At 63.4% G+C, this 173,553-nt stretch carries 163 protein-coding genes, 3 pseudogenes and 1 riboswitch; of the genes and pseudogenes, 77 read left to right on the forward strand and 89 right to left on the reverse strand.

The genetic code is table 11. The annotated features are described in order from the left end of the window. The first annotated feature begins 321 nt into the window (after positions 1-321). Both AC0L3O_RS16225 and AC0L3O_RS16230 read left to right on the forward strand, forming a co-directional pair. A complete protein-coding gene (locus AC0L3O_RS16225; RefSeq protein WP_473616135.1) occupies positions 322-1,032 on the forward strand; it encodes an SDR family NAD(P)-dependent oxidoreductase in 711 nt (236 codons plus the stop codon). Beyond that, complete coding sequence (locus AC0L3O_RS16230) at positions 1,029-2,105, forward strand: S-adenosylmethionine:tRNA ribosyltransferase-isomerase (protein WP_473616042.1); 1,077 nt, start codon at positions 1,029-1,031, stop codon at positions 2,103-2,105. Before AC0L3O_RS16225 ends, AC0L3O_RS16230 begins: the two co-directional genes overlap by 4 nt. 353 nt (positions 2,106-2,458) lie before the next feature. On the opposite strand, the gene AC0L3O_RS16235 is transcribed toward AC0L3O_RS16230, so the two are convergent. Beyond that, the gene (locus AC0L3O_RS16235; protein WP_287182174.1) at positions 2,459-4,204 is read right to left on the reverse strand and encodes an adenylate/guanylate cyclase domain-containing protein; all 1,746 of its coding nucleotides are present in this window, start codon (positions 4,202-4,204) and stop codon (positions 2,459-2,461) included. A 659-nt stretch (positions 4,205-4,863) separates the two neighbouring features. Next, entirely contained in the window at positions 4,864-5,835 is a 972-nt protein-coding gene (locus AC0L3O_RS16240) for a quinone oxidoreductase family protein (RefSeq protein ID WP_473616043.1), read from the reverse strand. A 338-nt stretch (positions 5,836-6,173) separates the two neighbouring features. Between AC0L3O_RS16240 and AC0L3O_RS16245 the strand changes: the two genes are divergently transcribed. After that, positions 6,174-6,566, forward strand: a complete 393-nt coding sequence (locus AC0L3O_RS16245) for a winged helix-turn-helix transcriptional regulator (protein WP_473616044.1) — start codon at positions 6,174-6,176, stop codon at positions 6,564-6,566. 260 nt (positions 6,567-6,826) lie between these two features. Next, complete coding sequence (locus AC0L3O_RS16250; protein ID WP_473616046.1) at positions 6,827-7,096, forward strand: hypothetical protein; 270 nt, start codon at positions 6,827-6,829, stop codon at positions 7,094-7,096. Positions 7,097-7,238: 142 nt separating this feature from the next. On the opposite strand, the gene AC0L3O_RS16255 is transcribed toward AC0L3O_RS16250, so the two are convergent. Continuing rightward, positions 7,239-7,478 (reverse strand): DUF1127 domain-containing protein, encoded by a 240-nt coding sequence (locus AC0L3O_RS16255; RefSeq protein ID WP_287064099.1) that lies wholly within the window; start codon positions 7,476-7,478, stop codon positions 7,239-7,241. 135 nt (positions 7,479-7,613) lie between these two features. On the opposite strand from AC0L3O_RS16255, the gene AC0L3O_RS16260 reads away from it, so the two are divergent. Then, positions 7,614-9,119: a winged helix-turn-helix domain-containing tetratricopeptide repeat protein gene (locus tag AC0L3O_RS16260; RefSeq protein ID WP_473616047.1), complete on the forward strand. Its 1,506-nt coding sequence runs from the start codon at positions 7,614-7,616 to the stop codon at positions 9,117-9,119. Between the two features lie 39 nt (positions 9,120-9,158). Here AC0L3O_RS16260 and AC0L3O_RS16265 read toward each other — a convergent pair whose 3' ends face one another. Continuing rightward, positions 9,159-9,551 carry a GFA family protein gene (locus AC0L3O_RS16265; protein WP_128244616.1) on the reverse strand — a complete coding sequence of 131 codons (393 nt, stop codon included), beginning with the start codon at positions 9,549-9,551 and terminating at the stop codon, positions 9,159-9,161. A gap of 235 nt (positions 9,552-9,786) precedes the next feature. On the opposite strand from AC0L3O_RS16265, the gene AC0L3O_RS16270 reads away from it, so the two are divergent. Further along, complete coding sequence (locus AC0L3O_RS16270; protein ID WP_128172823.1) at positions 9,787-10,389, forward strand: ArsR/SmtB family transcription factor; 603 nt, start codon at positions 9,787-9,789, stop codon at positions 10,387-10,389. A 172-nt stretch (positions 10,390-10,561) separates the two neighbouring features. Here AC0L3O_RS16270 and AC0L3O_RS16275 read toward each other — a convergent pair whose 3' ends face one another. The 4 genes from AC0L3O_RS16275 to AC0L3O_RS16290 all read right to left on the reverse strand — a co-directional run bounded on the left by AC0L3O_RS16275 (position 10,562) and on the right by AC0L3O_RS16290 (position 15,437). After that, a complete protein-coding gene (locus tag AC0L3O_RS16275; protein WP_473616049.1) occupies positions 10,562-11,530 on the reverse strand; it encodes a LysR family transcriptional regulator in 969 nt (322 codons plus the stop codon). Positions 11,531-11,918: 388 nt separating this feature from the next. Then, on the reverse strand, positions 11,919-14,474 hold the full coding sequence (secDF, locus tag AC0L3O_RS16280; RefSeq protein ID WP_287246782.1) for a protein translocase subunit SecDF: 2,556 nt from the start codon (positions 14,472-14,474) through the stop codon (positions 11,919-11,921). Between the two features lie 135 nt (positions 14,475-14,609). After that, a complete protein-coding gene (locus AC0L3O_RS16285) occupies positions 14,610-14,975 on the reverse strand; it encodes a hypothetical protein (protein ID WP_287171476.1) in 366 nt (121 codons plus the stop codon). Positions 14,976-15,179: 204 nt separating this feature from the next. After that, on the reverse strand, positions 15,180-15,437 hold the full coding sequence (locus AC0L3O_RS16290; RefSeq protein WP_236393308.1) for an SRPBCC domain-containing protein: 258 nt from the start codon (positions 15,435-15,437) through the stop codon (positions 15,180-15,182). A gap of 45 nt (positions 15,438-15,482) precedes the next feature. Here AC0L3O_RS16290 and AC0L3O_RS16295 point away from each other — a divergent pair, with 45 nt between their 5' ends. Continuing rightward, on the forward strand, positions 15,483-15,629 hold the full coding sequence (locus tag AC0L3O_RS16295; protein ID WP_236393309.1) for a hypothetical protein: 147 nt from the start codon (positions 15,483-15,485) through the stop codon (positions 15,627-15,629). Between the two features lie 428 nt (positions 15,630-16,057). Here AC0L3O_RS16295 and AC0L3O_RS16300 read toward each other — a convergent pair whose 3' ends face one another. After that, on the reverse strand, positions 16,058-16,990 hold the full coding sequence (locus AC0L3O_RS16300; protein WP_473616050.1) for an NAD(P)-dependent oxidoreductase: 933 nt from the start codon (positions 16,988-16,990) through the stop codon (positions 16,058-16,060). 139 nt (positions 16,991-17,129) lie between these two features. Here AC0L3O_RS16300 and AC0L3O_RS16305 point away from each other — a divergent pair. Then, a pseudogene (locus tag AC0L3O_RS16305) lies at positions 17,130-17,452 on the forward strand (winged helix-turn-helix transcriptional regulator). A 260-nt stretch (positions 17,453-17,712) separates the two neighbouring features. Here the strand turns inward: AC0L3O_RS16305 and AC0L3O_RS16310 are convergent. Continuing rightward, a complete protein-coding gene (locus AC0L3O_RS16310; RefSeq protein ID WP_023796950.1) occupies positions 17,713-18,852 on the reverse strand; it encodes a LacI family DNA-binding transcriptional regulator in 1,140 nt (379 codons plus the stop codon). A gap of 589 nt (positions 18,853-19,441) precedes the next feature. Between AC0L3O_RS16310 and AC0L3O_RS16315 the strand changes: the two genes are divergently transcribed. The 3 genes from AC0L3O_RS16315 (at position 19,442) to AC0L3O_RS16325 (ending at position 23,243) form a co-directional block, all read left to right on the forward strand. Further along, positions 19,442-20,404 (forward strand): sugar-binding protein, encoded by a 963-nt coding sequence (locus AC0L3O_RS16315; protein WP_023796948.1) that lies wholly within the window; start codon positions 19,442-19,444, stop codon positions 20,402-20,404. Positions 20,405-20,620: 216 nt separating this feature from the next. Further along, entirely contained in the window at positions 20,621-22,165 is a 1,545-nt protein-coding gene (locus tag AC0L3O_RS16320) for a sugar ABC transporter ATP-binding protein (RefSeq protein WP_287226911.1), read from the forward strand. An 82-nt stretch (positions 22,166-22,247) separates the two neighbouring features. After that, positions 22,248-23,243, forward strand: coding sequence for an ABC transporter permease (locus AC0L3O_RS16325; RefSeq protein WP_023796946.1), 996 nt, complete (start codon positions 22,248-22,250; stop codon positions 23,241-23,243). Positions 23,244-23,291: 48 nt separating this feature from the next. Here the strand turns inward: AC0L3O_RS16325 and phnN are convergent, their stop codons facing one another. The 9 genes from phnN to AC0L3O_RS16370 all read right to left on the reverse strand — a co-directional run bounded on the left by phnN (position 23,292) and on the right by AC0L3O_RS16370 (position 32,866). Next, positions 23,292-23,921 carry a phosphonate metabolism protein/1,5-bisphosphokinase (PRPP-forming) PhnN gene (phnN, locus tag AC0L3O_RS16330; RefSeq protein WP_473531362.1) on the reverse strand — a complete coding sequence of 210 codons (630 nt, stop codon included), beginning with the start codon at positions 23,919-23,921 and terminating at the stop codon, positions 23,292-23,294. Further along, on the reverse strand, positions 23,918-25,057 hold the full coding sequence (locus AC0L3O_RS16335; protein WP_287220439.1) for an alpha-D-ribose 1-methylphosphonate 5-triphosphate diphosphatase: 1,140 nt from the start codon (positions 25,055-25,057) through the stop codon (positions 23,918-23,920). The genes phnN and AC0L3O_RS16335 overlap by 4 nt, the downstream gene beginning before the upstream one ends. A gap of 90 nt (positions 25,058-25,147) precedes the next feature. Then, positions 25,148-25,855 (reverse strand): DUF1045 domain-containing protein, encoded by a 708-nt coding sequence (locus AC0L3O_RS16340; RefSeq protein ID WP_473616051.1) that lies wholly within the window; start codon positions 25,853-25,855, stop codon positions 25,148-25,150. 152 nt (positions 25,856-26,007) lie between these two features. Then, entirely contained in the window at positions 26,008-26,820 is an 813-nt protein-coding gene (iolB, locus tag AC0L3O_RS16345; RefSeq protein WP_023796942.1) for a 5-deoxy-glucuronate isomerase, read from the reverse strand. A gap of 6 nt (positions 26,821-26,826) precedes the next feature. Then, entirely contained in the window at positions 26,827-27,045 is a 219-nt protein-coding gene (locus AC0L3O_RS16350; protein WP_077374676.1) for a DUF3329 domain-containing protein, read from the reverse strand. Positions 27,046-27,093: 48 nt separating this feature from the next. Then, entirely contained in the window at positions 27,094-28,011 is a 918-nt protein-coding gene (iolE, locus tag AC0L3O_RS16355; protein ID WP_128172829.1) for a myo-inosose-2 dehydratase, read from the reverse strand. A 44-nt stretch (positions 28,012-28,055) separates the two neighbouring features. Further along, positions 28,056-29,906 (reverse strand): 3D-(3,5/4)-trihydroxycyclohexane-1,2-dione acylhydrolase (decyclizing), encoded by a 1,851-nt coding sequence (iolD, locus tag AC0L3O_RS16360; RefSeq protein ID WP_473616053.1) that lies wholly within the window; start codon positions 29,904-29,906, stop codon positions 28,056-28,058. Between the two features lie 35 nt (positions 29,907-29,941). Beyond that, a complete protein-coding gene (locus AC0L3O_RS16365; RefSeq protein ID WP_473616054.1) occupies positions 29,942-31,876 on the reverse strand; it encodes a bifunctional 5-dehydro-2-deoxygluconokinase/5-dehydro-2-deoxyphosphogluconate aldolase in 1,935 nt (644 codons plus the stop codon). A gap of 144 nt (positions 31,877-32,020) precedes the next feature. Then, the gene (locus tag AC0L3O_RS16370) at positions 32,021-32,866 is read right to left on the reverse strand and encodes a MurR/RpiR family transcriptional regulator (RefSeq protein ID WP_473531368.1); all 846 of its coding nucleotides are present in this window, start codon (positions 32,864-32,866) and stop codon (positions 32,021-32,023) included. A 154-nt stretch (positions 32,867-33,020) separates the two neighbouring features. Between AC0L3O_RS16370 and AC0L3O_RS16375 the strand changes: the two genes are divergently transcribed. Further along, the gene (locus AC0L3O_RS16375; RefSeq protein WP_473616055.1) at positions 33,021-34,130 is read left to right on the forward strand and encodes a Gfo/Idh/MocA family protein; all 1,110 of its coding nucleotides are present in this window, start codon (positions 33,021-33,023) and stop codon (positions 34,128-34,130) included. A gap of 56 nt (positions 34,131-34,186) precedes the next feature. On the opposite strand, the gene AC0L3O_RS16380 is transcribed toward AC0L3O_RS16375, so the two are convergent. The 7 genes from AC0L3O_RS16380 to AC0L3O_RS16410 all read right to left on the reverse strand — a co-directional run bounded on the left by AC0L3O_RS16380 (position 34,187) and on the right by AC0L3O_RS16410 (position 41,802). Next, positions 34,187-35,278 (reverse strand): 3-deoxy-7-phosphoheptulonate synthase, encoded by a 1,092-nt coding sequence (locus tag AC0L3O_RS16380; protein WP_023796935.1) that lies wholly within the window; start codon positions 35,276-35,278, stop codon positions 34,187-34,189. Positions 35,279-35,505: 227 nt separating this feature from the next. Beyond that, positions 35,506-36,300 (reverse strand): SDR family oxidoreductase, encoded by a 795-nt coding sequence (locus AC0L3O_RS16385; RefSeq protein WP_023796934.1) that lies wholly within the window; start codon positions 36,298-36,300, stop codon positions 35,506-35,508. Positions 36,301-36,323: 23 nt separating this feature from the next. Continuing rightward, positions 36,324-37,325, reverse strand: a complete 1,002-nt coding sequence (iolG, locus tag AC0L3O_RS16390; RefSeq protein ID WP_473531372.1) for an inositol 2-dehydrogenase — start codon at positions 37,323-37,325, stop codon at positions 36,324-36,326. 125 nt (positions 37,326-37,450) lie between these two features. Continuing rightward, positions 37,451-38,218 (reverse strand): ATP-binding cassette domain-containing protein, encoded by a 768-nt coding sequence (locus AC0L3O_RS16395; RefSeq protein WP_128172835.1) that lies wholly within the window; start codon positions 38,216-38,218, stop codon positions 37,451-37,453. A gap of 2 nt (positions 38,219-38,220) precedes the next feature. Next, positions 38,221-39,297, reverse strand: a complete 1,077-nt coding sequence (locus tag AC0L3O_RS16400; protein ID WP_027152058.1) for an ABC transporter permease — start codon at positions 39,295-39,297, stop codon at positions 38,221-38,223. 160 nt (positions 39,298-39,457) lie between these two features. Continuing rightward, the gene (locus AC0L3O_RS16405) at positions 39,458-40,399 is read right to left on the reverse strand and encodes a sugar ABC transporter substrate-binding protein (protein WP_027152057.1); all 942 of its coding nucleotides are present in this window, start codon (positions 40,397-40,399) and stop codon (positions 39,458-39,460) included. Between the two features lie 371 nt (positions 40,400-40,770). Further along, entirely contained in the window at positions 40,771-41,802 is a 1,032-nt protein-coding gene (locus AC0L3O_RS16410) for a LacI family DNA-binding transcriptional regulator (RefSeq protein ID WP_023796930.1), read from the reverse strand. A gap of 165 nt (positions 41,803-41,967) precedes the next feature. On the opposite strand from AC0L3O_RS16410, the gene AC0L3O_RS16415 reads away from it, so the two are divergent. The 3 genes from AC0L3O_RS16415 to AC0L3O_RS16425 are packed head-to-tail and all read left to right on the forward strand — an operon-like array spanning position 41,968 to position 44,682. Next, positions 41,968-43,077: a fatty acid desaturase family protein gene (locus AC0L3O_RS16415; protein ID WP_473616057.1), complete on the forward strand. Its 1,110-nt coding sequence runs from the start codon at positions 41,968-41,970 to the stop codon at positions 43,075-43,077. A gap of 55 nt (positions 43,078-43,132) precedes the next feature. After that, positions 43,133-43,447, forward strand: a complete 315-nt coding sequence (locus AC0L3O_RS16420) for a MocE family 2Fe-2S type ferredoxin (protein ID WP_023796929.1) — start codon at positions 43,133-43,135, stop codon at positions 43,445-43,447. 5 nt (positions 43,448-43,452) lie between these two features. Further along, positions 43,453-44,682 carry an NAD(P)/FAD-dependent oxidoreductase gene (locus AC0L3O_RS16425; protein WP_473616058.1) on the forward strand — a complete coding sequence of 410 codons (1,230 nt, stop codon included), beginning with the start codon at positions 43,453-43,455 and terminating at the stop codon, positions 44,680-44,682. 100 nt (positions 44,683-44,782) lie between these two features. Here AC0L3O_RS16425 and AC0L3O_RS16430 read toward each other — a convergent pair whose 3' ends face one another. From AC0L3O_RS16430 to hslV, 5 genes are all read right to left on the reverse strand, one after another. Continuing rightward, entirely contained in the window at positions 44,783-45,742 is a 960-nt protein-coding gene (locus AC0L3O_RS16430; protein ID WP_023796927.1) for a DUF1402 family protein, read from the reverse strand. A 245-nt stretch (positions 45,743-45,987) separates the two neighbouring features. Next, positions 45,988-47,301 (reverse strand): ATP-dependent protease ATPase subunit HslU, encoded by a 1,314-nt coding sequence (gene hslU, locus AC0L3O_RS16435; protein WP_023796926.1) that lies wholly within the window; start codon positions 47,299-47,301, stop codon positions 45,988-45,990. A 4-nt stretch (positions 47,302-47,305) separates the two neighbouring features. Beyond that, positions 47,306-47,905 (reverse strand): DUF2585 domain-containing protein, encoded by a 600-nt coding sequence (locus tag AC0L3O_RS16440; protein WP_202364995.1) that lies wholly within the window; start codon positions 47,903-47,905, stop codon positions 47,306-47,308. Between the two features lie 25 nt (positions 47,906-47,930). Then, positions 47,931-48,476, reverse strand: coding sequence for a GNAT family N-acetyltransferase (locus tag AC0L3O_RS16445; protein WP_473616136.1), 546 nt, complete (start codon positions 48,474-48,476; stop codon positions 47,931-47,933). A gap of 73 nt (positions 48,477-48,549) precedes the next feature. Further along, a complete protein-coding gene (gene hslV, locus AC0L3O_RS16450; protein ID WP_123146230.1) occupies positions 48,550-49,101 on the reverse strand; it encodes an ATP-dependent protease subunit HslV in 552 nt (183 codons plus the stop codon). 240 nt (positions 49,102-49,341) lie between these two features. On the opposite strand from hslV, the gene hisB reads away from it, so the two are divergent. The 9 genes from hisB (at position 49,342) to coaA (ending at position 55,147) form a co-directional block, all read left to right on the forward strand. Then, complete coding sequence (gene hisB, locus AC0L3O_RS16455; RefSeq protein WP_077375200.1) at positions 49,342-49,941, forward strand: imidazoleglycerol-phosphate dehydratase HisB; 600 nt, start codon at positions 49,342-49,344, stop codon at positions 49,939-49,941. A gap of 3 nt (positions 49,942-49,944) precedes the next feature. After that, positions 49,945-50,421, forward strand: coding sequence for a DUF2628 domain-containing protein (locus tag AC0L3O_RS16460; RefSeq protein ID WP_473616059.1), 477 nt, complete (start codon positions 49,945-49,947; stop codon positions 50,419-50,421). Position 50,422: 1 nt separating this feature from the next. Further along, positions 50,423-51,073 carry an imidazole glycerol phosphate synthase subunit HisH gene (gene hisH / locus AC0L3O_RS16465; protein ID WP_473616061.1) on the forward strand — a complete coding sequence of 217 codons (651 nt, stop codon included), beginning with the start codon at positions 50,423-50,425 and terminating at the stop codon, positions 51,071-51,073. Between the two features lie 4 nt (positions 51,074-51,077). After that, positions 51,078-51,368: a DUF1330 domain-containing protein gene (locus AC0L3O_RS16470; protein WP_023796919.1), complete on the forward strand. Its 291-nt coding sequence runs from the start codon at positions 51,078-51,080 to the stop codon at positions 51,366-51,368. 3 nt (positions 51,369-51,371) lie between these two features. Further along, positions 51,372-52,121, forward strand: a complete 750-nt coding sequence (gene hisA / locus AC0L3O_RS16475) for a 1-(5-phosphoribosyl)-5-[(5-phosphoribosylamino)methylideneamino]imidazole-4-carboxamide isomerase (RefSeq protein WP_236377981.1) — start codon at positions 51,372-51,374, stop codon at positions 52,119-52,121. After that, complete coding sequence (locus tag AC0L3O_RS16480) at positions 52,118-52,954, forward strand: arginase family protein (protein WP_473616062.1); 837 nt, start codon at positions 52,118-52,120, stop codon at positions 52,952-52,954. The genes hisA and AC0L3O_RS16480 overlap by 4 nt, the downstream gene beginning before the upstream one ends. Further along, entirely contained in the window at positions 52,954-53,745 is a 792-nt protein-coding gene (hisF, locus tag AC0L3O_RS16485; RefSeq protein ID WP_287319180.1) for an imidazole glycerol phosphate synthase subunit HisF, read from the forward strand. Before AC0L3O_RS16480 ends, hisF begins: the two co-directional genes overlap by 1 nt. Positions 53,746-53,836: 91 nt before the next feature. Next, positions 53,837-54,163, forward strand: coding sequence for a phosphoribosyl-ATP diphosphatase (locus tag AC0L3O_RS16490; protein ID WP_473616063.1), 327 nt, complete (start codon positions 53,837-53,839; stop codon positions 54,161-54,163). Between the two features lie 24 nt (positions 54,164-54,187). Further along, complete coding sequence (gene coaA / locus AC0L3O_RS16495) at positions 54,188-55,147, forward strand: type I pantothenate kinase (protein WP_419695684.1); 960 nt, start codon at positions 54,188-54,190, stop codon at positions 55,145-55,147. A 230-nt stretch (positions 55,148-55,377) separates the two neighbouring features. Here the strand turns inward: coaA and AC0L3O_RS16500 are convergent, their stop codons facing one another. The 4 genes from AC0L3O_RS16500 to AC0L3O_RS16515 all read right to left on the reverse strand — a co-directional run bounded on the left by AC0L3O_RS16500 (position 55,378) and on the right by AC0L3O_RS16515 (position 58,973). Continuing rightward, entirely contained in the window at positions 55,378-55,995 is a 618-nt protein-coding gene (locus AC0L3O_RS16500; RefSeq protein ID WP_473616065.1) for an alpha-ketoglutarate-dependent dioxygenase AlkB, read from the reverse strand. Positions 55,996-56,107: 112 nt separating this feature from the next. Then, the gene (gene lysM, locus AC0L3O_RS16505; RefSeq protein ID WP_287220707.1) at positions 56,108-56,587 is read right to left on the reverse strand and encodes a peptidoglycan-binding protein LysM; all 480 of its coding nucleotides are present in this window, start codon (positions 56,585-56,587) and stop codon (positions 56,108-56,110) included. 180 nt (positions 56,588-56,767) lie between these two features. Next, a complete protein-coding gene (arfB, locus tag AC0L3O_RS16510; protein ID WP_473616066.1) occupies positions 56,768-57,205 on the reverse strand; it encodes an alternative ribosome rescue aminoacyl-tRNA hydrolase ArfB in 438 nt (145 codons plus the stop codon). A gap of 157 nt (positions 57,206-57,362) precedes the next feature. Then, a complete protein-coding gene (locus AC0L3O_RS16515; protein ID WP_128168860.1) occupies positions 57,363-58,973 on the reverse strand; it encodes a phosphoenolpyruvate carboxykinase in 1,611 nt (536 codons plus the stop codon). Between the two features lie 343 nt (positions 58,974-59,316). On the opposite strand from AC0L3O_RS16515, the gene AC0L3O_RS16520 reads away from it, so the two are divergent. The 13 genes from AC0L3O_RS16520 to AC0L3O_RS16580 all read left to right on the forward strand — a co-directional run bounded on the left by AC0L3O_RS16520 (position 59,317) and on the right by AC0L3O_RS16580 (position 77,539). Further along, a complete protein-coding gene (locus AC0L3O_RS16520; protein WP_023796909.1) occupies positions 59,317-60,018 on the forward strand; it encodes a response regulator transcription factor in 702 nt (233 codons plus the stop codon). Between the two features lie 255 nt (positions 60,019-60,273). Beyond that, the gene (locus AC0L3O_RS16525) at positions 60,274-62,055 is read left to right on the forward strand and encodes a stimulus-sensing domain-containing protein (RefSeq protein ID WP_473616068.1); all 1,782 of its coding nucleotides are present in this window, start codon (positions 60,274-60,276) and stop codon (positions 62,053-62,055) included. A 3-nt stretch (positions 62,056-62,058) separates the two neighbouring features. Then, complete coding sequence (locus tag AC0L3O_RS16530; protein WP_236393353.1) at positions 62,059-62,505, forward strand: HPr kinase/phosphorylase; 447 nt, start codon at positions 62,059-62,061, stop codon at positions 62,503-62,505. A gap of 164 nt (positions 62,506-62,669) precedes the next feature. Further along, complete coding sequence (locus AC0L3O_RS16535; protein WP_023796905.1) at positions 62,670-63,071, forward strand: PTS sugar transporter subunit IIA; 402 nt, start codon at positions 62,670-62,672, stop codon at positions 63,069-63,071. Then, positions 63,068-63,364, forward strand: coding sequence for an HPr family phosphocarrier protein (locus AC0L3O_RS16540; protein WP_023796904.1), 297 nt, complete (start codon positions 63,068-63,070; stop codon positions 63,362-63,364). The genes AC0L3O_RS16535 and AC0L3O_RS16540 overlap by 4 nt, the downstream gene beginning before the upstream one ends. 191 nt (positions 63,365-63,555) lie before the next feature. After that, on the forward strand, positions 63,556-64,956 hold the full coding sequence (gene ahcY / locus AC0L3O_RS16545; RefSeq protein ID WP_473616069.1) for an adenosylhomocysteinase: 1,401 nt from the start codon (positions 63,556-63,558) through the stop codon (positions 64,954-64,956). Positions 64,957-65,144: 188 nt separating this feature from the next. Next, the gene (locus AC0L3O_RS16550) at positions 65,145-67,724 is read left to right on the forward strand and encodes a sensor histidine kinase (protein WP_473616070.1); all 2,580 of its coding nucleotides are present in this window, start codon (positions 65,145-65,147) and stop codon (positions 67,722-67,724) included. 8 nt (positions 67,725-67,732) lie between these two features. After that, on the forward strand, positions 67,733-69,244 hold the full coding sequence (gene tsaE / locus AC0L3O_RS16555; RefSeq protein WP_128168862.1) for a tRNA (adenosine(37)-N6)-threonylcarbamoyltransferase complex ATPase subunit type 1 TsaE: 1,512 nt from the start codon (positions 67,733-67,735) through the stop codon (positions 69,242-69,244). Then, a complete protein-coding gene (locus AC0L3O_RS16560; protein ID WP_473616072.1) occupies positions 69,241-70,011 on the forward strand; it encodes a nucleotidyltransferase family protein in 771 nt (256 codons plus the stop codon). The genes tsaE and AC0L3O_RS16560 overlap by 4 nt, the downstream gene beginning before the upstream one ends. Then, positions 70,008-73,136 (forward strand): double-strand break repair protein AddB, encoded by a 3,129-nt coding sequence (gene addB / locus AC0L3O_RS16565; RefSeq protein ID WP_473616073.1) that lies wholly within the window; start codon positions 70,008-70,010, stop codon positions 73,134-73,136. The genes AC0L3O_RS16560 and addB overlap by 4 nt, the downstream gene beginning before the upstream one ends. Then, complete coding sequence (gene addA / locus AC0L3O_RS16570; protein WP_473616074.1) at positions 73,133-76,642, forward strand: double-strand break repair helicase AddA; 3,510 nt, start codon at positions 73,133-73,135, stop codon at positions 76,640-76,642. The genes addB and addA overlap by 4 nt, the downstream gene beginning before the upstream one ends. 74 nt (positions 76,643-76,716) lie before the next feature. Further along, positions 76,717-77,040, forward strand: coding sequence for a thioredoxin (gene trxA, locus AC0L3O_RS16575; protein ID WP_091592579.1), 324 nt, complete (start codon positions 76,717-76,719; stop codon positions 77,038-77,040). 217 nt (positions 77,041-77,257) lie between these two features. Further along, positions 77,258-77,539: a cupin domain-containing protein gene (locus AC0L3O_RS16580; protein ID WP_473616076.1), complete on the forward strand. Its 282-nt coding sequence runs from the start codon at positions 77,258-77,260 to the stop codon at positions 77,537-77,539. Positions 77,540-77,577: 38 nt separating this feature from the next. Here AC0L3O_RS16580 and AC0L3O_RS16585 read toward each other — a convergent pair whose 3' ends face one another. The 6 genes from AC0L3O_RS16585 to AC0L3O_RS16610 all read right to left on the reverse strand — a co-directional run bounded on the left by AC0L3O_RS16585 (position 77,578) and on the right by AC0L3O_RS16610 (position 83,317). Then, positions 77,578-77,997 (reverse strand): VOC family protein, encoded by a 420-nt coding sequence (locus AC0L3O_RS16585; RefSeq protein ID WP_473616077.1) that lies wholly within the window; start codon positions 77,995-77,997, stop codon positions 77,578-77,580. A 60-nt stretch (positions 77,998-78,057) separates the two neighbouring features. Then, a complete protein-coding gene (locus AC0L3O_RS16590) occupies positions 78,058-79,383 on the reverse strand; it encodes a bifunctional folylpolyglutamate synthase/dihydrofolate synthase (protein WP_473616078.1) in 1,326 nt (441 codons plus the stop codon). A 126-nt stretch (positions 79,384-79,509) separates the two neighbouring features. Next, positions 79,510-80,436 carry an acetyl-CoA carboxylase, carboxyltransferase subunit beta gene (gene accD, locus AC0L3O_RS16595; protein WP_473616079.1) on the reverse strand — a complete coding sequence of 309 codons (927 nt, stop codon included), beginning with the start codon at positions 80,434-80,436 and terminating at the stop codon, positions 79,510-79,512. A gap of 95 nt (positions 80,437-80,531) precedes the next feature. Further along, positions 80,532-81,371: a tryptophan synthase subunit alpha gene (trpA, locus tag AC0L3O_RS16600; RefSeq protein ID WP_023796892.1), complete on the reverse strand. Its 840-nt coding sequence runs from the start codon at positions 81,369-81,371 to the stop codon at positions 80,532-80,534. A gap of 2 nt (positions 81,372-81,373) precedes the next feature. Further along, complete coding sequence (gene trpB / locus AC0L3O_RS16605) at positions 81,374-82,624, reverse strand: tryptophan synthase subunit beta (protein WP_287289888.1); 1,251 nt, start codon at positions 82,622-82,624, stop codon at positions 81,374-81,376. 33 nt (positions 82,625-82,657) lie between these two features. Beyond that, complete coding sequence (locus tag AC0L3O_RS16610) at positions 82,658-83,317, reverse strand: phosphoribosylanthranilate isomerase (RefSeq protein ID WP_287319324.1); 660 nt, start codon at positions 83,315-83,317, stop codon at positions 82,658-82,660. Positions 83,318-83,363: 46 nt separating this feature from the next. Between AC0L3O_RS16610 and AC0L3O_RS16615 the strand changes: the two genes are divergently transcribed. After that, on the forward strand, positions 83,364-83,675 hold the full coding sequence (locus AC0L3O_RS16615; protein WP_287325630.1) for a hypothetical protein: 312 nt from the start codon (positions 83,364-83,366) through the stop codon (positions 83,673-83,675). A 9-nt stretch (positions 83,676-83,684) separates the two neighbouring features. Here AC0L3O_RS16615 and AC0L3O_RS16620 read toward each other — a convergent pair whose 3' ends face one another. The 4 genes from AC0L3O_RS16620 to AC0L3O_RS16635 all read right to left on the reverse strand — a co-directional run bounded on the left by AC0L3O_RS16620 (position 83,685) and on the right by AC0L3O_RS16635 (position 87,059). Beyond that, positions 83,685-84,443 carry a M48 family metallopeptidase gene (locus AC0L3O_RS16620; RefSeq protein ID WP_027152023.1) on the reverse strand — a complete coding sequence of 253 codons (759 nt, stop codon included), beginning with the start codon at positions 84,441-84,443 and terminating at the stop codon, positions 83,685-83,687. 104 nt (positions 84,444-84,547) lie between these two features. Further along, entirely contained in the window at positions 84,548-85,018 is a 471-nt protein-coding gene (locus tag AC0L3O_RS16625; protein ID WP_023796888.1) for a DUF2852 domain-containing protein, read from the reverse strand. Between the two features lie 118 nt (positions 85,019-85,136). Further along, entirely contained in the window at positions 85,137-86,279 is a 1,143-nt protein-coding gene (locus AC0L3O_RS16630; protein WP_473616081.1) for a benzoate/H(+) symporter BenE family transporter, read from the reverse strand. A 3-nt stretch (positions 86,280-86,282) separates the two neighbouring features. Continuing rightward, entirely contained in the window at positions 86,283-87,059 is a 777-nt protein-coding gene (locus tag AC0L3O_RS16635) for an alpha/beta hydrolase (protein WP_473536279.1), read from the reverse strand. 211 nt (positions 87,060-87,270) lie between these two features. On the opposite strand from AC0L3O_RS16635, the gene infC reads away from it, so the two are divergent. The 8 genes from infC (at position 87,271) to pheT (ending at position 94,137) form a co-directional block, all read left to right on the forward strand. Beyond that, entirely contained in the window at positions 87,271-87,807 is a 537-nt protein-coding gene (gene infC, locus AC0L3O_RS16640) for a translation initiation factor IF-3 (protein ID WP_287220710.1), read from the forward strand. A 139-nt stretch (positions 87,808-87,946) separates the two neighbouring features. Continuing rightward, entirely contained in the window at positions 87,947-88,591 is a 645-nt protein-coding gene (locus AC0L3O_RS16645) for a methyltransferase family protein (RefSeq protein WP_473616082.1), read from the forward strand. A gap of 51 nt (positions 88,592-88,642) precedes the next feature. Then, the gene (locus tag AC0L3O_RS16650; protein WP_128244572.1) at positions 88,643-89,299 is read left to right on the forward strand and encodes a methyltransferase family protein; all 657 of its coding nucleotides are present in this window, start codon (positions 88,643-88,645) and stop codon (positions 89,297-89,299) included. Between the two features lie 190 nt (positions 89,300-89,489). Beyond that, positions 89,490-89,693, forward strand: coding sequence for a 50S ribosomal protein L35 (rpmI, locus tag AC0L3O_RS16655; protein WP_006201248.1), 204 nt, complete (start codon positions 89,490-89,492; stop codon positions 89,691-89,693). 37 nt (positions 89,694-89,730) lie between these two features. After that, entirely contained in the window at positions 89,731-90,132 is a 402-nt protein-coding gene (rplT, locus tag AC0L3O_RS16660) for a 50S ribosomal protein L20 (RefSeq protein ID WP_023796882.1), read from the forward strand. Between the two features lie 95 nt (positions 90,133-90,227). Then, positions 90,228-91,313, forward strand: coding sequence for a phenylalanine--tRNA ligase subunit alpha (pheS, locus tag AC0L3O_RS16665; RefSeq protein ID WP_473616083.1), 1,086 nt, complete (start codon positions 90,228-90,230; stop codon positions 91,311-91,313). After that, a complete protein-coding gene (locus AC0L3O_RS16670) occupies positions 91,310-91,732 on the forward strand; it encodes a GFA family protein (RefSeq protein ID WP_027152017.1) in 423 nt (140 codons plus the stop codon). Before pheS ends, AC0L3O_RS16670 begins: the two co-directional genes overlap by 4 nt. Further along, positions 91,729-94,137, forward strand: coding sequence for a phenylalanine--tRNA ligase subunit beta (gene pheT, locus AC0L3O_RS16675; protein WP_473616084.1), 2,409 nt, complete (start codon positions 91,729-91,731; stop codon positions 94,135-94,137). Before AC0L3O_RS16670 ends, pheT begins: the two co-directional genes overlap by 4 nt. Before the next feature lie 311 nt (positions 94,138-94,448). Here the strand turns inward: pheT and AC0L3O_RS16680 are convergent. Beyond that, positions 94,449-95,443, reverse strand: a pseudogene (locus tag AC0L3O_RS16680) (aldo/keto reductase). A gap of 96 nt (positions 95,444-95,539) precedes the next feature. Here AC0L3O_RS16680 and AC0L3O_RS16685 point away from each other — a divergent pair. The 3 genes from AC0L3O_RS16685 (at position 95,540) to AC0L3O_RS16695 (ending at position 99,346) form a co-directional block, all read left to right on the forward strand. Beyond that, entirely contained in the window at positions 95,540-96,460 is a 921-nt protein-coding gene (locus tag AC0L3O_RS16685; RefSeq protein ID WP_023796877.1) for a LysR family transcriptional regulator, read from the forward strand. A 205-nt stretch (positions 96,461-96,665) separates the two neighbouring features. Next, positions 96,666-97,652, forward strand: a complete 987-nt coding sequence (locus AC0L3O_RS16690; RefSeq protein WP_128172863.1) for a Gfo/Idh/MocA family protein — start codon at positions 96,666-96,668, stop codon at positions 97,650-97,652. 35 nt (positions 97,653-97,687) lie between these two features. Next, a complete protein-coding gene (locus tag AC0L3O_RS16695; protein WP_473616085.1) occupies positions 97,688-99,346 on the forward strand; it encodes an FAD-binding dehydrogenase in 1,659 nt (552 codons plus the stop codon). Positions 99,347-99,351: 5 nt separating this feature from the next. Here the strand turns inward: AC0L3O_RS16695 and AC0L3O_RS16700 are convergent, their stop codons facing one another. The 7 genes from AC0L3O_RS16700 to bcoG all read right to left on the reverse strand — a co-directional run bounded on the left by AC0L3O_RS16700 (position 99,352) and on the right by bcoG (position 107,195). Beyond that, positions 99,352-100,293 carry an alpha/beta hydrolase gene (locus tag AC0L3O_RS16700; RefSeq protein ID WP_023796875.1) on the reverse strand — a complete coding sequence of 314 codons (942 nt, stop codon included), beginning with the start codon at positions 100,291-100,293 and terminating at the stop codon, positions 99,352-99,354. A 237-nt stretch (positions 100,294-100,530) separates the two neighbouring features. Beyond that, entirely contained in the window at positions 100,531-101,313 is a 783-nt protein-coding gene (locus AC0L3O_RS16705; protein WP_023796874.1) for a carnitinyl-CoA dehydratase, read from the reverse strand. Between the two features lies 1 nt (position 101,314). Then, positions 101,315-103,384 (reverse strand): acetate--CoA ligase family protein, encoded by a 2,070-nt coding sequence (locus AC0L3O_RS16710; RefSeq protein WP_023796873.1) that lies wholly within the window; start codon positions 103,382-103,384, stop codon positions 101,315-101,317. 3 nt (positions 103,385-103,387) lie between these two features. Next, complete coding sequence (locus AC0L3O_RS16715; RefSeq protein ID WP_023796872.1) at positions 103,388-104,551, reverse strand: acyl-CoA dehydrogenase family protein; 1,164 nt, start codon at positions 104,549-104,551, stop codon at positions 103,388-103,390. A 4-nt stretch (positions 104,552-104,555) separates the two neighbouring features. Continuing rightward, positions 104,556-105,629: a carnitine 3-dehydrogenase gene (locus AC0L3O_RS16720; protein ID WP_023796871.1), complete on the reverse strand. Its 1,074-nt coding sequence runs from the start codon at positions 105,627-105,629 to the stop codon at positions 104,556-104,558. After that, entirely contained in the window at positions 105,626-106,255 is a 630-nt protein-coding gene (locus tag AC0L3O_RS16725; RefSeq protein ID WP_473616087.1) for an HD domain-containing protein, read from the reverse strand. Before AC0L3O_RS16725 ends, AC0L3O_RS16720 begins: the two co-directional genes overlap by 4 nt. Positions 106,256-106,283: 28 nt before the next feature. After that, positions 106,284-107,195 carry a 3-dehydrocarnitine:acetyl-CoA trimethylamine transferase BcoG gene (gene bcoG, locus AC0L3O_RS16730; RefSeq protein WP_023796869.1) on the reverse strand — a complete coding sequence of 304 codons (912 nt, stop codon included), beginning with the start codon at positions 107,193-107,195 and terminating at the stop codon, positions 106,284-106,286. A 111-nt stretch (positions 107,196-107,306) separates the two neighbouring features. Between bcoG and AC0L3O_RS16735 the strand changes: the two genes are divergently transcribed. Further along, positions 107,307-108,287 carry a GlxA family transcriptional regulator gene (locus tag AC0L3O_RS16735; RefSeq protein ID WP_473616088.1) on the forward strand — a complete coding sequence of 327 codons (981 nt, stop codon included), beginning with the start codon at positions 107,307-107,309 and terminating at the stop codon, positions 108,285-108,287. Positions 108,288-108,293: 6 nt separating this feature from the next. Here the strand turns inward: AC0L3O_RS16735 and AC0L3O_RS16740 are convergent, their stop codons facing one another. Together AC0L3O_RS16740 and xylA are read right to left on the reverse strand one after the other, a co-directional pair. Then, positions 108,294-108,500 carry a hypothetical protein gene (locus tag AC0L3O_RS16740; protein ID WP_023796867.1) on the reverse strand — a complete coding sequence of 69 codons (207 nt, stop codon included), beginning with the start codon at positions 108,498-108,500 and terminating at the stop codon, positions 108,294-108,296. 185 nt (positions 108,501-108,685) lie between these two features. Continuing rightward, the gene (gene xylA / locus AC0L3O_RS16745) at positions 108,686-110,011 is read right to left on the reverse strand and encodes a xylose isomerase (protein ID WP_473616089.1); all 1,326 of its coding nucleotides are present in this window, start codon (positions 110,009-110,011) and stop codon (positions 108,686-108,688) included. Positions 110,012-110,124: 113 nt separating this feature from the next. Here xylA and AC0L3O_RS16750 point away from each other — a divergent pair, with 113 nt between their 5' ends. Further along, a complete protein-coding gene (locus AC0L3O_RS16750) occupies positions 110,125-110,487 on the forward strand; it encodes a nuclear transport factor 2 family protein (RefSeq protein ID WP_023796865.1) in 363 nt (120 codons plus the stop codon). Positions 110,488-110,522: 35 nt separating this feature from the next. Here AC0L3O_RS16750 and xylB read toward each other — a convergent pair whose 3' ends face one another. The 3 genes from xylB to AC0L3O_RS16765 all read right to left on the reverse strand — a co-directional run bounded on the left by xylB (position 110,523) and on the right by AC0L3O_RS16765 (position 114,014). Then, positions 110,523-111,977, reverse strand: coding sequence for a xylulokinase (xylB, locus tag AC0L3O_RS16755; RefSeq protein ID WP_473616090.1), 1,455 nt, complete (start codon positions 111,975-111,977; stop codon positions 110,523-110,525). 81 nt (positions 111,978-112,058) lie between these two features. Beyond that, positions 112,059-113,381, reverse strand: a complete 1,323-nt coding sequence (locus AC0L3O_RS16760) for a tetratricopeptide repeat protein (RefSeq protein ID WP_473616092.1) — start codon at positions 113,379-113,381, stop codon at positions 112,059-112,061. 9 nt (positions 113,382-113,390) lie between these two features. Continuing rightward, positions 113,391-114,014 (reverse strand): LysE family translocator, encoded by a 624-nt coding sequence (locus tag AC0L3O_RS16765; protein WP_473616093.1) that lies wholly within the window; start codon positions 114,012-114,014, stop codon positions 113,391-113,393. A gap of 188 nt (positions 114,015-114,202) precedes the next feature. Between AC0L3O_RS16765 and AC0L3O_RS16770 the strand changes: the two genes are divergently transcribed. The 5 genes from AC0L3O_RS16770 (at position 114,203) to AC0L3O_RS16790 (ending at position 118,466) form a co-directional block, all read left to right on the forward strand. Then, positions 114,203-114,970: a L,D-transpeptidase gene (locus tag AC0L3O_RS16770; protein ID WP_473616094.1), complete on the forward strand. Its 768-nt coding sequence runs from the start codon at positions 114,203-114,205 to the stop codon at positions 114,968-114,970. A gap of 119 nt (positions 114,971-115,089) precedes the next feature. Next, on the forward strand, positions 115,090-116,256 hold the full coding sequence (locus AC0L3O_RS16775) for a diphosphate--fructose-6-phosphate 1-phosphotransferase (protein WP_473616096.1): 1,167 nt from the start codon (positions 115,090-115,092) through the stop codon (positions 116,254-116,256). A 51-nt stretch (positions 116,257-116,307) separates the two neighbouring features. Further along, positions 116,308-117,027, forward strand: coding sequence for an MBL fold metallo-hydrolase (locus AC0L3O_RS16780; RefSeq protein WP_473616097.1), 720 nt, complete (start codon positions 116,308-116,310; stop codon positions 117,025-117,027). Between the two features lie 84 nt (positions 117,028-117,111). Further along, complete coding sequence (locus AC0L3O_RS16785) at positions 117,112-117,723, forward strand: sulfite oxidase-like oxidoreductase (RefSeq protein ID WP_027151994.1); 612 nt, start codon at positions 117,112-117,114, stop codon at positions 117,721-117,723. Next, positions 117,720-118,466, forward strand: a complete 747-nt coding sequence (locus AC0L3O_RS16790) for an FAD-binding oxidoreductase (protein WP_473616098.1) — start codon at positions 117,720-117,722, stop codon at positions 118,464-118,466. The genes AC0L3O_RS16785 and AC0L3O_RS16790 overlap by 4 nt, the downstream gene beginning before the upstream one ends. 9 nt (positions 118,467-118,475) lie before the next feature. On the opposite strand, the gene AC0L3O_RS16795 is transcribed toward AC0L3O_RS16790, so the two are convergent. Then, a complete protein-coding gene (locus AC0L3O_RS16795; protein ID WP_473616099.1) occupies positions 118,476-119,606 on the reverse strand; it encodes an FAD-binding oxidoreductase in 1,131 nt (376 codons plus the stop codon). Between the two features lie 23 nt (positions 119,607-119,629). Then, a complete protein-coding gene (locus AC0L3O_RS16800) occupies positions 119,630-120,877 on the reverse strand; it encodes an aromatic ring-hydroxylating oxygenase subunit alpha (protein ID WP_287254665.1) in 1,248 nt (415 codons plus the stop codon). Between the two features lie 113 nt (positions 120,878-120,990). Then, positions 120,991-121,193, reverse strand: a riboswitch (cobalamin riboswitch). Between the two features lie 506 nt (positions 121,194-121,699). On the opposite strand from AC0L3O_RS16800, the gene AC0L3O_RS16805 reads away from it, so the two are divergent. From AC0L3O_RS16805 to AC0L3O_RS16815, 3 genes are all read left to right on the forward strand, one after another. Next, complete coding sequence (locus tag AC0L3O_RS16805; protein WP_287051538.1) at positions 121,700-121,906, forward strand: DUF680 domain-containing protein; 207 nt, start codon at positions 121,700-121,702, stop codon at positions 121,904-121,906. A 67-nt stretch (positions 121,907-121,973) separates the two neighbouring features. After that, complete coding sequence (locus AC0L3O_RS16810; protein WP_287051539.1) at positions 121,974-122,198, forward strand: DUF680 domain-containing protein; 225 nt, start codon at positions 121,974-121,976, stop codon at positions 122,196-122,198. A 74-nt stretch (positions 122,199-122,272) separates the two neighbouring features. After that, on the forward strand, positions 122,273-122,509 hold the full coding sequence (locus tag AC0L3O_RS16815) for a DUF680 domain-containing protein (RefSeq protein ID WP_287063948.1): 237 nt from the start codon (positions 122,273-122,275) through the stop codon (positions 122,507-122,509). A gap of 190 nt (positions 122,510-122,699) precedes the next feature. Here AC0L3O_RS16815 and AC0L3O_RS16820 read toward each other — a convergent pair whose 3' ends face one another. The 5 genes from AC0L3O_RS16820 to AC0L3O_RS16840 all read right to left on the reverse strand — a co-directional run bounded on the left by AC0L3O_RS16820 (position 122,700) and on the right by AC0L3O_RS16840 (position 129,262). Beyond that, the gene (locus tag AC0L3O_RS16820; protein WP_027151436.1) at positions 122,700-123,812 is read right to left on the reverse strand and encodes an ABC transporter ATP-binding protein; all 1,113 of its coding nucleotides are present in this window, start codon (positions 123,810-123,812) and stop codon (positions 122,700-122,702) included. A gap of 25 nt (positions 123,813-123,837) precedes the next feature. Continuing rightward, positions 123,838-125,502: a beta-galactosidase BglA gene (gene bglA / locus AC0L3O_RS16825; RefSeq protein WP_473616100.1), complete on the reverse strand. Its 1,665-nt coding sequence runs from the start codon at positions 125,500-125,502 to the stop codon at positions 123,838-123,840. Between the two features lie 4 nt (positions 125,503-125,506). Then, positions 125,507-126,661 carry a carbohydrate ABC transporter permease gene (locus AC0L3O_RS16830; RefSeq protein WP_473616102.1) on the reverse strand — a complete coding sequence of 385 codons (1,155 nt, stop codon included), beginning with the start codon at positions 126,659-126,661 and terminating at the stop codon, positions 125,507-125,509. A gap of 1 nt (position 126,662) precedes the next feature. Beyond that, positions 126,663-127,676, reverse strand: coding sequence for a carbohydrate ABC transporter permease (locus tag AC0L3O_RS16835; RefSeq protein ID WP_023796848.1), 1,014 nt, complete (start codon positions 127,674-127,676; stop codon positions 126,663-126,665). A gap of 230 nt (positions 127,677-127,906) precedes the next feature. Further along, entirely contained in the window at positions 127,907-129,262 is a 1,356-nt protein-coding gene (locus AC0L3O_RS16840; RefSeq protein ID WP_473616103.1) for an ABC transporter substrate-binding protein, read from the reverse strand. A 362-nt stretch (positions 129,263-129,624) separates the two neighbouring features. On the opposite strand from AC0L3O_RS16840, the gene AC0L3O_RS16845 reads away from it, so the two are divergent. Beyond that, a complete protein-coding gene (locus tag AC0L3O_RS16845; RefSeq protein ID WP_473616104.1) occupies positions 129,625-130,647 on the forward strand; it encodes a substrate-binding domain-containing protein in 1,023 nt (340 codons plus the stop codon). Positions 130,648-130,685: 38 nt separating this feature from the next. Further along, positions 130,686-131,147, forward strand: coding sequence for an MAPEG family protein (locus tag AC0L3O_RS16850; RefSeq protein ID WP_287063932.1), 462 nt, complete (start codon positions 130,686-130,688; stop codon positions 131,145-131,147). A 226-nt stretch (positions 131,148-131,373) separates the two neighbouring features. On the opposite strand, the gene AC0L3O_RS16855 is transcribed toward AC0L3O_RS16850, so the two are convergent. From AC0L3O_RS16855 to puuE, 14 genes are all read right to left on the reverse strand, one after another. Further along, positions 131,374-132,852, reverse strand: a complete 1,479-nt coding sequence (locus AC0L3O_RS16855) for a S8 family serine peptidase (protein WP_473616106.1) — start codon at positions 132,850-132,852, stop codon at positions 131,374-131,376. Further along, the gene (locus tag AC0L3O_RS16860; RefSeq protein ID WP_473536255.1) at positions 132,842-133,507 is read right to left on the reverse strand and encodes an anti-sigma factor; all 666 of its coding nucleotides are present in this window, start codon (positions 133,505-133,507) and stop codon (positions 132,842-132,844) included. Before AC0L3O_RS16860 ends, AC0L3O_RS16855 begins: the two co-directional genes overlap by 11 nt. Next, complete coding sequence (locus AC0L3O_RS16865) at positions 133,504-134,070, reverse strand: sigma-70 family RNA polymerase sigma factor (protein ID WP_473536254.1); 567 nt, start codon at positions 134,068-134,070, stop codon at positions 133,504-133,506. The genes AC0L3O_RS16860 and AC0L3O_RS16865 overlap by 4 nt, the downstream gene beginning before the upstream one ends. Positions 134,071-134,396: 326 nt before the next feature. Beyond that, the gene (locus tag AC0L3O_RS16870; RefSeq protein ID WP_128171039.1) at positions 134,397-135,236 is read right to left on the reverse strand and encodes an alkaline phosphatase family protein; all 840 of its coding nucleotides are present in this window, start codon (positions 135,234-135,236) and stop codon (positions 134,397-134,399) included. An 88-nt stretch (positions 135,237-135,324) separates the two neighbouring features. Next, the gene (locus AC0L3O_RS16875) at positions 135,325-136,914 is read right to left on the reverse strand and encodes an ABC transporter substrate-binding protein (RefSeq protein ID WP_473616107.1); all 1,590 of its coding nucleotides are present in this window, start codon (positions 136,912-136,914) and stop codon (positions 135,325-135,327) included. Between the two features lie 127 nt (positions 136,915-137,041). After that, positions 137,042-138,694, reverse strand: a complete 1,653-nt coding sequence (locus AC0L3O_RS16880; protein ID WP_128244538.1) for an ABC transporter ATP-binding protein — start codon at positions 138,692-138,694, stop codon at positions 137,042-137,044. Then, entirely contained in the window at positions 138,694-139,518 is an 825-nt protein-coding gene (locus AC0L3O_RS16885) for an ABC transporter permease (RefSeq protein WP_128244537.1), read from the reverse strand. The genes AC0L3O_RS16880 and AC0L3O_RS16885 overlap by 1 nt, the downstream gene beginning before the upstream one ends. Before the next feature lie 11 nt (positions 139,519-139,529). Then, complete coding sequence (locus AC0L3O_RS16890; RefSeq protein WP_023796836.1) at positions 139,530-140,489, reverse strand: ABC transporter permease; 960 nt, start codon at positions 140,487-140,489, stop codon at positions 139,530-139,532. Between the two features lie 16 nt (positions 140,490-140,505). Further along, a complete protein-coding gene (locus AC0L3O_RS16895) occupies positions 140,506-142,095 on the reverse strand; it encodes an ABC transporter substrate-binding protein (protein ID WP_473536252.1) in 1,590 nt (529 codons plus the stop codon). Between the two features lie 156 nt (positions 142,096-142,251). Continuing rightward, positions 142,252-144,237: a CocE/NonD family hydrolase gene (locus AC0L3O_RS16900; protein ID WP_473616108.1), complete on the reverse strand. Its 1,986-nt coding sequence runs from the start codon at positions 144,235-144,237 to the stop codon at positions 142,252-142,254. Positions 144,238-144,321: 84 nt separating this feature from the next. After that, on the reverse strand, positions 144,322-144,915 hold the full coding sequence (locus AC0L3O_RS16905; RefSeq protein WP_128172886.1) for a nucleoside deaminase: 594 nt from the start codon (positions 144,913-144,915) through the stop codon (positions 144,322-144,324). After that, the gene (locus AC0L3O_RS16910) at positions 144,915-145,418 is read right to left on the reverse strand and encodes an ureidoglycolate lyase (RefSeq protein ID WP_473536250.1); all 504 of its coding nucleotides are present in this window, start codon (positions 145,416-145,418) and stop codon (positions 144,915-144,917) included. Before AC0L3O_RS16910 ends, AC0L3O_RS16905 begins: the two co-directional genes overlap by 1 nt. Beyond that, positions 145,415-146,263 (reverse strand): bifunctional allantoicase/(S)-ureidoglycine aminohydrolase, encoded by an 849-nt coding sequence (locus AC0L3O_RS16915; RefSeq protein ID WP_473536249.1) that lies wholly within the window; start codon positions 146,261-146,263, stop codon positions 145,415-145,417. Before AC0L3O_RS16915 ends, AC0L3O_RS16910 begins: the two co-directional genes overlap by 4 nt. A 44-nt stretch (positions 146,264-146,307) precedes the next feature. After that, complete coding sequence (puuE, locus tag AC0L3O_RS16920) at positions 146,308-147,741, reverse strand: allantoinase PuuE (protein ID WP_473536248.1); 1,434 nt, start codon at positions 147,739-147,741, stop codon at positions 146,308-146,310. Positions 147,742-147,916: 175 nt separating this feature from the next. On the opposite strand from puuE, the gene uraH reads away from it, so the two are divergent. The 4 genes from uraH to xdhC all read left to right on the forward strand — a co-directional run bounded on the left by uraH (position 147,917) and on the right by xdhC (position 153,196). Then, positions 147,917-148,291 (forward strand): hydroxyisourate hydrolase, encoded by a 375-nt coding sequence (gene uraH / locus AC0L3O_RS16925; protein ID WP_236377917.1) that lies wholly within the window; start codon positions 147,917-147,919, stop codon positions 148,289-148,291. Positions 148,292-148,294: 3 nt separating this feature from the next. After that, positions 148,295-149,776, forward strand: coding sequence for a xanthine dehydrogenase small subunit (gene xdhA / locus AC0L3O_RS16930; protein ID WP_473536247.1), 1,482 nt, complete (start codon positions 148,295-148,297; stop codon positions 149,774-149,776). Continuing rightward, a complete protein-coding gene (xdhB, locus tag AC0L3O_RS16935) occupies positions 149,776-152,124 on the forward strand; it encodes a xanthine dehydrogenase molybdopterin binding subunit (protein ID WP_473616110.1) in 2,349 nt (782 codons plus the stop codon). The genes xdhA and xdhB overlap by 1 nt, the downstream gene beginning before the upstream one ends. A 76-nt stretch (positions 152,125-152,200) precedes the next feature. Beyond that, positions 152,201-153,196, forward strand: a complete 996-nt coding sequence (gene xdhC, locus AC0L3O_RS16940; RefSeq protein ID WP_473536245.1) for a xanthine dehydrogenase accessory protein XdhC — start codon at positions 152,201-152,203, stop codon at positions 153,194-153,196. 21 nt (positions 153,197-153,217) lie between these two features. On the opposite strand, the gene AC0L3O_RS16945 is transcribed toward xdhC, so the two are convergent. Further along, on the reverse strand, positions 153,218-154,138 hold the full coding sequence (locus AC0L3O_RS16945) for a LysR family transcriptional regulator (protein WP_473515205.1): 921 nt from the start codon (positions 154,136-154,138) through the stop codon (positions 153,218-153,220). 243 nt (positions 154,139-154,381) lie between these two features. Between AC0L3O_RS16945 and AC0L3O_RS16950 the strand changes: the two genes are divergently transcribed. The 4 genes from AC0L3O_RS16950 to AC0L3O_RS16965 all read left to right on the forward strand — a co-directional run bounded on the left by AC0L3O_RS16950 (position 154,382) and on the right by AC0L3O_RS16965 (position 158,755). Then, a complete protein-coding gene (locus AC0L3O_RS16950; protein ID WP_473616111.1) occupies positions 154,382-155,599 on the forward strand; it encodes a urate hydroxylase PuuD in 1,218 nt (405 codons plus the stop codon). A gap of 2 nt (positions 155,600-155,601) precedes the next feature. Beyond that, entirely contained in the window at positions 155,602-156,915 is a 1,314-nt protein-coding gene (gene guaD / locus AC0L3O_RS16955; protein ID WP_473536243.1) for a guanine deaminase, read from the forward strand. A 74-nt stretch (positions 156,916-156,989) separates the two neighbouring features. Next, a complete protein-coding gene (locus AC0L3O_RS16960) occupies positions 156,990-157,493 on the forward strand; it encodes a heme-degrading domain-containing protein (RefSeq protein WP_128172895.1) in 504 nt (167 codons plus the stop codon). Then, the gene (locus AC0L3O_RS16965) at positions 157,490-158,755 is read left to right on the forward strand and encodes a glycerate kinase type-2 family protein (RefSeq protein ID WP_473536242.1); all 1,266 of its coding nucleotides are present in this window, start codon (positions 157,490-157,492) and stop codon (positions 158,753-158,755) included. Before AC0L3O_RS16960 ends, AC0L3O_RS16965 begins: the two co-directional genes overlap by 4 nt. 3 nt (positions 158,756-158,758) lie before the next feature. Here the strand turns inward: AC0L3O_RS16965 and AC0L3O_RS16970 are convergent, their stop codons facing one another. From AC0L3O_RS16970 to AC0L3O_RS17000, 7 genes are all read right to left on the reverse strand, one after another. Continuing rightward, positions 158,759-159,481, reverse strand: coding sequence for a UdgX family uracil-DNA binding protein (locus tag AC0L3O_RS16970; RefSeq protein ID WP_280806757.1), 723 nt, complete (start codon positions 159,479-159,481; stop codon positions 158,759-158,761). 86 nt (positions 159,482-159,567) lie between these two features. Continuing rightward, on the reverse strand, positions 159,568-160,989 hold the full coding sequence (locus tag AC0L3O_RS16975) for a glutamine synthetase family protein (protein WP_473536241.1): 1,422 nt from the start codon (positions 160,987-160,989) through the stop codon (positions 159,568-159,570). Between the two features lie 13 nt (positions 160,990-161,002). Continuing rightward, the gene (locus AC0L3O_RS16980; protein ID WP_128168391.1) at positions 161,003-162,385 is read right to left on the reverse strand and encodes an aspartate aminotransferase family protein; all 1,383 of its coding nucleotides are present in this window, start codon (positions 162,383-162,385) and stop codon (positions 161,003-161,005) included. 100 nt (positions 162,386-162,485) lie between these two features. After that, a complete protein-coding gene (locus AC0L3O_RS16985; protein ID WP_287067583.1) occupies positions 162,486-163,460 on the reverse strand; it encodes a WD40 repeat domain-containing protein in 975 nt (324 codons plus the stop codon). 123 nt (positions 163,461-163,583) lie between these two features. Continuing rightward, positions 163,584-164,111, reverse strand: coding sequence for a GNAT family N-acetyltransferase (locus AC0L3O_RS16990; RefSeq protein ID WP_473536969.1), 528 nt, complete (start codon positions 164,109-164,111; stop codon positions 163,584-163,586). Further along, positions 164,108-164,386, reverse strand: a complete 279-nt coding sequence (locus AC0L3O_RS16995; protein WP_473495376.1) for a type II toxin-antitoxin system TacA family antitoxin — start codon at positions 164,384-164,386, stop codon at positions 164,108-164,110. The genes AC0L3O_RS16990 and AC0L3O_RS16995 overlap by 4 nt, the downstream gene beginning before the upstream one ends. Before the next feature lie 76 nt (positions 164,387-164,462). Further along, positions 164,463-165,515, reverse strand: a complete 1,053-nt coding sequence (locus tag AC0L3O_RS17000) for a CobW family GTP-binding protein (protein ID WP_473616112.1) — start codon at positions 165,513-165,515, stop codon at positions 164,463-164,465. Between the two features lie 197 nt (positions 165,516-165,712). On the opposite strand from AC0L3O_RS17000, the gene AC0L3O_RS17005 reads away from it, so the two are divergent. Together AC0L3O_RS17005 and AC0L3O_RS17010 are read left to right on the forward strand one after the other, a co-directional pair. Next, the gene (locus AC0L3O_RS17005; protein WP_473616113.1) at positions 165,713-166,444 is read left to right on the forward strand and encodes an intradiol ring-cleavage dioxygenase; all 732 of its coding nucleotides are present in this window, start codon (positions 165,713-165,715) and stop codon (positions 166,442-166,444) included. A gap of 220 nt (positions 166,445-166,664) precedes the next feature. Continuing rightward, entirely contained in the window at positions 166,665-167,135 is a 471-nt protein-coding gene (locus AC0L3O_RS17010; RefSeq protein WP_023796815.1) for a MarR family winged helix-turn-helix transcriptional regulator, read from the forward strand. Between the two features lie 16 nt (positions 167,136-167,151). On the opposite strand, the gene AC0L3O_RS17015 is transcribed toward AC0L3O_RS17010, so the two are convergent. Continuing rightward, positions 167,152-168,030 (reverse strand): AraC family transcriptional regulator, encoded by an 879-nt coding sequence (locus AC0L3O_RS17015; protein WP_473616115.1) that lies wholly within the window; start codon positions 168,028-168,030, stop codon positions 167,152-167,154. A 35-nt stretch (positions 168,031-168,065) separates the two neighbouring features. Between AC0L3O_RS17015 and AC0L3O_RS17020 the strand changes: the two genes are divergently transcribed. The 5 genes and pseudogenes from AC0L3O_RS17020 (at position 168,066) to AC0L3O_RS17040 (ending at position 171,235) form a co-directional block, all read left to right on the forward strand. Next, positions 168,066-168,473, forward strand: coding sequence for a DUF2000 family protein (locus AC0L3O_RS17020; RefSeq protein ID WP_023796813.1), 408 nt, complete (start codon positions 168,066-168,068; stop codon positions 168,471-168,473). A 48-nt stretch (positions 168,474-168,521) separates the two neighbouring features. After that, positions 168,522-168,632, forward strand: a pseudogene (locus AC0L3O_RS17025) (EamA/RhaT family transporter); the annotation flags it as partial. Between the two features lie 122 nt (positions 168,633-168,754). Continuing rightward, positions 168,755-169,777 (forward strand): LacI family DNA-binding transcriptional regulator, encoded by a 1,023-nt coding sequence (locus tag AC0L3O_RS17030; RefSeq protein ID WP_023796812.1) that lies wholly within the window; start codon positions 168,755-168,757, stop codon positions 169,775-169,777. Beyond that, the gene (locus tag AC0L3O_RS17035) at positions 169,774-170,757 is read left to right on the forward strand and encodes a 2-hydroxyacid dehydrogenase (RefSeq protein WP_473616116.1); all 984 of its coding nucleotides are present in this window, start codon (positions 169,774-169,776) and stop codon (positions 170,755-170,757) included. Before AC0L3O_RS17030 ends, AC0L3O_RS17035 begins: the two co-directional genes overlap by 4 nt. Positions 170,758-170,839: 82 nt before the next feature. Beyond that, positions 170,840-171,235, forward strand: a complete 396-nt coding sequence (locus AC0L3O_RS17040; RefSeq protein WP_031254017.1) for a hypothetical protein — start codon at positions 170,840-170,842, stop codon at positions 171,233-171,235. A 17-nt stretch (positions 171,236-171,252) separates the two neighbouring features. On the opposite strand, the gene AC0L3O_RS17045 is transcribed toward AC0L3O_RS17040, so the two are convergent. After that, complete coding sequence (locus AC0L3O_RS17045) at positions 171,253-172,026, reverse strand: gamma-glutamyl-gamma-aminobutyrate hydrolase family protein (protein WP_473616117.1); 774 nt, start codon at positions 172,024-172,026, stop codon at positions 171,253-171,255. 290 nt (positions 172,027-172,316) lie between these two features. On the opposite strand from AC0L3O_RS17045, the gene AC0L3O_RS17050 reads away from it, so the two are divergent. Continuing rightward, a complete protein-coding gene (locus AC0L3O_RS17050) occupies positions 172,317-173,426 on the forward strand; it encodes a TRAP transporter substrate-binding protein (RefSeq protein ID WP_023796809.1) in 1,110 nt (369 codons plus the stop codon). The last annotated feature ends 127 nt before the right edge of the window (positions 173,427-173,553 follow it).

Raw genomic sequence — 173,553 nt, forward strand, 5'->3', positions numbered from 1 at the left:
AATCATCTCCCTCTCTTCCTTGCCCACGGAATCACCAATCCGATTCTGTGCAAAGCCCTCCTTGTGGGAGAAGGTGGCCACGAAGCGGCCGAATGAGGGGTGTTCCAGCTTGGCACCGCCGCACTCCGTCCAACACCCCTCAACCGTCTTGGCGCTGCGCGCCAATCCACCTTCTCCCACAGGGGAGAAGGGAAGATCACGCCTCGAGCCAGACCTATCGTGTCGGCATCGATCCGCGCAATGAACGCTTGACCTCAAGTTAACTTGAGCTTGTAGCATTGGCTTGCACGGATGGAAGGAGCATCGGCAATGCTGACGAATATGGATTTCCACGGTCTTCGCGTAGCGGTCACGGGTGGCACGTCCGGCCTCGGGCTGGCGCTTGTGCGGCAGCTCGCCGCGCACGGTGCGAGCGTCGCATTCGTCGCACGCACTGCCGCAAACGTCGAGCGCATTGCTGACGAGACGGGCGCGCACGGCATTGTCGGCGACCTCGGCAAGAAGCACGACATCTACCCGATCGCGTTGCAGGTCACCGCCAGCCTCGGCGGGCTCGACGTCCTTATCAACAATGCATCGAGCCTCGGGCCGGTGCCTCTTGCGCTGCTCGCCGACACCGAGTGCGAGGATCTGGAAAAAGCGCTTGCGGTCAATCTCGTCGGCGCGTTTCGCCTGACCAAAGCGCTGTTCGGTGCGCTTGCCACGTCGGCGCGCGAGGGCCGTGGCGCGCTGGTGATCAAAATCTCCAGCGACGCGGCGATGAACGCCTATCCTGGCTGGGGCGCGTATGGCGCGAGCAAGGCCGCTCTTGCCCATCTGACGGCGATCTGGGACGAGGAGGCGAAAGACGATGGCATAAGGTTCCTCGCGCTCGACCCCGGCGATATGGACACCCCGCTGCACGCGCTGGCCCTCCCTGATGCCGATCCGGCCACCTTGAAGCACCCCGATCTGGCAGCTGCCGAGATCATTGAAAAGCTGCTTGACGCGTTCCCGGCTGGCGCAGCGCCCCGCGCCGTGGCACGTGGATGATTGCCGCCGACCATCCGGATCGGCGCTCCGCCAGGCTGTTGGTCGTCATGGCGGACGGCGCGATGACCGACCTGCCGCGCGCTGACCTCGCGAAGCTGTTCGAGCCCGACGACCTGGTCGTCGCCAATGACGCCGCGACCTTGCCTGCCAGCTTGCACGGCACGCATGTCCCCAGCAGTGAAGCGATCGAGATCCGCCTGGCGGGCTGGCTGTCACTTGCCGATCCAACGCGTTTCGTGGCGATTGCCTTCGGCGCGGGCGATCACCGCACGCGCACCGAAGATCGGCTGCCTGCGCCTCCACTGTCACCGGGCAATCGCCTCCGGCTCGGCCCGCTTGAAGCCGTTGTGGAGCGCCTTCTCGACCATCCCCGCCTTCTCGAGCTGCGCTTCTTGGGCAACCGCGCAGCTGTGCTTGCAGGACTGGCGCAGCACGGCCGGCCGATCCAATACGCGCATGTTCCCGAGCCGTTGGCACTTTGGGATGTTTGGACGAAGATTGCCGCCCGGCCGATCGCGTTCGAGGCGCCATCGGCAGGCTTTGCGCTCGACTGGCGCACGCTTCAAAGCTGGCGGCGGCACGAAATCGGCTTCGCAACACTCACGCATGCCACGGGCATTTCCTCCACCGGGGATCACGCGCTCGACTCGCGACTTCCCTTCGACGAGCCATACCGCATCCCCGAGCACACCGCGGCGCAGGTCGCGCGGGTGAAGCTGCGCGGCAGCCGCATCATCGCGGTCGGCACGAGCGTAGTGCGTGCGCTTGAGGCGGCCGCCAATCCCGATGGCAGCGTGCGTGCAGGAGATGGCATTGCGACGGGCCGCGTCTCGCGGGACACGCCACTTGGCGTGGTCGATGCGATTGTCACAGGCGTCCACCAGCCGGGCGAAAGCCATTTCGAGCTCCTGCGCGCCTTTGCCGACGATGCTCTGCTCGCCAGCGTCTCCGCAGCCTTCGCCGCGCACCGATACCGCGCGCATGAATTCGGCGATTCCATGCTGCTCAATCGGCAAATGCTGGATCGATCGCACGAACCGAACCGTGCGCGAGACGCAGCCTCTACTCTATAGGCGATCCAGATCTTGGTTTTCCAGGGCTTCCGGAAAACAATGTTTTGACGAATCGGGGTCAGGAGTTCGAATCTCTTCGGGCGCGCCAATCGGATGTACATTCCAAAATCGTATCGCGACGTTCAGTTCTGACCCAACGGCGACTTTTGTCTGGACCGCCGGTAGGTCTCGTCAGGGTGAAAACCGGAGTTCGACGCGAACCCAACAGAGAGCTGCTGCTCACGGCTGCTCTACGCGCTCAGTCCTCGGACAAGCCGGCCAGAGAACTGTCCTTCCAGAAGCGACGCGGGATCAAGGGACGTCGCCTGGCCGGACGTGACGCGCAGGAGAGGGCATCTTTGCAACCGCGACGATCACTCCGGCACGCCGGAGATGCCCAGCGCCTCGACGTAACTCTCGGCGAACACCTTGTCCCGCCACGGGTTGATCTGTCTCTGCAGGGTGAGCGTGTAGGTCGGGAACGCCTCCATCAGCCGCCGCGCCGCCGCCTGCGCCTCGTCCAGCCGGTTGAGTTTGACCAGCGCCATGATCACCACCCGGTGCGAGGAGCCGTAGTTCGGCATCTCGTGCAGCGCGCGTTCTCCCCACGCCAGCGCTTCTTCGTAGCGCTCGAGCATCAGGTAGCTCATCCCGATGCCGGAGAGCGCGATGCCCTTCTCGGGGTCGACCGGGCTCAGCCGCATTGCCCTGTGAAAGTGCTCGATCGCCACGAGCGGGCGGCTGGAATGTGCGTTCACCCAGCCGCTGCCCGTATGGCCCTGCGCCGAATTGGGGTTGAGCAGCAGGGATCGTTCGATCGTGCCCAGCGCCATCTCGTAGTCCTTCGCGCTGTAGGCGATCACCTGCGCGGCGAAGCGTAGGCTCGTGGGGTCGTCGCGCGCTTCCGCCAGTACCTCGCGCGCCATGCGCGCGGCGACCCGGGTATCGTCGGGCTCGTGCCAGCACTGGCTCACGGATAGGCTGCGGATATAGGCGCCGAGTGCCTTCGCCAAGTTGAAGCTAGGGTCGATGCTGAGCGCCTCGTTGGTGAGCCGGCGCACGTCGGCAAAGCCTTCGCGCGTCATGCTGTAGAAGCGCGGCAGCGCGCGAAGGTAGAGGTCGTAGGCGCTGATGTAGTCGGTAGGCTTCATGCGCGCCTGCTTGATCTCCTCCAGCCGGATGCTCGGCTCGACGGCGCCGACGACGCTCTCGGTCACCTTGTCCTGCAGGTCGAAGATGTCGCTCACGTCGCCCTCGAAGCGGTCGGCCCAGACATGGTGTCCGCTGATCGCGTCCACCAACTGCCCACTGATGCGCACCCGCGATCCTGCTCTGCGGATGCTGCCTTCGAGCACGTAGCGGACGCCTAGCTCGCGCCCGACCTGGCGCAGGTCCACCGCCCGGCCCTTGTAGGTGAAGGACGAGTTGCGGGCGATCACGAAAAAGGAGTTCACCCGGCTCAATCCCGTGATGATGTCCTCCACCAGCCCGTCGGCGAAGTATTCCTGGTCGGGGTCGCCGCTCATGTTGGTGAAAGGCAGAACCGCGATCGAGGGTTTCTCGGGCAGGGGAGGCAGTGCAGCCACCGAGGCGCTGGCGTCGGTCTCGACGCGGTAGGCGCGCACAGGCCGCGCGATATTCTTGAGGCGCAGGTCGCCGAGCGGCGTGAAGCCGTAGTCGAGCTTGCCCTGAAGGTGGTCGTAGGCGGTGCCCGAGACGACCACGGTGCCGGGATCGGCGATGCTTTCGAGGCGGGCGGCGATGTTGACCCCGTCGCCGTAGAGGTCGCCGTCCTCCTCGCAGACCACGTCGCTGAGATTGACGCCGATGCGGAAGCGAATACGCTCTTCCTCAGGCGTCTCCGCCTCGTGTTCTGCCAGGGCCTGCTGGATCGCCATCGCCGAGGTCACCGCGTTAACGACGCTCGCGAACTCGCACAGCATGCCGTCGCCGGTGAGCTTGACGATCCGACCCTGGTGCTCGGAGACCAGCGGTTCGAGGAGATCCTTGCGGTAGATCTTCAGCCGCTCGAGCGTGCCGCGCTCGTCGCGCTCCGTCAGGCGCGAATAGCCGACCACGTCGCAAGCCAGGATCGCTGCGAGGCGGCGCTGCGTGGTCATTGCACCGCTCAGCCAAGCCCCTGCACGCGGGCCGCCCCGCGTCCATGTCCTGCTAACTTCCGGACGCCCTGTGTGCATGGTATCCATCTCTCCCAGTCGCCGCCCGTCGCCGATACAGAACGGAGGATGCAGCTGACCTTGCCTTCACGAGACTTCGCTATCCCGCTTGCGAGGCGTGGAGCGTTCCAGTCGCCGCGCTAACAGCCAACCGACGACACGCCCACGCAGCCTCTGGGACGCTGACCACTCTCCCAGAAGGCCGGAAATATTTCCTGCTCTGTGTAACCGGTTGACGCCACCGTGGCGGTGCTTTGTCACCGCGATGTAACAGCGAAATGCCCTACGAACGCCCGCATCACACAAGACGTTCGCGCTTAGAGGTGCTGAGGTCGGCAAGTGGCGCAAAGCCGACCCTCCGCTCCGAGAAGTGATCTTAGAAATCAATGGGCGCAGCAATGACATAGCGGTGCCCAGTTTCATCCTCTCCGGCGCGCCATATGCAGCCGATAGTCGGTGACCGCAAACGGCAGCACATTTTTTTGTTTCTGGCAGATCAGCGGCGATCGGCGGATGGGAAAGCGCCAGCACATTTCCATGGCTGTCATAATCCTGTTGCGCCGTCGCAACGCCTGGTGATGTCTGATGGATCCACCCTTTGCTCAACTCACCCGCAAAGCGAGCTTGCCGACGTAGTGGGTGGCAAGCGCTCGGTGCGCATCAACAACCCTGTCGAACGGGAATGTACGGGCGACATGAACGTCGAACGGGCCAGAGTCGATCAGGCGGTTAAGCTTGTCGGTCGCGTCCTGGCTGCGTGCGCCGTTGTAGCGAATGAGCTCCACGCCGGGCCGGACTTTTGGGTCGGGCATCGCGCCGTGCGGGCAGGCGACCCGACCGCCGTCGCGCACTGACGTCAGCGCGCGGTTGGCCGCCTCACCGCTTACTGTGACAAGGGCAGCGCCGAGGCCGCCGGCGGCGAATTCACGAGCGGCCGCCACCACGTCGTCCTTGCGCCCGTTGACGACGGCGTCGGCGCCCAGCCGCTGCGATAGCGCCACGCCGTCATCGCCCGAGGCCACCGCCAATACGCGGGCGCCCAATCGTTTTGCGAGTTGGATGGCCATGTGACCGATACCGCCGCTGGCGCCGAAGATCATTATTGTATCGCCCTGCTTTAGGCCGACCTCTTCCAGGCCGCTGAGCGCGGTCAACGCATCCCAGCCCATGACGCCGGCTTGCTCGATCGTGAGCTTGGCGGGGATGAGCGACAGGTTGTCCGCATCCGTCACTGCGTAGGTGGCATAGGTTCCACCCTTGGGAAGCGGCATGGATGCAGCGTACACCCGGTCGCCTTCCCTAAAGCGGCTAACCTGGCTGCCAACGGCGACGACTGCGCCCGCGCAGTCCCAGCCGAGCACATAGGGGAATGTCGACGGCATTCCGAAAGCCCCGTCGTACAGGCCCTCACGCTCGAGCGCGTCCCACGAGGCCACGCCGGCCACTTCGACGCGGATTAGGACATCGCTCGGCCCGACCTCGGGCACTGGCACGGCTCGCACAGTAACGAGCTCGGCTCCACCGAACCGGTCGATGGCGGCGGCCTGCATTGTATCCGGTTTTGCATTCCTCATGCTTTTTCTCCTAAAAATACTGTTGGTCATGAAGCGGCCACCGCTTCCAGCGGTCGTCAATCGAGCCTCGCCGACGTGATTTGTTGTTTCGCGCCGGCGAAGCAGGAGTTCGCTTTTCGGAGGCGTCCCATGATTGGTTGATGATGAAGGCTTGGATCGCCTTCCTGTCCCTTTTGCTGTCCTGTCCCGGACGGTCGTGCGATATTCCGCTTCAAGCAGCGCGGGCGAGCGCCTATCCCATACGTCCAGTGTCCAGGCACCGATTGCAGGCATCATTCCGACATCCCATATTTTGATTGGCGCAACGCTCGGCTCGCTTGTCGTTCCGAGGAAGAGCTATGATTTGGGAAGCGCGACACCAATACGCACGCAGGCGTAAGTGGTTACCTGCCGGTAAGGAGGGCAAGGTGAACAGACCCACCGAGAATGGTTTTGCAACCGCGATAAAGATGGTCTCCGGCAAGTGGAAGCTGGACATCATCTGCGAACTCGGCGCGACATCACGCAGGTTCGGCCGGCTGCGGCAGTCAATTCCGGCGATCAGCGAAAAGATGCTGACGCAGCAGCTGCGAGAACTCGAGGCAGACGGGCTTGTGAACCGAAAAGTCCATCCGGGTTCTCCGGCGAAAGTCGTCTATTCGTTGACGGAAAACGGATCGACGCTCTGTGCTGGGGCAGAGGGCTTATGCCGCTGGGGTGAACAGTTCCATTGCTCGGGTCAGCCGGAATGATCTTCCCCTTGACCAATGACCGGTTGGGTCCGCTTTTGGCTGTTCAGCCGGGGCGGCAAGGGCAGTTTATGAGGCGCAAGGCGGACCGCTCCGAGCGGTGATCTCAGAAAAGGCGCAACAACAATATACGAGTTCCCAGTTTCATCCTGTCCGGCGAACTTCTTTGGCTCGACTGCGGTGCGCGCTCTGCATGCCCAGCCATTGAGTTTCACCTCGATTTGGCTTTGCGTTGCGCTATCTAGCCAAAAATGGAGGCAGCCATGCGTATGACGTTCCTACTGGTGACGTCAGCGACGGTGATGGCGACAGTCGTTGCCCACGCGGACAGTCAGTCCTCGAACACAAGCTCGAATAGCTCGTCGAACAACGGCGTTGTGCGTGAGCGAATTGTCGAGACCTACTGTGAAGACGACTATTGTGAGACCTACGTCAAACGCAGGGTTTACCAGGAGGACCGATCCTCCCGTCGTTACAAGGACTATGATCGTCGCCGCTATCGCGACCGCTATACGGATGATGACGACGACTAGGGGAAAAAAGCCGCCCCGCTGACGCACGCGAGCGCTCGATTTTGGACCGGATCGGCGGCCCAGCTTCTCGCACCGAGATGCTTTTGGCGCACCAGGGGCGACGATGACGGTATCGGCTTCGCGACCCTGCGGCGACGAGGAATTATCGTCGCCAGAAGGGCTTGGCGATCTCTGCCTCGACCTGTCGTCTCGTCAGACCGATGTCGTCGATCAAATGGGGATTGTCCTTCGACATCTGCTCAAGTTCCCAGCGAAAGCGTTTGCGCTCGTCCCAGGCCGCGATAATGCTGCGCAAGGTCGTCAGGTGCCGACGCGACATTTCCGCCGGCTCCACGGGCGTTGCCCCTGCCTGATGTGGGGCCGATGCAAGAGTATCGTTCATAGCAACCTCCATCGGTTTGAAGGTCCAGGGACCCTCGACCTGAAAGAGGCTGAATTCTGCAGGATACGAACAGCGTCGTAATTAAGCTCTGCCAAATAGTTCTCAAAACTTCCAAACGGGCTATAGATACGCCGCATGCAGGGATCGCGCTTTGCCTTTGGTCCGTTCGTGCTTGATTCCGGTGCGGGAACGCTGCTTCGCAACGATGTCCCCGTTGCCGTTGGCTACCGCGGGCTAAAGCTGCTTGCGGCGCTCGTTGGACGAGCCGGCGAGATCCTTGAGAAGGCCGAGTTGATGGACGCGGCGTGGCCGGGCACGGCCGTCGAGGAAGGCAACCTCACCGTGCAGATCGCGCTGCTGCGAAAGCTGCTTGGCCCGGCTGCAGATGGTGGCGACTGGATCGCCACGGTTCCGCGCGTCGGCTACCGCTTCACGGAGGCCGTCGAACAGCTCGGCGCGAAGCGAAAACCTTTACCGCTGCCCGGCAAGCCATCGATAGCGGTGCTGCCCTTTGTCAATGTCAGCAACGATCCCGAGCAGGAATCCTTCGCGGATGGCTTGACCGAAGACCTGATTACCGACCTGTCCAGGATCTCCGGGCTGTTCGTCATCGCACGCAACTCGGCCTTCGCCTACAAAGGCAAGGCGATGGACGTGCGCGATATCGCGCAGGATCTCGGCGTGCGCTACCTGCTGGAGGGGAGCGCACGACGTGCTGCGGGGCGCGTGCGCATCAACGCCCAATTGGTCGACGCAGTGAGTGGCGACCATTTGTGGGCAGAACGCTTCGATCGCAGCCTGGAAGACATTTTTGCCCTTCAGGACGAGGTCACCGGCAAGATCGTCGAGGCGTTGCTCGGCAGGCTGCGCGCACCGCCGCCGCGCAACCGGCCCAAAAGTCTTGAGGCCTACGATCTCTGCGTGCGGGCGCGCAAGCTGATGGATGACACGCCGCAGACGGCGCGCGAAGCGCATCTGATGCTTACCCGCGCGGTTTCGCTCGATCCGGAATATGCCGAGGCCTATCGCTGGCTTGCCATGAACCACTGGATGGGACGGGTGCATTCCGGCGGACCAACCGAAACGTCCCGTAGCGTTGCGTTGGAACTGGCGCGCAAAGCCGTGGCGATCGATCCGAACGATGCCGGCTGCCGCTGGGTTCTGGCTTACCTGCTTGCCTATGAGCGCAGCTTCGCCGAGGCGGATGCGGAATTCGCCAGGGCGATCGAGCTCGATCCGAACGAGGCCGATGCCTGGGCGGCATTGTCCGACATCGCGGTCCTGGCCGGACGGGTCAAGGAAGGCCTTGAGCACATTCGCAAGGCGTTCCGGTTGAACCCGTTTCCGGCAAGTTGGTACTATCTGACGCTTGGCCAGGCGCAATATGCGGCCGGCCAATACGAAGCGGCTGTCGAAACACTGCGCAGGGACGAGACTTATCGTACAAGCTCGCGCCGCTTCCTGGCGGCAAGCCTTGCCCAACTGGGCCAAGTCGACGAGGCGCGCGCAGAGGCCGAACTGTTCCTCGTCGGCAACCCGCATTTCACCACCCGGCACTGGGCCGCAACGGAGCCATTCCGCGACGCTGTGACGCTCGAGCATTTCGTCGATGGCTTCCGCAAGGCCGGTCTTCCGGAGTGACGTGCCGGCCTCCCAAACGCTTTCGCACCGTTCGTGCGACTATTCCTCAAAGCGACTCGTGGCGTCACGATCGCGCTCGTACCGCCTCGTGAGCGGAAACGGCGGCAACCAGGACTCGCGACGGATTATCCAGCTTTCGTAGGTTGGCATCAGTTGGTCAGGGGCATCCAGTGATCCCAGGTTCACTTCGATTTCGTCTGCGGTGCGTCCGAAAATTGTCGAGCCGCAGCGGGGGCAGAAAAACCGCCCGGCGTAGTCGCGCGTCTCGCCTTCGATCGTCACCGCATCCTGGGGGAACACCGCCGAAGCGTTAAAAAGGGCGCCATGGTGCTTGCGGCAGTCGAGACAATGACAGATGCCGACCCGGTATGGGAGCCCCGACGCCACAATCCGGACGCTGCCGCACAGGCAACTGCCAGTGAATCGGTCCATGCTGCGTCTCCTCCAAAATCAAGCGGTCGCAATGGCTACAACGAACGGCACCGTCATTGCAATTGCCCCGTGCGGGGCCGTCTGCGGGACGCATCGACTTCCGCGGTGGGCGATAGCTGGCTCGCTTGCTGCAGCCGCAGCCAGCTTGAAAGTTCGGACGAAGCGGCCCTTTCGCTCTTGACAATTACACTCGTCAACGCGCATTGACAGGAATGATTGTCAATGTGAGGGCTGCATGCTCGATATCGAAGTCATAGATCGGCCGAGCGCGGCCGCCGCCGCGTTGGAGCCCGTTCGGAGTCAACTCCTTTCAGAACTGCGGGAGCCGGCCTCGGCCGCTACCCTCGCCACACGCCTCGGCCTCAAGCGGCAGAAGATCAATTACCACCTGCATGCTCTGGAGGAGCACGGGCTTGTCCAAGTTGCAGACACGCGCAAGTGGGGTGGCCTGACGGAGCGGCTCATGGTGGCGAGCGCCACAAGCTATGTCGTCTCGACGAGCGCACTGGGTCCGGTCGGCGCCGATCCGGACCGCACCCCGGACCGCCTGTCGGCAAGCTACCTGATCGCGCTCGGCGCCCGGCTGGTGCGGGAGATCGGAGCTCTGCAGCGCGCCGCCACCGGTGCCGGCAAGCGCTTGGCGACCTTGGCGATCGACACCGAAATCCGCTTCCGCTCCGCCGCCGACCGCGCCTCGTTCACGCGTGAATTGACTGAGGCCATCACCACGCTGGCGGCACGCTATCACGACGAAACTGCGCCGCAGGGACGGTCGCATCGCCTTGTCGTGACGGCGCATCCGTCACCAGCCAAACCGCAAGGAAAGGAGGTTCAGTAAAAAGATGCTGCCGGCGATCGCTCGGTCGATGCAGCAAGCATCGCAAAACGGGAGGAGCCAAAATGGCGAACCTGGCTTGGAAAGCACTTCCCAACGCCCGCGGAGTAGCGCTGCAGGGGAAACGCAATTGTCAGTTTCATCCACGCTGGCGGCGCCGACGAAGCTTTCCGAGCTATGATTGCCGACTTCGTGCGGGCAAGCCGCTGGGGTGCTTCTGCGCAGTCTGCTCCGCAAGCAGATCGAAGAGCCATGCCACGCCCGCATCCATCATCGCGACCTTGGGAGCGACGGCGTTGAGCCGGAAGCCGGGCAACGGCAACGGGGCATCGAGGCTCAGCACGCCGAAACGCGCCGCATGCATGGCAACGAACCGCCGCGGCAGGGCCGAGATGAGGTCGGTCTCGGCGATGACCGCGAGCGCAAACATGAAGTTCGGAACCGTCAACGCAACCCGTCGCGCCCGGCCTTGCTTGGCCAGATGTTCATCGACGAAGCCGTAAGGATCGCCGCTGTCCGAGACGACCAGATGCTGCATGCTGCAGTATCGCTCCAGGCTCGGATCACGCGCGAACGGATGTCCAGGGCGCATGGCAATGACAAAGTCCTCTTCGTAGATGCAGCGCTTTTCGAAGCGAGGCGGGATGTCATCGGACGGAATGATCGCGATATCGATGGCGTGCGCCTCGAGATCGACAATCGCGCTCCGCCAGACGCGGGCTAGCGAGGGCAAGATCTGACGCACGCCGACGTCGATGCGTGGCGCAATCCGGCTGAGTTCGGCGAGGAGCGGGCGCAGGATCACGGCTGAGACACCGTCCGGTGCGCCGATTGCGAACCGGCGCATAGCCGTGGCGGGATCGAAGGGCGCGGCAGTCGCCATCACGCTGCGCACGCGCGCCAGAACGTCGGCGATCGGCGCGGCGAGTTCCGTTGCACGCGCCGTCGGCACCACGCCCTTGGGCGTTCTCAGGAACAGCGGATCGTTGAGGAGCCGGCGCAGCCGGCCGAGTCCGTGACTGACTGCCGATGGCGTCAGGTTAAGCCGGTCCGCCGCCCGGCCCACGTGGCCCTCTCCGAGCACGGCCTCGAAGAGGACGAGGAGATTGAGATCGGTGCGCGAAAGATCAATTGCGTTCAGCATATTCCTGAAATCATATCTTTGGCTTCATCAAGATCAACATGCAATTCTGCCGGCTGAGCGGTGCATCGCTCGGACGAACGCGAATGGCGGCTCGAGCACCGTCACGCGGACCCGCTCGTCCCGGGTGTCAGCCTGGAGCAGGCGGCCGCGCTGGCCCGCCGCTGCCGGCATTCACGACGAAATTGCCGCGCTCTGAAGCTCCCAAGGTCGCCGCCGCCGTCCTTGCCGGTCGCCAAGATGATTGCCGCCGACTGGCTGCACGGCAACGAGGCGATGCGAGAGACGGTCTAGCCAGTTGGCGCATGACCCCGAAAATCGGAATCGATTTCGCAAGCGATCATGCGCCAGATCAAAAGCTACAGCGGACCCAAAGAGATGGCACCGCCCATTACAAGGCCCGTTGCGCCGGCGGCTCTTTCGCCACTGCGGCTTCCTCCTGGCTGAGGGCGCCCGGCCGGAGCTTGAAAAGGATCAGCAGCGGCCCGGCGACGAAGATGGAGGAATAGGTCCCGGCGAGGATGCCGAAGATCATTGCGACCGTGAAGGACTGGATCACCTCGCCGCCCCAGATCGAAAGCGCCGCCAGCGCAAACAGCGTGGTCACGCCGGTCAGGACCGTTCGCGCCAGCGTCTGGTTCATCGACAGGTCGAGCAGCTCGGCAATCGGCATCCTTTTATAGCGGCGCAGATTCTCGCGGACCCGGTCATAGACGACAACCGTATCGTTGATGGAATAGCCGACAATAGTCAGGATCGCGGCAATCGAGGTCAAATTGAACTCTATGCCGGCGACGACGTAGAAGCCGACCATCAGGATCACGTCGTGGAACGTCGAAATGATGGCGCCGAGCCCGAACTGCCACTCGAACCTGATCCAGATGTAGACGAGCATCGCCAGCAGCGAGGCGAGCACGCCCATTGTGCCGTTGAACGCGAGTTCGGACGACACTGTCGGACCGACGACCTCGATGCGGCGGAACTCGTAGTCGGTTTCGAGCGCGCTTCTTACCTTCCCGACGGCGGACTGTTCGGCAACGTCGCCGCCCCCCTGGGTGCCGATGCGGATCAGCACATCCCGGGCCGAGCCGAACTCCTGCACCTGCACCTCACCCAGATCGAGACCTGTCAGCCGCTCACGGATGTCGCCGATGTCGGCCTGCTGGCCCTTTGCCTGCACCTCGATGCTCGAACCACCGCGAAAGTCGATGCCGTAGTTCATGCCGACAGTGAAGAACAGCACCGCCGAAGCGATCGACAACAGCACGGACAGCGTGAAGGCGTATTTTCTGAATGCCATGAACGGCACGCGCGTGTCGTCGGGCACCAGCCGCATGACACCGGCGGGCATGGTTTTCGGCCGCTGCCGGCGAAGCCAGAACGCGACCAGCCAACGCGTCAGCGTGAACGCCGTGAACACGGTGGTGACGATACCGATGGCGAGTGTGACGGCAAACCCCTTGATCGGCCCCGAGCCGAGGAAGAACAGGATGACGGCGGCGATCAGCGTCGTCACATTGGCGTCGACGACAGTCGCCAGCGCCTGTTTGAACCCGGAATCCATCGACTGCACGATCGAGCGCCCTTGGCGGTTCTCTTCGCGGACGCGCTCGAAGATGATGACGTTGGAATCGACCGCCATGCCCATCGTCAGCACGATGCCGGCGATGCCAGGCAGCGTCAGCGTCGCCCCGAGCACGGACAGGACGGCGATGATCAGTGCGACGTTCGCGAGGAGCGCGATATTCGCGATCAGCCCCAGTCGCCCATAGGCGAACAGCATGAAGCCGACGACGAGGACCCCGGCGATGATTGCCGCGAACTGGCCCGCCTCGATCGAATCACTGCCGAGGCTCGGACCGACGGTGCGCTCCTCGACGATGGTGAGGTCGGCAGGCAGTGCACCGGCGCGCAGCAGGACCGCAAGATCGTTCGCGCTCTCCACCGTGAAACTCCCGGATATCTGCCCGGTGCCGCCCAGGATCGGTTCGCGGATCTGAGGCGCGGAGATCACCTCGTTGTCGAGGATGATCGCGAACAGGCGCCCGACATTGGCCTGGGTAGCCTGACCGAAGCGGGTGGCGCCGCGGCTGTCGAAGCGAAACGAGACCACCGGCTCGTTGGTGCGCTGGTCGAAGGTTGCCTGCGCATCGACAAGGTTTTCGCCGGAAACGATGATCCGGTTCTCGATCAGATGCGGAACCCGCGGCTCTTCCGTCGAATACATAACCGTCGAGCCCGCCGGCGGGCGGCCGGAGATCGCCTCCTCGACCGGGATCGACTGGTCGACCATCTGGAAGGTCAGCTTAGCCGTCTGTCCGAGGATATCCTTCAGCCGCTGCGGATCCTGCAGGCCCGGCACCTGGACCATGATGCGGTCCGATCCCTGGCGCTGGATGATCGGCTCGGTCGTGCCGAGTTCGTTGACGCGCCGGCTCACCACCTCGATCGATTGGGTCAGCGCCGCAGCGATCCGGTAGTCGATCCCGGCTTCGGTCAGCGTGAAGCGCAGCAGGCCCGGTTCCGGCTCGGTCATCTCCATCTCGGTCACCGAGCCGCTCATGAACATGCCCGTCGAGATCGGCTGCGCCAATCTTTCGAGCGCGCTCTTCGCCGCTTCGATCTGGCCTTGGTCGCGAATGCGGACCTGGATGGAATTGGCGGTGCCGGCAAGCCCGGTATAGCCGATCTGGGCATCGCGCAGCGATGTGCGGACCTCGTCGCGTGCCGATTCGAGACGTTCGTTGGCAAGGTCCTGCCGATCGATCTGGAGCAGGATGTGCGAGCCGCCCTGCAGGTCGAGCCCCAGCGTCAGCTGCTGCTTTGGCAGCCAATTCGGCAGCGATGCCAGAGTGGAGGCTGGAACCAAATTGGGAGCTGCGTAAAGAATACCGGCCAGGACCGTCAGCCAGATGAGAATGGTCTTCCAGCGTGAAAAATGCAGCATGTTCTTGTCCGTTCAGCCCATATCGGGCGCAAACCGCCTCCGACAAGAGCTTTGGCGTTCCGATCGGCGAGCAACTCGACGAACGGAACGCGGTGTGAAAGTTTTGCGGGTCTAGGGCCGCGGTCGCGGCCAGGTTCACGCCGTGAGAAGCGGAGGCGCGCGCGCATCAAAGGCGCGGATCGGCGACAGTTCCGGCCGGCCGTCAGACCATATGCCAAACGGCGCGGCTGACGCGGTTTCGAGCGGCAGCCGCAAATCCGGGATAATGCAAAACGGTTTGCCATCTCTCGCAATGACAGGTGTCTTGACACGGGAAGTCTCAGCACCGACGTGGCGCGCAATGCTGCGGGCAAGGGCAGTCGGGTGTGTGACCGGCTCGGTCGCGCCGATTTGGCCTTTGGCTAGGTCTTGCGCAACCTGGTCGGCTGTTGCCGCAGGAATGGTCCAGATCAGAAAGAGCAACGAAGCCAGCAGCCGCAGACCGGCACCCAGGCTGAGCACGACGCCGGGCCCGTCCCGTCCTCGGCCGCCTCGTCTCATCCCATCGCTACGGCTTTCATACACTGCGACCAATACGCTTTCGCTTTCGTTGCCTCGGTAAGCGGCGAGCCGCTTTCCTGGTCTAACTATAGCACTTGCGTTGCGAATTGAAGCGCAGCTTTTACGTACTCAAAGGGTAAGTCAGTTGGCCGATCGGTTGGCAGCCTACCGCTTCTCGATCAACCGGACATAGTTTTGCAGGATACCGCACCAGCCACGATCGGATTCGAAGATCTCACGCACCGCTTCACCGGCCGCGCCCATGTTCTCAAGCTGACGATGCTCGAGCTCGACGCGAGTCGCGTTCTCGCCGGCCTCGGAGAACTTGACCTCGACTTCGGTCAGCAGCGACGGATCATATTGCCAGTCGGCGCGAATCCGCCATGCCAGGACGATGCGGTTTGGCGGTTCCCAGGCCAGCACTTCGCCCCAGTCGCATTCCGTCCCATCCTCGCCACCGATATCAGCATGTATTCCAAGGCGATGGCGGCAAGCGGCGTCGCTATTGCGAGATTATCGATCGGCTGGTGGCGCACGGGCTGGCACGCGCTGGTCGATCAGCTTGACCGTGCCAACGGCCCAAAAAAGCCGATGATACGCGTTATTCGCTTATGACCAGGGTCGAGGAAGGCTATGTCCAAACCCTCAGGGAAGGACGATCGATCAGGCATCACAAACTTCCACGCAAAGCGTGCGATCCCATGATGAACATCCACGTCACTTGTCCGTAGGATGCGGGCACCGGGACGCTTGGCCAGAACTCTTGCGATGTGCGCGAGCAGTTCTTCCGCGCCAGTCGCATGGACTGTAGGGTCTGTGTATGTCGCGCCATCGCTCCAGATCGGTAACAGCAATGCCCGCCGCTGCTCGGCGTTCTGATCGGACCAAGCAGCACAATACGAATCGATGAGAAGCGTCAAAGGCATTCTATTCCCCCAAGTAGGTCACTGGTCTGACCGGCCCATGCTCGGACAACAAAGCCCGAACCCGCTGGCTGACGGCAAAGCGTGGTCCGCCTCAATAAGGCCGGAGACCAAATCCGCTCAGCCAGTCAGAAGGGATCCGCATCGCACTCCAGATCGGAGAGATCTCTTATCCGGACTTCCCAGAAATTGCGACAACACTGCGAAATCATCATGTAAGTGGCCAGCTGCAATCGCCCGTTGGAAGATCGCGTCGTAACCGTCGGCCACAGAGCGGTCGATCTTGCGCGCCTCCATCAGCTCCAAAAGATGCTGGAATGCGCCGTAATGCGGGGAGATCGACGGGAGCGTCTCATCGTCGCTGGCAAAACGGCCAGCATCCGTTCGCTTGATCAGGTCGGCGACAAGCCCGTCAACAACAGGCGCTGTTGCGGTCCACTGCCGAGCCAACTCGCCGAGGTCGATCTCTTCGGCCTGACTCACGGCGATCGCATGCAGCGTGCCGAACAGCGCGCCCCACATGAGAGCAAGCAGCGCGCTATCAAGTGCGTTCGCACGTCCCGGCTCTTCCCCGATATGCTGGACATTGCCGCCCAAGGCACGAAACATCTCCTCGTTCGCGTCGAAAGCCTGCCTTGGCCCCGAGATCAGTATCGTCCCGGCATCTGTGCCGATGAAATCCGGCGTGGCCATGATTGCGCCATCGAGATAGCTGGCTCCGTGCTCGGCAAACCATTCAGCGGCTTCACGTGCGCCATGCGGCGTTCCCGAAGTGAGTTCCACGACCAGCTTGCCGCGAATAGCTGAAGCAACAGCATCGTCGTGCAGAACTGCAGCGGTTGCCTGGTAGTCGCTTACGTTCACAATGACAATTTCAGCCGCATTGACAGCTTCCAGGACGGACCCCGCGACAGTGGCGCCGAGCGTGGCCAGCGGTTCGGCCTTCTGTTTCGTCCTGTTCCAGACCGTCGTCCGATATCCCGACCGGAGCAGGGCGCGGGCGAGCGCCGATCCCATACGACCCGTCCCGACAACGCTGATTGAAAGCTTCATTGCAACACTCCATGCCAATAGACGCCAATAGGCGAGCGGCGCCATGGTTTTGCCGTCAAGGGCAGAGGTATGTCGGAGTGAATGGGGCGCACAATACGCACCTGGAGGTAAGTGGTTACCCAAGGGTAAGGAGAGCATCATGAATGAGCCGACGGGCAATTGCGGCTTCGCAACGGCGATCAAGGCGATCGAAGGGAAGTGGAAAGTGGATATTCTTTGTGAGCTTGGAACGGCGTCTCGCAGGTTCGGCCGATTGAGGCAGTCCATTCCGCCGATCAGTGAAAAGATGCTGACGCAGCAATTACGCGAACTGGAGGCTGACGGGCTTGTGAACCGAGAAGCTATCCGGGATCGCCGACCAAGGTCGTCTATTCGTTGACAGAAAGCGGAGCGGCGCTCAATGCTGGAGCAGAGGCGTTATGCCGTTGGGGTGAGCAATTCCCTTCCCGCACCGATGCTTAAGGATGCCGTTCGCCATGCGAGTTGGAAGTTGGCTCATGGCGTTTCGCCCTCGGCCGGAAACAGCGACAGCCAATACCGGGCGATATCGTTGCGGCGCATGAAGACGGCGAAACTGTATGTCAATCCGCAGAACTCTGGACACAAGGATGCCGATCCACCACGCCAGGCGACAATTTCGGGGCCACCGCCCTTTGCGGGGCGCTTGTCTGGCTTGGAGCGGCATCAGTACGGCGTTTGCATTGACGGAAGTCTGGAGGTGCTCAGCTGGCTGTCAGTCCGTGTGTGCGCCCAGGCGCCACGGCACTGACCGATTCCCGCTCGACCAGCGGGCATTCAAGCTTGGTAATGGGGTAGCGGCCGCGGCCGGGCGGTGCAGGGACTTCCAATTGCTCGATCGCCCATTGCCCCATCGCCATATGCGGCAGGATCGACGTCGTCAAAGGTGGGAACAGATGCCGGGCGATTTCCTCGTCGTCATAGCCGATCACGGAAATATCCCCAGGGATGTGCAGGCCGGCTTCCTTCAGCGCTTCGTAGCAGCCGATCGCGGTTCGGTCGTTCTGGCAGAAGATTGCGGTTGGGCGGTCCTTGAGCGCCAGAAGCTTGACGGTCGCGGCGTAGCCGGCGCTCGCTGACCAGTCGCCCTCGACCACCAGCTCCGCATCGAACGGGATGTCGGCCGTCGCCAGCGCCCGGCGATAGCCCTTCAGCCGATCCTGCGCCGCCTGCATCCACGGCTCGCCGGTGATGGTGGCGATGCGGCGGTGGCCATGGCTGATCAGGTGGCGGGTGGAACTCTGCCCGCCGGCGATTTCGCTCGGCACCACGGCGGGGAAGGCGTAGTCGGCGGTATAGCAATTGAGCAGGATGACCGGGATATCGAGGTCGTAGAGATAGTCGGGCGCGGCGATCTCGCGCGTGAAGATGGTCATGTAGATCAGCGCCGAAATGCCTCGCTTGGTCAGTGCCGCAATCGCGCGCGGCTCCATGACGGAATCACCCAAAGTCTGAGCGACCAGCACGACGTTCCCGGCATTCCACGAGGCTTGGCGCGCTCCTTCTATGGCGACGACTGCCTCGGGACTGGTCGCCAGTTGATCGACTGCGAAGCCGATCACCCCGTCCAGCCCTTCGAAGGAGGCGATAGGGCTGCGAAGAGCAGAGAAGGCTGGTGGCGCATAGCCGAGACCCCGCGCGGCCTCAATCACCCGATCGCGGGTCTGCTGCGAGAGCCTTATGCCCGGCGTGTTGTTGAGGACGAACGAAACCGTTGCCTGCGAGCAGCCGGCGGCCCTGGCGATATCGGTCATGGTGACGCGACTCTTGGGATTCTTGGCCGATGGCTTTCGGCGCCGGGAGGCTTCGAGGGCAGGATCGCGCAGATCCGTTGGTTCGCTCATGGCATTGTATTCCATATTCCCGGCTTGGCTAACCAGCGGTCGTCCTGGGACATCATTAAAGGCAGGACGGCCGACGGCGCTTCGCATTTATAAAACAGGCACTCGATTAATCATTATTATCATCCTGGCAGCCGAATGGCTAGCAGCGCGGAGACAGCGATACGCGGTTCTGGAAGATCGATTGCTGGGAACGTGATCCAATTTCAAGGTTCCCTTTCTCACCACACGGCAGGCAGCCATTCGCCAGCGACAACCAGGTTTCCAACCAGAGACTAATACTATTTACTAATAGCAGTAAGCGTTCTATTCTCAATTCGTCATGCCCGGCTCGGGACCGAACGGGCCATGACGGGAAGCAGGCGTGTGGCGCGGCATCCGGGCTCTTGGGCCGGCAAAGCAACGCCACGCAATTACTGAAATGTCAGACAAATCCGACTATACGAACTGCCAATGAGTCTCTAAAGTCCAAAATCGCGGCTGGGATGGCGCCGTTCTTTCGCTGCCAGCACCCTTGAGGAGGAGGGCGTCCAAGCCGCATTCGACAAAGTTCAGATCAGCGAAAATGACTGAATCAAATGGGAGGTTGAACATGAAATCTGCGATACGAAATGTGTCCGTCGCCGCAGCGGCCCTGGCTCTCGGTCTGTCCTTCACGGCGATCGCCGGTGCCCAGGACAAACCGACGCTGGCCTTCGTCGTCAACGGCGCTTCCGATTTCTGGAAGGCGGCCGAAGCCGGCGTCAAGAAGGCCCAGGCCGAATTGCCCAACTACAATCTCGAGCTCAAATATCCGGAACAGTCGTCGGTCGCCATCCAGCAGCGGCTGATGGATGATCTGGTGACGGCCGGCGTCAAGGCGATCATGGTTTCGGCCGTCGATCCCAAGACCTCGACCGACGGGCTCAACAAGATCGCCTCGGAGACGGCGCTGTTCACCACCGACAGCGACGCGCCGCAGACCAAGCGTATCGCCTATATCGGCTCGTCCAACATCGATGCCGGCAAGCAGGCGGCCGAGATCGCCAAGAAGGCGATGCCCGACGGCGGCAAATGCCTCGGCTTCGTCGGCCTGCTCGGCGCCGACAATGCCAAGGAGCGCATCGAAGGCATGAAGGAAGGGCTCGCCGGCACCAAGATCGAGCTGATCGACGTGCGTGGCGACGACATCGACCAGGCCCGCGCCAAGAAGAACGTCGAGGACGCGCTGGTCGCCAGCCCAGACGTCACCTGCATGGTCGGCTTCTATTCCTACAACACCCCGCGCATCTATGAAGCGCTGCGCGACGCCGGCAAGCTCGGCCAGATCACGGTCGTCGGCTTCGACGACGATCCGATCACGCTCGGCGGCGTCAAGGAAGGCACCGTTGCCGCCACCGTCGTGCAGCAGCCGTTCGAGTGGGCCTACCAGGGCATGAAGCTGATGGCTGCCTATCTCGAGGGCGACAAGTCGGGTATTCCGGAGAACGGCCTGATCATCATCCCGACCAAGATCATCGGCAAGGACGACGTCGACGCCTATGCCGCCAATCTGAAAGCGATGTCCGGAAATTGAGCGTCGTCGGCGCTGGCCCTCATCCCCTTCTTCCCGTGCAGAACGGGGAGAAGGGCAGTGGTTGCAACGCTGGCGAATCCTCCGCTTTTTACGGGGAGAGGGTTAGGGGTGAGGGGCAGCGCGACGCTGGCGTGACTGGCTCCGCTTGTTATTGACGGGCCTGATCAGGCTCGTCAATCTGCGGGGAGGCTGGCCCGCCAACTGCTGTCAGGCATGATGAACTATTCCGACGCATCCATCGGCGCATCCACGATTGCCCCGTTCCTCAGTCTCGAGGCCGTGCGCAAGACCTATCCCGGCGTGGTCGCGCTGGACGGGTTTTCGCTGGAGGTCAGGCCTGGCGAGGTTATCGGCCTCGTCGGCGAAAACGGTGCCGGCAAGTCGACGCTGATGAAGATCCTCGGCGGCGTGACCACACCCGACACCGGCACGATCACCGTCGACGGCGTCGCCCATGACGGGCTGACGGTCGAGGCCAGCATCGGTTCCGGCATCGCCTTCGTCCACCAGGAACTCAACCTGTTCGAAAACCTCGACGTTGCCGCCAACATCTTTTTCGGCCGCGAGCCGTTGCGCGCCGGTCCGCTCAGGCTTGTCGACCGCACCAGGCTGCGCATGCTGGCGGCGCCGCTGCTCAAACGTGTGGGCGCCAATTTCTCGGCCGACACCCCGGTATCGGCGCTGTCGCTTGCCCAGCAGCAGATGGTCGAAATCGCCAAGGCGCTGTCGATCGAGGCGCGGCTGGTCATCCTCGACGAGCCGACGTCGAGCCTGCCCCTTGCCGAAACCGACAAGCTGCTCGATGTCATCAAGGCGCTGAAGGCCGACGGCATCAGCGTCATCTTCATCTCGCATCGCCTTCACGAGGTCGAGCGGGTTGCCGACCGCGTCGTCGTGCTGAGGGACGGCATGCTTGCCGGCACGCTGCCGAAGAACGCCATCAACCACGACCAGATGGTCAAGCTGATGATCGGCCGCATGCTGAAGGAGCGGGAGAAGGCCGCAGAATCGGCCCGCCCGCCCGGCGCCGTCGCACTGTCGGCCAAGGCCGTTCGCACCAGCGCCTATCCAGACCGACCGGTCGATCTCGGCGTCAGGCGCGGCGAAATCCTTGGCCTGGCGGGTCTTGTCGGCTCCGGCCGCACGGAACTGGCGCGCGTGCTTTTCGGCATCGAGAAGAGCCTTGGCGGCGCGCTCCAGCTTGATGGAAAAGATCTGGCTCTTGGTTCGGCGGCCGACGCTGTGGCCAACGGGATCTTCCTCGTCCCCGAGGATCGCAAGCTGACCGGCATCCTGCTCGACCTGTCGATTGCCCAGAATATTTCGCTTCCCAATCTGCCGGCCCATGCCCGGCGATTCCTGGTTTCTGCCCGCGCCGAAGCCGTCACCGCCGAGAAGCAGAAACGCAATCTCGGCATCAAGGCGCCCTCGGTGGCGACTCGCACCGGCACGCTGTCGGGCGGCAACCAGCAAAAGGTGGTGCTGGCCAAGTGGCTGGCCATGAGCCCCAAGGTGATGATCCTCGACGAGCCGACCCGCGGCATCGACATCGGCGCCAAGGCGGAGATCTACGGGCTGATGCGGGCGCTGGCCGATGCCGGCGTCGCCGTGCTGATGATATCGAGCGACATGGAGGAGGTGATCGGCGTCTCCGACCGCATCGCCGTCATGCATGAGGGCCAGATCTCAGGCATTCTCGACAAGGAACAGTTCAGCCAGGAAAACGTGCTGCTGCTGGCCGTCGGCAAGCAGCCGAAATAGCTTTTGTTTGGCGCAGGTTCCGGTCGCAAAACCGCGCAACACTTTTGCGGAACCTGCTTAGGCAGGCATTGGGGAGAAGACGATGAGCAAGAAAGATCTCGGCCTGCTGATCCTGATCCTTGTGGTCGGAGCGGTGGTGGCAATCATCAACCCGCGTTTCCTGCTGCCGATCAACCTCGCCAACACATCGAACCTGATCGGGCTGTTCGGCATCCTGGCGATCGGCCAGGCCTTCGTCATCATCACCGGCGGCATCGAATTATCGGTCGGCTCGGTGGTTGCGCTGCTCGGCGTCCTGTTCGTCGATTTCATCGCCACGCGCGGCATGGCATGGCCGGTGGCACTGCCGCTGATCCTGGTGCTTGGCGGCATCATCGGGCTGGCACATGGCTGGCTGATCACGCGGCTCAAATTGCAGCCTTTCGTGGTGACGCTGTGCGGCCTGTTGATCTATCGCGGCGTGGCGCGGTTCTACACAGCCGACGGCACGGCGGGCTTTGCCTTCGGACAGAATTTTCCGGAGCTCGAATTCCTGACCGCCGGGCGATCCTATGGCGTGCCGAACAGCTTTATCGCGCTGATCGTCATCGCCATCGTGATGTGGGTGGTGCTGCACCGTTCGGTGTTCGGTCGCTACCTCTACGCCATCGGCAAGAACGAGGAGGCGGCGAAATATTCGGGCATCCGCACCGGCCGCGTCGTCATGGCGGCCTATGTCATCTGCGGTGTGCTGACGGCGCTGTCGGCGATCTATTTCGCCATGTACACGCGCTCGATCTCGCCGGCCAGCCACGGCCAGTTCTACGAACTCTACGCCATTGCCGCAGCCGTGCTCGGCGGCTTCTCGCTGCGCGGCGGCGAAGGCTCGCTGCTCGGCGTGATCCTAGGCACGGTTCTGCTGCAGGAACTGCAAAACCTCGTCAACCTGCTCGGCATCCCGTCCTCGCTCAATTTCGCGGTGATGGGCGGCGTGATTTTGATCGGCGTGCTGGTCGACCAGCAATGGGGCGTGTACCGGGAGCGGCGGCTGATGCTGGAGGCAACCCGCAAGGGCGCGGCCGGCGCGGCAGCGGAGTAGCGGCTCCGCCTCTCCCTTCTCCCACAGAGGGAGAAGGTAAGAGGCGGCTTAAATCGTGCCCGACCGGTCGGAGAAGGCCATTGCCTTGCGCAGCACTTCGACAAAACGCTCGCCGGCCGCCTCGCGCTGGCCGCTATTGTCGATCGGGGTGACGCCTGACCCGGACAACGCCACATTGGCGCTGCGCGCCAGCCGCGCCAGCACTTCGCCGCGCGACTCGCGGCCGCGCATCGCCAGTCGCTCAGCCAGGATCTGCGGCGATGCGGTGATCTCGACGACAGCCAGATTGGCATAGCGATCACGCAGCGCCGGGATGATGGCGCGGGAGACATTGGCGATGGCGACGCGGCCATTGGCCACCGACCGGTCGACTTCAGCCGGGATGCCGTAGCGCAAGCCATGCGCCTCCCAGGAGATGGCGAAGGCGCCGTCCGCCTCAGCCTCGACGAAGGCCGCATCGGCCAGCGTGTCGTGATCCTCGCTTGCCGTGTCGCTCGGCCGGGTGATGACCCGGCGCACGAACTCCAACCGGGTCTCGTCGGCAAACAGTGACCGGGCATAGCCGATCACCGTGTCCTTGCCGGCGCCGCTCGGCCCGACGACAGCGACGAACACCCCGTCGCGGATCGGAAACGCCGCGGCGGACAATTCACGCTCGATCGACGCCGACACCATCACGCGACCCGACGTCCCTGCCGCCAGACCGTGCGGACAACCGGGACATGATCGTCAAGACGGACGCGAACCAGATCGGCGCGCCGGCCCTGCTCGATGACACCACGGTCGGCGAGGCCGACTGCCTCGGCCGGGTTCTTCGAAACCATCGCCACCGCCTGCGGCAGGGAGATGCCGTCGACAACGTCGCCGAGGAAAAACGCCGACTGGATCAGGCTGAAGGGGATGTAGTCGGACGACAATATGTCGAGCAAGCCTTCGCCGGCGAGTGTCCGGGCTGAAACATTGCCCGAATGCGAGGCGCCGCGCATGACGTTCGGGGCGCCCATCAGCACCCCGAGCCCTGCCGCCTTCGAAGCTTTTGCGGCCTCTTTGGTGGTCGGGAATTCGGCGACGCGGACGCCTTGTTCGATCGCCTCGTCGACATGGCCGGTCGTGGCGTCGTCATGGCTGGCCAGCACGATGCCGCGCTGATGGCAGGCAGCAGCGATGAAGGCGCGGTTCGCCCCAGAATTCGTCGCCGACTCCGCCATCCGCTTCTCACAAAATTGCTGGAATTCGCGATCCGTCAGCTTCAGCTTGCGCTGGTAGTAGTAGGCATAGGTTTCCAAATCGACGAACTGACGCTGTCCCGGTGCATGGTCCATCAGCGACGCCAGCTTGATCCTATCATCGCCGTCAAAATGCGCGAAGGCTGCGAGGCAATCCGGCGCCGAAACCTCGCAGCGCAGATGGATGAAATGGTCGGCCCGCAGCCGGTCCTGCTGGACGCTGTCCTCGATCGCATCGGCCAGCTTGCGCATGTCGGCCGAATTCATGTCGGCGTCGTCGTCCATGCCGACGCGCAAGGCATCGAGCACGGTGGTGATGCCGGCGGTCGCCACCTGCGCGTCGTGGGCGAGAACGGCGGCGATCGGGTTCCAGCGCACCTTCGGCCGCGGCGCGTAGTGACCCTCCAGGTGGTCGGTATGAAGCTCGACCAGCCCGGGAATGATGAAATCGCCGGCCATGTCCTCGCCGTTCCGGCCGGCGCCGGCATCGATCCCGGCGATCAAGCCGTCGCGCAGCACGATCGAGCCTTCGACGATCTCGTCGGCAAGCACGATGCGGGCATTGTTGAGAACGGTCTCGACGGTCATTTCAGGCAGTCCTTGGAGCATTTGCGGCCAATTGAATCACCGATTGGGAATGAGTTGGCGTCGTACAAAAGCGGTTAAAACAAGTAGTTTTCAGGCAGTTTTTCTCACCGGGCGCCGCCCGAGCGCATGATGGGAAAGCACCATGAACGGGGCGCCAGGTTCGGTTTCGACAAACAGGGTCAGCGCGTCCACCGGCACCGGCCGTTGCAGGACTCCCGCAAACAGGCTGTCGATTGCTGCGCGAAGACGAGGGCTTTCCTGTGACGAGGCGCGGCCGGACAGCGTCATATGAAAGCGGAAGGTCTCGAAGACATAGGGGTAACCCCACTGGCAGAGATTGCGGAATTCAGCCGGCTTCAGCGAGTCAGGGCTGCGCCGTTCGATCTCAGCCTCGCTCAGCGGCGCGCGAAAACGGTCGAAGTCGCGCACGACGTCGTCGGCGAAGCGGTTGAGCGCCGGCAGCGGTCCTTCCGGCACCAGCGCGAAGAAGCCGTCGATCTGGCTGACGACCAGCCGTGAGATCGTCACCACCGGCGTCGTTTCGGCGAAATCGTCCAGTGCCGCGCGAAGCGCGGCTTCCGTTTCGTTCGAAGCCAGCCGGAAGGGCGCCTTCAGCGTCGCATGAAAGCCGTAGCGGCGCGCCGAAGCGGTATGGAAGGCGACTTCCGCCGGCGACAACTCGCCCACGGCCTCGACCGGCCTCGTGGCGGCGCCGAACGGGTCGCGGCCGAGCCAATTGGCGGCGATCCGCGCCAGCGGTTCGTCCTGCCGGGGGGTGAAATAGATAGCGTAGCGCATCGAAAGTCCTCGTCAACTCCCGCTGCCATAGGCGATTTGCATGACGAAATGACGAAGCTGATGATCGCTCCTGATAACAAACTTGTTCAGGCGGGTCATTAGCCGACGATTTTTTCGCCTTGGGCCAGTTGCCGACCCGGACGGGCAGCGCCTCAGGCCTTCATCAGCCATTCGTGCTCGGGCGCGTTGTGGAATTTCCACGTCCGCTTCGGCCCGGCCATGACGTTGAGGTAGTAGAGGTCGTAGCCATGGCAGGCGGCGCAAGGGTGATAACCCTTGGGCACCAGCACGACGTCGCCGTCCTCGATCGCCATCGCCTCGTCGAGCGAACGAGCGCCGTTCCGGTCGGCATCGGTGTAGACGCGCTGGAAGGCAAAGCCCTGCGGCGGATTGAGGCGGTGGTAATAGGTCTCCTCGAGATAGGACTCGGCCGGCAGATTGTCCTGATCATGCTTGTGCGGTGGGTAGCTCGACGTGTGGCCGCCAGGCGTGATGACCTCGACCACCAGCAATGAATCGGCCGGCTTGCCTTCCGGCAGGATGTTGGTGACATAGCGCGTGTTGGTGCCCTTGCCGCGAACCTCCTGGCCGAGATCTTTTGGCGCAATGACGCGGACCGGCAGGCCGCCGCCAAGCCCCGGCGCTGAGCAGACCGCGAGTTCGAGACCGGTGTCGGCGGTCACCGACCAGTCAGAGCCCTGCGGCACATAGATCGACCACGGCTTGCCTTCGAAGGGCGACATGCGTTCGCCGAGCAGGCCGAGATCGTTGCCGCCGGCCTTGGCCTTGCCCTCGCCGGTGACGAACACCAGGCAGACTTCACGGCTCGCGGTTTGTCCGGAGACGGTCTCGCCGGGCCGCAATCGATGCAGATCGAAACCGACATAGGTCCAGCCGGCGTTTTGCGGCGTCACATGGGCGACGCGGCCATGGCCCTTATCGGCTTTGACGAGCAGTTTCGACATCCAGCCTCACTCCTTTGGTTCGGTGTCGGCCGAATCCTTGCCGCCGTCGGCCGGCTTGTAGAGATAGAAGAATTGCCAGACGGCATAGCCGGCGAAGCCGAGCGCGATCGTGCCCCAGAACGGCGCGCCGGTGGCAAACTCGACCACGGCCCAGCCCAGGCAGACGGCGACGATGGCAACGCGCCGCCACAGGGGCCTGAAGAACGGATGCTCGGAGTCCTTCATCGGATCAGCCCCCGCATCGGATCGCCCCGTCGCCGGGAATAGAGTCGCTCAAGCATTGGGGAAGCCCTGCGTTTCAACCGTGTAGCCGGCGGCCGTCATCACCCGCATCAATTCCTTGTAGCCGACTTGCGCCATCCTGAGCGGCGGATTCTTCTTGGGATCCTGCTCGGCCTCGACCACGAACCAGCCCTCATAGCCGTAGTTCGCCAGCCTTTCCACAATGGCACCAAAATCCAGCGAGCCATCGCCCGGCACCGTGAAGGCGCCGAGCGCCACGGCATCGAGGAAGGATTGCTTCTGGCGATCGAGTTTTTCGATCACGTCCATGCGAACGTCCTTGACATGGACATGATTGATGCGCCGGTGATGGTTGTCGATGGCGCGCAGCACATCGCCGCCGGCAAAGGCCAGATGACCGGCGTCGAGCAGCAGTGGAATGCCTTCTCCCGAATAGCGCATGAAGGCGTCGAGCTCCGGCTCGGTCTCGACGACCGCCGCCATATGATGGTGGTAGGAGAGCGGCATGCCCTGCTCGGCGCACCATTCGCCGAACTGGGTGAGACGCCTCGCATAGGCTTTCATCTCGTCGTCCGAAAGCCTCGGCTTGGTGGCGAGCGGCTTTGAGCGGTCACCCTGGATGGAGCGGCCGACCTCGCCATAGACGATGCAGGGCGCGTTCACCGCCTTGAACAGATCGATCATCGGCTGGATGCGATCCTTATTCCTGGCCATGTCTTCGTCGACCAGCGTACCGGAGAACCAGCCGCCGCAGAGCGTCACGTCGGCCTCCTTCAGGATCGGCAGCATGATTTTCGGATCACTGGGAAAACGGCGGCCCATTTCCATGCCGGTGAAGCCCGCCGATCGCGACTGCGCCAAGCATTCCTCCAGCGACACGTCATCGCTGAGTTCCGCAAGATCGTCGTTCCACCATGCAATGGGGGACATGCCCAGTTTGGCTTTCAAGTCGTCACTCCAATGTCAGTTCGTTCAATTTTCATTCGCCGACATCAATCACCAACACTCTGCATCCGCCGCTTTTCTTCATAGGCTTTGCGTGCGGCGTTGACCTGCGGCCGCGAAGAAACTTCCGGCACGGCGACGTCCCACCAATGGCCGCCGACATCGGTAGACACCAGTGGATCGGTGTCGATGACCAGTACCGTCGTCTTGCTATTGTCTTTCGCCTTTGTCAGCGCCGTTTCCAACCCGGCGATCGACGAAACTTTCTCGGCGATGGCGCCGAGGCTTGCCGCATGCGCCGCGAAGTCGATGTCGGGCAAAATCTCGTGGCGGGCGTCCTTCAGCAGATTGTTGAAGTTGGCGCCGCCGGTTGCCATCTGCAGCCGGTTGATGCAGCCATAGCCCCTGTTGTCGAGCAGCACGATGGTCAGCTTGAGGCCGAGCATGACCGACGTTGCGATCTCGGAATTGAGCATCAGATAGGAGCCGTCGCCGATCATGACGACGACCTCATCGTCGGGCTTGGCCATCTTGACGCCGAGCCCGCCTGCGATCTCGTAGCCCATGGTCGAGAAGCCGTATTCGGCGTGGTAGGAGCCGGGCGCGCCCGCCTGCCAGAGCTTGTGCAATTCGCCGGGCAGGCCGCCGGCGGCATGAAGCAATATCACGTCGGAGCCCATGGCGCGCTGCACGGCGCCGATCACCTGCGCGTCCGACGGGTAGGCGGCATTGGTCGAGGCCGTCACCTTGCCGGCTTCGGCCTGCCATTCTTTCTTCCCGCTGGCCGCATTATCGGTCCAGGCAGCCGGCGCCTGCCAGCCGTTCAGCGCCGCGCCGAGTTCGGCCAGCCCTTCCGCCGCATCGGCGACCAGCGGCAACGCCTGGTGCTTGCCCGCGTCGAAAGGCTGGACGTTCAGCCCGATGATGGTCTTGCCGGAATTCTTGAACAGCGCCCACGAGCCGGTGGTGAAATCCTGCAGCCTGGTGCCGACGGCAAGCACGACATCGGCTTCTTCAGCCAGCCGGTTGGCCGCCAAAGTGCCGGTGACGCCGACCGCCGCCATGTTGAGCGGATGATCGTCCGGCAGCGAGGATTTGCCGCCCTGCGTCTCGCAGACCGGGATGCCGGCGCCTTGCGCCAGCTTCGCCAGTTCGCCGGAAGCCTGCGAATAGAGCACGCCGCCGCCGGCAATCACCAAGGGCTTTGTTGCCGCATTCAGCGCCGCCACGGCGGCCGCCAATTCCCCACGGTCCGGACGCGGCCGGCGCTGATGCCAGACCCGTTCGGCAAAAAAGCTCTCGGGGTAATCAAAGGCCTCGGCCTGCACGTCCTGGCAGAGCGCCAAGGTCACCGGTCCGCATTCGGCCGGATCGGTCAGCACCTGCATCGCACGGTTGAGCGCCGGGATGATCTGCTCGGGCCGGGTGATGCGGTCGAAATAGCGCGACACCGGCCGGAAGCAATCATTGACCGTCGCCGTTCCGTCGGAGAAATCCTCTGCCTGCTGCAGCACGGGATCGGGGATACGATTGGCGAAGACGTCGCCTGGGAGAAACAGGACGGGCAACCGGTTTACATGCGCAAGTGCCGCCGCCGTCACCATGTTGAGCGCGCCGGGGCCGATCGAACTGGTCGCCGCCATGAACCGGCGACGGAAATTGGCCTTGGCATAGGCGATCGCCGCATGCGCCATGGCCTGTTCGTTGTGGGCGCGAAACGTCGGCAATTCGTCGCGCACCTGATAAAGCGCCTCGCCGATGCCGGCGACATTGCCGTGGCCGAAGATCGCCCAGACGCCGCCGAAGATCGGCATTTTCCTGCCGTCGATCTCGGTCATCTGGCAGCCGAGAAAGCGGGTCAGCGCCTGCGCCATCGTCAGGCGGATTGTCTTGGTCATGTTGTTTTCCTCCGCAGTCCTTATGCCGCGCCTTCTTATGCTGCTTTGCGGCCGCGCGCGGCAAGCCATGCCTCGGTCAGCCTCTCGAAGCGCGACGCCATGTCGGCCACCGCCTCCTCGTCCGACATCTTGCCGGCAAGCCATTGTTCGGCCGCGTTGATGAAGATGGTGCGACCGACGGCGAAGCCCTTGACGATGGGCGCCTTGGCGGTGGCGGCAAAGGCCGCTTCCAGTTCGTCCGGCGGCGCTTCGAGGCCGAGCAGCACAACCCCGCGGCACCACGGATCGTTCTTCAGGATCACCGCTTCGATCTTCGCCCAGGCCCCGGCTGAGGCCTGCGGTTCAAGCTTCCACCAGTCGGGCTTGATATCAAGCGCATAGAGTTCCTGCAGCGCCCGCGGGATCGTCGTGTCGTCGAGCTCGCCGTGCTTGCCGGCGATGATCTCGATGAGAAGTTCTCTGCCTACTTTCCGCGCGGCCCCGAACAGGCTTTTGAGCTTCTGCTGCTGCTCGGTCTTCAGCGCCTCCGGGTCGTCGGGGTGGTAGAAGCACAGGCACTTGATGCAATGGTCGACCGGCCACTCGATCAGTTGCGAGCCGATATCCTGAGAGAATTCGAAACGAAGCGGCCGCGATCCGGGCAATTCGACTGGCCGGCCAAGCCAGGCGAAAGGATGGCGGGCGAATTCGAACATCGCCTCGCGGCCGTATTTTTCGTCGAGCAGCATGCCGTAGCCGGCGCGGCCGGCGGCAATCTTTGCCGCCGCCTTGACCGTCAGCACCTTGAAATCATGGATGCGCGACGGGTCGGCGCCTGTCTTCGCGGCAACATCGTCAAGCTGGATACGGTGATCGCAGGCCAGCGCCATCAGCGATGGAATGTCGCGCCGGCGCGTCGTCGCCCAATGGATATGGTTGATCGCCTCGTCCTTGCGCAGCGCCAGATGCCTGCTGCCGTTCTTCAGGAAGAACTGCAATTCCTCGAAGGTCGGGTATTCCGGCGCACAGAGCAGCCGCGACACGGCGAAGGCGCCGCAGGCGTTGGCCCAGGTCGCTGCCGTCTCCAGGCTCTCCTCGCCGAGCCAGCCGCGCAAAAAACCCGACATGAAGGCATCGCCGGCGCCGAGCACGTTGTAGACCTCGATCGGAAAACCCTTGCCAACGATGCCGTCCTCGAGGTCGTCGCTGATCGGCCCGTCATAGACGATGCAGCCCATGGCGCCGCGCTTCAAGACGATCGTGGCCTTGGACAGCGAGCGGATCGTCTTCAACGCATTCAGGCAATCATCGGCACCGGAGGCGATCATGATCTCTTCTTCGGTGCCGACGATCAGGTCGCAGTCGGGCAGCACTGTCTTCAGCTGGGCGGAGACCCGGTCGGATTTCACATAGCGCTCGAAGCCTTCGGCATGGCCGGCAAGGCCCCACAGATTAGGGCGGTAGTCGATGTCGAACACCACCTTGCCGCCCGTGGCCTTGATGGCACGGATCGCCTTGCGCTGCGCGGCGTCGCTGCTGGGCCGCGAAAAATGCGTGCCGGTGACGACGATGGCGCGTGCCGAGGCGATGAACGCCTCGTCGATGTCGTCTTCCGAAAGCGCCATGTCGGCGCAGTCGGTGCGATAGAAGATCATCGGCGACACGCCCTCGTCCTCGACCGACAGCAGCACCAGCGCGGTCAGCCGGTCCGGATCGGTCCTGAGGCCGTCAACCGAAACCCCTTCGCGCGTCAACTGCTCGCGGATGAAGCGGCCCATCTGCTCGTCGCCGACGCGGGTGAGCAGCGCCGAGCGCAGGCCGAGCCTCGCCGTGCCGACCGAAATGTTGGCCGGACAGCCGCCGACCGACTTGGCAAAGGAGGTGATGTCCTCCAGGCGCGAGCCGATCTGCTGGCCGTAGAGGTCGACGGAGGCGCGGCCAATGGTGATAACGTCGAGCGGCGCATGTTTCGCGTCCACGGCTTCGCCCATTCGAACCTCCCATCAGCCTTGTTGTCTTGGTAACACATTGTTTGGGTAACACGCGCGAGTGGCAGCGTGGCGCCGGAAATATGAAATAATAATTCCAATCCATAGTCAAGATGGAACGAGCGTTCCTTTGCTGAAAAGTGGTCCCTAGGTCTTGCGTTTGCGGCCTGCATCGCGGCGCTTCTCGCCAACCGCGACGGTCAGCGCCATGGCCAGCGCCATCGTTGCCGACAGCGAGCGGAAGCCGGCGAAATCGGCCTCGGCGACCTCGAACCAGACTCTGGCGAACTGGGCGAGCGGGGAAAAGGAACTGTCGGTGATCGCTACGATCGGAACGCCTTGCTCCGAGATGACGCGCGCCTCCTCAATGGTCGCCGGGGCATAAGGCGAGAAACTGATGGCGATGACGGCATCCCTGGGCGAGGCAAAGCTGATCATCTCGGCGTTGAGGCCGGCGGCTGATTCGATCAGCTGGTTGCGGATCTTGAGCTTGCCCAGCGCATAGGCGATGTAGGAGGCGACCGGATAGGAGCGGCGCTTGGCCAGCACATAAATCGTCTCCGCCTTCGCCAGCAAGGCGATGGCAGCTTCGAAATGGTCTTCGTTCAACCTGTCTGAAATATCGTTGAGCGAGGTGCTCGCCGCGGCGACGAAGCCGTCGAAAATCGCCCGGTGACCGGCGCCTTCCTCGGCCTTGGCGCGCAATGCCGCCAGCCTTTCATCATAAGACGAATTGCGCTCGCGCAGGCGCTCACGAAACACCAGTTGCAGGCTGGTGAAGCCGTCGAAGCCGAGCTGCTGGGCGAAGCGGATCAAGGTCGAAGGCTGGACGCCGGCGGAGGCGGCGATGCTGGCGGCGGTGCCGAAGGCAATATCGTCGGGATTGTCGAGCGCATAGGCGGCGATCTGCGCGATGCGCTTGGGCAGGCTCTGGCGCCGTTCCAGGATCGTCGTACGCAGCGTCTCGAAATCGCGGGGCACCCGTTCGTCCATAGTCGCTCCGCCCAGGTCCATCAGTCGATGCCGTGTGATGCCCCATCATAGCGAGCCTGTGCAAGAAGGCCATAAAAAATGAGCCATGCGTTCCATTTCTGGAAAAAATGGACTAATTCATCCACACAACCTTTCTGGCAGCGGAGACAAGGAAATGGTCGGAGTCGGTCTTATCGGCACGGGGTTCATGGGCAAGTGCCATTCCATTGCCTGGAACGCGGTCGGCACCGTCTTTCCCGACGTGGCCAAGCCAAGGCTGGTCCATCTCGGCGAGGTCGATGACGACCTTGCCAAGCGCCGGGCGGCCGAGTTCGGCTTCGCCAAGGGCTCCGGCGACTGGCGCGCCGTCGTCGATGACCCGGACGTCGATATCGTCTCGCTGACCACGCCGAACCAGTTCCACCCGGAGATGGCCATCGCCATCCTCGAAGCCGGCAAGCATCTGTGGTGCGAAAAACCGATGGCGCCGAGTTTTTCCGAGGCGCAAGCCATGGCGGCCGCGGCCAAAAAGTCCGGCAAGGTGGCCGCGCTCGGCTACAACTACATCCAGAATCCGGTCATCCGCCATATCGGTGCGCTGCTCGACGAAAAGATCATCGGTGAAATCAATCATCTGCGCATCGAGATGGACGAGGATTTCATGGCCGACCCGGAGGCGCTGTTCTTCTGGAAGCACGAGGCGGCGTCCGGTTACGGCGCCCTCGACGATTTCGCCGTGCATCCGCTGTCGCTGGTCTCGGTGCTGTTCGGCCGCGTCGCCCGCGTCATGTGCGACATGGCGAAACCCTTTGCCGATCGCCGCGTCGCATCAGGCGGGCGCCGCGCGGTCGAGACCTACGACATCGCCAGCGTGCTGATGCATCTCGAAAACGGCATTGCCGGCACGCTGCTGGTCAACCGTTCGGCCTGGGGCCGCAAGGGCCGGATCGCCATCCAGATCTTCGGCTCGAAGGGCTCGATCCTGTACGACCAGGAGCGGATGAACGAGTTCCAGCTTTACCTGACAGCCGACCGCCCGACCGAGCAAGGCTATCGCACCATCCTGGTGGCGCCGCACCACAAGCCCTACGACGCCTTCCTGCCGGCGCCCGGCCACGGTCTCGGTTTCAACGACCTCAAGATCATCGAATGCCGCGAGCTGCTGACCAGGCTGGCCGGCAAGCCGGCGCGCATCATCGATTTCGACGAAGGCCTTGAGATCGAGCGCACGGTGCACGCAATGGCGCGCTCGTTCGAGGAGCAGCGCTGGGTGGCGGTGCGGTAGAGGCTGCTTCCAGCCGGCCGCCGGCCGCGCTTTCGCGGCCAACGGCGTCAGCTGTCTCAAGCGGCGCCTGGACGGCTGGCGACCAGGGCGCGTCGCGCCGATCGGCGCTGCTCGACGGCGTCGGCAAGGCCGTACAGCACCGTCTCGGTGGTCGCCCAGTCGATGCAGCCATCGGTGATGCTCTTGCCATAGATGAGCGGCTTGCCGGGCGTGACTTCCTGCCGGCCGGCGACGAGATTGCTCTCGATCATGACGCCGATGATGCGCTCGTCGCCTGCCGCGACCTGGCCCGCCACGTCGGCGGCGACCTTCGGCTGGTTCTCGGGCTTCTTGTTGCTGTTGGCGTGGCTGACATCGATCATCAACCGTGGCGCGACACCGATCCGGGCGAGTTCCGCACTGGCGGCGGCGACGCTTGCCGCGTCATAATTGGGCTGAATGCCGCCGCGAAGGATGACGTGGCAGTCCTCATTGCCGGTGGTCGTCGCGATGGCGCTGCGCCCGCCCTTCGTCACCGCCATGAAATGATGCGGCTGGGCGGCGGACTTCACCGCCTCGGCGGCGATCCGCAAATTGCCGTCGGTGCCGTTCTTGAAGCCGACCGGGCAGGACAGGCCGGATGCGAGTTCGCGATGGATCTGGCTCTCCGTCGTGCGCGCGCCGATCGCGCCCCAGGCGACGAGGTCGGCAATGTATTGCGGGGTGGCCATGTCGAGGAATTCGGTCGCCGCCGGAAGGCCAAGATTGTTGACCGCGGAGAGCACGTTGCGGGCCATCCGCAGGCCTTTGTCGATGTTGAAGCTGCCGTCGAGGTCGGGATCGTTGATCAGGCCCTTCCAGCCGACGGTCGTGCGCGGTTTCTCGAAATACACGCGCATCACGATCTCCAGCCGGTCCGACAGGCTCTCGCGCAGCGCCACCAGCCGGCTGGCATAGTCGACGGCAGCGATCGGGTCGTGGATCGAACAGGGGCCGACGACGACGACCAGCCGATCGTCGGCGCCGGTCAGCACGGCATGGATAGCGTTGCGTGACGCAGCAACGGTGCGCGTCGCCGTCAGCGTGCGCGGTATCTCCCGCATCACGTCGTCCGGCGTACTCAGCTCTCGGATTTCCTTGACCCGAAGATCATCTGTGGTGGTCAACACGGCTTTCTGCTCCTGGTTGGGAGACCTGCCGGCTGAAACAAAAAAGCCGCCAGGTCTGGCGGCTGTTCGGATGTTGTTGCTGCAATCTTCAGATCGAGCGCAATCCTCCCGCCGCCAGCGAGCTGCCGTAGCTAAAGTACCAGAACGAGGCGGTCAGGTGGATCATGCCAGCCCTATAGCCGAAGCCAGGGTGCTTGTCACGTTCAGATGACGCTACTCAGATGACGCTATTCCGGCGAAGACCCTGCAATGGTTTGGTCGTAGTCGACCAGCGAGCCGGTCATGACGCCGGACTGCGAGCTGATCATATAGCTGATCAGCCGGGCAAGCTGCGCCGGCTTCACCAACTGGCCCATCGGCTGCGCTGCCTCGGCCTTTTCCAGCCAGTCGTCCGGCGCGTCGTGCCATTTCTTCTGCACGATCGCCTCGCCCTCGGTATCCATCCAGCCGGGCAGCACGGCGTTGCAGCGGATGCGATTGCTGCGATAGGCATTGGCGACATTCTTGGTCAGCGTCGCCAGTGCGCCCTTGCTCGACGAGTAGGGCGCCAGGAACGACTGGCCGCAATGCGCCGACATCGAAAGCACGTTGACGATCGAGCCAAGCGCCTTGCGGTCGAGCAGATGCGCCACCACACCCTGCATCAGGAAGAAGGGGCCGCGCACATTGGTCTGGAAGATCTGGTCAAAAAGATCCTCGGAGGTCTCAACCAGTGAGCCGCGGGCCGAGGTGGCGGCGGCGTTGACCAGCGCATTGACGGTGCCGAAATGAGCGATCGCGGTTTCGACGACCCGCTTGCAATCGGCCACCACCGAGACGTCGGCGCTGATGAAAATGGCCTCGACGCCGTCTTTCGCAAGTGCGGCGACCGCCTTGTCGCCCTTCTCCCTGGAACGGCCGACCAGCGCCAGGGCGCGGCAGCCCTCGTCGGCCAGCGCCTCGGCGACGGCGAAGCCGATGCCTTGCGCGCCGCCGGTGACGATGGCGCGTGTTTGTGAATTTCGACCGGCGGAACCGTTCATCGCCTTGCTCCTGTGCTTGATGGTCAGACTGTCTTGTCGAGGCGGACGGCCTTGCCTTCCGTCGCCGATTTCAGCGCCGCGTCCGCCAGCCGCAGCGCGACGAGCCCGTCCCCACCGCTCGGCGCCGCCTTGTTGCCCGACGTCGCCGCCGCGATGAAGGCGGCGATCTCGTTGGCATAGGCGTCGAGGTAGCGGGTCATGAAGAAGTCGTGCAGCGGCGGGCGCGTATAGCCCTTTTCATTGGCCAGCTCGATCGACACCGGCCGCTGGTTCTCGGCCGCAACCATGCCTTTCGAGCCATGCACCTCGATGCGCTGGTCGTAGCCATAGGTGGCGCGTCGCGAATTGGAGATGATGCACTGCTTGCCGGAGGCGGTTTCGAGGATGACGCTGACGCTGTCGAAGTCGCCGGCCTCGCCGATCTTTTTGTCGACCAGCACCGAGGCGTGGGCGCTGACCGCCACCGGCTCCTCGCCGAGCAGGAAGCGCGCCATGTCGAAATCATGGATGGTCATGTCGCGGAAGATGCCGCCCGAGCGGCCGATGTAGTCGAGCGGCGGCGGGCCGGGATCGCGCGAGGTGATGGTCACCATCTCGACCGTGCCGATGGCGCCGTCGTCGATCGCCTTGCGCACGGCGGCGAAATGCGGATCGAAGCGGCGGTTGAAGCCGACCATCAAAGTGGCGCCGGCCTTGTCGACCACGGCCAGGCATTCTTCCACTCGGCCGGCGTCGAGGTCGATCGGCTTCTCACAGAAGATCGCCTTGCCGGCCTTGGCGAACCGCTCGATCAGATCGGCATGGGTGTCGGTCGGCGTGCAGATAATGACCGCATCGATATCCCCGGCTTTTTCGATGGCGTCGATGCTGCGCACTTCCGCGCCATAGGCCGACGCCAGATCGGTCGCCGCCTTCTCGAAGGCATCGGCAACTGCGACCAGCCTGGCCTGCGGATTGGAACCGACGGCGCGGGCGTGGACCTTGCCGATGCGGCCGGCACCGAGAAGAGCGAAGCGGAGAGACATGGAAATTTCCTTTGGGATGGTTCGAAATGGAAGTGCGTCTTTACTGAACCGTTCAGGGCAAGGCGCAGTAGATTTTCTTACTGCAGCTGATCGGCGACGGGCCGATGACCCGCCGCGCATCCGCCCTAAGCCGCAAGTTCCGCCTCCCCGGTTTTGGCGCCGGTGATGTATGAGACGATGTCGTTGCCGTCGGTGTCATGCTTGCGCAGGTTGGCGACGATGCGGCCGCGCCGGAACACGACGATGCGGTCGACCAGGTCGAACACCTGGCGCATGTTGTGGCTGATCAGGATCAGCGGCTCGCCATTGGCTTTCAGCGTGCGGATGATGTTTTCTACCTGCGTCGTCTCCTGCACACCAAGTGCAGCCGTTGGCTCATCCATGATGATGAGCTTGGATGCGAAAGTCGCGGTTCTGGCGATTGCCACGCACTGGCGCTGGCCGCCCGACATGTGGCGGATGGTGTTGGAAAGATTGGGAATCTTCACCGCCGTGCGGATCAGCGCTGCCTCGGTCGCCTTGCGCATGAACTTGCGATCGAGGATCGAGAAAGGCCCGAGATTGAACAGCACCTTTTCGCGGCCGAGAAACAGGTTCGACGGCACGTCGAGATCGTCGGCAAGCGCCAGGTTCTGGAACACGGTCTCGATGCCCGCCTCGCGCGCCGCGATCGGTCCGGCGAAGTTGACTTCCTTGCCGTCGAACCAGATCTTGCCGCTGGTGCGCTGCTCGACGGCGGTGATCTGGCGCACGAAGGTCGATTTTCCGGCGCCATTGTCACCCATGATGGCGACATGCTCGCCCTTGCGCAGTTCGAAATTCGCGCTTTCGAGCGCATGCACGCCGCCATAGTATTTGGTCAGGTTTTCGGTCTTCAGGACGATGTCTGACATGGTCAAGCCCTCATTGCCCGCAGGCGCTGGCGCCACTGGTCGAGAACGACTGCGCCGATGATGATCACGCCCTTGACCATCTCCTGGTAGTAGGCGTCGAGGCGCAGGAAGGTGAAGCCGGAGATGATGACGCCGAAGATCAGCGCACCGATCACCGTGCCGATGATCGAACCGCGGCCGCCCGACAGCGAGACGCCGCCGATGACCGCCATGGCGATCGCGTCCAGTTCGTACATTACACCCATGCCGGCCTGAGCGGTGAGGTTCTTGGAGCTCAGCACCACGGCGGCGAGCGAGGCGAGGATGCCGGCAATGACGAAGACGAGGATCTTGTGGTTCTGGACATTTATGCCGGACATGCGCGCGGCATCCTCGTTGGAGCCGATGGCATAACAGTGCTTGCCGTACCTGGTGTATGACAGGATCAGCTGGAACAGAATTGCCAGCGATATGAAGATGATGACCGGCATCAGCCCCTTGCCGATCGCGGCGAAACTCTCGGTGGGAAACGAGATCGGCTGCCCCTTGGACCACCATTTGGCGATGCCGCGCGCCGTCACCATCATGCCGAGCGTGGCGATGAACGGCGGAATGCGCGTGTAGGCGATCAACGAGCCGTTGACCAGGCCCGCCAGCAGGCCGCAGCCGATCGCGACCAGCACCGGGACGATCACCGGCAGGTCGGTCCAGCCTTGCGCGAGGAACACCGCCTTGGGATTAGGGTTGCCGTTGACCGTCGCCACCTGGGCGAAACTCATGGCGATCATCGCCGTGGCGCCGACGATCGAACCAGAGGAAAGGTCGATGCCGCCGGAAATGATCACCTGCGTCACGCCGATGGCGATGATGCCGACGATCGACACCTGCAGGATGATGATCTGCAGGCGCGCCTCGTTGAAGATCGTATCGACATTGGGGCGGGTGTTGAACAGAAAGCTGTCGCCAAGAAAGACACGGCCTATCAGCTCGAAGGCGCCGACAAGGATGATGAGCGCCAGGAAAACGTTGAATTCGGCAGGCCATGTGCGCTTCTTCGCATCATAGCTGAGTCCGCCGACGCCATGGGTTGTCTGTGTCAACTTTTGCTTCCTCCATCAGCCGCAGTCGCCCTCCCGCCGCTTGTTTCGGCGATGAGGGAAAAGAGGGAGCGGCGCTGCTTTCTTGTTCTTAAAACGTCGGATTTCCAAAAACCGGTCCGATGCTCTGCCGCGCCGCTCCTATCGAGAACGCTCCTCTGCCTCAGTTCTTCTGCAGGAACTTGTCGATGTTTGCCGGCGTGACCAGCTGGAAGGGGATGTAGACCTTCTGTTCGACCGCCTCGCCCTTGGAAAGCTTGAGCGCGGCGTCCAGCGCCCCGGCGCCTTGGCCGGCCGCGTCCTGGAACACGGTCACGTCGAGGTCGCCCGCCTGCATCGCGGCAAGCGCGTCCTGGGTGGCGTCCACGCCGCCGACGACAACCGACTTCATGTCGACGTTGGCAGCCTTCATGGCCTGGATCGCACCGATGGCGCTTTCGTCATTGTTGGCGATCACGCCATCGAACGGCGTGCCGGTCGACAGCCAGTTGGTCATGAGGTTCTGCGCTTCCTCGCGTTTCCAGTTCGACGTCTGCTTGTCGATGATCTTGATGAAGCTGCATTCCGGAGTGGCGATCACATCGTCAATATCCTTGGTGCGCTGCACCGCGGCCTGGTTCGACAGCTCGCCCATGATCACATAGACATTGGCCTCGGTCTTGCCGGCCTCCTTGAACAGGCGGCAGACTTCCTGGGTTTCGAGAGTGCCGGACTCAACCTCGTTCGAGGCGACGAAGGCCTGGTTGTCCGGCAGCGTGTCGACGTTGACCGGCTCGCGGTTGACATAGACCAACGGAACCTTGGCCGCAGCGGCGGCATCCGACATCGCCTGGGTGGCCGAGGTGTCGACCGGATTGACGATGATCGCGTCGACGCCCGAGGCGACGAAGTTCTTGATCTGGTCGAGCTGCTTGGCGACGTCGTTCTGCGCGTCCTCGACCTGCAGTTCTACGCCTTCCATGCCCTTGGCCTGCTCGATCATGCCGTTGCGCAGCACGGTGAGAAAATTGTCGTCGAACAGCGCCATAGACACGCCGATCTTGGCAGCGAGGGCGGACGAACTCATCAGCGCCGAAAACACGACGCCCAAAAGCAGTTTCTTCATTTTATTCTCTCCTCCACAGAATTGGTGTCCGGCTGCACCGATCTACCCGGAATCCCCGATCTCCCAGGGAATCTCTCCCGATGGCTTCTCCGTTTCCGATGGCGATTTCCGCGTTGGCTGGAACGCCAAGCCCTCCGTTGAAACAGATGTTCCGGAACGAAAGAACCAAAATACCTAGTTGGTGAAATATTTATTCCATTCTAGTGGCGGGCGTCAAGGAGATTCCGAAAGCGGCTGCCGGTTTTTTCGGACAACACGGCTGAGGGCCGGCAAACCTTCTGCAAGAATCCATCAGGCTGATGGTTTACATCACTGCCGCCGCCCCGATCTAAACAGGATGTCTTGGCTGGGCCCAGACGTTCTGCCCGAGCCTAGATGTTTTCCGGCAGATAGATGTCGAAGGGCAGGAAGGTCTGGCCCGGCGCATTGGCGGCGCCTGCCTCGATGGCATGCACCATCAGCCCGACAAGCTCGCGGCATAGTGCTGCCAGCGGCGTCGAAATCACCATGGTCAGGATGTTGTCGGCGAGCGCCGCGCGCGATTCGGCGTTGATCTCGTTGCAGACGACCACTGGCATGTTTGCCGGCCTGGCCGCCCGTAGCGCGGAAACCGCGCCTTCCATGCCGCCGCCAGCGACATAGCAGCCGGCCAGATCCGGGTACCGCGCCAGAAGATCGATCATTGCATCATGGGTCACCTGGTTGGCCTCCAGGTTGACCAGCGTCTCCATCACCGTGAATTCCGGCGCATGCTCGCGGAAAAATGATCTGAAGCCGATCTCGCGCAGCTCATGCCCATGGAAGCGATGGCTGCCAACGAAAAGGGCGACCTTGCCGGGCTTCCTCGCCGCTCTGGCGATCATCCAGGCCGCGGTACGACCGACCTTGCGGTTGTCGAGGCCGACATAGCCCTCGCGGATGCCGGCTGCAAAGTCGGATAGCAGGGAGAAGACGGGTTGCCCCCTCGCCTTCAGGGTCTCGACGGCTGCCGTCAGCGTCGGATGGTCCGGACCGACAAGGGCGACTGCCCTGGATTTCGCCGCCAGCTTGCGCATCTGCGCGGCGATCTCGTCGGGGGCCAGCGAACTGGCGAAATCGATGGTTGCGACGCCGCGGAAGCGCTGCGATTGCGAAACAGCCAGTTCGATCTCGCGGGCGAAATCGCTGTAGAAAACGTCATTGCCCCTCAGCAGCAGAAAGCCGAGCCGGTATTCCGGCAGTTCCTGGCGCATCCGCTGCTTGATCAGCCCGGCGGCGTGGTAGCCGATGCTGGTGGCGGCCTCATAGACGCGGCGCGCGGTTTCCTCGCGCACCGGCAGGCGATTGTTCAGCACCCGATCGACGGTGGCGACGCTGACCCCCGAAATACGCGCCAGATCGGTGATGGTCGGCCGTTTTGCCATACGCTTCCTGCCTGATTGCCTGGCATAGGCAATACATCATTCTGATGGGAAATGATAGAAACTATCTTCATGATGTTGAGCCTATCACGGCTTGGCGTTATTTTAGGGCATAAGCACCTGTGGCAGAGGCATCCATTCCGACGGATGCCGACGGAGGCAGCCTCAATGGAAGCGACACTATCCGCAATGCCGTCGCGGCGAGACTACAGCCTGCTCGGCCGCGACGCGAAGCGCGCCGTCGAGACCGGGCTGGCGGCGGCCGAATGGTATCATACCGACGTGCCCCGCAAGCAGATGAAGGAGCTGATGCAGCGCTCCGATGGGCCGGCGATCCGCGACACCATCATCTGGCTCTCCGCCCTGGTCCTGAGCGGCGCCGGCGGCGCCTGGTTCTGGGGCACATGGTGGTGCGTGCCGTTCTTCTTCGTCTATGGCGTGCTCTACGGCTCTTCCACCGATTCCCGCTGGCACGAATGCGGCCACGGCACCGCGTTCAGGACGCAGTGGATGAATGATGCGGTCTATCAGATCGCCTGCTTCATGATCATGCGCAACCCGGTGACCTGGCGCTGGAGCCATACGCGGCATCACACTGACACGATCATCGTCGGCCGCGATCCGGAGATCGCGGTGATGCGCCCGCCGGACCTGTTGCGCGTCGTGCTCAATTTCTTCGGCATTGTCGATGCCTGGCATGCCATGACCGACATGGTGCGCAACGCGGCCGGTATCATCAGCCCGGCCGAAAAGACCTTCATTCCCGAGCAGGAGCAGCCAAAGGCGATCCGCATTGCCCGCATCTGGACCGCGATCTATGCCGCGACAATCGCGCTGGCGCTTTATAGCGGCTCGTTCCTGCCCTTGATGCTGGTCGGTCTGCCCAGGCTTTACGGCGCCTGGCACCATGTCATGACCGGCCTGCTGCAGCATGGCGGCCTCGCCGAAAACGTCATCGACCACCGCCTCAACAGCCGCACGGTCCGCATGAACCCGATCAGCCGCTTCATCTACTGGAACATGAACTACCATGTCGAGCACCACATGTTCCCGATGGTGCCCTACCACGCGCTGCCGAGGCTGCATGAGCTGATCAAGCACGACCTGCCGGCGCCGACGCCATCGATCCTGGCCGGCTATCGCGAGATGGTGCCTGCCTTCCTGCGCCAGCTGCGCAATGAAGACTATTTCCTCAAGCGCGAACTGCCGCCGACTGCCAAGCCTTATCGCGACGAATTCCACAACGACAACGATGCCGTCGCGGCAGCAGCCGAATGATATGCGCGCCTGTGCCGGGGCATGTTGACCAAGCAAAATTATGCCGGGAGGACCAATGAGCGACTGGGTCGAGGCCTGTGGTGCCGATGACATCGATGAAGAGGACGTGATGCGGTTCGACCATGACGGCCGCACCTTCGCCATCTATCGCAGTCCCGACGACGAATATTTCGCGACGGACGGTCTTTGCACGCATGAGAAGGTGCATCTGGCCGACGGGCTGGTGATGGACGACATCATCGAATGCCCGAAGCACAATGGCCGCTTCAACTACAAGACTGGCGCAGCCAGGGGCGCGCCGGTCTGCGTCAATCTCAGGACCTATCCGGTCAAACTCGACGCCGGCAAAATCCTCATTCAGATCGGGTGACGGTGATGGCGAAAGGAATGCTCATCATCGGCGCCGGCGAATGCGGCGGGCGGGCTGCCTTGGCGCTGCGCGATCTCGGCTATGATGGCCCGGTGACGCTGGTCGGCGACGAGCCGCATCTGCCCTATGAGCGGCCGCCGCTGTCGAAGGACGCGATGGCCGGCGATGCGCCGGTGATCAAGGCGATCGCCAGCGACAAAATCCTGGCCGAGAGATCGATAAGGCATATCCATTCGGTTCAGGCGGTGGCGATCGACCGCGCTGCGCATGGCGTGCGCCTGTCGGACGGCTCGGCGCTGCTATACGACAAGCTGCTGCTGGCGACCGGTTCCCTGCCGCGCAGACTGCCAATGCCGGGCCTCGGGCCGCGTAGCGTCTATCTCCGGACCTTCAACGACGCGCTGGCCATTCGCGCCCATCTCCGCGCCGGAAACCGCATCGCCATCGTTGGCGGCGGCTTCATCGGTCTTGAGCTGGCCGCCGCCGCACGCAGACTGGGCGCAGTGGTCACCGTCATCGAGGCGCAGCCGCGCATCCTGATGCGCGGCGTGCCGGCCGAGATCGCCAAAATCATCCACCAGACGCATGAAGCCGAAGGCGTCAAAATCCTGTGCGGCGGTGCCATCGCGGCGATCGCCGACGACGGCACCGAAGTGCGCATCGCGCTTGCCGGCGGGCAGGACATCGCCGCCGACCTGGCGGTGATCGGCATCGGCGCCGTGCCGGTGACCGGACTTGCCGCAGAGGCGGGCTTGACGATCGACAACGGCATAGCCGTCGATGCCGCGCTTCGCAGCAGCGATCCGGACATTTTTGCCGCCGGCGATTGCTGCTCGTTTCCGCTTGCCGTCTATGGCGGCCGGCGCGTGCGGCTGGAGGCCTGGCGCAACGCGCAGGAGCAGGGCGCGCTTGCGGCCAGCAACATGCTTGGCGCCGGTGAGACCCACGCGGCTGTGCCATGGTTCTGGTCGGATCAGTACGGCCTGACCTTGCAGATCGCTGGGCTGTCGGACGAGGGCAGCAAGGTCGTGCGCCGCGATCTCGACGACGGCGCCTTCATCCTGTTCCATCTGGCGCAGGACGGCAGACTGGTCGCAGCGAGCGGCATCGGTCCGGGCAATTCTGTCGCCCGCGACATCAGGCTGGCCGAGATGCTGATCGCAAGAAGGGCAAAGCCGGCGCCTGAGGCGCTCGGTTCGCAAACGATCAAGCTGAAGTCGCTGCTGGCGGCGTGAGCCTGGTGCGTGCCGATTGTCGAAAGCCGGCGATGAGGGGCAGCGCAAACGCCTAAGGGGCGACTTCGGTTTCAGCTCAAAGTCCAGATCTCAATACCCACTAAAACAGCGCGTTGAGCTCCGGCAGTTTGTCGTTGACCAGCCAGCCATAGTAATTTTCCTCAGGCAGCTTCTCCGGTTCGCCCGCGGCGCGCCGCCTGTCGTTTTCGGCCTTCAGCGCATGTGCACGCTGCTCAGGATTGCCGACATTGTAGAGGGTCGATGTGATGCCGGGATTGCCCGATATGTCGAAGCCGGCAATGCTCTGATAGGCATCGATCGATTTCCGGATCGTCGCCGCGACATAGTCCAAGGTCAGATCCGGATCCATGATGGTCTTGTAGACTGCATTCGGATCGCCGACGTCGAGCTTCGGCAGGCCGGAAACCTGGTGCACGAGATCGCTCATCTGCAAGGCGGTCAGCGGATTGAGCTGGCCCAGGCCAAAAGTCTGGCCGGCATAATAGGGCTGGAAGAAAGTCGCGCCGAAGCGGTCGTCGGGGAAGCTCTCACCGCCGACGGTCTTGCCGCGAAAGGAAAGGTTCCACACCTGCTCGCGGCATTCCCAGAGCTCATAACTATCCGATTTGCCGACGCATTCCTGGAATTGCGGCCGTTGCACGAAATCGGTGATGTCCTCGCCTTCGTAGGCGAAGGACAGCTTGCTCGACAGATAGGAGATCGCCTTGACGTAGTAGGTCTGCAGCCGGTCGTAGGCGTCGACATTGTAGGTGTGCTCGCCGACGATGGCGCCGACGATATGCATAGGATCGATGCCATAGGTCGCTGCTGCCTGCTCGATCTTGCCGCGAAGACCGGCGTCGTGCTGCAGCAGCGCGTAGACCTTGCGGTATTTCGACTGGAAGGTGGTGTTGGTGGCCTGGGTGCGCCGGCTTGAGGCGCCCGGTATGTTGGGCTGCTCGACATGACTGTTGCCCGGCGGCACCATCGTCGCCGCTTCGGCGGCGAACATGGCTGTCGCCAGCGTCAACCCGAGAGTGACGAGGATCGTTTTTTTCATGCGCCGCCGCCTGCAACAACGCATGACCCTCGGAACCGATTTTCGGGGGTCATGCGCAGAACCAACTGTACAGCGTCCTTTGCGCATCCAAAAAGCTGCGCGACGCTGGTGTTGCCGGCAAACTAGGTAAAGCTGCAACGGGAGTCGAGAGCCCCGTCGCCCGGCAAGACAAAAGCTGGCCAGATGCTTCCATTTGGCCACACGTGCCGGCTCCGCCGGTCCGACTCTTGCGGATGGATCGCCTGCTACAGGATGAATCGCGACAGATCCGTGTTTCTCGACAGATCGCCGACATGCTTCTCCACATAGGCGGCGTCGACTGTCACGGACGTGCCGTGGCGGTCCGGCGCGTCATAGGAGATCTCGTCCAGCACCCGCTCCATCACCGTCTGCAGTCGCCTGGCGCCGATGTTCTCGACGCTGGCGTTGAGATCGACGGCGATGCCGGCCAGTGAATCGATGGCGTCGTCGGTGAAGACGAGATCGACGCCCTCGGTCTTCATCAGCGCGATGTACTGCTTGATCAGGCTGGCTTCGGTCTCGGTCAGGATGCGGACGAAATCGTCCTTCTCCAGCGCACGCAACTCGACGCGGATCGGCAGACGGCCCTGCAGTTCGGGCAGCAGATCGGATGGCTTGGCAACGTGGAACGCGCCCGATGCGATGAACAGGATGTGATCCGTCTTCACAGGTCCGTATTTGGTCGCGACCGTCGTGCCTTCGACAAGCGGCAGCAGGTCGCGCTGCACGCCTTCGCGGGAAACACCGGCGCCCATGCCGCCTTCGCGCGAGGCGATCTTGTCGATCTCGTCGAGGAAGACGATGCCGTCGTTTTCGGTCGATTCGAGCGCCCTGCGCACCACCTCGTCCTGGTCGAGCAGTTTGTCAGATTCGTCGCCGACCAGCACCGCGTAGGATTCCTTCACTGTCGTCTTGCGGGTCTTGGTCTTCTGGCCGCCCATCGCTTTCGACAGCATGTCGTTGATGTTCAACACGCCGATATTGGCGCCCGGCATGCCGGGAATCTCGAAGCCGGGCATGCCGCCAGTGCCGGTATCGCTCACTTCGATCTCGATCTCCTTGTCGTCGAGCTCGCCGTCGCGCAGCTTCTTGCGGAAACTGTCGCGCGTCGCCGGGCTCGCCGTCTTGCCGACGAGCGCTTCCAGCACGCGTTCCTCGGCATTGATATGGGCGCGCGCCTTGACGTCCTCGCGCATCTTCTCGCGCACCAGGCCGATGGCGATCTCGACCAGGTCGCGGATGATCTGCTCGACGTCGCGGCCGACATAGCCGACCTCGGTGAACTTGGTCGCCTCGACCTTGACGAACGGCGCACCGGCAAGGCGCGCCAGGCGGCGCGATATCTCGGTCTTGCCGACGCCGGTCGGGCCGATCATCAGGATGTTCTTCGGCATCACCTCTTCACGCATCTGGCCTTCGAGCTGCTGGCGGCGCCAGCGGTTGCGCAAGGCGATGGCCACGGCGCGCTTGGCGTCCTTCTGGCCGATGATGAAGCGATCGAGTTCCGAAACGATTTCGCGGGGCGAGAATGTCGTCATATCGCTAAATTCCACTTTGCCACTGCCGGATGGACTCGAACGGATGCAGCAGCATGATCACGTTGAGTGTCAGATTGTCCCTGATGATGTAGCCGACACCGAATTCGAAGATGAGAGCGAGGGTCACGATCACCCATATAGGAAGCCTGCGCGCCATCACAAATCCCAGCACCATCGCCAGCGTGTCCGCCACCGAATTGATGATGCTGTCGCCGTAATAGTCGAGCGAGATCGTGCCGGCGCGATAGCGCTCGATAATCAACGGGCTGTTCTCGAGAAGCTCCCAGCCGCCCTCTATGACGACGGCAAATGCCAGCCTGAGCCCGATCGGCGAGCGCGGGAACAGAGCCCACGCCAGCGCGTAGAACAGGAAGCCGTGGATGATGTGCGAGAATGTGTACCAGTCGGAAATATGCTGGGAATTCTCCGAGCTCTGCACGATGCCGTGCCACAGCTTGACATAGCCGCATTCGCAGATCGGCGTTCGGCCCATGCCGTAAAGGGCTCCAGCCTGGAATATAATCAGGCCGAGGACGAGCAGAAGTCCCATCCGCCAGCTGTCTTCATAGGCCGAGACGGTCTTGTCGGCGCCGCTTGTGCTCATGCCGTTACTGCCCCTCTTCGGCGCCTTATTCGGCGTCGCCCCATTCGATATTGCCCTCTTGGGCGTCGCCCGCTTCGGCGTCGATTGCCATCAGCACGGCGTCGCCATATTCCGATTGCCTGCGATCGATAGCTCTGAATCCGGCCTTTTGATAGGCACGGATCGCTCGTCCGTTGGATGGATCCGGGTCGATGATGACACGCGGTGCCCCTTCCTCGAACAGCTGTTCCACGAACTGACGGACAATTGCCGAGCCGTGGCCGAGTCCGACAAACTCGGGCCTGCCGATCGACAGATCGATGCCGAGCGTGCCGAAAGGCTGGTCGCTGTAGGGGTGGCCGTCCTCCAGATGCGGATCGTAGCTCTGCATGTAGCCGATCGGCTCGCCGTCGAGCTCGATGATCAGCGGCTCGACGGAAATGCTGTCGATATGCTCGCGGATCTGCGCGATCTCCGTCTCGGGATCGTCCCACCACTCGGCGACATGCGGCTCGGCCAGCCATGCCGCGATCATCGGCAGGTCCGCCTCCGTCACCGGTCGAAAATCATATCTATTTTCTTGTTTGGCCATGATCTCATGCGAACCGAAGGTCAGCGAAGCAAAAACCGGTTTCCACTTTTCGGGATCATGGCCAGCGGCCGGCTCAGCCGGCATCGAGCGTTTCGATGACAAAATTGTTGTTGGTGTAGACGCAAATGTCGGATGCGATCTGCATCGCCTTGCGGGCGATTTCTTCGGCATCCTTGTCGGTGTCCATCAGCGCGCGCGCCGCGGCCAGCGCATAATTGCCGCCCGAGCCGATCGCCATGACGCCATGTTCGGGTTCGAGCACGTCGCCGGTGCCGGTCAGCGCCAGCGAGACCGACTTGTCGGCAACCAGCATCATCGCTTCCAGCCGGCGCAGATAGCGGTCGGTGCGCCAGTCCTTGGCGAGTTCGACGCAGGCCCGTGTCAATTGCTCCGGATATTGTTCGAGCTTGGCCTCCAGCCGCTCCAGAAGCGTGAAGGCGTCAGCGGTGGCGCCGGCGAAACCGGCAATGACATTGCCGCTTTTGCCGATTCGGCGCACCTTCTTGGCGTTGCCTTTCATGATCGTCTGGCCAAGGCTGACCTGGCCATCACCGGCGATCACCACCTTGCCGCCCCTGCGCACGGTCAGGATCGTCGTGGCGTGCATGGTCAGTTCGTTCGACATCTCTGCTCCGATCAGCACCGGTCCCGACAAGGCGATTTGGCGCATTACGAGTGACTTGATCGACCATATGTATGCATAGGTCCGATGATTGCCAACCGGTCATCGGCCAGGCTCGATACTGCTTGGCACGGCAACTGGCAATCGCCGGATCATGCTGCTAGAAGGCTCTCGTTTTCAAGCATGTGGACGCTTTCAAGCATGTGGACGCTTGGAACGCCTGAACTCTGGACAAGGATGAGCATGCCGCCCCGTTCCGCCAACGCAAGCCGCAAGACCAAGGAAACCGACATCTCCGTATCGGTCCAGGTCGACGGCTCCGGAAAATCCGATATTTCGACGGGCGTCGGCTTCTTCGATCACATGCTGGACCAGCTGTCGCGCCATTCGCTGATCGACATGACGGTCAAGGCCAAGGGCGACCTCCACATAGACGATCACCACACGGTCGAGGACACCGGCATCGCGCTCGGTCAGGCGCTGGCCAAGGCACTGGGCGAGCGGCGCGGCATCATGCGCTATGCCTCGATCGATCTCGCCATGGACGAGACGCTGACGCGCGCGGCGATCGACGTTTCCGGCCGTCCTTTCCTTGTCTGGAACGTTGTGTTCTCGTCACCGAAGATCGGCACGTTCGACACCGAACTGGTGCGCGAATTCTTCCAGGCTCTGGCGCAAAATGCCGGCATCACGCTGCATGTCACCAACCACTATGGCGCCAACAATCACCACATCGCCGAGACCTGCTTCAAGGCGGTGGCGCGTGCGCTGCGTTTCGCGCTTGAAAGCGACCCGCGCCAGCCTGACGCGGTTCCTTCCACCAAGGGATCTCTGAAGGGATAGGCCATGGCCGTCTATGTCGTGATGGAACCGCCGGGCCGCGGCAAAAAGCCGGACACAACGGCCTTTGTCCGTGATGGGTTTTCCTGGCTCGGCTTCCTCGTGCCGCCGCTTTGGCTGCTCTGGCACCGGTTGTGGATCGAGGCAGCACTGGCGTTTGTCGCCATGGCTCTGCTTTCGATGCTTGCCGAAGGGCTGAGCCTTGGGCTGGCCGGCCGGCTGCTGTCGCTGCTGGTATCGCTCTATGTCGGGCTGGAAGGGCAGGCGTTGCGGATCGCCGCACTGCGCCGTCGTGGCTGGCACGAATGGGGCGTCGTCGAGGCCGACAGGCTCGACGATGCCGATACGCGCTATGTGCTGGAAGCCGAAGCGCATGCGGATGAGCCAGCGCCAGTGCCGCGCATCGTTCCGGACGCTGCCCATGCCCGGCCGGCACAGACTGGCATGGTGCTCGGACTGACCCACACGCCGGGAAGACCCTGACATGCGGGTCGCGATCATCGATTATGGCTCGGGCAACCTGCGCTCGGCCACCAAGGCCTTCGAGCGCGCCGCGCACGAAGCCGGCATCGCCGCCGCCATCGACCTGACCGCCGATGCCGAGCGTGTCAGAACCGCCGACCGCATCGTCCTGCCCGGCGTCGGCGCCTATGCCGATTGCGCGGCCGGGCTGCGCGCTGTGGCCGGCATGTGGGAGGCGGTCGAGGAGGTCGCGATCGTCAAGGCGCGGCCGTTTCTCGGCATCTGCGTCGGCATGCAGCTAATGTCGGAGCGGGGCCTGGAAAAGACTGTCACAAAAGGCTTTGGCTGGATCGCCGGCGACGTCAAGGAGATCACCCCGGCCGATCCTGCGCTAAAAATCCCGCAGATCGGCTGGAACACGATCGAGCTCACGCGCAGGCATCCGCTGTTTTCCGGCATTCCGACCGGCAGCAAGGGGCTGCACGCCTATTTCGTTCATTCCTACCATCTCGACGCGCAGAAGCCGGACGAGGTGCTGGCGATTGCCGACTATGGTGGTCCGGTTACAGCTGCTGTTATCAGCGACAATTTCGCCGGCACGCAGTTTCATCCCGAAAAGAGCCAGGCGCTTGGCCTGGCGCTGATCACCAATTTCCTGCGCTGGAGGCCCTAAGAAAATGAGCAAGAAAGGCTACTGGATGGCGATGGTCGATGTCCGCGATCCCGAGGGCTACAAGCAGTATATCGAGGCGAACGCGGCGGCTTTTGCGAAATATGGCGCGAAGTTTCCCGTGCGGGCGGGGCGTTATGCGAACCCGGAAGGGCCGACAGGCAACCGCCACGTCCTGGTCGAGTTCGAGTCCTACGACAAGGCGATAGAATGCTACGAATCGCCTGAATACCGGGAGGCATTGAAGTACAGGCTTGCCGCCTCGACCGGTCACTTCGTCATTGTTGAAGGCGCCTGAACGGTGATCCTGTTCCCGGCCATCGACCTCAAGGACGGCAAGTGCGTGCGCCTGAAGCACGGCGATATGGCGACTGCGACGATTTACAATGACGACCCGGCCGCGCAGGCCAGGGCTTTCGAGCAACAAGGCTTTGAATGGCTGCATGTCGTCGACCTCAACGGCGCCTTCAAGGGCCAGAGCGTCAACGGCGCGGCGGTCGGCGCCATACTCAAGGCAACGAAAAACCCGGTGCAGCTCGGCGGCGGCATCCGCACCCTGGCGCAGGTCGAGGACTGGCTCGATCGCGGCCTGGCCCGCATCATTCTCGGCACGGTGGCGGTGCGCGATCCGGATCTGGTCAGGCAGGCCTGCAAGGCATTCCCGGGCAAGATCGCCGTCGGCATCGACGCCAAGGGCGGCAAGGTGGCGGTCGAGGGCTGGGCCGAGGCCTCTAGTCTCGGCGTCATCGAACTGGCGAAGAAGTTCGAGGGCGCCGGCGTTGCCGCCATCATCTACACCGACATCGACCGCGACGGTGTGCTGACCGGCATCAACTGGGACGCCACCATCGATCTTGCCGACGCCGTGTCGATCCCGGTCATCGCCTCCGGCGGGCTCGCCTCGATCGCCGACATCGTGCGCATGACGATGCCCGATGCGCAAAAGCTCGAAGGCGCCATCTCAGGGCGTGCACTTTATGACGGACGTATCGATCCGGCCGAGGCATTGGCGATCCTGGCGGCCGGACCGGAGAAGGCGAGGGCGCGATGAAACTCTCGATCATCCTCGCACCCTATGACAGTGGCCTTTACCATGCCGGCTTTGGCCAGGGCCCCGACGCCATCATTGCCGGCGGCCTTGTCGATGAACTTGCCTTGCGCGGCCATGATGTCATCGTCGAGGACATCGGCGAGGTCGGCGATGCCCAGAGACGCGAAATCGCGACAGGTTTCGCGGTTTGTCGGGCAGTCGCCACCAAGGTCGACATGGCGCGCGACGATGAGCGTTTTCCCATCGTGCTCGCCGGAAATTGCCTGACCGCCGCCGGTGCGGTGGCTGGCGACGCCGCTGATTCGATCATCTGGATCGATCAGCATGGCGATCTCAACACGCCCGAGACGTCGGCCTACGGCTTTCTCGACGGCATGGCGCTGGCGACGACTCTGGGGCTCTGCTGGCGGCCGATGACGTCAGCGATTCCCGGCTTCCAGGCGATCGACCCGTCGCGCTGCATGCTGGTCGACGCGCGCGACCTCGATCCAGATGAAAGGCGGCTTCTCGAGACATTGCCGATCATTCGCGCCCAGTGGACCGATGCACTCGACAATATCGGAAAGCTCAAGGCGGCCGGCGCGGCCCAAGCGCATTTGCATCTTGATCTTGATGTTCACGATCCGGATGTGCTGCAAGTGAACCGCTATGCGCTGCCGGGAGGTCCAAATCCGGAGCAGCTGCGGCATCTGGTTTGCGGGCTGGCCAAGTCGATCCCGATCGTCGGCATCACCCTGTCCGCCTACGATCCTGCCTTTGACGCCAAAGGCGAGGTTCCGCCTGTCGTTGGGCAATTGCTTGGCGATTTTCTTGCCGCGCATGCGAGGATCTGATGCTGAAAGCCCGCGTCATCCCCTGTCTCGACGTCAAGAACGGCCGCGTCGTCAAAGGCGTCAATTTCGTCGACCTGATCGATGCCGGCGATCCGGTCGAAGCGGCCAAGGCGTATGATGCCGCCGGCGCCGACGAGCTCTGCTTCCTCGACATCACCGCCTCGTCCGAAAATCGCGAGACCATCTTCGACATCGTCGCCCGCACCGCCGAGCAATGCTTCATGCCGCTGACCGTCGGCGGCGGCGTGCGCCAGGTCGCCGACATAAGAAAGCTGCTTTTGGCCGGCGCCGACAAAGTGTCGATCAACACGGCGGCGGTGAGGGATCCCGATTTCATCGCCGAGGCGGCCGACAAGTTCGGCAACCAGTGCATCGTCGTCGCCATCGATGCCAAGATAGTGTCAGGCGAAGGCGAGGCCGACCGCTGGGAGATTTTCACCCATGGCGGCCGCGAGAAGACCGGCATCGACGCGGTCGAATTCGCTCAGCAGATGGTCGATCGCGGCGCCGGCGAGATTCTGCTGACGTCGATGGACCGCGACGGCACCAAGGCCGGCTACGATATCGCGCTCACCCGCGCGGTCGCCGACGCGGTGCGTGCGCCGGTCATCGCCTCCGGCGGCGTCGGCACGCTCGATCACCTGGTCGAGGGCATTCGCGACGGCCATGCCGGCGCGGTGCTGGCGGCATCGATTTTCCATTTCGGCACGTACAGCATTGCTGAAGCCAAGTCGCACATGGCCCGAGCCGGCCTGCCGATGCGACTGGACTCGTCAGGGGATCGGCTCTAAAGCATGATCCCGAACCGAAGGTCCGCGCCAGCCAAGAGGGGGAAACCGGTTTCGGAAAAGATCATGCTTAAACAATCAGATAGATGGCGCCATGGCTGAGTTTTCGCTCTCCGATCTGGAGACAATCATCAGGGAACGCGCGCATTCCGGCGATCCGGATTCGTGGACGGCAAGGCTGTTCGCACGTGGCATCGACAAGGCGGCGCAGAAGCTCGGCGAAGAGGCGGTCGAAACGGTGATCGCGGCCGTTGGCGGTGACAGACAAGCCCTCGTTTCGGAAAGCGCCGATCTCATCTATCATTGGCTCGTCGTTCTGGGTGTCGCCGGCGTTCCGCTTGCCGATGTCCTGACTGAACTCGAGCGCCGCACCGGTCGTTCGGGCATCGCCGAAAAGGCGTCTCGGCAGGACCGGGGCTGATCGCTGTGGAGGGCAGGAAACTCGATGGACCAACTCGCCCCCACCGAGAAATATTCGCCCTTCCGTTTTTTCTCGGCGGAAGAATGGTCGCAGTTCCGCGCCGATACGCCGATGACGCTCGGCGAGGACGAGATTCGTCGCCTGCGTTCGCTCAACGATCCGGTCGACCTCGAAGAAGTCAAGCGCATCTATCTTTCGCTATCTCGGCTGTTGTCGGCCCATGTCGAGGCCAGCCAACTGCTGTTCAGGCAGCGCCAGGCCTTCTTCAACGCGGCGGATGTCGTCAAGACGCCCTTCATCATCGGCATTGCCGGCTCCGTCGCGGTCGGCAAATCGACCACGGCGCGCGTCCTCAAGGAATTGCTGGCGCGCTGGCCGTCGAGCCCCAAGGTCGATCTGATCACCACCGACGGCTTCCTGCTTCCCAACGAAATCCTGCGCCGCAACAATTTGATGGAGCGCAAGGGCTTTCCCGACAGCTACGATGTCGGCGCCCTGCTGCGTTTCCTGTCGGGCATCAAATCGGGGCAGCGCAATGTCCGCGCGCCAGTCTATTCGCACCTGACCTACGACGTCGTTCCCGGCGCGTTCCAGACCATCGACCGGCCGGACATATTGATCTTCGAAGGCATCAACGTCCTGCAGCCGGGCAAGCTGCCAAAGGACGGCAAGATCGTGCCTTTCCTGTCGGATTTCTTCGACTTCGCCATCTATATCGATGCCGAAGAGGAGCTGATCCATCAATGGTACATCGCCCGCTTCATGCGGCTGCGCGAGACCGCCTTCCGCGATCCGGACTCCTTCTTCCACCGCTATTCGCAGCTTTCGCACGCAGCGGCCCGCGCCATCGCGGAAGGCCTGTGGGCCAACATCAACCTGAAGAATCTGCGTGAGAACATCCTGCCGACGCGAGCCCGCGCCGATCTCATCCTGCGCAAGGGCGCCAATCATCTGGTCGAGGAAGTGGCGCTCAGGAAGCTGTAACGAAGCGGTTAACGGCGCTTTAATGCATGTCGCGCAAAAGTGTGCAGCGGTTTTGCGATAACGACATGCATAAAACAATAACCTGAAGCGCGTCGCATGAGACCGGTCAAACGCGACGCGCTTTAGGCAGTGCCCGCTATCGTTCGATTGCAAATTCCAGAGCATTTGTCGGGAGCAGCCGGTGATCAATATGCCTGCATTGCGCCGGCCGCCGCTTTTGCGCGACAGCATTAGCCAGGATAGGTCACCCGCCGCAGCGTCAGATTGATCCGCCCGCCGTTCCTGAGCAGTGCCGAGGTCGATGGATAGATACGGTCGACGCCGTGGAAACACAGGCGGCCTTCGCCGCCAAGCACGACGACGTCGCCGCTTTTCAGCCTGAACGATTTGGTGCCGCCTTCGCGCGTGCTCTGGCCGACCCTGAACAGGCAATCGTCGCCCAGTGAAACGGAGACGACCGGCGCGGAGAAATCGATCTCGTCGCGGTCCTGATGAAGGCCCATCTTCGCGTCGGGCGAATAGAAATTGACCAGGCAGGCCTCCGGCGGATGGGGATAGGCAGACACCTCGCGCCACAGCTCCAGCAGCACGTCCGGGATCGGCGGCCAGGGCGTTCCGGTTACCGGGTGCGTCGGCTGGTAGCGATAGCCGTGCTGCTTGTCGGTGACCCAGCCGAGCGAACCGCAATTGGTCATGCGCACGCTCATCTCCTTGCCGGTGCGCGGCATCGCCGGCACGAACAGCGGCGCTTCCTGCACGACCTGCCTCACATCCTCGACCAGCGCTTCCTGCACGGCGCGGGACAGATAGAGGGGCATGTGGCGGACGCCTGTGGGCAGAACGAGCATGGTCGCTTGATCCGTTGGTCTGCAAACGACCAGAATGCCACCATCACACGAAAACGGCGACCCGAAAGCCGCCGCCATTGTCGATTGCTGTTGCCGATCTGGCTCGATCTGGTCAGGCCTGATCGAGATCCGGGATGCGCAGGACCTGCCCCGGATAGATCTTGTCCGGGTCGGTCAGCATCGGCTTGTTGGCCTCGAAAATGACCGTGTTCTTCGCACCCTTGCCCTTGCCATAGCTCTTTTCGGCGATCTTCCAGAGATTGTCGCCTTTCTTGACCGTGTAGAAGGTCGGTTCCTTGGCCGGGGCTGCGGGCGTGCCGGCCTCGGGCGCGGCGACCTGCAATTCATCCGCCTGCACCTTGGACACACCGAGCGTGTTGCCGACGGCGATGATGGCTTTTTCGAAGATCGACTGATCCTTGACTACGCCTTTCAGCACAGCCGTATCGCCCTTGACGTCGACTTCCACATTGTCGGTGCCGAGCGCGTGCGAATCGAGTTCCTTCTTCAGCGTATCGGCGGTCGGCTCCGGCTCATCGTCGCCGAAGCCGAGCTTCTTGCCGACGCCCTTGACGAAATCAAACATGCCCATCTGCGGTCTCCTTGCTGTGACGAACACCGAACTTGCCACCTGCAACCTGGAATTGGAAGCGGCCTCGACCGCGATCGACGTCGCGCCTGCCGCATCGGCCCAGAACTCGGAATCGATTTTTGGAAAAGCACCATGCGTGGCTGCCCGAGCGCGCACCCTTTGCGTCCGGGTGGACGCGCGTCAATCGTCGTCCACCCGACCGCGCAGCTTCTTGATCGTGCCGCGCCCAGCCTTGGTCTTCAGCCGCCTTTCGACCGCGCCTTTCGAAGGCCTCGTCTTCTTGCGCGGCGGCGGCGGCGGTTCGGCGGCCCTGGCGACCAGTTCCGCAAGTCGCGCCCGGGCGTCCGCCCGGTTCTGCTCTTGCGTGCGGAAGCGTCCGGCCTCGATGACGATGACGCCGTCCTTGGTGGCGCGCTGGCCGGCCAGCTTAATGGTTCGCTCGCGGACGCGCTCCGACAGGCCAGGCGCATTCGCTGCATCGAAGCGCAATTGCACGGCCGTCGCCACCTTGTTGACGTTCTGGCCGCCGGGGCCTGACGAGCGGATGAAGTCCTCGTGCAGGTCATCCGGATGGATCACCGCATCGTCGGCAATGATGATCGTGTCGTCGGCGTTCATGCCGCAGTCATGGCGCGGCGAACGAAAAAAGAAAAGCCCCCCAAGTCGGGCCTTCCTATCCCCCGGGTCGGGCCTTCCCCCGGGTCGGGCCTTCCCGATCCCGGTCCCGGGTCGGGCCTTCCCGATCCCGGTCCGGGGCCTCGAGATGCAGCGGCGACTATTCCGCGGCTTCGCGCATGCGCGGCGCGGCGCCGAGCACGATGGCGTCGACATGCGGTTCGAATTTTTCGAAATTGACGGCGAACATGCCGACCAGCCTCGCCGCCTGCAGGTCATAGGCTGAGATATCGGCCCATGTCGATCTTGGATCGAGAATGGCACGGTCGACGCCCGCGACCGCCACCGGCACCTCGAAGCCAAAATTGGCGTCGGTCCGGTAATCGGCCCCTTTCAGCGAGCCGTCGAGCGCCGCGGCGAGCAACGCCCGCGTTGCCTTGATCGGCATCCGCTTGCCGGTGCCGTAGGCGCCGCCGGTCCAGCCGGTGTTGACCAGCCAGCAATCGACACCGTGATGGGCGATCAGCTCGCGCAGCAGATTGCCGTATTCCGACGGATGGCGCGGCATGAACGGTGCGCCGAAACAGGTCGAAAACGTCGCTTCGGGTTCGGTGACGCCCTTTTCGGTCCCTGCCACCTTGGCGGTGTAGCCGGAGAGGAAATGATACATCGCCTGCGCCGGGGTCAGCCGGGCGATCGGCGGCATCACGCCGAATGCGTCGGCGGTCAGCATGATGATGTTTTTCGGGTGACCGGCGCGGCCTGTCTTGCTGGCGTTGGGGATGAAGTGGAGCGGATAGGCGCAGCGCGTGTTTTCAGTGAGATTGCCGTCGTTGAAATCCGGCACGCGGCCGGCGTCGAGCACCACATTCTCCAGCACCGTGCCGAAGCGTTGAGTGGTTGCGAAGATCTCCGGCTCGGCTTCGGCCGAGAGCTTTATCGTCTTGGCATAGCAGCCTCCTTCGAAGTTGAAGATGCCATGCGGACCCCAGCCGTGCTCGTCGTCGCCGACCAGCGTGCGCGACGGATCGGCCGACAGCGTCGTCTTGCCGGTTCCCGAGAGGCCGAAGAAGATGGCCGCGTCTCCGCCGGCGCCTTCATTGGCCGAGCAGTGCATCGGCATCACGCCCTTCGCCGGCAACTGATAGTTGAGCACGGTGAACACCGATTTTTTCATTTCGCCGGCATAGGAGGTGCCGCCGATCAGCACGATCATGCGCGTCAGATCGACGGCGATCACCGTTCCGGTTCGGGTGCCGTGGCGGACGGGATCGGCACGGAACGACGGCAGGTCGATGATCGTCAACTCGGGCACGAAATGCTCGAGCTCGGCGGCTTGCGGGCGAATGAGCAGATTGCGGATGAACAAGGAGTGCCAGGCAAGCTCGGTGACGACCCGGGTCGTCAGCTTCAAGTCCTCATCGGCGCCGCCGACCAGGTCCTGCACATAAAGATCCTTGTCCGCCGCGTGGGCGCGAAAATCGGCGAGCAGCGTGTCAAACTGGGCCGGCGAAATCGACTTGTTGTTGTCCCACCAGACATGCGGCCCGGTGGTCTCGTCGCGCACGACGAATTTGTCCTTGGGCGAGCGGCCGGTGTGCTGCCCGGTCTCGGCGACCAGCGCGCCATGCGCGGTGAGCCGGGCCTCGCCGCGGCGGATCGCTTCCTCGTAAAGGACGGCCTCGCCGAAATTATAGCGCACCGCGCCGGTGGTTTTCAGGCCGATCCGGTCGATCGCCCATGCGGGATTGCGTTTGCCGGCTTCCGACATGAGGGGTTCCTTCTTCGATTGCAGCATCCTGGCCAGCGAACTTCCGGAGCCCCAACGATGGAGACTGTAACGGTCAGAACCAGAAAAGCCAAATTATATCAAATATTTAATCGATTTAAATATTTTGAAAGTTGTTTAAATCGTTTATATGTGCGAAAAATCAGGCGCGTGCCCAAAGGATTGGCGGTCTGTATCGGTCCAATCCATGTTGAGGTGAGATTGTGGCCGCCGGCATGCCGCTCGTGACAGCGGACGAAGCCTGTGCCACATTTTGTACCTAATTTGTCCTGCAAAAGCCCCTTCTCGACCAAAGAAGGGACAGCTCATGAGGGAGCCACTTGAAATGGCAACAATCGCGCTTGTCGACGACGACCGCAACATTCTGACTTCGGTGTCGATCGCCCTCGAATCGGAGGGGTATCGCGTCGAAACCTATACGGATGGGGCGTCGGCGCTGGAAGGCCTGGCGGCGCGCCCGCCGAATCTCGCCATCCTCGACATCAAGATGCCGCGCATGGACGGCATGGAGCTTCTGCGCCGGATGCGCCAGAAATCCGACCTGCCGGTGATCTTCCTGACCTCCAAGGACGACGAGATCGATGAGCTTTTCGGCCTCAAGATGGGCGCCGACGACTTTATCCGCAAACCCTTTTCGCAGCGTCTTCTGGTCGAGCGGGTTCGCGCCGTGCTGCGCCGTGCCAGCGCCCGCGAGGCGTCGGCCAAGACGCCCAACCAGCAGGCCCGCTCGCTTGAGCGCGGCCAGCTTGTCATGGACCAGGAGCGCCACACCTGCACCTGGAAAGGCGAGCCGGTGACGCTTACCGTCACCGAATTCCTGATCCTGCATTCACTGGCCCAACGCCCCGGTGTGGTAAAAAGCCGTGATGCGCTGATGGATTCGGCCTATGATGAGCAGGTCTATGTCGATGACCGCACCATCGACAGTCACATCAAGCGGCTTCGCAAGAAGTTCAAGGCCGTCGATGATGACTTCGAGATGATCGAAACGCTTTACGGAGTCGGATATCGGTTTCGCGAAGCATGAACTGATGCATGTCGCCCAAAAGTGGTCCCGGTTCTGGGACACCGACATGCTCAAAACCTAATGGCATGTCGCCCAAAAAGTGGACCCGGTTTTGGGACACCGACATGCTCAAAACCTAATGGCATGTCGCCCAAAAGTGGTCCCGGTTTTGGGACACCGACATGCTCAAAACTTAATGCATGTCGCCCAAAAGTGGTCCCGGTTTTGGGACACCGACATGCATAAAAACCAGGACTGAGCGGGGGCTGCTATTCGATGGCAGTGGACGTAGAGCGAGTGAGACGGACGGGCGCCCGGCGCCCGTCGCGGATTCTGCCCGCATTCCTGTCGAGGATCACGGTGCCGATGCGCCGCTTCCTCGGCCACCATATCTTTTCCAGCCTGACGCGGCGCATTCTCTTCCTCAACCTCGCCGGCCTGGCCGTCCTGGTCACCGGCATTCTCTACCTCAACACGTTTCGCGACGGGCTGATCGATGCCCGCGTCGAGAGCCTGATGACCCAGGGCGAGATCATCGCCGGCGCGATCGCGGCATCGGCGACGGTCGAGACCGATTCGATCAGCATCGATCCGGAAAAGCTGCTTGAACTGCAGGCCGGCGAAAGCCTAGGCCCCGGCTCCGATCAACTCGACAATCTGGACTTTCCGATCAATCCGGAACGCGTCGCGCCGGTGCTCAGGCGCTTGATTTCGCCGACGCGGACGCGCGCCCGGATCTATGACCGCGACGCCAATCTGCTGCTCGATTCGCGCCACCTCTATTCGCGCGGCCAGATCCTTCGCTACGATCTGCCGCCGACCGACAAGGAAGAGCCCGATCTTCTCGAGCGAATCCAGAAATTCGTCTTCGACTTCTTCCGCAACACCGCGCTGCCGGTCTATCATGAGCAGCCGGGTGGCAACGGCGCTGCATTTCCGGAGGTGGTCAAGGCGCTTACCGGCAGCCCGTCGACCATCGTGCGGATCTCCGAACAGGGCGAGCAGATTGTTTCGGTCGCCGTGCCGATCCAGCGCTTCCGCGCCGTCCTCGGCGTGCTGATGCTGTCGACGGAAGGCGGCGACATCGACAAGATCGTCGCGGCTGAGCGCAAGGCCATCCTGCGCGTCTTCGGCATCGCCGCCCTTGTCACCGCCATCCTGTCGATGCTGCTTGCCTCGACCATCGCCAACCCGCTGCGTCGGCTGTCGGCGGCGGCGGTCAGGGTGCGGCGCGGTGTCAAGAATCGCGAGGAAATCCCGGACTTCTCCGATCGGCAGGACGAGATCGGCAATCTGTCGATCGCCGTGCGCGACATGACCAATGCGCTCTACGCCCGCATCGAGGCGATCGAAAGTTTCGCGGCCGACGTATCGCACGAGTTGAAGAACCCGCTGACCTCGCTACGCAGCGCGGTAGAGACCCTGCCTCTGGCCAAGAACGAGGCGTCGCGCGCCCGGCTGATGGAGATCATCCAGCACGACGTCAGGCGGCTGGACCGTCTCATCACCGACATTTCCGATGCCTCCCGCCTTGACGCCGAGCTCGCGCGCGAAGACGCAGGAACCGTGGATCTCAAGAAATTCATCACGGATCTGGTCGACGTTTCGCGCACGGCCACGCGCAACAAGAAGACGGTCGACATCGAGTTCAAGGTCGCCAAACTGCCGCAGGGCATCAAAGGCTATTTTGTCGCCGGCCATGACCTGAGGATCGGCCAGGTCATCACCAACCTGATCGAGAATGCCCGCTCCTTCGTTCCTGAGGAGCGCGGCCACATCGCCATATCGCTGGCGCGCGCCGGCAAGGTCAACATCATCACCGTCGACGACAATGGTCCCGGTATAAGGGCCGACAACATCGACCGCATCTTCGAGCGCTTCTACACCGACCGGCCGGCCGGCGAGGCGTTCGGCCAGAACTCGGGTCTTGGCCTGTCGATCAGCAGGCAGATCGTCGAAGCCCATGGCGGCACGCTGACCGCCGAGAACATCCCGGGCACCAAACCCGGCGAGATCAAGGGCGCGCGTTTCGTCGTGACACTGCCGGCGGAAGGCTGATCTGTGCGTGCTGAAAACATTCATGGAACGGCGCTGCTGATCGGCGAGCGCGGCGTCCTCATCACCGGACCGTCCGGCGCCGGCAAGACGACGCTGGCGCTGACACTCCTGGATCATTGCCGCGCGCGCGGGCTGTTTTCGCGGCTTATCGGCGACGACAGGCTGCTCGCCGCGGCCCACGCCGGGCGGCTGGTCTGTCGCGTGCCGGCGACCATCGCCGGTCTCGCCGAAGTGCCTGGCTTCATGCCGCGCCCGCTGCCGTTCGAGCCGGGTGGAGTGATCGACCTGCATGTCCGGCTGGTGCCGAAGGCAGAAATGGCCCGTTTCCAGGAGGAAATCAGCGAGCCGGTGGCAGGCTGTCCGGTGTGGCGTATCGACCTTGCCGAGCGCAACGCCGCCACGGCCTTGCCCGCGGTGATGGCGCGGCTGTCGATCGCGCCCTTTTTATGATCCGGTTCCGGTTTTTTGCTGCAATGCGTCAAAATGGCCTGGGCCTGTGCAATTTTGGGCTTGTCAACGCGTCTCGCGTCGACAAGATAGCGCTCCCGCCGCCTGGAATGGCCGGCGAGCATAAAATGCGGCTGTGAAGCGGCGATGACGGGAGCCACCAAAGAATGATCGGACTCGTGCTTGTAACGCACGGTCAACTGGCCGCCGAGTTCCGCCATGCCGTGGAACATGTCGTCGGGCCACAAGACAATTTCGAGACCGTGGCGATCGGCGCCGACGACGATATGGAGCAGCGCCGCAGCGACATCGTCGACGCCGTTGCCCGTGTCGACACGGGGGCGGGCGTCATCGTCTTGACCGACATGTTCGGCGGCACGCCCTCCAATCTCGCCATTTCGGTGATGGAATCCGGTCGTACCGAGGTCATTGCCGGCATGAACCTGCCGATGCTGATCAAGCTGTCCAGCATTCGCAAGGGCGACAATATGAGCGCAGCGCTGGACGAGGCGCAGGCGGCCGGCCGCAAATACATCAATGTCGCTAGCCAGCTTCTGAGCAGCAAATGAGCGCGCTGTCGGCCAACAAGGGTGACATCGTCCGGGAATTTCCAATCGTCAACCAGCGTGGCCTGCATGCCCGCGCCTCGGCAAAGTTCGTTCAGGTCGCCAGCGGTTTCGACGCCTCCGTCCAGGTCGAGAAGGACGGCGTCACGGTTGGTGGCACCTCGATCATGGGCCTCATGATGCTGGCGGCAAGCCCCGGCTATTCGATCCGCGTCACCGCCAGCGGCCCGGAGGCCGAGCAGGTGATCGACGCGCTGGAGCAGCTGGTCGCCTCCCGCTTCGGCGAAGAGTCCTGACGCCTGGAGCGCGTCGCGGCTGAACCCGATCTCGCGCCGGTGCGCCTGCGAAGACATGCACGGATAAAGATTTCTTTATATCCCATTGTCGTCCGACCGACGATCTGCTAGTCAGGCCGGCAACTCGCGCCCTTCGACACGCCTTCCGGCGCGGGCGCATCCCGAAGACAATTCTTGATCGGAGCACTGCCATGACGGGTAGCAATGACTATGTGGTCGCCGACATCTCGCTTGCCGGCTGGGGCCGCAAGGAGATCGAGATCGCCGAAACCGAAATGCCGGGCCTGATGGCCTGCCGCGAAGAATTCGGCAAGGCGCAGCCGCTCAAGGGCGCGCGCATCACCGGCTCGCTGCACATGACCATCCAGACGGCGGTGCTGATCGAAACGCTGAAGGCGCTCGGCGCCGAGATCCGCTGGGCCTCCTGCAACATCTTCTCGACCCAGGACCATGCGGCCGCGGCCATCGCCGAGGCCAGCATTCCGGTCTTCGCCGTCAAGGGCGAGTCGCTCGAGGATTACTGGGTCTACACCGACAAGATATTCCAGTGGGCCGATGGCGGCACCTCCAATATGATCCTCGACGATGGCGGCGACGCCACCATGTACATCCTGATCGGCGCGCGCGCCGAAGCCGGCGAGGATGTGCTCTCCAATCCGGGCAGCGAGGAGGAAGAAATCCTGTTTGCCCAGATCAAGAAGCGTATGGCGGCATCGCCCGGGTTCTTCGCCAAGCAGAAGGAAGCGATCCGCGGCGTCACCGAAGAGACCACCACCGGCGTCAACCGGCTCTATCAGTTGCAGAAGAAGGGCCTGCTGCCGTTCCCGGCGATTAACGTCAACGATAGCGTGACCAAGTCGAAATTCGACAATAAATATGGCTGCAAGGAATCGCTGGTCGACGGCATTCGCCGCGGCACCGACACGATGATGGCCGGCAAGGTTGCGGTCGTCTGCGGCTATGGCGACGTCGGCAAGGGCTCTTCGGCGTCGCTCAAGGGCGCCGGCGCCCGCGTCAAGGTCACCGAGGTCGATCCGATCTGCGCCTTGCAGGCGGCGATGGATGGCTTCGAAGTCGTCACCCTCGAAGATGCCGCCCCGACCGCCGACATCATCATCACCACCACCGGCAACAAGGATGTCGTCACCATCGACCATATGCGGGCGATGAAGGACATGGTGATTGTCGGCAATATCGGCCACTTCGACAACGAGATCCAGGTGGCGTCGCTGCGCAATCTGAAGTGGACCAACATCAAGCCGCAGGTCGACATGATCACCTTCCCGGACGGCAAGCGGATGATCCTTTTGTCGGAAGGCCGCCTGCTCAATCTCGGCAACGCCACCGGCCACCCGAGCTTCGTCATGTCGGCGTCCTTCACCAACCAGGTGCTGGCCCAGATCGAGCTGTACAGCAAGCCCGGCCAGTATCAGAACCAGGTCTATGTCCTGCCGAAGCATCTCGATGAAAAGGTCGCGCGCCTGCATCTCGACAAGCTCGGCGCCCGGCTTACCGAACTGTCCGGCGAACAGGCCGCCTATATCGGCGTGACCCCGCAGGGACCGTTCAAGCCGGAACACTACCGCTATTAACCACAGCGGAAATTACCACTAGATATTGAGGCCGGGCGATTGACTTTTCGCCCGGCTTTATTTTTGCGCTGATTGATTCTTCACGCCGATTCGCGCAAGCGCTATGGTGCTGATTCGCGGGCCTGGGGACGAGGGCCGAGGCCCGCATCAGGGCGGTCTTGCATTCAGGCGGCGAAGAGGACCAGGACATGCCGGGGGATTACCCGCCTTGCGCGGGACAGGCCGTTTCCGGCGGCCACAACGATATGGTGACCACGGGTTCCGCTGCCAGAGGCGGAAGCCTCTTATGGCGCGCTGGCGCCCGCATCGGAAAATTGCTTGCTTCTTACGCGCTCGCCGGCCCGCTGCTTGGCCTTTCGGCACATGCTGGACCGGCTGCTGCATCCCACGCGGCTGCGCCCAAAGCCGGGCTGTCGGTCAGCACGGTCGAGGTCATGCAACTCGCCATGTTTGTCGGCGTCATGGGCGCGGCACTTGTCTCGGCCATTTTCCTGATCCGCGAACGGGCGCGCACCTCGGCCCAGAATGGTGAACTCAGAGCCCGCTTGGCCGACGTCAACGCTGCGCTGCAGCGCTCCGAGGCGCTGCTCAACCTGCGCGACCAGCGTGTCGTCGTATGGGCATCGGAAAACAAAAAGCCCGAGCTCGTCGGGACATTGCCGGTTGAAAGCGGGGCTCCGGAAGACCGTGCCGCCTTCCTCGCCTTTGGCCGTTGGTTGATGCCGCGCTCGGCGGCGGCGCTCGAGAATGCCGTGGCGGGACTGCGGGAAAAGGCGAAGCCGTTCGATCTCGTCATCGAATCGCAGGCCGGGGCGCCGCTCGAAGTGCACGGCCGCAAGAGCGCAGCACACGTGCTCGTCCGCTTCGTCTCGCTTTCTGAAACGCAGCGAAGCGAGGCCAGGCTAAGAATCGAGAACCAGCGCCTTGCCGCCGACTATGACACCATGCTCGGTCTTTTCAACGCACTCAGCATGCCAGCCTGGCTGCGCTCGGCGGACGGGCGGCTGAAATGGGTCAACCGCGCCTATGCCAGGGCGGTCGAGTCGGAAAACGCCGAAGCTGCGGTTCGCGACGCGAAGGAGTTCCTGGGCGGCCAGGCGCGCGATGCGATCGCTGCGCAGCACAAGTCGCATCCCGTCTTCGAGCAGGCGCTTTCCACCGTGATCGAAGGCGACCGCCGCATGTTCGCCGTGACCGACTTCGCCGGCGCGGCCGGCTCGGCGGGTCTCGCCTGCGACACCAGCGCCATCGAGACGATCCGTAGCGAATATGAGCGGACCGTGCGCAGCCATGCCGACACGCTCGACCAGCTCAACACCGCCGTGGCGATTTTCGATACCGACGAAAAACTGCGGTTTTTCAACCAGGCGTTCCAGAAACTATGGGGTCTCGACAGCGGCTTCCTGCACAGCGCTCCGGACAACGCCTTGTTGCTCGACCGGCTGCGTAGCGAAGGCAAGATCGCCGAGCAGCCCGAATGGCGGCGCTGGAAGGAAAGCCTGCTTGGCGCCTATCGCGCGGTCGAGTCGCAGGAACATTGGTGGCATTTGCCGGACGGCAAGACCATCCGCGTCGTCGCCAATCCGCAGCCCAAAGGTGGCGTCACCTGGGTGTTCGAGAACCTGACCGAGAAGATGGACCTTGAAAGCCGCTACCAGACCGCGGTGCGGGTCCAGGGCGAAACGCTCGACAATCTTGCCGAAGGCGTAGCCGTGTTCGGCCCCGACGGCAGGCTCAGATTGTCGAACCCGGCATTCGCAGCACTTTGGGGGCTCGACGCCGACGCTGCCAAGCCCAACGTTCACGTCTCCACGATCCGCGATCTGTGCGACCGGCGGGCCGCCGACAGCCCCTGGCGCGGGTTCGTTGCCGCCGTCACCGGTTTCGACGACGAGCGCCGCGACCGCCACGGCCAGACTGAGCTGAACAACGGCACCGTGCTGCGCTACGCGATGATCCCGCTGCCCAACGGTCAGGTGATGATGACCTTCGTCGACGTCACCGACAGCGTCAATGTCGAGCGGGCGCTGAAGGACAAGAATGAGGCACTGGAAAAATCCGACCAGCTCAAGAACGAGTTTGTGCAGCATGTCTCCTACGAGCTGCGCTCGCCGCTGACCAACATCATCGGCTTCACCGAGCTGCTTTCGCTGCCCTCGACCGGGCCATTGAACCAGAAGCAGAGCGAATATGTCGAGCATGTCAGCTCGTCTTCCTCGGTCCTGCTCACCATCGTCAACGACATCCTCGACCTGGCGACCGTGGATGCCGGCATCATGGAACTCGATATCTCCGAAGTTCACGTCGACCGGACCATCGCTGCCGCTGCCGAGCTTGTTGCCGACCGGCTGGAGGAGCATGCGATCAGGCTCAAGATCGATGCGGCCACTGCGCCAAAGACGTTCCACGGCGACGAAATCCGCATCCGCCAGATCCTCTACAACCTGCTGAGCAATGCCGCGAACTACGCACCGGAGGCGAGCACCATCACGCTCGCCTGCCGCTCGCTTGCCGAAGGCGTGGAATTCTCCGTTCACGACGATGGTCCCGGCATGCCGCCGGACCTGCTCGATTCCGTGTTCCGCCGTTTCGAACCGCGCACCAATGGCGGCCGCCGGCGCGGCCCCGGCCTCGGCCTGTCGATCGTCAAGAGCTTTGTCGAGCTGCATGGCGGCAGTGTCCGCATCGAAACCGGCAAGGACATGGGCACCACCGTCATTTGTGCCTTTCCCGACACGCCGTCCGGCATCCGCGCGGCGGCCGAGTAGCGCGTTCGATGGCAGGCATGGTGCTGGAGCGTTTTCTCGCCGACGAGGCTGCGACCGCAAGGCTGGGCGAGGATCTGGCCATGTCGCTGCGCCCCGGCGACGTGCTGGCTCTCAGAGGCGATCTCGGCGCCGGCAAGTCGAGTTTGGCGCGGGCGCTGATCAGGGCAATGACCGACGATGCCGGTCTCGACGTGCCGAGCCCGACCTTCACGCTCGTCCAGAGCTATGAGGCGCGCGTCCCCGTCCATCATTTCGACCTCTATCGCCTGTCCGCGGCGTCCGAACTGGACGAACTGGGTTTCGACGAGGCGCTGGCGCAAGGCGCTGCCCTGGTCGAATGGCCGGAGCGGGCAGAGGCCTATTTGCCAAAGACTTCGGTGCTGATCGAACTCGTCCATCAGGACGACGGACGCCTGGCGAGATTGTCGGGACAAGGCGTTGCCTTCGAGCGCGCGGCGCGCTCGCTGGCCATGCGCAATTTTCTGGAAAGAGCCGGCTGGGGTGAAGCGCAGAGACGCTATTTTATCGGCGACGCCTCGGCCCGCTCCTATGAGGTCGTCTCGCTGGCCGGCCTGCCGCCGCGCGTGTTGATGAACTCGCCGCGGCTGGTGCTCGGGCCGCCGGTCCGCGACGGCAAGCCCTATGCGGTGATCGCCCACACCGCACAATCCGTCGCGGCCTTCGTCGCCATCGATCGGGCATTGCGGGCCGGCGGCGTCTGCGCCCCGGAAATCCACGCGCAGGACTTGGACCAGGGCTTTCTTCTCATGGAGCATCTCGGCTCGGAGGGATTTCTCGGCCAGCACGGTCAGCCGCTGGCGGAGCGCTACGCGGCGGCGGCCGAACTGCTTGCGATGATGCACGGCAAGACGTGGCCCGATCGCATCGAGGCCGCGCCCGGCGTCTTTCACGACGTGCCGCCTTTCGACCGCGACGCCATGATGATCGAAGCCGAATTGCTGCTCGACTGGTATGTGCCGGCGATCACAGGCGGCCCGGCAAGCGATGCCTTGCGCGCCGGCTATACCAAGCAATGGAACGCGGCTCTCGACCGGCTGGAGGGGCGCGAATACACGCTCATGCTGCGCGACTTTCATTCGCCCAACATCATCTGGCGCGGCAATCGTTCCGGTCACGATCGCCTTGGCATCGTCGATGTCCAGGACGCGCTGATCGGCCCCTCGGCCTATGATCTCGCCTCGCTCGCCATGGATGCCCGGGTTACAATCTCGCCTGAGATCGAGCGACGGACGCTCGATGCCTATATCGCTGCGCGCCATAAGGCTGGCGCTTTTAACGAAGACGAATTCGTCGAGGCCTATGCGATCATGGCGGCGCAGCGCAATTCGAAGATCCTCGGCATTTTCGTCCGGCTCGAAAAGCGCGACGGCAAGCCCTATTATCTGAAACACCTGCCGCGCATCCGCGATTATCTTCGGCGGGCGCTGGCGCATCCGGCACTGGCCGGCCTGCGGGATTTCTACACCGCCCACGGGCTGCTGGAGGAGCGGCCGCTGTGACGACACGCCCCAAAACCGCAATGGTGCTTGCCGCCGGGCTGGGAAAGCGCATGCGGCCAATCACCGACACAATGCCGAAACCGCTGGTCAGGATATCAGGCAAGACGTTGCTCGACTGGAGCCTGGACGGCCTGGCCCGTGCCGGCGTCGACAAGGCCATCGTCAACGTCCATTACTTTCCCGAGCAGATCGTCGCCCACGTCGCCGCGCGCCGCGCGCCGCGCGTCGTCATTTCCGACGAAAGCCAAAGACTGCTCGATTCCGCCGGCGGTATCGTCCATGCTTTGCCGGAACTGGGAGGGGCTCCCTTTTACATCGTCAACGCCGACACCTTCTGGATCGACAGCAGCGTGCCCAACCTTGCCCGCCTCGCCCTTGCATGGGACGCGGCGAAAATGGATATTCTGCTGATGCTCGCGGATTCCCAGTCAGCAACCGGACACAGCGGCGGCACCGATTTCCTGATGGCGCCTGACGGCGCCTTGCGGCGTTCGAAAGGCGACCCGACAGGCCTGATCTATGCCGGCGCGGCGATCGTCCATCCCAGGCTTTTCAAGGATGCGCCGGCCGGCCCACACTCGCTCAACGCCTATTTCGATGCGGCCATCGCAGCCGGCCGCCTGTACGGCATGGTGATGCACGGCCATTGGATCACCGTTGGCACGCCCGACGCCATTCCGCTTGCGGAAGCGGTCGTTGCCACCGCTCTTGCTGAGTCGCCCGGCACTCTTACCGAGTTGACCAGCGCTCTCACCGAGTTGAAATGAGCGGCTCCCGCCGCGTTTTCTCGATCCCGCCCGGAGCGCCGTTTCTGCCGACGCTGGCCGAGGCCGTGCTGTCAGGGCGCCTCGTTTCCGGTTTCCGCTTCGACGGCGACCCGCTGGCGCTGGCCGACGCCACCATCTACGTGCCGACGCGCCGCGCCGCGCGGGCGCTGCGCGGCGTCTTCGTCGACTGTCTGGGTGGCCGCTCGGCGATACTGCCGGTCATCCGCCCACTCGGCGAGTTCGACGAGGACGTGGCCGCGTTCGAGGCCGACGCATCGGCCGCCATCGACCTCGCGCCGCCGATCGCCGCGATCGAGCGCCTGCTGCTGCTGGCGCCGCTGGTGCGCGCCTGGAAACGCCGCCTGCCGGCGCATGTCGCGGCACTTTTCGACGAGGAGATCGTTGTGCCGGCGTCGGCCGCCGATGCCATCTGGCTGGCGCGCGACCTGGCCCGGCTGATGGACGAGATCGAGACGGAAGGCACGGACTGGACCAGGCTCGCCGATCTGGTGACCGGCAACCTCGCCGGCTGGTGGCAAGTGACGCTCGACTTCCTGAGCATCGTCACCGAAAACTGGCCGAATCTCCTCGAAGAACGCAATCGCTCCAACCCGGCTGCGCATCGCAATGCGCTGATAAGGCTGGAAGCAGCGCGGCTGAAGCGCAATCCGCCGACCGGGCCGGTGATCGCCGCCGGCTCCACCGGGTCCATTCCCGCCACCGCTGAATTGCTTGCGGTGATCGCCGGCCTGCCCAGCGGCGCGGTCGTGCTGCCCGGCCTCGACCTGATGCTGGATGAGCCGTCATTCCAGGCAATTGCGGTGCCCGGCGCGCGGCCGGCCTTGCTTGGCCATCCGCAATACGGCCTGGCAAAACTGATCGGCAAGATTGGCGTGCTGCGCGGCGATGTCGAGGAGATCGCCGTTGCCGAAAGGCCGCTCGCGCTGCGCGCCGCACTTGTCGGCGAGGCGCTGCGGCCGGCGGAGACCACCGAGCTGTGGGTCGAGACGCGCGCCCGCTTTACGGCCGGCGATATCACCGAAGCCTTCGCCGACGTGACGCTGCTCGAAGCCGCCGGCGAGCGCGACGAAGCGGTGGCGATCGCCGTCGCGCTGAAACGCGCCGTCGAACAGCCCGGCCAGCGCGCCGCGCTCGTCACCGGCGACCGCGCCCTGGCGCGGCGCGTCTCGGTCGAGCTGTTGCGCTTTGGTGTCGTCGCCGACGATTCGGGCGGCACACCGCTCATCAACACGCCAGCCGCCGGCCTGCTCAGACTGGCGCTTCAGGCGGCGTTCCGCCCCGGCGATCCCGTGGCCCTGCTGTCGCTGCTCAAGCACCCGCTGCTTGGCCTCGGTCTGGAACGCACAAGCGTCCGTCGCGCGGTGGAGATCGTCGAACTGGTGGCGCTGCGCGGCGGCACCGGCCGCCCCGACGTCGTCTCGCTGCCGGAGCTCTTCGATGCCCGGCTCCTCGAATTCGACGATCGCGGCAATCGCCGCCGGCCCTTCTGGCGATCGCGGCTTTCGGTCAGGCGCATCGAAGAAGCCCGAGACCTGCTGATCCGGTTAACCGCCGCGCTTGCGCCGCTGGTTGCCTATCGCGACGAGGAGAATGCCGATCTTGCCACGCTTGTGCGGGCCAGCGTCGTCGCGCTCGAAGGTCTCGGCCGCTCCGCGGGTGGCTGTCTGAGCGAACTCTATGCCGACGACGCCGGCGAAAAGCTCACCGAGCTCTTGCGCGGGCTGGTCGCTGCCTCGGCGTCGTTCTCCTTCGGAGCCGACGAATGGCCCGATGTGATGGAGGCGCTGATCGCACCGGAGACAGTCAAGCCGGCACAAGGCACCGACAGGAACATCGCCATCTGGGGTGCGCTGGAAGCCCGGTTGCAGAACGTCGACACGCTGGTCGTCGGCGGGCTCAACGAAGGGGTGTGGCCGCGCAAACCGGAAAGCGACCGCTTCATGTCCCGGCTGATGAAGACCGGCATCGACCTCGAGCCGCCCGAACGGCGCATCGGCCTGGCCGCCCATGATTTCCAGATGGCGATGGGGGCGAGGAAAGTGGTGCTGGCGCGCTCCGCCCGCTCCGGCGACGCACCGGCGGTGCCGTCGCGCTGGCTGCAGCGCCTGCTGACCTTCATAGGCAAGGACCATGCGGCGGTGCTTCGCCGGCGTGGTGATGAATTCCTGTCCTGGGCCCGTGCGCTCGATGCCGGCGAACGAAGAGACTTCGCGCCGCGGCCGCAGCCGAAGCCACCGCTGGATGTGCGGCCGCAACATTTCTCGGTCACCGAGATCGAAACGCTGCGCCGCGACCCTTACGCGATCTATGCCAGGAGGATCCTCCGCCTGATGCCGCTCGACCCGGTCATCCGCGACCCGGGTGCTGCCGAACGCGGCACGCTGTTTCACGCCATCCTGCATCTCTTTTCGCGGACCGTGGCCGATCCGCTTGTGCCGGAGGCGCTGGACGGTCTCATTGCCGCCGGCCGCGAATGCTTTGCCGAGGCGGCCCTTCCTCCCGATGTCGAGGCGGTGTGGTGGCCGCGCTTCGAAAAGCTCGCCGCCGGCATCATCGAATGGGAGCGCGGCCGCGCCTTCGCCGTGACAATGCGGCATGCCGAGGAGCACGCCGAGAAAACAGGCGTCGGCCAGTCCGGCGTGACGCTGTCCGGCTATGCCGATCGTGTCGATCTCCTGGCCGGCGGCATGGCCGACATCCTGGATTACAAGACCGGCTCTTCGCCGTCGAAGGCGCAGGCCCATACGCTGCTTTCGCCGCAACTGGCGCTCGAGGGCGCGCTGCTCAGGCGCGGCGCCTTCAAGGGGCTAGGCGCGCGCGAGCCGTCGCAGCTGGCCTTCATCAGGCTGAAGCCGAATGGCGAGGTGTTCGAGGAATCCATCCTCGAATACAACCGCAAGCCGCGAACCGCCGCAGACCTCGCCGAGGAAGCCTGGGCGCGGCTCGAAAAACTGCTGATCCACTATGCCAACCCGGCGACCGGATACCTGTCGCGGGCGTTGCCGTTCCGCGAGGGCGAGACCGACGGCGACTACGACCATCTCGCCCGCGTGCTCGAATGGTCTGCCGGCGGCGACGCCGACGACGAGGGAGGGGAGGCATGAAGAAGGCCTATCCCATCCCGACCGATACCGCCGTCAGCCAGGCAAGCGCCTCAGATCCGCAATATTCCGCCTGGGTGTCGGCCAACGCCGGATCGGGCAAGACCCATGTGCTGGCCCAGCGTGTCATCCGTCTTCTGCTGCGTGGCACCGATCCGTCGAAGATCCTGTGCCTGACCTACACCCGCGCCGCCGCCGCCAACATGTCGAACAGGGTGTTTTCGACATTGTCGGAATGGACGGCGCTTGGCGACGCAGAACTGGAGACAAGGATAGAGGCGCTGGACGGTCGCCAGCCCAATCGCGAAGCCATGCGCCGCGCCCGCCGCCTGTTCGCCGAGGCGCTGGAGACGCCCGGCGGGCTGAAGATCCAGACCATCCACGCCTTCTGCGAATCGGTGCTGCACCAGTTCCCGCTGGAAGCCAACATACCGGCCCATTTCGAAATGCTCGATCCGCAGATGGAGGCGTCGCTCTTCGCCGCCGCCCGCCGCGACATGATCTCGGGCACGGCGGCCGGCGATGCGGAGCTGGCCGAGGCTTTCGCCACCATTCTGGAACGCGGCGGCGAACACGGGCTTGACGCCTTGCTGGCCGAGATCGTGCGCAAGCGCGAAGGTCTGCGCGCCTTCATCAGCGCGGCTGGCGGCGATGGTTTTCAGGCGCTGTTCGACGAGTTCAGGTTTCACGCCGGCCAGACCGCCGATGGCCTGGCGGCGTCCGTCTGGCCGCTGCCGGGCTTCCTGCCGGACTATTTCATCACCTTCGCCCGTGCTGCAGAAGCCGCCGATGCCCGCACCGTACTCAACAACCTTCTGCCCTATGCGCGCCTTGCCTTCGCCGAGGATGATCCGGTTCGCCGGCTGCATCTGCTGGCAAAAGCCTTCCTGCGAGGCGATGGCGAGCCTTATGAGCCGGCAATGTTCAAGAAGGCGTTGCTCGACCGGCTGCCGGATCTTGCCGAGCGCTATCTGTCAGCGGTCGATGCCATTCTCGAAATCTCCGACCGATTGGCCTTGTTCAGGATGCTGGAGGGCACACGTGCGGCGCTGACCATCGCCGACTGGCTGATCGCCCGCTACGAGCACTTGAAGCGCGCCCGCGGCTTCCTCGATTTCAACGACCTCATCACCCGAACGGTCAATCTCCTGGCGCGGCCCGACGCCGGCCCCTGGGTGCAATACAAGCTCGACCAGGGCATCGACCATATCCTGCTCGACGAGGCGCAGGACACCAGTCCCGACCAGTGGGAGGTGGTGAAGCGACTGGCCGAGGAATTCTTTGCCGGGCTCGGCGCACGCGACAATGTTCACCGCACGGTGTTCGCCGTCGGCGACGAAAAACAGTCGATCTATTCCTTTCAAGGAGCGGCGCCCGACTCCTTCGCCGACTCAAGGCTGCTGTTTTCCGCAAAAGTGCGCGACGCCAAAGCCGCCTTCGCCGATCTCAAGCTGACCTGGTCGTTCCGCTCGACCGAAGACGTGCTTGCGGCGGTGGACCGTGTCTTTGCCGACCCGCTCGTGCGGCGCGGCATCAGCCACGATCCCGACCCGCTGACCCACAAGGCGATCCGCAGCGATGCGCCGGGCTATGTCGAGGTCTGGCCATCGATCGGCGCCGACGTCGTCGACGAACCCGACGACTGGACGCAAGCCGTCGACCACGCCCATGCGCCGGCGGTGCGTATTGCCGAAAACGTGGCGGCAACCATTGCCGGCTGGATCGGCGCCGGCGAGATCATTGAAGGCCGCGGCAAGAAGCTTCGGCCCGGCGACGTGCTGGTGCTGGTGCGCAAGCGCGATCGTTTCGTCCATGCGCTGACGCGCGCACTGAAGCGCCGCGACATCCCGGTCGCCGGTGCCGACCGCCTCAGCCTGCCCGGTCATATCGCGGTCAAGGACCTGATCGCGCTCGGCCACTTTCTTGTCCAGCCTGAGGACGATCTGTCGCTTGCCGCCGTGCTGCGCAGCCCGATTTTCGGTGTTTCGGAAGAGACGCTTTTCGCGCTCGCCGGCGAGCGGCCGTCCGGCCTCTCGTTGATCGCTTCGCTCAGGCAGCAAGCCGGCGAAAGCGCCGCCTTGGCCGCAATCGCTGCCCAGCTCGACACATGGTCCGATGAAGCCGCATTCAGGCCGGTGTTCGAATTCTATGCCGGGGCTCTCGCCCGCGACGGCTTGCGCAAGAAAATGGTCGCGCGGCTCGGGCCGGAAGCCGGCGACATCCTCGACGAATTCCTGAGCTTCTGCCTGGCCGAGGAGCGGACCGGCCTGCCGGGGCTGGAATCCTTCCTGTCGACGCTGGAGAATGCCGGCCCCGAAATCAAGCGCGAAATGGACCAGACCCGCGACGAGGTTCGCGTCATGACCGTGCATGCCGCCAAGGGCCTCGAGGCGCCCGTCGTGTTCCTGGCCGATGGTGGCTCGGCGCCGTTCAACGATCAGCATCTGCCGCGACTGATGCCGTTCGATGGCTCGGGCCAACACTGGGACGGCAAGGGCTATCTCTGGCGTTCGGCCGGCGATGTCGCCAATGGCTTTTCGCGGGCCGCTTCGGTCCGCGCGCGCGAACTGGCCGACGACGAATACCGCCGGCTGCTCTATGTCGGCATGACCCGCGCCGAGGACCGGCTGATCGTCTGCGGCTATCACGGCAAGCGGGTGCCGAATGCCGGCACCTGGCACTCGATCGTCAGCCGCGCGCTGGTCGGCGCGCCCGAAAGCATCGAGCGGCAGCATCCCGCCACCGGCGAGACCGTGCATCGCTTTCGCGTGACAAAATTGCCGCCGGTCGCACAGGCGGCCGCCGAAGCGGCGCGGCAGGCGCAACAGTTCGAGCCGTTGCCGAAGAGCCTGTTCAAGCCCTTGCCGCCCTTCGAGGATCTGCCGCGGCCGCTGTCGCCGTCCGGCGCCTCGGCGCTGATCGATGAGGCCAGGCAAGCCGTAGTCGACACCGGCTCGCCGGTGCTGGACACCGAGGCAGAACCTGGCTTTGCGGTGATGCGGGGGCTGGCGCTGCACAAATTGCTGCAGATGTTGCCCGGCATCGCCGAGACCGAACGCCGCGATGCCGCGGAGCGCTACCTCAAGCGCGCTGGCGCGCAATGGCCTGAAACCGAGCGCGACAAGGCCTTGGCTTCAGTGGCGACGATCCTTGCCGACAGCCGCTTCGATCAGCTGTTTGCGCCGAATTCACGCGCTGAGGTCGCGGTCATGGGCAGCCTGGAGGTCAAGGGCAAGCTGCGCTCGATCTCCGGCAAGATCGACCGGCTGGCGGTTACATCAGGCAGGGTGTCGATCGTCGACTACAAGACCAACCGGCCGGCGCCTGCAGCGCTGGCGGACGTTCCACCGGCCTATGTCTTGCAACTCGCGCTCTATCGCGCACTCCTCCAGCCGCTTTATCCCGGACATGAGGTCTCGGCGGCGCTGCTGTTCACTGAGGCGCCACGATTGATCGAGCTGCCGCCGGCGGCGATGGATGACGCCCTTGCCCGACTCACGGGAGCGTGACACAACAGCTGCTTGAAGAAGGGCGCGATCACCACCACATTTGGTGCGACAATAACTCTCGAAAGGATTTTCGCATGGCCACCGTCAAGGTCGACAAGAGCAACTTCCAGACCGATGTGCTTGACGCCAAGGAACCGGTCGTCGTCGATTTCTGGGCGGAATGGTGCGGCCCGTGCAAGATGATCGCGCCGGCGCTGGAAGATATCGCCATCGAACTCGGCGGCAAGGTCAAGATCGCCAAGCTCAACATCGACGAGAATCCCGAGCTGGCCGCGCAGTTCGGCGTGCGCTCGATCCCGACGCTGATGATCTTCAAGGGCGGCGAAATGGCCGACATGAAGGTCGGCGCCGCGCCGAAGACGGCGCTGTCGCACTGGATCAACGGCAATCTCGCCTGATCCGGCGGAAATCCGCAGACAAGCCCGGCCCTCGCGCCGGGCTTTTTCGCGGCGTCATCTACAGTGCCGCGCGTCCTCCTGGACGCGCGAAGGACGTTGCAGCGCTTGATCTGACCCAGAAGATCGATTCGGATTTTCTGGGTCATGCGGCTGGTCCGCCGTGGCACTCGCCACTTGCCGGCCCATGTTCTTGTCTGGCTTAAAGCAGGAGAACGACATGACCGGATCCGCCAAGGCCACCGTCTTCATCGACAATGAGCGCGTCATCGTCACCGAATACCGCTTCGCGCCGGGCGACAATACCGGCTGGCACCGCCATGGCCATGATTATGTCGTCGTGCCGCTGATGGACGGCAAGCTCAAGCTCCTGACCAAGGACGGCGAATCCCTCGCCGAAATGAAGAAGGGGGCGCCCTATTTCCGCAAGGAGGGCGTGGAACATGACGTCATCAATGCCAATGAGGGCGAGTATGCCTTCATCGAGATTGAGCTGAAGTAATCCCCACCGAGGCCGTCTCCGCCATAGGCGTGAGGCGATCACCAATCCGCGATACGATCGCCTCCGACGAACTGCGCACTTTTCTCGGTGTATTCAAAGAGTTCTATCTTCACGTTGTTAGGATCGCGAATCCACGCCTGGTAGGTATCATCGCATGCGTGTTTCTTTGACGTGACATCAACGCCTTTCGCTCTTACGTGGGCGATCGCGGCGTCAAGGTTTTCCACTTCAAGGCAGAAGTGGTTGATCCGGTTCAGGTCGCTATAGCTGGCCCCGTCTTTCTGGAACACCTCGACGTGGCTGCGGCTGCCGAAATTGAGGTAGAAACCGAAAATCTTGCCGTCGCGCAGGAAGTTGAACTGCGTGTCCAAGCCGAGGACGTCCCGATAGAAGCTTCGCGTCACTTCGAGATCATCCGCGTAGATGCAAACGTGAGCGAGCTGCTTTACCTTGATCATGACTGGCTCCTCGCGATGATCTGACAAAGTCAGGTCATCGTGGCCTGATGAACGCGCCGCTCAAACCGGCGGCGTGCCGTTTTCGGCCAGCACCGCGCCGGCCAGATAGAGCGAGCCGCTGATCAGGATGCGCGGCGGCGGTCCGTCCCACGTGTCGCGCAGCAGCATCAGCGCATTGGCGACGGAGCTCACCGGTTCGGCCGACAGGCCGGCTTCGACGGCGCGGATCGCCAGTTCGTCATTCGGCACACTGGCCTCGCTTAGGCTCACCGGCACCGTGTAGACATGCCGCACCAAGCCCTTGAAGGCGCGGAAATAGCCGCTCTGGTCCTTGGTGTTGATCATGCCGCAAATCAAGAACAGCGGCCGCGGGTTTTTTTCCTCCTGCTCGGCCAATGCCTCGGCGACGACCACGCCGGCGCCGGGATTGTGGCCGCCGTCGAGCCAGATGTCGGCGCCCTTTGGCGCCAGTTCCGTCAGCCTGCCTTGCGGCAATTTCTGCATCCGCCCCGGCCAGGTGACATTGGCCATCGCCTTGTCGGCGACGCGATGGCTGATCTCGAAGCCTGCCGCCTTGACCGCCGCAATCGCCGCCGCCGCATTGGCGAACTGGTGGCGCCCTGGCAGCCGCGGTGGCGACAGGTCCATCAGCCCGTCTTCGTCCTGATAGACCATCCGGCCGTTTTCCTCGAAGGCGAGGAAATCCTGGCCATAGACGAAGGCGGGACAGTCGAGCCGCTCGGCGGTTTCGATAAGCACCTGAAGCGCCGTTTCGCTCTCTTGCGCGCCGATGACCACCGGGCAATCGCTCTTGATGATGCCGGCCTTTTCGGCTGCGATCAGTTCGACACGGTCACCGAGAAAGGATTCGTGGTCGAGCGAGACCGGCATGATCACCGACACCGCCGGTTCCTTGATGACATTGGTGGCATCAAAGCGGCCGCCAAGGCCGACCTCGATGATGACGGCATCTGCCGGATGCTCGGAAAACAGCAGGAAGGTGACGGCGGTGAGGATCTCGAAGACGGTGATCTTCTGGCCTTCATTGGCCTTGGCGACGCGGGCGATGGCATCGGCGAAGACCTCGTCCTCGACCAGCCTGCCGCCGCCATCGGCGGCCAGCCGATAGCGCTCATGCCAGTTCACCAGATGTGGCGATGTGTGGACATGGACGCGGTGGCCGGCCGCTTCGAGTAGCGCCCGCGAAAACGCGGCGCAGGAGCCCTTGCCGTTGGTGCCGGCGATGTGGATGACCGGCGGCAGATGGTCCTGCGGATTGCCAAGCCGCTCCAGCAGCCGCGAAATGCGGTCGAGCGAAAGATCGAAGCCCTTCGGATGAAGCGACATCAGGCTTTCGATTTCGCGGTCGGCGGCAAGCGTGCTCATGGGAGAATCCTAGCGCATGACCCCGAAAAATCGAAATCGATTTTCGGAAAGGAATCATGCGTGAAATCAAGATGCTACAGCGCCACAGATGGCGCGCAATCGCGGTTCGCGACGACGGATGTCGCGTCAGGCTTGCGGGCGTGCTTCCGCCGGGACGGCCACCGGCGGCAGGATTTCCGGTTCCAGCGGCTTTTCTTCATCCGGCAGCTTGAGCAGCATTTTCAGGAGCCGTGCGATCGTCTGGCGCATCTCCAGCCGCGACACCACCATGTCGACCATGCCGTGCTCCATCAGATACTCGGAGCGCTGGAAGCCGTCGGGCAGCTTTTCCCTGATCGTCTGCTCGATGACGCGCGGCCCGGCAAAGCCGATCAGCGCGCCGGGCTCGGCGATGTGCACGTCGCCCAGCATGGCGTAGGAGGCAGTGACGCCGCCGGTAGTCGGGTTGGTCAGAACGACGATATAGGGAAGACCGGCTTCCTTCAGCCGATCGACGCCGATCGTGGTTCTCGGCAATTGCATGAGCGACAGGATGCCCTCCTGCATGCGGGCGCCGCCGGAGGCCGCGAACAGGATCAGCGGCCGCTTGCGTTGCAATGCGACCTCGAAGCCACGAACGATGGCGTCGCCGGCGGCCATGCCGAGCGAGCCGCCCATGAAGGCGAAGTCCTGCACGGTCACCACCACCGGCAGGCCTTCGACGGTGCCCAGCGCATTGATGATCGCGTCCTCCAGCCCGGTCTTGGCCTTGGCGTCCTTCAGCCGGTCGGTGTAGCGCTTCTCGTCGCGGAATTTCAGCGGATCCTGCACCACCTTGGGGTTTTCGAGCATCTCGTACTTGCCGTCGTCCATGAAGAATCTCAGCCGCTCCCTGGCCGAGATCTTCATGTGATGGCCGGAGGACGGGATGACGAACTGATTCTGCTCCAGATCCTTGTGGAAGACCATCTCGCCGGTCTCCGGATCCTTGATCCAGAGGTTTTCAGGCATGTCGGTGCGCCGGCCGAGCATCGAATTGATCTTCGGTCGAACGTAGTTGGTGATCCAGTTCATCGCTTCGGCTCCTGTCCTGACGAAGAGTTAGACCATGATCCCGAAAAGTGGAAACCGGTTTTCGGTGGAGATCATGGTCAACCAGAAGATCAAGACTATTCGGCGGCAGCAAGGCGGGCCGCACGCACGCCTTGCGAAAGCCCGCTGACCAGCGTGGCGACCGCCTCGGCCGGGTCGGCGGTCTTTTCGCCCTTTGGCCCAAGAACATTGGCGACCGCATTGACGATCGCGGTGCCGACGACGACGCCGTCGGCTGACGCCCCAATGATGCGTGCCTGCTCGGCCGTCTTGACGCCGAAGCCGACGCAGACCGGCAGGTCGGTATGGCCCTTGATGCGCCCGACCGCCGCCGCCACCTTGCCGGTGTCGGCAAGTGCTGAGCCGGTGATGCCGGTCATCGACACGTAATAGACGAAGCCGGAGGTGTTCTGCAGCACCTTGGGCAGGCGCTTGTCGTCGGTGGTCGGCGTCGCCAGCCGGATGAAATTGATGCCGGCCCTCAGCGCTGGAATGCAAAGCTCCTCATCCATTTCCGGCGGCAGGTCGACGACGATCAGCCCGTCTATGCCGCTGGCCAGCGCATCCCCGAGGAAGCGGTCGACGCCGTGGATGTAGATCGGATTGTAGTAGCCCATCAAAACGATCGGCGTTTCATTGTCGGTGGCACGGAATTCCGAAGCCATCTTCAGCGTCTTGACCAGCGTCTGCCCGCCCTTCAGCGCGCGCAGGCCGGCCGCCTGGATCGCCGGGCCGTCGGCCATCGGATCGGAAAACGGCATGCCGAGCTCGATGATGTCGCTGCCGGCGCCGGGCAGCGCCTTCATGATCGACAGGGAGGTATCGTAGTCCGGGTCGCCGCCCATGAAATAGGTGACGAGTGCCGGGCGTCCTTCGGCCTTCAGCTTGGCCATGCGGCGGTCGATGCGGGTGGTCATGATCAGATCTCCATGCCCAGCATATTGGCCACCGTATGCACATCCTTGTCGCCGCGGCCGGACAGGTTGACAATGACGATCTGGTCCTTGTCCATGGCCGGCACGATCTTCATCGCATGCGCGATGGCATGGGCGGATTCGAGCGCCGGAATGATGCCTTCGACGCGCGTCGTCAGCTGGAACGCCTCCAGCGCCTCGTCGTCGAGAACAGGCACATAATCGACGCGGCCCGAGTCGCGCAGCCAGGAATGCTCCGGTCCGACGCCCGGGTAGTCGAGGCCGGCCGAGATCGAATGCCCGTCCATGATCTGTCCGTCAGCATTCTGCAGGAGATAGGTGCGGTTGCCGTGCAGCACACCGGGCGCGCCGGCGTTCATCGAGGCGCAATGCTCGATGCCGTCGAGGCCACGGCCACCGGCCTCGATGCCGATGATCTTTACGCTGCGGTCGTCTAGGAACGGGTGAAAAAGGCCGATGGCGTTGGAGCCGCCGCCGACGGCGGCGATGATGGTGTCCGGCAGCCGGCCTTCCTGCTCGAGGATCTGGGCGCGCGCCTCGATGCCGATCACCGACTGGAAGTCGCGCACCAGCTCTGGATAGGGATGCGGGCCGGCGGCGGTGCCGATCAGGTAGTAGGTGTCCTCGACATTGGTCACCCAATCCCGAAGAGCTTCGTTCATGGCGTCCTTCAACGTGCCGTGGCCGGCAGTCACCGGCCGCACCTCGGCGCCGAGCAGCTTCATGCGGAAGACGTTCGGGCTTTGCCGGGCGACGTCGGTGGCGCCCATATAGACGACGCACGGAAAGCCGAAACGCGCCGCCACGGTGGCCGACGCGACGCCGTGCTGGCCGGCGCCGGTCTCGGCGATGATGCGCTTCTTGCCCATGCGCTTGGCCAGCAGGATCTGGCCGAGGCAGTTGTTGATCTTGTGCGAGCCGGTGTGGTTCAGATCCTCGCGCTTGAAATAGACCTTTGCGCCGCCCCCGAGGCCCTTAGCCGCGGAAACCTCGCGAAGATGCCTGGTCAGGCCTTCGGCGAAATAAAGCTTCGACGGCCGCCCGGCATAGTGGGTCGAAAGGTCAGTCAGTTCGGCCTTGAAATCCGCATCGTCCTTGACCTCGTTCCAGTGCCGCTCGAGGTCGAGGATCAGCGGCATCAATGTTTCGGCAACGAAACGACCGCCGAAGATGCCGAACATGCCCTGCTCGTCGGGTCCGGTGCGGAAGGAATTGGGTATCGCCGGCTTGTTCATCGCCGATCTCCTAGCTTGTGGTTTGAAGCACGGTCAGGCGGCGCGGCTGTCGCGTGCTGCCTTGACGGCACGGAAAAACTGTTCGATCAGCGCCGGATCCTTGACGCCCGGCGCGCTTTCCACGCCTGAGGAAATGTCCAGTCCGGGCGGGTTGGCAAGCCGAAGGGCATCGCCGATATTGGCGGCGTTGAGCCCACCGGAAAGCATGTAATCGACGCCTGCGTCAAGGCCGGCCAGAATGCGCCAGTCGAAAGCAATGCCGTTGCCGCCCGGCAGCTCCGAACCTTTCGGCGGCTTGGCGTCGAACAGGAAACGGTCGGCAATGCCGACGAAGGGTCTTGTCCGCTCCAGGTCGGCAGTATCGCTGACCGGCAGCGCCTTCATCACCGGCAGGCCATAGCGGGCCTTGATCTCGGTCACCCGCTCCGGCGTTTCCGAGCCATGCAGCTGCAGCATGTCGGGCTGCATTTTTTCGACGATTTCATCCAGAAACGCATCGCCGGCGTCGACCGTCACGGCAACCGCCTTGGCCTTGCCGATAGCCGCTTCGCGCAAGCGGCCGGCTTCCGCCGGCTCGATGCAGCGCGGGCTTTTGGCAAAGAAAATAAAGCCGACATGACTGGCGCCGCCGGCCAATGCCGCGGCCAATGCCTTGTCGGTCTTCAGTCCGCATATCTTGATGTCGAGCGCCATGACGCGGGGATTGGCACGAAACGGCAAAAGAGTCGAGAAGAAGCGCATGTTTGCCACCGGCGCGGAACGCGCTACCTTCCTAAGACAAGAGAGCGGAACGGGCTACTTACTTCAGATAATACCGACGGGAGCAAACAGCATGGCAGACGATACCGTCGCCCAACTCAGGCAAAAAGTCGCGCAGGCTCGCGAGGTCATCGCTCATCTGATGGACAAGGCCGCCTTCAACGGCGCCGAGGCACACCGCGCGCTCGACTATTTCGGCAGCAATGCGTTCAAGAAGGACTTCCTGCCATGGCCGCGCCATACCGACGAGGGGCTGCGCCCAGAGGAGTTGAACGCGGCGAATGATGATTGACCGGGCGATCTATTCGAACATGATTGCTTGCAGCGCGCCGCCATTGCGCTTGAGCCAGTCCTTGCAGCGTTCGGTGTCGGGGCAGAGCTGCTCGCACAGCTTCCAGAATTTCGGGCCGTGGTTCATCTCCTTGAGATGCGCCACCTCATGCGCGACGAGATAGTTTATGACCGGTCGCGGCGCCATCATGATGCGCCAGGAGAACGACAGGTTGCCGTCCGACGTGCATGACCCCCAGCGGCTCGACGTGTCCTTGAAGCGGATTGCCTTGGCGCGCTTGCCGATCGTCCCGGTGTGCCTGACCACCAACCGCTCGATCTCGCGCTTGGCCTCGCGCTTGAGGAAATCGGCGATGCGGCGCGGCAGGTGCACGCGCTCGCCATGCACGATCATCAGCGGACCGCGTTCGTCGCACGACAGCGTGACGGTACCGCGTTTCGAGGGCTCATGAACGATGCGATGCGGCACGCCGCGCACCGGAATTTTGATACCGGGCCGCACCTGCGGCCGGTTGGGCACTTTGGCCAGCCGCTGCTCCAGCCAGTCCTGATGGCGGTCAAGGAATTTTTCCACCTCGCCTCGCCGCAGGCCCGGTGGCACGGTGATGCGTAGGCCCCGGCCACCGGAATCGATGCGCAGCGTCAATCGCCGCGCCCGGTCGCTCTCGACGATCTTGAGCGGCAGCGTGCGGCCGGCAACACAATGCTCCCGCTCCACGACGGGGGCGGGCCTGGGTTTGGTCAGGTTGCGGAAGAAGCCGAATGACATGGCCAGGACGATACGTGATTCGAGGAAAACGAATAGAACAAAAAAGAAACGGCGCCGCTGACGCGACGCCGTTTTTGATTATTATTTATGTCGAGGCAAGTGCCTTACTCGTCAAGCAGGCCTGGCGTGGATTTGCCACCGCCGGTTGTGGGCCCGCCGGTTGTGGGCGACGTCGACTTGTTGCGGTTCGCCATGAAGCGGTCGAACTCTTCCTGGTCCTTGGCGCGACGCAATTCCCTGGCGTATTCGTCGAACTCGCTCAGCATCTCGTCGAGCTTGCGGCGCTCTTCATTGAGCCGCTCGAGTTCTTTTTCGCGCCAGTCGTCGAAAGCGACGTTGCCGGTGCGGGCAGAGCCGTGGCCCCAGCGCGCCGCTTTGTCGGAACCGCGGCGGCAGCCGGCGAAGATGCCGTCGGTCGCGCGGTTGACGTCGCGCTTGAAGCCGTCAAGCCGGTCGCCCCAGATGATGTAGGCGAGCATGGCGAGGCCGAGCGGCCAGAACACCATAAAACCGATCACCATCAGAGCGATGGTCGCCGGCGTCCAGGCCGGACGGATCAATGCAGATGTGTTCATTTTCTCCCAATTCCTTCAGTTGGAGACAGCCAATCCCGGCTGCGTGGAATCGAAATGGGATGAGAAAAACGGCGATTCAAGACAGTGTCGGCCAAAACCGGACAAGCGTTTGAAATGATTATCGCTTTTTGAGCGTTTCAAGGAAAAGGACGACCAGGCCCGCAATCAGGCCCCAGAGCGCCGCACCGACGCCGAATAGCGTCAGCCCCGAGGCGGTGACGGCAAAGGTGACGGTAGCGGCCATGCGTTCGCCGTCTTCCTTCAAGGCGATCGACAGCGCGTTGGCGAGCGGCGCCATCAGCGCCAGTCCGGCGACCAGCACGATCAGGCTCTGCGGCAGCACGGCGAAGATCGCCACCAGCGAGGCGCCGAAAATGGCGAAGACGAGGTAGGCAAGCGCGTAGAAGGGACCGGTCTTCCAGCGCTCGCCCGGATCGGGATGCACGTCGGGGCCGGTGCAGATCGCCGCCGAGATCGCCGCCAGGTTGGTGGTCGAGGCCCCGAATGGTGCCGACAGCAGCGAAAGCAGGCCGGTGACGCCGATCAGCGGGCCGGGTTCCGGGTGGTAGCCCGCCGCCCTCAGCACGGCGAGGCCGGACAGGTTCTGCGAGGCCATGGTGACGAGATAAAGCGGCAGCGCCAGGCCGATGATCGCCGTGACGGTGAACTGCGGCGCAATCAGCGTCAATGTCGAAAGTTCCGGGGTCGGCAGACCACCGACCCGGCCGGTGAGGAACGCGGCAGCGCCGCCGCCGATCAGCACCGCCAGCACCGAGAGCGCCGGATTGAACAGGCGGATGACAAAGAAGGCGGCGATCAGCGGCAGGATCAGCCACGGGTCGACGGGAATCGCCTTCACCGCATTGATGGCGAAGGTGACGACGATGCCGGCGAGCATCCCCGACGCGACCGAGGCCGGTATCCTGGCGATCAGCTTGGTCAAGGGCCTGAACAGGCCGGTGGCAATCAGCAAAATCCCGGTGACGATGAAGGCGCCGACGGCCTCGTTGATCGAAAAGCCGCTCGATGCCGCGATCAGCGCCACCCCCGGCGTCGACCATGCGGCGATGACCGGCATCCTGGTGCGCCACGACAGCCACAGGCTCTCGATCGCCATCGCGAGGCAGATCGCCGTCACCCAGCTCGCGGTTTCGACTTGCGTCGCGCCGACTGCCTTGGCGGCGGCGATGACGATGGCCAACGTGCCGCCGAAGCCGACAATCGCTGCAACGAAGGCGGATACCGGAATGGAAATGCGCATGTCCTAGCCTGCCTGCCGCACGATGGCATTGACCGCCCGCACCAGCATGTCGAGATCCTGAGGCCGCGACAGGCGATGGTCGCCGTCGGGGATCAGCGACAGCGTGACGTCGTCGGCCGGCAGCAGGCCGACCAGTTTCAGCGCATGGCTCGGCGGCACGTCGGCATCGGCCAGCCCTTGCAATATGTGGACGGGGCAGTGGGTGTCGATCGGCCCGGTCAGCACCCGGTTGTTGCGGCCGTCCTCGATCAGCGCTCGGGTGTAGATGTAAGGCTCGGCCGAATAGTCCGACGGCTCCTCGAAAAAACCTTTTTTGGCAAGATCGCGCTTCTGCGCTTTGGTCAGCGCCGGCTCGACCAACTCGGCGGTGAAATCCGGCGCCGGCGCTAGAAGCACCAGACCGGCGATGCGGTTCTCGCCTGGCGTGTGCAATTCCTGGCGCAATACCTGGACCATGCGCAGCGCGATCCATGCGCCCATCGAGGAGCCGACCAGGATTTGCCTGCCTTGCGTGAAATGATTGAAGACGGCGAGACTTTGCGAAAGCCAGTTCGAGACGGTGCCGTCCGCAAAGGCGCCGCCCGATTCGCCGTGACCGGAATAGTCGTGACGCAGGAAAGCCCGGCCTTGCCCGCTCGCCCATTCCGCCAGCTTCTCGGCCTTGGTGCCCAGCATGTCCGACTTGTAGCCGCCGAGCCAGACAATGCCTGGCTCGGCACCCGCAGCGCGCCTGACAGCGATGCTGGTTCCGTCGACGTCGAGAAAAACCGGTGCGGTCATGGCTCACTCCTCACGCAGGTCTTTTGACACAGCGGACGGCTCAACGAAAAGTGCTCGGCAACTTTCTTCGTTTGGTGCAGGCAGAAGTCAGGGAACAGGTGATTTCCTGTGAGCGCTGTGCTATTGACTCCGGCCGCGCGCTCACCACATTGGCGCGTTCGCAATTCTGAATTGAAAACCCCGAACGAAACGGCTCAAGGAGACCACGACCATTCGCAGACCTTTCAAAGCAACGGCGCCCACCAAGGAGGGCCCGCGCTCCAACCGTGACATCCGGGTTCCCCGGGTCCAGCTTATCGACGCCGAAGGCCACAACCATGGCGATGTCTCCATCAACGACGCATTGCTGCTCGCCGAAGAGGCTGGGCTCGATCTGGTCGAGATATCGCCCAACGCAGCGCCGCCCGTCGTAAAAATTCTCGATCTCGGCAAGCTGAAATACGCCAACCAGAAGAAGGCGGCCGAGGCGCGCAAGAACCAGAAGGTCATCGAGATCAAAGAGATCAAGATGCGCCCGAACATCGACAGCCATGACTACGAGACCAAGATGAAAGCGGTCCGGCGGTTTTTCGAGGAAGGTGACAAGGTCAAGCTGACATTGCGCTTTCGCGGCCGCGAGATGGCGCATATGGAACTCGGCATGCAGCTTTTGAACAAGGTTCGCGAGGAAGTTGCACCGATCGCCAAAGTCGAAGCCGAACCGAAGCTCGAAGGCCGCCAGATGATGATGGTGCTGGCGCCCCGCTAAGCGATTCCGCTAAAGCGGTCCCGTCAAAGAAAAGGCCGCTTCGGCGGCCTTTTGTTTGTTTTTGTCTTCGCCATGATTTCTCCGCAAGTTGCATCGACAAGGATTCCGGTTGCCGGTCCTCGCGGCGAAAGGATTGTCCATGGCCGCTGCGGCACGTTCTCCGATTGAAAGATCGTTCGACGAAATGGGCCGCTATCAGCGGCGCCGGCGCGTCCTGCTGGCGCTGCTGGTCGGTGCTTTTTGCGCTTTGCTGATCTTCGGCGGCTCCACCCACGATGAACTGGGCCACGAACGCATAGAGGGGCAGTACGGCATCGCCCTGATACTGATCGGGATTGGCGGCCGGCTCTGGTCGATCCTCTATATCGGCGGCCGCAAGTCGGCCGAACTGGTTGCTACCGGCCCATATTCGGTGATGCGCAACCCGCTGTATTTTTTCTCCACCATAGGGGCCGCCGGCATCGGCGCCCAGACCGGCAGCGTGATCGTCTCGGTGGCGTCGGCGGTTTTGTGCGCGGCCGCGTTCTACATCGTCACACTGCGCGAGGAACGGCATTTGACGACCGTGCTCGGGGCGCCGTACAAGGACTACATCGCACGGGTGCCGCGGTTTTTTCCCAATCCCCGGCTTTATCGCGATCAGGCCGAGGTCACCTTCACACCGCGCATTTTTAATCACACGCTGCGCGACGGCTTGATGTTCGTGGCTTCCGTACCGTTTTTCGAACTCATCGAGTCCGGACAGGAAAGCGGTGTATTTCCCGTCCTCTTCTGGCTGTATTGAACTGCGGATGCCGCGATCGCCGGCAAGTTCCTCGACGATTGGATTCCCGACATGCTCAATGAAGTTAAATCGGCGCAGGCCGAACAAGCGCAGGCCAGGCGTGCGCTGGGCAGGTATCAGCACGCGCGCAGGATGGTGCTTGCCGCCCTCGTGGTCGTCATGTTCGCAGCGCTGCTGTTTGGCCAGTCTGCTTTTCCTCCCGAAAGCGTGCCGCACGAAACGATCGAAATGGTCGGCGTCCTGCTGATCTTTCTTGGCATCGTCGGGCGCTTGTGGTCGACGCTCTATATCGGCGGACGCAAATCCTCCGAGGTGGTTACCGGCGGACCCTATTCGATCACCCGCAATCCGCTCTATGTCTTCTCCTCGATAGCTGCCGCCGGCGTCGGCGCGCAGATGGGCTCGATCACTGCGGCGATCGGCTTCGCGGTGATTTGCGCCGCCGCCTTTCACGTCGTCATCCTGCGCGAAGAGACGTTCCTGAAGGAGGCCTTCGGAACGCCATTCCAGGCCTATATGGCGCGAGTGCCGCGCTTTTTCCCGAAGCTTTCGCTGTATCAGGAAGGCGACACCGGCGGCTTCAAGCCGCGCCTGCTGCGGACGACGCTGCTGGACGGACTGGTGTTCCTCGTTGCCATGCCGTTTTTCGAATCGATCGACGCCGCCCAGCAATCGGGCATACTGCCGGTGCTGTTCCGTTTCCCATAGGCCCATTGTGTGTCGGCAAAGGGTGTGTCGGCACAGGGTGTTGCACGCCGGCCCGCTTTGACGTATAGCACCGCCGTTCCCAAAAACCGCCCGGCAGGGCATGCCGTGGCGGTTTCATTTGCTTTTCGGGCTTTGGTCGGCCTGAAGCGAACAAAAAGCGCGATGATGCGCACATAAACGGAGTAGCAAAATGCCCAAGATGAAGACCAAGTCAGCCGCCAAGAAGCGGTTCAAGATCACAGGTACGGGAAAAGTCCTGTCGGCTGCGGCCGGCAAGCGTCACGGCATGATCAAGCGTTCCAACAAGTTCATTCGAAATGCCCGCGGCACGATGGTTCTGGCTGAACCGGATGGCAAGAAGGTCATCAAGAATTTTCTGCCGAACGGCCTCTAAGGCATTCGGTCTGGACAAGTTTTAAGGAGATCATGACATGGCACGCGTAAAAAGAGGCGTCACCTCGCACGCCAAGCACAAAAAGGTCCTGAAAGCCGCCAAGGGTTTCTACGGCCGCCGCAAGAACACCATTCGCATCGCCAAGCAGGCGGTGGAAAAGTCGCTGCAGTATGCCTACCGCGACCGCAAGAACCGTAAGCGTTCGTTCCGCGCTCTGTGGATCCAGCGCATCAATGCCGCGACCCACGAGCATGGCCTGACCTATGGCCGGTTCATCGACGGTCTCAACAAGGCCGGCATCGAGATCGATCGCAAGGTCCTGTCGGACATGGCCATCCACGAGCCGCAGGCATTTGCCGCCCTTGTGGCCAAGGCCAAGGTCGCGCTCGAGTACCTCAAGAACACCACGCCGAACGCTTTTGAAAGCGCTGTAGCCTAACCAGCGCCTTCCCAAGCACATCGACACTTGATTTGGGAAACCCGCGCTGGCAGGGCTGGCGCGGGTTTTTCTTTGCCTTCAATCGAGTCTGAAACATGAGTGACATGGAAACTCTCGAAAATTCCTTGATGAGCGACATTTCGTCGGCCACCGACGAGCAGGCGATCGAAGCCGTGCGTGTCTCAGCGCTCGGCAAGAAGGGCTCGGTCTCCGAAATGCTGAAGACGCTCGGCTCGATGAGCGCAGAAGAGCGCCAGATAAAAGGTCCGGCGATCAACGGTCTCAAGAACCGCATCACCGAGGCGCTTACCGCGCGCCGCGCCGAACTCAAGGACGCAGCGATCGCATCACGGCTCGCGGCGGAAAAGGTCGACGTCACACTGCCGGTGCGGCAATCGCCGGCCGAGCGCGGCCGCATCCATCCGATCAGCCAGGTCAGCGACGAGATTGCCGCGATCTTCGGCGACCTCGGCTTTGCCATCGCCGAAGGTCCCGATATCGAGACCGATTACTACAATTTCACTGCGCTGAACTTCCCGGAAGGCCATCCGGCGCGCGAGATGCATGACACCTTCTTTTTCCAGCCGGACGAGAAGGGCGAGCGCAAGCTTTTGCGCACCCACACCTCGCCGGTGCAGATCCGCACCATGGAGATGCAGAAGCCGCCGATCCGCATCGTCATTCCCGGAAAAACCTACCGCCAGGATTCCGATGCCACGCACTCGCCGATGTTCCATCAGGTCGAAGGGCTGGTGATCGACAGATCAGCCAACGTCGCCAACATGAAATGGGTGCTGGAGGAGTTCTGCAAGGCCTTCTTCGAGGTACGCCAGGTCAAGATGCGCTTCCGGCCGAGCTTCTTCCCGTTCACCGAACCCAGCATGGAGGTCGACATCCAGTGCGACCGTTCGCGGCCGGGCGAGGTGCGCTTTGGCGAAGGCTCCGACTGGATGGAGATCCTCGGTTGCGGCATGGTCCACCCCAATGTGCTGAGATATGGCGGGCTCGATCCCGACGAATATCAGGGCTTTGCCTGGGGCATGGGCATCGATCGCATCGCCATGCTGAAATACGGCATGCCGGACCTGCGCGCCTTCTTCGACGCCGATGTGCGCTGGCTGTCGCATTACGGCTTCCGGCCGCTCGACATGCCGACGCTGTTCGCAGGCTTGAGCACATGACAGCGGCCCACACCGGCGGCTGCCGCTGCGGCGCCGTGCGGTTCGAGGCTTCGGCCGAACCGCACCATGTCAGCTATTGCCATTGCGGCGATTGCCGGCGGGCCAGCGGCGCGCCGGTATCGGCCTTCGTCGGCTTCATCACCGAGCAGGTCGCCTTCACGGGTAAGGCGCTGAAGATGTTCGAGAACGGGCCGGTGACGCGCTCCTTTTGCGGCATCTGCGGCTCGCCGATCGCCTATGTCGATGAGCGGCTGGCCGACCACATCTACTTCATGCTCGGCGCCATGGACATGCCGGCCTATTTCAAGCCGACGCACCACGCCCATGTGCGCGAGCAGCTTCCCTTCGTGCACATGCCGGATGACTTGCCGAGACATCTGAAGACCAGCGTGCCCAGACCAGACGGAACACAGTCATGAAATTCACCCTCTCCTGGCTCAAGGACCACCTCGAGACCGACGCCTCGCTCAACGAGATCGTCGAGCGGCTGACCTCGATCGGCCTCGAAGTCGAGCATGTCGACGACAGATCGAGCCTAAAACCCTTCGTCATCGCCAAGGTGCTGGCGGCGGTGCAGCACCCCGATGCCGATCGGTTGCGCGTGCTGACGGTCGATACCGGCGACGGCAAGGCACCCGTGCAGGTTGTGTGCGGAGCGCCGAACGCCCGCGCGGGCCTGATCGGCGCCTTTGCAGCGCCCGGCACCTATGTTCCGGGCATCGACGTGACGCTGACGGTGGGCAAGATCAGGGGTGTCGAAAGCCACGGCATGATGTGCTCCGAGCGCGAGCTCGAGCTTTCCGAAGAGCATGACGGCATCATCGATCTGCCGGCCGATGCGCCGGTCGGCACCAGCTTCGCCGCCTATGCCCATCTCGACGATCCGGTCATAGAGATCAATTTGACGCCGAACCGTCCGGACGCGACCAGCGTCTACGGCATTGCCCGCGATCTGGCGGCGAGCGGGCTCGGCCGCCTCGTCGGCGGCGCGATCATGCCGCATGCCGGCAGCGGCATGTGCCCGGTGAAGGTGACGATCGAAGCCCCGGAGCTCTGCCCCGGCTTCGCCCTGAGATTGGTGAAAGGCGTGAACAACGGACCGTCGCCGAAATGGCTGCAGCAGCGGCTGATCGCCATTGGGCTTCGGCCGATCAGCGCGCTGGTCGATATCACCAATTTCGTCACCTTCGATCGCGGCCGGCCGCTGCATGTGTTCGACGCGAACAAGGTCGCCGGCAACCTTACCGTGCGCCGGGCGCGTGACGGTGAAAAGGTGCTGGCGCTTGACGGCCGCGAATACACGCTGACGCCTGACATGTGCGTGATAGCAGACCAGGACGGCGTCGAATCGATCGCCGGCATCATGGGCGGCGAACATTCCGGCTGCGACGAGAACACCACCGACGTGCTGATCGAATCGGCGCTGTGGGATCCGATCACCACGGCCCGCACCGGCCGCACGCTCGGCATCTTCAGCGATGCGCGCTACCGCTTCGAGCGCGGCGTCGACCCGGAATTCATGGTGCCCGGCGTGGAGTTGGCGACCAAGCTGGTGCTGGACTTCTGCGGCGGCACGCCGACCGAAACCGAAGTCGTCGGCTATGCCGGTCACGCGCCGAAGATCGTTTCCTTCCCGCTGTCGGAAGTGAGGCGGCTGACCGGCACAGAGGTGCCCATGGAGGAGAGCCTCGCCATTCTTTCGCGCCTCGGCTTCAAGCCGGAAGGCGCGGGCGATGTCGTCGATGTGGCGGTGCCGTCCTGGCGGCCGGATGTCGACGGCAAGGCCGATCTGGTCGAGGAGGTCATGCGCATCCATGGCGTCGACAACATCGCGCCGCAGCCGCTCGGCGCGCACGATGCCGTCAACGCCAAGATCCTGACTGTCCTGCAGGTCCGCACCCGCGCCGCCAAGCGGGCGCTTGCGGTGCGCGGCATGATGGAGGCGGTCACCTGGTCGTTCATTCCGGCAAAACATGCCGAACTGTTCGGCGGCGGCCAGACCGCACTCAGGCTCGCCAATCCGATCGCTGCCGACATGTCCGACATGCGGCCGTCGCTGCTGCCGGGCCTGATCGCCGCCGCGCAGCGCAATGCCGACAAGGGCATCGGCGATGTAGCGCTGTTCGAAGTGTCCGGCACCTACGAGGGTGACGCGGCCGACCAGCAGCGGCGCGTCGCCGCCGGCGTGCGGCGCGGCACGGCCAAGCTCGAAGGCTCCAGCCGCCACTGGGCCGGCAATGCCGATCCGGTCGGCGTGTTCGACGCCAAGGCCGACGCGATCGCAGCACTTGAAGCCTGCGGTGCGCCGGTCGAGCGGCTGCAGATCGAGGCCGGCGGCCCGGCCTGGTATCATCCCGGCCGCTCCGGCACGATCAAGCTCGGGCCCAAGGTCATTTTGGGCACGTTCGGCGAGTTCCACCCGAAGACGCTGGAGGAACTCGACGTCTCCGGGCCGCTCTGCGGCTTCGAGGTTTTCATCGATGCCGTGCCCGAGCCGAAGGCCAAGCCGACGCGGACAAAACCGAGACTGGAACTGTCCGCCTTCCAGGCGGTCAAGCGCGATTTCGCCTTCGTTGTCGACAAGGCGGTCGAAGCCGGCACGCTGACCCGCGCAGCCCTTGCCGCCGACAGGAAGCTGATCACCAACGTCTCGGTCTTCGATGTTTTCGAAGGGGCGTCACTCGGCGCAGCCAAGAAATCGATCGCCATTGAAGTGTCGATCCAGCCGGTCGAAAGGACGCTGACCGACGAGGATTTCGAGGCGCTGGCCAAGCGCATCGTCGAGAATGTGCATAAGCAGACCGGTGGCGTGCTCAGAGCCTGACGCTGCGAGCACATGGCGATCACTGTCGTGCCGTGGTGAGCCGAGTATTCTCCGCAGAAGTTGGCGGGACAGCGCCCTCTCTGTCCTGTCGGACATCTCCTCCGACAGGGGTGAGAGTGGCTGTTTCGCCGTCCCGCCATCTTACGGCGTTGGCAGTTGGCGAAAGTGGGAGAGATCCAATCTCCCCACTTGAGGGGAGATGTCCGGCAGGAGAGAGGGGGGTGTCTCGTGCCCACGTCTCGCAATTGTTGCGCGGGGCTCGAAAAAGGCGCATCGAAACGCCCCGTTTCGATTACTCCGTAGATCACCGTTCATCCATTGACCAGCGGAAGCATTTCTTCGGTGTAGCGCTTGCCGACGACCTTCTCCGGCGACAGGGCGTCGCCAATGGCCGCCACTTCCGCCCGGCTCAGCGCAATCTGTGCTGCTGCCGCATTCTGCTCGAGATGGCGGGTTTTTCGCGCACCGGGGATCGGCACGATGAAATCGCCCTGATGCAGCACCCAGGCGAGCGCCAGCTGCGCCGGCGTCACGCCCTTGTCCGCCGCCATTGTCTCCAGCGTGGCGACAACGGCCGCATTGGCGGCCATGGCGTCGGCCTGGAAGCGCGGTAGTCCACGCCGCCAGTCATCGGCACCGAGCACCTCTGGCTTGGCGATCGTTCCGGTCAGCAGGCCGCGGCCGAGCGGGCTGTAGGGACAAAGCCGATGCCGAGTTCGCGGCAGACGGCGAACACCTCTTCCTCCGGATCGCGGCTCCACAGCGAATATTCGCTCTGCACGGCTGATATCGGATGCACCGCATGCGCCCGGCGAATGGTCGCGGCACTCGCCTCCGACAGGCCGAGCGCGCGCACCTTGCCCTCGCGCACCAGCTCGGCCATGGCGCCGACCGTATCCTCGATCGGCACATTGGGATCGACGCGATGCTGGTAGTACAGGTCGATCACCTCGGTGCCCAGCCGCTTCAATGACGCTTCGGCCACCGCCTTGACGTGTTCGGGGCGGCTGTCGACACCCGCCATGCGCTCGACGCCGTTGCCTTCTTCAAGGATTTTGAAACCGAATTTCGTCGCGATCGTCACCTGGTCACGCACCGGCTTCAGCGCCTTGCCGAGCAGGATCTCATTCTCGTACGGGCCATAGACCTCGGCCGTGTCGAAGAAATTGACGCCGATATCGACGGCGCGGCGCAGTGTGGCGATCGCGTCCACCTCCGGCTGGCCGCCATAGCCGAAGCTCATCCCCATGCAGCCGAGGCCGACCGGATAGACGTCAAGTTCATTTCCAAGCTTGCGGGTTTGCATCACGCGTCTCCTTGTTGTGATGCGACAGAGATAGCGCCTTGCACCGCGTTCTATAATCGGCTCTTACTCGCACGGGCTGTTCTAAAAAATAGATCAATGAACCGAACGCATCTCTCCCAACTTGCGGTGCTGGCAACCGTCGCCCAGTGCGGCAGCTTTCGCGGTGCGGCCAAGGAGCTCGGCATAGCGCCCTCCGCAGTCAGCCATGCGGTTTCCAGCCTGGAGGCGCGTCTTGGCGTGCGGCTCCTGGCGCGCAGCACGCGCAGCGTCGCCCCGACCGAGGAAGGCGCGCAGCTGCTCGAGCGGCTGAGGCCGGCGCTGTCGGAAATCGATCTGGCGCTGGAATCGGCTGTCGAGGCGCGCGACCGGCCGGCTGGCAATCTCCGGCTGACCGTGCCGCGCACCGCCGCCCACCTGGCGCTGACGCCGCGGCTCGGTGCCTTTGCATCGGCCTATCCCGACATCGTGCTGGAGATCGTCATCGAAGACCGCTTCACCGATGTGGTCGAAGGCGGCTTCGACGCCGGCGTCCGGCTCGGCGAGAGCCTGCAACGCGACATGATCGCTGTGCGCATCGGTCCAAACCTTCGCGGCGCCGTCGTCGGCGCGCCATCCTATTTCGCGACCATGCCCAGGCCGCGCCATCCACACGATCTCGTCGGTCACCGTTGCATCCGCTTCCGTTTCTCCAGCGGCATCCTCTACCGCTGGGAATTCGAGAAGGACGGCGAGGAGATCGAGCTGGCGGTGCAAGGGCCGCTGATCCTCGACGAGGACCATCTGATCGCCAATGCGGCGGCCGACGGCGCTGGGCTTGCCTTCCTGTTCGAGGACTATGTCCGCGAGGCGTTGGCCACCGGCCGGCTCATTCGCGTGCTGGAAGACTGGTGCCCGCCCTTCGACGGTTTCTTCGCCTACTATCCGAGCCGCCGCCAGATGCGGCCGGCGCTGCGAGCCTTTGTCGATTTCTTCAAGATAGAAAGCCGGCTTGTAGGAGCGTCGTCGGCTTCGACATGACACATACAGGTAGAAGGGGATAGCCTTTGCAGGACCTGGTTTCCTCCCCCTTTGCGGAGACGAGGAACCCAAGCTCTGCGGAGGGCAGCGCCGGCATCCGAACAAGCCGCAGACGATCGGCTTGCTCGCTGCCATGCTTCGCATTGGCTTTTTTGCCGATTTCAGGCAAACCTCCACGCCTGCAATTTGAAGAGGGAGAAGCCTGATGTTCCGATGGGGTGTTTTGTCGACGGCCAAGATCGGCCGCGAGCATCTTTTGCCTGCAATGGTCGAGGCGGAGAACGGCGTGCTGTCGGCGATCGCCAGCCGCGACCTGTCGAAAGCCCGTGCCCTGGCCGATCGGTTCGGCGCCCCCCATGCCTTCGGCTCCTATGACGAGCTGCTCGCATCCAGGGATGTCGACGGCGTCTACATCCCGCTGCCGACCGCCCAGCATGTCGAATGGACCGCCAAGGCGATCGAGGCCGGCAAGCATGTTCTGGTCGAAAAGCCGCTGGCGCTCGACGCCAGGGACATTCCGCCGCTGATCAAGCTGCGCGACGCCAAAAACGTGCTGGTCTGCGAAGCCTTCATGGTCGTCTACCACCCGCAATGGGTCAAGGTGCGCGAGCTGATCGCCAACGGCGCCATCGGCCGGCTGCGCCATGTCCAGGGCGCGTTCTCCTACTACAATGTCGATCCCAATAACATGCGCAACCAGCTCGACCTCGGTGGCGGCGCGCTGCCCGACATCGGCGTCTACCCGACGGTGTCGACGCGCTTTTCGACGGGCAAGGAGCCGCTGCGCGTCCAGGCGACGATCGAGCGCGACAAGACATTCGGCACCGACATCTACTCCTCGATCCGCGCCGATTTCGGCGACTTCGAATTGTCGTTCTATCTGTCGACGCAGATGGCGGCGCGGCAGGTGATGGTGTTCCACGGCGAGAAGGGCTTCATCGAGGTGCTTTCGCCGTTCAACGCCGGCATCTACGACCACCATCGCATCGAGCTGCACAACCAGAACCACAGCGAGGCGCAAGTGTTCCGCTTCCCCGGCATGCAGCAATACCGGCTGGAGGTCGAGGCCTTCGCGCGGGCGGCACAGGGCGGCACCGACCGCGTCTTCACGCTGGAAGAGTCCGTGCTCAACCAGAAGGTCATCGACGCCATCTTCCGCGCCGGCGAGAAGGAAGGCTGGGAGACGGTCTGACAATCGTCAGCCGGGGAGGAGAGCCGGGGGAGAAAGTGGCTGACGATGCGGATGTGATCATTGTCGGCGCCGGCCTTGCCGGGCTCGTCGCGGCGGCCGAGCTGGCCGAGGCCGGCAAGAAGACCATCGTTGTCGACCAGGAGCCTGAACAGTCGCTCGGCGGCCAGGCGTTCTGGTCGCTTGGCGGCATCTTCCTCGTCGATTCGCCCGAGCAGCGGCGCATGCGCATCCGCGATTCGCATGATCTGGCGCTCGAGGACTGGCTTGGCACCGCCGCCTTCGACCGTGCGGAAGATTTTTGGCCGCGCCGCTGGGCCGAGGCCTATGTCGGCTTCGCCGTCGGCGAGAAGCGCTCCTGGCTGACGCAGCGCGGCATGAAGTTCTTCCCAATCGTCGGCTGGGCCGAGCGCGGCGGCGGCAACGCCGTCGGCCACGGCAATTCGGTGCCGCGCTTTCACGTCACCTGGGGCACCGGGCCGGGCGTGCTCGACCCGTTCGTACGGCGCGTGCGCGAGGCCGAGAATAGCGGGCTGATCCGATTCAAATTCCGCCACCGGGTCAACGAACTGACGCAGACAGGCGCCGCCGTGAATGGCGTGCGCGGCGACATGCTTGAGCCGAGCGATGTCGAGCGCGGCCGCAGGAGTTCGCGCGATATCGCCGGCGATTTCGAGCTCAAGGCGCAAGCGGTCATCGTCGCCTCCGGCGGCATCGGCGGCAATCCCGAGCTTGTCCGCAAAAACTGGCCGCAGCGGCTCGGCACGCCGCCCAAGTGCATGATCTCTGGCGTTCCCGACCATGTCGACGGCCGCATGCTGGCGATCACCGAACAGGCCGGCGGCAGCATCATCAACCGCGACCGCATGTGGCACTATGTCGAAGGCATCAGGAACTGGGCGCCGCTCTGGACCGACCATGCAATCCGCATCCTGCCCGGCCCGTCGTCGCTGTGGCTCGACGCCCGCGGCAAGCGCCTGCCGGTGCCGCTCTATCCCGGCTTCGACACGCTGGGCACGCTCAGCCACATCATGAGCACCGGCTACGATTATTCCTGGTTCATCCTGACCAAAAAGATCATCCAGAAGGAGTTCGCGCTGTCGGGCTCCGAGCAGAACCCCGACCTCACCGGAAAAAGCTGGCGCCAAGTGCTTGGCCGCGCCACATCGGGCGTTCCCGGTCCGGTAAAGGCGTTCATGGAGAAGGGCGAGGATTTCATCGTCGAGCCTGATTTGCCGGCGCTGGTCGCCCGCATGAACGCGCTTGTCGGCGGCGAGCCGCTGCTCGAACTGGCGCAGGTCAAGCACGAAATCCGCGCCCGTGACCGGCAGCTCGACAATCCGTTCTCCAAGGATATGCAGATCACCGCTTTGCGCGGCGCCCGAGCCTATCTCGGCGACCGGCTGATCCGCACGGCCAAGCCGCACAAGATGCTCGACCCTGCCAATGGGCCGCTGATCGCGGTCAGGCTCAACATCCTGACCCGCAAGACGCTGGGCGGTTTGCAGACCGATCTCGACAGCCGCGTCCTGGGTACCGATGGCCAACCGGTCGAAGGATTGTACGCGGTTGGCGAAGCCGCCGGTTTCGGCGGCGGCGGCATGCATGGCTATGCGGCGCTGGAAGGGACGTTTCTTGGCGGCTGCATTTTTTCAGGCCGCAGCGCCGGCCGGGCGGCGTCGCGGGCAGTGGGGTAGGACCCTCACCAGATCCATTCGCCGCGTCCCAGAGCCGATACCGCGTCAACGATCCGGGTAAAGCTCGAGCGCGCACGACCGACCGTGTGCCGGCCTCTGAGATAGCCATGCACCAGCCCCGGCTCTTCGAACCAGTAGGCGTGACCCTCCTCCGCGACGAGGCGGTCGCGATAGGCCTCGCCGTCTGACGACAGCGGGTCGCATTGGGCGGTGATCAGCACAGTCGGCGGCAGATTGGCAAAATCGGCATCGGCCAGCGGCGACAGCGTGAGATCGCCGGTGCGGTCTTCGCCGCCGGTCCTGATATTCGTGTAGAAATCGAGGTCGCGGACCGTCAGCATCGGCGCCTCGGCATGGGTCACGTAAGAGCTTTGCGAGCGGTCGCCGCCAAGGCCGGGATAGATCAGCACCTGGCCGATCGGCCTTCGTGCATGGCCGCGCGTCGCATGGCTGACCGCGGCGGCAAGATTGCCGCCGGCGCTGTCGCCGCAAAGCAGGATCGGGCGCTTGTAGGTCGTCGCCGCCCATTCGAAGGCGCTGATGGCATCGTCGAAGCCGGCCGGATGCAGATGTTCCGGCGCCAGCCGGTAATCGACCGAAACCAGCTCATAGCCGGTGCGGCTGCAAAGCTCGGCGCAGAGGTCGTCATGGCTGTCGAGCCCGCCGAGGATATAACCGCCGCCATGGAAATAAAGCACCATCGCCGCCGCTTCCGGCGCGGGTGTGCGGTAGATGCGGATCGGGATGGGATGCGAAGGCGTGGCAATGGCGGTGGTCTCCGCCGTAACGTTGTCTGGGTGGCCGGCAGAGAATTCACGGCACATGCGGTCGTAGATGTCGCGCTGCTGATCGATCGTGTAGTCGATCGCATCAGGCGGATAGTAGGAATTGGTCCGCTCGATGAAGGCCCAGGTCTCGGCGTCGATCAGTTTTTTGTAGTCGGTCATGGACGCTGACCGGATCGCAACGAATTCGCCTGGACACCCCCCTCTGGCCTGCCCTGTTTGACAGAATTTGGCATCTCCCCCTCAAGGGGGGAGATTGGCAGCTTCGGCCTTGCAGCCCATCTTGCAACGTTGGAGATTGGCGAAAATCGAAGCGACATCCGATCTCCCCCCTTGAGGGGGAGATGGCCGGCAGGCCAGAGGGGGGTGTGACGGAGTGCCGTCATTTCAACAATACCTTCACTTCCCCTTCCACACTGGGTCGCGCTTTTCGGCAAAGGCGCGAAAACCCTCGAGATTGTCCTCCGAGCCGTACAGTGCGTCAACCGTCGGCAATTGGCGGCGCGTCACCCGGTTCATCGCGTCCTGGAAGGTGAGTGCTTCGGCGACCCGCGCCGTCTCCTTGATCGCGGCAAAGACCAGCGGCGGACCGCCGGCGAGCAGTCGTGCGATCTCCCAGACGCGATCCTCGAGCTTCTCCTTGGGCAGAACCTCGTTGACCAGACCCCAGCGATGCGCTTCGGCGACATCCATCCAGCGGCCGGTGAACAAAAGGTCCATGGCGACATGATAGGGAATGCGCTTCGGCAGCTTGATCGTCGCTGCATCGGCCAGCGTGCCGGCGCGAATTTCCGGCAGCGCAAAGGAGGAGTGATCCGACGCGTAGATGAGGTCGCAGGACAGCGCCAGCTCGAAGCCGCCGCCGACCGCCATGCCGTTGACGCAGGCGATGACCGGCTTGTTGAAATCGCGCAGCTCCTGCAGCCCGCCGAACCCGCCGACGCCATAGTCGCCGTCGACAGCATCGCCGCCGGCCGCGGCTTTCAGGTCCCAGCCGGCGCAGAAGAACTTGTCGCCGGCGGTCTTGACGATGGCGACCCGCAGATCCGGATCGTCGCGGAACGCCTTGAAGGTCTCGCCCATCAGCCGCGAGGTGTTGAGGTCGATAGCGTTGGCCTTGGGCCGATCGAGCGTGACTTCGAGGATCGTGCCCTCGCGGCGGGTGGTGATGACGTCAGACATTCTAGTTTTCTCCAAGCACCAGCAGCGCGTCGGCGATCCAGGCGCCTTTGCCTTGCGCGCAGACGATCAGCGGGTTGATGTCGAGCTCCTCGATCTCGCCGGCATTTTTCTGCACGAAGGCGGCGATGCCTGATATCGCCTCGATGGCCGCCGCGAGATCGGCCTTGGGCCGGCCGCGATAGCCTTCGAGCAGCGGGAACAATTTGAGCCGGCGCAATGCCGCCTCGATGTCGTCGCGGGTCGCCGGCAGCATCAGCGTGACGCTGTCGCGCAGCAGCTCGACCAGCACACCGCCGGTGCCCAGCGTCATCACCGCGCCGAACATCGGGTCACGGGTGAAGCCGACGAGCAGTTCGGCGACGCCGTCGCGCACCATGCGCTCGACATAGAGGCCGGTGCCGAGCGCATCGAGATCATGGGCGGCCGTGCTGACGGATTCGGCGTCCCTGAGGTTGAGCCGAACCGCGTCAAGCTCGGATTTGTGGGTGACGCCCAAAGCCTTCAGCGCAACCGGAAAACCGAGCGCCATCGATGAGATGACCGCCTCGACCGCATTGCCGGCGCGTTCACCCCTCGGCACGGGGAGCCCGGCCTCGATCAGCCGCGCTTTCGCCTCGGCCTCATCAGGCGTGACATGCTCGCCGGCCGGCGCCCCGGAAGCGGAGGTGTCGATCGGCTGCGCCTGCGGCTCGCGCCAGGCCCAGCCGATGAAGGCGGCCGCCTGGGCGGCGTCCATGGCTTCGGAAATGCCGAACAACGGCACCATGCCGCGTCCCATCAGCCCGGCGGTGTATTCCTCGGGCAGGTTCTCCGGCAGCGAGGAGACGATCGCGCCCTGCGCCTTGTTGGTCTTCAGCGCCGATTCGAAGGCGCGCAGCGTCGTCCACCAGTCGGTGTCGGAGCAGCGGTCGGGGCGCGGGAAATCGAGCACCAGCATGTTGAGGTCGAAGCCGCCCGACACCATGGCGGTGAAGGTGGCGGTCATCGCCGGCTCGTTGTTCCAGATGAAGGTGTGGTAGTCGAGCGGGTTGGCCACCGCAACCAGCGGCCCGAGCGTCGATTTGACGTGGGCGCGGTGGGTGTCGGTCAGCGCCGGGAAATTCACCCAGCGGCCTTCGGCGCTGTCGGCCATGACAGACGCCTCGCCGCCCGAACAGCTCATCGACGACAGCCGGTAGCCGGGCAGGGGACCGGTGACGTGCAGCAGCTTCAGCGCCTCGATGAAGGCCGGGATGGAATCGACGCGGGCGATGCCGAGCCGCTTCAGGAAGGCGCCCGAGGCAGCGTCCGAGCCGGCCAGCGACGCGGTATGCGACACCGTTGCTAGCCGCGCCTGCTCGGAGCGGCCAACCTTCATGGCGATGATCGGTTTCTTCAGCTCTCGCGCCCGCGCGGCCAGCCTTTCGAAGCCGGCTACCGAATCGAACGCCTCGATATGCAGGCCGAGCGAAGTGACCCGATCGTCCTCGATCAGGCCGAGCGCCATTTCCGAAAGGCCAGTCTGTGCCTGGTTGCCGGCGGTCATCAGAAAGGCGATCGGCAGGCCGCGCTTCTGCATCGTCATGTTGATGGCGATGTTCGACGACTGGGTGATGATGGCGACCCCGCGGCCACCCTCTGCCAGCCTGATGCCGCCATGCTGGTCGGGCCATAAAAGCGCGCCGTCGGCATAATTGATCAGGCCGTAGCAGTTCGGCCCGATGATCGGCATCTGGCCCGCCGCAGCGACCAGTTCCGCCTGCAATCGCTCGCCATGCTCGTCATAAGCCTCGGTCTCGAGAAAGCCGGCGGCAAAGCAGACGGCGCCGCCGGCACCGCGCTCGGCCAGCGCCTTGACCACCTCGATGGTCAAATGCCGGTTGACGCCAACAAAGGCGGCGTCCGGGGCGCCGGGTAGATCAGCCACCGAACGGTAGGACTTGCGGCCGGCGACTTCGTCCTTGGTCGGGTGCACCGGCCAGATCTCGCCGGCAAAGCCCATCTTGATCGACTGCGCGACGACGGCGGCGGCCTGTGCGCCACCGAACACGGCGATCGTTCGCGGGCGCAAGAGGCGCTCAAGTTTGTGCATTTATCAGCCCCCGAACGGGCGCAGCAGCGCCCGTGAAATGATGTGGCGCTGGATTTCCGACGTGCCTTCCCAGATGCGCTCGACGCGGGCGTCGCGCCAGATGCGTTCCAGCGGCAGATCGTCCATCAGCCCCATGCCGCCATGGATCTGGATCGCCTCGTCGGCGACGAAGGCAAGCATTTCGGTGGCCTTCAGCTTGGCCATGGCCATGTCCTGATCGGTGACGGTGCCCTGATCGTACTTCCAGCCGGCTTCGAACACCATCAGGTCGGCCGCTTTCAGTTCTGTCGCCATATCGGCAAGCTTGAATGAAACGCCTTGGAACTTGCCGATCTGCTGGCCGAACTGCTGGCGCTGCGCGGCGTATTCGATCGCATGGCCAAGCGCCCGCTCGGCCCGGCCGAGACAGGTGGCGCCGACCTGCAGGCGGGTCGCGCCAAGCCACGAATTGGCGACGTCGAAACCCTTGTGGACCTCGCCCAGAACCTGGGCTCCGGGTAGCCGGCAATCGTCGAATTCGAGGATGGCGTTGGTGTAACCGCGGTGCGAGACGTTGCGGTAGCCGTCACGCACCGTAAAACCCTTGGTGCCCTTGTCGACGAAGAAGGCGGTGATCTTCTTGCGTTTTCCACGCGGCGTCTCCTCTTCGCCCGAAGCCATAAAGACGATGGCGAAATCGGCAAGATCGGCATGGCTGATGAAGTGTTTGGTGCCGTTCAGCACCCAGTCGTCGCCGTCCTGAACCGCGGTCGCCTTCATGCCGCGCAGATCGGAGCCGGCACCCGGCTCGGTCATCGCCAGGCAATCCCATTTCTCGCCGCGAATGCAGGGATAGAGATACTTTTCGCGCTGCTCCGGCGTGCCGGCCAAGAGGATGTTGGATGGCCGCGCCACGCAGGTCCAGTGCAGTGCGTAATTGGCGCGGCCGAGTTCCTTCTCGTAAAGCAGCCAGGTCACCGTATCGAGGCCGGCGCCACCGACCTCCGCAGGCATGTTGGCGGCATAGAGCCCGGCTTCGATCGCCTTGGCCTTGATCTCCTCGATCAGCTCGCGGCGCAGCACGCCGGTGCGCTCGACCTCGCGCTCATGCGGGTAAAGCTCGTTCTCGACGAAGGCGCGCGTCGTCTCGACGATCAGTTTCTGTTCCTCGGAGAGGCCAAAATCCATGGTCTCAGCCTTTCTTCTTTTTCTTCGGCTTTTCGGCCTTGGCCTTCTCGGCCGCCTTGGAGGCGGTGGGCTTCTTCGCCGCAAGCTTGGCGAGCTGCTTGGTATAGTCCTTGTGCAAAGCGCCGGCGCCCCAGCCCCTGCCTTTGTTCTGCTTCGAGAGCGCATCCATGATGGCGACCAGATTGTCGTCGCGGATCTTTTCGAGCTCGCGGATCGACAGGCCATCCGCCTGATCGTCCGACTGCGTGGCGATCAGGTCGACCAGTTCGTCGTTGAACTCCGGCACATCCATCAGCTTGGTCCACGGCCATTTCAGGCACGGCCCGAACTGCGCCATGAAATGGCGCATGCCGGCCTCGCCGCCGGCGACGCGGTAGACCTGGAACATGCCCATCTGCGCCCAGCGCAGGCCGAAGCCATAGCGCATGATGTCGTCGAGTTCCTCGACCGTGCAGATGCCGTCCTTGATCAGCCACAGCGCCTCGCGCCATGCCGCCTCCAGCAGGCGGTCGCCGACGAACGCCTCGATCTCCTTGCGGATCACCACCGGTTTCATGCCGATCGAGGCGTACATCTCCTTGGCGACCTCGATCGCCTCGGGAAAGGTCTGCTCGCCGCCGACGATCTCGACCAGCGGAAGCAAATAGACCGGGTTGAATGGATGGCCGACGACCAGCCGTTCCGGATGCTTCTTCATCGCCACCTGCATGTCGGTCGGCTTGATGCCGGAGGTCGAGGAGCCGACGATGGCATTGGCCGGCGCATAGAGGTCGATCTCGGCCAGCACGCGGTGTTTCAGGTCGAGCCGTTCCGGCACGCTTTCCTGGATGAAATCGGCATCGGCGACGGCGTCGGCAATGGTCTTGGCAAAGGTCAATTTGCCTTCTTTTGGCAGGCCGTCGGGCAGCATCTGCTTGTAGGCGCGGCGCGCGCCTTTCATCACTTCGCCGACCTTGCGCGCGGCTTCGGGGTCGGGATCGAAAATCGACACGTCGATGCCGTTCAAGAGCAGTCGCGCCACCCAGCCGGCGCCGATGACGCCGCCGCCGATTACAGCTGCCTTGGTGATGATGCTCATGCGGAGGCTCCGGTTCTTGTCCTGGCTTTTTCCAGGTCGATGAGAGGCACGCGCTCGCCGGCGCGGATCACGGTGGGGTCATAGGCCCTGCGCGCAAACACCTCGAGCACGAAGGGCCGGAAGAAGTCGATCGGCAACGTCTCGTAGTCGGGGTCGAAGCTCGACTGGTCCCAGCGCTCACAGAACTGGTCGCAATCGTCGAAATAAAGGTGGCCGGCGAAACGGTCGCGCGCACGCGGATTGCCGCCGAGATGGTGGGCGTAATAGAGGCGCTGGAAGTCGCCGTGCTTTTCCACAACCCAGGTGCACTGCTCGCGCACGAAAGGTTTTAGGACCGAAGCTGCATATTCGTCGTGATTGTACGGTGCGTAGACGTCGCCGATGTCGTGCAGCAGGGCGCAGACGATCCAGTCGGTGTCGGCGCCGTCGCGCCATGCGCGCGTCGCCGCCTGCAGCGAATGGCCGAGCCGGGTGATCTTGTAGCCGGACAGGCCTTCGTCGAGTTGGACAAGCGCGTCAAGCAGCCGTTCGCCGGTCTTCGCCGCATAGTCGATCTCGTGCTCGGTGAGGAACGCGTAATCGTCGCGGTCGCCATCCTTCATTGCGGTGAATTTCACGGTCTTCATCGGCGGCTCCTCCCTACCGATTGCTTGTTCAAAGCGGTGCGCGCTTCGTCAAATTGAGCTTCTTGCGCACTTCATCGGGGCCGATGACCCTTGCGCCCATGTTCGACACGATGCTGACCGCCCGCTCGACCAGCTGCGCATTGGTTGCCAGCACGCCCTTGTCGAGCCAGAGATTGTCCTCGAGCCCGACGCGGACATTGCCGCCGGCCAGCACCGCGGCGGCGGCATAGGCCATCTGGTTGCGGCCGATGGAGAACGCCGACCAGGTCCAACCTGACGGCACATTGTTGACCATCGCCATAAAAGTGTTGAGATCGTCCGGCGCGCCCCATGGCACGCCCATGCACAATTGCACGAGAGCATCCGGGTCCAGCACCTTTTCCTCTACCAGTTGCTTGGCAAACCACAGATGGCCGGTGTCGAAGGCCTCGATCTCCGGCTTGACGCCAAGCGCCGTCATCATGCCGCCCATGGCGCGCAGCATGCCTGGCGTGTTGGTCATGACATAGTCGGCCTCGGCGAAATTCATGGTGCCGCAGTCGAGCGTGCATATCTCCGGCAGGCACTGGCGCACATGTTCCACGCGGTTGGTGGCGCCGCCCATATCGGTGGCTTTCTCGTTCAGCGGCAGCGGGTTTTCCGGCGAGCCGAACACCATGTCGCCGCCCATGCCGGCGGTCAGGTTCAGCACCACGTCGACGTCTGCCGCACGGATGCGCTCGGTCACTTCGCGATAAAGCTGCACGTCGCGGCGCGGCCTGCCGGTTTCGGGGTCGCGCACATGGCAGTGGACGATCGCCGCACCCGCCTTTGCCGCGTCGATGGCCGAATCGGCGATCTGCTTGGGCGAGCGCGGCACATGCGGGCTGCGGTCTTGCGAGCTGCCGGACCCGGTTATGGCACAGGTAATGAAGACCTCACGGTTCATCGCAAGCGGCATCGACTTTTCTCCCAATCAGCACAGATGGCCCCGATCAAACATGGACCCAATCGAACAGATGGCAACAATGCCTGACTTGCCGGAAACTGTTTTCCATTTTACGAAGTGCGTATGATGAAAAACGAAAAGTCGTCGATCTTTCGCGCCGAACGGTTGCCGCTCAGGGTGACGCTGCTGGTGTTTTCCGGGTCGTCGATCATGTGCGTGGCCTCGGCCGTCGATCCGCTGCGCGCCGCCAACCGTATTGCCGGCGAGACGCTGTTCGATTTTAGGCTGGTTTCGGTGACCGGCGAAGCGCCGGTCACCACATGCGGCCTGCCGGTTGCGGTCAGCGGCCGCTTCGATGCGGCGGATACGACGGATGTGCTTGTCGTCGTCGCCGGTTTCGGCACGCAGAACTATGCCACGTCGGCCCTGCTTGCCGGCCTGCGCCGAGCGGGGCGCGCCGCACGCGCCTGCGGCGGCGTCGAAGCCGGTACCTGGCTGGTCGCCCGCGCCGGTCTGCTGGAAGGGCGCAGCGCCACCACCCATTGGGAGGACATGGAGGATTTCTCCTCGGCCTTTCCCGAGGTCGACGTTCGCCCCGACCGCTATGTCATCGACGGGCCGGTCTTCACCTCCGGTGGCGCTTCGCCGACCTTCGACCTGATGCTGCATCTGATCCGCACGCGGCTCGGCATGGCGGTCGCGCTCGATGTGGCAAGCGTCTTCATCTACGACCAGGCACGCGCCGCGACCGACGCGCAGCCTTTGGTCTCGCTCGGCCGCCTCGACGGCTACGATCCGCGGCTTGCGCAAGCCATCCGGCTGATGGAAACCCACGTCGACCAGCCCTTGACCATCGCCGCGGTGGCAAAGCGTGCCGGGGTGACGGCACGTACGCTGGAAAGCATCTTTCGCAAGTCGATCGGCGAGACGCCGGGCGCCTATTATCTCAGGCTGCGGCTGGGTGCAGCGCGCCGGCTGGTGGTCAACACGCGCGTGGCCATGACCGATATTGCCGGGCGAACGGGGTTCTCGTCCGCCGCGGCATTTTCCAGGGCGTTCTCAAGAGCTTTCGGCGAAGCGCCGGTCAGGCTGCGCAGGAGATAGTCGGGATCAGGCAGCGTCCTGGCGGTCGCTTTTGCCGTCGATCTGCGAGCGCATCTGTCTCGCAAGGTGGGTCTCGAAGCGGCTGGCGACCGCGCGGTCCCATTCGTTTGCACCGCGCGCGCCATCCTTCGGATGCGGCAGCGCCATCAGCCGGTCGATGATCGATCCCTCGCCAGATGAGAGCAGGGCGTCGATTTCGCGTTCGTGCTGCATATCGGTTCGCCTCCTTCTTTCTGTTCCCGCCACGAACCACATATACAAGATTCGTGACGGCTGTTTGAAGGCAAGAGCGAGGCGATTGAGGGGCGGTGCGAGGCAAAACCTTGTCGTCGGTTCCGCCCTCGCGCAAAGCTGTTCCGGGCCGGCGGGTCGGTCAACAGACCCGCCGGTGCGGCACCTCAGACGTATCGGTTGACGATATTCTCGAGCAGTTCCTGGCGGCCGGATTTCGGCTGCGGCTCGATCTTCTTCTTGACGACGCGCTCGGTGATCTCCTCCAGCGTCCGCTTGCCGGCAAGCATCGCCTTGGCCTCGGCCGAGTTCCAGCCGGCATAGCGCTCGGCCAACGGTCCCGACAGCGCCTTGTCCCCGACCATGCGAGCGGCGGCCTTGAGGCCGCGTGCACAGCAATCCATGCCGCCGATATGGCCAATCAGCAGATCCTGCGGATCGAGCGACTGTCGCCGAAGCTTGGCGTCGAAATTGGTGCCGCCGGTCTTGAAGCCACCGGCCTGCAGGACCTGATAATAGGCCAATGCCATCTCCGGCACGTTGTTGGGGAACTGGTCGGTGTCCCAGCCCGACTGGTAGTCGTTGCGGTTCATGTCGATCGAGCCGAAGATGCCGAGCGCATTGGCCAGCGCCAGTTCATGCTCGAAGGAATGGCCGGCCAGGATCGCATGGCCCTGCTCGATGTTGAGTTTGACCTCCTTCTCCAGCCCGAAGCGCTTCAGGAAGCCGTAGACCGTGGCGACGTCATAGTCGTACTGGTGCTTTGTCGGCTCCTGCGGCTTCGGCTCGATCAGGATGGTGCCCTTGAAGCCGATCCGGTGCTTGTAGTCGACGACCAGGTTGAGGAAGCGGCCGGTCTGTTCCTGTTCGCGGGCAAGGTCGGTGTTGAGCAGCGTCTCATAGCCCTCGCGGCCGCCCCACAGAACATAATTCTCGCCCTTCAGCCGCTTGGTGACGTCGATGCAGTGTTTGACCGTCGCTGCCGCATAGGCAAAGACGTCCGGGTCGGGATTGGTGGCGGCTCCCGCCATGAAGCGGCGATTGGAGAACAGGTTGGCCGTGCCCCAAAGCAGCTTGACCCCGGTCTTCTTCATCTTCGCCGCAAAATAGTCTGATATCTCGTCGAGCCGCGCGGCACTTTCAGAAAAATCTTTTCCCTCCGGCCGCACATCGGCATCGTGGAAGCAGAAATAGGGAACACCCAGCAGCGAAAACATGTCGAAGGCGACATCGGCCTTGAGCTTGGCCAGTTCCATCGTGTCGGTGCCACCGGCCTCGGCGAACCACGGCCGCTCGAAGGTCTGGCCGCCGAACGGATCGCCGCCTGGCCAGGCGAAGGAATGCCAGTAGGCGACGGCAAAGCGCAAATGGTCTTCCAGCCGCTTGCCGGCGACAACCTCATCGGGATTGTAGAACCGGTAGGCCAGCGGATTGGTCGAATCCGGCCCCTCGTATTTGATCTTCTGGATGTCGCCGAAAAAGCCGCTGGTCATGTCTGTCTGTCCTCTCGCAGGGTTCGGTCCTGATTACCTCAGGCGTAATTGGTTTCGCGCTGGCGCTGGATGAAAAGGGTCATGTCAAAGCCAATCAACCACGGAGACAGACCATGACCGACCTCAACACGATCGCCGAAAACTACATCGCCGCCTGGAACGAGAGCGATGCCGCGCGCCGGCAAGCCTTGCTCAAGGCGGCCTTCACCGATGACGTCAGCTACCGCGATCCGATCATGCAGGGAGACGGCCACAATGGCCTCGCCGCACTGATCGATGGTGTCCAAAAACGATTTGCCGGCTTCCGGTTCTCGCTGAAGGGCAAGCCGGACGGGTTTGGCGACACGATCCGCTTCTCGTGGAATCTCGGGCCGGAAGGCACCGATTCCGTCATCGAAGGCACCGACATCGGCGTCATCGAGAATGGCCGCCTGAAAAGCGTCACCGGCTTTCTCGACAAGGTCCCGGCACAGTGAGGTGATCTCGGGCCGCGGCGTGGGTGGGAAACCACTCACGCCGTGGCCGCCTTGATAGCCGGGTAAAGCAAGCGGTAGCGCTGATAGGCATCCGCATAGGCGTTGCTTAGCGCGGCGACCGGCTCGATTGTGGCATCGGTGGCCGGCGCCGTGCACACTCTGAGCGGTTCGGCGCCCGTCGCCGCGATCAGGCCAAGCCTCGCTGCACCGAAGGCGGCGCCGAAATCGCCGTCGGCGGGAATGTCGACGGGCAGGCCGAGCGCGGTGGCGATTGCCTTTAGCCAGTAGTGCGAGCGCGAGCCGCCGCCGATCGCCGTCACCCGCGTCAGCGTCGTGCCGGCTTTGGCCAGGGCTTCGAGACTGTCGCGGAAGGCGAAAGCCACGCCCTCCAGCACGGCCTGGGTCAACACGGCGCGGCTCGATTCATGCGCAAGCCCGGTAAACGAGCCGCGAATGGCCGCATCATTGTGCGGGGTGCGCTCGCCCGAGAGATAGGGCAGGAAGGACACGCCGGTCGGCGCCTTCAGCGTATCGCCGAGCTCGGCGGTCAGCTCGCCGGCGCCTTTGCCTGAAATCTCGGACAGCCAGTTGAGCGAATCGGTTGCCGACAGGATGACGCCCATCTGGTGCCAGGTGTCGGGCAACGCGTGGCAGAATGTGTGCACCGCGCTTTCCGGGTTGGGCAGATAGGACGCATTGGCGGCAAACAGCACGCCTGACGTGCCAAGCGAGACAAAGGCCTGGCCGGCGGCGACCGTGCCCATGCCGCAAGCCGACGCCGCATTGTCGCCGGCGCCACCAGCGATCGGGATGCCCGCCTGCATCCCCCATTTCGAGGCCAGTTCGCTGCGCAACGCGCCAGCCTTCTCAGTGCCTTCGACCAGTGACGGCATCTGCTTCTCGTCGAGCGACGTGGCGGAAAGCAGGTCGGATGACCAGCCTCGCTTGCCGACATCGAGCCAGGACGTGCCGGCCGAGTCCGACATCTCCGAAATATGCTCGCCGGTGAGCCAGAGCCGCAGAAAATCCTTTGGCAGCAAGACCTTTGCCAGTTTGGCGAAAATATCCGGCTCATTGTTTCTCACCCAGACCAGCTTTGGCGCGGTGAAACCGGGAAACACGATGTTGCCGGTCAGCTTGCGAAAGCGCGGGTCGGCGTCGAGCTTGGCGGCCTCGGCATGGCTGCGCGTGTCGTTCCACAGGATGCAGGGGCGCAGCACCTGGTCGCCGGCATCGAGCAATGTAGCGCCATGCATCTGGCCGGAGAGGCCGATTCCTTTGACGGCGGCGAGCTGTTCTGGATGAGAAACCTTGAGCTCGGCGATCGCTCCCTCGCAGGCGCGGATCCACTCGGCGGGGTTCTGCTCCGACCAGCCGGGGTGCGGCCGAGACACGTCGAGTGACGCGTGGCCGGAGCCGATGATGCTCTGCCCGGCATCGATCAACAGCGCCTTGACGCCCGACGTGCCCAGATCGAGGCCGAGATACATGGTGTCCTCCCATTGTCATTAATTTTTTCGGATCTCGAAAAAATCTGACTTGGCAGTTTTTAAGACAAGATCCGCCTCCGGTCAATTCTCCGACAAATCGGCAGCTCGCCGCGAAAGCAGCGCCGACAGCGGGCTGTCGGGCCGCGCCAGCGCGCGTTCCGCGGCAAGTGCCCTTGCCAATGCACGGTCGCCCGACCGCAGCGCTGCCTCGATCAGCGTCAGGTCGACGACGTCGCGTTGTGCATGACTGCCGCCGAAGCGGTGGGCGATCGCCCGGATGGGCCGGATCAGGCGGACCGTCTCGGCATAATTGCCTTCGCCGAACGCCTTGATGGCGAGCCTCACGGGATGGCCGACATCCCGGGTAAAGGCGGCGTTGTCGTCGTTGGCGTGCATGGCCTCGTGCTGCGCCTCGAGCAAGGTGCGAGCCGGCGTCTCTTGGCCGGCGCCGACGAGGGCCATCATTGCGTGGGCATCGTTGAAGGCATAGTTGCCGGCGCTCGCCTTCGCCCAGTTGGCGGCGAGCGCCGCCCAGCGGCCGCCGACATCGACGCCGCCGAGATGCAGCCGCCACAGGATCGCCGAAGCATCGACCATGTTGAGCGCCAGCGTCGAGCGTTCGCCGTAGATTGGGCCGTCATAGAGCGCCAACGCCTCGTCGGTTTCGCCGAGATCGTAGTGGAACAGCGCCAGATGCCACCAATTATGCACTTTCAGGAAGCTTTCACGCGTCCACGCGTCGGGGTTGGCGCGCATCCAAGCGATGCCGTCCCTTTGCCGGCTCTGCATTTCCATGACATGGGCGACGGCGTGCTGCGCCCAGCCGTCGCGCGGCTCGATGTCGACTGCCATGCGGCCAAGCTTTTCGGCGCGCGCATAGTCGCCCATTTCCTCCAGCCCGAAGGCCTGCATGCCGAGTACGGCGTGGTAGCCCGGCATGCCGCTCTGCCACGACGGCAGCGCGCGGCCGATGCGGTCGCGCAGCATGCGGGCATTGCCGGTGAAGAAATCGATCTGGTGCCCGGTCTGCAGCGCCAGCGCATCGAGCGGAAACTCGATGGCGATATTCTCGAGCAGACGAGCGGCTTCATGCCAGCGTCCTGCGGCAAGATGGCCAAGTGCTGCGACATGCGCCTGCTCGCGCGGCGTGGCTGCAAGCGGCAGTGCCGTCTCGTGGCATGTTTTGGCCACGGCTGCCGCCTCGCGCTCGGTGGCGAGGCCGAAGAGATAGCCCTTGAACACATGCGCCATGACAAAGCCGGGATCCTCGGCGATGGCGCGATCGACCGAGCCGACCGGGTCGCCGATGAAGCATTGCAGTTCGCGCACGGCCTGGCTGTAGGACGAGAACCCGGCCTCCGTCGCGCCCGAAAACGTCAGCCCGAATGCGTCCCTGACTGCCACGTCATGTCCTCAATTGCCCGAGCGCATCGCCACTGTGGCGATGCCGGCGCCGACCAGCAGCGTGCCGCCGGTGCGGTTGAAGATGCGGATCGCCTTCGGGTTGCGAACGACGTTGCGTGCCCTTGCGGCGATCAGCGCGTAACCGAAGGCATTGGCGAAGGCGAGCGCCAGGAAAGTCGTCTCGAAGATCACCATCTGCGTCCAGAAATCGGCATGCCGGTCGAGGAACTGCGGCAGGAAGGCGACGAAGAAGGTGATGCTTTTCGGATTGAGCGCGGTGACCAGCCAGGCATGCGCCATCATCTTGGCCGAGGACACCGCGTCCAGGCGCGGCTCGGCCTTGAGCGTGCCGCCGGCGCGAAACAGCTTTATGCCGAGATAGATCAGATAGCCGGCGCCGATCACCTTCAGCACCGTGAACACGGTGCCCGACGCCGCCAGCAGCGCGCCAATGCCCAGCATCGACAGCGTCATCGCCGTAAAATCGCCAAATGCCACGCCAACCGCCATCGGCAGCGCGGTGCGCCAGCCCTGGCCGAGCGCATAGGATACGACCAGAAGGATGGTCGGGCCGGGAATGACAAGAAGGATCGTCGAGGCGGCGGCAAAGGCGGCCCAGTTTTCGAAGGACATGTTCGTCTCCTTGAGCTCAAAGAAGAGGATAAATCCTTGGGCTCACAAAGATGTAAAGGGGCAAAAATCGAAAATGCCCCTGGTTAACATCAGGCGACGGTTCTTCACGCTTTTTCAACCATGATTGGTGAAAATGCACTCTATCCGGCCGGACCGTGTTTCCCGCCGACAGCGTAGGGTTTGGGTAGATGCGCGAGTTGCCGCAAGGTCTGAGGCCGCCGCACAATGGCGACGAAATCGAAATTTCCGAAATCCAGCTTTCCCGCCGCGCAGTGTTGTCCGGCGCCGGTGCGCTGGGGCTGCTCGGCGTCGCCGGCTGCAGCCAGACGCTCGACCTGTCGGCGCTGCAACTCGACGGCGTCACCACCGGCGCGATCACCCCTGTCCGCCCGAGCATCAGCGTCGACAAGAACATCACCAGCCCTGGTGTGATGTATGCCTCCGTCACCGACGGCGGCTTCACGCTGCCGGAAGTGCCCTACCTCAAGGTCAAGCCGGAGTTCCGCCGCCAGATCGTCGTCGACCCGACTGGCGAGCAGCCCGGCACCATCGTCGTCCATTCGCAGGAGCGGCTGCTCTACTTGGTGCAGCCCGGCGGTGACGCTATCCGTTACGGCGTCGGTATCGGCAAGGAAGGCTTTCGCTGGTCCGGCCGCGCCAACATCCAGTACGGCAAGGAATGGCCGACCTGGAGGCCGCCGGCCGAGATGATCGCCCGCAAGCCGGAACTGGTGAAATGGCAGGCCGGGCAGCCCGGCGGCCTCGACAACCCGCTCGGCGCGCGTGCGCTGTACATCTACCAGAACGGCCAGGACACCGGCTACCGCATCCACGGTTCGCCCGAATGGTGGAGCATCGGCCAGGCGATGTCGTCGGGCTGCGTTCGCCTGATCAACCAGGACATCATCGACCTCTACAGCCGCGTCTCCAGGAAGAACCCGGTCGTCGTCGTCTGACCCTCCCGGTCATCGTCTGAACTCGAGGCGGCTGACGCGGCCGCTCGACTCTCCCGTTGCGCGATCTCGCAAGACAGGCGAATGTGCCCTGCAAAGTCACTGCTCGGGAGACGTGAAGCATGTCCGGAACTTTTGTCATCGCGCAAGGCGGCGGCCCGACCGCCGTCATCAACCAGACGGTGGTGGGCGCCACACTCGAGATTCGCAGGCGGCATCCCGGCGCCAAGGTGTTGGGCTCCATCCATGGCGTGCGCGGCATCCGCGACGGCAACTATGTCGATCTTTCGGCTATCCCTGAGGACCGGTTGCGGTTGATTGCGGCGACGCCGAGCGCCGCGCTTGGCTCGACGCGCGACAAGCCGGACGAGGCCTATTGCGAGATCATCCTCAACGGCCTGAAGAAGGCTGCCGCCGATGCCTTCATCTATATCGGCGGCAACGACACGTCCGGTACGCAGCAGATCCTGACCGACGCCGCCGGCGGCAAGATGGCTTTCGTCCATGCGCCGAAAACCATCGACAATGATCTCGAGGAGAACGACCACACGCCCGGCTTCATTTCGGCAGCCGAGTTCGTCGCCGGCGCCTTTCTCTCGGTCGACCTCGATTTCCGTGCTCTGCCGGGCATCTATGTCGGCATCGTCATGGGCCGGCACGCCGGTTTCCTCACCGCCGCCGCCGCCGCATGGCAGCTAGATCCCGACAGTGGCCCGCATCTCGTTTATGTGCCGGAGCGTCCGTTCTCGGCTGCAGCCTTCATCGACGACGTGCGCGCCACGCTCGATCGCCACAAGCGCTGCATCGTCGCAGTCTCCGAAGGCGTCAGCACCGCCGACGGCAAGGCGCTGGTCGAAAGTCTTGTGCCGCCGGACAAACTGGAGCGCGATGCGCATGGCAACGTCAAGCTGTCGGGCAGCGACCTGCCGGCCGCCCTCGAGCGCGCGCTGGCCGAAGGATTGCCGGGCAAGCGGGCGCGCGTTGATGCGCTCGGCTACATGCCGCGCGGCTATGTCGGCGCCATCAACCCCGTCGATGCGCAGGAAGCCTTCGATGCCGGCGTCTTTGCGGTCGCTGTCGCCGAACAGGGCGGAGGCTCGGTGGCGCTGCAATATGACGGCGAGAAAACCGTGCTGAACAAGGTGCCGCTGAAAAACGTTGCCGGCAAGACCCGTCACATGCCCGACGATTTCATGCTGCCGGATGCCAACCAACTCTCCGACGCAGGAATGGCCTATCTGAAGCGGCTGGTTCCCGAAAAGTACAAGGTTGGAAAACCGTTCGTCTGATGCCGGCTCGCTTCTGATGCCGGAAATCTCGTGATGCCGGATATCTCCTGAATGCTTGACTGGTTCAGCAAGACCGTCATCGACGCCGATACGACGATGCTGACCGAGCCGTTCGTGCATGATTTCGTGCGCGCCAACATCTGGCATCTGCGCGGCCGCGACGTCGACCTGCTTGTCGACACCGGCATGGGGATTTGCCCGCTGGCGCCGGAGATCGACACGCCTGATGGCAAGCCGCTGCTCGTCGTCGCCACCCACATCCATCTCGACCATGTCGGCTCGCTGCACGAATTCCCGCTGCGGGCGGGGCCGAGGATGAGTGCCGCGCAATTCGACAGCATGGACGACGCCGTCACCTACGTCCACATGTTTCATGATCTCGACGGCGCCGTCTCGAAGCTGCCGGCGCCGGGCTGGAAAGCGGCCGACTACAGAATCCCGCCGGCGCCGCTGACGCGGACGCTTGACGAGGGCGATCTGGTCGACCTTGGCGACCGGCAATTCCGCGTGCTGCATCTGCCCGGCCATTCGCCCGATTCGATCGCGCTGTTCGATGAGGCCGACGGCCTGTTCTTCGCCGGCGACGCCATCTACGACGCCTTGCTGATCGACGACCTGCCGGATTCCGACCGATCAGCCTATCGCCGAACCATGCAGCGGCTGCTCGATCTGCCTGTCAGCATCGGCCATGGCGGCCATGGGGCAAGCTTCGATGCCAAACGGATGCGCGAGATCGCCACCGGTTATCTCAGGCGAACAGACGGCGCATAAGCCAAGAATCTGGTTGCCCGCCAGAGTATCTTTGACAACATTGGTGAAGGCCGACAGGCGGCCTGATGCAAACGGATTGTCTCGATGGTCACCCGCGGCTTCTCTTCAGGACGAAAGCCCCCGAGGGATGCGGATGCGCGTATCCCGCCGGGGCAGTATCTCGAGCAAGGGTTTCCGGTGCTGTCGGCCGGGCCGACGCCGCGTGTGCGTACCGAGGACTGGTCGTTCACGCTCAAGCACGGACCGCGGCCGATCAAGACGTGGAACTGGACAGAGTTCAACGCGCTGCCTTTGACCAAGATGACGCGCGACATCCATTGTGTCACCGCGTGGACCAAGTTCGACACGGCGTGGCAGGGTGTGCTGGTCGACGATATTCTGGCGGATGCCGGCATCAAGCCACCGACGGCCTTCACGCTGGCGCTGTCCTTCGACGGCTATACCACCAACGTGCCGACGCAGGATCTCATTGCCGGCAAAGCGATGGTGGCGCTGCTCTACGAAGGCAAGCCGATCACGCCGGACCATGGCGGCCCGGCGCGGCTTCTGGTTCCGCATCTCTATTTCTGGAAGTCGGCCAAATGGCTGAACGGGCTGCAGTTCACCGAGCGCGACGAGCCCGGCTTCTGGGAGCTGCGCGGCTATCACATCTATGGCGACCCGTGGCGTGAGCAGCGCTATACGGGCGATCCATGAGCGATGGGCCGGCGGCGCAGTCGCCCTGGCAGACGGTGACCATCGCCCGCATCGAAAAGCGCACGCCGCGCGTCACCAGCTTTTTCCTCCAGCCGTCGCGGACCTTCGCCTATCGTGCCGGGCAGCATGTCGATGTCAGGCTGACGGCGCCGGACGGCTATCAGGCGCGCCGCTCCTACTCCATCGCCTCGGCGCCGGAAGCCGGCGAGACGATCGAACTGGCAATTGAAAGGCTCGATGACGGCGAGGTCTCCCCCTTCTTCCACGATATCGCGGCGGTTGGCGATGAGGTCGAGTTGCGCGGACCGCTCGGCGGCCACTTCGTCTGGTCCGACAGCGACGGCGGCCCGCTTCTGCTGGTCGGCGGCGGGTCCGGCGTGGTGCCGCTGATGGCGATGATCCGCCATCGCGCCGCGCGCAGATCGGCGGTGCCCGTGGCACTGGTATTTTCCGCACGGGTCTGGGACGAGGTGATCTTTCGCGACGAGTTGATCGACCTCCACGATCGCCGGGGCGGCTTCGATCTGGTGTTGGCGCTGACCCGCGAGCCGGCCCGGCGCCCGGCGGACTATTCACGGCGGATCGACGTTGCGATGATAGAGCAATCGATGGTGCGGCTGCCCGCACCGCCAAGGTTCGCCTTTGTCTGCGGCTCGAATGCCTTCGTGTCGACTGCCGCCCAGGCGCTGATCGATGCCGGCGTTCCGGCAAGCCTCATCCGCACCGAGCGCTACGGAGTTTAAGCTCCCCGGTCAGGCGTCGATCTCGAGCGCCGTCAGCGGCTTCGAACAGCAGGCCAGGATGAAGCCGTCGTCGATCTCGTGATCGAGGATGCCGCCATTGTGGCTCATCTCGACTGTGCCCGAGACCTTTTTCACCTTGCAGGTTCCGCACAGGCCGAACTCGCAGGCTGCGGGAATTCGTACGCCCGAAGCGCGCGCCGTCTGCAGCACGGTCTGGCCGGCAACGCATTCGGCATCGATATCCGAAAGCGAAAAGCGGATCGGCGTTGCGGCCTCGGCAGGTACCTCGACCCCGCGCTCTGCCGGCCCACCCTTTGCCGGCCCACCCTCTGCCGGCGAACCGAACGGGGCCGGTATTTCCTCCACCGCCGGGGCCGCAAAGCTCTCCTGATGGTAGTTGGCCATGTCGAAGCCGGCCGCCTCCAGCATCTGCCGCACGGCGCGCATGAACGGGTCGGGGCCGCAGCAGAAAATTTCGCGCTCGCGAAAATCGGGGGCCAGCAGCGGCAGCCGTATCGCGTCGATCCGGCCCATATGGCCGAACCAGCCCTCGCGGCTGGACCGCTCCTCGATCATGAAGCCGAGCGTCAGGCCCGGCATGCGGCTGCCGAGCAGCTCGAGCTCCTTGCGGAAGATGATCTCCTCGGGCTTTCGCGCGCAGTTGACGAAGCCGACATCTGTCCATGGCGCGCAGTCGTTCAGCCAGCGCAGCATCGACATCATCGGCGTCACGCCGGAGCCGGCCGAAATGAACAGATACTTGGCCGCTGGATGGCTGTGCAGCGAAAAGTCGCCCGCCGGCCCATAGGCCTTCACGTGAACGCCGGGTGTCAGATTGTCGAACATCCAGCGGGTGCCGAGGCTGCCGGCCTGCGCTTTCACCGTCACCGCGATCGAGAACGGCCGCGACGGCGAGGACGACAGCGTATAGGTCCGCATCATCGGGCCCTCGGTGGTCGGCAGTTCCAGCGTCACGAACTGTCCCGGTCTGTAGCGGAACCAGGTCTGGTTGTCAGAGCGGAAGGTGAAGGTCTTCACGTCAGGCGCCTCGTCGCTGACGCCGATGACTTCCAGCACCTGGAGCCTGTCGTTCCAGGGCGCCATCTCGTCGAGATGGCGGTAGAGGCCAAGGTCCGACATCGCATTCATCCCCTTGACCTCGTTCAGGCGACGCTGCGCAGCGCCGGCCGCCCGGCTTCGGCAAGGCGCGGCCCGATGAAGGAGGCGTACCATTCGACGAACTGGATGACGCCGCCCTCATGCAGTTCCGAATAGGGGCCGGGCTCATAGGCCGGCGACAGGACGCCGAAGGCGTTTTCCTCGACAATGCGACGGTCCTGGTCGTTGGTCTCGGTCCAGACATGGGTAAGCTCGGCGAGGTCGTAGTCGACGCCTTCGACCGCGTCCTTATGGACAAGCCATTTGGTGGTGACGGCCGTTTCCGTGGCGCTGATCGGCAGCACGCGGAAGGTGACGGCATGATCGCCGAGGATGTGGTTCCAACTCGTCGGATAGTGATAGAGCAGCAGCGAGCCGATACGGTCGGTGGAAACGCTGTCGGAAAGGCCCCTCTTCACCGCGCGTCTGCCCGTCATTGTATAGCTGACGGCGTCGCGCAGCAGCGGCGCGCGGGTGGCGCGATACTGCCCGGCAGGATCGATGCGGAACTTGCTCGGCAAGCCCGCCGCCTCGCATTTCGCCCAGTGCGCGAGCATCTCCGGATCGCTGTCGGCGCCCTGCACGCCGGTGACGGTCGGCGCTTCCGGGAATGTCTTGCAGAGTTCCGGATGGTTGCCGGCGCAATGGTAGCACTCGCGGTTGTTCTCCCAGACGAGTTTCCAGTTGCCCTTCTCGACGATGGTCGATTCGAAGGCGATTTTTGCCTCGCGCAGCCGGTGCGGCAGGAGGTAAGGCTCGATCATGGCGCGCATCGGCGCGAAGTCGGCCGGCTCGTTGGCCAGGCAGATAAAGATGTAGCCGCCAACGCTTTCGCAAGCCACCGGCTTCAGGCTGAACTGGCTCTTGTCGAAGCCGTCTGCCATCTGGCGAGCAAACAACAGCCGGCCGTCCAGTTCGTAGGTCCACTGGTGATAGGGGCAGACGAGCTTCGCCGCAGTGCCCTTGTCGGCATTGCAGACACGGCTGCCGCGATGGCGGCAGGAATTGTGGAAGGCATTGATCTTGCCTTGCTGGTCGCGGACCAGCACGACCGGATAGTCGCCGATCTGGGCGGTGATGTAGCTGCCAGGTTTCGGCAACTCGCAATCGTGGCCGATGAACAGCCAGTCGCGATACCAGATCAGCTCCATGTCGAGCTTGAAGAAATCTGGATCGGTGTAGAAGGGCTGCTCGAGCGAATAGCCTTGCCTACGGCCGTGCAAGAGCCTCAGCATGTCGTTGCGCGCGTCCATGTCCTGTCCTCGTGTAAGGACTGAACTGGTGGTGATGGAGGGAGGACCGCTTGCACGCCGGCGACAGGGCCGGAGATGCATCATCCACCTCTTGACCGCCCACCGCGATCAGTCGAGTCTAAAAATCTCGGGCTGGTTTCCGGGCTCTGGAGTGTCCTTGCGGACTCATCGCGACACCTTCCCAGGCTTGTGGCCCAGTGGTCTCCCGTTGCGACTTGAACTCCACCACCGTTGCGGGGGCAGCGCCGGGTTCTGACCGGCTTCCCAATTCTCCGCTTCGTCGTCACCAAGCGGCACCTGAGATGGCGTGATCTAATCATGCCGGCCGGCTGACTGTCGGCATGAAAGCGACATCGTATCCATGCGGCGCGACACGGCGGGCGAAACCAGCAGGTTTATATCTGCAGGGCTGAAACACCACTTTTTCGGCGGCCACTGTCTTCTGCCGTGACATCGAATCCGACCCGCGGCGGAGATCAGGAAGGATAACAGTTTACAAAAGTGACTATTAGCCGCTTCTAAAATCGAACCGAACGGTTCGTTTCTGTTGACAATGCGTGCAGCACGCTGTGAACGCAAATTCGCCAATCCGTCAAATCATGAATGGCTAATTTTGAATAAGATATTGAAAACAAACCATAAAACCATGGTAGTAGATGCCTCTGGTACAATTTCAAGGTGTAGATTCTTGGTCCACATGGAACAACTTCGTGATTGGAATCCGCCGAATGGCCTTCCCACATCGGGGCTGTCCGAACGACGCGCATCCTCCCAAGACACGCCGCTAGCCGGACGGAAGACTAAGATACTGGAGTCCTAAAAATGAAAAAGATCGCTCTTGCTACCGTCGCCGTTCTGGCCATCACCGGCAGCGCCTTTGCCGGCAGCGACCATTATGGGTCCAACGCCGCCAACCAGCCGACTGCTGCGATCGACAGCTCGTATACGGCCTCTGTCCAGACGCCGGCTCACGCTGAAAAGCAGCCCGTTGGCCAGGGCGCCGACCGCAACCTTTTCGGCAACAATTAACAGCTGGTCCCAAACAGCAAAGTGGCGGTCCGCCGCTCGGGATCTGAGGAACTCAGGAGTACTTGAAATGAAGAAGCTCATTCTTGCCACCGCAGCCATTGTGGCGGTCTCCGGCGGCGCTTTTGCCGGCAGCGACAACTTTGGATCGAACGGTGCCAACCAACCGGCCGCCGCGGTCGACAGCAACTCGTACACGGCTTCGATTCGGAATTCGGCTTCGGCGCAGAATCCGGTTCCGGCTGACGAGAAACCCGTCAACGGCAGCGACCGTAACCTGTTCGGCAACAACTAACAGTTCGTTCCAACAGCGGCGGCGGCATTTGCCCGCCGCGCTGGTGGAACCAAGAAAATCCAGTAGTTTTGAAAATGAAGAAGATCGTTCTTACCGCTGCCGCGCTTTTGATTGCTGCCGGCAGCGCTTTTGCCGGTAGCGACAACTTTGGCGGAACCGACATCAACAAGCAGGCGACCATCAACGTCGACAACACGCAGACGTCTTCGGTACGCAATACCGGCTCGCCGGTCTACAAGCTGCTCAACTCGTCGGGCGACTTACAGAAGTCCGCCCCGCAGGGCAGCGACCGGAGCCTGTTCGGCCGCTAGCGCATCGGCCCGAAAATCGGTTCGATTTTCGGAAAGCACGATGCGCAGCGTTAAAGTGTTAGAGCGTACTTTTGTGCGTCCACTTGGACGCACGTCGCTCTAACAGCGACCGGAACGCACAAGAGCGGCGGGCTTTGCCCGCCGCTCTTGTTTTTGGGTCACCAAACTCCATCAGTTCGGCTGCCGCCTCTCAGGCTGCCTTTGCTTCCGCTTTGTGGAGCGTGAATGAATGTCCGTCGGCATCGAAAATATGCAGGTCGCCGGCATCGGCATTCAACCGCAGCGCAGCGCCGCGCTTGACCTCGACATTGCCTGGCAGCTTGGTCACCAGCGGCAGGTCGGCGCGGCCGATGTCGACATAGACGAGCTGGACCTCGCCGAGCTGCTCGACATAGTCCACTGTTCCCTCGAAAAGATAATCGGCGCCGGTGGCGATCGTCAGATCCTCCGGCCGCACGCCGAAGCTCACCGAAGCGCCCGTCGCCGAGGCCGGCGTGGCGATCGGCACCGTCGCCTTGCGGCCGCCGACATGGCTGACGATGGTCGGGTTGCCTGATTTGTCGATCGTCGCCGGCAGGATGTTCATGGCCGGCGAGCCGATGAACTGGGCGACGAACAGATTGCCGGGTCTCTTGTAGAGCTCCATCGGCGTGCCGACCTGCTCGATATGGCCCTCCTTGAGCACCACGATGCGGTCGGCCAGCGTCATCGCCTCGACCTGGTCGTGGGTGACGTAGATCATCGTTGTAGCAGGCATCGATTCCTTGAGCTTGGCGATCTCGATGCGGGTGGCGACGCGCAGGGCCGCGTCGAGGTTCGACAGCGGCTCGTCGAACAGGAAGACCTTGGGGTTGCGCACGATCGCGCGGCCGATGGCGACGCGCTGGCGCTGGCCGCCCGACATCGCCTTGGGCAGGCGGTCGAGATATTTGGTCAGCTGCAGGATTTCCGCCGCCTGGCGCACTCGCTTGTCGATCTCGGCCTTGCTCTCCTTGCCGATCTTCATCGAGAACGCCATGTTGTCGTAGACGGTCATGTGCGGATAGAGCGCATAGGACTGGAACACCATGGCGATGCCGCGCTTCGACGGCGGCACGTCGTTCACCACCTCGCCGGCGATCTTGAGCTCGCCGGAGGTGATTTCCTCAAGCCCGGCGATCGACCGCAGCAAGGTCGACTTGCCACAGCCCGAAGGGCCGACGAAGACGATGAACTCGCCCGACTTTATGTCGAGGTCGATGCCGTGGAGAATGTTGAGATTGCCGTATGATTTCTTCACTTGCCTTAGCGTGACATCGGCCATGGGTTCCCTCCAGTGAACTGCAAATTCAATCGATACGCCCGAACCAGGCGCCGTAGCCGCCGAGGCGGATAAAGCCGGCGTCAGTCTGTTCCGAAAACCCGTGGCCCGGCAAGGGCTGCAGCGAGCGTCCGCCGAGATTGACTTCGGCCGGTCGGCTGCCGAGATTGAAGGCGCAGACGATCTGCTCATTGCCCTCGCGGCGCGTGAAGGCGACCGTATCGCCCTGGCTTTCGATGAACTCGATGTCGCCCTTGGCCAGCGCCGGATGCAGACGGCGGAAAGCGAGAAAGCGCCGGTAGTGTTCGAGCAGCGAACTGTCGTCGCCCTGCTGCACATCGACCGCCTGCGAAAGGTGCTTGGCAGGCACGGGCAGCCAGGGCTTTGCCGTGGAGAAGCCGCCATTGCCGTCGGCGCCATTCCAGACCATCGGCGTGCGGCAGCCGTCGCGGCCCTTGAATTCCGGCCAGAACCGGATGCCGTAGGGGTCCTGCAGATCCTCGAATTGCAATTCCGCCTCGCCAAGACCGAGTTCCTCGCCCTGATAGATGCAGGCCGAGCCGCGCAGCGACATCAGCAGCGCCGAGATCACCTTGAGATAAGCGGTCTGGTCGGCCTCGCCGGCCGCCCAGCGCGAGGCAGTGCGCATCACGTCGTGGTTGGAGAAGGCCCAGCACGACCAGCCGTCGCTGGCGACCTCGCCAAAGGCTTCCAGCACCGAACGCACCTTTGCCGCGCTGATCTTTTCGGGCGCCAGGAAGTCGAACGAATAGCACATGTGCACGCGCTTGCTGCCGGCGGTATAGGCCGCCACCACCTCCAGTCCGCGCTGCGAATCGCCGACTTCGCCAACCGCCGCCGTCGCCGGAAATTCGTCGAGCAGGGCGCGGAAGCGTTCGAGGAAGCCGAGGTTTTCGGGGCGGCTCTTGTCGTAGAGATGGTCCTGGTAGTTGTAGGGGTTGACGGAAGGAGCGGTCTGGTCGTTGCGCTGTTCGGGCGGCAGCGGCGGATTGTCCTCGAGGCCCTGGCTGTGGAAGTAGAAATTGATGGTGTCGAGGCGGAAGCCGTCGACGCCGCGCTCCAGCCAGAAGCGGGTGACATCGAGCAGCGCGTCCTGGACTGCGCGGCTGTGGAAGTTGAGATCGGGCTGCTCGGCCAGGAAATTATGCAGGTAGTATTGTTGGCGGCTGGTGTCCCACTGCCAAGCCGAACCGCCGAAGATCGACAGCCAGTTGTTGGGTGGCGTGCCGTCGGGCCTGGCGTCGGCCCAGACATACCAGTCCGCCTTCGGGTTGGTGCGGCTCGAGCGGCTTTCCTTGAACCACGGATGGATGTCGGCCGTATGCGACAGCACCTCGTCGATCATCACCTTGAGCCCGAGCCTGTGCGCCTCGGCGGTCAGGGCGTCGAAATCGGCCAGCGTGCCGAACATCGGATCGACGTCGCAATAGTCGGACACGTCGTAGCCGAAATCCTTCATCGGCGACTTGAAGAACGGCGAGATCCAGATGGCATCGACGCCGAGCGCCGCGATATAGGGCAGCCTGCCGATGATGCCCCTGAGGTCGCCGATGCCGTCGCCGTTCGAGTCCTGATAGCTGCGCGGATAGATCTGGTAGATCACCGCACCTCGCCACCAGTCGCGGTCGACGGCGAAGTCGGGACTCAACGTCGCTTTCACAGCGGATTGCATGATCTCAGCCTCCCTTCACCGAGCCGGCGAGCAGCCCGCGGACGAAATAGCGCTGCAGCGAGAAGAACACGATCAGCGGCACGACAATGGTGATGAAGGCCGATGTCGTCAGGATCTCCCAGTCGCCGCCGCGCGAGCCGAGCAACGCGTTGAGCTTGGCGGTCAGCACGATCTGGTCGCCCTCGGTGCCGAGGAAAACCATCGCGACCAGCAGATCGTTCCACACCCACAGGAACTGGAAGATGGCGAAAGAGGCCAGCACCGGGAACGACAGCGGCAGCACGATCTTGACGAAGATCTCGAAATCGCTGGCGCCGTCGATGCGCGCCGATTCCATGATTTCTCGTGGCAGGCCGGCAATGTAGCTTCTCAAGAGATAGATGGCGAAGGGCAGGCCGAAGCCGGTATGCGCCAGCCAGATGCCGAGATAGGTTTTCGACGGCACGCCGAAGAAGCTGCCGACGCCGTTGTAAAGCTTCAGCAGCGGGATCAACGACATCTGCAGCGGCACGACCAGGAGCCCGATGATCACCGCTAGGAGCAACGCCCGGCCGGGAAAGCGCATCCAGGCCAGCGCATAGGCCGCGAACGCCGCGATCAGGATCGGGATGACGGTCGCCGGAATGGTGACGGTCAGCGAATTCATGAAGGAGCGGCCGATGCCTTCCGAAAACAGCACCGTATTGTAATTGTCGGTGGTGAATTTCGGCGGCGCCGACGAGGCGTAGTAGACGCGCTGGCCACGCTCGCCCTCGAACGGCTTGGTCGAGGTCATGACGAAACTGCCGTCGGGGTTGAGCTGCAACGTCTCGCCGTCACCGAGATCGGCTGTGGTGCCGGCGGGATATTGCGTCGGCGCCGACGACTTGACGCCAAAGGCGCTGATGTCGCGGGCCGGATCATCGCCGAAGATGTTGCCCTCGAGGACGAACTTGCCGTCCTTCTCGACTTGCGCCGAGGCGGGTGGCAGCCGCCCCGCTTCCGTCTGCGTGGAACTGGCGAACGAGTTCCACCAGCCCGAGGCGATGATCTGGTCCTTGTCGCGCAGCGACGAGACGAGAATGCCGAGCGTCGGGATCGTCCAGATCGCGACGAAGAGGAAGACCGCGATATGGACGCCGAAACGGCTGGCAAAGGACTTTCCGGTCGAGACGGCCATCTCAATGTCCTCCCGTCTCTTTGTTGGCCTGGCGGATGTTCCAGATCATGATCGGAATGACCGCGATCATGATGATGATGGCGATGGTGGCGCCACGGCCGAAATCGCCGCCGCCGCGGAACATCCAGTCGAACATCAGATTGGCCAGCACCTGGCTGTTCCATTGGCCGTTGGTCATCGTCAGCACGATGTCGAAAACCTTCAGCACCAAGATGGTGATGGTGGTCCAGACGACGGCGATCGTTCCCCAGATCTGCGGCACCATGATCTTCCAGAAGATCTGGAACGGATTGGCGCCGTCGATGACGGCCGCCTCCAGCGTCTCCTCGGGAATGCCCCGCAAGGCAGAGGACAGGATGACCATGGCAAAGCCGGTCTGGATCCAGATCAGGATGATCATCAGGAAGAAATTGTTCCAGAACGGCAGCGATATCCAGACCTGCGGCTGGCCGCCGAAATATTGGATGATGGCGTTGAGCAGGCCGATCTGCGTCTGGCCAGCACCACGATACTCGTAGATGAACTTCCAGATGACGCTGGCGCCGACGAACGAGATGGCCAGCGGCAGGAAGATGAGGCTCTTGGCGATGGTGCCCCACCAGATCTTGTCGGTGAGGACGGCGATGATCAGCCCGAGGAAGGTGCAGGCGGCAGGCACGACCGCCAGCCAGATGATGTTGTTGAGGATGGAGGTGCGGAATTCGCGGTCGCCGAAGGCCCATTCATAATTGGCGAAGCCGACGAAATTGGCGCCACCGCGATCGAGGAACGACAGCCTCAGCGTCTCCACGACCGGGTAGATCAGGTAGATGGTGAGGATGATCATGGCCGGGCCGACGAACAGCCACGGCCGGATCATCCCCTGCCGGCGCAGATTGTCGATCGCCGCCGCACCTGCAACGCCGCGCGACGGGAAGATGATGTCCACCAGCTTGTTGGCGCCCCAGAAATAGGCGACGCAGCCGCCGACGCCGACGACGATGACGAATATGGCCGAGAAAATCTGAGCCGCCACGGGTCCCTCCCTCTGCGCATGATCCGCCAGTCGGGAATGACTTTGGCGACGCGATCACAGGCCGATTCAGTTATTTGGAACGCGATCAGATGCAAGGCAGGGTTTTGCACTTGCTGGTCGCGCGTCATGCCGGAATGTGCTCATAAAAATTGCTGCTGTGCGGGCCGCCGGTCGGATCCGGGCCATCGAGGCCCGGATCCATGCAGGATCGGACGTTCAGCCGGGACCGCCTACTTGATCGCGTCCCAGCTCTTCTGGATGTCGGTGGCGACATCCTGGGCGGACTTGCCGCCGACGAGATCGATCATGCCGGTCCAGAAGGCGCCGGCGCCGATCTTGCCCGGCATCAGGTCGGACCCGTCGAAGCGGAAGGTCGAGGCCTCGGCGAGGATTTCCCCCTGCTTCTTCAGCGCGTCGCTGGCATAGGCGTCCTTGTTGACCGACTTGAACGGCGTCACGAAGCCGCCCTGGGCCATCCAGATCTCATGGGCGAGCGGCATCTTCAGGAATTCGATGAACGCGCGGGCACTCTTGCTATCCTTGGTGATCATGGCCAGCGTGCCGGCGCCGAGCACCGGGGTGCCGAGGTCGGGCTTGGCAGCGTAAGGTGGGAAGTAGAAGAAGTCGGCGTCCTGGCCGATCTCGGTGCCTTCCGGGAAGAAGGTTGGGATGAACGACGCCTGGTGGTGCAAATAGCATTTCGGCGGCACCGAGAACAGGCCTTTCGGGCTGTCGCGAAAATCGGTCGCCGCCACCGCCTTAGCGCCGCCGTCGACCATCTTGTCGTCGGTCGCGATCTTGCCGAAAATGTCGATGGCGTTGACCACCGCGGGGTCGTTGAACGGAATCTCGTTCTTCACCCACTTGTCGTAGGTCTCGGGCGTCTGGGTGCGCAGCATGATGTCCTCGACCCAGTCGGTCGCCGGCCAGCCGGTGGCGCCGCCAGAACCGAGCCCGATGCACCATGGCGTGCCGCCGTCGGCGATGATCTGCTTTTCGAGCTCGGCGAGCTCTTCCTGCGTCTTCGGCACCTCGTAGTCGGCTTCCTCGAAATTGTCCGGCGAGTACCAGACCAGCGATTTCACGTCGGCCTTGTAGGGGAAGGCGAAAAAGCCCGGCTTGCCATCCTTGTCCTTGAAGGTGCCGAGATCGACCCATGACTGGCCGGCGCCGTAATTGTCCTTGATCCAGTTGGCGGTGTCGTCGCCGAGCGGCGTCAGCAGGCCCTTGGACGCCAGATCCTGGATCAGGCCCGGCTGCGGCAGCACGGCGATGTTGGGCGGGCTGCCGGCCTGCGTGTCGATGACGATCTGCTGTTCGTAATTTTCCGACGAGGAGTATTTGACCTCGGCGCCGGTGGCTTCCGAGAAATAGTCGAGAACGGTGCGGATGAGGCCCTCGTCCTCGCCGCGCCATGGCCCGAAGATCGACAGCGTCTCGCCCTTGAGGTCGACTTTCTTGAGCTCTTCGTAATTCGCCCAGTTGAAGCGCGGGTCTTCGCCCGGCTTGAACTTCAGTTCGGCTTGCGCCGGTGCGCCCAGTGCGAGCGCGACCAAGGCGGCGCTCAGCAGAAGCATTTTCCTCATTGGTATTCCCTCCCAGTGGTGACAGGCACCGGACGGAACCTCCATTCCGTCCGCCGACGCAGCAGGACTGTGACTCACTCGGAAAGGAACCGCAACCTTTCGAAGAGTCTTCCAAAGCGCTTTGGTCTTTGCAATCACGCCACTGAATTAATCAGAAGTCAAGAGGGCTGGTAAACTAATCGATTTAATTTCACGGCCACAAGAGCAAACAAAGTGCGCTGCAGCACCATTTTTGGCGCTGCAACAGCAAATTTTGCTTCAACCCGGTTAGAAAGGGTGCTTATGATCTTCGCATCGGTAGCGCTTGCCGCCGTGGCGCGAGCGACCCATAGTTAAAGCGCTTTGAGGCTTGGAGGCCTCCGGTGAACCTCAAACAGCTTTCCCACATGCTGGCGCTTTCGCAGACCACGGTAAGCCGCGCGCTGAACGGCTACCCGGAAGTCAACGAGGAAACGCGCCGGCGGGTGATCGACGCCGCCAAGCGCCACGGCTATCGCCCCAACCCGAGCGCGCGTCGGCTGGCTACCGGCAAGACCGGGATGATCGGTTATGTCTTGCCGACCGGGGCGGCCGTCGACATCGACCCGCATTTCGTCGAATTCCTCTCCGGTCTCGGCGACTACGCCCGTTCGCACGAACTCGACCTGGTGCTGTCCCCCGCCGATGCCGACGATCAGGAGACGACCTATCGGCGCATCGTCGCCAACCGGCAGGTCGACGCCGTCTACATCTCCTCGCCGAGGCCGGCCGACCGGCGGGTGGCGCTGGTCAACACGCTCGGCATTCCCTTCATCGTCCATGGCCGCAGCGAAGGGCTCGATTTCGACTACCCTTTCACCGACATCGACAATGAGGGCGCCTTCCACGAGGCGGCACGGTTGCTCGTCCAACTCGGTCACCGGCGGCTGGCGCTGATCAACGGCGACGGCCGCGAGACCTTCGCAATTCATCGCGAGCGTGGCGTGCGCCGGGCGCTGGCGGCGAGCGGCCTGGTGCTTGGCGAAGGCGATGTTTGTTCCCTCGCCATGACCGAGGAGAACGGCTACCGCGCCGCCAGACGGTTGCTCGAGCGCAGCGATGCGCCGACCGCGATCGCCTGCTCCAGCCTGATCATGTCGCTCGGCGTCGTGCGCGCGGTGCGCGATCTCGGCCTGACCATTCCGGGCGACCTGTCGCTGATCGCCCATGACGACGTCTTCCCCTGGCTGAAGCCGGAAAATTTTTCGGTGCCGTTGTCGACGACGCGTTCGTCGATCCGCCTGGCCGGCGCGCGCGTCGCCGAGCGGCTGGCGGCGCGGATTTCGGGGGTGGAGGAGGGCGCCCGCGGCGAAGTCTGGCCGGTCGATCTGGTGATCAGGGGATCGGTCGCCGGCGCACCGGCCTAGTCGTCGCATGGCTTTTGAACCGTACTGAGGAGGAGGACATGCAGCAGCTCAGTTTCGAAAATCCGGTGTTTGCGGCGTTTGCCATATCAGCAGCGATAATGGGGCTGAAGGCTGTGGCAATGTCCTGGCTGACCGTCATTCAGATGATGAGGTTCAGCAGTGGCTTCCGCTCGCCGGAAGATCTCAAGCGGACACCGTTCAATCCCTCGCCTGACCCCAAACAGTTACAGCCGGACGAGCGCGTGGAGCGGATTCGCCGTATACAACTCAACGATCTGGAAAACCTGCCGTTCTTTTTCATGGCCGGCGCTCTTTATGTGCTGACCGATCCGCCGCTGGTCCAAGCCCAATGGCTGTATTATGGCTACGCCGTTTCGCGTCTGCTGCATTTCGCAGCGTACTTCACAGCGCAAATCCACGAAGTGCGCGCCACCTTTTGGACCGTCGGCTCTCTCATCATCGTTTACATGGCGGTCGTCGCGCTGCTGCACGCTTTCTGATCGATTGTTTCGAAAGTAGCTCAGGCGATTCATGTCGTGGTGGTTTTGAGAACGGCAGCGCCACCAAGGTGTTTAATTCCCGGCGCTGTGCATGCGCCGTCCCTTGATCGCCTTTTCCAGCCCGATCTCCATTTCGGGGACTGACCCACTATGTCCCGCCTGAATATGATCGGTGGCTTCGGGAAAGCCAAAAGTCACAAACGGCAGAAGCGTTCAGGCGCCAGACCTATTCTTTCGCCGCCTCGGCCGCCTCGATGTTGAGCAGTCCATAGCCGAAATCATTGTCCCTCCCCTTGGGGCCGAGATCCCTGGCCGTGGCGGCCAGCGCTTTCTCGACCCAGTCGGCGGAACGGTCGGGTGCGGCATGCAGCAGATTGGCGATCGCGCCGGTGACGATCGCTGCGGCAAACGAGGTGCCGGTGACGACATCCGAACCGGCGCCGCTCGGCGCCACCATCTCGACGCCGGGAGCGGAGAGGAAGACGTAGGCGCCGCGATTGGCCTGCTGCATCAGCCCGTCCTTGGCATCGGTGGCGGTCACCGCGATGACGCCGTCGAAGGCGGCCGGGTAGCCGTAGGGCGCCTTCGGTCCGTTGTTGCCGGCGGCGGCGACCAGCACGATGCCCAAGGCGCGAGCATTGCGGCAGGCGACGCCGAGCAGGTCGTTCTTCGGGCCGACGAAGCTCATATTGATGATGCGGACGTCTTGCTCCGCCGCCCAGTCCAGCGCCGCAAGGATGACGCCCATGGTCGACTTGCCGCCCTCGAAGGCGCGGGCGTGGTAGATCCTGGCGCCCGGCGCCATGCCTTTGAGCGCGCCGACGCCGGCGATCAGGCCGTCGATCGAGGTGCCGTGATCGCGCGCCGCGATCGGCACCTCGGGCATGGCGTCGAACTGATCGGCGATGACGCCGCTTAGTGCCGGGTTGGTATCATCGATGGCGGTGTCGATGACGGCGATGCGTACATTCTCGCCGCTCGCCTCTTTCGCATCGAGCGCGATGCGTTCGAAGGCATAATTGACGATGGTGGCTGCCTGCTGCAGCGAGTAGATATGGTTCGGCTCGCGCCGCAAAGTGCGGCCGTCGGCGGCAAGCTGCGCCAGCACGACGCCGACCGGGCGGCCATCGGGAACGCCGAAGCGCACCAGCGTGGCGCCGAGCAACTGAGACCGGCGCTGCGAGCGCACCTCGAGGCCAAAGGAGGTGGCGATCTGCTGGACGGCATTGCCCTCCACCGTCACCAGCACCTCGTCCGGCACGAAATCACCGACGATGGCGCGCGGCGGCTCGGCCGCGACCAGATCGCTGGGCGAAACGGTCGGCCCGCCTGCCGCGGCTTGTTGTATCGCTGTCGCACCGGCGGGCGGGACCGGCGGCGGCAATGCACCGCTGGCCGGATCGCGGCGCGGATCGGGCGTCGGCAGCGGCGCCTGGCCGCCGCCGATCGGATTGGGGAACAGGTCGACGATCAGCGCGGGAAGAAGCACCGCATTTGTCGCGGCAGGACCTGCGCCGGGCCTTTCGCCGCTGCCATCCTTTGTGTCGCGCTTGATGCAGTCGGCCGCCGTCGCCCCTCGGTTGAGGCAGTCAATTTCAGTCTGCGTAAGGTTCGGATCATTGGTCTGCGCCAAGGCCGGCACAGCGCCGATTATCATCGCCGCCACGAGCAGCGCCGCAAATCGGATGACCGCCCTAGCCGCCATCGACCGGTTTCCTTCCCTCGACCACAGCCTCCGCGAAAGGCTGGGCGGCAATCAGGCCGAGCACTTTTTCATAGTCGGCTGCGGTCGCGGCCGGGATGCCAAGACGGAAGACACCTTCGGCGGTTGGGCCGGCGGCAATCTTCAGCTGGTGCTCGCCAAGAAAAGCGACAATGTCGGCCATCTTCGCATCCGGCTGGAACGTGACCAGCGCGAACGGCATTTTCGCAAGATCGCCTTGCTGGCCGGCAATTTCGAAATCCCTGTCGATGCCGCCAGGCTGCTCAAACGACTGCACCACAACAAGCGCCAGCAGAGCCGCGGCCGCAGCCCAGGCGACGCCGGCGGGAACTGCCGTGAAGCGGCCCCACGCTTGCGCCAGCCAGGACGCCGCCGGCGCGCGCGCTGGACCGGCCTCGGCGTCGAGCGCCCGGGCGAAGCGGCTGAGCGCATCGGCCGGCGGACGGATCGCTTCATTGGATGCAGCGGTGCCGGAGAATTCGGCCTCGGCCTCGCCGAGTGCGGCAAGCGCTGCCGGGTCGGTCGCCAGCCATTCCTCGACGGCTTCGAGCTCTGCACCTTCCAGCGAGCCATTCAGATAGAACGGCAGCAGCGTTTCCATTTCATCGCGGCGCGACATCTTTTCAGCGGCGCTCATGGCCACCCCCTGTCGTAACCGGCGGCCTTGAGGGCCTCGCCGAGTTTCTTGCGGGCGTAGAACATTCTGGTCTTGACGGTGGCGACCGGGATATCGAGCACCTCGCCGATCTCGCTCACCGACTGTCCGTGGTAGTAGGCAAGGTCGATCACCGTTCGGTGTTCTTCCGGCAAGGCATCGACGAAGCGCCGCAACGCGGCGCCCTTGTCTTCCTTCATGGTGACGACTTCCGGCGTATCGGCGCCGTCGGCGATCTGGGCGGCGTCATCGTCGTCGATCCAGTCTTCCTTTTTCTTGCGCAACGACGACAGCGCCTTGAAGCGGGCGATGCCGAGCAGCCACGTCGAGACTTCCGAGCGCCCCTCGAAGCCGGGCGCCTGGCGCCAGAGTTCGAGAAACACCTCGTTGGCGATATCGTCGGCCATCATTTCCGATCCGGTCTGGCGCACCACGAAACGGTAGACCCGCGCGTGGTGGCGCATGAACAGGAGCCGCACGGCGGCGCGGTCGCCCTTCGCGACCCGGCCGACAAGCGCACGATCGGTTTCCGTCGCTGCCGTCATGGCCGATCGAGCCGCCTGGCTCCTGTCTGCTCTGTCGCTGATCGGCCCAAAAAGGTTCACCGCTTTCCGCCCAGAATTCCCTGAAAGCTAGCCGAAGAGCGGCAGTGTTGCCAGAGGGAGGTTCTTCCCTTCTCCCCCTGTGGGAGAAGGTGGCCGAGCGAAGCTCGGTCGGATGAGGGGTGCTGGACGGATCGCTACACCGAAGAAATAAGCGCTTCAAATCCCTCAATATTTTCACGCCGAGTTTCTTCCAACACCCCTCATCCGTCTTGCCGCTTCGCGACAATCCACCTTCTCCCACAAGGGGGAGAAGGGAAGACGCGCGCTCAGTCGAGGAACGGCCTGGCCTTCATTGTCGCGGGCACCGGGACGCCGAGGCGCGCAAGCACCGTCGGCGCAAGCTGCAGCTGGTCTAGCAGCGTGTCGGCCTCCGGCCCGTTGCCCTGTCCGAAATAATACAGAGCAAAATCCTGCATCTCGTCGTCATGGCCGCCATGATGGCCGCGATCGGTCTGGCCGTGATCGGCGGTCACGATGACCTCGTAGCCGGCTTTCCGCCAGCGCGGCAGGAAGGCGGCGAGCATGCCGTCCATCGCATAGACGGCATGGTCCATCTCATGGCAGTCATGGCCGAAGCGGTGGCCCATCGAGTCCAGCGTGCAGGTGTGCAGGATGCCGTAGTCGATGCCGTGGCGTCTGGTCAGCATGGTCAGCGTCGCGAACAGGTCGACGTCGCTCGGCGTCATCTGGTTGCGGGCATTGTAGCCGGTCATGGTGTGGAACCGGCCATGCGTGATCGGCCCGCCGGGCTCGTCGAACTCCATGTCCTCGACCAGATCGAACGGATAGGCCCGGAAGAATTCGGACCAGTAGGAATGAGTGACCGCGCCGGTCTTGCCGCCGGCCTTGCTGACCTCGGAGAATATGTCGGGTTGCTCAACGCGGAACCGGTTCTCGTTGGTCAAGATGCCGTGCACTTGCGGCGCCACGCCAGTATGGATCGACGCATAGCAGCAGGCCGAGGTCGACGGCAGAACGGAGCGCATCTTCCAGACGCGCGCTTCGCCCGATTGCACCCAGCCTTCGAGATTGCCCATCAGCCGGCGCCAGTTGCGATAAGGCACGCCGTCAAGGATGATCAGCAGAAGTTTTGTCTCGAGCGCCACGGGCCGCTCCATGCGATTGGCAGTTGAGATTGGAGCGCCGACTGGGCACACGGCGCTTTTGTATATGAATCAACGGAGCAGGATTTGGCTAGGCCGCCAGCCAGCACTCGTTCAGGGCATAGCCGTCCATCATTTCGCCGATCGGGCTCTTGGCAAAACCGCCGATCTTGTTGGTCGCCGCCGCATCGATGAACTGGTTGAAGAAAGGCACGATTAGCCCGCCCTCGTCGCGCATCAGCACTGCCATATCATGATAGATCGCCTTGCGCTTGGCCTGGTCGAGCTCGCCGCGCGCCACAAACAGCATCTTGTCGAATTCCGGCCGCTTGAACCGCGTGTCGTTCCAGTCGGCGGTCGAGACATAGCCGGTGGAATACATCTGGTCCTGCGTGGCGCGCCCGCCCCAATAGGAAAGCGAAAAGGGCTGCTTGTTCCAGACCTCTGACCAGTAGCCGTCACCGGGCTCGCGCTTGATCTCGATCTTGATGCCGGCTTTGGCGCAGGACTGCCGATAAAGCTGGGCTGCGTCGACGGCGCCCGGGAAAGCGACATCGGAGGTGCGCAACACGATCGAGCCGCTATGACCCGATTTCTTGTAGAGCGCTGCCGCCTTTTCCGGATCGAACTTGCGCTGCTCGATGTCGGCCGAAAACAATGGATAGGCTTCGTTGATCGGGAAGTCGTTGCCGACCGAGCCGTAGCCGCGCAGGATTTTCTCCAGCATCTCGTTGCGGTCGATGGCGAGCTTCAGCGCCATCCTGAGGTCGTTGTTGTCGAAAGGTGCGGTGTCGCAGAACATATTGAACGGATAGTAGCCCTTGCCCGAGACGTTCTCGATGGAGACTCCGGGTATGCGCTTGACCAGATCCACCACCTTCGGCTCGACGCGGTTGATCATGTGGACCTGGCCGCCCTGCAGGGCGGCCAGCCGCGCGGTTGCGTCGTTGATGACGATGATCTCGATCTGGTCGGCATGGCCGGCCTTGTCGCCGCGCCAGTAATTGGCGAAGCGCTCGCCGCCGTGGCGCACGCCGGGCTGGTTGACGGTGACTTTATAGGGGCCGGCGCTGATGCCGGCACTCGGATCGTCCTTGCCGCCGTTCGGCTGGATGGGAAGATGGTAGTCTGCCATCAGATAGGGGAAGTCGGCATCCGCATCGCCGAGCGTGACGATGACCTCCTTGCCGCTTGCCTTGACCGTCTTGATATTCCTCAGGACGCCGAGCGCGCCCGACTTCGATTTCTCGTCGGCGTGGCGTTCGATGGTGGCCGCAATATCCTCCGCCGTGACGGTCTTGCCATTGTGGAACTCGATGCCGTCGCGCACCTTGATCGTCCACGTCTTGGCATCCGAGGATGCACCGATCTCTTCGGCGATGAGATTTTCCAGTTTGTTGTCGGGGTTCAGCCGGACCAGGTATTCGCCCCACTGCTTGCCGAAACTGTAGGTGACCTGGCTGAGGTTGAGTGCCGGATCGAGACTGTTGGTCGATTCTCCGCCTTGCAGGCCGGCCTTGATCGTTCCGCCTTTTACAGGCGTCTGGGCGAAGGCTTTGCCGGCCAGCGTCGTCGCCAGTGCTGCCGATACGCCAAGGGCTGCGGCGCGGCCGAGGAAGTCGCGGCGCGATATCCGACCCTGGCCGGCGAGGGTCGCGAGATGGTCGAGTTCAGTCGTCATTTTTCCAGATCCCCTTTCACGAAGAACAGCTTTGCACGAGCGGCGCCCGTTCGCGTTTGATCCTCTTCGCTCAGCGTTTCATCCGGATGACGGAAGCAGCGTTCTTTCCAAATCGTGATGCCGCGCGCTAATTCCCCGCGCTGGCCATGCGCCGTCCCTTGATCGCCTTTTCCAGCCAGCCGATCTCCATCTCGGGAACGGAGGACAACAAAAGGTCGGTATAGGCGTCGAAAGGCGGCGCCAGCACCTGGCTCTTCGCGCCGTAGCGCACCACCTCGCCGCGATACATCACTGCGATCGAATCGGCGATCGACTTCACCGTGGCGAGGTCGTGGGTGATGAACAGATAGGCGACGTTTTCCTCCTTCTGCAGCTCGAGCAGCAACTTCAGGATGCCGTTGGCGACCAGCGGGTCGAGCGCCGAGGTCACCTCGTCGCAGATGATCAGCTTCGGCTTGGCGGCAAGCGAACGGGCGATGCAGACGCGCTGCTTCTGGCCACCGGAAAGCTCGGCCGGGTAGCGGTCGACAAAGCCCTTGCCCATTTCGATCTTGTCAAGCAATTCGGCGACGCGCTTGTCGCGCTCGCGGCCGCGCAAACCAAAATAGAATTCGAGCGGCCGGCCGATGATGGTGCCGACGGTCTGGCGCGGGTTCATCGCCACGTCGGCCATCTGGTAGATCATCTGCAACTGGCGCAGATCCTCCTTGGGCCGATCGGCAAGCCGGTTGGCGAGCGGCCGCCCGTCGAAGGTGACGGTGCCTTGTTCGGGCGGCAGAAGGCCGGTGATGGCGCGCGCCAGCGTCGACTTGCCCGAGCCGGACTCGCCGACCACCGCCAGCGTCTGGCCAGGATAGATGTCAACCGAGACGTTCTTCAGCACCTTGATATGGCTGCGGCCATAGGCGGCGGTGATGTTCTTGACCGACAGGAAAGGGTTCGTGCCGGGCCTTTGCTCCTGGTGCTCGATCTCGTGCACTGACACCAGCGCATTGGTATATTCCTGGCGCGGCTCCTTGATGATCTGGCGGGTGCCGCCCCATTCTACCAGCCGGCCATGGCGCAGCACCATGATCTCGTCCGAGACCTGGGCGACCACGGCAAGGTCATGAGTGATGTACAGCGCCGCGACATGCGTGTCGCGGATGGCGTCCTTGATCGCCGCCAGCACGTCGATCTGCGTCGTCACGTCGAGCGCCGTGGTCGGCTCGTCGAAGACGATCAGGTCGGGCTCGGAGCACAGCGCCATCGCAGTCATCACGCGCTGCAGCTGGCCGCCTGACACCTGGTGCGGAAAGCGCTCGCCGATGCTTTCGGGGTTCGGCAGGCTGAGCTTCTTGAACAGCGCGATGGCGCGCTTTTCGGCCGCGGCCCGTGTCGCCGTGCCATGCAGCAGCGTCGCCTCGACGACCTGGTCCATCAGCCTGTGCGCCGGGTTGAAGGCGGCGGCAGCCGATTGCGCGACATAGCAGACCTCGCGGCCGCGCAGCTTGCGAAAGCCCTCCTTGCCGCCTTTGAGGATGTCGCGGCCGTTGAGGATGACTTCGCCGCCGGTGATCCGCACGCCGCCGCGGCCATAGCCCATCGACGCCAGGCCGATGGTCGACTTGCCGGCTCCAGACTCGCCGATCAGGCCGAGCACCTTGCCCTTCTCGAGCGACAGCGAGACGTCGTGGACCAGCACGATGTTCTTCGGCGCTTCGCCCGGCGGGAACACGGTGGCCTCGATGCGCAGATTGCGGATATCGAGCAGCACGGACTTTGCTCGCTGGTCAGCCATTACCCGCGCCCTCCCTTCAGGCTCGTCGTGCGGTTGAGCACCCAGTCGGCGACAAGGTTGACGGAAATCGCCAGCATGGCGATCGCCGCGGCAGGGATGAGCGCCGCCGCGATGCCGAAGACGATGCCGTCCTTGTTTTCCTTGACCATGCCGCCCCAGTCGGCGCTAGGCGGCTGCACGCCGAGGCCGAGGAAGGACAGTGTCGACAGGAACAGCACGGCATAGATGAAGCGCAGGCCGAGTTCCGAAACCAGCGGCGACAACGCATTGGGCAGGATCTCGCGGAAGATGATCCACACGCTGCCTTCGCCGCGCAGCTTGGCCGCCTCGACGAAATCCATGACGTTGATGTCGACGGCGACCGCCCGCGACAGGCGGTAGACGCGGGTCGAGTCGAGGATGCCCATGACCAGGATCAGCGTCACCAGATTGGTTGGCAGCACGGAGAGCACGACGAGGCCCATGATCAGCGTCGGGATAGACATCAGGAGATCGACAAGGCGCGACATAAGCGTGTCGAACCAGCCGCCGAAAACCGCCGCCGAGAAGCCAAGGATGGCGCCGAGCGAGAAGGACAGCGCGGTGGCCAGCACCGCGATGAACAGCGTGACGCGGGCGCCGTAGATCATGCGCGAAAGAAGGTCGCGGCCGAGATTGTCGGTGCCCAGCAAATGTGTCGCCGACATCGGTGCCCAGACGTCGCCAACGATCTCGCCATTGCCGTAAGGCGCGATCCAGGGCGCGAAGATCGCCGCCAGCACGAACAATGCCGTCAGCACCAGGCCGATCAGCGCAGGGATGGGGATGCGTTTTATGTCGAGCACAGCGCCGCCCCTCACTTCGGATGTCTGAGACGCGGATTGGCGACGATCGCCGCTATGTCCGCAATGATGTTCAGGCTGATATAAACCGCGGCGAAGATCAGGCCGACCGCCTGCACCACCGGTACGTCACGCTTGGTGACGTGGTCGACGAGATACTGCCCCATGCCCGGATAGACGAAGATCACTTCGACAACGACGACGCCGACGATCAGGTAGGCGAGGTTGAGCATGACGACGTTGATGATCGGCGCAATCGCATTGGGGAAGGCATGCCTGCGAATGACGGCGAATGCCGAAAGCCCCTTGAGCTCCGCCGTCTCGACATAAGCCGATTGCATGACATTGAGGATCGCGGCGCGCGTCATGCGCATCATGTGGGCGAGCACCACCAGCGTCAGTGCCGCCGCCGGCAGCATGATCGCCTGCATGCGCTCGCCGAACGGCATCCCGTCATAGACCGTCGAGATGCCGGGGAAGATCTGGTATTTCACGGCAAAGAAATAGACGAGCACATAGCCGATGAAGAATTCGGGAAACGAGGTCGAGGCAAGCGCCAGTCCGGAGATCAGCTTGTCGACCCAGCCATTGCGGTAACGCACCGCAATCAGGCCGAGGATGATCGCCAGCGGCACGGCAACGACCGCCGCCCAGAAGGCGAGGAACAGCGTGTTCCACAACCGCCCCTTGATCGACGTCGCAATATCCTGCCCGCTGGACATGGCGGTGCCGAGATCACCGGTCACGACGCCGCCGAGCCAGCGGAAATAGCGGATAAAGGCCGGATCGTTGAGGCCGAGCTGCTCGCGCAGATTGGCAAGCGACTCCGGTGTCGCCGACTGTCCGAGGATGGCTTGCGCGACGTCGCCGGGCAGGATCTGGGTGCCGGCGAAGATCAGGACCGATACGGCCAACAGCAGGAGGATGCCCAGCGCAATGCGCTGGGCCACCAGTTTCACGATGGGTGAGGACATATCCGCAAGGCCGGGCTCAGGCTTCGAGCCAGCACTTTGCCAGAGCGTACCCGTTCATCAGCTCCTGATGCGGATCGTCGACCCAGCCGGCGACCTTGGCGCCCGTCGCGTCGATGAACTGATTGAACATCGGCAGGATCAGGCCACCTTCGTCGCGGACGAGCATCGCCATGTCGCGATACATCGCCTTTCGCTTGGCTTCGTCGAGCTCGGCACGCGCCGCCAGCACCATCTTGTCGAACTCGGGACGCTTGAAACGCGTGTCGTTCCAGTCGGCCGTCGACAGGTACGCAGTCGAGTACATCTGGTCCTGCGTCGAGCGTCCGCCCCAGTAGGAGGCGCAGAAGGGCTGCTTGTTCCATACTTCCGACCAGTAGCCGTCGCCCGGCTCGCGCTTGATCTCCAGCGTGATGCCGGCCTTGGCCGCGCTTTGCTGGAACAGCTGCGCGGCATCGACGGCGCCGGGGAAGGCGACGTCCGATGTCCTGAGCAGGACGGCGCCGTCATGGCCCGACTTCTTGAAATGAAACTTGGCCTTGTCGGGATCGTATTTGCGCTGCTCGATGTCCTCGGAAAACAGCGGATAGGCCGAGTTGATCGGGAAGTCGTTGCCGAGCGAGCCATAGCCTCTGAGGATCTTGTCGAGCATCTCCTCGCGGTCGATCGCCAGCTTCAGCGCCATGCGCAAATCGTTGTTGTCGAACGGCGCCGTGTTGCAATGCATGATGAAGACGTAGTGGCCAGGACCCGCATGGTTGCGGATGGTGACGCCGGGCAGCCGCTTGATCAGGTCGACGATCTTCGGCTCGACGCGGTTGATCATGTTGACCTGGCCGCCCTGCAAGGCCGAAGTGCGCGCCGTGGCGTCGTTGATGACGATGATCTCGATCTGGTCGGCATGGCCCATCTTGTCGGCCTGCCAGTAATTGGCGAACCGCTCGCCGCCATGGCGCACGCCGGGCTCGTTGGTGGTGATCTTGTAGGGTCCGGCCGAGATGCCGGCGTCGGCCTTGTCCTTGCCGCCATTGGGCTGGATGATCAAATGGTAATCGCTAAGCAGATAGGGCAGGTCGGCATTGGCTTCCTTCAGCGTCAGCACGACTTCCTTGCCGCTGGCCTTGATGCTCTCGATGCCTTTCATGTAGCCGAGCGCGCCCGACTTCGACTTCTCGTCCGAATGGCGTTCGAGTGTGGCGGCGACGTCCTCGGCGGTTACCGTCTTGCCGTTATGGAATTCGACGCCGTCGCGAATCTTCAGCGTCCAGACCTTGGCGTCGTCAGACGAGCCGATCTCCTCGGCGATGCGGTTCTCGAGCGTGCCTTCCGGGGAAAGCTCGACGATCAGTTCGCCCCACATCTTGCCGAAGGCGAACGGCACCTGCGTCATGAACAGGGCCGGATCGAGGCTGTTGGTGGACTCGCCGCCGACCAGGCCGGCCTTCAGCGTGCCCCCCTTGACCGGACCCGCGGCGCGCGCCGCACTCGAAAGCAGCGAGTTGGCGAAGATCGCGGTGACGCCGAGCGCTGCCGCCCGGCCGAGAAAATCACGACGGCTCAGTTTGCCGGACGCGACGCGCCGGCTGAGAAATTCCAGTTCGTTTGACATGTTGAGTTCCTCACTCTGTTGGTTCGACCTTGTGGTCGTTTTTTATCATTTCTTGTGAGGAGAATAATGACCGCAAGGGAACGCCGTAAGCAAGACCGAATGCGACATGCCGTGGCGTAAATCGTACGTCGCAATTGGACCAACCCGCGTAAGCGCTCAAAGCAGCGCGCGCGGGATTTTCTCTTCGAAATTGCGCTCGAAAACCAGTTTCTCGCCTTCATAGGCTTCGATTCTGGCGCTAACCATGAAGCTTTGCGCGTCGGACCGCATTTCGGCTGACGTTTCGGTGCGCACCGACCATCCATTTCGCGACAGCGTCTGCGTCCAGTGCGTCTTGCCCGACGCTGACAGCGGATTGTCAGGATGGATCGCCCATGTCTCGCGGGCGACGCTGCCATTGGCGAGGCCATGCTCCAGGTCGCGCACCTCGCCGAAATCGTCGACAATGGAAAGCGTGACGATTCCGGTCTTCTCGTCGCGATCAACATGACGCTCGGAATTGGCGGCACGGACCGTTTCGGTTGCCCAGGGCACGGCTGCCTCGGACGTAGGGAACGTGACTTCGTCGCCTTGCGCCGGCGGACGCAGCGGCAGCTTCAGCGTAGCCGCCGACAGGTCGAGCCGAACCGGTTCCGGCGATGGCCAGATCATTGGCCAGTAGGCGTTCGAAACGGCAATACGCAGGCGATGGCCTGATGGCACGCGATAGGCGCATTGGTCGAGCACCACCCGCGCCAAAACGATCTCTTCCGGCACCAGCGCCTCGGGGAATTCATGCGAGTTGCGGTGCGTCAGGTTGAGCACGCCGTAGGAGATCAATTCGGATGCGCCGTCAGGATGCACGTCGCACAGCCGCACCGCGATGTTCGCCTGCGGTCGATCCGAGGCGACCTGGATCAAAACCTCCGGCGCGCCGACAATGTCGATCGCCTCGCCGAGCGGGGGCTGGTCGAAACACACCGACAGCGCATCGTCGGGGCGCTGGTCGCCGGGCAGTTCCGGCCCGAAGGTGAAGGGGAAATATTCGCCGCCGGCGAGGCCGCAGCTTTGTGGCGAAGCCACGATTGCAGGCCTGGCGCCTTCCGGGATCAGTTCGATCGCCTCAGCCTTGATGTTGGGCGATGGCCAGTCTGCTTCGGCAACCCAGCGGCCGGGCCGCTCGGGATGCCAACGCGCGGGGCGCACGCTGTCCATCACATAGGCGCGGTAGGCCGGGTCGGCCTCGACGCCGGTGTCGATGCCTTTCAACCAGCGGTCCCACCAGCGCAAGGCCTCCTGCAGGAAGCCGATCGCTGGTTTCGGTGCGGCGTAATGCGGGTACTTGTGGATCCACGGGCCGACGATGCCCTTGACCGGCGCCTCGATATTGGCCGCGAGGTAGGAAACCGTATTGCGATAGCCGTCATGCCAGCCGCCGATCGACAGCACGGCGGCTTGGATGGCGGAATAGTCCTCGCAGATCGAACCGCGCTTCCAATAGGCGTCGCGGTGCTGGTGTCTCAGCCACAGCGGCGCCAGGAAGGGCTGGTTCTCCAGCCGGGTCAGCCATAGGTCGCGCCATTTGTTGTCGCCGGCCAGCAGCGGGTCCGGTGGCCGCGACGAATAGGACAGCATGGTCGAGGCCCAGCCGAAATTCTCGATCAGCAGGCAGCCGCCCTTGTAGTGGATGTCGTCGGCATAGCGGTCGACGGTCGAGCACAGGCTGATGACTGCCTTCAACGCCGGCGGCTGCTTGGCTGCAACCTGCAGGCAGTTGAAGCCGCCCCAGGAGATACCCATCATGCCGACATTGCCGTTGCACCAGGGCTGGGCGGCCGCCCAGGCGATCACATCGCAGGCGTCCTGCAATTCCTGCTCGGAATATTCGTCGTCCATCAGCCCTTCGGAATCGCCATTGCCGCGCATGTCGACGCGGATCGATGCATAGCCATAGCCGGCGAAATAGGGATGCGTCAGCTGATCGCGAAAGATCGTGCCGTCGCGCTTGCGGTAGGGCAGGTGCTCGAGGATCGCCGGCATCGGATCGTCGGCGGCATCGGCCGGCATCCACACCCGCGCCGACAGCCGGCAGCCATCCGGCATGACGATGCCCATGTCCGGAAACTCGACGACCTTGCGGGGAAATTCAGTGACGGTTTTCATGCGGGCGACTCCAGGACCGCCAAATGATGGAGCCCGTGGGACGTCGTCGTGGGCCAGCCAACGAATTCGGCTGGTCAATCCGCGTCAACTCAACGGAATGTCGTTTTCGTCCTTGCTCGCCTGGTAAGCGCTGGACAGTTCGTCGTAGCGCGCCGAGATCTTGCCGATCCGTGCTTCCAGCCGCTTGCGCTCGGCCTCGGGCAGCGACCGCACCAGTCTTCGGATCGAAAAGCTCTTCCAATAGGCGTTCTCGGCATTGTAGCCGCCAGGGTCGAGGGTGAAGACCTCCTTCAGGATCTTCAGGTCGTGTGGGATGGCGAAGCTGTCGCGCGAATCCTCGTGCGAAAACAGATAGTAGAAATTGTCGAAGCCGGTCCAGGTGATCGCCGACAGGCAGAGCGAGCAGGGTTCGTGCGTGGCGAGGAAGATCGCGTCCTTGGTGTCGACGCGCTCGGCCTTCGGCATTTCGTAGAACCGCTTCAGGCAGTGCACCTCGCCATGCCAGAGCGGATTTTCCGCCTCGTTGTTGGTTTCGGCGAGCACCAGCGAGCGGTCATCCTTTCTCAAGATCGCCGCGCCGAACAGCTTATTGCCATGGGCGACGCCTTCGGCCGTCTTCGGCACGATGTCATGCTCGATGACGTCGAGCAGGCGGTCGATCAGCGAAGTATCGGCCATTATTGGCTCCTGTCCGGCAGATCGATCTCGTAACCGTGCGAGAAATGGCACTCTTCGAGGTTGGAGCCGTCGCCACCGCGGTCGACGACGAGAAAATCCTGGGCCTCACCGATCGGCGTCAGCACGCCGTGCCACCGATTGCGTGGGTAATTGACGCCTTGCCCGGGCGCGGTGATGAATGCGTGCGGCTCTCCTGGGCCTTCGTCGCTGTCATGGCAGACGACGACCAGGAACGGCCGTGGCGACAGCGGGATGAAAGCCTGGCTGCCGAACGGGTGACGCTCGACCATGGTGAGCTTCAGCGGAAAATTGTAAGGCGTGCCGCGCACCATAGATATCAGCACGCGCGCATTCGGTCCCTGCGCCTCGGCGGTGGCGAGGTCGTGGTAGCGTTCCGCCTTGCCGCCATTGATCGGGTAGTGATTGTCGCCGCCCATATCGATGACGTCGCCGAATTCAGCGAAGTTCTCGCGGGTCAGCGGGCGCGCCACAATGCGGCTCATGGCGCGCGCCTCGCGACGCCGGCGCCGCCAAGCTTGGCATGCCGGTTGACGTCCTTGTAGAGCAGATATCGGAACTGGCTCGGACCGCCGGCATAGCAGGCCTGCGGGCAGAAGGCGCGCAGCCACATATAGTCGCCGGCCTCGACCTCGACCCAGTCCTGGTTAAGGCGGTAGACCGCCTTGCCCTCCAGCACATAGAGGCCGTGCTCCATGACATGGGTCTCGGCGAAGGGGATGACCGCGCCCGGCTCGAGTGTAACCAGGGTGATGTGCATGTCGTGGCGCATGTCTTCAGGATCGACGAAACGCGTCGTCGCCCATCTGCCTTCGGTGCCGGGCATGGGCGTGGGCGCGATGTCCTGTTCGTTTGCAAAAAGGGCTTGCGGCGTATCGATGCCCTCCACGGCTTCGTAGGCTTTTCGGATCCAGTGGAAACGAACGGGTGCGCCGCCCTCGTTGCGAACGGTCCATCCGCTGGCCGGCGGCAGGAAAGCAAAGCCGCCCGGCTGCAGGACATGTTTCTCGCCAGCCAGCAAAACGGTCAGCTCGCCCTCGACCACGAACAGGGCGCCCTCGGCGCCGGCATCCGGTTCCGGCCGGTCGCTGCCGCCGCCGGGCGCGACCTCGACGATGTATTGCGAAAACGTCTCGGCAAAACCCGACAGCGGGCGCGACAGCACCCAGACGCGGGTCTCGTCCCAGAACGGCAGGGCGCTGGTGACGATGTCCTGCATCACCCCCCGTGGAATGACGGCATAGGCCTCGGTGAAGACGGCCCGGCCGGTCAGCAGCTCACTCTGGCCGGGGTGGCCGCCCTGCGGCGCGTAATAGGTTCGGTCGGCCATTTTCATCGTATCCATCAGTTCAGAGCCTGTTGCGGAAGCCAGGCCTATTGCGGAAGCATGTCCTTGAGGCGGAGCAGTGCGATACGCTCGACCTGTTTGCAGGCGGTTTCGAATTCAACGCCGCGGCTGTTGCCGATGCGCGCCTCGAACTCCGCCAGGATTTCTTCCTTGGTCTTGCCTTTCACCGCGATGATGAAGGGAAAGCCGAAACTGGTGACGTAGGCGGCATTGAGCTTGGAGAACAGCTCGCGCTCTTTATCGGTCAGCGCCTCGAGCCCGGCGGAAGCCTGTTCCCTGGCCGATTCCGTTGTCAGCCGCTTGGCCTGAGCCAGTTTTCCGGCAAGGTCGGGATGGGCGTTGAGCACGGAGAGCCGCTCGGTCTCGCTGGCGCCGCGAAAGACACGGCACAGCGCATTGTGCAGACCGCCGGCACTGTCATGCGCCGGACCGAGCTCCAGCTCATAGGCGCGCTCGGCGATCCACGGCGAATGCTCGAATACGCCGCCGAATGCCTGGACGAAAGCCTCGAATTCCATCTTCGACGGGCGCAGCGTCGGCGGCCGGAACGGATGGTTCTCTTGCCAGTGCCTTGCAATGTCGATGCGTCGCGCCAGCCAGACCCTGTCGTGCGATTTGACGTAGTCGACGAAGCGCTTCAGCGCCGCGACCCGGCCCGGCCTGCCGACGAGGCGGCAGTGGAGGCCGATATTCATCATGCGCGGCCGCCCTGCCTTGCCCTCGGCATAAAGCGTGTCGAAACTATCCCTGAGATAGGCGAAGAACTGGTCGCCCGAGTTGAAGCCCTGCGGCGTGGCGAAACGCATGTCGTTGGCGTCGAGCGTATAGGGGATGATGAGCTGCGGCTTTGCCGACCCGTCCGGCCCACCATGCTCGAACCAGTACGGCAGCTCGTCGTCATAGGTGTCCGACACATAGTCGAAGCCGCCCTCTTCCGCCGCCAGCCGCACGGTGTTGATCGACGTGCGGCCGGTGTACCAGCCGGTCGGCCGTGCCCCGGTCACCTCGTAGTGCAGCCGGATTGCCTCGTCCATGTCGCGGCGCTCGTCCTCCGGCGCATGGTCGCGATAGTCGATCCATCTCAGCCCGTGCGAGGCGATCTCCCAGCCGGCCTCCTGCATCGCCACGACCTGGTCGGGCGAACGCGCCAGTGCTGTGGCGACGCCGTAGCAGGTGATCGGCACCTCAGCCTCGGTGAACAGGCGCAGCAATCGCCAGAAGCCGGCGCGGGCGCCATATTCGTAGATCGATTCCATGTTCCGGTGGCGCTGCCCGGGCCAGGGTGCAGCGCCGACGATCTCGGACAGGAAGGCTTCCGAAGCCTTGTCGCCGTGCAGGACGCAATTTTCGCCGCCTTCCTCGTAATTGACGACGAACTGCACCGCGACATGCGCCCTGCCGGGCCATTTCGGATCCGGCGGATTGGCGCCGTAGCCGCGCATGTCTCGTTCGTAACGCATTGTCGCTCCTGCCGGATAGTGTGATCAGGATAGTCGAAAGGATTGCTTGCGCATTCCCCCGAAAATTTTTGAAAGTGTTTTTGCAGCACTTCACTCGACCGGGACTTATGCATCGCCTTTAATTGGCGCACAATTCGTCAAGCACGTTTTGAGTGTACCGGAATGGGAGCAGCCAGTGGCGGAAACGTCGAAAGCCGAAGGCGGACGTCTGACGACCCATGTCCTCGACACCGCGACCGGCAGGCCGGCGGCAGGCCTGTCGATCGAGCTTTACCGCATCAACGACGACATGCGGACGCATCTGAAGACAGCGGTCACCAATGCCGACGGCCGGTGTGACGCGCCGCTGCTTGCCGACGCGGAATTCCGCACCGGCGAATACGAGCTGGTCTTCGCCGCCGGCGACTATCTGCGCCGGCAGGGATTGAGACTCCCGGAACCGGCCTTCCTCGACAGCGTGCCGATCCGCTTCGGCATGGCCGAGCCGATGCACTATCACGTGCCGCTGCTCATATCGCCCTACGGCTATTCGACCTATCGGGGGAGCTGAGACATGACGAGACTCAAGATACGCAATGAGATACGCTTCATCCTCAATGGAGAGGATGTTGCGCTGACCACGGTCGCGCCCGACGAGACCTTGCTCGACTGGCTGCGGCTCGAGCGCTCGCTGCGCGGCACCAAGGAAGGCTGCGCCGAGGGCGACTGCGGCGCTTGCACCGTGCTGGTCGGAAGGCTGTCAGGCGGCCGGCTCGTCTATGACAGCGTCAATGCCTGCATCCGCTTCCTTGGCTCGCTCGATCGCACGCATGTCGTAACCGTCGAGCATCTGCGCGGCGACGGCGAAAAACTGCATCCGGTGCAGCAGGCGATGGTCGATTTCCACGGCTCGCAATGCGGCTTCTGCACGCCGGGCTTCGTCATGTCGCTTTATGCCCTGTGGATGCGGTCACCGGAGCCATCGGATGCAGCCATCGAAAAGGCGCTTCAGGGCAATCTCTGCCGCTGCACCGGCTACGAGGCGATCATGCGGGCGGCACGTGCCATCTCCAGCTACGGCAAGGCGGCAAAGGATCCGCTGGCAGCGGAGCGCAAGGCGATCACGAGCAAGCTCGAAGCGATGAAAGACGGTTCGCGCATCGAGATCGGCGCCGGCAAGCAGCGCCTGGTCGTCCCGGCCGATGCCGACGACCTCGCCGCCGTGCTCGACAAGGAGCCGGGCGCCACCATCGTTGCCGGTTCGACCGATGTCGGCCTGTGGGTGACCAAGCACATGCGCGAGATTGCGCCGGCGATCTTCATCGGCAATCTCGACGGGCTGTGCCGGATTTCCGAAGACAAGGGCATCATCTCGATCGGCGCTGGTGTCACCTACACCGAGGCTTTCTCAATGCTGGCGAAACGCATCCCGGCGCTGGGCCCGCTGTTCGATCGCATCGGCGGCGACCAGGTGCGCAACATGGGCACGATCGGCGGCAACATCGCCAATGGCTCGCCGATCGGCGACACGCCGCCGCCGCTGATCGCACTCGGCGCGCGGCTGACGCTGCGCCGCGGCAACAAGCGTCGGACGATCTCGCTTGAAGACTTCTTCATCGCCTATGGCAAGCAGGACCGACAGCCGGGCGAATTCGTCGAGGCCGTGCATGTCCCAGTGCCGGGCAGGGATACCAAATTCGCCGTCTACAAGATCACCAAGCGCCGTGACGAGGACATCACCGCCGCACTTGGCGCATTCCTGCTGGCCCTGGCCAAGGACGGCACGGTGGCGGAGGTGCGCATCGCCTATGGCGGCATGGCGGCAACGCCGAAGCGGGCTTTCGGCGTGGAAAAGGCGCTGCTCGGCAGGCCCTGGACGGAACCGACGGTCGAGACCGCCATGGCCGAGTACGCCAAAGACTTTACCCCGCTGACCGACATGCGGGCGAGCGCCGAATACCGGGCGCTGGCGGCGCGCAACCTGCTGTTGCGGTTCTTCGCCGAGACCAGCGGCACCAAAGCACCGATCCAGATATCGCGCCACGAGGCGGCGTGATGACCAAGCACGCTCCAAACCTCAAGGCGCAGAAAATCGCTGGTGGCGTTGCCACCGACCAGCGTCATGATTCCGCGCACAAGCATGTCCGCGGCACGGCCGTCTATATCGATGACATGCCGGAATCATCCGGCATGCTGCATGGCTGCCTCGGGCTTTCGACGGCCACGCATGCCACCATCAGCAGCATGGACCTGGCGGCGGTGCGCGCAGCACCCGGCGTCGTCGACGTGCTGACGGCGAGCGACGTGCCGGGCGAAAACGACATTTCGCCGACCGGCCGCCACGACGAACCGGTGCTGGCCGACGGCAAGGTGCAGTTCTTCGGCCAACCGATCTTTTGCGTCATCGCCGAAACCCGCGAGCAGGCGCGCCGCGCCACAAGGCTGGCCAAGGTCGAATACAAGGAATTGCCTTTCGTCACCGACATCGGCGTCCTCGATCCCAGGAAGGACAAGCTGGTCACGCCGCCGCTGACCCTGAGGCGCGGCGGTGCCGCGGCTGCGATCAGGGCGGCGCCGCGCCGGCTGAAAGGAAAAATGCGCATCGGCGGCCAGGACCATTTTTATCTCGAAGGCCAGATCGCCATGGCCATTCCCGGCGAGGATCAGGACGTCACGATTTATTCGTCGACCCAGCATCCGAGCGAAATCCAGCACATGGTCAGCCATGCGCTCGGCGTGCCGAGCCATGCCGTCACGGTCGAGATCCGCCGCATGGGCGGCGGCTTTGGCGGCAAGGAAACGCAAGGCAACCAGTTTGCCGCGCTCGCGGCGATTGCTGCGAAAAAACACCATCGCGCGGTGAAAATCCGGCCCGACCGTGACGACGACATGATCGCCACCGGCAAGCGCCATGACTTCCTCGTCGATTACGAGGTCGGCTTCGACGACGAGGGCAATATCCTCGGCGTCGATTTCATGTTTGCGGCGCGCTGCGGCTTCTCGGCGGACCTGTCGGGCCCGGTCACCGATCGCGCGCTGTTCCACTGCGACAACACCTATTTCTGGCCGGCGGTTCATGCGCAATCGGCGCCGCTCTACACCAACACCGTGTCGAACACCGCCTTCCGCGGCTTCGGCGGGCCGCAAGGCATGGTCGGCGCCGAGCGTGTCATCGAAGAGGTCGCCTTTGCCGTCGGCAAGGACCCGCTCGAGATTCGCAAGAAGAATTTTTATGGCACCAGCGACCGCAACGTCACGCCCTATCACCAGACGGTCGAGGACAACATCATCCACCGCATCGTCGCCGAACTGGAGGCGAGTTGCGACTATGCGAGGCGTCGCCGCACCATTGAAGCTTTCAACGCCAACAGCCGCTTCATCAAGCGTGGATTGGCGCTGACGCCGGTCAAGTTCGGCATCTCGTTCACCGCGACGCACTACAATCAGGCCGGCGCGCTGGTGCATGTGTACACCGACGGTTCGGTGCATCTGAACCATGGCGGCACCGAGATGGGGCAGGGTCTCTACGTCAAGGTGGCGCAGGTGGTGGCGGAAGAATTCCAGATCGACCTCAACCAGGTAAAGATCACCGCGACGACGACCGGCAAGGTCCCGAACACCTCGGCGACGGCCGCATCGTCCGGTTCCGACCTCAACGGTATGGCGGCGCAGAACGCGGCCCGGCAGATCAAGGAGCGGTTGACCAACTTCGCAGCCGAAAAATACCAGGTGCCGCGCGACCAGGTGCTGTTCCTGCCCAACCGGGTGCGCATCGGCAACCAGGAGATCGCCTTCGCCGATCTCATCAGGCAGGCCTATATGGCGCGCATCCAGCTTTCGGCGGCGGGCTTCTACAAGACGCCGAAAATCCACTGGGATCGCGACAAGGGCGAGGGTCGTCCCTTCTATTATTTCGCCTATGGCGCCGCGTGCTCGGAAGTCTCGGTCGACACGCTGACCGGCGAGTATGTCGTCGAGCGCACCGACATCCTGCACGAGACCGGCCGCTCGCTGAACCGCGCCATCGACCTTGGCCAGGTCGAAGGCGGCTTCATCCAGGGCATGGGATGGCTGACGACTGAGGAGCTTTGGTGGGACGAAAAGGGCCGGCTGCGCACCCATGCGCCGTCGACCTACAAGATTCCGCTCGCCTCGGACCGACCGAAGATCTTCAATGTGACGCTGGCCGATTGGCCGGAAGCGAGCGAGCCGACGGTGCACCGCTCCAAGGCGGTCGGCGAGCCGCCGCTGCCGCTCGGCATCTCGGTGCTGCATGCGCTGTCGGATGCGGTGGCAAGCGTTGCCGGCCATCGGATCTGCCCGCGCCTCGACCCACCGGCGACGCCGGAGCGGGTGCTGATGGCGATCGAACGGCTGAAGAGGGAAGCCAAGGCTGGTGCTTGAACTCGGTCCCGGGTTCGTACAAGGCGTGCAATCCGGGCCGAAAAACCCTATGTTTCCCGATAGGGAAAGCAAAAACATGACCTCGAAAGTGCAAACCCTGAAAGCATTTCTTGGCGGCGCCGGCCGGGTTGCCCTGGTCGAGGTGGCTGGGACCAAAGGCTCGACGCCCCGCGAGAAGGGCGCCTTCATGCTCGTCTCGGGCGCGGCGATTTTTGGCACGATCGGCGGCGGCCAGCTCGAATTCATCGCGATCGACAAGGCGCGGCAGCTGCTCTTCTCCCCCCTTGAGGGGGAGATGGCCGCGGAGCGGCCAGAGGGGGCCGGTAGAGGAAGCACGCGACCTAAGAAAATGTCGAGCACTGCCGCGGCGACCCCACCCGACGGCTTCGCCGCCACCCTCCCCTCAAGGGGGAGGGATACGCGCACGACGCTCGATGTCCCGCTCGGGCCCGAGATCGGCCAGTGCTGCGGCGGCAGGGTCGAGGTGCTGATCCGGCGGGTCGACACGGCGTTGGCGCAAGAGCTGGTCGCGGCGGCGGACGCCGAGCAGGCGCAGTTGCCGCATGTCTACATCTTCGGCGGCGGCCATGTCGGCCAGGCGCTGGCCTCGGCGGTGGCCTTGCTGCCGGTCCGTGTCGTCGTTGTCGAGACGCGGGCCGAGGCGCTGGAGGGCATGCCGGACACGGTCGAAACCAGCCTGACGCCAATGCCCGAGGCGATGGTGCGCAAGGCTTCGGCTGGCGCCGCATTCGTCGTCCTCACTCACGACCACGCACTGGATTTCCTGATCGTCGCCGAGGCACTGAAACGCCGGGATGCCGCCTATGTCGGCATGATCGGCTCGAAGACCAAGAAGGCGACATTCAGGAACTGGTTCCTGAAGGCGGCGGACGGCAGCGAGGCGCAATTTGCCGGCCTCGTCTCGCCGATCGGCGGCGATGCGGTCAAGGACAAGCGTCCGCAAGTCATTGCGGCCTTGGCGGCGGCCGAGATCATGACGGCACTGGCCGCCCATGCTGGCGCGCGAGCCGCGCCGCACCCCGTCTCTCGTGGCAAGGCAATGGCCGGCTGACGGCCAGAATTCGAGCAACGCTCATTTGCCGGCCAGAATTTCTTTGATCAGCCGTTGGCAGCGCTCGGCCATGAAATCGAGCAGCAGCCGCACCTTCGGGTCCTGCAGCTTTTTGTGCGGGTAGACGGCGGCGAACTGCACCGGCGTCGGTGGCGTGTCGGGCAGGATCACCTTCAGACGCCGGTCGCGGATGAACGGCTCGACCTCGAAGCGCGGCTTGTTGATGATGCCGCGGCCCGACAGCGCCCAGCCGGTCAGCACGTCGCCATCGTCGGTGTCATAGGGTCCGTGCACCTCGAATTTCCGCGGACCGTCGGCCGTCTGCAGCGTCCACACATATTCGCGCGCGCCGGCGTAGCGCAGCATCAGGCAATCGTGTTTGTTGGCGATCAGTTCCTGCGGCTCGGTCGGTTCGCCGCGCGTCTCCAGATATTTCGGCGCCGCCACCAGCACCCGCTCGCACTCCATGATGCCGCGCATTCTCAGGCTGGAATCCTCGATGATACCCAGTCTGAACGCGACGTCGATGCCTTCCTTCATGATGTCGACATTGTGGTCCGAAAGCCTCAGCCGAACCTCGATGTCAGGATATTTGTCGTGGAAATCGGGGATTCCCGACGCCACCAGCCGCCGGCCGAGGCCAAGCGGCGCTGTCACCTTGATGGTGCCACGCGGCTGGCCGGACAAAGCGCTGACAGCGGCTTCCGCCTCGGTGACCGCCTCAAGCACCTGCTTGGCGCCGGAGTAGAACACCGTGCCGTGCTCGGTCGGCATCAATTGCCGCGTCGTGCGATTGAACAGCCTGACACCGAGATGTTTTTCGAGCTCCTTGATGCGGTTGGAGGCGACCGCTGGCGAAATGCGCATGTCGCGCCCCGCCGCCGACAGATTGCCGAGCTCGACGACGCGAACGAAGACGGAGATGTTGTCGAGATAGGCCATGCGGCTTTGGGGCTCTCATGCGGCTGCGCAGGGATAACCCTAGTGCATGACCCCGAAAAATCGGAATCGATTTTCGGAAAGGATCATGCACCAGATAAAAGTTCTACAGCGTCCTTTGCGCGTCCAACGGACGCGCGGCGCTGTAGTATTTTCCATTTTTTTTTGAAAGTCATCGTGCCGCTCGGCCCTTTCCGTTTGCGCTCCAGTCCGTAAAGTCACCCAATCGGCAGGGACGACTTTTCAATGATCGATTTTGCGATTTTCTGGGACTGGCTGAGTTTCGCCGTGCGCTGGCTGCATGTCGTCACCAGCATAGCCTGGATCGGCTCGTCCTTCTATTTCGTCGCGCTCGATCTCGGCTTGCGCCAGCGTCCGGGCATGCCTGTCGGCGCCTTCGGCGAAGAATGGCAGGTGCATGGCGGCGGCTTCTACCACATCCAGAAATATCTCGTGGCGCCGACCGAAATGCCTGAGCACCTGACTTGGTTCAAATGGGAATCCTACGCTACCTGGCTGTCGGGCTTTGCCATGCTGTGCGTCGTCTACTATGCCGGCGCGGACCTCTTCCTGATCGATCCCAACGTGCTTGCCATGTCGGTGCCTACAGGCATCTTGCTGTCGCTGGCGACGATCGGCGTCGGCTGGGTGGTCTACGATCTCTTATGCCGTTCGCCCCTTGGCAGGAGCGACACCGGCCTGATGCTGGTGCTCTATGGCGTGCTGGTGTTCATCGCCTGGGGTCTTACCCATCTGTTCACCGGCCGCGCCGCTTTCCTGCATCTTGGCGCCATCACCGCGACGATCATGTCGGCCAATGTCTTCATGGTCATCATTCCGAACCAGAAGATCGTCGTCGCCGACCTGATCGCCGGCAGGAAGCCAGATCCGAAATACGGCAAGATCGCCAAGCAGCGCTCGCTGCACAACAATTACCTGACGCTGCCCGTTCTCTTCCTGATGCTGTCGAACCACTACCCGCTGGCGTTTGCTACCCAGTTCAACTGGGTGATCGCCTCGTTGGTTTTCATCATCGGCGTGCTGATCCGGCACTATTTCAACACCATGCATGCGCGCAAGGGCAACCCGACCTGGATCTGGCTGGCTGCCGCCGTCCTGTTCGTCGTCATCATCTGGCTGTCAACCGCGCCGAAAGTGCTGACCGGCGAAGTCAAGGCGTCCTCGACGGCACAGGTCTATATCGCCTCGGCGCATTTTCCCGCAGTGCGCGATACGGTGCTTGGCCGTTGCTCGATGTGCCATGCGCAGGAGCCGTCCTACGATGGCATCTATCACGCGCCGAAAGGTGTGATGCTCGACACGGACGCCGGTATCGCCGGGCAGGCCCGCGAGATCTACCTGCAGGCCGGCCGCAGCCACGCGATGCCGCCCGCCAACGTCACCCATATCACCGACAAGGAGCGGGCGCTGCTGGTGGCATGGTTCGAGGAGGCGGGGAAATAAGCATGACCAGCACGCTCCTGCGCGGCCGCACGCTGTCCTTCCTGCGCTGGCCTGAGACCGTCGACGACCATTCCGCCTGGCGCTACGAGGACGACGGCGGCCTGCTGCTTCGCAACGGCAGGATCGTTGCCGCGGGCGCCTATGCCGACGTCGAGAAAAAGGCTGATGAAGGCGCAAAAAAGATCGACCACCGTCCGCATTTGCTGCTGCCTGGTTTCATCGACCCGCATGCGCATTTTCCGCAGATGCAGGTCATCGCCTCCTACGGCGCCGAACTGCTCGACTGGCTGAATACTTACACCTTTCCCGAGGAAACCAAATTCCAGAACGCCCAGCATGGCCGCCGCATCGCCAGGCTGTTCCTCGACGAGATGCTGCGCCACGGCACGACGACCGTCGCCGCCTATTGCTCGGTGCACAAGGAATCGGCCGAGGCGTTCTTCGCCGAGTCGCATCACCGCAACATGCTTAACATTGCCGGCAAGGTGATGATGGATCGCAACGCACCGGAGGGCGTGCTCGACACGCCGCAATCGGCCTATGACGACAGCAAGGCGCTGATTAAGGAGTGGCACGGCAAGGGGCGCCAGCACTATGCCATCACGCCGCGCTTCGCCATCACCTCCTCGCCCGAACAGTTGGAAATGGCGGGCGCGCTCTGCCGCGAACATCCTGATCTGCACATGCAGACGCATCTGTCGGAAAACCACGCCGAGATTGCCTTTACGCTGCAACTCTACCCGCGGGCACGCGACTATACCGATGTCTACGAGCACCATGGGCTGCTCGGGCGCAAAAGTCTGTTCGGCCACTGCATCCATCTTTCGGAACGCGAGGCGGATGCGCTTTCGGAAACGGGCTCGGTCGCCGTGTTCTGTCCGACCTCGAACCTGTTCCTCGGCTCGGGCCTGTTCGACTATCAGCGTTACCGCCGCCGCGAAAAAGCACTCCGCATCGCCACCGCCACCGATATCGGCGGCGGCACCAATTACTCGATGCTGCGCACCATGGATGAGGGCTACAAGGTGATCGCGCTGAACGGCGAGAAGCTCAATCCGTTCCAGTCGTTCTGGCAGCTCACCCGCGGCAATGCCGAGGCGCTGTCGATCGTGGAAAGGATCGGCACGCTCGACCAAGGCAGCGATGCCGACATCGTCGTCCTCGATGCCCGCGCCACGCCGGCCATGCGGCTGCGGATGGAGACGGCGGACACGCTGGCGGAGGAGCTGTTTCTGCTGCAGACGCTGGGCGACGACCGTGCCGTGCGCGAGGTCTACGTCGCCGGGCGGGCGATGAAGACCGATATGGCGGTTTAGCTATCCCACACGCCCCGCTTGACCCAGCGGCAGCCATCGGTCAAAGGGTGCCGCGACGTTGATAGGGGAACGACATGGCCGTTGCAGACGATATCGCTCTGATCCAGAAACAGGAAGCCGAGCTTGTCTTCTCGGTCTTCGATGAAGCTGTCGCCTTCAAGATCGGCTCGACGATCCGCGACCGGGCACTGGCCCAGAGCTTGCCGATCATCGTCGACATCAGGACCTTCGACCGGCCGCTGTTCTACGCGGCAATGCCGGGCTCGAACGCCTCCAATCCGGATTGGGCGCGGCGCAAGATCAACGTGGTGCAGCGGTTCCTGAAAAGCACCTACCGCATGGTGCTGGAGCAGCAGCGTCCCGACCGCAGCTTCAAGCCAGGCGAGGGGCTCGACATATCGGACTATGTGCTGGCCGGTGGTGGCTTTCCCATAACGGTCAAAGGTGCCGGCGTCATCGGTGTGATCGCGGTCTCGGGCCTGCCGGAGCGTGAGGATCACGGCGTCGTCGTCGATGCGCTGTGCAGCCACCTCGGCGTCGACGGGCGCGAGCTGGCACTGCCGCCGGAAGCAAAATGACGGCGCTCGATCCCAAATCCTTCCTCGCCGCCATCTTCAATGCCGCCGTTGCCGCCGCTGATCCGCAGAGGACGATCAGGGATCATCTGCCGGCAATGCCGAAGGGGCGCACCATCGTCATTGGTGCAGGAAAAGGCTCGGCGCAGATGGCGGCGGCTTTCGAAAAAGTGTGGGACGGGCCGATCGAAGGGCTGGTCGTCACCCGCTACGGCTATGGCGCGGCATGCCAGCGCATCGAGATCATCGAGGCGGCGCATCCGGTGCCGGATGCCGCAGGGCTCGAAGCGTCGCGCCGGCTGCTCGAAAAGGTGCAGGGGCTGACCGCGGACGATCTGGTCGTGGCGCTCATCTCCGGCGGTGGCTCGGCGCTGCTGCCGGCGCCCGCCGAAGGTCTGACGCTGGCCGACGAGATCGCCGTCAACGAGGCGCTGCTCGCCTGCGGCGCGCCGATCGCCGCCATGAACACCATCCGCAAGCATGTTTCCACCATCAAGGGCGGCAGGCTGGCGGCAGCTGCCTATCCGGCAAAGCTGGTATCTTTGGTGGTCTCCGACATTCCCGGCGACAATCCGGCGCTTGTCGCTTCCGGCCCGACCGTTCCCGATTCCGGCAACCGCCAAGAGGCGCTGGCATCGATCGCCGCCTATGGCATGAAACTGCCGGCTGCCGTGATGGCGCATATCAATTCGCCGGCCGCCGATGCGCCGCGCGTCGATGATCCGCGTTTTTCGCGCAACGAAGTGCATCTGATCGCCTCGGCCGGCGTCTCGCTGGAAGCGGCTGCGGCCGAAGCCAGGCGCCATGGTATTGAGGCGGCCATCCTCTCCGATTCCATCGAGGGCGAAGCGCGCGAAGTTGGGGGTGTCCATGCGGCAATCGCCCGTGAAGTCGCGAAGCGCAACCGGCCCTTCCCGAAGCCCGTGCTGATTCTATCAGGCGGCGAGACGACGGTGACCGTGCGGGCGAAGGGCAAGGGCGGTCGTAACACCGAGTTTCTGCTTGCCTTCGCCATCGGCATCAGCGGCATGGAGGGCGCCCATGCACTGGCCGCTGACACCGATGGCATCGACGGTTCGCAGGACAATGCCGGCGCCTTTGCCGACGGCTCGACGGTGTCGCGGATGCGGGCGGCAGGCGTCGATGCCAAGGCGATGCTTGCCGGCAACAATGCCTGGACGGCATTCAACGCCGTCGGCGATCTCTTCGTGCCCGGCCCGACCGGGACGAACGTCAATGATTTGAGGGCAATCCTGATCAGATAGGGGTCAGGCGGCCATCAGCTTTTTCACTGCCTTCATGTCCTGCAGGAACCGCTCGCGTTCGGCCTGCTTGTCCGCCGGCTCGCGAATACGCAGGATGAAGGACGGGTGGATGGTGACGAACACAGGCAAGCCATCGTCCCGATCCACGACCGCGCCGCGCATCTTCATGATCGGCACGACCTTGCCGAGCAGTGACTGCGCCGCCGTTGCGCCGAGCGCCACCGCCAGATTGGGCTTGATCAGATCGAGCTCCCTGTCGAGCCACCAGCGGCAGGCCTGTACCTCGCCGGTATTCGGCTTCGAGTGGATGCGCCGCTTGCCGCGCGGCTCGAACTTGAAATGCTTGACCGCATTGGTGACATAGACTTTCAGCCGGTCGACGCCGGCATCGTCCAGGATGGCGTCGAAGACTTTTCCCGCCGGACCGACGAAAGGTTTGCCGGCCAGATCCTCCTGGTCGCCTGGCTGTTCACCGACGAAAACCACCTTGGCCTTGTCAGGCCCTTCGCCGAACACGGTCTGCGTTGCGTTGCGCCACAGCGGGCAGCGGCGACAGGCCTTCGCCACTTCGCTGAGTTCGGGAATGGTGCTTGCGCCATCGTCTTCTGCCGTCTCAGGCAATTCAGGCTTGGGCCAGCGTCTTGCCTGCACCTTGGCGTGGTGTGGAGAATTTGTCTGCATCCTGGCGATCATGGCTGATGCGGCCTTGCCCGCTGCTGCGATCAGATGCGGAATGAGCGAAGCCCCAGAAAGGTTCCTTCAAATAGCCGGGACCCGGCTTTCGCTGGGCGAATGACCGGCGATGCGATGCCTCACACCTCGTGCAGATAGAGATGATAATCCAGTTCGCTGACCGTGCGCGCCACCCGCAGATATTCGGATTGCTTGATCGCCACGAATGTTCGGTGCAGGTCTTCCCCCAGCGCCGCTTTGAGGAATGTCGAGGCCCTTGCCGCCTCGATCGCGGCGCGCCAGTCCACCGGCATGGTGGTGCGCGTGATTGCTGATTCGTAGCCATTGCCGGTGGTTTCGGGGCCTGGATCGAGGCCCTCATCGAGACCCTTGACGATGCCGGCCAGCACGGTTGCCGCCACCAGATAGGGGTTGGCGTCGACGCCCGACGGCCGGTGCTCGATGCGCCGGTTTTTCGCGTCGCCAGCCGGCACGCGCAATGCCACCGAGCGGTTGTTGACGCCCCAGGTCGGCGCCACCGGCGCATAGGATTGCGAAACGAAACGCCGCCATGAATTGGCGTGCGGTGCAAACACCAGCATCGATTCGGCCATGGTCTGGATGAGGCCGCCCAGTCCGCGCAGCAGCGGCAAGGACCAGGTCTCACCGCTGGCTTCGGCAAAGACGTTGTTGCCGGCCTTGTTCTGCAGCGAGACATGGAAATGCATGCCGGAGCCGGCGTATTTCTCGATCGGCTTGGCCATGAAGCAGGCAGTGACGCCGTGGCGGCGCGCCTGCGCCCGCACCAGCCGCTTCAGCATGACGAGGTCGTCGGCGGCCCGCATCACGTCCTTGCGATAATTAAGCGTCAGTTCGTACTGGCCGGGCGCATATTCGGAAATGACCGTCTCGGCTGGGATGCCTTGCACCCTGGCCGCGGCATAGATATCGGAAAACAGCGGCTCCATGCCGTGCAGATGGTCGACGGAATAGACCTCTGTCTTGGCCGAGCGGCGGCCGTCGAGCACCGCGTGCGCCGGCTGCACCTTGCCGTCGGCGTCGCGCTCGTTGGCAAGCAGGAAGAATTCGAGCTCGAAGGCGCCGGCCGGATGCAGGCCCTTGGCCGCCAGTATCTCCACCTGACGGCCCAACGCCAGGCGCGGGTCGGAGGACATCGGCTGGCCATCGAGATGGTACATCGCCATCAGCACCTGGCCGCGCGGCGGCTGTGTGCCGAACAGCGGCACCAGCGTGCCGGGGATCGGCCATGCCCGCAGGTCGCCGTCGCCCGTCGTCCAGATCAGTCCGGTCTCGTGCACGTCCTCGCCGGTGATGTCGAGGCCGAGGATCGAGATCGGCATATGCCTGCCGCCCTCGAAGATGCTCATCAACTCGTGCCGGCGCACGATCTTGCCACGCCCGACGCCATTGGCATCGGTCAGCACGATGTCGAACGCTTCGATCTCGGGATGGGCGTCGAGAAAGGTATGCGCCTCGGCGGGCGTTGAGCCCGAAGGGGAGGCGATGATGGCGTTCAAAGTTTGCTTGTGCGCTTCTCTCATGTGCAAGCTTGTCTCATGCCGCGAGCCTTGCCGCAACCGCGCCGAAGGCGGTGATCAGGCGGTTCACTTGGGCCGCGCTGGTCGCCGGCGAGATCAGCATCATGTTGTGGAACGGCGCGATCAGCACGCCGCGATTGACCAGCGCGACATGGACAGCCGCTTCGAGCGCCGGTGCGTGCGCTGCTTCCGCCTCGCCGCCATTCCTCAGCGGGCCGGGTGCGCAGATGAACTCGACGCGGGCGCCGACTCGGGCAACATGCCAAGGCAGGCGGTAACGGTCGATGACGGCGGTCAGCCCGGCGTCGAGCCGCCGCGCCAGATGGTCCATATGGCTATAGTTCTCGTCGGTCATCACCTCTTCGAGCGTGGCGCGCATCGCTGCGAACTGCAGCGGATTGGCCGAGAGCGTCGTGCCCATGCCGGAATAGCCTGGTTCCTTGGTCCTGACATAGTCGGCATAGCGGGTGGCGACGCCCTCGCTCATGCCCCAGACGCTGGCTGGCACGCCGCCGGCGATTGGCTTGCCGAGCACGAACAGGTCCGGCTCCAGGCCATGTTTCCTGGTGTAGCCGCCGGGACCGGTCGAGATCGTGTGCGTCTCGTCGATCAGAAGCAGGGTGCCAGCGGCGCGGGTGAGACGCCGCAGCGCGTTGTGGAAGCCGGGATCGGGCAGCACCATGCAGGAATTGGTCAGCACCGGCTCGGTGACGACACAGGCGATTTGCTGGTCCCGGAGTGCTGTCTCAAGCGCCGGCACATCGTTGAACTCGACGACATCGGTCGCCCGGGTCAGGTCGCGGAATTCGCCGGCCAGTCCTGGCCGGTTGGCCGGTCTGCCGCCGACCAGACGCACCATCGTCTCGTCGACCGAGCCGTGATAGCAGCCGTTGAAGACCAGGATCTTGCCCCGGCCGGTGATGGCGCGGGCGACGCGCAGCGCGAAGCGGTTGGCATCGGTCGCCGTTGTCGCAATCTGCCAGAACGGCAGGCCGAAGTGCTGTTGCAGCAGCGGGCCGATGGCGAGTGCATCTTCCGAAGGCAGCATGTAGGTCAGGCCGCGTCCGGCCTGCCTACGGATGGCGTGGGCGACCGGCGGCGGCGAGTGGCCGAACATCGAGCCGGTGTCGCCGAGGCAGAAATCATCGAGCCGATTGCCGTCGATGTCAGTGATAGTGGCGCCTCTGGCGCTGTCGACCATTATCGGGAACGGCGTCGGCCAGTCGTTCATCCAGTGCATCGGCACGCCGCCGAAGAAACCCGGCAGGCCGTTGCCGACCTTGGCTGCCGATTTCGGCCTTGCCTTGCGGAAGGCTTCGGCCTCGGTCTCGCGCAGATCCGCGATGCGAGCAGTGCTGATGCCACCGATCGCCATCTTTGAATGGTCGATTGTATGCATGAATGCCCCTCTCATGCGTCATAGGGGAATAGGGGAATAGGGGAATAGGGGAATAGGGGAATAGGGGAATAGGGGATGTGTCCCCTACTCCCCTACGGCCCTAGGCCGAAATATCGATGACGCCGCAGTCGCCGGCGGCGCTGCCGAAGGCGACGCGGCGTTCCTCCTTGTCCCACATCATCGAGGTAATGGCGCCCTTGCCCGGTCGGCGCAGAAGCACCTCCTTGGCGTCCGCGAAACGCACCGCCATCACCATGCCGTCGTCATAGCCGACGGCGACGACATCCTGGCTCGGATGGCAGGCGACCGAGGTCACCATGGCGTTGCCGCGCGTGCCGAGTTCCAGCGGCGCCTTGCCCATCGGCCCGTCCTTGCCCGAAAACGGCCAGACGATCGCCGCCGGGGCTCCGGAACTGGCCAGCCATTTTCCCTTGGGCGCCCATGACAGGCTTTTGACTTTGCCGGGATAGCCGCTCATCCGCATGTGCTTGCCATCGGCGAGCTTCCAGCCATGCAGCGCGTTCTCCTGCATGGTGGTGACGAGGAAGGCGCCATCCGGCGAGAACGTGATGCCGGTATGGGCGCCGGCCCATTCCAGCTCGACCGGCTTGCCGTTCGCCGCCGGGAAATGCAGCGTCGCGCCATTGTAGCGGGCGACGCCGAAGCGCATCCCCTTGGGCGAGAACGCCAGCCCCTCGACCGAACGCGGATGCAGGAATTCCTTGGTCTTGCCGTCGGAGAAACGCACGAAGGCGATCTTGCCCGAGGCATAGGCGACGGCGCCTTGTGGTCCGGCGGCAACGCTGGTGATCCATTTCTTCCCGGCGCTTGCCAATTCTGCCGCATTGCCGCCGGCGGTAACGGAAAAAATCTTGCCGTCCTCGCCGCCGGTGATCAGCCGGTCGTTGGCCGCATCGTGGAAGGCAGCGAGAAGCCCGTCATTGGCCTGCGCCGTCTTGTGGCCATGGTCCAGCCGATGGATTGTGCCGTCGGCCAGTGCGAAATGCGGCACGTCGCCAAGGAAAACGGCGGCGATGCAATGTCCCTGGAGATCAAGCGGGGCGACTGTGGGCATGGCTATCGTGGTTCACGGCTGGACAAGTTTACAGGGAGCGGCTTAGGCGGCTTACTCGACGTTTGCGGTTCCGGCAACCATGAGGATCTGCATCGAAACCACAATTGTGGCGACAGGCGATCGTCAAAGCAGTCCCTTGGCCCGCATACCAGTTGCGAAGGTGGCCAATGGCATCACCAAGGTCAAATCCTGGCCTTGGAGGCTCTCGGCACCATACCTGGCATACCACCGTGCTGCCCGCTCGTTCTTGGCATCGATGATGAGCAGGATGCCGCCGCCCTCACCTGCAAGCCGCAGGCAGCGCAACGCGGCGACGGCTAGCAGCTGACCTCCGAGCCCTTGCCCGGCGACGGCCCGGTCGGATGCAAGCCGGCCAAGCTTGAAGCCGGAAACCTCGTGTCGCGCCAAGCCTCTCGTCATGGCGTCGGGCACTGCTTCATGAGCTACCGCGGAAGGGGCAATTGTATAGAAACCGAGGACCCGGTCCGAAGCCACGTTGTCGATCGCACAGAAGGTCTTGGCCGCGTTCTGATCGTGGCTCTGCCGTGCGAACCGCCGCAGAAAATCGTTCATCTGCGCATCACCGCAATCGAAAGAAGCCCGATCGTGCCGTTTCGCAATCGACTTCTCGTGCCAGAACGGAAGCGTCACAGAGTATCCGGCAAGGCGGCAATCGCCGCTCGCAGCCTGGCATTGGGTTTCGGCGGGTTCTCAAGTAGGTCAAGGATGCGTGTGAAGTCGCGGTTGGAAACCCTCATCACCTCGGCAGCTTCGATCACGGCCTGCGCTTCGGGTACGATCTTGTCGAGGATGAAATCGGCCATGTCCTTGTGCGACAGCGCCGCAGCGCGGGCGATGATCGCCTTCTGCGCCGGTGGAATGCGCATCTGAAAACGTTCGGTTTTATTGTCGGCGGATCTGGACATGACCTGTCCTCTTTTGTGCCACTCACGTACACATGATATGTGTACACAAGGCAATAATCAATCCTTATTCGGTCCGTTACGCCTGGCAGGCATCAAAACTCTTCTTCAGCCGCTCGGCGTCGAGTTCGCGGCCGATGAAGACCAGCCGGCTCTCGTGCTTCTCGCCGTCCTTCCAGGCGCGCTGGTGGTCGCCCTCGATGATCATGTGCACGCCCTGAATGACGTAGCGCTCGTCATCGCCTTTAAGCGCGATGATCCCTTTCAGGCGCAGGATGTTCGGGCCTTCCATCTGGGTGATCTTCTCGATCCACGGGAAGAATTTTTTCGGGTCCATCTCGCCGCCCCGCAACGACACCGACTGCACCGTCACGTCATGGATATCGGACGGGTGCGCGTGATCATGGTGATGATGCCCGTCATGATCGTGATGATCATGGTCATGGTCATGGTCATGATGGTCGTGGTCGTCACGCGCCTCGAGGAAGTGCGGATCGTTCTCCAGCGCGCGGGAAAGGTCGAAGGCGCCGCGGTCGAGCACCTCGGACAGCGCCACGCCGGCGCGCGTGGCGCGATGGATCCGGGCCGCCGGGTTGATCGCGCGGATCGTCGCCTCGACCTTGCTCAGTTCGTCCGGCGTGACGAGATCGGTCTTGTTGAGCACGACGACATCGGCAAAGGCGATCTGGTCCTCGGCTTCGCGGGAATCCTTCAGCCGCAACGGCAGGTGCTTGGCGTCGACCAGCGCCACCACCGCGTCGAGCCTGGTCTTGGAGCGCACGTCGTCGTCCATGAAGAAGGTCTGCGCCACCGGCACCGGATCGGCGAGGCCGGTCGTCTCGATCACGATGGCGTCGAAGCGGCCTGGCCGACGCATCAAGCCCTCGACGACGCGGATCAGGTCGCCGCGCACCGTGCAGCAGACGCAACCATTGTTCATCTCGTAGATTTCCTCGTCGGATTCCACGATCAACTCGTTGTCGATGCCGATCTCACCGAACTCATTGACGATAACGGCGTAGCGCTTGCCGTGGCTTTCCGAAAGGATGCGGTTTAGCAGCGTCGTCTTGCCGGCGCCAAGATAGCCGGTGAGAACGGTTACGGGGATTTGTATCGTCTGTGCATCGCTCATGTTGGGCCTCGAAAAGGATTGTTGGCTCCATATAGGATGCACGCCCTGCTTTTGCACGTGGCAACCGATGGGCCAAACAGGTCGCCAACATTGCCGGGTTTTCCCAACATTGCTGGGTTTCCATTGGCGTTGGCTGGCCTCACTGACTAGATAAGACCACGCCAGCTTGCTCGACAGAAACCAAAAAGAGGCGCCGGATGTCCGACAAACCGTCCTCCTTGCCGTTGAGCCGGCGCCAGGCGCTTGGCCTCATTGCCGTTAGCGCGGTCGGCGGTGTCTTTCTACCGGGCATCGCGCTGGCGCAGCAGGCCTCGCCCTATGCCGGGCTTGCCCTGTTCGATAGCGGCGCCGGCGTCTGCGCGATCACACCGGAAGCGACCGAGGGCCCGTTCTATTTCGACCCGAAGCTCGAACGCGCCGATATAACCGAAGGCAAAGCGGGCATTGCCCTCAATCTGCGGCTGCAGGTCATCGACGCAGGCTGCCGGCCGCTTGCCGGCGCGCGGGTCGATATCTGGCATTGCGACGCGCAAGGCCATTATTCAGGCTATCCGGGACAAGGCGACGGCCAGGATGTCGATACGTCAGGCCAGAGTTTTCTGCGCGGTTGGCAAAAGACCGATGACAGCGGTATCGTCTCGTTCGCCACCATCTATCCCGGCTGGTATCGCGGCCGCACCACCCACATCCATTTCAAAGTCTTCCCCAACGACAATTCGGTGATGACCGGCCAGCTGTTTTTCCCAGACGGCCTGAGCGAACAGATATTCACCACTGTCGCGCCCTACACCGACCGGTCCGGCAAGCGGGATACGTCGAACGCCAGGGACGGTATCGCGCGGCGTGCCGGGCCGCTTTCGCAGGCGGCGCTGCGCGAGGTGGCGGACGCCTACCAGGCCTTGATGATCGTCGCGGTGAGGGCTGATTGAGTCCCGCACCGGGTGTGTGGCGTTCCTGCCCAACGCGACCACCTGCGCTGAAAAGTCGTTTGTCATCTAACTGAAATAAACATCTGGCATTAGCCACGGCGGACACCGCATTGCTTGCCGGCAAAGCTGTTTTGCAAAGCCGGATCTTTTTGATCGTCCATTGCCAACCGGGCGGCTGCCTCTATGCTGTCCACACCGGTTCGGCCGAAGAGGGACAGCCATGGCCAAGGCGGACAAGACTGCGACAATGAGCCGGCTGCATTCGGCGGCGCGGCTGGCGCGTACGGCACTCGCCGCGCGGCTTTTGGCGCACGGCTTCTATGCCGGCCAGGACCAGATCATGCTGGCGCTCGACCGTGAGGACGGGCAGACGCCCGGCAATCTTGCCGGTCGCCTCGGTGTTCGCCCGCCGACCATCACCAAGACCATCAACCGGCTGCAGGCGCAGGGCTTTCTGGAAAAGCGCGCTTCTTCCGCCGATGCCCGCCAGGCCCATATCTTTCTGACTGATACTGGCCGCGAAATCATTCACGCCATCGAGAAATCGGTGAAGAAGACCGAGAAGCAGGCGCTGAAGGGGCTCGATAAAAAGGACCAGAAGGCGCTGTTCAAGCTGCTCGCCCGCGTTGAGGCGAACCTCTCGAACGGAGAGATGGTTCTCGTCGATGATGAGATCGACGCCGACGAATGATCCGCGGCTGACGCCATCAGGCAGCGGCTGCTGACGATCCATGCACCAATGCCGACCAGCGGCCCGGCGTGACACCGAACGCCTTCTTGAAGTGCCTGCTGAAATGACTTTGGTCGTTGAAACCGGCCGCTATTGCGATCTGCGCCAATGACTCGCTCGCCTCGATCATGCGGCGTGCTCGCTGAAGCCGGCGCATCAAGAGAAAGCGGTGCGGACTGGTGGAGAAAGCGGCACGGAAATGCCGCGACAGGGCATAGCGATCGAGCCCGGTGATCGCTTCCAGCTCCTCGGAACGGACGGTACGGAAAACATTTTCTTCCAGATAGTCGCGTGCCAGGCTGACAGCCCGCCACGCTGTCCTTGGGATCGGTTTCGCCGGCAGGCCTGAATGCCGTGCCAGGCTTTGCATCAATTGCGCAACGAAGTCGGCGACAAACAGATCGTCCAGCTTCTGGTCCAACGGCCCCAGCGCCGAAAGCAGCCGCGTGCGGAAAACAGGATCCGTCACCACGGCATTCCTGACGAAAGGCAGCGATGCGCCTGTTTGATCGAGGCAGTCCAGCACGATGGACGGCTCCAGATAAAGCATCCTGTAACGCAAACCGTCTTCAGTGCCGGCGCCGCCATCGTGCAATTCGTCCGGATGGAGCACGATAATCTGGCCGGGCAGGCTGTGATGCGTGGCGCCGCGATACCGGAAAGTCTGGACGCCATGCAGCGTCACGCCGATGGCGTAGGTATCGTGACGATGGAGATCGAACGCGCTGCCGTGGAACCGGGCCTCGATACGCTCCATTCCGACGCAATCGGGCGCCGAGATGACGCAGTTCTCAGCCGCGTCAACGCACAAACGTCCAAGACCCTGAGAGGCCTCGCCATCTAGACCGTGTGACATCGCTTCATTCACAAACCTCGAATGGCAAATGTCTCATGTTCGACACGAAATTTGCAATCGTGCTGCAGGATAACCTTCCCGTCTGGCAAAAGCTCAACGTAACCGCGTTCCTGACCAGCGGTATCGTCGCGCAGTATAGCGACATCATCGGCGAACCCTATCGCGACCGCGCCGGCAATATCTATAATCCGCTCTCGATCCAGCCGATCATCGTGCTTTCGGCCGAACGCTCGACGCTCACTGCGATCCACCGGCGGGCGCTGGAGCGCGGTGTGACGACCTCGCTCTACGTCGACGAAATGTTTTCGACCGGCCACGACGCGGCGAACCGCGCCGTCTTTGCCGAATTCGCACCCGACGATGCCAAGGTCGTCGGAATCGCGCTGCACGCCGAAAAGAAGCTTGTCGACAAGATCACCAAAGGTGCCCGCATGCATCCCTGATGCATATCGACACTGGTTCATCCTGTTGACGCTCGGTGTCCTAGGTGCTCGGTCATCGTCGCCAGCGGCTTTTATATCATTCATCGCGAGCACCGGCTTCGCGTGCGCAACCGCGCTGCCCTCGACGTCGAGGTGGATGCGCTGGCAAAAAAACTTTGATTTGTTTCGGAAGGGTGGCATAAGGCCGCGTTTAAACTGTTTAGACCATGATCCCGAAAACGGGCATCCGGTTTCGCTGGAGATCATGGATCAGCTCTGGATCGTCGGGGGAGCGCAAGGCGCTGGCACAGAAGATCAAGCTTTCGACGATCGCGGATGCGCTCGGTGTGTCCACGGCCACGGTCTCGCTGGCCCTGCGCGACAGCCCGCTGGTTGCTGGAAACACCCGCGATCGCATCAAGGAACATGCCCGCGCCATCGGCTATATCTACAATCGCCGCGCCGCCAGCCTGCGCACCTCGCGTTCGGGCATCGTCGGCGTCGTCGTCCACGACATCATGAATCCTTTCTTCGCTGAGATCCTGCGCTCGATCGAAAGCGAGCTCGACCGCAGCCGCCAGACCTTCATCCTGTCGAACCATTACGACCAGCTCGAAAAGCAGCGCACCTTCATCGACACGCTGCTGCAGCTTGGCGCCGACGGCGTCATCATGTCGCCGGCCATCGGCACGCCGCCCGAAGACATCTTCATGGCCGAGGAAAACGGCCTGCCGGCGGTGCTGATCGCACGCACCGTCGAAGGCGCTGACGTGCCGGTGTTTCGTGGCGACGATGCCTATGGCACCGGGCTAGCCACCAACCATCTGATCTCGCTCGGCCATAAACGCATCGCCATGATCGGCGGCACCGACCAGACCTCGACCGGCCGCGACCGCTACCAAGGCTATCTCAACGCCATGGAGGCGGCAGGGCTGGAGGTCAGGCCGTCCTGGCGCATTCCCGGCCCGCGCACCAAACAGGCTGGCTTCGAGGCCGCCGGGCAGTTCCTGGCGCTGAAGGACAAGCCGACCGCGGCCTGTTGCTGGAACGACCTCGTCGCCATCGGCCTGATGAACGGCATTGCACGCGCCGGACTCGTGCCGGGCATTGACATATCCGTGACCGGCTACGACGATCTCGAGGAAGCAGCGATCGCGACGCCGGCGCTGACCACCGTGTGGAATGGCCAGCGTGAAGTTGGCCGCCGCGCCGCCAGCGCGCTGCTCGACAAGCTCAATGGGCAGATGGTGCGACCGTCGCAGGAACTGATCAAGCCGGAACTGCATGTGCGCCAGTCGACCGGCAAACCAGTGGAACGTGCATGACAAAAGCCGAACAGCAGCAAGCAGTCGCCATTTTGGTGCCGGGCCAATTCAACGACCACGCGGTAGGCCGCATCGACCGGACGTTCAGCCGCGCCTGGATCGAACGGCCTGATGCGTCGCTGGTCACCGACGAGATGCGCCGGACGGTGCGCGGCATTGCCGCCTTTGGCGGGATCAACGCAGCCCTCATCGACGCGCTGCCGAATCTCGAGATCATCGCCAATTTCGGCGTCGGCTATGATTCGGTCGATGCCCGTCACGCAGCGCAGCGCGGCGTCATGGTCACCAACACGCCGGATGTTCTGACCGAGGAGGTCGCCGATACGGCGATCGGGCTTTTGATCAACGCCGTCCGCGAGCTGCCGCGCGCCGAGACCTGGCTGCGCGACGGCAGTTGGGCACGCAACGGCAACTATCCGCTAAGCCGGCTGACCTTGCGCGGCCGTCGTGTCGGTATTTTCGGCATGGGCCGCATCGGTCTCGCCATTGCGCGCCGGCTGGAGGCCTTTGGGCTGCCGATCGCCTATCACAACCGGCGCCAGGTCGAAGGTTTGCCCTACGAATACCACGGCACGCTGAAAGGCCTTGCCGAGGCGGTCGATACGCTGATCTCGGTGGCGCCCGGCGGCGCCTCGACGGAAAAGGCGGTCAACGTCGAGATCCTGTCGGCGCTCGGCCCGAATGGCGTCTTCGTCAACATCGGTCGCGGCAGCACGATCGACGAGGCAGCTCTTGCCGCGGCGCTTGCCGGCGGCACCATCGCCGCTGCCGGGCTCGACGTCTTCGCTGACGAGCCGAACGTGCCGCCGGCGCTGCTCGCCGCCCCCAACACTTCACTTTTGCCGCATGTCGGCTCGGCTTCGGAACATACCCGCCGCGCCATGGCCGATCTGTGCGTCGACAATCTGATTTCCTGGTTTTCGAAGGGGAGGGCGTTGACGCCGGTGCCGGAAACGGAAAAGCTCAAGGCGCGCAGCTGAGCGGCACGCTTTCCTATTTGTTAACCACGGTTTAACGCTTTGAAATCATCTTTATCTATCGCCAAACACCCGGAGAACGCAGATGAAAGCACTTGCTGCATTGATAGCGGTGGTCGCGCTGTTCGGCAGCGTTCAGCTGTTTCACAGCGGCGGAGGCGAAGGCCGCACAGCCGATGAGTCAGCGCAGTCGCCCGGCGACTACCGGCTGGTGGCCAATGGCGACGAAGCGTCCTGCGCGGTCAAGCGCGGCACTGAGGTTGCGCATGGCCTGTCGCTGTTGACGGTCACTGCGAATTGCCACCGTGTCTTGCCCGGCATCGAGCGCGCGAAATTCTGGCGTGAGCAGGATGACGGCACGGTCACCTTCAGCGCGAACGGCATCGACCCGATCGTCACTTTCGGCGTCGCCGACGGCGACGGTTATGAATCCTACGCACCAGCCCTGCCGCTGCTGTCGCTGGCGGCCGGCAGCGATTGACGTTGACGTCCGACGAACTATTCCGCGGCGGCCCACGCGCCGGATTTTGCCGCGGCGTGCAGGCGCACCGCGTCGCCGAAGGCGCGGAATATCCTTGCTGAGACGCTGTCCGACTTGACCCAGTATTCGGGATGCCACTGGACGCCGACGGCGAAAGCACGGGCGTCGCGCACCGAAACCGCCTCGACCGTGCCGTCGCTGGCTACCGCCTCTATCTGCAGCTTCGGGCCGAGCCGGTCGATGGCCTGGCGGTGCACCGAATTGACCATGATGTCGCCTGCCCCGAACACGTCGGCGAGGCAGCTTCCGGGCTTGATCGAAATGGTCTGGCGGATGGCGAAGCGTTCGTCTTGATTGTCGCTCGCCGGTGCGCGATGATCCAGCGATCCCCCGCGCTCCTGGATTTCTGTGGCCAGCGTGCCGCCCAGCGCCACATTCATCTCCTGGATGCCGCGGCAGATGGCGAGCAGCGGCACGCCGCGCTCCACTGCCTTGCGGATCAGCGGCAGCGTCGTGGCGTCGCGGGCAGGATCGTAGGGGCCGTTGGCTTCGCTGGCATCGCCGCCATAGAGCGAGGGATGAACATTGGACTTCGAGCCGGTGATCATGACGCCGTCGACCGATGACAGGAGTTCATCGAAATCGAGCCGGTCGCCGAAGGACGGCACCAGCACCGGGAACACGCCGGCCGCCGAAAGCGCCGCCTCCAGATATTGCTGCGGAGCGGCATGCCAGGTGTAGTTGTCGAACTGGCGGACATCGGTCGATATGGCGACTAGCGGCTGCTGCATTTTTGATCCGGGTCCATTCAGTGCAAGGATATGTTCTGCCTTTTAAAATAGGCGATCCGACGGCGCTTTGCCATGACAAGTTCGGCATCTCGCATGAGCCACGGAAAGGGCGTTAGACTTAAGTTGCAGGAGGCGTGTTCGCGCCCGCGTATTTCGCGAAAACGCCGCCGGCAAAACCGGCTCCCATGGCTGGACTCGACTTCTTGCCCGTGTATTGTTTGCCGCGAAGCCGATCCGGGGCACAGAGCATCTCCCGAACGTCGGTCTGTTGATCCAATAGGGAGGACTTCATGGATCGTCGATCATTCATCCGCAAGGCCGGCGTCACCAGTGTCGGCGCTGCGGCGGCTACGGCGGCGCTTGCCGCGCCGGCTATCGCCCAAACCAACCCGAAAGTGACATGGCGCCTGGCGTCGTCCTTCCCGAAGTCTCTCGATACGATCTATGGCGGCGCCGAGGTCTTTTCCAGGATGCTCTCGGAGGCGACCGACGGCAACTTCCAGGTGCAGGTCTTCGCTGCCGGTGAACTGGTGCCCGGCCTGCAGGCCGCGGACGCCACCACCGCCGGCACCGTCGAGGCCTGCCATACGGTGGCATATTATTATTGGGGCAAGGACCCGACATGGGCGCTGGGTGCCGCGGTTCCGTTCTCGCTCAATGCGCGCGGCATCAATGCCTGGCATTATCATGGCGGCGGCATCGACCTGTTCAACGAGTTTCTCGCCACGCAGGGCCTTTTTGGCCTGCCTGGCGGCAATACGGGCGTGCAGATGGGCGGCTGGTTCCGCAAGGAGATCAACACCGTCGCCGACCTTTCGGGCCTCAAGATGCGCATCGGTGGCTTTGCCGGCAAAGTGGTGGAAAGGCTCGGCGTCGTGCCGCAGCAGATCGCCGGCGGCGACATCTATCCGGCGCTGGAAAAAGGCACCATCGACGCTGCCGAATGGGTCGGCCCTTATGACGATGAGAAGCTCGGCTTCTACAAGGTCGCGCCCAATTACTATTATCCCGGCTGGTGGGAAGGCGGGCCGACCGTCCATCTGATGTTCAACAAGGCGAAATACGAGGAGCTTTCGCCGGCCTACAAGGCGCTGGTGCGCACCGCCGCGCAGGCCGCCGACGCCAACATGCTGCAGAAATACGACTTTCTGAATCCGGCGGCCGTGAGGCGACTGGTGTCCGCGGGCGCCAAATTGCGCCCGTTCAGCCCGGAAATCCTGGCAGCCTGCTCCGAAAAGGCAAACGAGGTCTATGCCGAGATGGAAGCCTCGAACGCGCCGTTCAAGAAGATATGGGACTCGATCAAGGCGTTCCGCAAGGAGCACTATCTCTGGGCGCAGGTGGCCGAGTACAACTACGACACCTTCATGATGGTCCAGCAGCGCAGCGGCAAACTCTGACAACAGTTTCGGGGGGGGGGGGGGGGGGGGGGGGGGGGGGGGGGCGGGGGGGGGGGGTTTTTGGGGGGGGGGGGGGGGGGGGGGGGGGGGGGGGGGGGGGGGGGGGGGGGGCGCCCGCGCCGGGGGG

The organism is Mesorhizobium sp. WSM4810 (assembly GCF_055811235.1).

Excerpts from the sequence above, each read along its gene's own strand:
- AC0L3O_RS16650 (WP_128244572.1), top strand. The coding sequence starts at position 88,643 with ATGCTCAATGAAGTTAAATCGGCGCAGGCCGAACAAGCGCAGGCCAGG.
- bcoG (WP_023796869.1), bottom strand. The coding sequence starts at position 107,195 with ATGCCGCTTGCGATGAACCGTGAGGTCTTCATTACCTGTGCCATAACC.
- AC0L3O_RS16315 (WP_023796948.1), top strand. The coding sequence starts at position 19,442 with ATGAAATCTGCGATACGAAATGTGTCCGTCGCCGCAGCGGCCCTGGCT.
- AC0L3O_RS16895 (WP_473536252.1), bottom strand. The coding sequence starts at position 142,095 with ATGTCAAACGAACTGGAATTTCTCAGCCGGCGCGTCGCGTCCGGCAAA.
- AC0L3O_RS16715 (WP_023796872.1), bottom strand. The coding sequence starts at position 104,551 with ATGGATTTTGGCCTCTCCGAGGAACAGAAACTGATCGTCGAGACGACG.
- AC0L3O_RS17010 (WP_023796815.1), top strand. The coding sequence starts at position 166,665 with ATGGCCAAGGCGGACAAGACTGCGACAATGAGCCGGCTGCATTCGGCG.
- AC0L3O_RS16960 (WP_128172895.1), top strand. The coding sequence starts at position 156,990 with ATGGCCGTTGCAGACGATATCGCTCTGATCCAGAAACAGGAAGCCGAG.
- AC0L3O_RS16815 (WP_287063948.1), top strand. The coding sequence starts at position 122,273 with ATGAAGAAGATCGTTCTTACCGCTGCCGCGCTTTTGATTGCTGCCGGC.
- AC0L3O_RS16975 (WP_473536241.1), bottom strand. The coding sequence starts at position 160,989 with ATGAGAGAAGCGCACAAGCAAACTTTGAACGCCATCATCGCCTCCCCT.
- AC0L3O_RS16550 (WP_473616070.1), top strand. The coding sequence starts at position 65,145 with ATGCCGGGGGATTACCCGCCTTGCGCGGGACAGGCCGTTTCCGGCGGC.
- AC0L3O_RS16770 (WP_473616094.1), top strand. The coding sequence starts at position 114,203 with ATGCGCGAGTTGCCGCAAGGTCTGAGGCCGCCGCACAATGGCGACGAA.
- AC0L3O_RS16340 (WP_473616051.1), bottom strand. The coding sequence starts at position 25,855 with ATGCGCTACGCTATCTATTTCACCCCCCGGCAGGACGAACCGCTGGCG.
- trxA (WP_091592579.1), top strand. The coding sequence starts at position 76,717 with ATGGCCACCGTCAAGGTCGACAAGAGCAACTTCCAGACCGATGTGCTT.
- arfB (WP_473616066.1), bottom strand. The coding sequence starts at position 57,205 with ATGAACGCCGACGACACGATCATCATTGCCGACGATGCGGTGATCCAT.
- AC0L3O_RS16840 (WP_473616103.1), bottom strand. The coding sequence starts at position 129,262 with ATGAGGAAAATGCTTCTGCTGAGCGCCGCCTTGGTCGCGCTCGCACTG.
- AC0L3O_RS16365 (WP_473616054.1), bottom strand. The coding sequence starts at position 31,876 with ATGGGCGAAGCCGTGGACGCGAAACATGCGCCGCTCGACGTTATCACC.
- AC0L3O_RS17035 (WP_473616116.1), top strand. The coding sequence starts at position 169,774 with ATGACAAAAGCCGAACAGCAGCAAGCAGTCGCCATTTTGGTGCCGGGC.
- AC0L3O_RS16705 (WP_023796874.1), bottom strand. The coding sequence starts at position 101,313 with ATGTCTGACGTCATCACCACCCGCCGCGAGGGCACGATCCTCGAAGTC.
- AC0L3O_RS16710 (WP_023796873.1), bottom strand. The coding sequence starts at position 103,384 with ATGCACAAACTTGAGCGCCTCTTGCGCCCGCGAACGATCGCCGTGTTC.
- AC0L3O_RS16265 (WP_128244616.1), bottom strand. The coding sequence starts at position 9,551 with ATGGACCGATTCACTGGCAGTTGCCTGTGCGGCAGCGTCCGGATTGTG.
- AC0L3O_RS16645 (WP_473616082.1), top strand. The coding sequence starts at position 87,947 with ATGGCCGCTGCGGCACGTTCTCCGATTGAAAGATCGTTCGACGAAATG.
- AC0L3O_RS16520 (WP_023796909.1), top strand. The coding sequence starts at position 59,317 with ATGGCAACAATCGCGCTTGTCGACGACGACCGCAACATTCTGACTTCG.
- AC0L3O_RS17020 (WP_023796813.1), top strand. The coding sequence starts at position 168,066 with ATGTTCGACACGAAATTTGCAATCGTGCTGCAGGATAACCTTCCCGTC.
- AC0L3O_RS16460 (WP_473616059.1), top strand. The coding sequence starts at position 49,945 with ATGGCCGTCTATGTCGTGATGGAACCGCCGGGCCGCGGCAAAAAGCCG.
- AC0L3O_RS16850 (WP_287063932.1), top strand. The coding sequence starts at position 130,686 with ATGCAGCAGCTCAGTTTCGAAAATCCGGTGTTTGCGGCGTTTGCCATA.
- AC0L3O_RS16620 (WP_027152023.1), bottom strand. The coding sequence starts at position 84,443 with ATGTCATTCGGCTTCTTCCGCAACCTGACCAAACCCAGGCCCGCCCCC.
- xylB (WP_473616090.1), bottom strand. The coding sequence starts at position 111,977 with ATGTATCTCGGCCTCGATCTGGGCACGTCGGGCGTCAAGGCGCTGTTG.
- AC0L3O_RS16540 (WP_023796904.1), top strand. The coding sequence starts at position 63,068 with ATGAGCGCGCTGTCGGCCAACAAGGGTGACATCGTCCGGGAATTTCCA.
- AC0L3O_RS16500 (WP_473616065.1), bottom strand. The coding sequence starts at position 55,995 with ATGCTCGTTCTGCCCACAGGCGTCCGCCACATGCCCCTCTATCTGTCC.
- AC0L3O_RS16915 (WP_473536249.1), bottom strand. The coding sequence starts at position 146,263 with ATGGCCGACCGAACCTATTACGCGCCGCAGGGCGGCCACCCCGGCCAG.
- AC0L3O_RS16810 (WP_287051539.1), top strand. The coding sequence starts at position 121,974 with ATGAAGAAGCTCATTCTTGCCACCGCAGCCATTGTGGCGGTCTCCGGC.
- AC0L3O_RS16260 (WP_473616047.1), top strand. The coding sequence starts at position 7,614 with ATGCAGGGATCGCGCTTTGCCTTTGGTCCGTTCGTGCTTGATTCCGGT.
- AC0L3O_RS16720 (WP_023796871.1), bottom strand. The coding sequence starts at position 105,629 with ATGAGCATCATCACCAAGGCAGCTGTAATCGGCGGCGGCGTCATCGGC.
- AC0L3O_RS16625 (WP_023796888.1), bottom strand. The coding sequence starts at position 85,018 with ATGAACACATCTGCATTGATCCGTCCGGCCTGGACGCCGGCGACCATC.
- AC0L3O_RS16860 (WP_473536255.1), bottom strand. The coding sequence starts at position 133,507 with ATGAGCGCCGCTGAAAAGATGTCGCGCCGCGATGAAATGGAAACGCTG.
- AC0L3O_RS16245 (WP_473616044.1), top strand. The coding sequence starts at position 6,174 with ATGATTTGGGAAGCGCGACACCAATACGCACGCAGGCGTAAGTGGTTA.
- AC0L3O_RS16240 (WP_473616043.1), bottom strand. The coding sequence starts at position 5,835 with ATGAGGAATGCAAAACCGGATACAATGCAGGCCGCCGCCATCGACCGG.
- AC0L3O_RS16875 (WP_473616107.1), bottom strand. The coding sequence starts at position 136,914 with ATGACGACTGAACTCGACCATCTCGCGACCCTCGCCGGCCAGGGTCGG.
- AC0L3O_RS16250 (WP_473616046.1), top strand. The coding sequence starts at position 6,827 with ATGCGTATGACGTTCCTACTGGTGACGTCAGCGACGGTGATGGCGACA.
- bglA (WP_473616100.1), bottom strand. The coding sequence starts at position 125,502 with ATGCAATCCGCTGTGAAAGCGACGTTGAGTCCCGACTTCGCCGTCGAC.
- AC0L3O_RS16255 (WP_287064099.1), bottom strand. The coding sequence starts at position 7,478 with ATGAACGATACTCTTGCATCGGCCCCACATCAGGCAGGGGCAACGCCC.
- AC0L3O_RS16350 (WP_077374676.1), bottom strand. The coding sequence starts at position 27,045 with ATGAAGGACTCCGAGCATCCGTTCTTCAGGCCCCTGTGGCGGCGCGTT.
- AC0L3O_RS16780 (WP_473616097.1), top strand. The coding sequence starts at position 116,308 with ATGCTTGACTGGTTCAGCAAGACCGTCATCGACGCCGATACGACGATG.
- AC0L3O_RS16690 (WP_128172863.1), top strand. The coding sequence starts at position 96,666 with ATGTTCCGATGGGGTGTTTTGTCGACGGCCAAGATCGGCCGCGAGCAT.
- AC0L3O_RS16440 (WP_202364995.1), bottom strand. The coding sequence starts at position 47,905 with ATGAGCACAAGCGGCGCCGACAAGACCGTCTCGGCCTATGAAGACAGC.
- guaD (WP_473536243.1), top strand. The coding sequence starts at position 155,602 with ATGACCAGCACGCTCCTGCGCGGCCGCACGCTGTCCTTCCTGCGCTGG.
- AC0L3O_RS16795 (WP_473616099.1), bottom strand. The coding sequence starts at position 119,606 with ATGTCGGACCTTGGCCTCTACCGCCATCTCGACGAGATGGCGCCCTGG.
- AC0L3O_RS16615 (WP_287325630.1), top strand. The coding sequence starts at position 83,364 with ATGTTTGCCACCGGCGCGGAACGCGCTACCTTCCTAAGACAAGAGAGC.
- AC0L3O_RS16480 (WP_473616062.1), top strand. The coding sequence starts at position 52,118 with ATGAAACTCTCGATCATCCTCGCACCCTATGACAGTGGCCTTTACCAT.
- AC0L3O_RS16820 (WP_027151436.1), bottom strand. The coding sequence starts at position 123,812 with ATGGCCGATGTCACGCTAAGGCAAGTGAAGAAATCATACGGCAATCTC.
- AC0L3O_RS16900 (WP_473616108.1), bottom strand. The coding sequence starts at position 144,237 with ATGAAAACCGTCACTGAATTTCCCCGCAAGGTCGTCGAGTTTCCGGAC.
- AC0L3O_RS17050 (WP_023796809.1), top strand. The coding sequence starts at position 172,317 with ATGGATCGTCGATCATTCATCCGCAAGGCCGGCGTCACCAGTGTCGGC.
- AC0L3O_RS16395 (WP_128172835.1), bottom strand. The coding sequence starts at position 38,218 with ATGTCAGACATCGTCCTGAAGACCGAAAACCTGACCAAATACTATGGC.
- AC0L3O_RS16965 (WP_473536242.1), top strand. The coding sequence starts at position 157,490 with ATGACGGCGCTCGATCCCAAATCCTTCCTCGCCGCCATCTTCAATGCC.
- hslV (WP_123146230.1), bottom strand. The coding sequence starts at position 49,101 with ATGTCGAACGAACTGACCATGCACGCCACGACGATCCTGACCGTGCGC.
- xdhA (WP_473536247.1), top strand. The coding sequence starts at position 148,295 with ATGACGAGACTCAAGATACGCAATGAGATACGCTTCATCCTCAATGGA.
- AC0L3O_RS16470 (WP_023796919.1), top strand. The coding sequence starts at position 51,078 with ATGAGCAAGAAAGGCTACTGGATGGCGATGGTCGATGTCCGCGATCCC.
- coaA (WP_419695684.1), top strand. The coding sequence starts at position 54,188 with ATGGACCAACTCGCCCCCACCGAGAAATATTCGCCCTTCCGTTTTTTC.
- AC0L3O_RS16580 (WP_473616076.1), top strand. The coding sequence starts at position 77,258 with ATGACCGGATCCGCCAAGGCCACCGTCTTCATCGACAATGAGCGCGTC.
- addA (WP_473616074.1), top strand. The coding sequence starts at position 73,133 with ATGAAGAAGGCCTATCCCATCCCGACCGATACCGCCGTCAGCCAGGCA.
- AC0L3O_RS16740 (WP_023796867.1), bottom strand. The coding sequence starts at position 108,500 with ATGCAGCACGAACGCGAAATCGACGCCCTGCTCTCATCTGGCGAGGGA.
- AC0L3O_RS16995 (WP_473495376.1), bottom strand. The coding sequence starts at position 164,386 with ATGTCCAGATCCGCCGACAATAAAACCGAACGTTTTCAGATGCGCATT.
- AC0L3O_RS16270 (WP_128172823.1), top strand. The coding sequence starts at position 9,787 with ATGCTCGATATCGAAGTCATAGATCGGCCGAGCGCGGCCGCCGCCGCG.
- hslU (WP_023796926.1), bottom strand. The coding sequence starts at position 47,301 with ATGACGACATTCTCGCCCCGCGAAATCGTTTCGGAACTCGATCGCTTC.
- accD (WP_473616079.1), bottom strand. The coding sequence starts at position 80,436 with ATGAACTGGATCACCAACTACGTTCGACCGAAGATCAATTCGATGCTC.
- AC0L3O_RS16415 (WP_473616057.1), top strand. The coding sequence starts at position 41,968 with ATGGAAGCGACACTATCCGCAATGCCGTCGCGGCGAGACTACAGCCTG.
- trpB (WP_287289888.1), bottom strand. The coding sequence starts at position 82,624 with ATGAACAAGCCGGCGATACCCAATTCCTTCCGCACCGGACCCGACGAG.
- AC0L3O_RS16585 (WP_473616077.1), bottom strand. The coding sequence starts at position 77,997 with ATGATCAAGGTAAAGCAGCTCGCTCACGTTTGCATCTACGCGGATGAT.
- AC0L3O_RS16230 (WP_473616042.1), top strand. The coding sequence starts at position 1,029 with ATGATTGCCGCCGACCATCCGGATCGGCGCTCCGCCAGGCTGTTGGTC.
- AC0L3O_RS16225 (WP_473616135.1), top strand. The coding sequence starts at position 322 with ATGGATTTCCACGGTCTTCGCGTAGCGGTCACGGGTGGCACGTCCGGC.
- AC0L3O_RS16800 (WP_287254665.1), bottom strand. The coding sequence starts at position 120,877 with ATGGACGCGCGCAACGACATGCTGAGGCTCTTGCACGGCCGTAGGCAA.
- AC0L3O_RS16370 (WP_473531368.1), bottom strand. The coding sequence starts at position 32,866 with ATGGACGAACGGGTGCCCCGCGATTTCGAGACGCTGCGTACGACGATC.
- AC0L3O_RS16945 (WP_473515205.1), bottom strand. The coding sequence starts at position 154,138 with ATGGCCTATCTCGACAACATCTCCGTCTTCGTTCGCGTCGTCGAGCTC.
- hisH (WP_473616061.1), top strand. The coding sequence starts at position 50,423 with ATGCGGGTCGCGATCATCGATTATGGCTCGGGCAACCTGCGCTCGGCC.
- AC0L3O_RS16725 (WP_473616087.1), bottom strand. The coding sequence starts at position 106,255 with ATGAAGACCGTGAAATTCACCGCAATGAAGGATGGCGACCGCGACGAT.
- AC0L3O_RS16310 (WP_023796950.1), bottom strand. The coding sequence starts at position 18,852 with ATGAGCGAACCAACGGATCTGCGCGATCCTGCCCTCGAAGCCTCCCGG.
- AC0L3O_RS16750 (WP_023796865.1), top strand. The coding sequence starts at position 110,125 with ATGACCGACCTCAACACGATCGCCGAAAACTACATCGCCGCCTGGAAC.
- xdhB (WP_473616110.1), top strand. The coding sequence starts at position 149,776 with ATGACCAAGCACGCTCCAAACCTCAAGGCGCAGAAAATCGCTGGTGGC.
- AC0L3O_RS16890 (WP_023796836.1), bottom strand. The coding sequence starts at position 140,489 with ATGTCCTCACCCATCGTGAAACTGGTGGCCCAGCGCATTGCGCTGGGC.
- AC0L3O_RS16880 (WP_128244538.1), bottom strand. The coding sequence starts at position 138,694 with ATGGCTGACCAGCGAGCAAAGTCCGTGCTGCTCGATATCCGCAATCTG.
- hisF (WP_287319180.1), top strand. The coding sequence starts at position 52,954 with ATGCTGAAAGCCCGCGTCATCCCCTGTCTCGACGTCAAGAACGGCCGC.
- ahcY (WP_473616069.1), top strand. The coding sequence starts at position 63,556 with ATGACGGGTAGCAATGACTATGTGGTCGCCGACATCTCGCTTGCCGGC.
- xylA (WP_473616089.1), bottom strand. The coding sequence starts at position 110,011 with ATGACCAGCGGCTTTTTCGGCGACATCCAGAAGATCAAATACGAGGGG.
- pheT (WP_473616084.1), top strand. The coding sequence starts at position 91,729 with ATGAAATTCACCCTCTCCTGGCTCAAGGACCACCTCGAGACCGACGCC.
- AC0L3O_RS16430 (WP_023796927.1), bottom strand. The coding sequence starts at position 45,742 with ATGAAAAAAACGATCCTCGTCACTCTCGGGTTGACGCTGGCGACAGCC.
- AC0L3O_RS16535 (WP_023796905.1), top strand. The coding sequence starts at position 62,670 with ATGATCGGACTCGTGCTTGTAACGCACGGTCAACTGGCCGCCGAGTTC.
- AC0L3O_RS16980 (WP_128168391.1), bottom strand. The coding sequence starts at position 162,385 with ATGCATACAATCGACCATTCAAAGATGGCGATCGGTGGCATCAGCACT.
- AC0L3O_RS16445 (WP_473616136.1), bottom strand. The coding sequence starts at position 48,476 with ATGGCCAAACAAGAAAATAGATATGATTTTCGACCGGTGACGGAGGCG.
- AC0L3O_RS16235 (WP_287182174.1), bottom strand. The coding sequence starts at position 4,204 with ATGACCACGCAGCGCCGCCTCGCAGCGATCCTGGCTTGCGACGTGGTC.
- rpmI (WP_006201248.1), top strand. The coding sequence starts at position 89,490 with ATGCCCAAGATGAAGACCAAGTCAGCCGCCAAGAAGCGGTTCAAGATC.
- AC0L3O_RS16765 (WP_473616093.1), bottom strand. The coding sequence starts at position 114,014 with ATGTCCTTCGAAAACTGGGCCGCCTTTGCCGCCGCCTCGACGATCCTT.
- AC0L3O_RS16670 (WP_027152017.1), top strand. The coding sequence starts at position 91,310 with ATGACAGCGGCCCACACCGGCGGCTGCCGCTGCGGCGCCGTGCGGTTC.
- AC0L3O_RS16700 (WP_023796875.1), bottom strand. The coding sequence starts at position 100,293 with ATGACCGACTACAAAAAACTGATCGACGCCGAGACCTGGGCCTTCATC.
- AC0L3O_RS16985 (WP_287067583.1), bottom strand. The coding sequence starts at position 163,460 with ATGCCCACAGTCGCCCCGCTTGATCTCCAGGGACATTGCATCGCCGCC.
- AC0L3O_RS16420 (WP_023796929.1), top strand. The coding sequence starts at position 43,133 with ATGAGCGACTGGGTCGAGGCCTGTGGTGCCGATGACATCGATGAAGAG.
- rplT (WP_023796882.1), top strand. The coding sequence starts at position 89,731 with ATGGCACGCGTAAAAAGAGGCGTCACCTCGCACGCCAAGCACAAAAAG.
- AC0L3O_RS16785 (WP_027151994.1), top strand. The coding sequence starts at position 117,112 with ATGGTCACCCGCGGCTTCTCTTCAGGACGAAAGCCCCCGAGGGATGCG.
- trpA (WP_023796892.1), bottom strand. The coding sequence starts at position 81,371 with ATGACCACCCGCATCGACCGCCGCATGGCCAAGCTGAAGGCCGAAGGA.
- AC0L3O_RS17040 (WP_031254017.1), top strand. The coding sequence starts at position 170,840 with ATGAAAGCACTTGCTGCATTGATAGCGGTGGTCGCGCTGTTCGGCAGC.
- AC0L3O_RS16320 (WP_287226911.1), top strand. The coding sequence starts at position 20,621 with ATGAACTATTCCGACGCATCCATCGGCGCATCCACGATTGCCCCGTTC.
- addB (WP_473616073.1), top strand. The coding sequence starts at position 70,008 with ATGAGCGGCTCCCGCCGCGTTTTCTCGATCCCGCCCGGAGCGCCGTTT.
- AC0L3O_RS16635 (WP_473536279.1), bottom strand. The coding sequence starts at position 87,059 with ATGACCGCACCGGTTTTTCTCGACGTCGACGGAACCAGCATCGCTGTC.
- AC0L3O_RS16735 (WP_473616088.1), top strand. The coding sequence starts at position 107,307 with ATGATGAAAAACGAAAAGTCGTCGATCTTTCGCGCCGAACGGTTGCCG.
- AC0L3O_RS16525 (WP_473616068.1), top strand. The coding sequence starts at position 60,274 with ATGGCAGTGGACGTAGAGCGAGTGAGACGGACGGGCGCCCGGCGCCCG.
- AC0L3O_RS17015 (WP_473616115.1), bottom strand. The coding sequence starts at position 168,030 with ATGTCACACGGTCTAGATGGCGAGGCCTCTCAGGGTCTTGGACGTTTG.
- iolB (WP_023796942.1), bottom strand. The coding sequence starts at position 26,820 with ATGTCGAAACTGCTCGTCAAAGCCGATAAGGGCCATGGCCGCGTCGCC.
- AC0L3O_RS16490 (WP_473616063.1), top strand. The coding sequence starts at position 53,837 with ATGGCTGAGTTTTCGCTCTCCGATCTGGAGACAATCATCAGGGAACGC.
- AC0L3O_RS16790 (WP_473616098.1), top strand. The coding sequence starts at position 117,720 with ATGAGCGATGGGCCGGCGGCGCAGTCGCCCTGGCAGACGGTGACCATC.
- AC0L3O_RS16425 (WP_473616058.1), top strand. The coding sequence starts at position 43,453 with ATGGCGAAAGGAATGCTCATCATCGGCGCCGGCGAATGCGGCGGGCGG.
- AC0L3O_RS16405 (WP_027152057.1), bottom strand. The coding sequence starts at position 40,399 with ATGAAGAAACTGCTTTTGGGCGTCGTGTTTTCGGCGCTGATGAGTTCG.
- AC0L3O_RS16855 (WP_473616106.1), bottom strand. The coding sequence starts at position 132,852 with ATGGCGGCTAGGGCGGTCATCCGATTTGCGGCGCTGCTCGTGGCGGCG.
- iolD (WP_473616053.1), bottom strand. The coding sequence starts at position 29,906 with ATGACCAAGACAATCCGCCTGACGATGGCGCAGGCGCTGACCCGCTTT.
- iolG (WP_473531372.1), bottom strand. The coding sequence starts at position 37,325 with ATGTCTCTCCGCTTCGCTCTTCTCGGTGCCGGCCGCATCGGCAAGGTC.
- puuE (WP_473536248.1), bottom strand. The coding sequence starts at position 147,741 with ATGCGTTACGAACGAGACATGCGCGGCTACGGCGCCAATCCGCCGGAT.
- tsaE (WP_128168862.1), top strand. The coding sequence starts at position 67,733 with ATGGCAGGCATGGTGCTGGAGCGTTTTCTCGCCGACGAGGCTGCGACC.
- secDF (WP_287246782.1), bottom strand. The coding sequence starts at position 14,474 with ATGCTGCATTTTTCACGCTGGAAGACCATTCTCATCTGGCTGACGGTC.
- AC0L3O_RS16610 (WP_287319324.1), bottom strand. The coding sequence starts at position 83,317 with ATGGCGCTCGACATCAAGATATGCGGACTGAAGACCGACAAGGCATTG.
- AC0L3O_RS16385 (WP_023796934.1), bottom strand. The coding sequence starts at position 36,300 with ATGAACGGTTCCGCCGGTCGAAATTCACAAACACGCGCCATCGTCACC.
- AC0L3O_RS16685 (WP_023796877.1), top strand. The coding sequence starts at position 95,540 with ATGAACCGAACGCATCTCTCCCAACTTGCGGTGCTGGCAACCGTCGCC.
- AC0L3O_RS16515 (WP_128168860.1), bottom strand. The coding sequence starts at position 58,973 with ATGTCGGAAGCCGGCAAACGCAATCCCGCATGGGCGATCGACCGGATC.
- xdhC (WP_473536245.1), top strand. The coding sequence starts at position 152,201 with ATGACCTCGAAAGTGCAAACCCTGAAAGCATTTCTTGGCGGCGCCGGC.
- AC0L3O_RS16865 (WP_473536254.1), bottom strand. The coding sequence starts at position 134,070 with ATGACGGCAGCGACGGAAACCGATCGTGCGCTTGTCGGCCGGGTCGCG.
- AC0L3O_RS16325 (WP_023796946.1), top strand. The coding sequence starts at position 22,248 with ATGAGCAAGAAAGATCTCGGCCTGCTGATCCTGATCCTTGTGGTCGGA.
- AC0L3O_RS16335 (WP_287220439.1), bottom strand. The coding sequence starts at position 25,057 with ATGACCGTCGAGACCGTTCTCAACAATGCCCGCATCGTGCTTGCCGAC.
- AC0L3O_RS17045 (WP_473616117.1), bottom strand. The coding sequence starts at position 172,026 with ATGCAGCAGCCGCTAGTCGCCATATCGACCGATGTCCGCCAGTTCGAC.
- hisB (WP_077375200.1), top strand. The coding sequence starts at position 49,342 with ATGCCGCCCCGTTCCGCCAACGCAAGCCGCAAGACCAAGGAAACCGAC.
- AC0L3O_RS17005 (WP_473616113.1), top strand. The coding sequence starts at position 165,713 with ATGTCCGACAAACCGTCCTCCTTGCCGTTGAGCCGGCGCCAGGCGCTT.
- AC0L3O_RS16410 (WP_023796930.1), bottom strand. The coding sequence starts at position 41,802 with ATGGCAAAACGGCCGACCATCACCGATCTGGCGCGTATTTCGGGGGTC.
- AC0L3O_RS16275 (WP_473616049.1), bottom strand. The coding sequence starts at position 11,530 with ATGCTGAACGCAATTGATCTTTCGCGCACCGATCTCAATCTCCTCGTC.
- AC0L3O_RS16590 (WP_473616078.1), bottom strand. The coding sequence starts at position 79,383 with ATGAGCACGCTTGCCGCCGACCGCGAAATCGAAAGCCTGATGTCGCTT.
- AC0L3O_RS16905 (WP_128172886.1), bottom strand. The coding sequence starts at position 144,915 with ATGGCCGATACTTCGCTGATCGACCGCCTGCTCGACGTCATCGAGCAT.
- AC0L3O_RS16775 (WP_473616096.1), top strand. The coding sequence starts at position 115,090 with ATGTCCGGAACTTTTGTCATCGCGCAAGGCGGCGGCCCGACCGCCGTC.
- AC0L3O_RS17000 (WP_473616112.1), bottom strand. The coding sequence starts at position 165,515 with ATGAGCGATGCACAGACGATACAAATCCCCGTAACCGTTCTCACCGGC.
- AC0L3O_RS16375 (WP_473616055.1), top strand. The coding sequence starts at position 33,021 with ATGGTCGGAGTCGGTCTTATCGGCACGGGGTTCATGGGCAAGTGCCAT.
- AC0L3O_RS16805 (WP_287051538.1), top strand. The coding sequence starts at position 121,700 with ATGAAAAAGATCGCTCTTGCTACCGTCGCCGTTCTGGCCATCACCGGC.
- AC0L3O_RS16830 (WP_473616102.1), bottom strand. The coding sequence starts at position 126,661 with ATGGCCGTCTCGACCGGAAAGTCCTTTGCCAGCCGTTTCGGCGTCCAT.
- AC0L3O_RS16300 (WP_473616050.1), bottom strand. The coding sequence starts at position 16,990 with ATGAAGCTTTCAATCAGCGTTGTCGGGACGGGTCGTATGGGATCGGCG.
- AC0L3O_RS16630 (WP_473616081.1), bottom strand. The coding sequence starts at position 86,279 with ATGCGCATTTCCATTCCGGTATCCGCCTTCGTTGCAGCGATTGTCGGC.
- lysM (WP_287220707.1), bottom strand. The coding sequence starts at position 56,587 with ATGGGCATGTTTGATTTCGTCAAGGGCGTCGGCAAGAAGCTCGGCTTC.
- AC0L3O_RS16910 (WP_473536250.1), bottom strand. The coding sequence starts at position 145,418 with ATGAGCCGCATTGTGGCGCGCCCGCTGACCCGCGAGAACTTCGCTGAA.
- AC0L3O_RS16295 (WP_236393309.1), top strand. The coding sequence starts at position 15,483 with ATGTATTCCAAGGCGATGGCGGCAAGCGGCGTCGCTATTGCGAGATTA.
- pheS (WP_473616083.1), top strand. The coding sequence starts at position 90,228 with ATGAGTGACATGGAAACTCTCGAAAATTCCTTGATGAGCGACATTTCG.
- AC0L3O_RS16950 (WP_473616111.1), top strand. The coding sequence starts at position 154,382 with ATGATCGATTTTGCGATTTTCTGGGACTGGCTGAGTTTCGCCGTGCGC.